This window comes from Curtobacterium flaccumfaciens, from assembly GCF_013359815.1.
Lineage (GTDB): Bacteria > Actinomycetota > Actinomycetes > Actinomycetales > Microbacteriaceae > Curtobacterium > Curtobacterium flaccumfaciens.
In genome coordinates this window covers 230,687-454,446 of sequence record NZ_JABMCF010000036.1, presented here as the reverse complement: position 1 = coordinate 454,446, position 223,760 = coordinate 230,687, and the positions used below count along the sequence as shown (strand labels likewise).

Below are 223,760 nucleotides of genomic sequence, written 5' to 3'. Positions count from 1 at the left end.
AGTCCACGATCGGGCGCGCGCTCGCGGGCCTGGTGCCCGTCGTTGCCGGCTCGGTCGAGGTGGACGGCAGCGACCTGCGCACCGCTCGTGGACGACGACTGCGCGAGCTGCGCAGTCGGGTCGGCATCGTGTTCCAGGACCCGGCGTCGTCGCTCAACCCGCGGCAGACCATCGGCTGGAGCATCGCGGAACCGCTGCTCGTGCACGGCACCGACTCCGCAGCGGACCGCGCCGAGCGGGTCCGTGAACTGCTGACCGCCGTGCAGCTCGACCCGACGTGGGCCGAGCGGTTCCCGCACCAGCTGTCCGGCGGCCAGCGGCAGCGCGTCGCCGTCGCGCGTGCGCTCGCGCTGCGGCCGGCACTCGTCATCGCCGACGAACCGACCTCGGCACTCGACGTGACGGTGCAGGCCGCCGTGCTCGACCTGCTCGCCGGGCTGCAGCGGGAGTTCGGCTTCGGCATGCTGCTCATCAGCCACGACCTCGCCGTCGTCCGCCAGCTCGCCGACCAGGTGATCGTGCTGCGCGACGGCCGGATCGTCGAACGGGGGAGCACCGACGCCGTGCTCGACGACCCGCAACAGGACTACACGCGCATGCTCCTCGCCGCAGCGCCCGTCGCCGATCCCGTGCGACAGGCCGCTCGCCGCGAGGCGTGGCGCGCGTGGGAAGGAGTGGCCTCGTGACGGCCAACGTCGTCGACCGACCGGTCGCACCGTCCGGCCGGACCACCGGCTTCCGGGCCGTGGTGCGACGCGTCCGGCAGGACCGCTGGGCGGTGGCTTCAGCTGTCGTCATCGCGGTGTTCCTGGTGGTCGCCGTGGCGGCCCCGCTGATCGCGAAGGCGTCCGGGCAGGACCCGTACGCGTACGACATCGACGCGCTCAACTCGTTCGGTGCGCCCCGGGGTGCGGGTGGTGGCATCAGCGGCGAGCACTGGTTCGGTGTCGAGCCCCTGACCGGGCGCGACCTGTTCTCGATCGTCACGTACGGTGCGCGGACGTCGCTCGGCATCGGACTCGCCGCGACCCTGGTGTCGATCGTCATCGGCGTGCTCGTCGGCGTCACGACCGGGTTCTTCGGTGGCTGGTACGACCGGGTGCTCTCGCGGGTCGTCGACGTGATCTTCGGGTTCCCGTCGCTCGTCTTCATGATCGCCCTCACCGCGATCGTGCCCTCGACGTTCCCGAAGCCCGTGCTCGTCGTGCTCGTCATCGGGTTCTTCGGCTGGCCGGCCGTGGCCCGTGTCGTGCGGGGGCAGACGCTGTCGCTCGTCAGCCGCAACTACGTCGTCGCCTCCACCGCGATGGGCGCCGGACGGTGGCACGTCATCCGCACGCAGCTGCTGCCGAACCTCGCCGCGACGATCACCGTCTACGCCACCATCTCGATCCCGTCGATGATCGGTGCCGAGGCCGCGCTCTCGTTCCTGGCCGTCGGGGTCAACCCGCCGACGCCGTCGTGGGGTCGCAGCATCGGCGACGCCATCGGCTGGGTGCAGACCGATCCCATGTACCTCGTGTTCCCCGGAGCCGCACTGTTCCTCATCACCCTCGCCTTCAACGTGCTCGGTGACGCCCTGCGCGACGCCCTCGACCCGCGAGGGGGCACCGCGTGAACGCCGCCACCCTGCGGTTCCTCGCGATCCGCGTGCTCGGGGCCGCCGTCGTGCTGCTCGTCGTCGCGGCCATCACGTACGCGCTCTTCATGCTCCTGCCGACCAACCCGGCCCGGGCGATCTGCGACAAGCCCTGCACCCCCGACCGGCTGCGAGAGGTCCAGGCGTTCCTCGGCACCGACAAGCCCTGGCTCGCACAGTTCGGCGCCTACCTGGCCGGCATCTTCACCGGCCGGACATTCGGCAGCGGCAACAGCGTCATCGAGTGCGCGGCACCGTGCTTCGGGTACTCGTTCCAGCTGCACGAGAGCGTCACCGAGCTGATCCTCGCGCGCCTGCCCGTCACGGCCTCGATCGCTGTGGGTGCCGCCGTGCTGTGGCTCGTCGCCGGGGTGTTCGGCGGCACCGTCTCGGCGTTGCGCCGCGGCACCTTCGTCGACCGGGCCGTGATGACGGTCGCGGTCGCGGGTGTCTCGTCCCCGGCGTACCTGGTCGGGCTGCTCGGCATCCTGCTGTTCGGGTTCGTGCTGGGGATCCTGCCGACGAGCGGGTACGTGGCCTTCGGTGACGACCCGGTTGGCTGGTTCACCCACCTGATCCTGCCGTGGTGCGTGCTCGCGTTCATCAGCGCTGCGATCTACGCCCGGTTGACCCGCGGCGAGATGCTCGAGTCGATGTCGCAGGACTTCGTCCGGACCGCCCGGGCCAAGGGGCTGCGGGAGCGCCAGGTCGTCGTGCGGCACGGGCTCCGGACGGCGATCCTGCCCGTCGTGACGCTGTTCGGGCTCGACCTCGGGTCACTGCTCGGTGGTGCGGTCATCACCGAGAAGGTGTTCTCGATGCAGGGCCTCGGCGCGCTGCTCATCGACGCGGTGCACACGCTCGACCTGCAGGTGGTCGTCGGCTTCACGCTGTTCTCGGCGCTGCTGATCGTCACGGCGAACGTGATCGTCGACGTGGTCTACGCGTTCGTCGACCCGCGGGTGCGGCGCCGGGCGTAGGGCAGCGGCACCGCCGCTCGAGTGGTGCGAGGTTCCGTACTCCGTGCGAGCGCGTCCGCCGGCCACGGAATCGGGAACCTCGCACCAGAGCGCTCGCCCTCGCACGAGGCGGAACGGCCAGCAGCTTCAGGCCGGGCGGTCGACCCTCAACCGGTAGACCGAACCGTCGTCGGCGCGGGTCAGGACGCCGAGGTCCACGGCATCCCGGCGCACGACGGAGACATCGGTCGCGAACATGCCGACGGCCGCGTTCAGGACGGCCTCCGGAACGGCTCGGTCCGGTCCGAGTCGCTCGAACACGAGCTCGACGATCCGGACGGACAGCGCACGTCGTTCGACGTCCTTCACCGGCATCCGCTCGATCCGGTCGAACTCGAGCACCGCGGCCGGCGACTGCAGTCGCTGGAGTTCGCGTGACGTCCAGCCGAGCACCGACGCGTCCGGGCCGTCGTCGGTGACCCAGTCGAACGAGCCGACGGCCGCCCGGGTGCGGTCGTCGGCCGGGGCTCCGCAGAACACGGCCGCTCGCAGGGTGGGGGACGCCAGGACGGAGACGACCTGACGTGCGCGCCCCACCACGCGGGCGACGTCCATCAGAAGTACGTGATGCCGTGCGGCGTCCGCGGCGGCAGCAGCATCGCGCGGAGCAGCTCCACCGACGCCGGGTCCGCAGCGCGGACGAGCCCCGAGGCCGCCAACGTGACGGGGGAGACCGAGCCGATCAGCAACGCACCGAGTTCCGCGACGTCGAGCTGGAGGTCAGACCCGGCCACGTCGACGTCGTCGGCGATGCGTGTGACGGTGCCACGGGCCTCCTGGACGTCGAGGCGGTACGCGCCGGTGGTGAAGCCGAGCGCGTCGGTGACCCCGAGTGTCAGGGACCCGTCGACGGCGAACGGCCGCGAGGTCAGCACCGCCGGCACGTCGAGCACGCGCAGCCAGACGTGGTCCTCTTCGTGGTCGACGTCGTACGCACGGTTGTCACCGAGCGCCGCGACGATGGGGTCGTCGAGGCGTGAGCGGTTGTACTTCACGACGTCGTTGAGGTCGATCGAGAGCAGGAACTCCCACAGGGCGGTGTAGGCCTGGTCGTCCGCGTAGACCAGGTCGACGATCTCGAGCGCGGTGTCGGAACCGCGGTCCTCCTTGACGCGCCAGGTCACGTAGCCGTCGATCTCGTCGGAGCCGTCGGGACGGTGCACCGCCGCACGGACGTCCTTCGCCTTCTGCCCGTCGTGGCCGAGCAGGCCGAATGCGATCGGCCAGGTGCCGGTGTTGCGGACCATCGAGCCCGGGGTGCGGACGTGGAACCGGTCGAAGACCGCCTTGCCCGGGCCGTCGGCCAGCCACTGCGGCGTGACGACCGACACCGTGCCGGAGGTCGGGGCGAGCAGGGGGAGCGCGCGCTCGCGGCGGACGTGCACGGCACGCTCGCGGATGGCGCAGCCGAAGCCGAAGCGGCGGTAGATGGTGCCCTCGGACGCGGTCAGCGACGCGACGGCGTAGCCCTCGGCGACCCCGCGCTCGAGCGCGTGCGTCATCATCCGGCGCAGGATGCCGCGGCGACGCTCGGTCGGGCGGACGGTGACCGCGGAGATCGCCTGCGTGTCGACGGAGGTCCCGTCGCCCCAGCTCAGCGCCTTGCGGAACCACGTGAAGGTGCCGGCCGGCCACGTCTCGTCGACGGACCCCGGGAACGGCTCGCGCACGTAGACCCCGAGGAACGTCTCTTCGTCGGCGATGAAGTGCGACGCCATGCGGGCTGCGCCCTCGGCGTCGGGGTCGGCTTCGTGGAAGCCCATCCCGACGGCCTGCATCCACGCTGCCGTCTCGGCGTTCGGTGCCCCCTTGTCGTCCGTCCCGGGCGCGAACTCGCGCAGCTCGTAGCGGTCGTCGAATGCCTCGTTGCTCACGTTCCGACACTATCGGGACCGGGTGACGTCACGACAGACGCGTGGTCGGTCCGGTCGGACTGGAGGCCCGGATCGCGTCCGGCGGACGGGCTGCGGGGTGCGGGTGGCCGGTGGCGGGTGGCCGGTGGCGGGTTCGGGTGCCGGGACGCACGGTGCGGGATGCAGGGCGGGCCGCACGGTGCTGGGTTCGTCAGTGGGGGCGGTGGAGGTGGCTCGGTGCGGGGTCGTGGTGGGGCACGGGGCGGGCAAGCTCGCACGGGTCAGGAGATCCGGCACGGTGCGGTTGCGAGGCTCTGGGCACGAGCTCGCACCGGGAGCGGGAACGCGCACGGAGTCGCCGCCGCTGCACCGTGCGCATGCGCGGGGAGCCGGCACGCATGACGAACCCGGCACGGTGCGGCTCCGTGGTCGCGTCCTTGGGGCTCGCCCGGAGCCGCACGGTGCGGGGTTCGTGGGTCGGGGTGGCGGAGGTGGCTCGGTGCGAGGTCGTGGCGGGGCACGGTGCGGGCAAGTTCGCACGGGTGGGGTGAACCGGCACCGCATGACGAACCCCCGCACCGTGCGATTCCGTGGCCGCTGGCCGCCTCAGTCGGTCGCGCCCCGTGGGGGATCGACGAGCAGCCCGACGCGGTCGTCCAGGTAGTCGGCGAGGGGGACCGCGGCGCCGGCGGTCGGGGACCACCGGACCAACGGCACGTCGTCGATGACGACGAGCACGCCCTCGGCGCCGACCAGGGAGTCGTCGACGGGGATCGGGACGGCGCCGTGGTTCACCGTGTCACCGGCGCTGAAGTGCCCCTTCGCGGCGGCGGCGCGGTAGGCGCGACGGACCTCGGCGGAGACCGACTGGTACTGCGACCGACCGGGTTCGGTGACACGGGTGATCGACCCGGTGGCCCAGACACGGCCGGCGGTCTCGGGGGACGACCCGATCAGGAGTGCTCCGACCCGCCACACCCGGCCGAGGGGTCGCATGGTCGGGTCACGACGGATCCCGAGGACGGCCTTCGGCTGCACGTACTCGCCGAGTGCTTCGTCCGGGACGTCCGCGGCGCGGAGCCGTCGGGCCGCTGCGTCGAGGAGCTCCCGCGCCCGCTGCACTCCGTCCGTCACGTCCACTGAGCCTAGACCGGGTGGTGGTCGTGTTCTCGGTGGTGGTCCGCTCGACGTGGTGCGCTGCGCTGCGGCGTCCGTGGCTGGTGCCGGCGCGGCTCGTGCCGGCGCGGCTCGTGCCAGCGCGTCGACGACGTGCGGCGCTCACGAAGCCCGCCGTCATCATCACTGCCCCGTACGTCAGGAGCACGCCGGCGACCGCGGGGATGAGCCAGCTCCGCGACCCGTTGACGACCTGGTTGACGATGCCGATCTCCGGCACGGAGTACCAGACCACGCCACGGATCTGCACGGCGGTGACCGGTGCCGGGTCGGCCTCGGCGTTGTTGTCGCCCTTGAGCACGAAGGTCCGCTCGCCGTCCGACGACGACGACACCGAGACCACGCGGTGGCTGACGACCGCGGGCTGGCCGGACACGATCTGGTAGGTCACGACGTCGCCGACCCGGATGTCGTCGATCGGGGTCGGACGGACCACGAGCAGGGTCCCCGGCGGCAGTGTCGGCTCCATCGACTGCGTCAGGACGGTGAGTGGCATCGAGCCGGTGGCCTTCGGCACGACGATCAGCACGACCGCCAGGGCCGCGACGAGCAGCAGGAGTCCGGTACTGAGACCGAGCACGACGGCGTGGACGACGGCGCGCCAGCCGGAGCGCGGGGTGGGGGTGCTCATGCGCCGCATCGGATCGCCGCTCCGTTGTCCTGCGTGAAGAGCGTGACCTTGCCGGTGCCCGCGACGGTGCTCGTGGGGTTGCCGGCGCTGTCGAGCACCTTGACGGTGACGGTCAGCGTGCCAGCGGTGCCGGCGCTCGCGGGGACGTCCGGCGGCGCGATCGTGATGAACGCGGAGTAGTCCTGCGCCTTCTGCCCGACCGGGGTCGAGCCGACGAACGCGCCGTACCAGGTGTCCATCGGCCGGTTCGCGGCGTCCCACCGGATCTCGACGTACCAGCCGCCGTGGTCGGTGCAGACCAGCGAGGGGGTGGTGTCGACGGTCGCTGCCGGCGTGGTCAGGGTGAAGCCGCCGGCGACGACACCCGAGGTCCAGGTGCCGCTCGTGACGGTGAGGTTGACGTTCACCTTGGCGGTCGAGCCGGCCGGGGCCGACGACTGCAGGGTGCTGCGGGTGCACCAGACGGCGGAGGCGCCAGCGGCCAGCTTCGCGCTCATGCTCGGCAGCGACGCCCAGGTGCCGGTGACGGACCCCGTGCCGACGGCCGTGCTCGTGGTGCAGCCCGCGGTCGAGGCGACCGGCCAGGCGACGACGGTGACCGCCTTGGCGAGTGCGGTCGAGCTGCCGGACACGACGGAGACCGTGGTGGTGGCGGTGCCGGCGAGGGTGCCCGTGTCGGTCAGGGTGATCGGCTTCGTCGTCGAGGTGACGCTCGACGAGAACGCCGTGGTGAGGGCGCTCGTGCCGCTGATCGACGCCGCCACCGTGCCGACCGTGGTGCTCGCCGCGGTGGTGCCCGACGCGCTCCACAGTGCCCACGCGGCGCTCGAGGTGCCGCCGACGAAGACGGCGGTGAGGAGCACGGCGACGAGGAGCCGGAGGCGGCGGTTCATGCGGAGACCTGCGTTCCGGTGACGGTGAGGGTGAAGTCGGTGGTGGCGCCGGCGACGGTCTGCGGGGCGTCGGCGTCGAGGGCCATCTCGAGGCACGCGATCCCGCTGCCCCCGGCCGGCAGGGTGAAGGAGCCGGAGCCGGTGTCGAAGGTGGCGAGCCGACCGCTCGTACCGGTGAGCCCGGGCACGCACTTCGCGGCCGAGGACACCATCGCGAGGTGGAGCGTCAGTTCACCGGTCGCCGCCGCGACGGACGACTTCGAGGCAGTCGTCGTGACGCGCATCGACATGGGGATCGACCCGGTGTTCCGCACCGTGAAGGTGCCGGTGGTGCTCGTGCCCGGCCCGAGGACCGCGGTGTTCATCGCCGTGGTGCTGCCGACCGTGATGGTCGCCGTGGCGGAGCGCACCGTTGTGCTGGCCGTGCTGGCGGTCCCGTTCCAGAGGGCGTACGTGCCGCCGGCGCCGAGGAGTGCTGTTCCGACCGCGACGACCAGGGCGATCGCGACCGGCCACACCCAGCGGTACCGTCGGGCTGCGCGGTGGCGTCCCGTCGTCCGCGGTGTGGCGGTCATGTGCGTGCTCCTGGTCGTCGTGGTCGGTGGGGTGCGATCGGGGGATCAGGAACCGATCGCGGTCTGGGTCAGCGTGAAGGCCAGCGCGCTGAGGTTGATCGAGCCGCCCTGACCGGTGGTCGCCGACGAGGGGAGCGTCACCGTGAAGACGACCTTGACGGTCGACGTGGACGAGGACGGCGAGACCACGAAGGTGTTCGAGTTCGACGAGGACTGCACGACCGAGGCGCTCGTCGACGTGACGGCCAGCGTCTTCGTCGTGGCGGCGAGCAGCGCGGCGTCACCGGTGATGCTCTGGTTGGCGTAGGTCAGGTTCGCCTTGAGGTCCTGGCCGGTCGCGCCGATGTTCAGCGTCTGGGTGAACTGGAACGTGTTGCCCGGGACCATCAGGGCCTTCGTCGGGTCGATCGCGGTGGCACGACCGTTCGTGATGTCCGTCCACGCGCCGTCGTTGTTGGCGCTCAGCGTCAGGGTGCCGGCGCTCACGGCGGACGCGGCGCTCGAGGCGCTGGCGTTCCAGAGGGCGAACGTGCCCGCACCGCCGAGGAGGAGTGCGACGCCTGCTGCGCCGGCGATGGCACCGGTGACGATCTTGTGCATGGGGTGGTTCCGTTCCTGCGTGCTCGGGGCACGCTGAAGCCCACCGGGGACATTCGGGCGTCGTGTCCGGTGGGGAGGTTGTCATCGACCCAGTGGTTGGAGGGGGTCGCGGCTGACCGGTGCCGAGAACGGTCGCCGGGCCTCGGAGCGCATGTGCTGCTGCTCGGGCGGGCTGGACTCGCTCTGGTGACGACGTTAGCTGTCCCCCAAAGTGCCGACAAGTGAGAACGAGCGTTCACCCGGACCCCAGAACAGGGGTCATTTTTGTCCCCGCTAGGGAGGACATGATTTGTACCCCTGTTTCTGGGTGTGCGCTTCGCGTGGGCGGAGCGATCCCAGAAGGAATGCCGGTACGCACCGAGTCGTTGCACCGTCCGGAAACGAGGAGGGCCCATGGACATCGTGCGCTGGTTGTTCGACGCGCAGATCGTCATCGGCGACCAGACGGTGCTCTGGCGCGAGGTGATCGGCAACGTCTTCGGGCTGCTCAGTGCCCTCGGTGGCATGCGCCGGAAGGTCTGGGCCTGGCCGGTCGGACTGGTTGGCAACGCCCTGCTCTTCACCGTCTTCATGGGTGCGCTCTTCGACACCCCGAACCCCGTCAACCTGCTCGGGCAGGCTGGCCGCCAGGTCATGTTCATCATCGTGAGCATCTACGGCTGGTACCGGTGGACGCACCGCCCCGAGGACGCGACGACCGTGATCGACCCGCGCTGGGCCTCCTGGCGGACCCGTCTGCTGCTCGTCGTCGGCATGGTCGGTGGCACCGCCCTGCTGACCCCCGTCTTCCGCGCGCTCGGGTCGTACGAGCCGGTGTGGAGCGACGCGTGGATCTTCGTCGGATCGCTGCTCGCCACGTACGGCATGGCGAAGGGGTGGGTCGAGTTCTGGCTCATCTGGGTGGCGGTCGACCTGGTCGGCGTGCCGCTGCTGTTCTCCGCCGGGTACTACGCCTCCGGGTTGATGTACGTCTTCTACGGCGTCTTCACCCTGACCGGGTTCTTCGTGTGGATGCGCCAGCGGGTCCGGCCTCCGGCGGCGCCCGTCACCGTCGGCTGACCGCTGTGATCACGACGCGCTGACGCGGCCGGGAGCACGGCCCCCGCTCTGGGACGAGACAAACGGCCGGGAATGCGCTGCAATGGTCGGATGGAACCCCTGCACGGCGAACGCGTCGAGGACGACGAGTCCCTCGCAGAGCGCACGGTGCGCGCGGCCATCCGTGCCTACCGGCTGCACCCGTTCGACACCGTGGACGCGGCGGTCGTCGCCGAGGTGGCCGGTATCCCGCTCGAGACCGTCGAGCGGCTGTTCCCGACCTGGCACGCCCTGCTCCTGGTCACCTACGACCGGTGGGCGCAGCTGCGGGGGACCCGGCGGAAGAACCCGCCCACGTGCACGATCGAGCACGTCCGTCTGACCCTGGCCGAGGACGTCGCCGACCCCGGGCTCGTCCGGGTGCTCGCCGGGCTGATCACCGTGGCCAGCTCGGAGTCGGGGTTTGCCGAACTGTTCCGCAAGCGGTTCGAGGAGTACGCCGAGCAGCTGACCGTCGGGCTGCAGCGCGACTTCGACAAGGGCTCGGAAGAGGCCGGCATCCCCGCGTACCAGGCTGCGACCCAGCTGCTCGCCGTGTACGAGGGGCTGCAGATCCAGATGCTGGTCCGCCCGTACATCGACGTCCTGGTGGAGTTCGACCGCGCGGCGAACACCCTGCGCCAGGGCTGGAAGCGGCATGCCGTCCCGTCGTGGGACCTCGACGAGGCACCCGTCCGCGTCTGAGCGCGGCGGCAATTTCTCCGGTTTGGAAAGTACTTGCCAAACTGGAAAGTACTTGCAACACTGGTGTCAACGAGAGGGGACACCATGGAGGACACCACCGCACGACCCGGACCCGCCGAGGCGGCCCGACTGCTCGACCAGGCGGACCGGATCGGCCGACGTGCGCACGACGCCGTCCGCTGGCCGTACGTCACGTTCATCACCGCGCTCGGCGTCGCGACGTCGCTCGGCACGCTCGGCATGGGGCTCACGACCGGGGACGCGTTCGCCGCCGTCTACGTCGGCACCCTCGTGGCCCTGTTCGCCCTGGTGGTGTTCTTCATGGTGAGCATCCGCGGCCGCTCGGCCTTCGCCCGGAGCCGCCGCTGGACCGTCTACATCGCAAGCTGGGCTGTCACCTACCTGGCGGCGATCGCCGTGGTCGGGTGGGTGCACGGCTCGGTGCTCTGGTCGGGCATCACCTCGGGGCTGGTGCTGCTGGTCGCCCTGATGTGTGCGGCGCGCGAGGCCCGCTCGTGAGCACCACCGACCGGGTGCACCCGCGGCACGAGCTCGACGACCTGCTGCAGCACCCCGTGCGCTTCTCGGTGATCGCCGCCCTGACCCGTGCCGGCACCCTGGGGTTCCGCGAGGTGCGGGACGCGGTCGAGGTCAGCGACTCGGTGCTGAGCAAGCAGGTCTCCGCGCTCGAGGCGGCCGGCTACGTGTCGGTGGGGAAGGGGTTCGTGGGCAAGACACCCCGCACGTCGATCACCCTGACGGCGTCGGGTCGGGCCGTCTGGGCCGCCCACCTGGACGCGCTCCGCCGCATCGCCGCCGGCTGATCGGCGGGGATCAGCGCCGCCGCCCCCGCCGCCACGACAACATCTGCCGCACCGTCACCTTCGACCCGTACTGCGCGACCGAGTGCCGGAACAGGTACTCCGCGAACCACAGCAGCAGCCCGGCGACGACGAACACCTCGACGATGCAGACCACCGACTCCGTCACGGTCAGGGCTCCGACGGCGTTCCGCACCATCGCGGTGATCGGCGTGAAGGTCGGGAAGTACGTGAAGAACTGCGCGACGGGCGACGTCGGCGTCGTCATCACGAAGAACGCCGCGTACAGGGGGATGATCAGCGCGAAGATCGCTGCCGACTGCAGGGCCGAGGCGTCCTTGATCGACGGGACGGCGGCCCCGACGGCGACGAACAGCCCGGACGCCAGCAGCACCCCGCCGACGAGCAGCAGCGCCCCGGTCACCATCCGCCACGGGTCGACGGTCAGCCCGCCGAGCTGCGACGACACCAGCGGCAGGGCGACGAGCAGCCCGACCAGGCCGGGCACGACGAACACGCTGACCTGCACGAAGCCGACGAGCAGCATCGCGATGACCTTGCCGCGGATCAGGTCACCCGCGGTCACCGTGGTCAGGATCATCTCGGAGATCCGGTTCTCCTTCTCCTCGACCACGACGGTGACCATCCGGGCGGCGAGCAGGATGACGAGCCCGAAGAACGCGGCGACGAACAGGAACGGCGGCACGACGGACAACCAGCCCGGGGCAACCCGGCCGTCGGTGTAGGTGGTGACGTCGGTGGCGGGCGGACTGCGGAGCAGCTGCACGGTCTCGGGGTCGTCGACCGAGGCGGCGACGCTCTGCTCGAGCACCCGCTCGGCCAGCGACGAGTAGACCCCGTTCGCGAAGAGGCCGCGGTCGGCGGCGTCGACCCGGATGGCCGTCGTGGACGGCGACGACGGGAACGCGATGAAGGCATCGAGGTCACCGGACCGGACGGCGGCGCGGTCGGCTGCGGCGTCGGTGGAGGGGGTCCCGCCCCACTTCGCGGCCACGGACTCCGACACCAGGCCGGACTCGTCGACGTAGTGGAACGGGGTCTTGGTGGCCGACGACCCGGACACCACGGAGTTGGTGCCGGCGGCCTGCCCGATGCCCACGAGCAACGAGACGACCACGATGACGACCGGCAGTGCGAGGGTGCCGATCCAGAACGCGGGCTTCTTGATCGCGCGGACGAACTCGAACCGGACGACCGTGCCGAGGTTGCTCATGCCGCTGCCCCGTCGGTCGACGCCGCAGCCAGGGCGTCGTGCCCGTAGACCTGCACGAAGATCTCGTCGAGCGGGATCCGGCGCATCTCGAACGCGGTGACGTGCACCCCGGCCGCGACGAGTTCTGCCAGGACGTCCGCACCGTCCGGAGCGGCCGCCTGGGTCGGGACGAGGTAGGCGACGTGCCCCTCGTGGCGGGCGAGCCGGTACAGCGGCGACTTCGGTACGGGGCCGTCGAGCCCCACGCGGGCGACGGCGCCGCCGAAGGCGTCCTGCACGTCGGGCACGGATCCGTACGCGGCGGCCCGGCCGTCCTTGAGTAGCAGGATGCGGTCGCAGAGTCGCTCGACCTCGTCCATGTGGTGCGTCACGAGGACCACGGTCGCCCCGTCGGCCTTCCGTTCGTCGACCAGGTCGAGCAGGAGCCGCCGGTTCACCGGGTCGAGCCCCTTGGTCGGTTCGTCGAGGATGAGCAGCCGGGGCTGGTCCATGATCGTGATGCCGAGCTGCACCTTCTGCTGCTGCCCGCCGGACAGTTTGTCGACGCGCAGCTTCGCGCGGTCGGCGAGCCCCACCCGGGCCAGGTAGTCCATGCTCCACGCGGTCGCCTCGGTACCGCGGAGCCCGCGCAGGCGCCCGAAGTAGGTCATCACGTCGATGACGGACTCCTTGCGGTACAGCCCGCGCTCCTCGGGCAGGTAGCCGATGCCGCCGGTGGCCGGCCGGTAGGGGCGGCCGTCGATCGTCAGCGTGCCCGCCGTCGGGGTGGTGATGCCGAGCAGGGCCCGGATCGTCGTGGTCTTGCCGGAGCCGTTGCTGCCGAGCAGCCCGAACGTCTCGCCGGGGGCGACGTCGAACGACAGCCCGTCGACCACGTTGCGGTCCCCGAACCGCATCACGAAGTCCTGCACGCTGATGCTCGCCCCGCTCATGCGGCGACCCTACCGGGACTTCCTTCCCAGAACGGCCGCGATGGAATGCGAGAACGGGCGTACCTGGTCGGAACTTTCGACCCGGTACGCCCCTTTCCGGCAGGTACGCCCGCTTCCGGCAGGTACGCCCGTTTCCGCCGGGTACGCCGCGTTCGGCGGGCAGACGCCGGGTTCCGCGGGCAGACGCGGGAGACGACGGACGGGAGGCGCGGTGCCAGCTGGCACCGCGCCTCCCGTCCGTCATCCGGTCGCGCGCACGGCGCGGGTCGCGTCAGGAACGCAACCAGGCCGTCCCCACGCCCGACAGGGCGCCGTCGACCACCGGGGCCGAGGCGAGCAGCAGCTCGCCGGCCGGCAGCGCGAAGGGCTCGTCGCCGAAGACCGTCACGCTGGTCCAGCCGTTCGGCCGACGGAACGCGAGCACGTCGTCGCGGCCGGTCTCGATCCACTCGAGCTGTTCCTCGGACTGCAGCTGGCCACGCAGGCCGAGCGCCTTCCGGTACAGGTTGAGCGTGGAGTCGGGGTCGGCGTCCTCGGCCTCGACGCTGGAGTCGGCGAACCACGCCGGCTGCGGCAGGTGCGAGCCGTCCGGACCGAAGCCGAACGACGAGCCGGTGCGCGTCCACGGGATCGGCACGCGGCAGCCGTCACGACCGACGTCGACGCCCGGGTTGCGGAAGAACGCCGGGTCCTGGCGGTCGGCGTCCGGGATGTCGCCGACCTCGTGCAGCCCGAGCTCCTCGCCCTGGTACAGGTAGGCCGAGCCGGGCAGGGCGAGCTCGAGCAGCGTGGCGGCCTGTGCGCGGCGCAGGCCGAGCGACCGGTCGAGTGCATCCTGCGAACCACCGGCGAGCAGCCAGGCGCCGCCCTGCTTGTTGGTGCCGCCGGCGCGGGGCGGCAGGGCGTAGCGGGTGGCGTGCCGGACGACGTCGTGGTTCGAGAACACCCACGTGGTCGACGAGCCGGACTGCTCGGCGAGGCCGAGGTTGAACTCGATGATCGTGCGGAACTGGCCGGCGTCGAAGTCGGCCTCGAGCAGGTCGAAGTTGAACGCCTGACCGAGTCCCTCGGCGCTGGCGTAGCGGGCGCGGCGGTGTGCGGGGACCCAGGCCTCGGCGACCGCGGTGCGGGCCGGCGTGTACTCGTTGAAGACCGTCCGCCACTCGGCGTAGATCTCGTGCACGTCGTCACGGTCCCAGAGCGGGTGCGTACCGTCCTTCGGCATCTCGGCGAGCTCGGCCCAGGTGGGCAGGGTCTCGCCCAGGTCCTTCGCCAGGCCGTGGGCCACGTCGATGCGGAACCCGTCGACGCCGCGGTCGGACCAGAAGCGCAGGGTGTGCAGGAAGTCGTCGCGGACCTCGCGGTTCGCCCAGTTCAGGTCGGGCTGCTCCTTCGCGAAGCTGTGCAGGTACCACTGACCGTCGCCGACGGCGGTCCAGGCCGGGCCGCCGAAGATCGAGATCCAGTCGGCGGGGGATTCCTCGCCGGACGGTCCGCTGCCGTCGCGGAACACGTAGCGGTCGCGGGCGGGGGAGCCCTTGGGCGCTGCGAGCGCCTCGCGGAACCACTCGTGCCGGTCGCTCGTGTGGTTCGGGACGACGTCGACGATCACCCGGATGCCGGCGGCGTGCAGTGCCTCGACCATCCGGTCGAAGTCGTCGAGGGTGCCGAGGCGCGGGTCGACGCCCCGGTAGTCGTCAACGTCGTAGCCGCCGTCGGCCAGGGCGGACGGGTAGAAGGGGCTGAGCCAGACGGCCTCGATGCCGAGTGAGGCCAGGTACGGCACCCGCTCGGTGATGCCGGGCAGGTCGCCGATGCCGTCGCCGTTCGCGTCGGCGAACGAGCGGGGGTAGATCTGGTAGACGCTGGCCTGGCGCCACCAGGTCTCGTCGTGCGAGGTGGTGGCGGGCTGGGCGAGGGTGTCGGTCACGTCGGGCCTTTCGTTCGAGGGGTGTGTGTCGGTCACTTGATGGCGCCCTGGGTCACGCCGGCCATCACCCACCGCTGGGTGACGAGGTAGACGATGATCGCCGGGGCCATCGCCATCAGGTACGAGGCGAACGACACGTTGTAGTTGTTGCTGAACTGCGTCTGGAACATCTGCTGCAGCACCGGCAGGGTCTGCAGCGCCGGGTCGGAGGTGATCAGCGACGGCATCACGAAGTCGTTCCAGGACGCGAGGAACGCGAAGATGCCGACGGTGGCGCTCATCGGTGCCAGCAGCGGGAACACGAGTCGCCAGAACACCTGCCCCGTGCTCGCACCGTCGATGCGTGCACTCTCCTCCAGCTCCGCCGGGATCGACCGCAGGAAGGCCGTGAAGAGCAGCACGCTGAAGGACAGCTGGAACATGACGTGCAGGATCGCGACGCCGAGCGGGTTGTCCAGGTGCGCGAGTCCGGTGAGCTTCACTTGCGACAGTGCAAGCACCGGGAACGGCAGGAACATCGCCGCGAGCAGGTAGAAGAACGACCAGCGGAACAGCCGGCGGTCCCAGTTCCGGGCGATCGCGTAGGCCGTGAACGAGGCGAGCAGGATCGTGCCGACGACGGTGATCGCGGCGACGAACACCGAGACCCCGAACGCGCGCGGGAAGTCGGTCAGCTGCCACGCCTGCACGAAGCCGTCGACGCTGAACGGTGCCGGCAGCGAGAACGCGTTGCCGTCGACTGCCTGGCCGGTGGTCTTGAACGCCATCGTCAGGGTGACGTACAGCGGCACGAGCACCGACAGCGCACACAGCACGAGGACGACGGTGACGGGCCAGTTGGAACGACCGCGGCCGGCCTTGCCCGAGCCGGAGGACCGGTCGGCGTCGACGGAACGGATGCTGCCGGTCGCGGTGGTCCCCGGTCGCAGGGGTGCTTGCAGGGACATCAGAGCGCTGCCTTCCCGCGGGTGGCCCGCAGCTGGATCACGGCGATGACGACCGCGATGACGAAGAAGATCGTGGCGTTCGCCATCTGGTAGGCGTAGTCGCCGCCGTTGAAGCCCTTGAAGATCGACATCGCGACACTGGTGGTCGAGGTGCCGGGGCCGCCGTCGGTCAGGCCGACGATGATGTCGTACGAGTTCAGGAAGTTCTTGAACCCGATGACCAGGTTGATCAGGATGTAGCCCGCCGTCAGCGGTGCGGTGATCGAGACGAGCTGCCGCCACGCGCTGGCACCGTCGAGGGCCGCCGCCTCGTACACCTCGCCGGGGATGGAGAGGACGCCGGCGATGTAGATGAGGAGCGTCGACGGGATCGCCTGCCACGCGGTGACGACCACGATCGCCAGCCAGGCCAGGTCGGGGTTCGCCAGGATGCTCTGCTCGAGCGGCCCGAAGCCGATCGCGGTGGCGAAGGCCGGCAGGCTGTTCGCGAACAGGAACGAGAACACGTAGGCGATGACGATGCCCGAGATCACCATCGGCAGCACGAACACCGCACGCAGCGCGATCTTGCCGCGGATCTTCGACGTCAGCGCGATGGCGAGCAGGAACGCGATCGCGTTCACGACGATCACGGTGACGAGCGAGAACCCGAGCGTGAACAGGTACGCCTGCAGGATCGCGGGGTCGGAGAACACCGCGATGTAGTTGGTGAGTCCGGTGAACCGGAACTCGCCGAAGCCGACGGAGTTCGTGAAGCTCAGCACGATGCCCATCACGGCCGGCAGCGTGATGGCGAGCGTGAAGAGCACCAGGGTGGGCAGCAGGAACGCCAGGAAGAGCGGGTCGACGCGGGGCTTGCGTCGTCCGTCCCGTCGTCCGGCCTGGAGGCCCGGTGCGGCTCCGCCACGGCGGCGGCGGTCCGCCGTCGTGATGGATTCGGTGGTCGTGGTTGCCATTCGGACGTCTCCTTACGCGGCCGTGCGGAGCGCGAGACGCGCCCAGTCGGCGTCGAGGGTGCGGAGCTGGCGCTGCGGGTCGCCGCCGAAGGCGATCGACTGCGCGTAGTTCGCGACCGGGATCTCGGCGGGGATGAGCTGCGAGGCGCCGAGGTAGAAGGCTGCGTCGTCGTAGTACGACTGCATGCCACGGAGGGCGGGGTTCGACGCCGGGGGAGCGTCCTTGCGCACCCCGAAGCCGTTGTTGTCCGCGTTGTACTTGTCGTTGACCTGCTTGGTCATCAGGAACGACAGGAACTCGCGGGCAGCCTCCTGCTTGCGCGACGCCTCCGGGATCCAGAGCGCCAGGTCGACGTTCACGCGGACCTTGCGGTCGGCCGGGTCGTCGGTGACGGGGAGCGGGAAGGTGCCGAGGTCCATGTCCTTCGTGGTCTTGGCGATCTCGCCGAGGGCCCACGGCCCCTGCAGGTACATGCCCGCCTTGCCCTGGGCGAAGGCTAGGTTGCCGTCGCCGTACCCCCGGCTCGCGGCGCCGTCCTGGTGCCAGGCGCGGAGCTGCACCATGCGCTCCATCGGCTTCCGCAGGTCGCGCTCGAACGAGACCGCGGACGCTTTTCCGACGTTCGTGCCCTCGCGCCGGAGTGCCTCGAAGGTCGCCGGGGTGTCGATCATCCCGCCGATCGAGTAGTCGAACATGCCCTGGGCGATCGTCCAGTTGTCCTTGAACGTGCCGTAGATCGGCGCGATGCCGGCCGTGGTCAGGCGCTCGCACACGTCGGCGAACTCGCTCCACGTCGTCGGGACCTCGAGCCCCTGCTGCGCGAAGAGCGCCTTGTTGTAGATCACCGACGCCGCCGTCACCGAGTACGGCAGGGCGCTCTTCCGGCCGGGGTAGTCGGCGGTCTGCTCCATGAGCGGCCACAGGTCGGGGTTGATGGTGTCGGCCTGCGGCAGGTCGGACAGGTCGGTCAGCGCGCCGTGCTCGACGAACGGCACGACCGAGAAGTTGTAGTTCCAGCAGCCGAGGTCCGGCGGCCGGTTCCGCACGAAGTTCGCGGACATGCTCGAGGTCGAGTCGCGCACGACCCGGACCTTCGACTGGCTCTGGTGGAACTGCGCGATGACGTCGTCGAAGTAGCCGATGACCTCGGGCTTCGACACGTAGAACGTGATGGTCTCCGGCTTGGCGCTCGAGGACCCGATCGGGGCGCATCCGGCGAGCGCGAGGCCCGCCCCGATGCCGCCCGCTCCCAGCAGGAACCCGCGTCGGCTGACCGATGCTGCGCTCCTGGCGGTGGCGTGTGCTTGCACGTCGTCTCCGTCCGTCCGGACCCGGCGTCCCTGCCGTTCCGTCCCGCGAGCGGCTCCGATGCTGCTCGCGAAACTAAATGTAGCGAGAAAATCTAATTCCGCAAGGAACTCGTCGCGCGATAGGGTCACGACATGCCGCCACCCCGTGGAACGAGCGCAGAGACGCTGCTCGCGTACGCCTTCGACTCGTCGGCGTTCACCGCGACCGAGGCGATCGACGCCACCGGGCTGACCCGGTCGACCGTGCTGGGCGCGGCCGAGGATCTCGTGCGGCTCGGCTGGCTCCGCGAACTCGACGATGCCCGGGCCGCGGGGGAGTACCGGATGGGACGCCCCGCCCGCCGCTACGAGCTCGACACGGTCGCCGGGGTCGTCGTCGGAGTGGACGCTGGCCAGCACCGGGTCACCGCCTTCGTCGCCGACCTGCGCGGCACGGTGCTCGGTCGCGCCGAGGGAGCGCTCGGCGCATCGGGCCTCGACGTACCCGTTCGGCTCGGGGTCCTCGCCGACACCGTGGCCGCCGCACTCGCCTCGGCCGACGTGGACCGCGCCCGGGTCCTGGTCACGGTCGTGGGCATCCCGGCGCCGGTCGACGCCGCCGGTGCCTCGCCCGACGACGGCGGCTTCTGGGTCCGGATGAACCCGGGGTTCGCCGACGCCGTGCCGGACGGGCGGGTGCTGGTCGAGAACGACGCGAACCTCGCCGCGCTCGCCGAACGGCCGTCCTCGGGTGACGCCTCGTTCGCGGCGCTGCTGTCCGGCGAACGCTTCGGCGCGGGCCTCGTCGTCGACGGGGTCCTGCTGCGCGGTGCCCACGGTGGTGCCGGGGAGATGCGGGTGCTCGAACTCGTCGAGGGTGTCGGCTCGTCCGACGGCATCGGCGCGGTCGCCCGCACCTTCGTGGCCGACGCCGTCGCCGCCGGGCACATCCCCGCGGACGCCGCGCTCGCCGGCGACGCCGCCCTGGTGTTCGAGGCCGCACGGAGCGGTGATCCGGTCGCGCGCACGATCGTCGACCGTCTGGGGGACCGCCTGGCCCGGGTCTGCATCCTGCTCGCGAGCCTGCTCGACATCGACCGCGTCGTGGTCGCCGGGGCGATCGCTCAGCCCGCGGTCGCCGTCATCGACCGCGCGCGCGACCTGCTCGCCAAGGGACACTTCGACCCGGTGCCCGAACTCGTCGCGTCGTCGCTCGGGGCCGACGTCGTCGTCATCGGGGCCGTGGCCCACGCGGTCGACGCGGTGCGGGCCGACCCGCTGTCGTTCGCGGTCCGGCCCGTGCTCGCGTCATGACGGTACGGCGCACCGGGTGCTCGCCAATCTGACAGAATCTCGTCGTGCACCGTCTCCGAGCCCTCCCGATGCCCGTGTTGTTGCCGGTGCTCTTCCTGTTCGCGGGCGGGACGTGGTTCGTGATCGGGCTGCTCGTCTCCCCTCGAGACATGTCCTTGCTCGGGCGAGTGGTCGCCACGGTCTTCTACGCCGGTGTGATGACGGCGTTCTTCGGCGTCTGGATCAGCCGCGCTCGTCGGCGAGCCGGCGGCGCGACGCAGTTGACGGACATGCGGCGCGGTCTGAAGCGCGGCGAGGTGCCCGAGGATGCCGATCTCGGCAGGTGGTCTGCCACGGTCGAGGAGCACCACCGACAGTTACGGCAGAGCCTGTGGTCCGGGCCGGTCGTCTTCGGGGTGATGATCGTGCTCGCGCTCTGTCTCGCACTGACCTCGACCCCCTGGTGGTGGTTCGGGGTGGCAATCTTCGTCGCGTTCCTGCTGTTCTCGGTGATCACGACGCCCCGCGCGCTCGCGAAGGCCGAGGTCGTGCGCGAGGAGCTCCGTCGCCGGGCGAACAGGCGCTGACGCGAACCCGGCGCGTCAGCTCGGCAGTGGGATCTCCCGCTTGCGGTCCCACGGTTCCGTCCAGCCGAGTCGGTCGAACAGCGCATCCAGCAGCATCGCGGTGAAGCCCCACACCAGGTGCTCGTCCCCGTCGGCCTCGATCGTGAACGCCGGTCCGCGCCACTCCTGACCGCTGCGGCGGATCACGGTCACGCCGCGGTTCGCCGTGTCGAGCAGGTCGGCCACGGGGACCCGGAACACCGCCGCCGACTCGTGCTCGTCGACGACGCGGATCGGTGAGGGGTCGCGCCACCAGCCGATGACGGGCCGGACCAGGTGGTTCGAGAACGCCAGGGGCACGGCTGGCAGGGTGCCGAGCACCTCGACGCCGGCGGGGTCGAGCCCCGTCTCCTCCTGTGCCTCGCGGAGTGCGGCGGCGACGGCGTCCGCGTCACCGGGGTCGATGCGTCCACCGGGGAACGCGACCTCGCCGGCGTGCGCGCGCAGGGTCGTGGCCCGGGCGAGGAGCAGGACGTCGAGGTCCCGCGGGACACCGGGCGCTGCCGCCGGTCGGTCGCTCGGCGTGTGGTCGAGCGCGCCGAACAGCATCAGGACCGCGGCCCGACGTGGTGCAGCCGTGCCGCCGGGTTCGACGAGCGGCCCACCGTCACCCCAGCCGTCCGCTGCGACCGCCGCGAGGGCAGCCCGTACCGATCCGTCGTGCGTCACCCGTTCACCCTAGGTGCGCACCACCGAGCGGTCTGGCGGCAGCGTCGCACCGGACGCTTCGCTGGGTGTCGGTCGAGTGCCTTCTGGGAGCCGCACAGGTGGGAACTGTGCGAACCGGAAGCGCCTCGGTGCCCCGTTCGCAGCGGGCCGCCGCCACGATTGCACCGTCCGCCGGGAGGCCCCATGTTCCACGATCTGCTCCGTCCCCTGTTCCACGTCGCCGTCGTCGCACCGTCCGTGCTCGTCCCGGTGGACGTCGCCGCGGGGCTCCTCACCGTCGCCGCGCTCCTGCCGGCGTTCGGCCATCGCTCCCGCCATCCGGTCCGGGGCCTGCTCTGGCGGCTCGGCGCCGTGGCTGTCGGCGCCGTGATCGGCCTGGTCGCGGTGTGGTGGTTCGGGGACGTGCAGGACCTGTACGGGGTGTCGTTCACCCCGATCACCCGGATGTGGGTGGCCCTTGCGTTCGGCGGTGTCGGGCTCCTCGTCGTGACGGTCGTCCAGGGCGGCTGGCTCCGCCGCGTGCTCGGCGTGCTCGCGGCGGTGGCGGTGGCCCTGGCCGCCGTCCTCGGCGTCAACGTCGACTTCGGGGCGTACCGCACGATCGAGCAGGCCGTCACGACCGATCCGTACCCGTCGGGTCCGCTGGGACACGAGACGGGGGTGGGGCGAGCCTCCAGTCCGGTGGTCGACCCGGCCACCTGGCGGGCGCCCGCCGACATGCCGCGACGCGGGAAGGTGCTCTCGGTCACCATCCCGTCGACCGTCTCCCACTTCCACGCACGGCCGGCGGTGGTGTACCTGCCGCCGGCCGCCCTGACCGAGCGACCACCGACCCTGCCGGTCGTGATCAGCCTGGCCGGGCAACCCGGGCAGCCGAGCGACATGTTCCAGGCCGGTCGGCTCGGCGCGGTGATGGACGCGTTCGCCGAGGCCCACCACGGACTCGCCCCGATCGTCGTCGCGCCGGACCAACTCGGGGCACCGGACCGGAACCCGATGTGCGTCGACTCGTCCCTCGGCCGCTCCGCGACGTACATCATGACCGACACCACGAACTGGATCCGGCAGCACCTGCGCGTCGGGGCAGCGCCCTCGGCCTGGGGCATCGTCGGGTTCTCGCAGGGAGCCACCTGCGCCATGCAGTTCTCCACCGCGCACCCGGACGTGTTCGGCACGACCTTCGCGATCTCGAGCGAGCTGGCACCCCTGAACGGCTCCGTCCAGCACAGCATCCGGTACGGGTTCGGCGGCTCGGCCTCTCGGTACGCCGCGGCGGCACCACGGGCGATCATGCGGGCGCACGGGCCGTACCCCGGGCACCTGACCGTCTTCGCCTACGGCAGTGAGGACGAGCCCTACGTCGCCTCGACCACCGCGCTCCGCACGGCTGCGGAGGCCGCCGGCATGCAGACCCGGCTGTTCGTGTCCGAGGGCTCCGCCCATGACTGGAACACCGTCCGCTACGCCCTGCGCGTCGGGATGCCCGGCGTCATCGCGCACCTGGGCCTGCGGTGAGCGCGGTGGTCGCGGCCCTCGCGTGGGCGCATCCGAGACGGCTCGTGCCGGCAGCCCGTCGGTACCCGCTGACGAGCGTCGTCTCGGCCCTGACGATCGTCGCCGGCATCGCCGCCGTGGTGCTCCGATGCCTCGGCACGAAGGACGGTCGAACGCCCGACACGCTCGGCGGGACGATGGGCCCGCTCGGCGTGGTCGCGGTGACGAGCAGCGTCGTCGGGTTCCTCGTCACCTTCGTCGCGGTCGTGGTCTGCACCGCGGCGTCCGAACGGCTGCTCGGCTGGCGGCGCACCCTGCTCGCGATGGTCGTCACGACCGTGGTGGGGACCGGGCTCGGCGCCCTGCTGCAGCTGTTCGACGGCGCCCCGGCGAACCGTGGCTTCCTCGTACACCTGGGACACGTCGGCCCCTGGACCTGGATCGTCGGGACCATCGTCACCGCGAGCGCGTTCGCCGGCGCGCTGTGGCGACGCCGGATCCGGGTGGTGTCGATCGCCGTCGTCGCGGCGCTGCTGCTCTACGCCGGACACGCGTCCGACCTGCACGCGGCACTCGCTCTGCTCGTCGGCCTGGTGCTCGGCCGCGTGCTGCGACGGTCACCGGTACGGAGCGGCTGGACCCGGAGCTCCTCACGCGAGACCCGGGTGCTGCTCGTGGCCGCGGTGACCGTGTCGGCCGTCGGGCCCGTCCTCGCGCTCGTCACCGGTGCCCAGTTCGGGCTGCTCGCCCCGCTCGCCGTGGTGCTCGACACCGGGCCGACCGGACGGATGCCGCACTGCTCGGTGACCGGGGTGACCGCCAGCTGCGTCCGGGCGCTCGCCGAGGTGCACCCGCACGGCCTGTTCCACTCGCTGCTGGCCGTGATGCCGCTCGTGGTCCTGGCGGTCGGCGCCGTGGGTCTGCGGCGTGGGAGCCGGTTCGCACTGTGGCTCGTCGCGACCGTCGACCTGGTCTCCGGCGTCGCGACCGCCGTCTCGTACGGGGTGCTGCCCGAACGCCACCACGCCGTCGTGCAGCGCCTGGCGTCGGACCACCTCGCGGTCTCGCTCTCGATCGCCGCGTCGGTGCTGGTGCCGATCGCGACCGCCCTGGTGCTCGTCCTGCGCCGCGCGGACTTCCCGGTCCGGACCGACCGGCGACGTCTGCGGACCTTCGTCCTGACGGTCGCCGGCTCGGCCGTGGTGCTCGCGGTCGTCGTCGTCGGTGTCGCCGTGGCTTCGGGCGACAGCGTGCGCGAGCCCCTCCACCTGGCGCTCGCCGTGCTCGGCCCGATCGCGCCCGTGACGCTGCCGACACACCTGGCGCAGGCCGAGCCGGCGCTGCGGTTCGTCGTGGGCGTCTCCGGTCCGCTGCTGTGGCTCGCCGTGGCGATCGCCGCGGTCAGGCCGACCGGCGCCGGACGCTCGGACAGCGACCTCGACGGGCAGGACGCCGCCCGGGTGGCCGCTCGGGCGCTCCTGGTCGCGGGCGGTGGTGACACCTTCGGGTGGATGACCACCTGGCCCGGCAACGAGTACTGGTTCACCGAGGACGGCCGCGCCGGTGTCGCATACCACCGCACCGGCAGCGTCGCCGTGACGACCGGCGGACCCTTCGGACACGAGGACGCGCGGCTGGCGGCACTCGAGGGCTTCGCACGAGCCGCGGACGACCACGGCTGGACGCCCGTCTTCTACGGCATCGATGCCACCCTCGGCGCCGCGCTCGCCCGGCTCGGTTGGACGACGCTCCCCGTGGCCGAGGACGCCGACCTCGACCCGCGGACCTGGACGACCACGGGCAAGCGCAAGCAGGACGTCCGCACGGCCGTCAACAAGGCGGCCCGCTCCGGCACCACCGCGCTCTGGTCGGACTGGGCCTCGCTGCCCGGCTCGGTCACGCGCCAGATCGAGGCGATCTCGGAGGAGTGGGTCGCCGAGCGCGAACTGCCCGAGATGGGGTTCACCCTGGGCGGGATCGACGAGATGCGCGACCCCGCCGTCCGGACGCTCGTGGCCCTGGGCGAGGACGGCACGGTGCTCGCGGTCACCAGCTGGTTGCCCACGTACCGCGCCGGGCAGGTGGTCGGGTGGACGCTCGACGTGATGCGCCGCGCGCCGGACGCCCCGAACGGTGTGATGGAGTTCCTGGTCGCGAGTGCGGTCGACCGGATGCGCACCGACGGTGCCGAGCGGCTCAGCCTGTCCGCCGCACCGCTCGCGTCGTCGGCCGAACCGCAGGGTGCGGGCCGTGGTGGCGTCGAATCGGTCCTCGACGTCGTCGGCGGTGCGCTCGAGCCCGTCTACGGGTTCCGTTCCCTGCTGCGCTTCAAGGCGAAGTTCGGGCCCGACCTGCACCCCCTGGTGATGGCGTACCCGGACCCGGTAGCGCTGCCCACGATCGGCGTCGCGATCGTCCGTACCTACCTGCCCGGGTTGTCGCTGCGCCAGGCGGTGGCGATCGTGCGGGAGCGGCGTCCGGCACACGGGGTCCGGGCCGAGCAGCCGGCGGAACGGGTCGGCTGACCCGGACGGGTCCCCAGCGCCGTCGGTACGTTCGGAGCATGGGAACCGAACGGGCCGACGGACCGGCCGTGGACGAGCACGATCCGTACGAACGTCGCCCCGGTTACGTCACGAGTGCCGACGGCCGGACCGACCGGATGACCACGGACATGTTCGCGGGCGTCGTGGTCGGGTTCGTCCTGGTGCTCGTCTTCGGGTTCTTCCAGCTCGTCGAGTGGATCGCGATCGGAGCGGCCGTGGTCATCGGCGCGGCGGTGTGGTTGGTCCTGCGCAGCCGGCGACGGCGTGCAGATCGCCGCGCTGGTCGGTCGCCGGACGCCGTCCCGCGTGCTCGGGACCGGGCGATCGCCGAAGCGAACGGCGGTCGCCGGTTCTTCGTCGCCCAGAACCCGGTCGTCGTCATCGTGATGGGCGCGATCTTCATCGGTGTCGCGGTCGCCCCGCTGCTGTTCGGCGGGGTCTCCATCGGCCGGATCGTGACCGGGGTGATCGTCGTCGCGAGCGGCGTCGTCTGCATCGTGCAGGGGATCGGCACGCTGCGGGTGCGTCGTCGGGAGCGCAGCGGGGGCTGAACCCTGGTCGTCAAGCATCTGGGGGCCGGTGGAGGTCTGCGGCTCGACGAACGGCGGCCCCGAGACCTGCCAGACCTACTGGCCCTGGGAAGCCTGACGCGTCGTCTACGCGACCACAGGGCGGACGGGAGGCGCGGTGCCAGCTGGCACCGTCCCTCCAGGCACGGCCGCCTCGTGTGGTCTTCCGGGCGTCAGGGAGAAGGCTCGCGGGACCAGTAGTCCGCCTGGATCACGAGGAGGTCTCCCTGGACTTCTGACGTCAGGTTGACGACGCGTGGGTCCCACAGGGTCCCGGGCAGCCTCGCGAACGGTTCAGTGCCCAACGTCGTCGACAATTCGGTCGGGCTCATCCCCGACGGCGGCTGCACGGACACGAGCGACCAGCATCCACCGGATGCGCACTCCTCGTCCTCGTGGACCACCCTGCTTCCCGCAGGCAGGGGGATCGACGACGACGTCGGCACGTCGCCTTCCGTCGCCCCCGCGAACAGCAGTGCGGCGCGCAGACCGATGAACAGGACGGCCGCGGCAGCCACGACCAGAACGGTCACGACGATCGCTCGTCGGGTGTCCGTCCGGTGCCTGGTCACCTCCGCAGCCTAGGCGGCGGTTCGGGCGGACCACCGGACGTCAAGCCGCCGACACCGTGACCGACCGGCGTTCCATCAGCCGCCATGATCCGCCGAGCAGCGGCGTGAGCGTCACGACCGTGTACACGACCGCGACGACGGCGAAGGTGGCCTCGACCCCCACACCGTCGGCAGCGAGCCCGGCGAGCAGGCCGCCGACGGGGATGCCCGCCCACGCGCCGGCACCGAGCAGGCCGAACACCCGCGCGCGCATGTGCTCCGGGATCCGCTCGAGCTCGACGGCTCCGAGGATCGGGTTGATCGACCCGGCCGCCAGCCCGGAGAGCGCGGCGGACGCGAGCATCCACGGCAGGCCGAGCCCGAGGGCCGGAACGACCAGTGACGGCCCGCCGGCGAGCACGAAGCACAGGGCGAAGACCAACCGCCGTGGCACGCGGTGCGCCACGTACCCGAAGGCGACGGAGCCGAGGAACGCCGCACCCCCGAAGACACCGGTGACGAGCCCGAGCGCCTGCGCGCCGCCGAGCTGCTGGTCGGCGTAGAGCGGCAGGAGCGTGGTCGAGCGTGCGGCGTCGAGCAGGTTCGTCACGAGCACCAGCGCGACCACGAGCCGGAACAGGGGATCGCGGACGCAGAACCGGAACCCGTCGGCGATGTCGCGCCAGTACCCCTGCGACTCCACGGGCTCGCCGGACGCGACCGGCGCCACCGCACCGCGGACCGTCAGCGCCATGAGCATCGCGGCTGCCCCGAAGGCGATCGCCACGCAGGCGAGACCCGGCATCGGACCGAGGACGGCGACCAGGGTCCCGCCGAGGGGCGCACCGATCAGCACCGACAGCCGTGACGACGCCTCGAAGTGGCCGACGGCACGTTCGAGCGGCACGCCTGCCGCGGTCGCGAGCCCCGGCAGGAGCACCCGTCGGGCGGACTCACCCGGGGTGTCGAACAGCCCGCTGACGAACACGAGCGCGAGGAGCGCCCAGAACGGCAGACCGACGGTCCAGGCGAGCACCGGCATCGCGAGCAGGGTGAGCCCGCTGACGACGTCGGACGCGACACTCGAGCGGACGAAGCCGACCCGCTCCACGATGGCACCGCCGAACGGGCCGCCGAGCACGATCGGCACCGTCGCCATGAACGCGGCGATGCCGACGTCGGTGGCGGAGCCGCCACGCGCGAGGACGGCGAACGGCACGGTGATGGTGGTGATGACGTTCCCGATGCGCGACACCACCTGCACCGCGAGCAGTGCGCGCAGTTGCGCCCGGGGGCTCAGCCGCGAGGCCATCGGTATGCCTGGTTCAGCACGAAGACCTGCTCGGAGCCGTCGCCGGCGTGGTGCTCGGCAGCGACACCAGCCCAGCGGTCCACGACGCCGCGGAGTTCCTCGCCCATGTCCTGGAGCTCGGCTGCCGTCAGGCGGAGCACGCGGTCCGAGCTCGAGGACGCCGACACCCACTCGCGTCCGAACGTCGGCGCGAGGTCGACGAACGCCTCGTAGTTCGCGGCGTACACGCGGGCGACCGCGTGGTCGAGGGTGTTGGTGGCGAGCAACCGCTCCGGGTCGTCGAGCGCATCGGCGAGCTCCCACACGGAGGCGTCGTGCGCGGCTCGCCACCAGCGCTCACGTCGGTCCGTGCCCGCGTCGGGAGCGGGTTCGATGAAGCCCGCGGCGGCGAGTCGGGTGCAGTGGTAGCTGATCGTGCCGGGCGCTTCGTCGATCACCTCGCCGATCGTCGCGGCGGTTTGCGGGCCGTTCGCACGCAACAGGCCGAGGATGCGCAGGCGTGTCGGGTGAGCGAGGGCGCGCATCTGGGCGGGGTCGTCGATCCGTCCTTGGGTCATGGTGCGACCCTATACGCACAAGATGTCTTGTGGAATTGTTCCGATCAGGCGCCACCGCGGGGCGTCCGTACTCAGCGGCCGTGCAGCATCCTGTTGCGCGCATCGATCTGGTCCGCGGTCGCGGGGAAGTAGCTGCTGACACCGATGTGCTCGGCGTCGTGCTGTACCGCCTCGACGACCGGCCGGAGCGCGCGCTCGTAGTCAGCGAATGCCTGGTCGACGTCGCCGTCCGCGTCCCGGAAGGCGTCGTGGAGTGCGGTGGCGCCGATGATGGCGAGCGAGCCGCCCATCCCGGCGGCCGGGGAAGGGCAGTAACCGGCGTCGCCGACGAGTGCGACACGGCCGGAAGTCCACGCCGGCATCTTGATCTGGCTGAGCTTGTCGAAGTAGAAGGTCTCGGCGCCGATGGCCTCGTCGACGTGGTCCGAGAACGGCGAACCGGCCCGGAGCATGTGCTCGCGGAGGATGCGCTTCTGTGCCGCTTCGTCGTGGTGGTCGAAGGGGATCTCCTGCTCGGAGCGGAAGCCGAGGACGAGGTCGGTGGTGGTGTCGTACGAGTTGACCAGCATCGTGACGCCCGGTGCGTTGGTGATCCGGGTCGTCTGCGGTTCGATGACGAGGTCGTCGAGGATGGCGACGGAGAAGTACGTCCGCAGGAAGTGGCTGTACAGCGCTTCCTGCCCGAAGTGCAGTCGACGCACTGTGGAGTGGTTGCCGTCGCAACCGAACACCATGGAGAAGTGCCGTTCGGTTCCGTCGCGGAAGGTGACGTGCACGCCCTCCTCGTCGGTCTCGTGCAGGGATGTGACCGAGTTGTTCCACAGCATCTCCACCTCGCCCTCGGTCGCGGCGGCGAGGATGTCGAGCAGGTCGTCGCGGTGGATCTCGTAGCCGTCGCCCGTCGATCCGGCCGAGGGTGGCACGGGATCCATCCGCGCGATGCGGTCTCGCTCCGGCGTCGTGAACTCCGTCACCCGCGTCGCCAGCGCCTTCGCCGAGATCTGCTCGAGCAGGCCCATCCGATCGACGATCGCGATGGTGTCGTCGCGGATGTCGACCGGGGTGCCACCTCGCTTCAACCCGGGAGCGACCTCGACGATCGAGACGTCGTACCCGAGTCGACGCATCCACAGCGCAGTCGTGAGCCCAGCGAAACTCGCTCCTGCGATGAGGACCTGTTCCTGTGTCTGCGTGGTCATCGATCGTCCTCGTTCCTCGGCATCCGCCGAACTTGTAGTGACTCTAACTTTTGTCACTGTACCAGAACTTTGGGTCACTCAACGTTTCGTGCCAGACTCGGGGGATGGTGGAGTCGAGTACGGGCGTTCCGTCGGGGCTGCGAGAGCGCAAGAAACGGGAGACCCGCGAGCGCCTGGGTGACGTTGCTGCACGGCTGTTCGCTGAGCACGGGTACGACGAGGTGTCGATGTCAGACGTGGCCCGAGCTGCGGGCGTCTCGGATCAGACCGTCTACAACTACTTCCCGACCAAACCCGATCTGGTGTTCGACCGAGCCGACGAGGTGCTCGAGAAGATCCGAGCTGCGGTTGCGGACCGAGGTGCGCAGCAGTCGCCCGTGGAAGCGATGCGCTCCATCGTCCTCGAGGACGTCGATCGGTACGTCGCAGAGGACCCGGCCTTGGCACGAGGGGAGTTCCCGGCGCAGTGCCGGCTCAGCGCGGTGCTCCGGCGACGGGCGCTGGAGTTCTACGACGAGGTCACGTCCGCGGTGGCAGCAGAACTGGCGGACACGGGTTTCGACTCGATGACCCGGCGTGCTCAGGCTGCCGCCCTCGTGGCCGTCGTGCAGCAGACCACCGAGGCCATCGGCGACGCGGTCCTCGCGGATGCCGACCGGGAATCGACCCGCAAGCGCTTGGTGGACACGGCCGGAGCGGCGCTTGACCACCTGTCCACCTGGTGCGCGCTGGCCTGATCCGCGTCGAGGGACAGGGCGGGTGCTCGGAACGCATCCGATGCACCTTGTGGCCCTCTCATGGCGCGGGGCGTCCGACCGACCTACCGTCTACTTGTCAGACGATCGTCTGTCGAATAGGCCCTCTGGAAGGAACCTGCTCCATGCGTCACGCTCCTCGCCTCCGCCGGACCAACGCGCTGCTGATCACCAGTGGCGTCCTCACGGCGGCAGCGCTCGCTGTCGGGGCGGCCGGGCCCGTCTCCGCGGCCAACGCCGACGGCGCGGCGCCCACCCAGTCCGTGGCCGCCGCCAGCGGTGACAGCTACGTGGCCTTGGGCGACTCGTACGCGGGCGGCTTCGGCGTCGCCCCCTACAGCTCGGGTCCGGCGGCCGGCTGCTTCCAGTCCACCACCGACTGCCCGCACCAGGTCGCGTCATCACTGGGACTCCAGCTCGACGACCGTGCCTGCGCCGGTGCCACCACCGGCAACATCTCCCGGGTCGCGCAGAAGACCGGAGCCGGAAGTGCCACCGCGCCCGTCCAGGCCGACGCGCTGTCGAAGGACACGGACGTCGTCACGGTGTCGATCGGTGGCAACGACCTGGGGTTCACCGGAGTCATCAAGAACTGCGTCGCGCTGGACAAAGCCGGCCCGGTGTTCTCGGAGATCCACGGGAAGACCTACGACCACTGCAAGGACTACTACGCACCGGTCGTGCACGGCGTCACGCGGGATCGTCTCGCATCGCGCATCCGCACCGTCGTGGCACCTCGGCTCGCGTCGACGTTCCGCGTCATCGCGCAGCGTGCTCCGCAGGCGAAGGTGTTCGTCGTCGGCTACCCGATGCTCGCGCCGGGTGCGGCGCAGGCCCCGAAGGGATGCTTCTCGAGTCTCCTCGGTGACTCCGGTCTCGAGCCGCCGTTCCCGCAGAACGCGTTCCCCTTCACCGCCACCGACACCGCCTACTTCCACCGCACCCAGAACGCGCTCAACGCAGCGGTCAAGGCTGCGGCGAAAGCTCGTGGCTTCACCTACGTCTCGACGCTGCAGGGCTCTGCCACGCACACCCCCTGTGCTGCGTCGGGCTCCGCGTGGATGGCAGGACTCACCCTGACCGATCGCGGCACCGCTGCGGACAGCACCCCGCTGGCCGGGACGAAGTACTCCATCCTGTTCGGCGCACTCCACCCGAACGCCGCGGGCATCGCGTACCTGCGTGACCAGACCAAGGCCGCGATCGTCGGATCGCGCTGACGCACCAGCGCCTGCGGGTCGCGTCGTCGACGCGACCACGAGACGGACGGGAGGCCCGGTGCCAGCTGGCACCGTCCCTCCAGGCACGGCCGTCACCCCGCTGGCGCGGTGCGCCGGTATCGGCTGGTGGGGCCCACCTCCCGTCCGTCTCTCATGGACTTCCGGGCGGGGGCCGCGTTGCTGGTCGGCTTGCCACTCATCGTGCTCAGCGGCGGTTTCAGTCCTCATGAGGGCTGCGCGGATGCGGACGACGAATCGGCGTTGCTGGTTACCGCAAAATCGGTGAGGAACCGTCGTGTGGGCCGATGGTCCGGCAGTACGGTCCGGGAACAGCCTGACCCGAGGCTGCGAGAAGCCGACCCGAAGGCGACCCGATGGACAACTACGACGAGCGACGGCCTGGCGCCCTCGCGTTCAAGAAGCATCTCGGCGAGCAGTTCGGCGGTGATCTCCGGCGGACAAGAGCAGCTCCGGTCGCGCCACGACTCCACGGCGCGGTGCAGGCGACTGCCGTGCGAGCGCACACCGCCGGCGGCTCGAACGGCGGACTCCGTCAGGTCGTTGCTGCGCCAGTCCCGTTGCGGTTCGAGATGGCGAGCACGGGGCTGTCCCTCGCCGGCCTGGGTGTCGCGATCGGATGCGGAGTCGCGCGCACGATCGGCCCGCAGGCCCTGCCAGTCGCGAGGATCGCGGATCCCGAGGTGCGCGACGCGGAGCTCGACGAACGCGGCGGGTTCGAGGCACAGCTCGCCGACGTGCTCATGGAGTCCCGGCCTCTCGTCGTCGAACTCGCTGCAGAGGAGCTGGCGGCGGACACCATCGTCATGCCCGTCGTCGGTGATCGTGTCCACTACAGCCGGGGTTCCGGGCACCTCATCGGGCTGCAGGGAGTCGTCGTCGCGTCCGATGACGGATACGCCCTGCCGCGCGGGCTGCGGTACGTGCAGCTCGACGGTGAGGCGTGGCCGATCGTCGTCACGGTGGTGTCCCTGGACCGGATCTAGCTGATGCTGCGAGCCGGTCCCGGCACGAGCGCCGCGATGTGCTCGTGCCGGGACTGCCGTCAGACGGCCGTACTGAGGAGGCGCCCGGTGAACTCGCGCAGAGCCTGCACCGCCCGCTTCGACAGCGTCGCGTCGGGCATCATGCTCGTCGACCCGTGGAACGCTCCCGGCCACACGTGGAGTTCCGCCTGGACTCCTGCCGCCCACAGCGAGTCGGCGTAGGCGACGGTCTCGTCGCGGAACACCTCGGTGCTGCCGCAGTCGATGTACGCGGGCGGGAGCCCGGCGAGGTCGGTCGCGCGGCCGGGTGCGGCGTAGATCGACACGTCCTCGCCGCCCCGCCGGTCACCGAGGTAGGCGTCCCAGCCGAACCGTGTCATCTCCCGGTCGGCGACCCCGACACCGTCGAACTGCCGAGCCGACAGTGTCGCGTCGCGGTCGTCGAGCATCGGGCTCACGAGCACCTGGCCGATGACGGAGGGCCCCCGTCGGTCGCGGGCGAGGAGGGCGGTGCCGGCGGCGAGACCGGCACCGGCGCTCTGCCCGACGAGGACGATGCGCTCCGAGTCGATGCCGAGCTCGTCGGCGTGCTCGGCTGCCCAGACGAGACCGGCGTAGCAGTCCTCGACCGGGTACGGGTCCGGGTGTTCCGGCGCCAGGCGGTAGTCCGGGCTGACCAGGACCACGTCGTGCACCAGCAGCCACTCGTCGTAGGAGTCGAGGTTGCCGAGGTGGTGGCCGAACATCATCCCGCCGCCGTGGATCGCGTAGGCCAGGGCAGCCGTGCCGGTGCGGCCGGTGCGTTGGATCACGGCGAGGTCGATCGGGTCACCGCGGTGCCCCGGGATCGTGATGCTGCTGCGCTCGAGGCCGCGAGCATGCAGTCCTTCGTCGAGCTGCGCCTCGGTCATGTCCAGCTGTCGCATCTGCGGCAGCATCTGCGCCGTGAGGTGGACACGGCCGCGCGCATCCATGGCGGTGAGGAAGGGCACGAACTCGGGATCGAACGGCGGGCGGGGGAGGGCGATGGTGTCAGCCACGGGAGGTCTCCTCGGTGATGGTGGTCGGGTCGGTGTGTGCAGGGGTGGTGTCGGCAGGTTCGGACGGGGCCTCGTCCTCTGGTTCGACGGTGGGCCGGGCTCGGAGCATGCCGACCACGACGAGCAGTGCTGCGACCGTGGCGAGGCCGAGCCCGGCGACGGTGAGGGCGTCCTGGAAGCCCTCGAGCCGGGCGGTGGTCCAGGTGGTCGTGGTGATGCTCCCGGCGACGAAGGCGGCGACGATGGTCCCCGCAGCGGCCACGGCGGCACCGCCCGCGAGCTCGCTCGAGGTGTCGACGAGCGCCGCCCCGACGGAGGTGCGGTCCGCGGGCAGCCCCGTGAGGACCGAGGCGCCGGCGACGACGCCGACGACCCGCATGCCGGACGCGACGAGCACGAGCGCGACGAGCACCCACGGGTACCCGTACCGGCTCAGGGCGCCGAAGACCGCGAGACCGGAGACGACCGAGACGGCGCTCATCCAGGCGGCGCGGCCCAGGCCGACCCGCTGCACGAACGGCCCGACGAAGCGGCCGCCGACGAGCAGGACGACCACCTGCGGCAGCGTCCCGACGGCGGCCAGGGCCGGCGGCCAGCCCCAGGCGAACTGCAGCTGCAGGGTCACGAGGTACGACAGTCCGGCGACGGCCAGACCCGACGCGGCCTTGAACGCGAGGCCGCTCGAGACGAGTGGTCGGGCGAGCAGGTGCAGGTCGATCAGCGGGTGCCGCGCGGTCCGCTCACGGGCGACGAACCCCACCGCGCAGGAGGCGGCGAGGGCGAGGACGGCCCACCCCCACCAGCTGTGGACTCCGGACTCGACCAGGATCGTCGGCGCCACGAGCGCTCCAGCCGTGGTCCCGGTGCCGAGCAGCGCTCCGACCACGTCGACCGGATCACGATGGAGCCCTGAATCCTCGTCGCGGGCGACACCGAGCCGGATGCCGACGAGTGCGAGGACCGCGATGGGCACGTCGGCCAGCAGCAGCACCTGCCACGGGGCGACGGCGAGCACGAACCCGCCGACGGTCGGCCCGATGGCCAGCCCCACGAGCCCGGCCGTCGAGATGACGGTGAGCGCCCGGACCCGGAGACCTTCGTCGTCGAAGAGGCGGAACGCCAGCGCCATCGACCCGGGCGTCGTCATCGCCGCGGCGACGCCCATCGCGACGCGCACGGCGATCAGCTGCTCGGTCGACGTGACCACCGCCGTGGCGAGGCTCGCCAGGGCCAGCAGGACGAGCCCGGCGAGCATGACCCGACGGCGTCCGATGCGGTCGGCGACGGCGCCGAAGAGCAGCATCAGCCCTCCGAAGGCGACCGAGTAGGCACCTGAGACCCACTGCAGGCCCGTCGTCGACGAGCCCAGGTCGCGACCGATCGTCGGCAGGGCGACGTTGAGCACGGAGTTGTCGAGCATCTCGAACAGGAACACCGCGGACAGCCCGGCGAGGGCGATCCAGGCGTCGCGCAGACGAGGAGAAGGACCACCGCCGGGCGCGTGCCCGGTGGTGCGAGCGGGACTGGGGGACACGATGGCGCACTCCTTCGAGGGAAGAAGTGGCGACTCGTTCGATGCCGCGTGCGGGTGCGTCGCAGATCGCGGCGCCTTTTACCTCAGTGATCGAGACCATACACGGACTGCCCACTCGAGGAAAGTCCGCGGTGGACGTCCCGGTTGCTGCCGTCGCAGTTCGAGGTGGGAAGTGGCAGGACCTACCCTGGACGGATGCTCTCCCGCCGCGAAGCCGCCGTCCGGCTCGACATCCCCCTCGAGATGGCGACCCGCCACGGCATCCCGTCGCGCCTGAGCGAAGCGGAGCTCGACGCGATCGAGCAGGACCCGCCCGCCTGGCTCGTGCAGTCCCGCGCCAACCGCACCGGCACCAAGAAGGTCTGGACGCGCCTGGAGTGCGTGGTCTGCGGCTTCGACGAAGAGGCGCGCCCGAAGAAGTGGTGGCCCGAGTGGGACTACCTGATGTGCGACTACCACGCCCCGTACCAGGCGCCCGAGCCCACCGCCGGCCTGACGCGGCGCGAGGTCGAGGGCATCGGCAGCCGCTTCATCGCGCTCGTCGACGAGAAGCTCTGAGCAGCAGCACGATGCGCCTGCTGAGCGAGGCATCGCGGGGCGACTGGCTCGTCGCGCGTGCCGGGCGTTGGGCGAGCGTCGGTGGTGTCGCGGGCACCGGGTTCGAGGCGTACGCACGCCTGTTGCACCCGGTCGGCGCGCACCGGGCGGACCTCGACACCACGGACGAGTGGGGCGACCACCCGGACGTCGAACACACCCGCTGGCGGTGGTCGGAGGTCGCGCGCCGCAACGACCGCGTGATGCACCCCCTGGTGCAGTGGCAACGCCTGACCGACGACGAGCAGACGACGTCGTGGGCCGACGGCTGGCGCGTGGACCAGTCGGACGACGGGTGGTTCGACCCGCAGGACCTCGCCGTCCTCACCACGCACCTACGGAGCGCGACGTCGACCCCCGGGGACCTGGTCGTCGGAGCGTGGGAGGGGACGGGCGGGCCGCCGTCCGCTGAACGCCGGCACCGGATCCGCCGTGCGCGGGGCTTGATGGCCTGGCCCGCGCGGGACACCTGGCTCTTCAGTGCGACCCTGGACGAGCTCGTCGATCCGTCGTGGGCGCAGCGGGCGGTCCCGGGTTGGGAGAGCTTCGGGCTGCACGGCCAGGTGGCGCCGCACACGACGTTCATCTGGCCGGAGGACCACGCGTGGGTCGTCGCCGCCGAGGAGGACTGGGACTCGACGATCGTCGCCGGATCGCGCGCGCTCGTCGACCGCGTGCTCGACGACGGCCGGTTCGAGGCGTTCGAGGTCCGCGAGCACGACGACCTGTCGTGGGACGGAGACCTGCTGAACCCACGCAGGTCTCCTCGCCCCGAGGGCTGAGCGGCCCCACCGCGTCGTCCGGAACCCGCCAGCTCGTCCGCGCTCGGACCGATGGGATCGAAGGGTGAACACCACTTCGACCAGAGCCGCGACCTTCCACGGCCTCCACGACCACCGATCCCGGCCACTCGTCCTCGTCAACGTCTGGAACGCCGCGAGCGCCCGACTCGTCGAGGACGCCGGCGCGACCGCGATCGCCACGACCAGTGCGGGCGTCGCCTGGTCCCTCGGGCGACCGGACGGGAACACCCTGACCCGCGCGGAAGCGATGGACGCGGTCGCGCGGATCGCGGCTTCGGTGTCGGTGCCGGTCACCGTCGACATCGAGTCCGGGTACGCCGACGATGCGGACGGCGTTGCGCGCACGGTGGACGCGGTGCTCGAAGCGGGCGCCGTCGGGATCAACATCGAGGACGGCGGGTTGCATCCGGATGCGCTCGCCGACCGCATCGGGGCGGCCCGGCGCGCGGCGGAACGAGCCGGGGTACCCCTGTTCGTCAACGCACGGACCGACGTCCACCTCGCCGGTCTCGTCGATCCCGAACGGCTCCTGGCCGAGACGCTCGAGCGTGCTCGTCGCTACCGCGGAGCCGGCGCGGACGGTGTGTTCGTCCCCGGAGTCCGAGACGTCCAGACCATCCGTGCGCTGGTGGAGTCGATCGACGGCCCGGTGAACGTGATGGCCGGTCCGGGGTCGCCGACCGTGGCGGAACTCGCCCGGCTCGGTGTGGCCCGCATCAGTCTCGGTTCCGCCGTCGCGCAGGCCGCGTACGCCGTCGTTCGGCAGGCCACGGCCGAGCTGCGGACCACCGGCACCTACGACTCGCTGGCGGCCGGGGTGGACTACGCGGACCTCAACGCGCTCTTCTGAGCGGCGCGCGACGCCCTGAACGCGACCACACGGACGGACGGGAGGCCCGGTGCCAGCTGGCACCGGGCCTCCCGTCCGTCCGTGGTGCGGACCTGCGGACGCTACTCGGTCGTCGAGACCCAGTCGATGAGCAGGTTGCCCTGCTCGCCCCAGTTGCCGACCTGGAACATGAAGCGGTGCGGGGTCGTCGGCACGTCGTGCGTGACGGTGCCGAGGACCTTGCCGTCGACGCTGTAGGTCACGGACTCACCGGGGACCCAGTCGACCTTGTAGGTGTGCCAGTCGCGCCACGAGACGCCGGTGCCGAGCTGGACGCGCTCGGCTTCCTTGCCCGGGGTCATCGAGTGGTGGAACACCGAGGGGCTGTCCTCGAAGTTGCCCTCGGGGAAGTCGATCTCGCCATCGGCCCACACGTTCGACGTCGGCCACAGCATGAAGGCCGCGCCGTTGCCGTCGCCGCCGGTCGCCTTCGCGCGGACCGAGAACGAGCCGCCGACGTGGTCCCAGGCGCCGGCGGAGGAGCCGAAGGTGCCGGCTGCTCCGGCACCGGTGCCGAGGGCGACGTCCATCACGCCGTCGTGCACCGACACGGTCTTGCTCGGCGCGTAGATGCCCGAGGTGCCGTCGGGGTAGGGCTGCCACGACTGCGGGTACAGCGACTGGACGAGGCCGGTGACGGCGTTCGTGGTGAAGTCCTCGACGAACGGGGCGTCCGGTGCGATCGCGGACAGGTCCGCGGGGGAGGCCTCCGCCTCGGGTGCCGCTTCCGGCGCGACCTCGGACTCGGGCTCGGCCTCTGCGTCGGGCGCGGGCTCGGCGACGGGGGCCGAGTCCTCGATGGGCGCGGAGTCCTGCTCGGGCTCCGTGTCCGGGGTCCACTCGTCGGTGGGGGCCGGGGACTCCGTCTCGTCCGGGGCCGGCGTCGGAGTGGGGTTCACCGGGGCGTTGTGCCAGCGGCGTTCGCCGTCCCAACCCCACCAGGTGCGGGCGGAGGCGGCGGTGGGGACACCGAGGACCAGGGCGCCGGCGGTCGCGACCGCCAGGATCGCGCGGTGCCGGATCATCATCGGGTGCCCCCTCGGGTGACCGGGGGCGTGGACGTGGTGCGTGGGGTCGTGCCGCGCGAGGGCGTGCACGTGCTTCGGGTCGAGATGTCGGGCTCCTCGTGGATGCTCGGGCGCAGGATGCGGGGAGGGACGGACGCACCAGCCGGCCGGATGCCGAGGGTTTCGTTGACACGTCCACGGACATCTTGCATCATTTGTGACCCGTTCGGGGGGCGTCACGGAAATCGACCGACGAACGCCCGGTGTCCGCCGCCCGAACGTGCACGATGCAACGCGCGGGGAGCCGACCGCTCAGGCCCGGGGGATCGGCTGCAACCGCTGCAGCTGCGTCACGTGCCCCGGCTCGAGCTCGTCGAGCGAGGCCACCCCGAGCAGCCGCATGGTCCGCTCGATCTGCTCGGACAGGATCTGGATCATCCGGTCCACCCCGGCCTCGCCACCGGCCATCAGCCCGTACAGGTAGGCACGGCCGACCATCGTGAACCTCGCGCCGAGGGCCACGGCGGCCACGATGTCGGCGCCGGACATGATGCCCGTGTCGAGGTGCACCTCGGTGTCCTTCCCGACCTCCTTGACCACGGAGGGCAGCAGGTGGAAGGGCACCGGGGCGCGGTCGAGCTGCCGGCCGCCGTGGTTCGACAGCGTGATGCCGTCGACGCCCAGGTCGGCCAGGCGCTTGGCGTCCGCCAGGGACTGCACGCCCTTCACGACGATCTTGCCCTGCCACTGGTCGCGGATCCAGGCGAGGTCCTCGTAGGTGACGGTCGGGTCGAACATGTGGTCGAGCAGCTCGCCGACGGTGCCGGACCAGCGGTCGAGCGACGCGAACGCCAGCGGTTCGGTGGTCAGGAAGTCGAACCACCACCACGGCCGCGGGATCGCGTTCACCACGGTCCGGGCACTCAGCTGCGGCGGGATCGAGAACCCGTTCCGCTTGTCCCGCAGCCGCGCACCCGCGACGGGGACGTCCACGGTGACGAGCAGGGTGTCGAACCCGGCCTGCTGGGCGCGGGAGACCAGCGCCATCGACTTCTCGCGGTCCTTCCACATGTACAGCTGGAACCAGTTGCGCCCGTGCGGGTTGGCGTCGCGGACGTCCTCGATCGCGGTGGTGCCCATCGTGGAGAGCGAGAACGGGATGCCGGCACGTCCGGCGGCCCGGGCACCGGCCCGCTCGCCCTCGGTCTGCATCATCCGCGTGAAGCCCGTCGGCGCGATGCCGAACGGGTACGACACCGGCGCCCCGAGCACCTGGCGCGAGGTGTCCACCCGCGACACGTCCCGCAGGATCGCCGGGGTGAACTCGATGTCCTCGAACGCCTGCCGCGCGCGGGCCAGTGAGATCTCCGCCTCGGCCGCGCCCTCGGTGTAGTCGAACGCGGCCTTCGGGGTGCGCCGGGCGGCGATGTCCCGGAGGTCCCAGATGGTCAGGGCCTGTTCGAGGCGCTGACGTCGACCCGGCAGCGAGGGCTTCTTGAACTGCATGAGCGGCGCGAGGTCCCGCACCGTCGGCAGCTGCCGCTTGACCCGCGTGCGAGCTGCGGACGCGGACCCGGTCGCGGGTGCCGGTGCCCCGGTCGCGGGGTCGATCCGGTGCTGGTCGTCGGTCGTGGTCATGCGTGGCTCCTGACGGGGGATCGATCGGGATCGGCGCGCGACGACGCCGACGGGGTGTACCGCACGGGCTCGACGCTCCGTGCGACGATGCTGCGGAGTGCCTCCAGTGAAGCCCCTCCGAGGCCCGCGAGTCCAGCGGCGCGCGCCTGCACCAGCACGTTGCCGAGTGCGGTCGCCTCGACCGGTCCGGCCACGACCGGCAGGCCGGTGCGGTCCGCGGTCAGTTGGCAGAGCAGCCGGTTCTGCGAGCCGCCACCCACGACGTGCACGACCCGGATGGTCTTGCCGGTCACGTCGGCGATGGTGCGCAGCGTCTCGGCGTACGCCGTCGCGAGCGACTCGAGGATGCTCCGGACGAACTCCGCCCGCGACGCGGGGGCGCTCAGCCCGTGCGCCGCGCACCACGCGGCGATCCGCGCCGGCATGTCGCCGGGCGCCGTGAACGACTCGTCCGCGGGGTCGAAGACGGGGACCGGGGCGGTGACGGCCGCGGCGGAGGCGAGCAGGGCCTCCAGGTCGACCTGGTCGCCACCACGCTCCCAGGTGCGGACGCTCTCCGACAGCAACCACAGTCCGGACACGTTCTTCAGGAACCGGACGCGGCCGTCGACACCGCCCTCGTTCGTGCAGTTCGCGCGTCGTGCCGCGTCCGACAGGACGGGCGCGTCGAGCTCGACGCCGACGAGCGACCACGTGCCCGACGAGATGTAGGCGAAGTCCGGCTCCGTCGCGGGGACCGCGACGACGGCGCTCGCCGTGTCGTGCGACCCGACCAGCGTCACGTCGGCCTGGCCGCCGACGAGCTCGGCGACGGACGGCAACAGGGGGCCGAGTCGGTCGCCCGGGTCGCGCAGCGTGGGCAGCAGCCCGGCCGGGAGGCCCGCAGCAGCCCGCACCGCCGGGTCCCACCCACGGGTGGTCGCGTTCAGCGCCCCGGTCGTCGAGGCGTTCGTGCGCTCGGCCGCCTCGACCCCCGTCAGCCAGTACCCGAGCAGGTCGGGCACGAGCAGCGCACGCTGCGCGAGCTGCAGCGACGGGTCGGCGGCCCACTGGAACACCGTGTTGAACGGCAGGTGCTGCAGGCCGTTCCGGGCGTACAGCTCGGTGGCGGCCATCCGGTCGTGCACGGGGACGACACCGCCCTGGTGCCGGTCGTCGCGGTAGTGCGACGGCAGCCCGAGCAGTCGGCCGTCGCGGAGCAGGCCGTAGTCGACCGCCCACGAGTCGATGCCGATGCTGGCGATCGCGGGGTGCTCGGCGAACGCACGCCGCAGCCCCTCGGTCACCTGTCGGTACAGCTCGACGACGTCCCAGTGCAGGGCGTCGCGGCCGGTGTCGGCGTCGCCCTCGTGCAGGGTGACGGGGCCGTTCGGGAACCGGGCGACGTGGTCCATCCGGACCCCGTCCTGGTCGACGTGGCCGACGATCACCCGGCCGCTGGTCGCCCCGAGGTCGACCGCGGCGACGCTGCCGCTGGTGTGCATGCCGTGCTCCTGCTCGGTTCGTTGGTCGTCGCTCGTTGGTCGTCGGTCGTCGCTACCGCAGGAAGGCCGCGGCGACGCCGGCGTCGACGGGCACGTGCAGGCCGGTGGTGTGCGAGAAGTCGTCGGTGCAGATGGCGTAGACGGCGTTCGCGACGTTCTCGGGCACGACCTCGCGCTTCAGGATCGTGCGCTGCGCGTAGAACTTGCCGAGGTCCTGCTCCTCGATGCCGTACGTCTTGGCGCGGTTGGCGCCCCAGCCGCTCGCGAAGATGCCGGAGCCGCGCACGACACCGTCGGGGTTGATGCCGTTGACGCGGACGCCGTGCTCCCCGAGCTCGGCCGCGAGCAGCCGCACCTGGTGGGCCTGGTCGGCCTTCGTGGCGGAGTACGCGATGTTGTTCGGCCCGGCGAACACCGAGTTCTTCGACGAGATGTAGACGATGTCGCCGCCCAGGCCCTGCTCGATGAGCACCTTCGCCGCGGCCTTCGACACCAGGAACGACCCCTTCGCCATCACGTCGTGCTGCAGGTCCCAGTCCTGCTCGGTGGTCTCGAGCAGGCTCTTGGACAGCGAAAGACCCGCGTTGTTCACGACGAGGTCGAGGCCGCCGAAGTGCAGCAGCGTCTGCTGGATCGCCTGGTCGATCGCGGCGGCGTCCGTCACGTTCGCGGCGACGCCGATCGCGCGGTCGCTGTTGCCGATCTCGGCGGCGGTCTCCTGTGCCTTCGCCAGGTCGAGGTCGGCGATGACGACGGCGGCACCCTCGGCCGCCAGGCGCTTCGCGATCGCCTTGCCGATGCCCGATGCGGCCCCGGTGACCAGGGCGATGCGCGTCGCGAGCTTCTTGGGCGCGGGCATCCGCTGCAGCTTCGCCTCTTCGAGGGCCCAGTACTCGATCCGGAACTTCTCGGCTTCGTCGATGGGGGCGTAGGTGCTGACCGACTCGGCGCCGCGCATCACGTTGATCGCGTTGACGTAGAACTCGCCGGCGACGCGGGCGGTCTGGGCGTCCTTGCCGTACGAGAACATCCCGACGCCGGGCACCAGCACGATGAGCGGGTCGGCGCCGCGGATCGCGGGGGAGTCCGGCGTCGCGTGCCGGTCGTAGTACGCCTGGTAGTCCGCGCGGTACTGCTCGTGCAGGTCGTGCAGGCGGGCGGTCTGCTCGTCGACGGAGGCCGTTGCCGGCAGGTCGAGGATGAGCGGCTTGACCTTGGTGCGCAGGAAGTGGTCCGGGCAGCTCGTACCGAGGGCCGCGAGTGCTTCGGCGCGCTCGCTCGCCAGGAACTCGAGCACGACGTCCGAGTCGGTGACGTGCCCGACGACCGGCTTGTCGTGCCCGGCGATGCCGCGGATCGTGGGGGCGAGGGCGGCGGCGCGTGCGCGGCGTTCGTCGGTCGGCAGTGCTTCGAACCCCGCTCGGAGGCCGCCGAACGGGTCCGCCGTGCCGTGCTCCGCGAGGTACTGCTCGGTGGTGTCGATGATCCAGCGGGAGTTCGCCTCGGCCTCGTCGCTCGTGTCCCCCCACGCGGTGATGCCGTGGCCGCCCAAGATCGTGCCGATCGCCTGCGGGTGGTCACGCTTGACGCCTGCGAGGTCGAGCCCGAGCTGGAACCCGGGCCGTCGCCACGGCACCCAGACGACCCGGTCGCCGAAGATCCGCTCGGTCAGGGCCGGACCGTCCGCCGCGGTGGCGATCGCGATGCCGGCGTCGGGGTGCAGGTGGTCGACGTGGGCGGCGTCGACGAGGGCGTGCATCGCGGTGTCGATCGACGGCGCGGCACCGCCCTTGCCGTGCAGCGTGTAGTCGAACGCGGCGACCATCTCGTCCTCGCGCTCGACGCCGGGGTAGACGTCCTGGAGGGCACGGACGCGGTCGACGCGCAGGACCGCGAGGCCCGCCGGGGTGAGGGTGCCAAGGTCGCCCCCGGAGCCCTTCACCCAGAGCAGCTCGACCGGTTCGCCCGTGACGGGGTCCGTGTCGGTTCCCTTGGCGGAGGTGTTCCCGCCCGCGTAGTTCGTGATCCGCGGATCCGAGCCGAGCGCGTTCGAGCGCGCGACCAGCGCCCGGATCGTGGTGTCTGCGTCGGTGCCGTGCATTGCGGGGTCCACCCGTGCCTCCACTGTGTTCGTCATGTTCCTACGCGCCCCAGCCGGCCTGGACGCCGCCGACGCGGTCCTCGGCGATGGACTGCTGGTAGCCCGAATCGAGGTACGCACGCATCGGGTTCGCCGGCAGCCCGCGGGACTCGCGCCACTCGGCGAGGTCCTTCCGGACGTCGGTCTGGTACGCGTCCATGAAGACCTCGTTGGCGCCGAGGACGTCGTGTGCCTCCTGCGCCGCGGTCAGTGCGACGCGGTCGAGGAGCAGCGCGCGGGCCGTCATCTCCTGCACGTTGAGCACCGAGCGGATCTGGCCGGGGATCTTGTCCTCGATGTTGTGGCACTGGTCGAGCATGAACGCGACGTCGGGGTTGTCGTAGCCACCGCCGCGGATGACCTCGACCAGGATCCGGAAGAGCTGGAACGGGTCCGCTGCCCCGACGATCAGGTCGTCGTCGGCGTAGAAGCGCGAGTTGAAGTCGAAGGAGCCGAGCTTGCCGAGGCGCAGGAGCTGCATCACGATGAACTCGATGTTCGTGCCGGGGGCGTGGTGCCCGGTGTCGAGGCAGACCATCGCCTTCGGCCCGAGCGCCGCCGTCTGCACGTAGCTGGTGCCCCAGTCGGGAACGTCCGTGTGGTAGAACGACGGCTCGAAGAACTTGTACTCGAGCACGAGCCGCTGGTCGGCACCGAGGCGGTCGTAGATCGTGCTGAGCGACTCGTGCAGGCGGTCCTGGCGGGAGCGCATGTCCTCCTGCCCCGGGTAGTTCGAGCCCTCGGCGAGCCATATCTTCAGGTCGCGGCTGCCGGTGGCGTCCATCACGTCGATGCAGCGCAGGTGGTGGTCGATCGCCTTCTGCCGGATCGTCTCGTCGACGTGGGTCAGGGCGCCGAACTTGTAGTCGTCGTCCTGGAACGTGTTCGAGTTGACGGTGCCGAGCGACACCCCGTGCTCCTCGGCGTGGCGCTTGAGGTCGGCGAAGTCGTCCACCAGGTCCCACGGGATGTGCAGTGCGACGGTGGGCGCCAGGCCGGTGTACTGCTGCACCTGGGAGGCGTCGGCGATCTTCTCGTAGGGGTCGCGCGGGGTGCCCGGCGTGCTGAACACCTTGAAGCGGGTGCCGGAGTTGCCGAAGGCCCAGCTGGGCAGCTCGATCTGCTGTCGTGCCAGCTGGTCGGCGATGCCGGCGAAGCTCGGGGTCGATGTCATCGTGTCACTTCCTCGTGTGCGATTGAATCGTTTCATACGGTACGGCTTGCGCGGGGTTCGCGCAACCGCGGTGGTGCTGTGGGCGGGGCGGGGCGGGGCGGGGAACCAGGTTCCGGACACAGCACCACGCACTTCCGCGGTGTTGTGTCCGGAACCTGGTTCCGGCAGCCCCCTACCCGGCGGGGACGGCAGCGGGGGCGCGCAGGTCGTGCGTTCCGCCTGCGACGCGCTGCTCGGGGGCGCCCGGCAGGCGCACCACCGCGGTCACGCCCTCGGGCACGGTCGCCCGGACGCGCAACTCCCCGTCGACGAGCTCCCACCGCACCGCGACGTGCCCGTGCACGGTGTCGAGCGAGGTCTCCGCCCACGTCAGCCCACCGCCCGGCTGCGGCGCGATCAGGACGGCCGAGTATCCCGGCGACAGCGGCGACAGGCCGCCCACCACCCGGTGCATCCAGTCCGCCACGGCACCGAGTGCGTAGTGGTTGAACGAGGTCATCTCACCCGGGTTGATCGTGCCGTCCGGCAGCATCGAGTCCCACCGCTCCCACACCGTCGTCGCGCCCATCGTCACCGGGTACAGCCACGACGGGCACTCCGTCTGCAGCAGCAGCCGGTAGGCGTCCTCCAGGTGCCCCGTCTGCGTCAGCGCGTCGGTGATGAACGGCGTTCCCGCGAAGCCCGTCGAGATCCGGTACCCGGACGCCTCGACCAGCTCGGCGAGACGGTCGCCGGCCACGGCCTGCTCCTGCTCGGACAGGATCCCGAACACGATCGCCAGCGTGTACACCGTGGTCGCGTCCGACAGGATCCGCCCGTCGTCCTGCAGGTAGTGGGTGCGGAACCCGGCCTGGAGGCGCGTGGCGAGTTCCCGGAACTCCGCTGCTTCCGCCTCGTGACCGCCCAACAGCTCCGCCGCGTCCGCCACGATCGTCGCGGACCGGTAGGCGCAGATCGTCGCGACGACGCCCTTGTCGGCCTTCGCGTCGGCCGGGGCCTCGGGCGGGGCGTCCGGGTCGAGCCAGTCGCCGAACTGGAACACGGTGTCCCACAGGTCCTCCGGGGACAGATGGTCACGGACCCGGCGCAGGTGTGCGGCCATCGAGTCGAACTGCTCCTCGAGCACCGCGGTGTCGCCGTACGCCTGGTACAGCGTCCACGGCACCCAGACGCCGGCGTCCGACCAGACGGCGGTCGCGTCGGGCGTGCCGAAGTCCTCGGCGGGGGAGTACTTCAGCACGTCCGGCACCACGAACGGGATGATCCCGTCGGCGTGCTGCTGCTCGAGCCAGACGTCCCGCAGCCAGTCGGCCAGGAACGTCCGGGTGTCGAACAGGTACGAGGCGGTCGGGGCGAACGCGGCGATGTCGCCCGTCCAGCCGAGTCGCTCGTCGCGCTGCGGGCAGTCCGTCGGCACGCTCAGGAAGTTGCCCTGCATGCCCCGGACGACGTTGTCGTGGAAGGTGTTCAGCAGCTCGTGGCTCGACACGAACGTGCCGGTGCGGGTGAGGTCCGACCCGACCTGCACGGCGGTGATCGCGGCGCGGAGCTCGTCCTGCGTGCCCGGCCAGCCGTCGACCTGCGCGTACCGGAACCCGTGGAACGTGAACCGGGGCTCGAACGTCTCGGGCTCGTCGTCACCGCGCAGGGTGAAGTGGTCCGTCGCCTTCGCGGTACGCAGGGGGCGGGTGCCGAGCTCGTCGTGCTCGAGCACCTCGGCGTGCTGCAGGGTCAGCACGGTGCCGGCCGGGCCGGTCGCGGTGACCCGGAGCCACCCGACCAGGTTCACGCCGAAGTCGAGCAGGGTCGCTCCCGACGGGCTCGTCCAGATCGCCACCGGGGCGATCTCGGCCAGCGGGCGCACCGGCGGCACCGTGTCGGCGACGAGTTCGCGGTCGCCGATGTCGACCGCGTGCACCGTGCTCGTCCGTCCCTGGTGGCCGTCGACGCTCGGCACGGTGACCTCGCCGGGCGTCAGGAACGAGCCGTCGCGGAGTCGGGCGTCGATGTCCTGCCCGTCGTACAGCTGGTCGGCGGTGATGGCACTCGACAGCGCCTGCCAGTCGGTGTCGGTCGTGACGTGCTGCTCGTGCCCGTCGGCGAAGGTGATCCGGAGTTCGGCGAACCCGGCGCGCTCGTCGGCGTACCAGCCGCCACCGCCGCCCCAGGCCAGGCGTCCGGCGGCCCAGCCGTTCCCGACGACGAGCGCGAGGACCGCCGGCTGCCCGGGGACCGTGTCCGTCAGGTGCGCGGTGACGTCGTGCGAGACGACGCGGATGCGCCACTCGTAGCTCGTCCACCCCGGTTCGAGCAGGTGGTCGGAGACCCGCTGCCCGCCGAGCCAGGCCTCGACGACGCCGAGGGCGCTGACGTCGAGGGTGGCGGCGGTGACGGCGCCGTGGCCGTCGTCGAGGGGGAACTCCCGACGCAGGATCGGGGCGCTGCCGAGGTCGGTGTCGGCCGCGATGAACGGTGCGGTCCAGGTGGTCATGTGGTGGTCCTTTCACGCGACCGGTCGTCGTCGACCGGTGCGGGGGTCGTGGGTCCGGCCGTCCGCCCGGGTGGGCGGTGTGGCGGAGGCGGGTCGCGCCTCCAGGCCGGGGCGGGCGGTCAGCCCTTGACGGCGCCGCTGGTCATGCCGGCGACGATCTGACGGTTGAAGAAGACGTAGAGGATCAGCGGCGGGATCGTGATGAGCAGCACGTCGGTGAACAGCAGGTTCAGCTGGCTGACCGACTGGCTCTGGAACGCGTAGAGCGTCTGCTGCACCGTCGCGTTCTCGGACCCCGGCAGGAAGTACAGCGGGTTGGTGAAGTCGTTGAAGACCGTCACCGACTGCACGAGCACGACCGTGATGATCACGGGCTTGAGCAGCGGCAGCACCACCCCGAAGAACAGGCGGATCGGGCCGGCGCCGTCGAGCACGGCGGCCTCGTCGAGCTCCTTCGGGATCGTCGCGACGAACGCCCGGAACAGCAGAATGCAGAACGACAGCCCGAAGGTCGCCTCGATGAGGATCATCCCGCCCATGGTCTTGAACAGGTTGAGCCCCTGCAGCACCCAGATGGTCGGCACGATCGCCGGCGGCACGATGAGCCCCGCCAGCACGAAGAAGTTGATCAGGGCGTTCCACCGGCTCGGCCGCCGCTGCAGGACGTACCCGACCATCGCGGAGAACACCACCATGACGGTGACGCTGCCGACGGTGAGCAGGGCGCTGTTCCAGAACGCGCGGAGGATCCCGCCGTCGCCGCTCTGGAACACCGCCTGCAGGTTCTGCCACAGCTGCCAGTCGGTCGGCAGGCTGAAGCCGAGCTGGTTCGCCTCGGCGGGGTTCTTCGCCGCCTGGAGCAGGACGAAGACGAACGGCACCAGGAAGACGACGAAGCTGACGACGATGGCGATCGAGCCGATGATCCACCGGCGGGCACGGCCCGGGTGGCGGGACCGCGTCGGGGTGCTGACGCGGGGGCTGGTGAGCGTGGTCACAGCTCTGCCTCCTTGCGGTTGAGGAGCCACGAGATCGGCACCATGATCGCCGTGACGACGACGAACAGGACCACGTTGCCGGCGGTGGACAGGCCGTAGAACCCGGCCTGGTACTGCTTGTAGATCACGCTCGCGATCACGTCGCTCGTGAACCCCGGCCCGCCGCCGGTCATCGCCCAGATCAGGTCGAACGACCGCAGGCCGCCGATGAGCGACAGGATGATGACGGTGCCCATCGCGGGGCGGGACAGCGGCAACGTGATGTTCCGGAAGATCGACCACGCGCTCGCGCCGTCGACCCGTGCCGCCTCGAAGTACTCCTGCGGGATCGCCACGATGCCGGCGATGAAGATGAGCGTCGCGATGCCGACGCCCTTCCAGACGTCCACCGCGGCGACGCTCCACAGGGCGAGCGCCGGGTCGGTCAGCCACCCGGGGGTGGGCAGGCCGACCGAACCCAGCACGCCGTTGATGATCCCGTGGAACGGGTCCATCAGCGCCTTGAACGTGATGCCGATGCCGATGGTCGACACGAGCACCGGGAAGAACACGACCGCCCGCAGGTAGCCGCGCCCCAGCACGGGCGACGTGAGGAGCAGGGCGAGGGCGAGTCCGAGGACCACCTTCGCCGCGCTCGTCACGAAGCCGTACTGGAAGGTGTGCACGAACCCGGAGACGAGCTGCGGGTCCTGGAAGAACCGGACGAAGTTGTCGAAGCCGATGAAGGTCTGGTCGAACAGCGTCCAGCGGGTGAGCGAGAAGTAGAACCCGGCGAAGGTCGGGACCGCGAAGAACACGACGTACAGCGCGATCGCGGGGATGAAGAACCACGCGGGGTAGAACGAGCGCATCCGCTTGCGCGCTGGTCCGGGGCGGCCGGCCTTGCGTGTCTGCGGCGGGGCCACCGCCGTCGTGAGGGTCGCGGTCACGCCGATCACCAGCCCTTGATGCCGAGCTGCTGTGCCTGCTGGACGACGTCGTCGTCGTACTGGTCGGCGCCCTTGCTCGCGGTGGTGATGCCCGAGCCGACCTGCACGCAGATCTTCTCGAGGTTCGGGCCCTTGATCGGGGACAGGAACTCGAGCGCGGGGCTCGCCTTGCCGTCGTCCAGGTACTGCTGCAGGTCGTCGATCATCGGGGGCACGTCGTCCGGCAGCGAGCAGGTCGAGATGACGTACGGGCCGGCGGGGGTGCCGGTGTCGTTCTGCACCTGGCAGCCCTCGGTGGAGTTCGCGAAGGCGACGAACTTCTTCGCGGCCGCCAGCTCGTCACCGGTGGTCGTCTTCGGGATGTACAGGCCGTTCGGCTCCCAGATCGTCAGGTTCGTGTCCGCGGCGTCCTCGGCCGGCAGGGCGAACGCGCCGATGTCGTCGACGGCGTCGGGGGAGTCCTGCTGGATCGCCGAGATCGCGTTCGTGAGCATCGGGTACTGCGCGCCGGTGCCGTCGGCCAGCATCTTCAGGCCGTTCGCCTGCGTGGCCGAGGCGTAGTCCTCGTTGTAGAGGTCCTTGTCCTTGCCCTCGGCGAGGTGCTCGAACCCGGCGAGAGCGGGTTCGTCGGCGTAGGACTCCTTGTTGGCGGTGTAGTCGTCCGCCCACTTGTCGTCCTGTGCGGTGATGTTCGCGAAGTCGCCGAGGACGAACAGCTGGCTGGTCCAGGTGTCGCCGTAGGTCTGGATGATCGGGGCGACGTCGCCGGCGTCCTTGATCTTCTCGCTGTTGCTGATGAACTCGTCCCACGTGGTCGGGACCTTCAGGCCGAGGTCGTCGTAGACCTTCGTGTTGTAGAGCACCGCGCCGCCGAAACTCGTGCCGAACGGGGCGCCGTACATGCCCTTGTCGGTGCTGACGACCTTGGAGAACTGCGGGTCGACGTCACTCGCCCACTTCTCGTCGGACAGGTCCACCAGGGTGTTGTCCGGGTTGAGGGCCTGCATGAGCGAGCCGGAGTTGTAGTTGAAGACGTCGGCGGCCTCGCCGGTCGACAGCCGGGTCTTGATCAGGTTGTCGCCGTCGGTGCCCTGGGGGCGGGTGTCGAACTTGACGGTGATGTCGGGGTTGGCCTTCTCGAAGGCCTCGATGAGCGGCTTCGCGGTGGCCGCGGTGGCCGGGGCGTTGTCGGCCTGGTAGGTGATCTCGACCTTGCCGCCGCCTTCGTCGGCGGAGCCGCCGGACGAGCACGCTGCGAGCCCGCCGATCAGGACCGTCGCGCCGCCGATGGCGATCGCGCGCTTGGTCACGGAACGAACTGACATTCCTTACCTCCTCGTAAGGCCCGGGGCTGGGGTACCCCGGGTGAAACGAACCCGGATCCCGCGCCGTCGCGAGGTCCGGTTACTGCGTTTTAGAACGTTTCAATCAGGATGGAACCACGAGGATTGAAGCGTGTCAATCGCTGTGCCGATTTCGTTACGCGCGGCTCGTTCGCTCGCTCGTCGTTTGGCGTTCGGTGCGAGGTTCCACACTCGGTGACGGGCGCGCGGGCTCGCACGGAGTGCGCAACCTCGCACCGAGCCGACGCGCGGTGCTGCACCGTGCGGTGGTCGCGCCGCCCGCCGGCCGGGAGGCCCGTGCCGGCCCCGCCCCGCGCCTCCCGTCCGGCGCGCGGTCGCGTCACCGGCCCGCGTCGCCTCGTGCGCGCCGGCCCGGCCCGCAGCCAGCAGCCCGCTGCCCGCTGCCCGCTGCCCGCTGCCCGCGAAAGCGACACTGTGCCGCCGAACGTTCGCGCCGATCTGTCGCTCTCGCGGACCGGACGCAGCGACGACCCGCAGATGTGTCGCTTTCGCGAGTTGGTCCGCCGCCGGTCAGGCCTCGGTGCGCCTCGGGTCGCTCGGTGTCGTGCCCGCGACGGCTGCGGCGGCGGCTGCTGCGGCCGCGCCCTCCCGACCGAGCGTGCTCTCGCGCGGCACCAGCTCGCTGCTGAGCACGACGGCCCGGTGCACGTGCATCGGGTCGGTGAGCTCCTCGAGCAGCAGTTCCACCGCGGCCGCACCCATCTCGGAGCCGTGCATCGTCACCGAGGTCAGCGGCACCGCACCACCCCACGCCACGGAGTTGTGGTCGCAGCCGGACACGGGGATGTCCTCGGGGACGCGGATCCCGGCGGCTCGGAGCTCGGAGACGACCGCCATCGCGAGCAGGTCGGTCACACCCAGCACCCCGTCGGGGCGTTCGTCCTCGGGCATCCGGGCGATGCGGAGCCCGGCGTCGGTGCCTCCGGGCGGGTCGATGTCCCCGGCGTCGACGTCGACGAGCTCGACCCCCGGGTGCGCCGCGACGGCCCGCAGCACGCCGGCCCGTCGGCGGTCGACGGGCTGCAGGTCCGGACGGGCGCTCACGAACCCGATGCGTCGGCAGCCGCGGTCGATCAGGTGCTCGGTCGCCAGGAACCCGGCCTGCTCGTTGTCCACGACCACCGCGCACGCGTCGAGCTCGGTCGGTTCGTAGTTGACGTACACGACGGGTCGGCCGTGGCGCCGCGCGACCTCGACCTGGTCGCGCGACTCCGTCATCGAGGCGAGCAGGATCCCCGACACCCGGGCGCTCTCGAGGTAGGCCAGGTGTTCGCCCTGCGCCTGCAGGTCGTCCTCGCTGCTGGCGATCAGCAGGGTGAAGCCGCGTTCCCGGGCGGCCAGCTGCGCGCCGTTGACCATGTCGCTGAACAGGGAGTTCCGCAGCGACATCACGACCAGACCGATCGCGCGTGTGCTGCCGGACACCAGCGCCCGGGCGTTGCGGTTCGGCGTGTACCCGAGCGCGTCGATCGCGTCCCGCACCCGTGCGGCGGTGGCGTCGGCGACCCGCTCGGGGTGGTTCAGGACGTTCGAGACCGTGGCGAGCGAGACCCCGGCCCGGGCTGCGACGTGGTGCACGCTCGGCGGACCGTCGCGCCGGGGGACATGCACCATGCTCCGATCGTAGGCGGCGGGGGAGGCGTATCCGGACCGGGCCCTAGGCGTCGGCGACGGAGGACTGCCGCACCACGAGCTCAGGTGTGAACTCCACGTGCTCGAGGTCGATGTCCTGCCCCTGCTCGACCTGCTTCGTCAGGAGTTCGATCGCTCGGCGACCGAGGTCCTGCGCGGGCTGCCGCACCGACGTCAGCGGGACCACGGCGGACTCGGCGAACGCGATGTCGTCGTAGCCGACGATGGCGATCTGCTCGGGCACCGCGATGGTGCCGCGCATGATGAAGGCCTGTTCGAGCCCGACCGCGAGCAGGTCGTTGGCGGCGAAGACGGCGTCCGGGCGGTCGGCGGCCGGGCGGGCCTGGATCGCTTCGCCGATGCGGCGCCCTTCGAGCACGGACAGCGAGGTCGTCGGCAGGGCTTCGAGCCGGATGCCCGCGGCCTGTGCGGCGGCGAGTGCACCGGCGTGCCGGTCGGCGACCTGGCGGATGCCGAACGGCCCGCCGACGAAGGCGATGTGCGTGCGGCCGATCGCCGCGAGGTGCTCGACCGCGATGCGCCCACCGGCGATGTCGTCGACCGAGACCGAGGCGAAGTGCTCGTCGTCGGCGCGACGGTCCACCAGTACCACGGCGGTGCCCTGGTCGCGCAACCGTGCGAGCCGGGACAGGTCGTCGCCGGCGGGGGAGATCAGGAGTCCGGCGACCCGGCGTTCCTCGAACAGGTCGACGTAGGTGCGTTCGCGGTCGGTCGACTCGTCGGAGTTGCCGATCAGCACCGCGAGGCCGTTGTCCATCGCGGCGTCCTCGGCGCCCCGGGCGACGTCGGTGAAGAACGGGTTGCCGCCGTCGAGCACGATGAGGCCCACGGTGGAGCTGCGTCCGGCCCGGAGCTGCCGTGCGGAGTCGTTGCGGACGAACCCGAGCGTCGCGATCGCCGACTGCACGCGTTCCACCGTGCCGGGAGCGACCTTGTCGGGGCGGTTCAGCACGTTCGACACCGTGCCGAGGGACACGCCCGCGAGCGCTGCCACCTCTCGCACACTGACCGCCATGTGGCCATCCTGGCATCGGCGCGGTCCGCGCGGTCGGCCCGCGCCGTGATCTGTGGAAAACGCGGATGGGAGGCGCGGGGCGGGCCGGTGCCGGCCCTCCCGTCCGCGGGGTGGTCGCGTCGACTGCCCGCGCACGGTGCGAGCCGCGCGGCTGGTGCGATGCGTGCGGCTGGTGCGAGGTTCCGCACTCGGTGCGGGGTGGAAAGGCTCGCACGGAGTGCGCAACCTCGCACGGGGCGAACGCCCGCGCACGGTGCGAGGACCGGCCCGACGAACCCGCTCTTGCCAGCGCGCACACCGGAGCGCTATCGTCCTCGTCGTCCCGTTGAAACGATTCACTGACGAACACGCGAACGGAGGACCAATGGCGGTCCGCATCGGAGCCCGGAACACCACGGGCTGGAAGGCCACCGTCTCGGTGGCCATGTCGAACTACATCGAGTCGGGGTCGATCATCGCGATCGCCACGAGCCTCAGCCTGTGGCAGGCGGAGTTCCGGGTCGGCGACCTCGAGGTCGGCCTGCTCGCGAGCCTGTCGGCGAACGCCTTCGGTGCCGCCCTCGGCGCGATCGTCGGCGGACCGCTGTGCGACCGGTACGGCCGGAAGTTCATCTACACGTACGACCTGCTCCTCTACATGCTCGGCATCCTGCTCGCGGTGTTCGCCGGCAGCTACGGCATGCTCCTGGTCGGCTTCATCCTGACCGGCATCGCCGTCGGTGCGGGCGTGCCGGCGAGCTGGACCTACATCGCCGAGCAGGCCCCCGCGGACAAGCGCGCGGCCCACGTCGGCACGGCGCAGCTCGCGTGGTCGATCGGGCCGATGGTCGGGTTCGCCCTGGCGATCGCCGCGGCCCCGCTCGGCCTGCTCGGCAGCCGCCTCATCTTCGCCCACCTGTTCGTCGTCGCCGCGATCGTGTGGTGGCTCCGCCGCGGGCTGCCCGAGTCCGCGATCTGGAAGGACGAGCGTGCGGCCACCGGCACGGCGAACTTCTTCCACGGGATCACGCAGCTGTTCAGCCGCCGGAAGAACCTGACCGCGATGCTGTTCCTGTTCGGCGTCTACGCGCTCTGGAACACCGTCGCCGGGCAGGCCGGCATCTTCCAGCCCCGGGTGTACGCGGCGACCGGGGTCACGAGCGTCACCGAGCAGTACGGACTGCAGATCCTGGTCTGGGGCTGCACCGTGGCCGCGACGTACTTCGGCTTCATGCGGTACGCCGACCGGGTCAGCCGCCGCGCGCTCTACGCTGCCGGGGCCGTGCTGGCGATCATCGCGTGGGCCGTGCTCATCTACGCGCCCGCCAACCTCGGCACCCTGCTGTTCTTCGCCGTGGCGTGGGGCATCTCGTCGGGCATCGGCGCACAGGCGTTCTACGGCCTGTGGACGAGCGAGCTCTTCGCCACCCGGTACCGCGCCAGCGCCCAGGGCGTGCTGTTCCTGGCAGCCCGCGTCATGGTCGGCCTGCTGAGCATCTGGTTCCCGCTGCTGCTGTCGGACATCGGGCTGCGGGCACTCGGCGGCCTGATCCTGGGCCTCCTCGCGCTGTCGTTCCTGGTCGGCACGATCTGGGCACCGCGGACGCAGGGCAAGACCCTCGAGGCGATCGAGGCCGAGCGCTACGGCACCGTCACCACGGTCACCGGGACGGTCCGCACCGCCGACGAGCGCACCGTCCACGACGCCGAGCAGCGTCGCCGCGAACAGGCCGGCCGGTGACCCGCGTCTGCTTCCGGCTGCAGGTGCAGGTCGAACTGCTCGACGCCTACCGCGAGCGGCACGCCGCCGTGTGGCCGGCGATGCTCCGGGCGATCGCGGCGGCGGGGCGGCGGAACTACTCGTTGTTCCTCGACGACGACGGGCTGCTCATCGGGTACTACGAGACCGATTCGGTGGCCGATGCGGACGCGGCACTCGCCGCGTCCGAGGTGGCCGCGGCGTGGGAGGCGCACATGCAGGACCTCTTCGCCGGGGCCACCGGGCGCGCCGACCAGACGGCGCGGGTGCTGCCCGAGGTGTTCAACCTGGAGGACCAGTTGGCGGCCGCGCCGGACTGACGGGGGCCGTGGCTACCGTGGACGCATGCAGCCGCCAGCAGCCGGGACCCTCCGCATCCTCCACCTCTCCGACACCCACCTGACCGGCGACGGCGCCCTGCACCAGGGCGCGGTCGACACCACTGCTGCGCTCGAACAGCTGCTCGCCCACGTCGACGAGGTGCCCGGCATCGGGCTGGTGGTGGTCTCGGGTGACGTCTCCGAGGACGGCAGCCCCGAGTCCTACGCGATCGTGCGGGACCGCGTCGGCGGCTGGGCGGAGCGGCACGGAGCGGCCCTCGTCGCGGTGCCCGGCAACCACGACCTGCGTGAGGGCTTCCGGCGGGTCCTGGCGAACGGGCACGTCCTGGGCGAGGGCGGCACGGCGCTGCTGCACACGATGGAGTACCTGCCGCCGACGGTGCCCGTCTCCGGGCAGTCGGTCGTCGCCGGGCGCCGGATCGTGACCGTCGACACGAGCGTCCCCGGCGCCGGGTACGGCGAGCTCAGCGACACGGCGCTCGAGCACCTGCGCACGGCCCTCGCCGAAGGCGCAGCCGATGCCCCGCACGGCACCGTCGTCGTCCTGCACCACCCACCGCTGCCCGCCCCGACCGAGCTGCACGAAGCCCTCCGCCTGCAGAACCCCGAGGCGCTCGCCGACGTCATCCGCGGTTCCGACGTGCGGGTCGTCCTCGCAGGCCACTACCACCACCACTTCGCCGGGTCGCTCGCCGGCGTCCCGGTCCTCGTCGCCCCCGGCGTCGCGAACGACACCGACGTCGTCGGCCCGTACGACGAGGAATCCGCCGTCGTCGACAGCGGCGCGCTCGTCGTCGACATCGCCGCGGACGGATCCGTCTGGTCGACACCGGTCCGCGTGCCACGGGGCGACGCCGACCCGCGGGCGTTCCGCCTCGACCCCGAGACGGTCCGCGCCGTCATCGCGGCCGCCGGCAAGCACTGAGCCCGGTCCCCACGCGCGGTGGACGCGCGTGACGACGCACGGGAGGCCCGTGGCGGCGCCGCCACGGGCCTCCAGTCCGTCGCCTGGTGACGTCCACAGCCGCGGTACCCCACGTCTTCGGGTTGCGTGCGGGAACACCGAGTAGCACGGACGCACACCTGGAGCGAAGGAGCACCCATGCGAGTCGGCAGTGCAGTGCAGTACGACCGGTACGGCGACTTCGACGTCGTCGAGCTCGTCCCCCAGCAGAAGCCCGAGGCCGGACCGGGCGAGATCGTCGTCGAGATCGTGGCCGCGGGCCTGAACCACATCGAGCGGTTCCTGCGCGAGGGGAAGCTCCGCGACCACGTCGACCTCGAGTTCCCCGCACACCAGGGAGTCGACTTCGCCGGCATCGTGCGCGCGCGGGGCGACGGCGTGAAGGACCTCCGCATCGGCGACGAGGTGATGGGGCACGCGCCGACCGGCGGCGCCCACGCCACGTGGATCGCGGTGCCGCGCGGCGCCGTCATCAAGAAGCCGGAGCACGTCGGGTGGGAGGTCGCCGGCGGCCTGTACCTGGCGGGCTGCACCGCGGTGTCGGTCGTCCGGTCGCTCCGGCTCGGACCGCAGGACACCGTCGTGATCTCGGCCGCAGCCGGTGGCGTCGGACACATCGAGTGCCAGCTGGCGCACGACGCCGGCGCGACCGTGATCGCCCTCGGCAGCCCGCGCAACCACGACTACCTGCGGCAGATCGGCACGCTGCCCGTCGCCTACGGTGACGGCGAGGAAGACCGCATCCGCGACATCGCCGACGGCCGGCCGATCACCGCGTTCATCGACAACCACGGCGAGAGCAACGCCGAGCTCCTGGCCGAACGGCTCGGCGTCGGCCAGGAGCGGTTCGTGTCGTCCGAGGAGCGCCGGGACATCGAGGTCCGGTTCCTCCGCGCACCCGCCGAGGACGAGGAGACCCGCGAGCTGCTCACCCTGCTGGCGAAGGCCGTGCAGGACCGTCGCGTGCAGGTGCTGATCTCGGGCTTCTACCCGTTCGAGTACATCGTCGAGGCGTACGAGGACCTGGCGGAGATGAAGTCCCGCGGCAAGGTCGTGATCGGCATGCAGACCGTGGAGACCGGGGCGCGGCTCGACTGGTACCGCTCCGAGAAGGCCCGTGACCTGCGCGACCGGTACGCCGATGCGCGGGGGACCGACACGGAGACGATGGCCGGCGGATCGGCGTCGCCCGCGAGCTGATCCTCGCAGGGGCCCGGCACCTTCGTGCCGGGCCCCTGCCGCGTCAGCTCAGGATGTCCTTGGAGGCGAACCGGCTGTACGCCAGCGCCCCGAACACCACGACGTACCCGAGCTGCAACACCGCGTTCGACCCGAACGAGTCGAACGAGATCGGGTCGCGCAGCAGGTCGCCGAACCCGAGCCACTGGTGCGAGAACAGGAACGGGTGCAGCCAGTCGAGCTGGGGGAGCTGGTCGAGCACCTGCGACGCCCCGGCGAGCACGACCGTCGCGGCCATCGCCCCGACCGGCACGTTCGTCAGCGTCGAGGTGAACATGCCGATCGCCACGAGCCCGAGCATCGACATCGCGACGTACAGCGCGAGCAGCAGGGCGCGGCCGGCGTACGACCAGCCGCCGACCTGGGTGCCGGACAGCAGCGTGACGGGGCCGATCGGGAACAGCAGGGCGCCGATCGCCGCACCGACCAGCACCACCAGCAGCGTCGCGGCCAGGCAGAACGCGACGGCACCGGCGAACTTCACCAGGATGAACCGCACGCGGCCCGTCGGTGCGACGAGCAGGTAGCGGATCGTGCCGTGGCTGGCCTCGCCCGCGACGGTGTCCCCGGCGACCACGCCGACGGTCAGCGGCAGGAACAGCGGGATCGACACGGTCAGTGCGGTGAACGCGACGAACAGGCCGTTGTTGGTGATGTCGCCGAGGAACGCCGGACCGCCGTCGTCGCCGTCGGTCGTGAGCTTCACGGCGACCGCGATCAGGATCGGCACGAGCGCGAGCGCCCCGAGCATCGCCCAGGTGCGGCGACGCCGGAACACCAGCGCGAGTTCGGAACCGAGCAGTGCGAACGGGCGCTGCCGGCGGCGGACGGGCAGGTTGCGCACGGCCGCGTCAGGCTGCGACATCGAATCCCTCTCCGGTGAGTGCGACGAACAGGTCCTCGAGGGTGCCGCCGCCCACCGTCAGGCCGCGCACCCGGACGTCGGCGCGCACGAGCTCCGCGGTGATCGTCTCGGGCAGCAGCTCGTTCGGCAGGTCGGCCACCAGCACGTCGGCCCCGCCGTCGTGCCGCGGGGTGAGCCCGAGCCGGGTGAGGACGGCACCGGCCTGCCCGACGTCGGGCGTCCGCACGGTCACGGTCCGGGCCCCGGCTGCGCGCAGCTCGTCGAGGGGCCCCTGCGCGACGATCTTGCCCGTCCGCATGACGGCCGCGTGCGTGCAGACCTGCTCGATCTCGGCGAGCAGGTGGCTCGACACGAACACCGTGGTGCCGTCGTCGGCCAGGGAGCGGATGAGGTTGCGGACCTCGCGCGTGCCCTGCGGGTCGAGGCCGTTGGTCGGCTCGTCGAGCACCAGCAGGTCGCGCGGGGACAGCAGGGCGTTCGCGAGACCGAGTCGCTGCTTCATGCCGAGGGAGTACGCGTGCGCCTTCTTGTCGGCCGCGTGGGTCAACCCGACGCGGTCGAGGGCATCGGCGACGCGCGCCTTGCGGGAGCGCGGGTCCGACGTGGGGTCGGCGGCGTCGAAGCGCTGCAGGTTCGCCCGGCCGGACAGGTACGGGTAGAAGGCCGGACCCTCGACGAGTGCCCCGACGCGGGGCAGGACGTCGTGCAGCGCCTTCGGCATCGGTTCGCCGAGCAGCTCGATGGTGCCGCCGCTCGCGCTCGAGAGTCCGAGCAGCATCCGGATCGTGGTGGTCTTGCCGGAACCGTTCGGCCCGAGGAACCCGAACACCGCGCCGCGCGGCACCGCCAGGTCGATCCCGTCGACCGCACGCTGCTTGCGGAACACCTTCTGGAGGCCCGTGGTGCGGATCGCCAGGTCGGGTGCCGGCCCGGCCGTGCTCGCCCCGTGGTCGGCTGCGCTCGCCTGGTGGTCGGCTGAGCTCACCTCGTGGTCGTCCGCGCTCACTTCGCGGCGTCGACCAGGGAGGCGACCGGCACGGCACCCGCGAGCACGCGGCCGTCGTCGGTCAGGTAGACCGAGACGAGCGACGTCTGCACGGCACGGCCGCCGTCGACGGGCTTCGTCAGCTGGTCGAGCAGGCCGGAGGCCTCGCCCTCGAGCCCGGACCGGTCGACCGTACCCGCGGGGAGCTCGGCGATGGTGCTCCAGCCCGTGCCCGTGAAGGTCGGCTCGTCACCGCTCGGGGTGCCACGGCGGTCGCCGTGCTCGCCCTTCGCGTGGGATCCGGCGTCCGACAGGTCCTTCTCGGTCACCTTCGCGTTCGACGGCGGGGTGAAGTCGAAGAGCCCGGCCGCCGGGGCGCCGTAGTCGAGGCTCGTGAACCCGACCTGCACCGCGGGGTCGTCAGCGCCGGCGGCCTGGACGCTCGCGCGGAGCGGGAGCCCGGTCTGCTGGTCGACCGCCAACCGGACGGCTCCGACGAGGGTGTCGGACGACTTCGGCGTCAGGGTGATCTGCCAGGCGTCGTGTCCGGCGACGCTGACCTCGGTCGGCTTCGACACGGTGGTGGTCGGGGTGATCGCGTCGATGGCCTGCTTCGCGATGTCCGCCGGGGTCGTCGTGCCGCCCTGCGGGTCCTTCGCGGTGTCGCTCGGCAGGGTCACGTGCGTGGCCGTGCGCTCCTTCGAGTCCCAGGTCCAGACGTCCGAGCCGTTTCGGACGACGTCCTGCTCGGCGAGCTGCTGCGTCAGCTGGACGCGCTGCTTGTCGGGGCCGTCGACGTAGACACGGGCGGTGTGCGACGCGGTGAGCAACCCGAGCACGTCGGAGGCGTCGCCCTCGAGCGAGGAGCCGCCGGACCCGGTGGGCAGTTCGGGGAGCCCGAGTGCGCTCGTCTGCGAGAGCTTGCCCGAGTACTGGGCGTCCGACGACTTCGCGATGCTGGCGATGACGGCCGCCGCGCTGGGGTTCGTCCCCGCGATCGGGTCGTTCGCGGCGTTCGCGATCATCGGGGCGGCAACGGCGCCGGCGACGACGACCGGTGCGATGACGGCTGGCAGCCAGGCTGACTTCTTCATCGGGTTCCCCTCGTGGAGCATTGGAGTCGTCGGTACCGTACGTCCGGCCCCCGACAGGCAGCTGGGCGTCGCTCGTAGACTCGTGGCGCGACCGGCGGCGGTCGTGTGGCGGCGAAGGAGGCGGCATGCGAGCGGTGCTCGGTCTGGACATCGGGACGTCGAGCACGAAGGCGTTGCTGGCCCGGTTCGACGGCACCGTGCTCGCCGAGGTGAGCCGTCGCCACGAGGTCGACCGCCCCGAGCAGGGCCTCGTCGAGATGGACTCCGACGTCTGGTGGGAGGAGTTCACTGCCCTCACCCGCTCCCTGCTCGACCGCGTGCCCGACGTCGAGGTGCAGGCGGTCGGCGTGAGCGGCATCGGACCGTGCGTGCTGCTGACCGACGTCGACGGTGCGCCGCTCGGTCCGGCGATCCTGTACGGCATCGACACCCGCACGGCGGAGCTGCTCGACGACGTCACGGCCGAGCTCGGCGGCGAGGGCGCGATCCGTGCCCGCTGCGGGTCCGCCCTGAGTACCCAGGCCGCCGGCGTGAAGCTCGCCTGGCTCGCCCGGCACGAACCCGACGTCTGGGCGCGGGCCGTCCGGTTCACGATGCCGTCGTCCCGCGTGGTCGAGCGGCTGACGGGCGAGTACGTCCTCGACCACCACTCGGCCAGTCAGACGACACCCCTCTACGACGTGCACGCGAACGCGTGGATCCCGGAGTGGTGCGACCGGCTCGCACCCGGTCTCGCCATGCCGCGCCTGCTGTGGTCCGGTGACCAGGCGGGCGTCGTGACGCCCGAGGCGGCCGCGGCCACGGGCCTCCCGGCCGGCATCCCCGTGACGGCCGGGACCATCGACGCCTGGGCCGAGGGCGTGAGCGTCGGTGAGTCCGTGCCGGGCCGGATGTTCCTGCAGTACGGCACCACGATGTTCATGATCGTGCCGACGGCCGAACCCACGGCGGTGCCGGGGCTGTGGACGACCGTCGGCACGCACCCGGGCCAGCCGAGCGTGTCCGGGGGGATGGCGACCTCCGGGGCGATCACGGACTGGTTGCGACGGCTGGTCGACGGCGAGTGGTCGACCATGCTCGAGGAAGCGCGGTGCTCCGGCATCGGGGCGAACGGGCTGCTGATGCTGCCGTACTTCGCGGGGGAGCGGACGCCGATCGCCGACCCCGACGCCCGCGGAGTGCTCGCGGGGCTGACGGTCCGGCACACGCGCGGGGACATCTACCGGGCGACGCTCGAGGCGACGGCGTACGCGGTACGGCACCACCTCGAGGCCCTGCGCGACGCCGGGGTCGAGGTCCGTGAACTCGTCGGGGCCGGCGGCGGGCTGCTCGGACGGCTGTGGCCCACGATCGTGTCGGACGTCACCGGGCTGCGGCAGACGGTGCCGAGCGTGACGATCGGTGCGTGCTTCGGCTCGGCGTACCTGGCTGCCGAGCTCGTCGCGGGGCCGGGCGACACCGTGGACATCGGTGCGTGGAACCCGCCGGCGACGGTGATCGAACCGGACCCTGCGGCGACCGCGGCGTACGAGGCCGGCTACCGGGACTACCGCGAGCTGTACGAGGCGACGAAGGCCGTCGTGCACCGCCTGGCCGCGCGCGGGTGAGCGGCGGCGCTCGGCGGAACACCGGTGTTCGCGTGCCGAACACCCGAACGGGCGTGTTCAGCGCGCGAACACCGGTGTCGTGCGGAACCCTGCCTACGCCTGGGCGTCGACCCCGGTGGGCGCGCTGCCGTCGTACTCGCAGATGGCGTTGACCTTCTCGGCGCTGGCACTGGAACGGTCGAACTCGTAGCCGAGCCACTCCTTCGCCAGACGGCGGGCGAGCTCGATGCCGACGACGCGCTGCCCCATGCAGAGCACCTGGGCGTCGTTCGACAGGATCGACCGCTCCACGCTGTAGGAGTCGTGCGCGGTCACAGCGCGGATGCCCGGCACCTTGTTGGCGCTGATCGCCACACCGAGGCCGGTGCCGCAGATCAGGATCGCCCGGTCGGCTTCGCCGTTCGCCACCAGGCGCGCAGCGTCCACGGCGACGTGGGGGTAGGCGGTGTGGCCGTCCGCGTCGACGCCGACGTCGGTGACGTCCGACACCCGGTCGTCGGCGAGCAGGTCGGCCTTGATGATCTCCTTGTAGTCGAACCCGGCGTCGTCGGACCCGATCACGAGACGGTACGTCATGCGTGTGTTCCTTCCTTGTCAGCACGGGCGGCGAGGACCTCGCCGATCCGCGTGAGGATCATCCCCATCGAGGTGGCACCCGCGTCGGGTGTCCCCAGGCTCTTCTCGGCCAGCGGCCTGGCCCGTCCGACCTTCGGCGTGAGGTCGGCGGTGGCCTCGGCCTGCTCGACCGCGACCCGCGCCGCGGTCTCCCACGCTGCCACGAGCGGTGCGCCGGTGTCGACGGCCCCGCGCAGTTCGTCCACGAACGGCAGCAGCGCGTCGAGCAGCGTCTTGTCACCGCGGGACGCCCCGCCCAGGTGGCCGATCGAGTCGGCGAAGGCCTGCGCCGCGTCGACGACGTCGGCGGCCTGGTACGACTCGCGGTCGTCGCCGAGGGAGCGGCCGAACGCCTCGAGTGCGGCGCCCCACAGGACACCGGAGGTGCCGCCCGCGAACGCGGCCCACGCGTCACCGGCGCGTCCGAGGACGAAGGCGACCCCGGCCTCCGGGCCGAGCCCGTCGACCGCCTTGCGCGCCGCACCGATCCCCTTGACCATGCCGCGGCCGTGGTCGCCGTCCCCGGCGACCGCGTCGATGCGGCCGAGCGTCTCCTCGTGCTCGCGCAGGAGCGCGTCCATCGCCTCGACGGCGGCTCGCACCGTCTGCGCGGCCTGCCGGGAGGCATCGGTCGCCTCCGGCACGACCGTCGCCTCGTCCTCGGCGGCGTCCACCGCGTCGGCCGGCACGAGCGCCGCGACCGGCGCCGCCACCTTGCGGTACGCGGGCGTGTAGGCGTCGGCGCGCCAGAGGCGTTCGAGTTCGTCGTCGAGCCACTGCAGCGTCAGCGAGCAGCCGCCCATGTCGAGGCTCGTGACGAGTTCGCCGACCTCGGGTTCGACGACCTCGAGCCCCGCGTCCTGCAGCAGCGGCAGCACCCGGCCCCAGAGCAGGAAGAGTTCCTCGTACTTGGTGTCACCGAGCCCGTTGAGGATCGGGGCGACCCGGGAGCCGGCGGCTGCGGGGCGGTCGGTGAGCAGCCGTTCAGCGAGCAGGGACGCCAGGTCCGTCGCACGGAGCAACGGGACGTCCTGGATGCCCGGCTCGCCGTGGATGCCGAGCCCCAGGCCGAGGTGGCCGTCGGGGACGGTGAACAGCGGCTCGGTCGCGCCGGGCATGGTGCAGCCCGAGAACGCGACGCCGATGGTGCGGGTCGCGGCGTTCGACGCACGGCCGATCCGCTCGACCTCGTCGAGGTCGGCTCCCTCGGCAGCGGCGGCGCCCATCGCCTTGAAGACGGAGAAGTCGCCGGCGATGCCGCGCCGCTTCGTCTCGTCGTCGGCACTGGCGACGTCGTCGGTGACCACGACGATGCGGGTGTCGATGCCCTCGGCACGCAGCCGCTCGGCCGCGAGCCCGAAGTTCATGGTGTCGCCGGCGTAGTTGCCGAACGACAGCACGACACCGCGACCCTGGTCGGCGGCCTTGGCGACCGAGTAGACCTGCGCGGTCGACGGCGAGGTGAAGACGTTGCCGACGACGGCGCCGGTGGCGAAGCCCGGACCGACGACGCCGCAGAACGCGGGGTAGTGGCCGGAGCCGCCCCCGACGACGACGGCGACCTGCGGTGCGGCGCCCTCGGTGGGCAGGGTGACGACGCCGCCGTGGACGCCGCGGACCCGATCGGCGTAGAGCGCGAGCCAGCCGCTCAGCTGGTCTTCGGCGAACTCGTCCGGGTCGTCGTGGATCGTGGTCATGGTGCGGGTCCTCCGGGGATGGTGGTGGGTGGTGCACCGGGCGACGACGGGACGGCCGTCGTCGCCCGGAACTCAGTGTCCTCGGTCGCCCTGCGGGACCTTGAGGAAGTGGATCATCACGAACGCGCAGGCGTACAGGCCGACGAACGTCCACGTGGCGGCCTGGCCGCCGCCGCCCAGGGCGAAGACCGCGGCGACGACACCGGTGCCGAGGAACGCCGCGCCCCCGGCGGCCGTGGTGTACATCGCCATCGCGGCGCCCTTGTGCTCGGAAGCGAGCGCCGGCATGATCGCGCCCATCGGCACGAACCCGGCGAGCAGACAGCCGAACACGCACCCGGCGACGACGGAGAGCACGTAGCCCCAGTCCGAACCGGCGGGGACGAGCTGCGGCACGTACCACCAGGCGATGAGCCCGAGGGCGGAGCCGACGATGCCGAACCACTTGACGGTGCGCTGCCAGCCGATCTTGTCGCCCACCCAGCCGAACAGGGCGTTGACCAGGATGTTCGTCGCGTAGACGCAGACGGTCATGAGCAGCCAGCGGCTCTGGCCCCAGCCGCGCTCGTTCGCGATGACCGCGGGGAGCACGACGAACATGCCGAACTCCGGCGCGGTGTTGATCAGGCGGACGAGGAAGCCCATCAGGATCTTCGGTCGCGTGACCGTCAGGCGGATGCCGCTCGTCAGCACCTGCCAGGCGCTCTCGCCGGCGGGGGCGATGCGCGTGAACCCGTTCGGCAGCCGGACGCCGAACAGCATGATGAGGAACCCGATCACGACGAGACCGATCGAGGCGACCATCGCGCCGGTCTCACCGACCGTTCCGCCGCCGAACACCGGGATGGCACCGATCGCGAACAGCGAGCCGAGGGTCGGCAGGCCACCCGTGAAGGCGACGTAGAACCAGCCGACCGCCGAGCCGTTCCGTTCGACCGGGGTGGTGATGTTCACCCAGACCAGGAACGCGAAGGCGAACAGCGGGTAGCCGAACCCACGCAACGCGTAGGTGACGGCGGCGAACGGGACACTGCCGGCGCCGAGTGCCAGCAGGAACAGGACCTCGAACACGACCCAGACGGCGAAGCCGAGGATCATCACGCGGCGCGGGCCGACCAGGTCGGACAGAGCCCCCGAGATGTAGCTGCCGATCAGTGCGGCCAGGCTGTAGAACGTGACGATCGTCGCCACGGTGGCCTCGGGGCTGCCGAGGACCGCCACCATGTGCGGCGTGATGAAGTTCGACTCGACGCCGTTCCCGGTCATGAAGACCAGGACGGCGACGAACCCGAGGGCGAGCGGACGGGGGATGCCCATCCGGTCCAGGCGGCCCTCGGTGCGGGGCGCGGTCGTGCGGGCGCCGGTGGCGCGGGCTGTCGTCGCTGACATGCTCGTTCTCTCCCTGCTGGCGGAGTCGGTCAGGCCTGAGCGGCCTGTGCGGCCGTGGTGGGGGCGGTCAGGGACGGGATGATCGACACCTTGACGCTGGCACCGGCGGAGTCGCCGACCAGGTCGAGGGCCTCCTGGAACTGCTCGAGCGGGAACTGGTGCGTGCAGATCTCCGACATCGGCAGGGTCTCGGCCTCGAGCAGCTTGATCGCCGCCGGCCAGGTGTGCGGGCCGAGGTGGGCGCCGCGCACGTCGAGTTCCTTGTCGTCCGAGATGATCGACCAGTCCACGGACACGTCGTCCTTGAACACCGAGTACTCGACGAAGGTCCCGAGCTTGCGGAGCAGGTTCAGTCCCTGCGGCACCGCGGACGGGTGCCCGGTGGCCTCGATGTAGACGTCGGCGCCGTAGCCGTCGGTGAGCTCCTTGACCCGGGCGACCGCGTCCTCCTGGGCGATGTTGATCGTGAGGTCGGCGCCGACCTTGCGAGCCAGCTCGAGCTTCGCCTCGACCACGTCGAGCGCGATGATCCGGAGCGGGTTCTTCTGCCGCGCACCGGCGATGGCGGAGAGGCCGATGGGGCCGGCACCGGCGATCACCACGGTGTCGCCGAACTTGATGTCCCCGCGCTCGACGGCGTGGAACGCGCAGGACAACGGCTCCGAGAACGCGGCGACCTGGCCGGGCAGGGCCTTCGACACCGGGTGGGTCAGCGCCTTCGCCGGCACGAGCACGTACTCGGCCATCGCGCCGTCGTAGCCCTTGAAGCCGAACATGTCGTGCACGTTGCACATCCAGTAGGCGCCCTCGAGGCAGTAGCGGCACTCCCAGCACGGCACGATCTGCTCGCAGGCGATCCGGTCGCCCAGGTCGACGCCGCGCTTGGCCAGGGCGGCGTCGTCACCGGCGACGATCGTGCCGACGAACTCGTGTCCGGGGATGCGGTCGCGCTCCGCCCAGGCCGCACGGTTCTCGTCGCCCCAGAACTTCGCGGCACCGTGGTAGCACTTCAGGTCGCTCGCGCAGATGCCGACGGCGTCGGTGCGGAGCAGGAGTTCCCCGGGGCCGGGCGTCGGGACGGGACGCTCCTCGAGCCGGTAGTCACCGGGGCCGTGGACGACGACGGCGCGCATCGTCGTGGGGATCGTGGTGGGGGCGGTCGTGGCCGCGTTCTCGGTCGTCGTCGACATGAGCTGTTCCTCCGTTGGGTGGCTTCGGCGATGACTGTACACCTTCCAGAACGTTTGTCCAGAACACAATTTCTGATAGGTTCGGCACCGAACGCAAGGGAGCGAACATGACGACGGACTTCGCCGCGGCCCTCCGACCGGGCCCCGACACGATCGACCTGACCAACGACTTCAGCGGCCGTACGGCGGTGGTGACCGGCGGGGCGTCGGGCATCGGCAACGCCATCGCCCGGGCCCTGGCTGCACGGGGTGCCCGTGTCGCCGTCGTCGACGTCCGTGCTGACGGCGCCACGTCGGCCGCGGCCGACCTGCCCACGTCCGCGGCGCCCGTGACGGCCGGGCCGGACGTCGCCGCCGACGGGGCGGGCACGGCCACGGGCCTCCACGCCGGGTTCGCCTGCGACGTGACCGATGCCGACTCCGTGACCCGCACCGTCGCGGACGTCGTCCGGCACTTCGGCGGCGTCGACGTGCTGGTGAACTGCGCCGGCATCGCCGCGCTCGCCCCGGCGGAAGACCTGGCAGCCGACACCTGGGCGGCGACCATCGACGTCAACCTGACCGGCACGTTCCGTGTGGCGCAGGCCGTCGGCCGGCACATGCTCGACGCCGGGTACGGGCGGATCGTGAACATCGCGTCGCAGGCGGCCCACGTCGGCATCGACGGGCACGCCGCCTACTGCGCGTCGAAGGCCGGCGTCATCGGCCTGACGACGGTGCTCGCGCTCGAGTGGGGCGGACGCGGCGTCACCGTGAACACCGTGTCGCCGACCGTCGTCCTCACCGACCTCGGCCGTGCGGCCTGGGCGAACGAGAACGGCATCCGGCACCAGGACGAGATCCCCACCGGCCGCTTCGCGACCCCCGACGAGATCGCCGCGGCCGTGCTGTTCCTGGCGGGGGAGTCGAGCGCCATGGTGAACGGTGCGGACCTCCGTGTGGACGGCGGGTTCACGATCCGCTGAGCCCTGCTCGGACTACGATCGCGGTGTCCGATCGAGTCGAAGGGTCCTGCTCCATGTCGTCCGAGAGCACCGCTGGCCCCGGCCCCGCCGCCGACGCGTCGCGGACCCGGTTCCCGCTGGACACCGTCTACCAGGCGGCGCGGATGTACTACCTCGAGGACGCCACGCAGGTCGAGATCGCCTCGCGCCTCGGCGTCTCGCGCCCGACCGTCTCGCGGCTCGTCGCCGAGGCCCGCAAGGCCGGACTCGTCCGCATCGAGGTCGTCGACCCGTTCCAGGACGAGACCGTGGCGCTCGCCGAACGCCTGCAGGTCGTGCTCGGGCTGCGCGCGGTCCACCTCGCCGCGGTCACCCACGCCGCCACGCTCGGCGCCGACCTGGCCGCACCGCTGGCCGCCGCGGTCGAGGGCATGGGACTCGTCCCCGGCGACGCCGTCCTGATGTCGTCGGGGCGCACGGTGTACGACGTCGCACGGTCCGGCATGCCGACCATGCCCGGCGTGCAGCTCGTCCCGACCGTGGGCGGGCAGGCCGACCCGATGCCGTGGTTCCAGACGAACGAGATCACCCGGACGGCCGCGGAGCACTCCGGCGCGATCCCGGCGTTCCTGTTCGCCCAAGCGCTGCCGTCCCCGGCGATGCGGTCCACCCTCGACGAGGACCCGGCGTTCCAGCACGTCGTCGGGCTGTGGAGCCGGGCGAAGGGCGCGATCCTCGGCATCGGGGCACCGACCCACACGCGCGACGCCCTGGCCCGGGGCATCCCGGTCGAGGACGCCGCGTTCGACCGGGCGGCCGGCGACGTCTGCCTGAACTTCTACGCCGCGGACGGCTCGCCGATCGAGTTCCCCGGCAGCGACCGGATGGTGCGGACCTCGCGCGAGATCCTGTCGACCGTGCCGCACGCGGTCGGGGTCGCCGTGGGCAGCGCCAAGGTCACGAGCATCGTGGCCGCGGTGCGGGGTGGGCTGGTCAACGAGCTGGTGACCGACGCCGCGACGGCGCGCGCCGTGCTCGACGCACTCGCCTGAGCGCTCCGGCTCGGCGCCCGATCCTTCCCATCACGCATGCGATGGATGGTGCTTTCGGGCATACCTGGTCGATTCTTCGTGGCAGGTACGCCCGGTTTCGGTAGGTACGCCCGGTTCCGGTAGGGACGCCCGGTTCCGGCAGGTACGCCCGATTCCGGTAGGTACGCCCGGTTTCGGCAGGTACGCCCGGATTCGGTCGGTACGCCCGGTTTCGGCAGGTACGCCCGGTTTCGTGGGTGACCGCAGACGGCCTGGAGGCGCGGGGCGGCGCCGCACCGCGCCTCCAGGCCGGTGGTCCCCACGTCTAGAGCGCGCGCCGCACGTCCCACAGGTGGTGCACCGGGTCGTGCGCGTAGTAGGTGGCGAGCGTCGCGACGGTGAAGGCGCTGCCGTCGGACCGGAGCCCGGTGCGCTCGAGCACCTCGTCGGGCACCGCCGCGAAGGCCCGGGCCGCGCGGTCGGCCGACTCCCGCAGTTCCCGAGCGACGACCGCGGGGTCCTGCTCGCCGTAACGGTCCTCGACGGCGGTGGCGTCCTGGTCCCAGTTCGGGAACGTCGGTGCGTCCTCGGTGAGCATCAGCTCGAGGCGCTCCGCCATCTTCCGGTGCACGTCCCGCACGTGGGCGCCGTACTCGAGCGGGGACCACGTGTGGTCGTCGGGGCGGTCGCGGACGTCGTCGCGGTCGAGCACCGCTGGCCACCCGGTGGTGTTCTCGTCGATGATGCCCGGCACGTCGCGGACGGTGACCGCGCTGCCGTCGTAGCCGCACTCGGGACACGCGGACTCGATGACCCACGTCCAGTTCTTCGTCTCGGGTTCGATCGCCATGGGCCGATGTTATGGCCTCGTTACTCAGCTTCCGGGTTCGCCGGACTGGTGCGGATCGGCGGCGACCCCCGTTCGGGTGACACGCCGTTCCCTGAGAATCACCGGCCAATGACATTTCGGTTGCTCGGTAACGTCGCTCGCTGTTCTGGGCCGGTTCCCGACGGCCCACCGATCTTCTCGAGGAGCAAGGCATGGGTTCCGACCCCAGCAGTACCAACACCCGACCACACCGACGGCTGCGCGAGAGCGACGTCACCGTGGTCGACAAGAGCATGATGCGACGAGCCGTCAGCGGCATGGTCGTCGGCAACACCATGGAGTGGTACGACGTCGGTGTGTACGGCTACCTGGCCGTGACGATGGGGAAGGTCTTCCTGCCGACGGCCGAACCCTCGGTGCAGATCCTGTTCAGCCTCGGTGTCTTCGCGGCGACGTACATCGCACGGCCCCTGGGCGGCATCGTGTTCGGACGCCTGGGCGACAAGATCGGCCGGCAGAAGGTGCTCGCGACGACGCTGATCATGATGGCGGCGTCGACGTTCCTGATCGGGGCGCTCCCCGCGTACGCGACGATCGGCGTGTTCGGCCCGATCCTGCTCGTCGTGCTGAAGCTCGCGCAGGGCTTCTCGACCGGTGGTGAGTACGCCGGGGCGACGACGTTCGTCACGGAGTACGCCCCGGACCGCCGTCGCGGGTTCTTCGCGAGCATCCTGGACTTCGGCAGCTACCTGGGCTTCGCGCTCGGTGCCACGGTCGTGTCGGTGCTGCAGCTCACCCTGGGCGAAGAAGCGATGACCGCGTACGGCTGGCGCTTCCCGTTCCTGGCGGCCGGTGTGATCGGCGTCGTGGCGATCTACTTCCGGCTGCGCATCGAGGAGTCGCCGGTGTTCCAGGCGACCCAGGCCGCGCAGGAGGCCGCGACCGAGTCCCGTGCGTCCTTCGACGGTGAGCGTCCGGCCAACGTCGTCGCGATGGTCCGTCAGCACTGGCGCCCGATCGTCATCGCGATCATGCTCGTCGCCGCGTCGAACACCGTGGGCTACGCCCTGACCTCGTACATGCCGACGTACCTGACCGACTCGCTCGGGTACTCCGCCATCGACGGCACGCTGCTGACGATCCCGGTGCTCCTGCTGCTCGCGGTGATGCTCCCGCTGACCGGCAAGCTCTCCGACCGCCTCGGCCGCCGCGTCGTGATGTGGATCGGTGCCGCCACCACGGTCGTGCTCGTCGTGCCGGCCTTCATGCTCATCGGGCACGGGGCGCAGTGGTCGACGCTCGCCGGCCTCGGGCTGCTCGCGCTGATGACCGCGCTGTGGGTGTCGAACCAGGCTGCGTCGCTGCCGGCGCTGTTCCCGACCTCGACGCGGTACGGCGGCATGGGGTTCGCCTACAACATCGCGATCGCGGTGTTCGGTGGGACCTCGCCCCTGATCGTGCAGGCGCTGCTCACCGCGACGGGTGACGAGCTCGCGCCGGCGTACTTCCTGATGGCGATGAGCGTCGTCGGAGCGATCGGTGTCTTCTGCATGAAGGAGTCCTCGCAGCGCCCGCTGCCCGGGTCGATGCCGGCTGTGGAGACCGAGGACGAGGCGAAGGAGCTCGTGCTCACGCAGGACACGAACCCGCACCTGGACCTCGGTGACCTGCCGTTCGCGGCGCAGGACGCGGCGGCTGCCGCTGCGCGTGAGGCTGCTGCGCGGGAGGCGTCGCCGGTGCGGTGACGCGTGCGGGGGATCGGTCGGCGGGGTGTTTCCGACCGACGTCGAACGACGGGGTCGTTGTCGCACGACAACGACCCCGTCGTTCGTTGCGTGCGCGGGCTGTTGCACCGTTCTGGGAGCGACGATGTCGCCGTCGTACGACATCGACAGTGTCGTTCGGCGTCCGCACCCGCCCGCGCGCCCGCACCAGCACCCGCACGCCGCGCCGCACGCGCCGCGCCGCCCGCCCCCTCACTCGTGCCGGTGCTCCGACGCCGGGTCCACCGCGGGCCACACCGGGAACGGGTCCGGCCAGCCGCGCCACACGTCCGGCCCGGCGAGCAGCTCCGACGGCGTGAGCAGCGCCCCGTCGAGCGCCCGCTCGATCCCCCGGACGTCGAGCTGCTCGCCGACGAACCACAGCGCCTGCCCGATCGGGGCGTCGGCGTCCCACGACGGGTTCGCGGTGGGGTCGAGCGCGAGCATCGACCCGAAGCTCGACCACGAGCCGACGTGGTCCGGTCGGGAGGCCAGGCGGAAGAACCCCCGCGACCGCAGCACACGGCCGTTCACGCCGGCGGACAGGTCCTCGGCGATGACGGACGACAGCCGTCCGGGGTGGAACGGCAGCGGCTCCCGGTAGCGCATCGAGACCAGGGCGTCGCGGGCCTCGCGCCCGGTGTCCGCGCCGCTCGACAGCGCCCGCATCCAGCCGGCACCGGTGGCGAGCACCCGTGCGGCTCCACCGTTCGAGGCAGGCAGGTCGGCGGCGCTCCGGATCGCGGGCATGGCGACGATCACGGCCTGGGGCGCCATCCGGTGCAGTAGTGACACGAGCGCCCGTCGCCGACGGCCCGACAGCGGCTCGATGCGGTCCAGGGCGATCACCGTCGCGTACTCGACGAGTGCGGCCATCCGGTCCGCGGCCACGAAGGCGTCGTCGACGTCCGACCACAGCAGGTGCGCGACATCGTCGGCCCGCAGCACCCCGACGACGTGCCGCAGCACCCGGTCGTCGCCGGTCTCGGACCGTGCCGCGTTGGCGAGCAGCATGCCGACCGCTCGGGCATCGGCCCCGGGGTGCAGGGTGACGACGAGCCCGTGGCCCGCGTCGGGTCCGCAGACCCGGTCGAGCTGGTCGGCCCGGTCGGCCACGGCGCGGGCGGTGGCGAAGGCACTCCCGGCGACGTGCATCCGGTGTCCGTCCGAGATCCGGGCGGCGACGCGGTCGGCGTCGACCTGGTGCAGGGCGGTGACGAGGGTGATGGCAGCAGCACGCATGTCCGCTACTGTAACTGAAAACCGTTATCAACAAGGAGGCTCGTCGTGAAGGTCCGCAACTCCCTCAAGGCCCTGAAGAAGATCCCCGGCTCGCAGGTGGTCCGACGCCGGGGTCGCGTCTACGTCATCAACAAGAAGAACCCCCGCTGGAACACCCGGCAGGGCTGACGTCAGCGGCGGTCCGTAGGGTGGCGGCATGCGACTGCTGCTCATCCGCCACGGCCAGACCCCCGCGAACGTGCACGGCATCCTCGATGCTGTGGTGCCCGGACCGGGGCTGACCGAGCTCGGGCAGCAGCAGGCCGACGCCCTGCCCGCAGCGCTCGCCGACCGGGGGATCGAGCGACTGTTCGTGTCGTCGATGGTCCGCACGCAGATCACCGCGGCGCCCCTGGCGACCTCGCTCGGCCTCGAGCCCGTGGTGCTGCCGGGCCTGCGCGAGATCGAGGCGGGCGACACCCAGGGCAAGAGCGACAAGGTGTCCGTGCAGACCTACATCTCCACCGTGCACGGCTGGTCCGGCGGCGACCGGACGACCCGGATGCCCGGTGCCGAGAGCGGGGTCGAGTTCTTCGAGCGCTACGACGACGCCGTCCGGCAGATCGAGGCCACCGGGGTCGCGGTCGGCGCCGCCGTCAGCCACGGTGCCGCGATCCGCACGTGGGCGAGCGCAGCTGCGCAGAACACCCCGGACCACTTCGGCACGAAGCGTCACCTGGAGAACACCGGCATCGTCGAGCTCGAGGGCTCGTTCGCCGACGGCTGGCGCCTGGTCGACTGGGAAGGCGAACCGGTCGGCGGCGACCAGCTCATCGACCGCACGGCGCTCGACCCCACCGGCGAGCGTTTCTGACGCGACCAGCAGACAGACAGGAGGCGCGGTGCCAGCTGGCACCGCGCCTCCTGTCTGTGGTCGGTCGCGTCGACTACGCGAGCTGCGACGCGGACGTCAGCGGCACGATCACGCCGTGCGACTCACGCAGCACGTCGAGCGTGCGCTGGACCTCGTCCGCGCGCTCCTCGGTCGTCCAGCCGAGCGCACCGGCGAGCACGTCGGCCAGCTCGTCGAGCAGGTCGATCGTGACCCCGCCGACGAACGCCAGGTTCGTGCGGCGCAGGACGACGTCCACCAGGTGGACGGCCTGCTCGTGGCGGGCGAAGTACGCGACCTCGGCGCGGGTGAGCGACGGGTCGGACTCGAGCGGCTCGACCGGGCCGTCGGTCAGGACGTCCACGACCTCGGCGGCACGGGTGCCGTAGCGCTCGAGCAGCCCCTCGACCAGGGACTCGTCCAGGCCGTCGCGGTGCGACTTGATCCACAGGGCGCGCTGCGCGTCGGTGGTCGGGAACTCCTTGCCACCGCCGATCGGCATGCCCGTGGTGTCGACCTTGCGGCTCATGCCGAGCTTGGTCGTCGCCTCGGTGGACAGGTGTGCAGCGAGGGCCCGGAAGGTCGTCCACTTGCCACCGACGAGCGACAGCACGGTGGACTTCGGCAGGCCGGCGATCTGCGTGTCCACGATCCGGTAGTCACGGGACACGAAGCCGGGGGCGGTGTCCTCGTGGCGGGGGAGCGGACGGATGCCGGAGTAGCTGTAGACGATGTGGTCGCGGGTGACGTCGATCTGCGGGAACACGTGCTTGACGAGCCCGAAGAAGTAGTCGATCTCCTCGTCGGTCGTCGTGACCGGCTTCGCGGGGTCGGCGTCGATGTCGGTCGTGCCGATGAGCACCCGGCCCTTGAGCGGGTAGATGAGGACGATGCGGCCGTCGTCGTTCTCGAAGAACAGCTCGCGGCCCTTCGTGGCCTCGAGCAGCTCGTCGTTGTGCACGACGATGTGCGAGCCCTTCGTGCCGCCCATGAACTTCGTCTCGCCGCCGAACGCCTCGTTCGTCAGGTCGGTCCAGGGGCCGGAGGCGTTGATCACGACGTCGGCCGTGAAGACGAACTCGTCGCCGGTCTCGCGGTCACGCAGCAGGACGCCGCCGTCGCGGGTGCCGGCTGCCTCGACGTAGTTGACGGCGCGTGCCTTGTCGGCTCCCGCGGCCAGGCCGTCCTTCAGGACGTCGAGGGCCAGGCGCTCGGGCTCGTGCACGCTCGCGTCGTAGTAGGTGCCCGTGTACTTCAGGTCCTTGTTGAGGGCGGGCATGTCCTCGAGTGCGGCCTTCTTGGTGCGGAAGACGTGCTTCGGGACGGAGCCGCCGTCACGCGAGAAGGAGTCGTAGATCGTCATGCCGATCTTGATGAGCATCGCGCCGCGCTCCTTGGTGGAGCGCTGCTTGTGCGTCAGCATGCGCAGCGGGGCGTTCATGATGCCGGAGAACGTCGAGAAGATCGGCATGGTCGTCTGCAGCGGCTTGACGTAGTGCGGGGCGATGCGGATCAGGCCGTTGCGCTCCTGCACGCTCTCGCGCACCAGGCGGAACTCGCCGTTCTCCAGGTAGCGGATACCGCCGTGGATCATGTGGCTCGAGGCCGCGGAGGCGCCGGAGGCGTAGTCGCCACGCTCGACCAGGGCGACGTCGACGCCCTGGAGCGCCAGGTCGCGGAACGTCGCGATGCCGTTGATGCCGCCGCCGACGACGAGGACCTGCGCGTTCGGGCGCTCGGTGAGGGCGGTCACCGTGTTCCGGGGCTGTGTCTTCTTCGACATGGTTCGTCGCTTCCTTCGTCTGTTCGTGGGGTCAGGATCGATCGTGCGCTCGTTCGACAGGGCGGGCAACTCGCGTGCACGAACGTGCAGCACACGTGTCGTCCAGGCCCGACACGGCGGTCAGGAGGCGCGGCAGGGGTTGCAGAGGCCGTGCACGTCCGTGCATGGTTGCGTTCGACAGATCGGAGCACCATGAGTGATGCGGCTCAGCCCATGCGCACGCAGCAGGCGCTGCGCGCCGCCCACCTGTACTACCTACAGGACCTGACGATGGACGCGATCGCCGACGAACTCGGCACCTCGCGCTCGTCGGTGTCGCGGCTGCTGAAGTACGCGAGGGACACGGGGCTCGTCGACATCCAGATCCGTTCGCCCCTGGACCAGGCCGCTGCGCTGAGCCGGAGCATCCGCTCCCGCTTCGGGGTGCACGCGCACGTCGTCCCGGTGCCGGACCACACGAGCGACGTCGACCGGCTCGAGCGGGTGGCCCTGTCCGCCGCCCGGATCCTGACGCAGTACGTCGAGTCGAACATGGTCATCGGGATCTCGTGGGGCTCGACCGTGAGTGCGGTCAGCCGCTACCTGGTGCCGAAGACCACCCACGGCTCGACGATCGTGCAGATCAACGGCGCCGCGAACACCCGCACCACCGGCATCGTCTACGCGTCCGAGATCCTCCGCCGGTTCGGCGAGGCCTACGGCGCGTTCGTGCAGCAGTTCCCGGTGCCGGCGTTCTTCGACGACCCCGCGACGAAGGAGGCCCTGTTCCGGGAGCGTTCGATCCGCCGTGTGCTCGACCTGCACGAGCGGATGGACCTCGTCGTGTTCGGTGTCGGTGCCCCGCAGGCCCCGGTGCCCTCGCACGTGTACTCCGGCGGGTACCTCGACCCCGAGGACCGTGACGAGCTCACGCAGGCGGGGGTCGTCGGTGACGTCTCGACGGTGTTCTACCGGGCCGACGGCTCGTGGAAGGACATCGGGGTGAACGCCCGGGCCGGCGCTCCGGACCTCGACACGATCAAGCGCGCGCCGCGGCGGGTCTGCGTCGTCGCCGGGCGGTCGAAGGCGGCGTCGCTGCGCGGTGCACTGGCTGCCGGGCTCATCACGGACCTGATCCTGGACGAGAGCGTGGGGCAGGCGATCCTGCAGCCCTGAGTCAGGACCTGACGCACTTTGTCGGTGGTCTGTCCTAGGTTCTCGACCATGGTGCTTTCTCTCGAACAGCCCGGTCAGCGGTACTTCCGGCGGATGGTCGGCAGCGACGTCGACCAGGCGCTCGCGTTCTTCACGGGCGACTACGACTTCCGTGCTCCACTGGTCCGTCGCACCCACGAGAACGCCCACTGGGACTTCGCCGGCGTCGGTGACGAGCGGATGTCCCTGCGCTCGTCACGGTTCATGGTCGACCTGCGGAGCGAGAGCCAGGTCGACGACGAGTTCCTGGTCGCCTGGATGCGGAGCGGCTCGAGCCGGATCACCACGGGCGGCGAGACGTTCGAGCTCGAGGCCGGGGTGCCGGTCGTGCTGCCCTTCGCCGAGCCGTACGCGCTGCACCACCACGACATCGCCCTGAACCTGGTGCAGCTCGACCGCGACTTCGTCCGTGCCGTCGCCGGTGACGACGACTTCGCCTTCGAACCGATGCGCCGCCCGACCGCCGACGGCATCGCGCTGTGGCGGTCGGTGGTGCGGAAGTACTCGGCCGTCTGGCTCGACGTCGACCGGTCGATGAGTCCGATGGTGCAGTACGACATCGCCGAGGCCTTCGCGACCGCGGCGATCCGGGCGTTCCCGCGGCGCAACAAGTGGCGGGCGACGGTGTCCGGCAGCGGCCCGGAGCACGACCGTCTGCGCCGAGCGCTCGAGTTCGTGCACGAGCACGCGCGCGAAGCGATCGGCACGCCGGACATCGCGGCGGCTGCCGGGCTCAGCCCCCGCGGGTTGCAGCAGTCGCTCCGTCGGCACCTCGACCAGACGCCGGGGGAGCTCCTGCGCGGCGTGCGGCTCGACGGCGCCCGAACCGACCTGGTCGGCGGTGCGCTGGACGAGACGACGGTGGCCGAGATCGCGCGGACGTGGGGTTTCGGGCACCTCGGGCGCTTCTCGGCGACCTACCGCAGCCGTTTCGGGGAGCTGCCGAGCGAGTCGCTGCGCGGGCACTGACCGACTGCTGCTGCGGACCGCTCCGCCGAATCTGATGACACGGATCGCGCTGCGGCTGTCCGGATGTTCGGTTGAGCGCTGCTGTGGGCGAATCCGGTGCTGAATGGACGGGACGAACGCACCGCCCACGAAGGAGTCAGCATGCGCATCGGCGTCCCCACCGAGATCAAGAACAACGAGTACCGCGTCGCGGCCACGCCCGCCGGTGTCGCCGAGCTCGGGTCGCACGGCCACCAGGTGTTGGTGCAGGCCGGTGCCGGGTCCGGTTCGGCCTTCACCGACGACGAGTACCGCACCGCCGGCGCCACGATCGTCGACACCGCGGCCGAGGTGTGGGAGCGCGCCGAGCTGATCCTCAAGGTGAAGGAACCGGTCGCGTCGGAGTACCCCATGATCCGGCCGGGCCAGGTGCTCTTCACCTACCTGCACCTCGCCGCCGACCGACCGCTGACCGACGCGCTCATCGACTCGGGTGCGACGGCGATCGCCTACGAGACCGTGCAGCTGCCGGACCGCTCGCTGCCACTGCTGTCGCCGATGTCCGAGGTCGCCGGGCGACTGTCCTCCCAGGTCGGCGCGTTCCACCTGATGCGCACGAACGGTGGGCGCGGGCTGCTGCTCGGCGGGGTCCCCGGCACGCCGAAGGGTCGCGTGGTCGTCATCGGCGGTGGTGTCGCTGGGGAGCACGCCGCGACGATGGCGCTCGGGATGGGCGCCGACGTCACGGTGTTCGACATCAGCCTGCCGCGGCTCCGGGCACTGGACGCCCGGTTCGACGGCCGCGTCACGACCCTGCGCTCGTCGGCGCACGCCATCGCCGAGGCCCTGCGCGACGCGGACCTGGTGATCGGCTCCGTGCTCATCCCCGGGGCGTCAGCGCCGAAGCTCGTCACCGACGCGATGGTCGCCGACATGCGGCCGGGCTCGGTGCTGGTCGACATCGCGATCGACCAGGGCGGCTGCTTCGAGGGCTCGCACCCGACCACCCACGACGACCCCACCTTCGCCGTGCACGACACCGTCTACTACTGCGTGGCGAACATGCCCGGGGCCGTCCCGCGAACGAGCACGATCTCGCTGACGAACGCCACGCTGCCGTACGCCGTCGCGATCGCCGACCGTGGCTGGGAGGCCGCACTCGAAGCCGACCCCGCACTCGCCGCCGGCCTGAACGTGCACGACGGCCGGGTCACGAACGCCGCGGTCGCCGCCGCGCACGGCCTGGTCGCGTCCGCGCGCTGATTCTTCGCGCTGAGCGACACCTCACGGGCCAGCGGCCACGTGAGGTGTCGCTCAGCGCGAAACGACGCGCAGGTAGCCGCGCGTCAGGCGGCCATCGGGGCCGCCGCCCGATCGGCACGCCAGCCGACCCAGCCGGCGCGGGCACGCACCACCACGGTCACGACGACCACGGCCGCCGCAGCCACCACGGCCGCGACCGCCGTCGGCACGGAGACGAGCGGTCCCTCGAACCGGGCCACGGCGACCCACGCCAGACCCCACGCGACCGAGGCCATGGGTGCCAGGCGTCCCCGGCCCCACAGCGCGATGAGGACCCCGACGAGCCCGGCCACGGCGGCGACGAGCACGCCCCACGGGTCCTGCCCGAGTCCGAAGCCCCGGAAGCCCGCCGCCGTCAGCACCGCAGCGGTGTTCGCGGCCGTCGCGACGCAGACCCACCCGAGGTACAGACCGAACGTGCCGTCGGTCAGGATCGCCTCGACCACGCCGCGGGACGGGGTCCGGCGCAGGATCGTGAACGTCCAGATCAGCACGGCGAGCAGTGCGACGATGATCGGCTCGCTCGCCCACAGGAACCCGAACTGCACCGACAGGATCCACGCGGCGTTGAGCAGCAGGGAGAGCACCGCCGGCACCACCAGCCGCTCGTGCCGCTCGTCGTTCGCGGTGCGGAAGAGCTGCAGCACCGCGTAGCCGATGAGCCCGGCGTAGACGACACTCCAGATCGAGAAGGCCGGGCCGTCCGGGGCGATCGCGGTCGAGGACGCCGACAGGGCGCCACCGGCGGCGTCCTGGATGGGCGTGCCGCCGGCAGCGCCCGACCCCACGTACGCGCCGATGACGGCGACGACCGCGCTCACGGCCACCGCGATGCGCTTCCAGATCCTCTTCATGACAGTCCCTTTCGTCAGCATGCTGATGACCTGCACCGTAGGCGGCCGGTGTCGACGGCCGTGCAGCGCACGTTCAGGCAGGACGCGGGGCGTGTGGCGGGGCCGCCACGGGCCTCCAGGCCGGAGACCGGCCACCCTGCGTACGGTGGGCGCGTGAGCGTCGAACTGAACACCGTCTACATCGACCGGATCGCACCGATCGCGAGTCCGTCCCTCGACGACACCTTCCGGATGCTCGACGAGCAGGGCGCCAGCGCGTGCATCGTCCTGCACCAGCCCGACGCCGAGGAACTCGGCGACGTCGCGGTCGCCCTCGGCCTGCACGAACTCGCCGTCGAGGACTCCGCCGAGGGGCACCAGCGACCGAAGCTCGAGCGCTACGGCTCGACGCTGTTCGTGGTGCTCAAGCCCGCGCTGTACAACGACCAGCAGGAAGAGGTGGCGTTCGGCGAGGTGCACGCCTTCGTCGGTGAGACCTTCTTCCTCGCCGTCGTGAAGGCCGACCCCCGCGGCAAGCAGACCGTTCCCCGGGCGCTGCAGCGGTTGAGCGGCAAGCCGGGGCTGGTGACCGTCGGCCCGCAGGCGCAGCTCTGGGCGCTGATGGACTCCATCGTCGACGGCTACGTGCCCGTGATCGACGGACTCGAGGAGGACATCAACCAGATCGAGGACCAGCTGTTCTCGGGCGAGGCCGGGGTGTCCCGGCGCGCGTACGAGCTGTTCGGCGAGGTCGTCGACTTCCAGCGAGCGGCGCGTCCCCTGGTCTACATGATCGAGAACCTGCACCGCGGCGCCGAGAAGTACCACCTGCCGATCGAGATGCAGCGGCGGTTCCGTGACGTCCTCGACCACGCGATCCGGGTGGTGGAACGCCTCGACACGTTCCGGCAGCTGCTGCAGAACGCACTGACCGTCGACTCGACCCTGGCGGCGCAGAAGCAGAACGACGACACGAAGAAGATCTCCGGCTGGGCGGCGATCCTGTTCGCGCCGACGCTCATCGCCGCGATCTACGGGATGAACTTCACGCACATGCCCGAACTCGGCTGGACGTGGGGGTACCCGCTGTCGATCGTCGCGATGGTCCTGTTCGCCGCGATCCTGTACGTGGTGTTCAAGGTCAAGCGCTGGTTCTGAGCCACAACCGGAGCCGCGCTCGTTCTGAGCCGCAACCGGAGCCGCGCCGCAGCAGGATTTGCAGCGGACGGCTCCGGACCGGAAAGCTCTGACGTGCAACGACGCCGACTGGAGCCCGCATGCCGCACGAACTCGTCCACCTGACCGCCGGTGGCGTCTCGCTCGTCCTGGACTGCCGCGACGACGCGCTCCCCGCCGTCGTGCACTGGGGAGCGGCACTCGGCCCGCTCGACACCGACGCGCTGACGGCCCTCGCCGACGCCGACGTCACCCCGGTGTCCCCGAACGAGATGGACGACCCGGTCCGCCTGTCGATGCTGCCCGAGCCACACCGGGGCTGGAGCGGTCGTCCGGGGCTCGCCGGGCACCGTGACGGCGCCGACTGGTCGCCGGCGTTCACCGTGAGGTCGCTCGCCGTCACCGACTCCGCGGTCACCGCCGACGCCGAGGACACCACCGCCGGACTCACCGTCCGGGTCACCATCGAGATGCTCGGCTCCGGGCTGGTGCGGGCCCGCGCGAGCGTCACGAACACCGCCGACGGCGTCTACACCGTCGACGACCTGACGCTCGCGATGCCGATCCCGTCCGGGGCCCGCGAGATCCTGGACTTCGCCGGCCGCTGGGGCAAGGAGCGGACCCCGCAGCGCCGCGAACTCGTCGTGGGAACCCACCAGCGCGAGGGCCGGAAGGGTCGTACCGGCACCGACGCAGCGACCGTGCTGACGGTGGGGGAGCCGGGCTTCGGCTTCGCCCACGGTCAGGTCTGGGGCGTCCACACCGCCTGGAGCGGCAACCACCGGCACCACGCCGAACGGCTCGCCACCGGCCGCCAGGTCATCGGCGGCGGCGAACTCCTGCTGCCCGGCGAGGTCCGGCTCGGCACCGACGACACGTACGAGGGGCCGTGGGTGTACTTCGCCCACGGGGACGGCCTCGACGACCAGGCCCGACGGTTCCACCGCTGGCTCCGCAGCCGCCCGCAGCACCCGACGACGCCCCGCCCGATGACGATCAACGTGTGGGAGGCCGTGTACTTCGACCACGACCTGGCCCGCCTCGTCGACCTCGCCGAGCGTGCCGCGGCCCTCGGCGTCGAACGCTACGTGCTCGACGACGGCTGGTTCCGTGGCCGCCGCGACGACCACGCCGGCCTCGGTGACTGGTACGTCGACGAGGACGTCTGGCCGGACGGACTCGGCCCCCTGGTCGACCGGGTCCGTGCGCTCGGCATGGAGTTCGGCCTGTGGTTCGAACCCGAGATGGTGAACGAGGACAGCGACCTGGCGCGTGCCCACCCGGAGTGGATCCTGCAGGCCGACGGTCGGCTGCCCGCTCGGTCCCGCGACCAGCAGGTGCTCAACCTGGCGATCCCCGAGGCCTTCGACCACGTGCTCGAACGGATGACGGCGATCATCGGCGAGTACGCGGTCGACGCCGTGAAGTGGGACCACAACCGCGACCTCGTCGAGGCGGGGTTCCCGGGCGGCGGCGCAGCGGTCCACGAGCAGACCCTCGCCGCGTACCGGTTGATGGCGACGCTCGGCGAGCGCTTCCCGTCGCTGGAGATCGAGTCGTGCTCGTCGGGTGGCGGTCGGGTCGACCTCGGCGTCATCGAGCACACCGCGCGAGTGTGGGTGTCCGACGACATCGACCCGCTCGAGCGCCAGCAGATGCACCGGTGGACGCAGCAGCTCCTGCCGCCGGAGCTGCTCGGGTCGCACATCGCGAGCGGCCGGAACCACACGACCGGTCGCGTCCACGACCTCGCCTTCCGTGCCGGCACCGCCCTGGTCGGGCACCTCGGCATCGAGTGGGACCTGGCCGGCGCGACCGCCGACGAGTCCGCTGCACTGACCGAGTGGATCGCGCTGTACCGGGAGCTCCGCCCGCTCCTGCACGGCGGTGACCTGGTGCGCTCGGACGAGGTCGACGACGCACGGCTCGTGTACGGCACGGTCGCGTCGGACCGGCAGCAGGCCGTCTTCTTCCTCGCCAGCATCGGCCGCTCCGAGGTCTCCGGCACCGGCCGGGTCACCTTCCGCGACCTCGATCCCGACACGTCGTACCGCGTCGACCCGGTGGTCATCGGCGACGGCCACGACCTGGGGCGGCCGGACTGGTGGTCCGGCCCGCGGGTGTTCAGCGGCCGGGTGCTCGGCACCGTCGGCCTGCAGCCACCGCTCATGCCGGCCGACTGCGTGGTGCCGTTCCGGGTGACGGCCGTCTGACGGCGGGTGGTCGGGGCTCCCGGCCTGGAGGCTCGTCCCGCGTCCGGCGGGCCCGTCGCGGTCCGTCATCGGGTGCGTCCAGCCCGTTAGGCTTCCGGTCATGCCGCACTCCGGACACGCGACCCCGGTCTGGGCCCTCAAGCTCGCCGTCGTCACCGCCCTGGTGGGCGTCTCCGGCGGCATCGCCGGCATCGCGGTCTGGCTCGCGCTCCAGCTCATCCAGTTCGTCGCCTTCGGGTACGGGTTCGGCGGGCACCTCGAGGCCGCCGACGCATCGTCGGGCCTGAACCGGTTCCTCGCGCTCACCGCGGCCGGCGTCCTGACCGGGTTCGCCTGGTGGGCGCTCCGTCGGTGGGGGCGCTCGATCGTCTCGGTCACCGCGGCAGTCGACGGCAAGCGGATGCCGGCCCTGGCGACGCTCGCGAACGCCGGCATCCAGATCCTGGCCGTGGGGCTCGGCGCGTCCATCGGCAAGGAGGTCGCGCCGCGTGAGGTCGGAGCCTGGCTTGCTCAACTCGTCACCCGGCGTGCGGGGCTGACCGCACGCGAGACGAAGATCCTCGTCGCCTGCGGTGCTGCGGCCGGCCTCGCCGCCGTGTACGACGTACCCCTCGGTGGTGCGCTGTTCGCGGTCGAGGTCCTGCTCGGCGAGATCAGCTTCGCGACCGCCCTGCCCGCCTTCGCCACGAGTGCGGTCGCCGCCATCACCGCCCGGCTCGTGATCCCGGACGAGGTGCTCTACCACGTGCCCGCGATGCACCTGTCGCCGTCGCTGCTCGTCTGGGCGATCGTCGTCGGGCCTGTGCTGGGGCTCGCCGGGGTCGGGTTCGTCAAGCTGACCAACCGGCTGCAGGGCATCGCGCCGAAGGGCTGGCACCTGCTCGTCGTGCTGCCGGTGGTCTTCGCGATGGTGGGGCTCATCGCGATCCCGTTCCCGGAGATCCTCGGCAACGGTCGGGCGCTCGGCCTCGTCGCGATGAACACCACGCTCGACGACGCCTCGTTCGCCGGCCTCTCGCCGATCGTCCTGCTGCTGCTGCTCGGTGTCCTGCGGACCGTGACCACCTCGGCCACCATCGGAGCGGGTGCGGTCGGTGGCACGCTGACCCCCTCGATCGCGATCGGGTCGGCGATCGGTGGCGGGCTCGGCGGTGCGTGGCTGCTGCTGTGGCCGGCCGACGGCCCGAGCCTCGCGGCCTTCGCCTTCGTCGGGGCGGCGGCCTTCCTCGCCACCACCATGCGGGCGCCGTTCACCGCCCTCGTGCTCGTCGTCGAGTTCACCCAGCAGGGCACCGACATCCTCGTGCCGTCGTTGCTCGCGGTGTCCGGTGCGGTCGCCGTCGGGTACGTGCTCGCGCGCCGTCGCAGCGCCCAGATGGTGTGAAGACCCCGAACGTTCCGGTACGGACGACTACCCGGCGGCCTACTGTCGGCGCCAGGACGGAGCGACGGGCTCCGCACCGAGACGAGGAGCAGCCGATGGCGGGGTTCGACGACATCACGAAGAAGGCCCAGGAGTTCCTGAAGGACGGCAAGGTCCAGGACGCCCTGCAGAGCGAGAAGGCCGAGGGCGTCAGCGACAAGGTGCTCGGCGGTGTGGCCGACGCGGTCAAGAAGGCCACGGGCGGCAAGTACGACGACAAGATCGACGGTGCCCGCGACACAGCGGACAAGAAGATCGGCAACGAGTAGCGAACGACGTGCAACGGCCCAGGACCCGGCGTGGTCCTGGGCCGTCGCCGTGCCGACTGGACGTGGTCGGGAACAACGGACACCATGGACGGGTTGCTCCGGACAGCAGCACCAGGAGGACGAGACGTGACAGTCGTGGCGCCGAACCAGCCGCTCACCGAGACCGAGGTCGAGGCGATCAAGCGGGACTTCCCGATCCTCGCGCAGGACGTGAACGGGCAGCCGTTGGCGTACCTGGACTCCGGGGCGACGGCTGAACGCCCGCGCCAGGTCCTCGACGCCGAGCGCCGGTTCCTCGAACACGACAACGCCGCCGTCCACCGCGGTGCGCACACGCTCGCGGCGCTCAGCACCGACGCCTACGAGGACGCCCGCGCCACCGTCGCCGGCTTCATCGGTGCCGCCGCCCCGACCGAGGTCGTCTGGACCGCGAACGCCACCGACGCCCTCAACCTCGTCGCCTACGGCATGGCCAACGCCAGCCGCGGCCGCGGCGGTGCCGACGCGGAGCGCTTCCGCCTGGGCACCGGTGACGAGATCCTCGTGACCGAGGCCGAACACCACGCCAACCTCGTCCCGTGGCAGGAGCTCGCCGCACTGACCGGAGCGACCCTGCGCTGGGTCCCGGTCGCCGACGACGGCACCTGGACCGCCGACGACGCCGCGGCGCTGATCACCGACCGCACGAAGGTCGTCGCGTTCTCGCACGTCTCGAACGTCACCGGGATGATCGCCCCCGTCGAGCAGGTCGTCGGCCTCGCCCACGCGCGCGGCGCCCTCGTGGTGCTCGACGCCTGCCAGTCCGCGCCGCACCGTCCCCTCGACGTGCAGCAGCTCGGGGTCGACTTCGCCGCGTTCTCCGGGCACAAGATGCTCGGCCCGAACGGCATCGGCGTGCTCTGGGGCCGTGCGGAGCTGCTCGACGCCCTGCCGCCGTTCCGCACCGGTGGCTCGATGATCACCACCGTGACGATGGAGGGCTCCGAGTTCATGCCGGCGCCCGAGCGGTTCGAGGCGGGCACGCAGCCCGTGTCCCAGGCGGTCGCCCTCGCCGAGGCCGTCCGCTACCTGCAGGGCATCGGCATGGAACGCGTCCGCGCCCACGAGGAGCACCTCGCCCGCCGGATGCTCGACGGTCTCGCCGCCGTGCCCGGCATCCGCCTGGTCGGCCCGCCCGCCGGCGTCCCGCGCTCCGGCCTGGTCGCGTTCGACGTCGACGGCGTGCACGCCCACGACGTCTCGCAGTACCTCGACGCGCAGGGCATCGCCGTGCGCTCCGGCCACCACTGCGCCCAGCCCCTGCACCGCCGGCTCGGCCTCGTCGCCACGAGCCGGGCGAGCACGTACGTGTACACGACCGAGCACGACGTCGACCGGTTCCTCGCAGCCGTCGCCGAGATCCGCGACTACTTCGGAGCGACCGCGTGAACGCCCTCGACAGCCTGTACCAGCAGGTCATCCTCGACCACGCGAAGGCGCGGCACGGCGACGGTGCGATGCCCGACGCGGATGCTTCGCACTTCGAGCGGAACCCCACGTGCGGCGACGAGATCACGGTCAGCCTGCGGCTCGAACCCGGCACCGACCGTATCGCCGGACTCGCCTGGCAGGGTGACGGCTGCTCGATCTCGATGGCGTCGGCATCGGTCCTCACCGACATGGCCGTCGGCCGCACCGTGCCCGAGTTCCTCGCACTGACCGAGGAGTTCCGCACCATGATGCGCTCGCGCGGTGTCGGTGAGCCCGACGAGGACGTCCTCGAGGACCTCATCGCCTTCCACGGCGTCTCGAAGTTCGTCATGCGCGTCAAGTGCGGCATGCTCGCCTGGGTCGCGGCGGAAGCCGCCGCGCGTGAGGCGACCGCGGCCCGCTGAGCCAGCTGCGGCTCGCGATCGCGACCACCGACCGACCGGGAGGCCCGTTGCGGGCCCGCCCCGCGCCTCCCGTCCGCAGCTGGTCGCCGACCAGGCCCCGGAGGGCTTGAATGGTATGCCTGTTCAAGGGCGCGATGACCTTCGAGACGAAGCGACCCGGCGCAGGCCGGGCCGACGCGATCGTGCGGGCCTACCTGACGGAGGTCGCGTCGCGGTGGTACGGGCGGGCGGCGACGCCGGCCGAGGTCGACCGGGCGCTCGACGAGGAGCCGTACGACGACCTGCAGGGGGACTCCGGGGTGTTCGTCGTCGCGAGTGAAGGGGAAGCCGCTGTCGCCTGCGCCGGCGTGCGCTTCGTGGGTGCTGTCGGCGAGCTGACGAAGGTGTTCACGCTGCCGGAGCACCGCGGCCGAGGCGTCGGTTCGGCGCTCCTGCGCCACGTCGAGGACGTCTGCCGGGGACGCGGGATCACGTCGCTGCGGCTGGACACCCGCGCTGAGCTCGCCGAGGCCTGTGCGCTCTACGAACGGCTCGGCTTCGCCCGGGTGGCGCCGTTCAACGACGACCCGTACTCCGACCGCTGGTACGCGAAGTCGCTCAGGGGAGCGTGACGACGAGCTTCCGGGCGGAGACACCGGCGCGGAGTTCGGCGAGGGCGTCCGGGATCGCGGCGAGTCCCGATCCGACGACGGACGCGGTCGGGGTGGCGCGGTACCTCCCGGTGCGGAGCGCTTCGGGCAGGAAATCGCGGTAGATCGCGGGGCCGACCTCGGACTCAGTCGGGCGGCCGCCCCAGATCGCGGTGACGTGGACCCCGTGTCGGCGCTCGAGCCGCGCACGGATCGCCGTCACCGGTGTCGGGTACGCCGACGCGAGCCGACTGGAGCCGGTGGCTGCCCGGACGATCGGGAGCGTCCGGGTCAGTGAGCCCTGGCCGAAGGCGAGGGTGCCGACGAGCTCCCGGTCGGCGAGTGCCTCGAGGATGCGGCGTGCGGCACCGTCGTCGCGGTAGTCGAACACGGCCTCGGCCCCGAGGTCCTGCACGAACCCGTGGTTCTTCGGCGATGCGGTGCCGATCACGGCGTAGCCGGCGGCCCGGGCGAGCTGGACGGCGTTGGCGCCGACGCTCGTGGACGCGCCCCACACCAGGACGACCCCGGGGCGCTCGGACGTGTCGGCCGTCGGGAGCGACAGCGCGAGCTGATCCGGCTCGAAGAGCCCTGCCGCGGCGGTCGAGACGGCGAGTGGCAGGACCGCTGCCTGCTCGGCGGGCAGGGCATCCGGAACCGGGGTCGTCACACGGTCGAGCAGCAGGACCAGGTGCTGGAAGGCGCCTTCGGCAGCACTGTTCCGGTGCTGTTCCTGCCCCGCGGCGTGCCCGACGACCCGGTCGCCCACGCGGAAGCGCTCGACGTCCGGGCCGATCGCGACGACCGTGCCGGCGACGTCCGACCCGAGGACCGCGGGGAACCGCAGCTTCGGGAACACCAGGTGCCGGAAGAGCCCGCCGACGGCGTCGACCGGGTTGACGGCGACCGCCTCGGCGCGGACGACGAGTTCGCCGGGCCCGGGCTGGGGGACCGTGGCGGGCCCGACGGCGAACCGCCCGGTCGACGTGGTCCAGAGTGCTGCGTTGCCCGATGGCGACATGGTGTCCCGATCTCTTGCTCGAAGTGAGTCATGACACGACGTGTCATCGCCCAGTCAATCATGACACGACGTGTCATCACCACTACTGTGGACCCATGCGTTGGTCTCCGGATGCCCGAGGGCGACTCGAGCGAGCGGCGTTCGAGCTCTTCGCCGAGCAGGGCTACCAGGCGACGACCGTGCCGCAGATCACCGCACGGGCCGGCCTGACGACCCGCACCTTCTTCCGGTACTTCGCCGACAAGCGCGAGGTGATCTTCGCCGGTGACGAGATCCCCGACCTCGCCCGGGCCGCCATCCAGGGTGCACCGGCCGGGATCGACCCGCTCGACATCGTCGTGCACGGCCTCCGCGCCGTCGCCGACGAGCGGTTCGAGGGGCGGCACGCCGAGGTCGGCTCGGTGCGGCGGCTGGTGCTGTCCGAGTCGTCGCTCCGGGAGCGCGACGCCCGGAAGCGTGCCGACCTGACGGACGCGGTGCGCGAGGCCTTCGCCCACCGCGGGCTCGATCCGTCTGAGGCGGCGGTCATCGCCGAGACGACCGTGATGCTGTTCCACCTGGCCCTCGAGGCCTGGCTCACCGGACCGTCCGAGCGCCGGATGGCCGACGTGGTCGACGAGCAGCTCAGTGCACTCCGTGGGGTGCTCGATCGGCGGCCCGCAGCGTCATGAACACGTCGACGCCGTCGTCGGTGTCGAGCACGAAGCCGTGTCGTTCGTAGAGTCGGCGAGCCGGGCTGCCCACCAGCACGTTGAGCCGCGTCGGACCCTCGTGGGGCTCGTCGAGGACGGCGCGCAGCACGGTCGACCCGACTCCACGCCCCTGGACGTCGGGCGCGAGGTAGAAGTGTTCTACCCAGCGGACGTCGTCCTCGACCCGCACGGTGATCGACCCGACGTCGCGACCGTCGACCACGACGATGCGGGTCAGCTGCGGCTGGAACGCGTCGCGGAGGCGCTGTCGGACGCGCGTCTCGTCGAACACCCCGAGGCGCATCAGGTCGTCGCGCAGCACCACGGCTCGGAGCTCGACGAGCCACTCGAGGTCCTCGGTGGTGCTGTCCCGCAGTGCGACGTCCATCCGCTCAGCCTACGAACTCCGGTGCACCGTCATCGACCTCGTACGCTTGCCCGATGGACCGCGACGGCGTCATCGACCTTGTCGCGTCCCGCCGCGCCTCGGCCCGTGCACCGATCGTCGTCGGTGTCTCCGGCTACTGCGGATCCGGCAAGTCGACGCTGACGCGCACCCTCGTCGAGGGGCTCCCCGGCGCGGTCCGCATCCGCGGCGACGACTTCCTCGACCCCGTTCGGTCCCATCAGCGGTCGGCCGACTGGGACGGCGTCGATCGTCCCCGTCTGGTGTCGTCGGTGCTCGAACCGCACCGAGCCGGTCGTGCGAGCACGTTCCAGCGGTTCGACTGGTCGGTGCGAGCCCTCGGCCCGGCCGAGCCGCTGCCGCGGACGGACGTCCTGATCGTCGACCTGATCGGACTCTTCCACCCCGAGGCGCTCCCGCACCTCGACGTCAGCATCTGGTGTGACGTCGACCTCGACACGGCGGTGTGTCGGGGCACGGCTCGTGATCGTGCGCTCGGGCGCAGGCACGATGCGCTCTGGCGAGATGTGTGGGTCCCCAACGAGCGTGACTTCGAGGATCGGTACGCACCGAAGGACGCCGCTTCGGTGCGCTACGCGCCCTGACTGCGGAGCGACGTCACCATGCTCCGCAGGATCCGACGTGCCTCGGTCTGCTGGTCGGCGCTCAGATCGGCGAGCATCCGCTGCTCGACCCCGCGGATCGCCGCACTCGCCTGCGCCAGGCTCCGTCGCCCGCTGTCGGTCAGCTGCGTGGGGAGCGCCTTGCCGACCGACGGCTCGGTGGCGCGGGTGACGAAGCCGTCCCGCTCCAGGGTCTGCAGCAGCACGTTCATCGACTGCCGGGTGACGAAGGTTCCTCGTGCGAGCTCGGAGTTCGACAGGCCGGGGCGCTGTGCGAGCAGTTCGAGGCAGGAGTAGTGCGTCACCGTCATGCCGAGCGGGCGCAGCACGGCTTCCATCGACGCCCGGAGGGCGCTCGCCGTCTCCTTGAGCAGGTAGCCGATCGACGTCTCGAGGTGGATGCCGGTGTCGTCTTGACGCATGTCAGTAGTCTGACATAGCTTGTGCTGTGTCAGAAGACTGACACGAACCGAAGGAGCACCACATGCCCGTCACCGGCCCCGACTTCATCTCCCTGCAGACCCGCGACCTCGACGCCTCACAGGCGTTCTACGAGCGCTACCTCGGCCTCGTCCGCTCGCAGGCCGGCCCGCCCCACGCCGTCGTGTTCGAGACCACGCCGATCGCCTTCGCCCTGCGCGACCTGGTGCCCGGCACGGACCTCGACGCGGTGGCGCAGCCCGGCGTCGGCGCCGCGGTCTGGCTGCACGCAACGGACGTGCAGGCGATCCACGACGCGCTGGTCGCCGACGGCCACCGCATCGTCTCGGCGCCGATCGACGGTCCCTTCGGTCGGACGTTCACGTTCGCCGACCCCGACGGCTACCACGTCACGCTCCACGACCGCGCCTGAGCCCTGGAACCGGCCACGCGCCCGCCGCGGGTGACGTGACGGATGCGGGGCGGGCCTCCAGGCCGGTGCCGGAGGCGACCGTCACGCTTCGTCACGATCCGTGACGGTCGCAGGTGTCCGACGTAGCGTCTCGATCCGTGACCACCAGCAGCGAGCACCGGCAGATCCGCTTCAACGCGTTCGACATGAACTGCGTCGCGCACCAGTCCTCCGGACTGTGGCGGCACCCCCGCGACCGATCGCGGGACTACCGCGACCTGACCTACTGGACGGACCTGGCGAAGACGCTCGAGGGCGGGGCGTTCGACGGCATCTTCATCGCCGACGTCCTCGGCACCTACGACGTGTACGGCGGCTCGAACGAGGCCGCGCTCCGCACCGGGTCGCAGGTGCCGGTGAACGACCCGATCCTGCTCGTGTCGGCGATGGCGTCGGTGACCGAGCACCTGGGCTTCGGCATCACGGCCGGCACCGCGTACGAGCACCCGTACCCGTTCGCCCGACGCATGTCGACGCTCGATCACCTGACCAAGGGCCGGGTCGGCTGGAACGTCGTCACCGGGTACCTGCCGAGTGCCGCACGGAACATGGGCCAGACCGACCAGCTGTCGCACGACGACCGGTACGACGTGGCGGACGAGTACCTCGAGGTGCTCTACAAGCTGTGGGAGGGCTCGTGGGAGGACGACGCCGTCGTCGCCGACCGCGAAGCCGGGGTCTTCACGGACCCGGAGAAGGTGCACCCGATCGAGCACCACGGCACGCACTTCGACGTGCCGGGCATCCACCTGTCCGAACCGTCCGTGCAGCGCACGCCCGTCATCTACCAGGCGGGCGCGTCACCGCGCGGCATCCGCTTCGCCGCGGAGAACGCGGAAGCCGTCTTCGTGGGCGCACCGACCGTCGAGCAGCTCGCGTCGACCGTCGCGAAGGTCCGGGACGCCCTGGAGGCAGCTGGTCGCGACCGGTACGCCGCCCGCGTCTACACGCTGCTCACCGTGATCACGGACGCCACCGACGAGCTGGCCCAGGCGAAGTACGAGGACTACCTGTCGTACGCGTCGGAGCTCGGTGCGCTGGTGCTCAACTCCGGCTGGATGGGCGTCGACCTGTCGCAGTGGGACCCGGACCAGCCCCTCGGTGACGTCGAGTCGAACGCGATCCAGTCGGCGGCGGCGAACATCGCGGCAGCGACGGGGGAGGACGGGTCGAAGTGGACGATCCGTGACCTGGCACGGCAGACGGCGATCGGCGGACTCGGCCCGGTGGCGGTCGGCGGGGGAGCGACCATCGCCGACCGGCTGCAGGAGATCCAGGAGCTCACCGACGTCGACGGCTTCAACCTGGCGTACGCGGTGACCCCGGGCACGTGGGAGGACGTCATCGAGTTCGTGATCCCGGAGCTCCGTGCCCGTGGGGCCTACCCGGAGGAGTACGAGCCGGGGTCGCTCCGCCAGAAGCTGCACGGCCGCGGGGACCGGCTGCCCGACGAGCACCGTGGGGCGTCGTTCAGGATCGGGAGCCGGGCGGTCGTAGGCTGATCGGGTGATCGAGTCGTCCGTGGTCGTGCGTCCTGCGACCCCGGACGAGACCGACACCTGCATCGACCTGTGGGCCGCGGCCGTGGCTGCCCGTGACGGTGCCGCCGAGGACCCGGCGGTGCGGGAGCGCGCGCGGCAGAAGTTCGCGGCGGAGCACGTCGCCTGGCTGGTGGCCCCCGGCCCGGACGGTGCGGTCGACGGCTTCGTGCTCGTGACGGCACCGGGCACCGGCCGGTCGACGGACCCGGCGGACGCCGCCTACCTGTCGTTGCTCGCGGTGCGGCCCGGGGTGCAGGCTCGCGGGGTCGGACGGTCGCTGCTGTCCGAGGCGGTGCACGACGCCCGGGCTGGCGGACACCCCCGCGTCGTGCTGCACGTGCTCGGCGACAACGACCGGGCGGTGCGGCTGTACGAGGCGGGCGGCTTCGTGGCGACGGGCGACGAGTTCGCGCACGCGCTGAGCGGGGTCACCACCCGCGTGTACGTCGCGGGCTGACGCTGGCTACGCGTCCTGACCGCGCACCGGCGTCCACGTCGGGTAGGTCGCCGAGCGTCCGTCGCCCGACGATGTGCGGGTGATCCTGCGCTGGACCCACGGCAGGACGTACTCGCGGTAGTAGCGGAGTTCCTCGCCCAGACGGGTCCGAGCGGTACCGGGGTCCGCGGGCTCGACCGGCGCAGGGCCGTCCAGGACCGCGTGCAGCGCCAGGTCCGCGACGCGCTGGTGCCCGGTGGCGTTCATGTGCAGCCGGTCGTCCGACCAGAACTCCGCACGGCGCAGGTGCGGGTCGCGGGAGACGTCGACGAACGGCAGACCGCGGCGTCGGGCGAGGGTGCCGAGCGCCTCGGCCCAGGCGTCACCGCGGCGGTTGATCAGGGAACCGAGGGGCAGGCGGGCGCTCGGGTCGGCCGGGCTGAGGAGCGCCAGGCGCGCCCCGGTGGCCTCGACGCGGCCGGCGGCGGCCTCGACCTGCCCGATCAGCGCGTCCACCTCGAAGCGCGGGCGCAGCAGGTCGTTGCCGCCGGCGCAGAAGGTGATGAGGGTCGGCGCCGGGTCGAGCGCGAGCGCGGCCTCGAGTTGACCGTCGAGGACCCCGGCGAGCAGTCGGCCGCGCACCGCGAGGTTCGCGTACGAGACGTGGGCGTCCGAGGCTGCCGCCATCGCGCTCGCGAGTCGTCCAGTCCAGCCGGGGAACGGAGCGGGTCCGGCGTCGCCGATGCCCTCCGAGAAGCTGTCGCCGATCGCGACGTAGCGGATGGTGTCGTGCATGCGCCCATCATCGTGCACACGCCTGTGCAGGTTCCCGGCACGACAGCCGTACCGGGAACCCGCATCAATGAACCCTCACAGCACCGCCTTCGGCACCCGGTGCAGGGTGACCGCGCCGACGGCGGCGAAGGGGTGCAACGGGTCCGGGGCGGTGGAGCCGGTCGGCCCGCCGAGCTTCGAGTCACCGACCGCGCTGAGCACCGCGTAGGCGTCCTCGGCGGTCCAGCCGTGCTCGTCGACCAGGAACGCGAAGGCGTCCTCGTACCCGCGCCGGATGCTCTCCTGCACGGGGTCGCCGAGGCCGACGAACAGCCAGTCGTCGGCGGTCTCGATGCGGGGTGCGCGGAGCACCGGGCCGCCCTTGACCAGGTCGACGGAGACGATCGCGGTGCCCTGGGCCTCGATGGCGACGAACGACGACTCGCCCTCGGCCATGAGCGCGTGGATGTCGCCGATCGACAGCAGCGCACCGGGGACCCGGACGGGCAGGGACACCGTCGAGCCGGGGCGGGCCTCGGTGACGTCCATGTTGCCGCCCTCCGGGTAGGCCGGCATGATCGTCGAGTTCTCGCCCTCGGCCGGGGCCGTCCCGATGCACCCGATCATCGGCCGGACGGGGAACCGGTGCCGGTCGGACACCTGCACCGTGCCGTCCGAGATCGGGCAGCGGCGGGCGAAGACCCGGTCGCCCATGACGTGCTGCAGGGCCCCGGAGCCGGGCAGGGACACGGACCACCCGTGCGTGGTCAGCTCGATGGCGTGGATGGTCACCACGAGGGTGTCGCCGGGTTCGGCCCCCTCGACGAAGACCGGGCCGGTCACCGGGTTGATCGGTGCCTGCAGCTGCGCCATGTCGTGGTGCTGGTCGAGTTCGGCGTAGACGGCGTCGGTGGTCTCGAACCCGATGGTCTCGCCGGTGCCGGGACGGACCCGCAGCACGGGCTCCCGGTCGGCCGAGAACCCGGGGCGGCCGAGGGTGTTCGGCAGGAAGTGGTCCGGGGTCATCGGGCGTCCTCCGTCGTCGGTTCTGCTTCGGAGCCGACCTCGGTGGAACGGCCGGTGCGTCGGTAGTACAGGAACACGGCCGCGCCGACGATCAGCCAGATGATCCCGCCGACCTTCGCCTCGACCGCGGCGTTGAGCAGGACGTACCCGATGATCAGGAACCCGACCAGCGGCACGACCAGGTGCAGCAGCCAGTTGCGCGACTTCCCCTTGATGACGTGGTGCACGAAGACGGACACGTGCAGGAGCATGAAGCCGAACAGCGCGCCGAAGTTCACGAGCGACGAGATCGTGTCGATCTGCCCGACGAAGAACAGCACGAGGATCGCGGAGAGCACCGAGACGACGATGATCGCGTTCTGCGGCACCTGGCGCCCGTTGAGCTTGTGCAGGAACGCGGGCAGCTGACGGTCGCGGCTCATCGAGAAGAGCAGGCGGCTCGTCGCAGCCTGCGCGGCCATGGCGTTCGCGATGCCGACGGCGAGCACGTTGACCGCGAAGAACGCGGTGGCCCACCCGCTCGACGAGGCCTGCTCGACGATGGTGAAGAAGGCGTTGCCGGCCTCGCTGTCCGAGAACGAGTCCCGCCCCGCGGCCAGGGCGGATGCGAGCCAGGTCTGCAGGATGAACAGGAACGCCACGATGACGAGCGCCAGGATCATCGCCGTGCCGGCTCCGCCACGACGGCCGGTGGACTCCTCGGACAGGGTGGAGATGCCGTCGAAGCCCAGGAAGCTCAGCACCGCGATCGACAGGGCCGAGGCGATGAGCGGGGCCGACACCTTGGCCGGGTCCCAGATCTGCTCGGTGCCGAACGACGCGTCGGGGATCGTGCCACCGGTCAGCGCGACGATGGCGATGACGACGAAGATCGCGACGAAGACGAGCTCGATGAGCAGGAAGATGCGGTTCGCGAGCTTGAGCGAGGACACCCCGGCCAGGTTGATGACGGTGTTGATCGCGACGAACACGAGCGCCCACAGCCAGCGGGGCGTGCCCGGGAAGATGCCGACCATGCTCTCCGCGGCGAACACGTAGAGCAGCGTCGGGACGAGCAGGTAGTCGAGCAGGATCGCCCAGCCGGCGAAGAACCCGGCGGTGGGGTGGATGCCGCGGCCGACGTACGAGAACACGCTGCCGGCGAGGGGGATCGACTTCGCCATCTGCGCGTAGGCCAGGGCGGTGAAGATCATCGCGACGAGGCCGACGAGGTACACCAGCGGCACCATGCCGCTGGAGGCGTTGTAGACGGTCCCGAAGATCGCCCACGGGGCGATCGGGACCATGAAGACCAGGCCGTAGATGAGCAGGTCGGTGGTGGAGACGGAGCGCTTGAGCTCCTGCTTGTAGCCGTAGGCCTCGAGCTGCTGCTGTGCGGAGAGCTCGCTGTGCTGCTGCGACATGTCGGGTTCCGTTTCGGGTGGAGGGACGGGTGCGGCGGTGGGGGTGGGGATTGCTTGCCGGGAGGCGCGGGGCGGGCCCGTCCCGCGCCTCCAGACCGAAGGTGGCCGGGTCAGGCGTCGTCGTGCGCGGCCAGGAAGGCCGCGACGACCCGGCGGAACTCCGCCGGCTGCTCCAGGTGCGAGCAGTGGCTCGCGCCGGGGAAGACGTGCTGCCGGACGTCGGCGATCCGCTCGACGAACGGCGCCCAGGTGGCGGGCGTGGCCTCGTCGTGCTCGCCGGCGACGACGAGCGTCGGCACGGCGATGCGGTCGAGCCGGTCGACGATGGTCCAGTCGCGCATCGTGCCGATGACGTGGAACTCGTTCGGGCCGTTCATCGTGTGGTAGACCGTCGGCTCGCGCTCCATCTGCTCTTCGGAGTCGACGAAGTCCGGATGGCTCGGGACCACGCGGCAGACGTGCCGCTCGTAGAAGACCTGCGTCGCCGCCAGGTACTCGGGGTCGTCGACGGTGCCGGCCGTCTCGTGCCGGGTCAGGGCGTCCTGCACGTCGGCGGGCAGCTGCGCGCGGAGCTCGGCGGCGCCGTCGACCCAGAGCTGCATCGACGCGGGGGAGTTGCAGATCGCCAGCGAGCGGAGGCCCGCGGGCTGCCGCACGGCGATCTCGGCGCCGAGCATGCCGCCCCACGACTGCCCGAGGACGTGGTGGTCGCCGAGCCCGAGGTGCTCGACCAGGGCGGCGTACTCGTCGACGAAGAGCTGCGGCTGCCAGGTGTCGACCGGGGCGTCCGGGCGGTGGCTGCTCCGGCCGCAGCCGAACTGGTCGTGGTGGACGACGGTCCGGCCGGTCTCGTCGGCCAGGGCCGCGAGGTTCCGGAGGTAGTCGTGGGCCATGCCGGGCCCGCCGTGCAGAACGACGAGGGGCAGCGCGCCGGCGACCGGGGTGTCGGGTGTGGTGACCCGGTACCAGGTCTCGCCGTCGCGGAACGGCATCGTGGATTCGGTGATGCTGGACATGGGGGTCAGCATGGAGCGGAAGAAGGTCCCACGCAATACCTTTTCTGCTGCCTTAACGTGGTCTTAACACCGCGAAGGGGGTCCGTGTGTCCGATCGTGCGACCGAGACGCGCGTCGACGAGGTCGAGGACCGCCTCGTGACCGCCGTCGCCGTGGGCGAGTACCTGCCCGGCGCGAACCTGCCGCCGGAACGCGAACTCGCCGGCCTGCTCGGCGTCGCCCGGGTCACCGTGCGCGGTGCGATCGCCCGGCTCGTCGAACGGGGGCTGCTCGAGACCCGTCGAGGCCGGGGCGGTGGCACGTTCGTCCGCACCGAGTGGCCGGACAGCTCATCGGACGCGGTCGGGCGGGTGCTGCTCGCCCGGTGGGAGGCGATCCAGGACACCGCCGATGCCATCGCGCTGCTGCACGGGGCACTCGCGACGGCCGCCGCGGAACGGGTCACCCCGGAGGACGCCGCCCTGATCCGAGCACGGCTCGAGGTGTTCCGCGAGGCCACCTCAGGCCTCGAGAAGCAACAGGCCGACGCTGTGCTGCACCGGACGATCATCGACGCCGCGCGGAACGACGCCCTGCGGACGGCGCTCGCCGGGTTGGAGGCGCAGATCTCCATCGCCGCTCCGGCGCACCTGTGGGGCACGGCCGAGGGCATGGCGGAGATGGAGACCCGCGCGCTCCACGAGCACGAACTGCTGGTGGACGCGGTGTGTTCGGGGCGGGCGCCCGAGGCGGGCGTGATCGCCCGGCAGCACGTCGGGATCGACGTCGAACTGCTCGAACGGGCCGTGCGGCGGACGGGACAGGTGCCCCGCCACTGAGAGGCGGTCTGTCGGTCGGTGTGTTGGTCGGTCGGTGCGGCGGTTGGTCGTCAGTGCACGGCGGGTGCCGGCACCGGGTAGACGTCGTCGGGCATCGGCCACGGCGCCCACTTCGGCCGCGGCGCGTACACCAGGTACGGCTGCGGCGTCGGGTAGCTGACGAGCTCGAGCGTCGACCCCCACGGCGTGCGGGTGTAGACGAACCGGTTGCCGGCACCCGCCTCGTCACCACGCAGGTCGCGCGGGTCGGAGTTCCGGGTACCGCCGGCCGCCTCGACCCGAGCGAGCGTCGCGTCCAGGTCGTCGGCGTACATCGCCAGGTGCTGCCACCCCAGGTCGGACGGGTGTGCGGCGTTCCGCTGCTCGGGCCCCAGGTACTCGAACAGCTCGAGCCCCGGCCCCTCCGGCAGCGCGAGCATCCGCATGGCCCCCTGCGCCATGGAGCTCGGGATGCCGAGGTAGCCGTGCGCCTCGGAACTGCTGTTCGGCGTCTCGTCACGACGCCGCATGTCGTACAGGACGACGGCGTCGAACGCCGCCTCGAAGAACTGCGTGGCTGCGTCGATGTCCGGCACCGTGACGCCCACGTGGTCGATCCTGATTCCCCTGCTCATGGTCGATTCGTACCACCGGCGGTCCCCGCTGCTCGGGTCGGGGCGGGGTCCGTGCGGGGTCGGTGCCCATCGATGCGGCAAGCCGCACCGCGGCTCCGCGCGCGGCACCGGGAGTGGTCGGCGCCGGTCTCGACCACCGTCCCGGAACGGTCGTTCCAGGACGGGGTGCGGGACACACGACCGTTACACGAGGGAAACGGCGGGGGCGAAGTCGCTCCGTAGCTTCGTGCTCAAGCACGCACCGCCCCGCTTCCCACTCCCTCGGAGGACGCCATGGCTACCGACATCGCGACACCAGTCGCCGCGCCCCACGCCCCCACCACGACCGCCGCTCCCGCCCCAGCGGGCGCCGGTGTCGTCAAGCCCGGGTACGACCCGGCGCTCACGAACGAGGACCTCGCCCCGCTGCGCGAGCAGCGCTGGACGAGCTACAACTTCTTCGCCTTCTGGATGTCCGACGTGCACTCGGTCGGCGGCTACGTCACCGCCGGGTCGCTCTTCGCCCTCGGCATCGCGAGCTGGCAGGTGCTCATCGCCCTGGTGGTCGGCATCCTGATCGTGCAGGTCTTCGCCAACCTGGTCGCGAAGCCGTCGCAGCGCACCGGTGTGCCGTACCCGGTGATCAACCGCGCGGTGTTCGGGGTGCTCGGCGCGAACGTCCCCGCCATCATCCGCGGCCTGATCGCGATGGCCTGGTACGGCGTGCAGACCTTCCTCGCCGCCCAGTCGCTGAACATCATCTTCCTCAAGTTCATCCCGGCGTCGGCGGGGCTGCTCGACCACTCGTTCCTCGGGCTGTCGGCCCTGGGGTGGATCTCGTACGCGATCCTCTGGGTGGCACAGGGCGCGCTGTTCTGGATGGGCATGGAGGCGATCAAGCGGTTCATCGACTGGGCCGGTCCGGCGGTCTACGTGGTGATGATCGCGCTCGCGGTCTACCTGGTCAGCCAGGCGGGCATCGGCAACATCTCGTTCACCCTGTCGGTCGGCGAGCCGCTGTCGTTCGGGGCGTCGATCCCGGTGATGCTGTCCGCGGTCGCCCTGGTGGTCAGCTACTTCTCCGGCCCGATGCTGAACTTCGGGGACTTCTCGCGCTACGGCCGGTCGTTCCGCGCGGTCAAGCGCGGCAACTTCTGGGGACTGCCGATCAACTTCCTGTTCTTCTCGGTCCTGACGGTGCTCTGCGCCAGTGCGACGGTGCCGGTGTTCGGCAAGCTCATCACCGACCCGATCGAGACCGTGCAGGCCATCGGTGCCCCGTTCGCGATCCTGCTCGGCGGCCTGACGTTCGTCACCGCGACCGTCGGCATCAACATCGTGGCGAACTTCATCAGCCCCGCGTTCGACTTCTCGAACGTGGCACCCCGGAAGATCTCGTGGCGGGCCGGCGGCATGATCGCCGCGGTCGGCTCCGTGCTCCTCACCCCGTGGAACTGGTACGGCAACGACCAGGCGATCCTGTACACGCTCGGGGTGCTCGGTGCGCTGATCGGCCCGCTGTTCGGCATCCTCATCGCGGGCTACTACATCGTCGGCAAGCAGCGCATCGCGATCGACGACATGTACTCCACGAGCCGCACTGCCCGGTACTGGTACCGCGGCGGGTTCAACCCGAACGCCATCTGGACCCTCGTGGTCACCGGCGCGATCTCGGTCGCGAGCGCGGTCCTGCCCCCGGCACTCGGCGTGCTGCCGTGGCTGTCGAGCTACAGCTGGTTCATCGGGTGCGGCCTGGGCCTCGTCGTCTTCTGGGCGCTCGAGCGTGTCCGGCCGAGCATGCCCGTGCTCGACGCGGACGACCCCTCGGTCGACGACGGCGCGGCCGTCGGTCGCGCCTGACCCCCGGCGTCGCGGCTCGCCCTCCACAGGGCGGGTCGCGGCGCTCGGTCGTCCACAGATCAACACCACGGCCGGGAGGCCCGCCCCGCCTCCGCCACGATGGTCACCACCCAGCACCACCGGTTCCACCGCTCCACTCGCTCCACCGGAAGGACCCCGATGCGCATCCGCGTCGTCAACCCCAACACCACCGCGTCGATGACGCGGGCGATCGGCGTCGCGGCCCAGGCCGCCGCCGCTCCCGGCACGCTGGTCGAAGCGGTCGAACCCTCGATGGGGCCGGCCTCGATCGAGAGCCACTACGAAGAGGCCCTGGCCGTGCCCGGGCTGCTCGAGCAGATCGCCCGCGGCGAGCAGGACGGGGTGGACGCGTTCGTCGTCGCCTGCTTCGGGGACCCGGGGCTCGACGCCGCGCGGGAGCTCGCGACGGTGCCGGTGATCGGGATCGCCGAGGCCGGGTTCCACGCCGCCGCGATGCTCGGCCGCCGGTTCGGCGTCGTCACCACCCTGGCGCGGACGACCGGCCGCGCCCACGAGCTCGCCCAGCGCTACGGCTTCGCCCCGCTCGTCACGGAGATCCGGGCGTGCGAGGTCCCGGTGCTCGAGCTGGACGACCCCGAGTCCGGTGCACGGGCGCTCGTGATCGAGGAGTGCCGAGCGGTCATCGACGGGGGAGCCGATGCCGTCGTGCTCGGGTGCGCGGGCATGGCCGACTTCTGCGCCGAGGTCTCGCTGGCCATCGGGGCACCGGTCGTCGACGGCGTCGCGGCGGCCACGGTCCTGGCGGAGTCGCTCGTCCGGCTCGGGTTGTCCACGGGCAAGCGCGGCGAGTACGCCCTGCCGCCGGTGAAGGCGATGTCGGGGCTGCTGGCGGGCTTCGAACGCCACCCGGCGGCGGTCGCGACGGCCGGGGCGGGCGCGTGACGGGCCTCCCGGCGGGCGACACGGCAGACCTGGTCGTCCGCGCGCAGCGAGCTTGGGTCGACGGGACGTTCCGCTCGGCCGCGGTCGTCGTCCACGACGGCCGGGTCACCGGCGTCCTGCCCGTCGACGCGGTCGTCGACGCCGTGCAGGACCACACCGTGCCGGCCGGGCAGGTGCTGCTCCCCGGACTGGTCGACACCCACGTGCACGTCAACGAACCCGGCCGCACCGAGTGGGAGGGCTTCGCGTCCGCGACCCGGGCCGCTGCGATGGGCGGCGTCACCACGATCGTGGACATGCCGCTCAACTCCATCCCCGCGACGACCACGGTCGAGGCGCTCGCCGTCAAGCGTGCGAGTGCCGAGGGCCGAGTGGCGGTCGACGTCGGGTTCTGGGGCGGAGCGGTCCCCGCGAGTCTCGGCTCGCTCGACGCCCTGCACGATGCCGGCGTCTTCGGGTTCAAGTGCTTCACGGCGCCGAGCGGTGTCGACGAGTTCCCGCACCTCGACCCCGAGCAGCTCCGCGCCGCGATCGCCGAGGTCGCCCGGATCGACGCCCTGCTGATCGTGCACGCCGAGGACCCGGAACACCTCGTGCCGCACCGGGCGCTCGGTGGCCGGTACGCCGACTTCCTGGCCACCCGGCCCGTCGCCGCCGAACGGTCCGCGATCGCGCAGGTCATCGACGGCGCGCGGGCGACCGGTGCGCGGGTGCACGTGCTGCACCTGTCCGACGCGGGCGCGCTGCCGATGCTCCGCGCGGCGAAGGACGACGGCGTCCGGATCACGGTCGAGACGTGCCCGCACTACCTGTCGTTCGAGGCGGGCACGATCCCGGACGGCGCGACCGCCTACAAGTGCTGTCCGCCGATCCGTGACGACGCCAACCGCGACGCGCTGTGGGCCGGTGTGCTCGACGGCACGATCGACCTCGTCGTGTCGGACCACTCGCCCTCCACCGCCGACCTGAAGACCGACGACTGGGGTCTGGCCTGGGGCGGGGTCGCCGGCCTGCAGGTCGGGTTCCGGGCGGTGTGGACCGAGGCCGAGCGTCGCGGGATCCCGCTCGAGGCGCTGCTCCCGCTGTTCACGACCGGTCCGGCCGCCCTGGTCGGGCTGCGCGACCGCGGGGTGATCGCTCCCGGTGCCCTGGCGCACTTCGCCGTGTTCGACCCGTCCGCCGAGTCCGTCGTCGACGTCGCCGGGCTCGAGCACCGCAACCCGGTGTCCGCGTTCGACGGGCTCCGCGTGCGCGGCAGCGTCACCGAGACCTGGCTCCGCGGCCGTCGCATCGCCACGGCGGACGGCGGCGTGGTCGGCGTCGAGGGGCAGCTGGCCGGACGGCCCGTGCTCGCGGCGGAAACACCCCTGTAACGATCGTTCCGGTATCGTCGGATCAGGAACGGAAGGAACCACCATGCTCCCAGTGAACCCACCCGCCCGTCTCCTCATGGGGCCCGGCCCGATCGACGCCGACCCACGCGTGCTCCGTGCCCTGTCGACGCCGCTCGTCGGCCAGTACGACCCCTGGATGACCTCGACGATGAACGAGACGCAGGCGCTCTACCGCCGCGTGTTCGGCACTCGCAACGATGCGACGCTGCTCGTGGACGGCACCTCGCGCGCGGGGATCGAAGCGGTGCTGGTGTCACTGCTCGCCCCGGGTGACCGCGTGCTCGTGCCGGTGTTCGGTCGGTTCGGGCACCTGCTCGCCGAGATCGCAGGCCGTGCCGGGGCCGAGGTCCACACCATCGAGACCGACTGGGGTCAGGTCTTCACGCCGTCCGCGATCGAGTCGGCCATCGCCCGTGTCCGGCCGAAGGTGCTGGCGGTCGTGCAGGGCGACACCTCGACCACGATGAACCAGCCGCTCGACGAGCTCGGTGCGATCTGCGAGCGGTACGGCGTCCTGCTCTACACCGACGCCACGGCGACGGTCGGCGGCAACCCGCTCGAGGTCGACGCCTGGGGGATCGACGCCGTGAGCGCCGGGCTGCAGAAGTGCCTCGGCGGCCCGTCCGGCAGTGCGCCCGTCACGCTGTCGCCCAAGGCCGTGGCCGTGCTCGACGAGCGGCGAAGCGTCGAGGCCGGCATCCGCGAACCCGGTGACGACGTCGCCGACGAACCGATCCGCTCGAACTACCTCGACCTCGCGATGATCCTCGACTACTGGGGCCCCCGCCGCCTGAACCACCACACCGAGGCCGCTTCGATGCTCTACGCCGCGCACGAGTGCGCCCGCATCCTGCTCGAGGAAGGCCGCGACGCCGTCGTCGCCCGCCACGAGACCGCCGGGCGCGCGATGCTCGCCGGGGTGCAGGCCCTCGGGCTCCCGGTCTTCGGCGACGTCGCCCACAAGATGCACAACGTCGTCGCCGTCGAGATCCCGTCCGACGTCGTCGGCGACCAGGTGCGCGGCGCGATGCTCGACGACCACGGGATCGAGATCGGCACCTCGTTCGGGCCGCTGCACGGACGGGTCTGGCGCATCGGCACCATGGGCTACAACGCCCGGAAGGGCACCGTGGTCACGACCCTGGCCGCGCTCGAGCACACTCTGCGCCGGGCCGGGCACGCGGTCCCGCACGGCGGCGGTGTCGATGCCGCCCTCGACGTCTTCCGCGACGACCCCGCCGCGGTCGCTCCCGCCGGGGCGGAGGTGCTCGCGTGAGCGCCGTGCCCGTCCTGAACGCCACCGCCGTGGGCACCGCCGACGCCGAACTCGTCGCCCGCTGGTGCGACGAGCTCGCCGCCCTCAGCGCCGAACCGAGCCGGATCACCCGCGTCTACCTGTCGCCCGAGCACGCCCGGGCGAACGCCCTCGTCGCGGGCTGGATGCAGGACGCCGGACTGTCCACCTGGCAGGACGCCGCCGGCAACCTGCACGGCCGGGCCGCGGGCGCGACGCCCGACGCCCCCGTGCTGCTGCTCGGCTCGCACCTGGACACCGTGGTGGACGCCGGCCGGTACGACGGCGTCGTCGGGGTGCTCATGGCGATCCGCACGGTCGCCCGGCTCACCGCCGACGGTCCGCTGCCCGTCGCGCTCGAGGTCATCGCGTTCTCCGACGAAGAGGGCACGCGCTTCGGCAAGGCCCTGCTCGGGTCGTCCGCGGTGGCCGGGGTCTGGGACGACGCCTGGTGGGACCTGACCGACGGTGACGGCGTCACGCTCCGACAGGCCTTCACCGACTTCGGCCTCGACCCGGAGCGCGTCGGCGACGCCGCGGTCGACCCGGCCTCGGTGGTCGGCTACCTCGAGGCGCACATCGAGCAGGGGCCGTACCTCGAACAGGCCGGGCAGGCCCTCGGGGTCGTCACGAGCATCGCGAGTGCCCGCCGGTTCTCGGTCGAGGCCGTGGGAGAGGCCCGGCACGCCGGCGGCACCCCCTACGAACGCCGGCACGACGCCCTGCTCGCCGCTGCCGAGGCCGCGCTCGCGGTGGAACGGATCTGCCGGGCATCGCACCAGGTCGGCACCGTCGGCACGATGACCGTCGAACCCGGAGCCGTCAACGTCGTCCCCGGGCTCGCACGGTTCTCCGTCGACCTGCGCGGCGAGTTCGACGACGAGCGCGACGAGGTCTGGGACGAACTCACCAAGGCCTTCACGCTCATCGGTGAACGGCGCGGGGTGAGTGTCACCCCGACCGAGGTGCACCGTGCGCCCGCGGTGTTCTGCTCGCCCCGGCTGATGGACGCCGTCCGAGCAGGGATCGTGTCGACGGGCGAGACCGCGCCGATGGAGCTGTTCTCGCGTGCCGGCCACGACGCGATGTCGCTCGGACTCGTGACCGACGTCGCGATGCTGTTCCTCCGCAACCCCGACGGCATCAGCCACCACCCGGACGAGTTCGTGTCGACGCCGGACATCGCCCTCGGCCTCGATGCCCTGGCCGTCGCCGTCGACCGGGTGGCCCGCGCATGAGCACCGCCGGCCCCGACGTCCGCGCCCGGATCGACTCCGTGTGGGAACAGCTCTCGCCCGCCGAACGTCGGGTCGCCGCGATGGTCCGCCACGACCCGGAACTCCTGCTCGTCGGCACCTCCGCCGAACTCGCGGCCGAGTCGGGCACCTCGAAGGCCACGGTCTCGCGACTCGTGCGGTCGCTGGGCTTCCAGGACGCCGCCGAGGTCCGGCAGAACCTGATGTCCGCACGGGGCTCGGGCCTGCCGTGGGTCGCCGAGGACGCCGCCCACGTCGACCAGCGCGCGGTCGAGGCGCGCAACCTGGACGCGGCCTTCGCATCCCTCGGCCGAGCGGACCGCCCGCGCCTGGCCCGTCGGATCGTCCGGGCCCGCCGGGTGCTCGTCCTCGGTGAACGCGGCGCGTACCCGATCGCGCTGCAACTGCGGTCCCAGCTGGCGCAGGTGCGGTCCGACGTCCGCGTCGGTCCGTCGCCCGGGCAGCGGCTCGGCGAAGAGGTCGCCGACCTCGACCGGCACGACCTCGTGGTCCTGGTGACCGTGCGTCGGCACACCGCCGGGGTCGAACGGATCGTCCGGCACTGCGTCGACTCCGGGGCGGACGTCATCGTCCTCGGCGACCCGACGGCCGCGGTCATCGCCGCTCCCGCCGCCACCGCGATCCTCTGCCCGGTCGACTCACCGTCGGCGTTCGACTCGATGGCCGCGCTGTTCGCCGTCGTCGCCGCGATCACGAACGACGTCTACGACGCCTCGGGTCCCGGTGGCCGGGTGCGGGTCGACGCCGTCGCCACCGCCTACGACGCGCTGGGGGAGCTCGCTGCGCCCTGATCGCCGTCCGATCCGGCGCGCAGCTCGGCACGCAGTTCGGCGGCGAGCGAGGCGTTGCGGTCGGCGATGAGCTTCGGCATGTACCGGGCCAGGGCGAGCACCTCGGCCAGGCGCCCCAGCGGGCCGAGCGGTGCGCGGAACGTGATGGTGTCGACCATGCGCGTGCCGCCGGCCGACGGCTCGAACCGGTGCTCGTGGTGGAACCGGGCGAACGGCCCACGCACCTGTTCGTCGACGAACCGGTGGGGCGCCTCCAGGGCGGTGATCCTGCTCGTCATCCGCCAGACGATCCCGAAGTGCCGCGCACGCCAGGTGACGGTCTCGCCCAGGCCGATCGTGCCGGCCGTCGTGCCGGCGACGGCGCGTTCGTCGGTCGCGGCCATCGATCGCTCGTGCGCGCCGATGTCGAGCGACAGCGCGAAGGCGCGCTCCGGCGGAACCGGCAGGTCCGTCACGACCCGGAACGAGACGGTCACGACGCCGGCCAGACCGTCGGGGCGGACCGATCGTCGTCGTGCAACGCGGCGGCGAGCAACTGGTCGTGCCGGCTGCCGCGGTGCAGCACGCTCGACCGCGTACGTCCCTCGAACCGAAGACCGAGCCGCTGTGCGACCGCGGCCGACGCGGTGTTCGTGGCGATCGCGCGCCACTGCACCCGGACGAGACCGAGTCCCTCGGGCGGACCGGCGAAGGCCCACTGCAGCACGCGCTCGGCGGCCTCGGTCATGATGCCGGAGCCGCGACCGTCCGGGTGCATGGCGTACCCGATCTCGGCGGCCCCGTCGGCGAAGGCGAACAGGCCGACCGTGCCGAGCAGCCGGAGGTCGTCCGCGCGCCGGATGCCGAACTCGTACCGGGTGTCCGCGGCCCATCCGGCACCGACGACGTCCGAGATCCAGTACCGCGCCTCGGCGTGCCCGTACGGCACCGGCACCGGGGTGGACGTGATGACGTCGGGGTCGTTGGCGTAGGCCACCACGTCGTCGGCGTCGCCGAGCTCGGGGACCGAGAGCACCAGTCGCTCGGTGCGGAGGGTGACGGGCTGCACGGTTCGAGCCTAGCCACGACGGCGCGGGCGGTAGCGTCGGGGGATGACGTTCGACGCGCTCCCGTTCCCGGTCATCGACGGCCACAACGACCTGCCGTGGGAGCGTCGTGACAGCCACGACTCCGGTGTCGAGGGCATCGACACCGAGACCGACTCGCTGCACACCGACATCCCGAAGCTCCGCGCCGGCGGCGTCGTCGGGCAGTTCTGGTCGGTGTTCGTGCCCGCGGACGACCCGGACCCCGTCACGACGACGCTGCAGCAGGTCGACCTCGCACACCGGATCATTGAGCGCTACCCCGACGACCTCGCGCTCACCCGCACCGCCGCCGAGGTCCGTGCCGCCGTCGACTCCGGCCGGATCGCGTCGCTGCTGGGCGCCGAGGGCGGGCACTCGATCGGTGACGACCTCGCGGTCCTCCGCACCCTGGCCCGGCTCGGCGTCCGGTACATGACGCTCACCCACAACGACGACACCCCCTGGGCCGACTCCGCGACCGGGGAACGGGCGCACGGCGGCCTGACCGACCGCGGCCGTCAGGTCGTCGCCGAGATGGAGCGGATCGGCATGCTCGTCGACCTGTCCCACACCGCACCGGCCACCATGCGCGACACCCTCGACGTGGCGACCCGGCCCGTCGTGTTCAGCCACTCGTCGACCGTCGCGATCGACGACCACCCGCGGAACGTGCCCGACGACGTGCTCGCCCGGTTGGCCGACAACGGCGGCGTCCTGATGATCACCTTCGTGCCGAAGTTCGTGTCGCGGGCGTGGGCGGACTGGGAGGAGTCGGGCATGGCCGGCGAACCGCCCCTGGTCACGGTGTCGGAGGTCGCCGACCACGTCGAGCACGCCCGCGACGTCGCCGGTGTCGCGCACCTGGGCCTCGGCGGCGACTACGACGGCACCCCGGTGCTGCCGCCGGACCTGCGGGACGTGTCGCGGTACCCGGTGCTCGCGGTGGAGCTCGTCCGACGCGGTTGGGGCGAGTCGGACCTTCGTGCGCTGGCCGGCGGCAACGTGCTGCGGGTGCTCGAGGCGACCGACGAGCGGTTCGCCCGGACGGCGTTCGTGCGCTGACGCGGCGGGGCGAGCCGCGAAAGCGACTCTCCTCGGCGCTGGTCGTGCTCACTCCCGCGAAAGCGACAGAACCCTGCGAACCTTCCGCGGGCATCTGTCGCTCTCCCGGTGGTGCTCGGAGGCATGGCCCGAGGAAGCGGCAATTGGTCCACAGCGTGTGGACCAATTGCCGGGCGCGCACGCGCCGTCACGGACAGGACCGCCTGGGGTCCGGTCGCTAGGATCGGGCGCACACCGCGCCTCCCGGAAGAGCGATGCGCGACCTGAGCTGCGAAGGACGGACCGGATGAGCGGCACCATCTACGAGAACATCTCCCAGGCGTTCGGCAACACCCCCCTCGTCAAGCTGAACCGGCTGCCGAAGGCGGGCGGGGCCGAGGTGCTCGCCAAGCTCGAGTTCTACAACCCGGGCGCCAGCGTCAAGGACCGTCTGGGCGTCGCGATCATCGACGCCGCCGAGGCCTCCGGTGCGCTGCAGGCCGGTGGCACCATCGTCGAGGGCTCGTCCGGCAACACCGGCATCGCCCTCGCGCTGGTCGGCGCTGCTCGCGGGTACCGGGTCGTCATCACGATGCCCGAGACCATGAGTGTCGAGCGCCGTGCGGTCATCCGCGCGTACGGGGCCGAGATCGTCCTGACCCCCGGGCCCGAGGGCATGAAGGGCGCGGTCGCGAAGGCCGAGTCGATCGTCGCGGAGACGCCCGGCGCGATCCTCGCCCACCAGTTCGAGACGGCCGCGAACGCCGAGATCCACCGGAAGACCACGGCGGAGGAGATCCTCCGCGACACCGAGGAGCACGTCGACGTGTTCGTCGCGGGTGTCGGCACCGGCGGCACGATCACCGGTGTCGGGCAGGTGCTCAAGGAGCGCGTGCCCGGCGTGCAGATCGTCGCCGTGGAGCCGAAGGACTCGCCCCTGCTCACCGAGGGCAAGGCCGGTCCGCACAAGATCCAGGGCATCGGCGCGAACTTCGTGCCCGAGGTCCTCGACCAGAGCGTCATCGACGAGGTGTTCGACGTCGAGCTGGACGACGCGCTCCGGGTCGCCCGTGCCCTGGCGACGCAGGAGGGCATCCTGTCGGGCATCTCGTCCGGCGCGATCATCCACGCGGCCCTCGAGATCGCCGCACGCCCCGAGAACGCCGGCAAGCGGATCGTCGCCATCGTGTGCGACACCGGAGAGCGCTACCTGTCGACGGTGCTCTTCGAGGGGCTCACTGCGTGAGTCGTCCTCTTCGACGAGGCGTGCTGCGGACCATCCGGGAGGACCTGTCCGCAGCACGCCGCGGTGACCCCGCTGCCCGCGGCGACCTGGAGAACGCGATCGTCTACTCCGGGTTGCACGCCATCTGGACGTACCGCGTGACCCACCGTCTCTGGAACGCGCAGGGGCTGCCCGGGTCCCGGTTCGCGGCCCGCCTGCTCGGGCAGATCGCACGGTCGGTCACCGGCATCGAGATCCACCCCGGCGCGCGCATCGGCCGTCGGTTCTTCATCGACCACGGCATGGGCGTCGTGATCGGGGAGACCTCGGTGATCGGTGACGACGTGCTCGTGTTCCACGGCGTCACTCTCGGCGGACGCGGCGGAGACCACGGGCCGGGAGCCCGACGGCACCCGGTGGTGGGGGACCGCGTGGTGCTCGGCGCCGGGTCGTCACTGATCGGGGCGATCACGATCGGTCCGGACTCCGTCGTCGGTGCCAACACGGTGGTCACGAAGGACGTGCCGGCGGGGTCGGTCGTCACCGGCGTCGCCGGGACTCCGCGTCCCCGTTCCGGGCACGAGGGCGTCCCGACGCTCTGAACGCGCCGCGCCGCCCCGCGCCGCCCCGCGCCGCGCCGCGGGCGCACGCCGGGGCGTGCCGGGCGCACGCCGGGGCACGCCGGGCACGCAAAACACCGGTGTTCGCGCATCGCACCCCGGCGTGCGGGTGTTCAGGACGCGAACACCGGTGTCTTGGCGGTGTCACCGAGCGAGCGAGAGCGTCAGCTCTTCTCGCAGGCGACGCCGTCCTTGTCGCGGTCGAGCTTGGTGTTCGCCTTGTACAGGGCGTCGTCCTTCTTCACCGTGCCCTTGAGCGCACGGTAGGTGGTCTTGCCGCCGGAGACGACCTTGTTCTTCGTGACGGACTTCTTGGCGATGCCGCCGGAGTACACCTTGTGCACCGCGGTGCAGTTGGCGTAGGACTTCGGCGCGGCCTGCGCGGTCGAGGTCCCGCCGACGACGACGGTGGTCGCGAGGACGGCGGTGGCGGCGGCGATGCCGAGGGTACGGATGATGCGCACGGGTTCCCCCTGGAACTGGTGGTGATCGCGCGAGCGACCGTCGCGTCGGGTGCGCGGCGTGGTGATCATACGACGTGATCGACACTCACGACCTGCCCCCGAACGGGGTGCGCTGTCGGCGGCCTGCGGCATCCTGGTCACATGGACGGCGAGCAGCTGCACGACATCGCGAGCCGCACGGCGCTGGCGTTGCCGGCGGCCGTCGAGACCCAGCCGTTCGGCGAGGACTCCGTGGTCTACAAGGTCGTCGGCAAGATGTTCGTCATGGTGACCGACGTGCGTGGGACCCCGATCGTGAACCTCAAGTGCGCGCCGCCGCACGGGGCAGCGCTCGTGCGTGACCACGACGAGATCACGCCCGGGTGGCACATGAACAAGCGGCACTGGATCACGCTGACGCCGGGAGACGGTATCGACGAGACCCTGGTCGAGGACCTCGTGGCGAACGCCTACGACCTGGTGGTCGCCGGGCTGCCCGTGGCGAAGCGTCCGATCGACCCCTCGCGCGGCGTGCTGCCGAGCTGATCGGGCTCGAGGGGCCCGACCGGCTCGACCGGCTCAGGCCCGCGCCGCGACCTTCGACAGGTCGTGGACGACCTTCGGCGCCAGCCGTTCTCCCGACTCGAGCACGGCCCGCGCACGATCGGGCGCCAGGTCGCCGAAGATCTCGCCGATGGTCACCCCGTGCTCCGGCCGGTGGATCACCTCGACGGGGTCACCCGCGGCGACCGAACCGGACTTGACGACGCGGAAGTACGCCCCCGGCCGCCCCTCGTCGGCGAACCGCTTCACCCACCCGTCGATCCCCATGCGCCGGGCGAAGGTGCCGCAGGGTGTGCGGGGGACCGTCACCTCGAGCACGAGGGTGTCGCCGATCCGCCAGCGTTCCCCGGTCACGGCCCCGGTGACGTCGATGCCGCTGGTGCGGAGGTTCTCGCCGAACAGGCCGGGCGGGACCTCGCGCTCGAGCAGGTCGGCGAAGTACGCGGCGTCCTCGTCGGCGTAGGCGTACACGGCCTGGTCCACACCGCCGTGGTACTTGCGGTTCGCCTGCACGTCGGCGCGCAGGCCGAGCGGCCGGACCCGGACACTGCCGGTGACCGGACGCTTGTCGATGGCGGTGATGCCGATGATGCCGGAGTCGGGCAGCAGACGGTCGACGCGGCAGACGGCGGTGACGAGCGACATGGGATCAACTCTGGTGCACACACGCCCCCGCACCAAGCCGTGCCCGGCCCGGCCGGATCGGGATGAATGACCCAAGCGGTCGCCCGAGGGCCGGTCCTACGGTGAAGGGGCTTCGGTCTCCTGCCGAACGGGAGGCAGCGGCCAGTCCGCGTCACATGTGGAGCAGAAACTCACGGAGGTTCACGATGGCGTTCGTCACCACGAGCGATGGTGCAGAGATCTTCTACAAGGACTGGGGGCCGCGCGACGCGCAGCCGATCGTCTTCCACCACGGATGGCCCCTGTCGTCGGACGACTGGGACGCGCAGATGCTGTTCTTCCTGGGCAAGGGCTACCGGGTGATCGCGCACGACCGCCGCGGGCACGGGCGTTCGTCGCAGATCGGCACCGGTCACGACATGGACCACTACGCCAGCGACACGGATGCGGTCGTGCAGCACCTCGACCTGCAGAACGCGGTCCACATCGGGCACTCCACCGGTGGTGGCCAGGTCGCACGGTACGTCGCGCAGTACGGCGAGCCCCAGGGCCGCGTCGCCAAGGCCGTCCTGGTCTCGTCGGTGCCCCCGATCATGCTGCAGAGCGACACCAACCCGGAGGGCACGCCGATCTCGGTGCTCGACGGGTTCCGGAGCGCCCTCGCCGCGAACCGCGCCGAGTTCTTCCAGGCCGTCGCCGAGGGGCCGTTCTACGGCTTCAACCGACCCGGCGTGGAGGTCTCCGCCCCGGTGGTCGCGAACTGGTGGCGACAGGGCATGACGGGCAGCGCCCTGGCCCACTACGAGGGCATCAAGGCATTCTCCGAGACGGACCAGACCGAGGACCTCAAGGCGATCTCCGTCCCGGTCCTCGTCACGCAGGGCGACGACGACCAGGTCGTGCCGTACAAGGCCGCATCGCTCAAGCAGGCCGAGCTGCTCAGCAACGCCACGCTCAAGATCTACGAGGGGTACCCGCACGGCATGCTGACGACCCACGCGGACGTCATCAACCCCGACCTGCTCGCCTTCATCCAGCAGTAGGACGAGCCGACCGGCAGGAGGACGAGCCGACACGCAGTAGGGCGAGCCGACACGCACGACGTCAGGGGCGCGCACCGGAACCGTCCGGTGTGCGCCCCTTCGGTGTGTGACGAACGCGGTGCGTGATGCGTCCCACCAGTACCCGTCCGACGACGGTGGACGGACGCACCCAGCCGTTCACCATCCACCACCAGTAGAAGGAACGCGTGCACCACCAGTCCCTCGCCGAGCTCGACGACGCGGTCCTCGCCGGCCGGTCGTCCGACGGCGACGTCCGGGCCTTCGAGGTCCTGATCCGTCGCCACACCCCGCTGCTCCGCGCCTACGCCCGTCGGACCCTCGGTTCCACCGACGAACTCGACGACGTCGTGCAGGAGACCTTCATCACCGCGTGGGACCGCCTCGACTCCCTCGAGGACCTCGCACGCGTGAAGTCGTGGTTGATGCGCATCCTGAGCAGGAAGTGCCTCGACCGGATCCGCGCGCGGCGCATCCACGACGACGTCACCGAGCTCGAGGTCGCCGCGCCGGCCGACGACGCACCCGACCGGGTCGCCGAGGCGCGCTCGCGCGAGGACGCGGTCGAACGTGCGCTGGCCGAACTGCCCGAAGCCCAACGACGGTGCTGGATCATGAAGGAGGTGCTCGAGTACCGGTACGACGAGATCGCCGCCGAACTCGACCTGCCACCCTCGACGGTCCGGGGACTGCTGTCCCGAGCGAGGAAGAACATGATCCGACTCATGGAGGGATGGCGATGACCGATCACGACGGGATCCGGCCGGACCTGCCCGACAGCCCGGAAGCACTCGACGCCCTCGAACGCGGTGACCTCGACGGCCACTCGATCGACGAACTCGCCGACTACCTCGACGCCGGCATGCAGCCGGCGGACCCGAGCATCGACGACTCGCCCGCCTGCCAGAACGCCCTGGCCGCGATCATCCGCGTCCGCCACGCGTCGCTCCGCTCGCTCGAGGCGGCCGCCCGCGACGAGGCCCCGGCCGACGAGTCCTGGATCAGCGGTGTCCTGGCGAACATCTCGATCGAGTCCCGCTCCGGTCGCGACGTCCCGCTCCGCCCCCTGTCCGAGACCGAGCGCCCCGTGATGACCGAGGGCGCCATCCGGTCCCTCATCCGCCGCACCGGTGACGAGGTCCCCGGGGTCCTGGTGGCCCGCTGCCACCTCGACGGCGACGTCACCGAACTCGCGTCCCCGATCCGGGTGGTCGTCGAGATCGCGATCGCGTCCGGTCCGTCGATCCCCGCGACCGCCGAGCTGGTCCGCGCCGCCGTGGCCGGCGCCCTGGCCGAGCAGACCGACCTGCTCGTCGAGGCGATCGACGTCGTCGTCCGCGACCTGCTGCCGGACCCCGAGCCCGGCACCGACGAAACAGGCACCGACGAGCCCGGCACCGACCCGGAGGAGGCCCGATGAGCACCACCGACGAGACCCTCGCCACGATCGAGGCCGCCGTCCTCGAGGTCCCCGGGGTCACCGACCTGTACCGCTCCCGCCCGACGGTCGCGAGCGCCGTGCAAGCGGTCCGCAGCATCGCCACGAGCACCGGACCGCTCCGGATCGTCGTCGACGACGACGCCCTGCGCGTCGTCATCGGCACCGACGGCTTCCGCCCGGCCCCCGAGGTCGCCCGCGCCGTCCACGACGTCGCCCTGGCGACCGCCGCAGCACACGGCCTGGCGCTCAGCCGCGTCGACGTGCGTGTCGCGCGGGTGGGCTGACCGCGACCACAGACCGGACGGGAGGCCCGTGGCGACACCGCCACGGGCCTCCCGTCCGCCGTGGGCGCAGCTGACCCCGCCCGACGCGACCCGACGCCGCCTCCGGTACCGAAGGAGACCCTCGCAGGACCACGTGCAGCGCGCCGGCAGTCCGTAGCGTGCTCGTGAGGGAGCGGCAGCAGTTCCGCACCGATCGTCGTCGCACGGACCGGAGGAGCCATGGAGACCGACGCCGCCGTGGTCCCGTCACGTCGCGTCCGCGTGTACGGACGGCCGTTCGACGCGGACTCCTACGCCCTGCGGGACTTCCTGTCGCGCTCCGTGGTGCAGTTCGACTGGTTCCCGGTCGACGTCGGTGGGGCGGTACCCGACGACCAGGCCGCGGCCGCCGACCGGGTCGATCCGTCGCGGCTCCCGCTCGTGGTGTTCCCCGACGGCACGGAACTGGTCGCACCCACGCTGCGCGAGGTCGCCGACCGGCTCGGGTGGATCCACGCACCGCGCCGCCAGGAGTACGACCTGTCGATCTACGGTGCCGGACCCGCCGGGCTGTCCGCGGCCGTGTACGCCGCCTCCGAAGGGCTCGACGTGGTCCTGCTCGAGCGGGACGCCGTGGGCGGGCAGGCCGGTTCGAGCAGCCTCATCGAGAACTACCTGGGGTTCCCCGAGGGCATCGCCGGGGCGGACCTCGCCGAGCGTGCCCGGGAACAGGCGGTCCGGTTCGGCGCCGAGCTCCTGGTGATGCGCGAGGGGGTGCGCGGGGTCTTCCACGACGGCCGCATCCACGCCGACCTCGCCGACGGCGGCCACGTCGTCGCCCGCGCGAACATCTGCGCGACCGGTGTCGAGTGGCGTCGGCTCGGGCTGCAGCGCGAGCAGGAGCTGCTCGGCTGCGGTGTCTACTACGGTGCCGGGACGAGCGAGGCGGACGGCTGCGCCGGCGAACAGGTCTTCGTGGTCGGCGGGGCGAACTCGGCGGGCCAGGCGGCGATGAACCTGTCCCGCTCCGCGGCGCACGTCACGATGCTCGTCCGGGGAGCGTCACTGTCGGCCACGATGTCGGAGTACCTGAGCGCCAGGATCGCGGCCGCACCGAACGTCACGGTCCGGACGGGCTGCCAGGTCTCGGCGCTGCACGGGGACACCCGACTCGAGTCGATCGAGGTGATCGACGGCGCCGGCGCCGCGGTGCTGCTGCCGGCCACGCGGTTGTTCATCTGCATCGGCGGACGACCGGACACGAGCTGGGCCGAACAGACGCCCATGGTCCGCGACCGCCTCGGGTACCTGGTCACCGGCCCGGACCTCGACGCCGTCGACGGCTCACTCGACCAGTGGCCGCTCGAGCGTCGTCCGTTCTGGCTCGAGACGAACGTGCCCGGCTCCTTCGCCGCCGGGGACGTCCGCGCCGGGTCCGTCAAGCGCGTCGCCGCAGCGGTCGGCGAGGGCGCCATGGCCGTGACCTTCGTCCACCGCCACCTGGCGACGAGCGACTGACCGAGGAGTCCCGTGATGCCCGACGAACCCGACACGACACTGCCGACCGCCGCCGAGTCGATCACCTCCCTGGACCGGCCGACCGCCTTCTTCAACGCCCTGATGACCGAGCACTTCGTCCTCGAGAGCGCGCGGAGCATCACGGTCAGTGAGTCGAGCAGTCGCTCCTCGCTGTACCTCACCACGCTCTCGAGCTCGCTCGTCGCCTTCGGGTTCCTCGCGCACACGCCCTTCGCGCTCGGGTTCCTCGGCGCGATCATCCCGGTGATCGTCCTGCTCGGCGCGTTCACCTACGAACGCCTCGTCGAGACCTCGCTCGAGGACGTCGCCGCGCTCGCCGCGATGCAACGGATCCGCCGCTACTACGGTCGGCTGCTGCCCGAGGCCGACACGTACTTCCCGATGCCCCGCGGGCGGCACGCGGCGAACGAGCTGCTCGACATCGGCCGGGCCCCGTCGTGGTACCGGCTGCTGTTCACGATGTCGTCCGCGATCGCGGTGGTGAACTCGATCGTCGCCGGCGCCGGGGTCGCCATCCTGGTCGACCAGCTCGGCGTCGACGACCCGGGTTCGATCGCGTGGGGCGTCGGATCGGCGGTGGTGCTGGCCGTGGCACACCTGTCGTACCAGGTGCGGTCGCACACCACGATGCACGAGGTGATCGCCCGGTCGGAGGCGCTCGACACCGACCGCAGGCTGCCCTGACCGGTCGCGGGAGGCCGCGACCGGCCGCGACCGGCCGCGACCGGCGTCGGCGTCGCTCGGCCAGCTGCTCCGACCAGTCGCGGGGGAGTCGGTCGGCCGGACCCGGGACCGACTGGGTCGTCGGGTGCGCCTGCGGGTCGGCGAGGCGGGGTCCGTCCACGAAGTCCTGCGCGACGAAGTCCCAGAACCACCCCTCGCCCGGCTCGAACGACTGCATGACCTCGTGCCCGGTGACCGCGAAGTGCGCGGTGGCGTGCCGGTTCAGGGAGTCGTCGCAGCAGCCGACGTGGCCGCAGGCGGCGCACCGACGCAGGTGCACCCACCACGAGCCCGTCGCGTCGCACTCCACGCACCCCGTGCCGGACGGGGGGACGGACGGGGAGACCATGGTCGCGCGTGCACTCATGGTCCAACCGTGCGCCGCGCACCCACCGGAGCGCTTGAGTCAAACGGCGCTGGTACCGCGCGGGCGGACTTCCTACGGTCGAACCGAGGCCGGACGAGGAGTGCGTGGTGCGGGAGACGACGGATGACAGGACCACGTCCTTGACGACCCTCGCCACGTGGGCGCAGCAGGTCGTCGACGATCCTCGGCACCGACGACCGGCCGTCCACGTCCCGGTCGCCGTCGCGGACCTCGGTCGGCACGGCACCCTCGGGCTCGGCGCGCTCGCCGGTACCGGCACCGGCACCGCCGATGGCCTGGTCGTGTTCGACCGCCGGTGCTTCCGGATGCTGCCGGACGGCGCCGCAGCGGTCGCGGACACGGCCGACCCGGTCGCGTTCGCGGTCGTCTCGACGTTCTCGCCCGACCTGGTGGTGACGGTCGCGTCGGTCGCCTCCGTTGCCGACCTGGAGGCCCGGATCGCCGCCGTCCTGCCGCCGCGCGACTTCGCGGTGGCGGTCTCGGTCGACGGCGTCTTCGACGAGGTCCGGACCGAGGACGGCACGACCGGGACGACGGTGCACCGCGCGGTGACGGGGCGTCTCGTCGGCTTCCGGACGCCGGGCCCGGGCGGGGTCCGTGCCGACCTGCACCTCGGGTTCCTCGACGCCACCCGCACCCGCGCCGGAGCGCTCGCCGGGTTCGCGGGGTTCTCCGGGCGGATCGAGCTCGGCTTCTCCACCGCGCCGCACCTGGCGGTTCGTGCGCTCGGTGCCGGGTTCGACGGGGGACCGGTGTGACCCGAGCGGCGGTCAGCCGGAGCGGTGCTGCCGGAACCGCGCCGCGAGCTCCCGGCGGGACGCCACGCCCCACTTCGTGTAGACGTGGCGGACGTGGCTCGTCACCGTGTGGGTCGAGATGAACAGGTCGGACGCGATCTGCTGCGTCGTCAGGCCGGCGGCGACCCGTTCGACGACCTGGGCCTCGCGAGCGGTGAGCCCCGGGAGTCCCGAGGCGCCCGACGCAGCGGGGTCGGCGGTGGCCGCCCGGACGGTCACGCCGACGCCCCGCAGGTGCCGCCGCGACCGTTCGGCCTCGCGCAGGGCACCCGCACTGTCGAACAGCTCCGTCGCCTCCCGCCACACCTCGACGGCCGCGGGCACGGAGCGCCGCCGCAGGGCGCTCCCGAGGTCTTCGAGCGCCGCGGCCAGCACGAGCCGGCGGTCGACCCGGCGCAGCCGCTCCACCGCCGCGCCGAGGTGCTCCACGGAGTCGTGGACGAGTCCGTGCACGTGCAGCCAGGTCCCGCCGCACAGGTCGTTGTCCGGGTTCGCCGTGGCCCGGAGCCGTGCCACTCGTTCGATCCGCTCGAGCCGGTCCCGTCGGCCCCCACGGATCGCGATGCGCGCGAGGTGGACGTCGTCGGCGAAGTCGGCCGGGCTCGACATCGACGCGATCGGCTCCTCCAGGCTCCGCCACGCCACCTCGCTGCGGTCGACGGCGGCCCGGGCGTCGCCGTGTGCGTCCGCTTCGAGCGCCAGCAGCCACGAGCCGGAGCGTGCGAAGGCCGGATCGACGTGCAGGGCCTCGGCGAAGTGCCGCGTCCGGTCGGCCGCTGAGCGGTCGCCCTGCAGCAGCGCCGCACGGAAGAGGACCGTCCCGGCCGTGAGCGCCGCGAACTGACCGAGCTCCAGGTCCTCGGCCAGGTCGAGGACCGACTCGGCCGACGTCTTGGCGTCCTCCAGGCGGCCCTGGTCGAAGAGCACCCGCGTGCGCAGCATCATCCAGGCGGCGGTCGGACGGGCCAGGTGGTTGCGGCGGGTCTCGATGGCGTTCGCCTCGGCGATGCGTCCTGACCGTTCGGTGTCACCGAGTGCACCCGCGAGGAACGCCACCCAGAGCCCCTCGGGCAACCAGGTGCTCGACGAGCCCCCGGTGGCGGCGATCCGGCTCATCGCCGACGTGATCGCCTGCGTCGCGTCCGCGAACCGGCCCTCGTTGAAGGCGAGCACGGACGCGCTGGCCTCGAAGGTGGCGACGGCGACCGGGTCCGCGTCACCGTCGACCGTCGCCCGGGCCTCCCGCAGCGCGGTCGCGAGGTCCGCGTGCCGTCCGGCCTGGGCGAGGTTCAGCGCGCGGACGGCGAGCAGACGGGACCGCACACCGGCGCTCACGCCGGGCAGGGCCAGCGCGGACTCGACCGTCCGCAGCGCTTCCGGCGTCGAGCCCTCGGTCTGCAGCCGCGCCAGGGTGAGGTGCAGGCGTGCGTCGTCCTCCGGAGCGAGGCGCCCCTGCAGGTCGTCGAGCAGCGCACGGGCCTCGGCCGTCCGACCGCTGTGCCAGAGCAGCGGCAGGACGTCGACGACGATGCCGGGCAACGCCGGGGTGCCGTGCGCGACGTCTGCGGCGCGGAGGGCGAGCGCGCCCGCCTCGGTGGGATCCGTGCTCGCGAGGTCGATCGCCACCGTGCGCAGGACCTCGGCGGCCCGGACGTCCCCGCGCTGCGCCACGGTGGCGATGCGCGCGGCGATCGAGACCGGTGGGACACCCTGCCGCAGGAGTTCGTCCACCGCTTGCCGGAGCAGGTCGTCGCGGACGGCCGCGGGGATCATCGACTCCGCCGCCTCGCGGAGGACGTCGTGGCGGAACGACAGATCCGTGCCGTCGTCGACGAGCACCCCCGCCTCGAACGCCTCCTGCAGCCCGGGGAGCAGTCGCTGCACCGGCTGGTCGAGCATCGCCGACAACGACCGCACCGAGAACGAGCGTCCCAGGGTCGCTCCGACCTGCACGAGCTGCTGGGTGGGCTTCGACAGGCGTCGGAGGCCCTCGCGGATCGACGCACCGAACCTCGCCGGCACTGCGGCGCCCGGCATCGTGGCGACGCCGTCCACGATCTCCAGCAGGCCTTCGTCGACGAGCCCGCGGACGAGTTCGGCGACGAGGATCGGGATGTGCTCCGTCCGGCGCGCCGCACGGAGGACCGAGCCGTCCGGCGTCGCGCCGACCAGGTCGGCGATCATCGCGGCGGTGGCCTCTTCGTCGAGCGGGTCGAGGTCGAGGACCCGTCCCGTCGCGGCGAGCTCGTCGACGGTCGCCGTCACCGACGGGTCCTGGTGTTCGGTCCGGACCGCGACGACCCAGAGCACCGGGACGTCGGCGAGTCGACGCGACAGCGATCGGAGCACCGCCAGGGTCGTCGTGTCGCACCACTGCAGGTCGTCGACGACGACCACGACGCCGTCCGACGCCGCGGCCCGCTCCAGGTCGTCCTGGAGCTGCTGGAGGAGCCAGTACCGCGCCTCCGTCTCCAGCGTCACCGCGCTGAGCCGGACGCGGTCGGAGATCGGCCGGGGCCCGGCGCCGAGCGCGTCCATGATCGGTGCGAGCGGGATCAGGCGTGCGTCGCGGTCCGTGCGACCGACGGCCACGCGGAGGCCGGCCGCGGTCGCCTGGTCGACGACGTCCTCGAGCAGCCGCGATTTGCCGACCCCCGCTGCTCCGCGGACGACGAGCACGTCACCGGCACCCCGTGCCAGACCGGCCACGGCATCGGCGACGAGGGCCTGCTCGATGCTCCGGCCGCGGATCGGCAGCCGGTTGCTGGGCACGGCGGACACCGACACGGAGACCTCGTCTCCGCGGGGGAGCAACTCCTCGTCCGTCAACACGGCGGCCACCAGTCCTCGTCGGTGGCTGGAGTCTACGAACGGACCGCGGGCTCGCGACGGGCCCTGCCGTTACCCCGGCGACGGGTTCCGGTGACGTTCCCGGATCGTCCGCCCGGGGTGTCGCGGGTGGTGGCCGGGGCATCCGGGGCCCGCGGGGCGAGCGGCCGGCGAGGGTGTCCCTGACAGGGTCACGTCCGGACGTCGCCCGTCCCGTCGCCGCCCAGTCGCAGGAGCGCATCCCGGAGTCCGGCCCGTGTCGTCACGCCGAGCTTCGGGAACAGCCGGTACAGGTGCCCGCTCACGGTGCGCGGCGAGAGGTACAGCTGCCCGGCGATCTGCTTGTTGGTCAGCCCAGCCGCGGCGAGGGACGCCACACGGCGTTCCTGTTCGCTCAGGTCGACCGCCTCCAGCGCCGTCGGCACCGGACGGGCAGCACCGGCTGCGCGCAGCTCGCGTTCCGCGCGGGCCTGCCAGTCACCCGCACCGAGCACCTCGAAGGCGCGCGCCGCCATCCGGAACTGGCCCCGGGCCTCCAGGGCGTGCATCCCACGACGCAACCACTCGCCGTAGGCCAGGCGGACGCGGGCCACCTCGAACGGCGAGACGTCGCCGTCGACGCTGGCCAGCGCGTCCTCGAAGAGGGCGCGGGCACCGTGCGTCTCGTCGACGACCGCTCGGCAGGCGAGCAGCACCAGGGAGCGGCGCGGGGTCGGCTGGTCGGTGAACGCCCGTTCCGCCCGGGCCACCAGCGCGGCACCGTGGTCGGCCAGGCGGAGCCGCGCAGCCGACTCCACCGCGTCGAGCAGCTCGATCGGTCCGTAGCTGCTCTCGAGCCACCGCCCCGCCCTGCCCGGTCGCGTCGCCGAGCGGCTGTAGGCCTCCTCGAACCGTCCCGTCGCGACGTCGAGCGCGGAGCGGGCGTGCTCCGCAGCCCGGGCGACCAGCGGCGTGCCGTGCTGCGCCGCCCACCGTGCTGCGCGGTCGGCCTTCCGTGCCGCCTGCTCCGGCTCGCCCTGCACGGAGAGCACCAGTGCCTGCAGCGCCTCGGTCAGCGCGACGAGCGTCCCGGCCTGCCAGCGCTCGGCCGCTCGGTGCACGTGGTCGAACGCCGCCCGCGCCGCGTCGAGCCGCCCCGCCTGGTAGTGCGTCACGGCGGCACGGCACGAGCTGAAGTAGCCGAGGAGCCCGGCGTCGCCCGCTCGTCGGAGCGCGGCCTCCACGTGGTCCCGGCGCGGATCCGTCGAGTCGAGCAGCGTCCACGCGATGTGCAGTGCCACGGCCTTCCACGGTTGCGTGTCGGCAGCGGATGCCTGCACCTCGCGGTACAGCGTGGCACGCTCGTGCTCGGTCCGGCCGGATCCGTCGACACAGTCCTCGACGAGCCGCAGCACCGGGTCGAGGTCACGGTCGGCGGTCAGCGCCAGCGCCTCGTCCCACCAGGAGTCGTGCCCGCCGAGGTAGCAGAGCACGTGCAGCGTCGCGACCAGGACGTCGTCGGCGCGCACCCGGTCGGACTCCCGGAGCGCGGTCAGGACGGTCCGCCTGCCGGCGTGCACGTCACCGGACCGGACCGCCCGGACGAACTCGACCGCCGCCACCAGCGACGGATCCGGTCGGGTGCACCGGCGGACGGCCCGTTCGGCCTCGGTGTCGACGAGACCGAAGTCCCCGGTGAAGGCGGCCGAGACGGTGACGGAGACGTCGGCCGACGGCAGCCGGGTGCCCGATCCGGCCAGGGCCCGGCCCTCGCGCACCGCGACCACCACGACCGTCCCGAGGTCCCGCGCCAGTGCGGCGAGCAGGTCCTGCAGCACGGTCCTGGCGTCCTGGTCGAGTGCGTCGAAGTCCTCGACGAGCACGGCGCTGCGGGTGGGCCCCGGTGCCCCGGCGTCGTGCGCCCGGACGAGGGCGAGCCACGGGGCCAGCGACGCTGCCTCGATGACGGGGTCACCGCCCACCGCACGCCACCGGACGACCGTGTGGCCGTCCGCCCGGGCGGCGTCCGTGATGTCCGCGAGCGCCCGTGCCCGGGCGGAAGCGGCCGGTCCGGTGACGACCACGAAGGGATCGGTGCCACCGGACGGCGAGCGCAGCGCCCGCCCGGTGCCGTCGTCGTGCGCCGGTCGTGCGTCCGAGATGCTGATCGTCATCGTCGCTCCTGGATCGTCGGTCGTCCGCCGCCCGGGAGGCCCGTGGCGGCTGCTCCGGACGCTAGCGACGACGACGCGGTCACCACATCACCCCGTGGTCGCGCGGGCATCCCCCCTTGCGGAGCGGGTCATCCGACTCAGGCATGACGGGGTGCCGGGTGGCGATGCTCGACGGGAGACACCCCACGGCACCGAACCGCACCGTCAGGACGGCTGCGGAGGAAAGGCGGACACCATGGCCTCCGTCCACGGCGCACCCTGATGCCCGGCGCACCGGGCAGCCGCGTCCCCATCGACGCGCAGAGCGTCGACGCACCGCTGTCCCGTTCGGCGGTGTTCCTGACCATCGACGTCGGGCCGGACGACGACGACCTCGATGCCGTCCGCGACGTGCTCAGCGACCTCGACGGCCTGCTGAAGACGGTCGGGTTCCGCGACCTCGACGCGCACCTGTCCTGCGTCGTCGGGATCGGGGCGGTGGCGTGGGACCGGTTCTCGCCGCATGCCCGCCCGGACGCGCTGCACCCGTTCCCCGCCCTGACCGGACCGGTCCACTCGGCGCCGTCCACCGGGGGAGACCTGCTCTTCCACATCCGGGGTGAACGCACCGACGTCTGCTTCGAGTTCGAGCGCCTGCTGCTCGCCGCGCTCGGGGACCACGTCACCGTGGTCGACGAGGTCAGCGGCTTCCGGTACTTCGACACCCGCGACCTGCTCGGCTTCGTGGACGGCACGGCGAACCCGGTCGCGCAGGACCTGGCAGCCTCCGCACTCGTCGGTGCGGACGACCCGGACTGGGCCGGCGGCAGCTACGTCGTCGTCCAGAAGTACCTGCACGACCTGCCGGCGTGGAACGCCCTCGGGACGGACGCGCAGGAACGCATCATCGGCCGGTCGAAGTCGGACAACGTGGAGCGGGACAGCGCCACCGAGGTCCGGCCGTCGCACAAGTCGCTCGCGACCATCGTCGACGACGACGGGGTCGAGCACGACGTCCTCCGCGACAACATGCCCTTCGGTCGACCCGGCAGCGGGGAGTACGGCACCTACTTCATCGGCTACAGCGGTGAGCTCTGGGTGCTCGAACGGATGCTGGAACGGATGTTCGTCGGCGATCCTCCCGGGACGTACGACCGGCTGCTCGACTTCTCGCGCGCGGTCACCGGAGCGACGTTCTTCGCCCCCGCACGCGATCGTCTGGTGGACCTCGCCGCGCTCGCGACACCACCGTCGCCGTCCGTGGTGGCGGCTCCCGACGCCACCGGTCCCGGTCTCGGCATCGGTTCACTCCGCAGCACGGAAGGGCACACGCCATGAACCACCTCCTCCGCGAACTCGCGCCGTTCGGTGCCGACACCTGGGCGGTGCTCGACGCCGAGGCCCGTGACCGGCTGGTCCCGGCGCTCGCCGCGCGGCGCATCGTCGACTTCGACGGCCCGCGCGGCTGGCAGTGGTCGTCGGTCGACCTCGGCCGCACCGACGCGGTGACCGGCGGGGTCGCCGACGGCATCACCGCACGGCGCCGCCGGGTCCTGCCGCTCTGCGAGGTCCGCGCGACCTTCACCGTCGCGCTCGAGGAACTCGTGGACTCCTCCCGCGGTGCCACCGACGTCGACCTGGGTGACCTCGACGCGGCCGTGCTGCGGCTCGCGGCCCACGAGAACCGGGCGACGCTCCGCGGGTGGCCGGAGGGCGGCATCACCGGAGCCGGACACGCGTCGACCCAGCCCGCGCATTCGCACGACGGCTCGCCGACATCGTTCCGGGCCGCGGTCACCGCTGCGGTCGCCGCACTCCGCGACGTCGGGGTCGCCGGGCCGTACGCCCTGGCGTGCAGCCCGCGTGACTGGGCGGACATCGTCGAGACCGACGACGCCGGCACACCCCTGCGTGAGCAGCTCGAGGGCATCACCGGCGGTCAGGTCGAGCGAGCGCCCGGCATCGACGAGTCGCTGCTGATCAGTCAGCGCGGCGGGGACTTCGTGTTCACCGTCGGCGAGGACCTGGCCCTCGGCTACCTGGGCCACGACGGCGTCGACGTCACGATGTACGTCGAGGAGACCTTCGCGTTCCAGGTGAACACCCCCGAGGCGTCCGTCGTCCTCCGCCGGTCACTCTGAGGAGCAGACACGACGAGCGGCCCTGCGGGCGGACCCGGTGCCCACCCGCACCGACGTGCGCGTCGCGCGGGTGGGCTGACCGCGACCACGCAACGCAACGGGAGGCCCGTGGCGGATCCGCCACGGGCCTCCCGTCCGTCTGCCGGTCGCCATCGCGACCCGCGCCGATCAGTAGAAGTTGTTCGCCTGCGAGTGCCCCCACGCCGCGCACGGGGTGCCGTACGCCGAGCTGATGTACTGCAGGCCCCAGGTGATCTGGGTGGTGGCGTTGGTGCGCCAGTCCGCGGCGATCGTGGCCATCTTCGAGCCGGGGAGCGCCTGCGGGATGCCGGTCGCGCCGCCGTTCGCGTTGACGGCCTGGTAGTTCCAGCCGGACTCCTTGGTCCACAGGTTGTCCAGGCACTGGAACTGGTCGGCACCCCAGCCGTACTCCGACGACGCGAGCGAGCTCGCCGTGGCCTTGGCACCGGCGACGGTGTTGCCGGCGGCGAGCTTCCGGGCGGCCTCCGCTGCCTCGGCGGCAGCCTTCCGCTCGGCTGCGGCCTTCGCTGCCGCCGCGGCCTTCGCGTCGACGTCCCGCTTGTCCTGCGTGGCGCTCGCCTGGGCGACGTGCGTGGTCGACGCGACCGTCGTCGAGATGCGGTTCGTCAGCGCAGCGCCGGACAGGTCCGGGTAGTCGCTCAGGGCGTCGACGCGCTGTTCGAGCGCCGAGGTGTCGACCTTGTGGTTCGCGGTCTGCATGACGGTCTTCGCCGTGGTGATCGTGGCGGCGGCCTGGGCGCGGTCGAGCGCGGTGCCGCGCAGGGCGGGCTCTACGGTCGCCGAGGCGCTCGGGGTGCCGGTCGGCATGCCGAGGGCCTCGCCGATGGCGGGCTGCGTGCCGACGGTCAGGGCGCCACCGGCGACGGCGAGGACGGCTGCGCCGCCGGCGATCAGTGTCGCGCGGTGGCGTAGGGCCCGGCGCATCCGGCGGGTGGGGGTGTTCAGGGCTTCACGTCGGGTCGAGGCCGTCGTGGTGGGGAGCTCAGGGGTGTGTCGCATCGGTTCCGCAGGTCGGCGGCTCGGTGGGGGAGGGACTCCCGCTCGCGCGACCGAGGTCGTGCGGGCACGCCGGAGGCTGGCGGTGTCGGTGACACCGTCGACGACGATGAGGAGTCCTCGAGCCGGTGAGGACCGGACGGTGGTGTGGGGCCCGTCCGTCCGCCGGGAGCAGCCGTGGGGTGGCCGCGGTCAGGCGGAGCCGACACCATGACCGGTCAGACTGGGCAGCGCGTCCAGGAACGCTGGCAGAACGGTCCGTCCACCGCTTGGTAACGGTTCGGTAACGGTCGCGCGGGGCCTAGAAGGTGTGAGGTTCCTGGGCGTGCTCGCCCTGGGCGACGCGCTCGAGCGCGGCCAAGGCGCCGGCGATCGCCTGGACGTCCGACTCGTCGAGTTCGGCGATGAGTTCGGCGACGATCCCGGTGCGGTTCGCGCGGGCCTGCTCGACCGCCTCGATGCCCTCCGGCGTGGCCGTCACCATGAACGCCCGGCCGTCGCGCGGGTCGGCCTCGCGCTGGATGAAGCCGCGCTGCTCGAGCTCGGTCAGGATGCGGGTCATCGTGGGCTTCGTGACCACCTCGATCCGCGACAGGTCGCCGGGGCGCAGGGGTCCGTGCCGCTGGATCGACGCGAGCGCCGACACGATGCCGTACCCGAGCGAGGCCGAGTCGGTGCGGGCCCGTCGGTTGATCCGACCGACCGCGGCGGCCAGGCGTGCGGCGACCTCGGTACGGTCCGTCGGGCGGGGGTTCATGTGCTGCTCCGGGTGCCTGGTTCAGGTGGTCGCCAGCGATGCTATCGGTCCGCGCGGCCCCGGGACTGGGAGCGTCACGCGCGTGGCCGGGCCGCCGGCCGGGAGGCCCGTGGAACGTCGACCGCCCGCCTCGCGTGTGCGAGACGGGCGGTTCCTGTACGCGGGTACAGGTGGACTCAGTGCTTCTCGCCCGGCAGCTGGTGGATCGCCTCGGTCGCGAGCTCGGCCGTGACGTTGTCGCCGGTTTCGGTCGCCGCCCGGAGCCGCCGGAAGTCCTCGGTCATCCGGTCCCAGTCGACCAGTTCGTCGAGGTTCGGCAGTCGCAGCCGGAACGCCAGGCCGTCCATCGTGTCGCGGCAGACGCGCTGCAGGTTCTCGTTACCGCACTCGGCGACGTACAGGGCGAAGACGTCGAGGGCGTCATGGTTGACGGCGGCGACCTCGTGGGCCTCGAGCTCGGTGATCGTCTTGTCGAGCTGGGACAGGATCTTCTTCCGGCTCGCCGAACCGAGGCGCGGGACCGCGAGCCGGACCACGCCGCCGAACAGCACGCCGAGGGTCTGCATCGCTTCGATGACCTCGGCGGGGTCCGGTGTGGTGACGCGGGTGTACCGGTTCGGGGCCATCTCGATCAGGCCGGCGCGGGACAGCTGGCTCAGGGCCTCGCGGATGGGGGTCCGGGAGACGCCGAGCCACGAGATGAGCTCGTCGTCGTTCAGTCGTTCGCCCGGCAGGAGCGTGCCGTCCATGATCGCGTCGTGGATCTTGTGACGGACGGTGTCACGGAGCAGCTGGTGCTCGGTCGGGGCGCTGCGGGGGACCGGCATGCGTTCTCCTTCGGGGGCGGCGGCGTCGGGGCGCCGGGCGAACGGGCACGGTCGACATCGCTCGTGCTCGCATCACCGTACCTGATATGACAACGGCGTTGCGGTCGGCTCAGCGCGTGTCAGTGTCGACGTTCAGATGCCGGTCGCGCGCGTCGGGCGTCGTGCGTCGTGCATGTCACTCGCGATCCGAGCGCTCCCCGAGCAGGCGGACCGTGGCCGGGTCCTCGGCGCCGGCGTACCAGCGGTCCAGCACGGCGGCGAACGGCCGCGGGTCGGTCGCGACCCGGGCGAAGAGCGTCATCGACGACCGGAGCTTCACCGAGTCGATGCCCCCGAGCAGGGCGTCGGCAGAGCGGGCGGGGGCGTCGTGTGCGACGTCGGTCGCCGTGCGCAGACGGGGCCCGAGCACCGGGTGCGCCAGGTAGGCGCGGGCTTCGTCCACGCCGGTGATCGCGTAGCGCACGGCCGTGGCGCTCCGCCCCAGGCCGGCCAGCTGCGGGAACACGAACCACATCCAGTGCGACGACTTCCGGCCCCGGCGGAGTTCGTCGAGCGCGACGTCGTGGACGCCCTGCTGGGCCCGGACGAAGCGGTCGAGGTCGAAACGGTCGTCGGCCTGTGCATCGGGCTGTTCGTCCGTCACCGGACGACCCCGCCCCAGCCGTACCGGACGGTCGTACCGTCGACCACGAGCAGGGAGTCCGGCGCCCGGTCGAACAGTCCGGGCATGCCGACGGCGTCGGGCAGGTCGCCCTCGAGCCGGTCGAGCGTGGCCGAACGGGTGGTGAGCACCGGGTGCTGCCGCTGCCAGAACAGGGTCTGCGCCAGGTACCGCGCATGGATGCCGGCGCGGGTGGTGAGCTCGGCGGCCAGCGGGGTGTCGACGACCTCGCCGGCGGTCACCCGCACCGAGGCCGCGTGCTTCGGGCGCACCGCACCGGTCGGGCGTTCCTGCCGGAGCGACCGCGCCCACCGCACCGGGTGCAGCGCGCGGGTCGGGTGCCGGACGGACCGGTGCGCCACCGCGTCACCGCGGCGACGCGAACGTGCGTGGGCGAACGTGTACGGCACGCCGAGCAGTGCGTGCGCGGCCACGATGGCGGGCACGTTCGCGGTGTCGACCGTGCGGTAGGTCACCCCGCGCCGCCCCTGGTCGTCCACCGTGAGCACCTCGATCGTGACCTCGGTCATGGTGCCGAGCCGCCCGGCAGACGGGAACGGCGGCACCCGGGTCTCCCGGAACACGTACGCCGACAGCCCCACCCAGGCGCTGCCGTCGACCACGTCCGGACGGGTCCCGCGGGGGACGAGCCGCTGCAGCGACGCCGGGTCGTGCCGCCAGTGCGCGAACACGATGTCCTCCCAGGCGTGCTGGGTGACCGGGCGGTGCAGCAGCGGCACCGCCGCCCGGGTCCACGACGGCTGGGTCACGGCTTCGGTGCGTGCCGACCGACGCGCATGCTCCAGAGGACCAGCGGCAGCTGCAGGGGGAGCCGCAGGACCCCGATCAGCCGCATCGCCCGGCTCGAGCGGGGATGGTCGAGCAGGTCGTTCGCCATCTTGAGGTTCGCCGGGAACACCGCCGCGAACAGCGCAGCCGCCGCCCAGCCCGAGGCACGGCGGGTGGCGGGGAACGCGAGCCCGGCGGCGATGCCCAGCTCGGCCACCCCGGAGGCCAGCGTGGTCAGCCGCGGGGGCAGGGCCTCCGGCACGATCCGGTCGAAGTGGGTCGGGCGCAGGAAGTGCATGGTGCCCGCCGCGCCGAGGGCCACCGCCAGGATGGTGGCCGTGCGGTTGGCACGTTTGATCCGCTCACGTCGTCGCATGCGCCCCATCGTGCCCGCTCGTCCTCGGAAGCAGCCGGAGACGCTGCTCACGTCAGTGTGCGTTCACGTCAGTGTGCATTCACGTCAGTGCGGTCGCGACGAGGTCGAGGACCGCCGTCGCCACCTCGGCCTTCGTGCCGGAGGTCTCGCGGACCACCTCGCCACCGGGCACCAGGACCTCGATCGCGTTCTCCTCGCGCTCGAAGCCGGCCGACCAGCCGACGTGGTTCACGACGAGCAGGTCCGCCGGCTTCCGGCTGATCTTCGCGCGCCCGAGCTCGATCCGCGCGTCGCGGTCGGGCTCGGTCTCGGCGGCGAACCCGACGATGATCTGCCCGGTCCGCCGCGCCGCCACGAGGTCGGCGAGCACGTCCGGGTTCCGCACCAGCTCGAGCGTCATGCGCTCGCCCTGGGCGTCCTTCTTGAGCTTCTCGGTGAGCACCTCGGCCGGACGGTAGTCGGCGACGGCGGCGGTCATCACGACGACGTCCGCTTCGGTGGCGGCGGCGTGCACGGCCTCGGCGAGTTCGAGTGCGGACCCGACGGGCACCACGGTCGCGTCCAGCCCGGCGGTCAGCGAACCCTCGACGTTCGCGGCGACGAGGGTCACGGACGCGCCACGGCGGATGGCGTCCGCGGCGATCGCGATGCCCTGGCGGCCGCTCGAGCGGTTGCCGACGAACCGCACCGGGTCGAAGGGCTCGCGGGTGCCGCCCGCGCTGACGACGACGCGGACGCCGGCCAGGTCGCCCTGTTCGCCACGGGCCCCGGTGCTGGACGCGGTGCTGGTCTCAGCACTGCGGCGGCCGGCCGGGGCGGGGTGCTGGTCGAGCACGGCGAGTGCTGCGGCGACGATGTCCTCGGGCTCCGCCATCCGACCGATGCCCGCGTCGTCGCCGGTGAGCGCGCCGACGACCGGTCCGACCAGGTGGACGCCGCGGTCACGCAGCGTGGCGACGTTCGCACGGGTCGCGGGGTGCTCCCACATCTGCGGGTGCATCGCCGGGGCGACGACGACGGGTGCCTCGGTCGCGAGCAGCGTCGTGCCGAGCAGGTCGCTCGCCAGGCCGTGCGCCATCCGCGCCAACGAGTCGGCGGTGGCGGGTGCGATGACGACCAGGTCGGCCCGGCGACCGAGCGCGACGTGGCGCACCTCGGCGACGTCGTCCCACACGCTCGTGGTGACGGGGTTGCGGCTGAGGGCCTCGAGCGTCGGCAGCCCGACGAAGCGCAGGGCGCCCTCGGTCGGGACGACGTGCACGTTGTGGCCGCGCTTGACGAGGTCGCGGACGACCCCGACGGCCTTGTAGGCGGCGATGCCCCCGGTGATCCCCACGATGACGGTCAGGGCGCGCTCTGCTGCTGCGTTCACCTGGCTCACGCTACCGGGGCCACGTGCGAGGATCGACGGCATGTGCACCGTCGTCGTCCGCGTCGACCCCGGGTCCGCGTGGCCCGTCACCGTGCTCGCCCTGCGGGACGAGTCGCCCGAGCGCCCGTGGGACCCGCCCGCTGCCTGGTGGCCGGACCGGGACCCGGACCTCCGAGGTGTCCGTGACCGCTCCGCCGGTGGTGCGTGGCTCGCCGCGTCCGACCGCGCCGGCCTGGCCGTGGTGCTCAACCGCGCCGAACCCGTGACCAGCGTCGACGGCACGTGGACGACCCGCGGCGTGGTGCCGGTGGACGCCGTCGCCGACGACCTGCTGCCCGGACACGACGGCACACTGCCGACCACCCGGGCCTTCAACCTGGTGCGCGCCACGGCCGAGGGTGCCTCGGTGCTGACCTGGGACGGTGAACAGGTCCGCACCACCGACCTCGGCCCCGGCGTCCACATGGTCACGCACGGTGCGGCCGACGACCCCGCGGCGCCGCGCATCGGTCGGTGGCTCGGGGCCTTCCGCGCCGTCGACGCCCCGGCCGGCCCACCGGTGCTCGGCCCGTTCGACGAACTCCACACCGTGGACTCCGGTGGCGACGCCGGGGACGGCTGGGGTGGCTGGTTCGGCGTGCTGGCGGAGTCCGCAGCGTTGCCGAGCGACCACCCCGACGCGATCCTCCGCGACGTGCACGAGGCCGAGGGGCACATGACGACCCTGTCGATCGTCGCCGCGGCGATCGCGCCGGGCCGCACCGTCCTGCAGCACGCCCGCCTGACCGAACCCGGGAAGCTGGACGGGTCGGTGGAGCTGCACCGCGCCTGACGCTGGCGACGCGACGGACCCGCCCCGGGCCTCCCGGCCGCGCCCCGCGCCCGCGCCCCAACGCGCACGACGTCCGAGTGGTGCGAGGTTGCGTCCTCGGTGCGCCCCGCGCCCCCTCGCACCACGCCCGGAACCTCGCACGGGCCGTGGCGCCCCTCGCACCGTGCGAGGCGTCTCGGCTAGAGCGGCGGGCGCGTCCCGGTGAGGTCCTCGGCGACGGCCCAGAGCGAGCGGGCGAGGTCGGCGCTCCGCGCGGACCCGGGGATCGACACGGTGGTGGTCGGACCGGTCATGCCGAACGGACCCGAGGGGCCGTAGTACGCGCCGCCCACGGCGTTCGGCCCGACCGCCGCGTACAGCAGCGGCTCGGTGCCCTGCTCGACGGCCTGGGTGAACGGCAGGGCGCGGTTGCTCGACCGCACCGGCTTCGACCGACCGAGCGAGCGCCCTGCTGCCTGCAGGTTCGTCCGGGTGTAGCCGGGGTGGGCGGCGGTGCTGACCAGTGGCACGTCGGCCTCGACGGTCAGGCGGTGCAGGTGCAGTGCGAGCAGCAGGTCGGCGAGCTTCGACTGCGCGTAGGCGCGCCAGCCGTTGTAGCCGCGCTCCCACTGCAGGTCGGCGAAGCGGATCCGGCCGGGGATCGCGGCGAGGCTCGACATCGTGACGACCCGGGGTGCCTCGGCGAGGGGTGCACCGGTCCGAGCTGCCCCGGCGCGCAGCAGCGACGGCAGCAGCAGGTTCGTCAGGGCGAACGGGCCGAGGAAGTTCGTGCCGAACTGCAGCTCGAACCCGTCGACGGTCTCGAAGCGCTCCGGCGGGGCCATCACACCGGCGTTGTTGACCAGGACGTCGATCGGACGTTCCTCGTCGACGATGCCGCTGGCGAAGCGGCGGACGCTCGCCAGGTCGGCGAGGTCGAGTTCGCGGACCTCCACGTCGGCTGCGGGGTGGGCGGCGCGGATGCCGGCGGCGGCGGTCTCGCCCTTCTCGGTGCTGCGGACGGCGAGCACGACACTGGCGCCGGCTCCGGCGAGGCGCAGGGCGGCCTCCTGTCCGGTGCCGCTGTTGGACCCGGTGACGACGATGCGGCGTCCGGTCTGGTCGGGGAGGTTCGGCATGCGGGTGACCGTACTCGTCCGGGCTGGCCGACCCCGGTCCGGGCCCGGCCCGGGCCCGTGCCGACCCGGTCGCCGACCCCGTGCGCGCACGCCGCCGCCGTGCTATGTTGATGCAAACGCATGGAAGTGCGACCAGGAGGACACCATGAGCAACGCATTCGGCACCGACCGTCCCTCGGACGTCCCGCCGCCCGCACCCGACCGGATCGGACCGCTGCAGCTCGGCCTCGACACCTTCGGTGACGTCACCGAGCGTGCCGACGGCAGCCTGCAGTCCGACGCGCAGAGCATCCGCGACGTCGTCGACCAGGCCGTCCTCGCCGACCAGGTCGGCGTCGACTTCATCGGCGTCGGGGAGCACCACCGAGCCGACTTCGTCGTGAGCGCCCCCGAGGTCGTCCTCGCCGCGATCGCCGCCAGCACCGAGCGCATCCGGATGGGCTCCGCGGTCACGGTGCTGTCCTCCGACGACCCCGTCCGCGTGTACGAGCGCTTCGCCACCGTCGACGCCCTGTCGAACGGCCGCGCCGAGGTCATCCTGGGCCGTGGCTCCTTCACCGAGTCGTTCCCGCTGTTCGGCTACGAGCTGAGCGACTACGAGGTCCTGTTCGAGGAGAAGCTCCAGCTCTGGGCAGCCCTGCGCGGCGGCGACGCCGTCACCTGGTCCGGCACGAAGCGCGCGGGCCTGGTCGACCAGGACGTCTTCCCGAAGCTCGAGCACGGCGCCATCCCGACGTGGATCGGCGTCGGCGGCTCCCCGCAGTCGGTCATCCGTGCCGCGTCGTACGGCCTGCCGCTGTTCCTCGCCATCATCGGCGGGCAGCCCGCCCAGTTCGCCCCGTTCTCGCGCCTGTACCGCCAGGCCCTCGCGCAGCTCGACCTGCCGCAGCAGCCCATCGCGATGCACTCGCCGGGCTTCGTGGCAGCCACCGACGAAGAGGCCGCCGAGCGCTACTGGCCGTACCACAAGGCCGTCACCGACCAGCTCGGCCGGGAGCGCGGCTGGCCGCCCCTCGACGTCGCCGGGTACCGCGCGAGCCTGTCGGCCGGTGGTTCGCTCTACGTCGGCTCCCCGGAGACCGTCGCCCGCAAGGTCGCGCGCAACATGCGGATCCTCGGGGCCTCGCGCTTCGACATGCGGTACGCGACGGGTCGCCTGCCGCACGCCGACATGATGCGCTCGATCGAGCTCTACGGCACCGAGGTCGCGCCCCGCGTACGCGAGCTGCTGGCGCAGCCCGTCCCCGTCGCCTGACGTTCGCTGGCCCGTCCGGGGTCCGGTCGGGTCCGGTCCGCAAAACACCGGTGTTCGCACTCCGCACCACCCTTCACGGGTGTTCGGAGCGTGGACACCGGTGTCTTGCGTTCAGGTTCCGTCTGACACGGCCGCGCAGGCAACGGCCGGGAGGCCCGGGGCGGCCCCCGAGATCGGCTCACGGGGGCCACGGGTACGGTCCAGGGCATGTCGTCACGCCCCGACCACGCCTCCGGTCCCGCTGCTGGTCACGCCTCCGACTCCGTCGTCGAACGCCGGTTCCGCGGCCGGATCATGGGCGTCGGCACCACCTCGGGCGTCCGGATCGTCGTCGGGATGTGGGACCGGTCGCCGTTCGGGCCGTTCACGGACGTGTTCCTCGAGCTCCCCGACGGCACCAGCGTGCTGCTCGCACCCGACGAGATCGTCGCCGCGTACGTCTCCGGCACCTACCGCTTCGACACGGTCTCGGTCGTCGACGTCCGCGCTCGCCGCACCGCCAGCGGGCTCGAGCTGTCCGCCGGGGCACTGCAGGCCTCGATCGACGTCGGCGGCATCTCGCCGCTCGGCCGGATCCTGCGCATCGTCCCGAAGCCGATCGCCCGCGATCCGCGCTGGCTCGCCGCGATCGACCCGGTGGCACGCCTGCTCGCGCCCGGGTCCGGGACCGCGGGCTCGGCGGGCAACGGCCGGCGCGAGTACTACGGCGTCACCGGGGCGCACGACGTCACCGGCGTGCGGGGGACCTGGGCGGGGGAGTCCCTCGGGGATCTGGCGCCGCTCGACCCGCCCGTGGCGTTCGGCTTCGCCTCGATGCCGAAGATCCCGCAGGTCGTCGACGTCGAGACCACGATCCGCGAACCCGCCTGACCCGCGCCCACCCTGCGCCCGACCCCCGCCGCACTTCGTGAGCAGGAACGGTCGGTTCGCCGGTGCGGACGCGACATCGTGTGCTCACGATCCCGACGTCGTGGACGGCGCGCGCGCCGGGCGGGGGCGGCGAGGCGGAGGTGCGCCGGGCCTCCAGGCCGACCGCGACCGGACCACGTCGACGCGCCGGGCTGACGCGTCCAGCGCCGGAGGGGCACACTGGTCGGAACGGTACGGCCCCGTGCACCGACGGTCGCACGTCGGCGGAAGCGGGGCGCATGACGCAAAGGAGCACCATGACCGACACACAGACGGACCAGCGCGCCGCCATCTCGGACATCGTCCACGGCGCCCACACGGCACTGCTCACCACGGTGAGCGAGGACGGGAACCTGCACGCCAGGCCCCTCGCGGTGCAGGACAAGACGTTCCACGGGATCCTGCGGTTCCTGGTGCAGGACGGCAGCGAGAAGGTCGAGGACATCGCGCGGAACCCGCACGTCAACGTCTCGATCGAGTCGCAGGGCGGGTACCTGTCCATCGCCGGGACCGCGACCGTGACCCAGGACGACTCGGTCGTCGATGAGCTGTGGTCCCCGTTCGCCGAGGCCTGGTTCCCGGAGGGCCGCCAGGACCCGTCGATCCGGCTGCTGACGGTCGAGGGGGTCTCGGTCGAGTACTGGACCCAGGACACTGGCCCGGTCGGCAGCCTGGTGCAGATGTTCAAGGCGGCGCTCGGCAAGCAGAGCCAGCCGGACACCGGCGACCACGGCACGATCGAGCTCTGAGGCGCGACGCCTGACGCGCCCTGACACGACGCGACGCCGTCGTCCTGTCCGGACGGCGGCGTCGCGTCATGTCGGGACGCGTGCCTCCGAGAGCTGCGCGTCAGCCGCTCACGGAGGGCCGAGCAGCCACAGCACCGCGACCAGCACCGGCTGCCCGGCCAGTGCGGCCGTCACGAAGGTCCACCGCATCCAGGGCTTCGCGACCAGCTCGGGTGACCCGAACAGCGGCGCGAGCGGCATGAGCAGCCGCGGGGTCGAGGCCATCGGCAGCGACACCGCGAAGATGTACAGCGCGTACGCGGCCGAGTACAGCACCGTCGTGGGCCCGAGTCGCAGCGTCGAGCGGCGGAGCAGCCAGATCGGGTACGTGACGAGCAGGAACACCACGATCAGGATCCCGCCCACGCCGAGCCAGCGACCCGCGATGAGGAACCACGGCGTCAGCGGCACGAAGTCCACCCGGCCGATGAAGTTCACCCACCAGGACATCTCGGTCTCCAGGTAGGCGTTCGGCGTCCCGGTGGCGTGCGAGGCGATCACCGGCCAGGCGAGCCCGGCGAGGACCATGGTCAGGCCCGCGGCGACGACCCGGACCTGCTCGCGGAGCGGGAAGCCCTCGAACACCCGGCCGGTCTCGCGCCGTGCACGGACCCACCGCACGAGTGCGACGACGCCGAGCACGAGCGGGATCGCCAGGGCACCGGGGCGGGTGAAGGCCGCGGCGACGCCGAGTGCCGTCAGGAGCCCGTAGCGCCGACGCTCCAGGGCGAGCAGCGCCCCGAAGGACAGCGCGAGGAACATGCTCTCCGCGTACCCGACCTGCAGCAGGAACGACAGCGGACCGCAGCTGAAGAAGAAGACCGCCCACATCGCCGCGGCGTGCCCGGCGCGATCCCGCACCAGACGGTGCAACAGGTAGGTGGCGAGCAGCCCGGCGACGATCGCGACGAGCGGGGCGCCGAGTTCGAACGGCACCCCGGTCGAGGCGGTCAGCGCCCGGATCGTGAAGGGGAACGCCGGCAGGAAGGCCCAGGCGTTCTGCGCGACGTTGCCGGCGGCGTCGAGCGGCAGCGCGTCGGGGTACCCGTGCAGCGAGATCTGCTCGTAGTACTGCCCGTCCCAGGCCACCAGGAAGGCACCGAACCCGTGCTCGTTGCCCCAGATCGCGTTGCCCGGCAGCGCGCGACCGATGAGCGGGTAGGCGAGCGCGAGCCACAGGGTCGACAGGACCCGGCCGCCCGTCCAGACGAGCAGGACCGCCGCCCACGCCGGCAGCGAGGCAACGGTGTCCAGGACACGTCGTCGACCGCTGGCCGTGCCCGCGGCGACCACGCCGGCACTGTCGGTGCGGCTCACGCGCGAGTTCCTCGGCGTTCGTGTGGTCGGGTCGGCACCCGGACAGGTTAGTCGGCCCGAGCGTGAGGATCGCACGGAACTGCGCCTGGAGGCCCGTCCCGTGTCGTGCGCGCTGCCTCGCGTCCGTCCCCTGGCCGGTGCCGCGCCGGTGGGCGGTGCCGCGCCCGGTGTCGCGTCCGGTGGTCGGCCCGTCCGTGACGGGGCGGACGTCCGCGGGCATAGTCTCGGTGGGCGATGACGACGACGGCGACGACACCCAGACGACGGACCGGCAGCACGGCGGTCGCCGTGCTGGTGGCCGGGACCTTCTTCATGGAGCTCCTGGACGGCACGATCCTGGCGACCGCCGCCCCGGCGATGGGGCGTGACCTCGGGGTCGACTCCGCCGCGGTGGGTGTCGCGATCACCGCGTACCTCGTGACCCTCGCGGTGTTCATCCCGGTGTCCGGCTGGCTCACCGACCGGATCGGTTCGCGGACCGTCTTCGCCGGGGCCATCGCGCTGTTCACGATCGCGTCCGCCCTGTGCGCGCTGTCCACGGGGCTGGTCGAGCTGACGCTGTGGCGCATCCTGCAGGGCCTCGGCGGAGCGCTCATGGTGCCCGTCGGCCGGCTCGTCGTGCTCCGGAGCGCGGGGCGCGAACAACTCGTCACCGCCATCGCCATCCTGACCTGGCCGGCCCTCGCCGCACCGATCATCGCGCCGTTCATCGGCGGCGTGCTCGTCGAGACGCTGTCGTGGCACTGGATCTTCCTCATCAACATCCCGCTCGGCGTCATCGCCTTCGTCGCCGCCCTGGTCCTCGTGCCGCAGGAGCGTGCTGCGCAGCGGGTGCCGTTCGACTGGTTCGGGTCGCTGCTCGCCTGCTTCGGGCTCGGCTCGCTCGTGGTCATGGCGTCCTTGCTCGCGCTCGACGTCGTGCCGGTCACCGCGGTCGTCGTCTCCGGGGTCCTCGGCGCGGTCTGCTGCTGGCTCGCGATCCGGCACTTCCGCCGGGCTCCGCACCCGATCATGGGGCTCGACGCGTTCCGGCTCGAGACCTTCCGGGTGTCGCACGCCGGCGGCAGCCTGTTCCGCCTGGCGGTGTCCGCGGTGCCGTTCGTGCTCCCGCTGCTGTTCCAGGACGCCTGGGGCTGGAGCGCCGTGCTCGCCGGGTCCGCCGTGCTCTGGGTGTTCGTCGGGAACCTCGGCATCAAGCCGATGACGACCCCGTTCCTGCGCTGGTGGGGCTACCGCCCGGTGATCATCGTGTCGTCGGCCGTCGCCGCGCTGACCGTGGTCGCGATGGCGTTCATGTCCGAGGACACCCCGTTCTGGCTGCTCGCCGTGCTGCTCGTCGTCAGCGGTGCTGCCCGCTCCGTGGGCTTCACGGCGTACAACACCATCGCCTTCGCCGACGTCGAGCAGGCCGACATGACCCCCGCCAACACGCTGTCGTCGACCCTGCAGCAGACCGCAGCGGGCTTCGGTGTGGCCGTCGCCGCCGTGGTCATCCGCGCGGCCTCCGGCCTGGGTGGTGACGGTCCGTACACGGCCGCGTTCTGGGTCATCGCCGCCCTGCTCGTGGTCGCCTGCGTCGAGGGCATCCTGATGAGTCGCACAGCGGGCGACACCGTCCGCCCGGTCCGCCGTGTCCGCGCCTGATCCCGCCGCTGTCCGTTTCCGTCACGGTCACACGGTGGAAACCCGGCAGGCGTTACAGTCTCAGCAACCGTCCGCGGTACCCGAGTACGGTGACCGCGGCAGGGTGACCGGAACACCCGGACAGGAAGGCAGCATGGCCGCGCCAGAGCAGCAGAGCACGATCGCATCAGAGCAGACCGTGCAGCCCACGCAGCTCCGTGTCGTCAGTTACAACCTCCGCGAGCACACCGCGAACAGCGAGCTCGCCGCACTGGCCGAGGCGTCCGACGCCGACGTCCTGTGCGTGCAGGAGTGCGACAGCAACGACCTCGCTCCGTCGATCGGCGGCCTCTCGCTCGCCGCATCGACCCGCACCAACCGGCTCGGGCTCGCGATCTACAAGCGCGACGACCGCTTCGAGGTGCAGGACTTCAGCATCCACTCGCTGCAGAAGTCGCTGCACGACCGGGTCCTCGCACCCGCGCACGAACGGCTCATCGCGATGCACCTCCGTGACACCGAGGCCGACGCCGAGGTCGTCGTCGCGTCGTTCCACGCCTCGCCCCTGACCGCGACGAACTCCCTGCGCCGCAAGCAGATCGAGGCCGCGCACCAGTTCCTGCGCGAGCTGGCGAAGGACGTCCCCGCGGTCATGGTCGGCGACTTCAACTACCCGTGGTTCCAGACGAACCTGCGCCGCAAGATCGAGCAGGGTGGGTTCGCGCTGTCGCTGTCCGACCAGCCGACCTACCTGCGCTACCGCAAGTTCACGGGCCACTTCGACTTCGCGACGAGTGTCGGCCTGCACATCGCGGGCGTCGAGACCCTGCCGGCCGGCATCTCCGACCACCGCCCGATCCTGGTGCGTGCCCACTACGAGCACCCCGGCGAGACCGGCGCCGTCACCACCGTCGAGGCTCCCGCCGCCTGACCCGCGTCGGCGGCCGCTCGTGTCGGCCGCCCAGGTCGCACGACATGCCGCGTGCGCATCGCCGAGTGGTCACGAACTGTCGGTTGCGGGGGCGCCAGCCGACACTTCGTGCGACCCCGGCGAAGGTGAGCGGGGAGTTCCGACCGCTCGGCAGCCCGCGCCGAGGCCGCTCGACGTGCCGCGCGCGCGGCGTCGAGTGGTCACGAACTGTCGGTTGCGGGGGCGCGCAGCGACGGTTCGGGCGACCTCGGCGGAGATGAGCGGGGAGTCGTGACCGCTCGGCGGACGACGCTCGGCGCGTCCGTCGGGGCGGCGACGCACCGGAGGCCCGGTGCCGGTCTCGTGGACCGGCACCGGGCCTCCAGGCGGTTGCCCTCGGAACCCGCCTGCGTCAGCGACGCAGCGTCGCCCGCGCCAAGCGGTTTCCGATGAACTGACCGAGCTGCACGATGACGACGATCGCCGCCACCGAGACGTAGACCACCCACCAGTCGTAGCGCTGCGAGCCGTAGGTGATGGCGTACTCACCGAGCCCGCCGCCACCGATCAATGCGCCCTGCGCCGTCATGTCGACGATGCCGATGTAGATGAACGTGTAGCCGAGGATCAGGGGGCCGAGACCCTCGGGGATGAGCACGGTCAGCAGGATCGAGACCGGGTGCGCACCCGAGGCCCGAGCAGCCTCGACGACGCCCGGGTCGACCGACAGCAGGTTCTGCTCGACGATCCGGGACACCGCGAAGGCCGCGGCCAACGAGATCGCGAAGGTCACCGCGGGGACACCGATCGTGGTCTGCACGACGACCCGCGACAGCGGCGCGATCGCGGCGAGGAAGATCACGAACGGGATCGGGCGGATCAGGTTCACGAACACGTTGAGCACCGTGTACGCGGTGCGGTTGCCGAGGACGTTGCCCGGCCGGGTCGCGTACAGCAGCAGGCCGAGCGCGAGGCCGATGACCCCGGCGATCACCAGCGAGATCAGCGACATCACGATGGTGTCGCGGATGGCGGCGAGGAAGACGTCGAACGTGTCGATCACGCTCTGGAACGAGTTGTTGTTCACGCGGCGGCCTCCTCGTCGGTCGTGACGCCGTCGGCGCGGAGTGCGGCGATCGCGCGATCGATGGCGTCGGGCTCGGCGCCGGGCGCGCTCAGTTCGTAGGTGAGCGACCCGATCCGACGCTCCCGGATCTCGCCGACCCCGCCGTAGACGAGCTCGGCGGTGACCCCGGCGGCGCGGAACGCGGCGTCGATGCGGTTCTGCAGCCCGGCCTCGTCGGTGATCTGCACCGTGACGAGCCGACCCGGGTGCCGGTCCCGCAGGCGCCGGAGCGTCTCGGGGGAGGGCCGGTCGTGCAGCGCGGTGCGGACGAAGCGCTGCGCGGCGCCGGTCTTCGGGGTCGAGAACACGTCGTAGACGTCCCCGACCTCGACGACCCGCCCCTGCTCCATCACGGCGACCCGGTCGGCGATCTGCCGGACGGCGTCCATCTCGTGCGTGATGACGATGATGGTGACGCCGAGCTCCCGGTTGACCCGGCGGAGCAGCGCGAGCACCTCGGAGGTGGTCTCCGGGTCGAGGGCACTGGTCGCCTCGTCGGCGAGCAGCAGGTCGGGCGACGCGGCGAGGGCGCGGGCGATGCCGACGCGCTGCTTCTGGCCGCCGGACAGCTGCTCCGGGTAGGCGTGGGCGCGTTCGAGCAGGCCCACGAAGTCGAGCAGCTCGGCGACGCGACGGTTCCGCTCGGCCTTCGGCACACCGGCGACCTTGAGCGGGTACGCGACGTTGCCGGCGATCGTGCGGGACCGGAACAGGTTGAACTGCTGGAAGATCATCCCGATGTTGCGACGCGCCAGACGGCGGTCCCGCTCGGGGATCGCCGTCAGTTCGCGGCCCGCGACGGTCACCGTGCCGGAGCTCGGCAGCTCCAGCGCGTTGACCAGGCGGACCAGGGTGGACTTGCCGGCACCGGAGTACCCGATGACGCCGAGGACCTCTCCCTGGTGCACGTCCAGGGAGACGTCCTCGACGGCCACCACGGTCTCGCCGGTGTCGGCGCGGCGGTAGTGCTTCGAGACGCCGCGGAGTTCGACGAGGACCGGCACTACTGCTTAGCCTCCTTCGCGTCCTGCTCGACCTGGGCGAGCTCGTCCTGCAGCTTCGAGGCGCTCTCGTCGCGGGCGACGGCCTCGGGCAGGTCCTTCGCGAAGGCCTTCTGCACGGCCTCGTCCTGGAACAGCTCGGCCAGGTCGAGGTAGGTCTTGTTGCCCTTGTCCTCGTCGCGGACGGCGAAGACGTTCACGTACGGGGCGGCGCTCGCGCTCGAGGGGTCGTCCTGGTAGATCGCGTCCGAGATCGGCAGACCGGCGGCGGTGGCGAAGTTGTTGTTCACGACGGCGGCGGCGACGGAGCCCTGCTGCAGCGCGTTCGCGGTCTGCGAGGCGTCGAGGGGCTGGACGTCGACCTTCTTCGTCTCGATGTCGTCGGCGGTGGAGAACGCCGAGCCGCCGTCCTTCAGCGTGATCAGGTCGGCAGCCTGCAGGATCAGGAGCGCACGGGCCTGGTTGATCGAGTCGTTCGGGATCGCGACCTTCGCGTTCGCGGGCAGCTCGGACGGCTTGTCGTACTTCGTCGCGTAGAGCGGCAGCGGGTACACGGCGGTCGAGCCGATCGGCTGCAGGTCGTCGCTCGAGGTGACGTTGTAGTCCGCCAGGTACTGGATGTGCTGGAACTGGTTGATGTCCAGCTGGCCGTCCTTGAGGGCGGGGTTCGGCAGCGAGTAGTCCGAGAAGTTCGTCAGCTTGACGGTGACGTTGAGCTTGTCCTTCGCGAGCTTCGTGTACGTGCTCCAGTAGCCGAGCGACTTGTCCGCGACACCGATCGTGACGGTCTTCGGGGCGGCGTCACCGGCGGCACCGGCGTCGTTGCTCCCGGAGCGGAGGGCGCCGACGACGACGGCGACGACGATCGCCACGACGACGATCGCGGCGGCGACGATCCAGCCGATCGGGCGCTTGCCCTTCGGCTTCTCGGGCAGTGCGGGGGCTGCGGACATGCTGGTGCTCCTCGTGGGCCGTGCGTGTGGGGGAGCCGCGGTGGTCCGCGGCGTGGAGACGAGTGTGACGTGCGGTCCACCCCCGGTGCGAGTTCCGTTCCGTCGTGTTACGCAGCACTCGACCCGTGCCGCCTGCGTGGGAGCACGCGTCCCGACACGACTTGGTTGACTCGGATCGTGCGCAGCATCGAACTCGTCCTCGGCCCGGAGTCGGACGCCGCCGTGCGGTCCGCCTGGCAGGCCCTGATCGACGCCGACCTGCCGAGCCTCGGTCGGCACCCGTCGCCGTCGAACGCCCCGCACGTCACCCTGGCCGCCGGGGACACGCTGCCCGTGCCGGCCGGGTTCCGCACGTCGGTCCCGACCGCGATCCGGCTCGGCGGGCTGCTGCTCTTCCCCGCGGGTGCCGGTCGGTCGGTGCTCGTGCGCGCGGTGGTCCTCGACGCGGCGCTCACGACCTTCCACGGCGAGGTGCACGCGGTCGCGCCCGGCGGCGTCGAGACGTCGGTGCCCGGGCACTGGTCGCCGCACGTCACGCTGGCCCGTCGGGTTCGTGACGAGGACCTGCCGCGCGCCGTTGCTGCGCTGCGTGCCGTGCCGCTGCCCGAGACGCTCGACGTCGGCGGCGTGCGGCACTGGGACGGCGAGACGCGGACGATCACGCCGCTCGCGTTCACGACGCTCTGACCGCTGGAGGGGGTCGCGTCGGGCGCGTTCCCGCACCGGGAACCAGGTTCCGGACACAGCACCGCGCCGTCCCGCGGTTCCGTGTCCGGAACCTGGTTCCGACACGTGGGCGCGGGCGCGGGGCGCGGGGCGCGGCCGGGAGGCCCGGGTCAGGTCCCGAGCACGCGCTCGCCGAACGCGGATGCGAACGTCCGCTCCGGGTCGGCCCGGGCGACGAGGTCGCGGAAGTCCGCCAGCCGCGGGTACAGCCCGGCGATCGCCGCGTGGTCGAGCGAGCTCATCTTGCCCCAGTGTGGTCGGCCGTCGAAGGCCGCGAGCCGGGACTCCAGGTCGGGCAGGAGCGCGGCGACCTCGGTCGGGTGCTTCTTCCAGGTGAACGCGATGCAGAGGACGTCCTCGCCCTGGGTCGGGCTGAGCCAGAGGTCGTCCGCCGCCATCGTCCGGAGTTCGCAGACGTGCAGGTGCGGCTGGATCCGGTCGGCGAGCCCGCGGAGCGCGTCGAGGGCTGCCGCCGCGTGCCGGAGCGGGACGAAGTGCTCGCTCTGCACCTCGGACCCGTGGCTCGGGACGGACCCGATCGGGAAGTGCGGCAGGCGGTCCCACCACGGGCCGACCGAGCCGTCGCGCGCGGTCCGGTGGTCGTCGCCGGGTGTGCCGGGCAGGCGGTGTGCGCCGGCCAGGGTCTCCGGGACCGGCACGTCCTCGGCGCCCTCGGGGACGCGCGACTTCACCAGGACCTCGGTGATCGCATCGCCGAACACGGTGTAGGCGCACACCGAGTACGCGGCGGCGTGCACGTCAGCGACGTTCGCCGTGAAGGTGTCCCAGGGGATCGCGCCGTAGACATCCTGACGCATCCGGTAGGACGGTTCGACGTCGAGGGTCACCCGGGTCACGATGCCGAGCAGTCCGAGGTGCAGCACGGCACCGTCGAACGCGGGGTCCGTCCGGTCGATCGTCCGGGCGGAGCCGTCCGGACCGAGCACCTCGAACGCGCGCACCGCGGTGGCGAGCGAGCCCAGTGCCGTGCCGGAACCGTGGGTGCCGGTCGCGACCGCACCCCCGACGGAGATGTGCGGCAGGGACCCCGTGTTGTGCAGGGCGAACCCGGCACGGTCGATGTCGGCCGCGACGTCGCCGTACCGGGTGCCGGCCCCGAGCGTCACGGTGCGGTGCTCGGCGTCGACGACCAGGTCGGTGGGGACGCCGGTCAGGTCGAGCAGGGTGCCTGCGGTGTCGGCGACGTCGTTGAACGAGTGCCGGGTGCCGAGACCGTGCACCCGATCGGCGTCGGCCACGATCTGGGCGGCCTCGTCGATCGACGACGGGCGGACGACCCGTTCGGCCGTGTACGTGACCGTGCCGGACCAGTTGAGCTCGCTCGTCGTCGACCGCATGGCGCCCACCCTGCCACGCGGTCCGGAGACGGGCGCGGGCCGGCGCCGGTCCCGTCACGGGTTCGGCGTCGGCCCGGCTCGTCGGTCAGTGCGAGAGGCTCGTCGGTCAGTGCACGGGCGGGGGCGTCGGCGCGCCCTCGGGCACCTCGGGCCGGCGGACGAACACCGACGCGAGGATGCCGAACAGCGAGATGATCGCGCCGACCATGAAGGCGGTGCCGACGCCCGACGCGGTGGCCACCTGGACCCCGCGGGCACCGGAGCCCTCGACGGCGGTGGCCGCACCGATCGTCAGCAGCGTGACGAACAGGGCCGTGCCCGCCGCTCCGGCGAGCTGCTGCGCCGTGCCGAGCACCGCGCTGCCGTGCGAGTACAGCTTCGGGGGCAGCCCACCGAGCGCCGCGGTGAACAGCGGCGTGAAGGTCAGGGCCAGGCCGATGCTCAGCACCACGTGGGCACCGAGGACGAACCACACGCTGGTGTCGACACCCACGGTGGAGAGCGCCCAGAGCACGGCGCTGACGATGATCGATCCGGGGATGAGCAGCACGCGCGGGCCGCGGCGGTCGTAGATGCGCCCGACGATGGGGGAGAGCAGGCCCATCAGCAGCCCACCGGGGAGCAGCAGCAGGCCGACCTGCAGGACCTCGAGGCCGAGCACGCGCTCCAGGTAGATCGGCAGCAGGATGAGCGTGCCGAACATCGCCATGAAGCTCAGGCCCATCGCGACGATCGGCACCGTGAAGCCACGGGTGCGGAAGGTGCGCAGGTCGAGCAGGGCGCTGTCGGTGCGCTGCAGGCGCGTCTGCCGGACGATGAACACCGCGAGGGCGACGGCACCGACGACCAGGGCGGTCACCGGGACGAGCGGACCGGTCGTGCCGGCTTCGCCGATGCTGGACAGGCCGTAGACGATGCCGCCGAACGCGAAGGCGGAGAGCACGACCGAGACGACGTCGATCGGTGCCTTGCGCGGCGTCGAGACGTTCTGCACCTTGACCATGCCGAGGATGAGCGCCGCGATCGCGATGGGCAGCACGAAGCCGAACAGCCAGCGCCACGAGAACGCGTTGAGGATCAGGCCGGAGATCGTCGGGCCGATGGCCGGAGCGACCGAGATGACGATCGAGATGTTGCCCATGATGCGGCCACGGTGTGCGGGGTCGACGAGGGTCAGGACCGTCGTCATCAGCAGCGGCATCATGATCGCGGTGCCGCTGGCCTGCACGATGCGGCCGACGAGCAGGACGGTGAAGCCCGGCGCGAGCAGGGCGATCAGCGTGCCGACCGAGAACAGGCCCATCGCCCAGACGAACACCGGTCGGGTGTTGAAGCGCTGCAGCAGGAACCCGGTGATCGGGATGACGACCGCCATGGTGAGCAGGAAGCCGGTGGTCAGCCACTGGCCGGTCGCGGCGCTGATGTCCAGGTCGTCCATGAGCCGGGGCAGGGCCACGCCCATGATGGTCTCGTTGAGGATGACGACGAACGCGGAGACGAGCAGCAGCCCGATCACGAGTCGGGTCTCGGCAGCGGACGGCTGCGAGACGCTTCCCGTGCGGGGGGCGGAATCGACGGCCTGGGTCATGCGGGTGCTCCTGGTGGGTCACGACGGGTGGAACGGGTGTGGCGCAGGACGCGCAGACAGGCCAACTCCCTGAGTGGATGCGATTATTCCGCTTCGCTCCGACATCCGCAGGTGAACGATCGGTGCCGAGCCGGCCGCTCGTCGGCGCAGCTCCCACGCACGTCGTCTCAGTGCAGGATCGCGAACCCGTCGGCGTCGCCGTGCGGCACCACCGACCGCAGGCTGACGTCGGTCACGGTCGCCGACGGTGGCCCGGTGCGCAGGCACTCGACCAACGAGTCGACGGCGACCGAGGGTCCCTCGGCCTCGACCTCCACCGTGCCGTCCCAGAGGTTCCTCGCGTAGCCGACGAGGTCGAGCCCGTCCGCCTTCCGAGCGGTCCAGTACCGGAAGCCGACCCCCTGGACCGTCCCCGACACCACGGCATGCACCCTCGTCACCGTCGTCATGTCCTCCACGCTAACCGCGACGGCCCTCCGGGAGTTTTCGGCCCCGTGACGATCTGTTTCCGGCTCGTGACGAGCGCGCCGCGTCGGCAGTGATAGTGTCATCCCAACCCGAACACTTCGAGTCAGGTTGACACTATCTCCACCATGGACGAAGCAGGCATCCGCGTCGCGGTCTCCACCGTGATCGTCGCACTGCGCCCGCACCCCGACACCGGGGCGCCGGCGCTGTGGATGCCGCTCGTCCGTCGCGTCGCCGAACCGTTCGAGGGTTCCTGGGCGCTCCCCGGCGGCTGGGTCGGCGACGACGAGGGCCTCGAGGACTCCGCGGCCGCCCGACTGCGCGAGACGACGAACGTCCAGCCGCGGTACCTCGAGCAGCTCTACGCCTTCGGTGACGTCGGACGCTCCCCGAGCCGCGTGGTGTCGATCGTGTACTGGGCACTCGTGCACCCGGACGAGGCGAACGTCGTGCCCGACGACTGGAACGTCCGGTGGTTCCTGGCCGACGAGCACCCGCCGCTCGCCTTCGACCACGACCGCATCGTCGAGTACGCCCTGTGGCGGCTGCGCAACAAGATGTCGTACTCCCGGATCGCGCAGGCGTTCCTCGGTGACCGCTTCACCCTCGCCGAACTCCGCGGCGTGTACGAGGCGGTGCTCGGCCGAGCACTCGACCCCGCGAACTTCCGTCGGCAGGTCGAGAAGACCGACGCGGTCCTGCCGACCGACGAGACCACGAGCGGGGGCCGGCACCGTCCGGCCCGGCTGTACCGCTCGAACCCCGACCTGGCCTACGCGGACAACGGCCCGCTGCAGACCGGGGCCGATCAGCACCAGCAGCGGAACCGATAGGAAGCCCCGTGTCCATCGCCACGACGATCGAACTCATCTCCAACGGCAAGGCCGGCGGCAGCACCTGCACGCCCGACCTCGCGATGCCGACGTGGGACTTCGACTCCCGCCCCGGGTACGGCCCGGGGTCGTCGATGTCCGACGTCATCCCGACGAGCGCCCCGCGCCAGGGTGTCCTGCCCGACGAGTACAAGACGACCCCGACCGACGAGCTCCACGAGCGCATCGAGCGGGCGAAGGCCACCCTCGGCGACCGGGTCGTCGTCCTCGGGCACTTCTACCAGCGCGACGAGGTCGTCCGGCACGCGGACTTCCTCGGCGACTCGTTCCAACTCGCGAACGCCGCCCTGACGAAGCCCGACGCCGAGGCGATCGTGTTCTGCGGCGTGCACTTCATGGCCGAGACGGCCGACATCCTGGCGCGCGACGACCAGCGCGTGATCCTGCCGAACCTGGCCGCCGGCTGCTCGATGGCCGACATGGCCGACATCGACAGCGTCGAGGCGGCGTGGGCGGAACTGACCGCGGTGTACGGCACCGAGCCCGACGCCGACGGCCGCGTCCCCGTGATCCCGGTCACCTACATGAACTCCGCCGCCGACCTCAAGGCCTTCTGCGGTCGCAACGGCGGCATCGTCTGCACCTCGTCGAACGCCGCGACCGTCCTCGAGTGGGCCTTCGAGCGCGGGCAGCGCGTCCTGTTCTTCCCCGACCAGCACCTCGGCCGCAACACCGCGAAGGCGATGGCCATCAGCACCGACCTGATGCCGATGTGGAACCCCCGGAAGCCCCTCGGCGGCAACGAGACGAGCGACCTCGAAGCGGCGAAGGTCATCCTCTGGCACGGCTTCTGCTCGGTGCACCGCCGCTTCACCGTCGACCAGATCGACCAGGCCCGCCGCGAGCACCCGGGCGTGCAGGTCATCGTGCACCCGGAGTGCCCGATGGCCGTCGTCGACGCCGCCGACCACGCCGGCAGCACCGACCTGATCCGGAAGACCGTCGCCGCGGCCACCGAGCCGACGACGTTCGCGATCGGCACCGAGATCAACATGGTGAACCGGCTCGCCGCCGAGTACCCGCAGCACACGATCTTCTGCCTCGACCCGGTCGTCTGCCCCTGCTCGACGATGTACCGGATCCACCCGGGCTACCTCGCCTGGGTGCTCGAAGCACTCGTCCGGGGCGAGGTCCTCAACGAGATCGTCGTCCCCGCCGACGTGCAGGCCGACGCCAAGGTCGCGCTCGAGCGCATGCTCGCGGCCAAGCCGCGCGGCTGAGACGCGGAGCCGACCGAACGAGGGAGACCACCGTGCACGTCGTCATCGTCGGGTCCGGCATCGCCGGCCTGACCGCAGCGATCCGCGCCAGTGCCCTGCACGACGTCACCCTGGTGACGAAGGGGGCGCTCGCCGACAGCGCCACCGCGTACGCCCAGGGCGGCATCGCGGTGGCGCTCGGTGCCGACGACTCCGCGGCACTGCACCAGGCCGACACCCACGTCGCCGCGGCGGGCAGCGCCGATGCCCGGGCCGTCGAGGTCCTGTGCACCGACGGCCCGGCCCGCGTCCGCGACCTGCTCGCCCTCGGGGTGCCCTTCGACCGGTCGTCGGACCCGGCGACCCTCGACCGGTACGGCGACGACCTCGCACGCGGTCGTGAAGCCGCGCACGGCCGGTGGCGCGTCGTGCACGCCGACGGTGACGCGACCGGAGCCGCCATCGAACGCACCCTCATCGCGGCACTGCACCGACGGCACGTCACGATCCTCGAGCGCACGAGCCTGACCGACCTCGTCGTCCGCGGCGGCGTGGTCGTCGGCGTCGACGTCCTCGACCTGCTCGGGGAACCCCGCCGGCTCGACGCGGACGCCGTCGTCATCGCGTCCGGGGGAGCCGGACACCTGTACCGCGAGACGACGAACCCCCTGGTCGCCACCGGCGACGGGGTCGCCGCCGCCTGGCGCGCCGGTGCCGTCCTCGCCGACCTGGAGTTCGTCCAGTTCCACCCGACGCGGCTGGCGGTCCCCGGTGGCGGCCTGGTGTCCGAAGCCGTCCGCGGTGAGGGCGCCGTCCTCCGTGATGCCGCCGGGCACCGCTTCATGACCGACGTGCACCCGGACGCCGAGCTCGCCCCGCGTGACGTCGTCGCCCGGGGGATCGCCGCCGCGGTGCGTGACCAGGGCGGCGCACCCGTGCTCCTCGACGCCACCGGCCTCGACGCCGGGTTCCTGGTCACGCGGTTCCCCGGACTCACCCGGGCCACCCGCGCCGCCGGGTTCGACTGGACCCGCGAGGGCGTCCCGGTCGCACCGGCCGCGCACTACTCGATGGGCGGCATCGCCACCGACGCCGAGGGCCGCACCAGCCTGCCCGGACTCCTCGCCGTCGGTGAAGCCGCCTGCACCGGCGTCCACGGCGCCAACCGGCTCGCCTCGAACTCCCTGCTCGAGGGACTCGTCTTCGCGGTCCGCGCAGCGGACGCGGTCGCCGCACCGCGACCCGGCCTGCTCCGCCTGCGCGGGGACGCCGGTCTCCACGTCACCAGCGTGCCCCGAGTGGCCGACGCGATCCGTTCCTCCCGTCCGACCCTGCCTGGAGGCGCGACCCACCTCGACGACCTGGGTGCGGTCCGGCAGGTGGTCCAGTCCGTCATGACGGACCGCGTCGGGCTGCTCCGTGACGCCGTCGGGCTGGCCAGCGCGCGCCGCGACCTCGACGCGCTGACCGCGCCGACCGGCGGCGGCGTGCGCGAGCACGAGGACCGTGCGCTGCTCGACCTGGCCCGGCTCGTCGCGCTCGCCGCCGAGGCCCGCACCGAGTCGCGCGGGGCGCACGCCCGCACCGACCACCCCGACACCGACCCCACTGCCCCGGCCTCGTACGCCTGGGTCGCCGACCCCACCGACGCACACCCCGACGAGCACACGGACGAACGCGCCGACGGCTCCGCAGCCGTCCCGCAGGAGGTACCCGCATGACCACCGACCCCGGCACCATCCCGCCGCACGCGCTCCGTCGCGTGATCGAGACCGCGCTCGAGGAGGACGCGCCCTGGGGCGACGTCACCAGCGAGACCCTGATCCCCGCCGAGGCGACCGCGACCGCGACCCTCGGCGCACGCGAGCCCGGCGTGCTGAGCGGCGGGGCGGTGTTCGTCGCCGTGATGCACGCCGTCGACCCGGCGATCCACGCCGTCGTGCACGTCGCCGACGGGACGTACTTCGTCGCGGGTGACGTCCTCGCGACCGTGACCGGGTCGGCTCGTGCCGTGCTGCGGGCCGAGCGGGTCGCCCTCAACCTGGTCCAGCGGATGTCGGGCATCGCGACGACCACCGCGGCGCACGTCGCGGCCGCCGCGGGCACCTCGGCGCGGATCGTCGACACCCGGAAGACGACGCCCGGCCTCCGAGCACTCGAGCGGTACGCGGTCCGGTGCGGCGGCGGGCACAACCACCGCACCTCGCTGTCCGACGCCGTGCTCGCGAAGGACAACCACCTGGCGGTGCTCCTGGCCGGCGGCATCGGCATCGGCGACGCGATCGCCCAGGCCCGCCAGCGGCTCGGGCACACCGTGCACGTGGAGGTCGAGGTGGACCGGACCGACCAGATCGAACCCGTCGTCGCGGCCGGGGTCGACACGATCATGCTCGACAACTTCACCCCGGACGAACTCGTGACCGGGGTCGGCATCGTCGCCGGCCGCGCGCTCGTCGAGGCCTCGGGAGGCGTGTCGCTCGACACCGTCGCGGCGATCGCGGCGACCGGCGTCGACGTCATCTCGGTCGGGGCGCTGACCCACTCGGCGCGGGCGCTCGACCTCGGACTCGACATCGACGTCGCGGTGCCCGAGCACGTCGCGGTGCCGGTGCGGAACTGACCGTGTTCTACCTGGACCGCGCCGCCACCACCCCGGTCCGCCGTGAGGTGCTCGAGGCGATGTGGCCCTACCTGACGGGGGTGTTCGGCAACCCCTCGTCGACGCACGGGGTCGGGGACGAGGCCGCGCGGGGACTCACCGCTGCACGGTCCGTCGTCGCCGGGGTGCTCGGGTGCCGGCCCGCCGAGGTCGTCTTCACCACCGGCGGCACCGAGGGGGCGAACACCGCGATCAAGGGGATCGCCCTCGCCGCGCCCCGCGGTCGGCACGTCGTCACGAGCGCCATCGAGCACGAGGCCGTGCTGGAGAGCTGCGCGTACCTCGCCCGCTTCCACGACTTCGACGTCACCGTGCTGCCCGTCGGCCCGGACGGCCGCGTCGACCCGGCGGTGCTGCGCGCGGCACTCCGCTCGGACACCACGCTCGTCTCGATCGCGCACGCCGACAACGAGATCGGCACCGTGCAGGACGTCCCCGCGCTCGCGGCGGTGGCGCACGAGGTCGGGGCGCGGTTCCACACCGACGCTGTGCAGTCCGCGCCCTGGCTGCCGATCGGTCTCGGGGTGCTGGGCGTCGACGCGCTGTCGTTGTCCGGGCACAAGCTCGGTGCTCCGAAGGGCACCGGCGTGCTCGCCGTGCGCGCCGGTGTCCCGCTCGAGCCGCTGCTGCACGGCGGGGGACAGGAACGGGGACGGCGGTCCGGCACCGAGGACGTCGCCGGCGCCGTGGCGGTGGCGACCGCCCTCGGGCTGGCGGCGGAGACGCTGCGGTCGGGGGAGGGCACAGCGACCACCGTGCGCGACGCGGTGCTCGACGGCGTGCTCGCTGCGGTCCCCGGCGCGTTCGTCACCGGGTCGCGGGAGCACCGGCTGCCCGGGCACGCGTCGTTCTGCTTCCCGGGCGTCAACGGCGAGACCGTCCTGCTCGAGCTCGAGCAGCGCGACGTCGTGTCGTCGTCGGGCAGCGCCTGTGCTGCGGGCAGCACCGAGGCCTCCCACGTGCTCACGGCGCTCGGGATCCCCGAGGACGTGGCGCGCACCGCGCTCCGCCTGACGTTCGACGCGGCCCTCACGGCCGACGACGTCCCGGTCGTCGTCGGGGCCGTGGCCGACGCCGTGGCGACCGTCCGCGCCCTCGGCTGAGGTGTACTAGACGTTCTACTCCATCTCTGGGTACGTGTCCCCCCTTCTGCGGACAACCGATCTGCGTCAGAGTGTCGTCATGGCAAACGCGATGATGACCCGGACACGACGGGACGACCGCTTCCGAGCGGTGCAGCTCCTGCCGGCGCCGGCCACCCTCGTCGCGCTCGCCCTGGCAGCGCAGCACGACCTCGGCACGGCCCCGCTCGGGATCATCGCCGTGGTCGGAGCGCTCGCGACCGCCGGGAGTGCCCTGCTCCCGATGGTCCGGCCAGCCGCCGCCCACCGGTCGATGCCCGCACCGACCGAGACGGACCGGTACCGAGAGGACACCGAACACCCTTGAGGTCCACCACCGTGCGGTTCCCCTGAACCGAGCCGCGCGGTGGACCCAGACCGGATGTCGACCCCCTGATCGACGTCCGGCGCGGGGCGCGACGTTCCCCCTGTCGTCGTGTCCCGCCGTACACCGCGATCCCGCCGTGGGTCGACGTCCGCACCCCTGAGCGGCGTCGGTTCCCCTGCAGCCCACGGCGGGATCCGGTTCCCCGGTAGCGTCGTCGCATGCCCTCGTACCGTGCGACCCTGGCGATCGGTGCCCTCGCACCCGGCACCGCCCCGGACGCCGTCCTGCCCGCCGCGGCCGCCCTCGTGCGCGAACACGCCGTGGTCGAGGCCGAGGACGTCCGGCTGCTCCGTGGTGTCCCCTGTGCCGTCGTGCGCTTCGAGGCCGAGGACGACCGTGCCGCCGCGGCCGTCCGCGACGCCGCAGTCGACGGGCTGCGGGACGTGGTCGAGATCCGCTCCGACGTCGTCACCCGGCGCGAGCGTGGTCGCTGGATCCCGGTCGCCTGACAGCCAGGCAGTCGCCTGACCGCCGGGCGGTCGCCTGACGGTCAGGCGCTGTGCGTCGCCGGTTCGGGCGTCCCCGGCCAGACGTAGTCCAGGTCGTCCGGCACGTCCGGGAACAGCTCCCGGTAGTGCTCCGGCGCCTTCTGCACGAGCTTCGAGCGGTGCGAGACGTGCAGGGCCTCGTCGTCGTTCCACGGCGGGACCGGCACGTCGCCGCGCTCGTACGCCGCCAGGTCCTCCGGCACGCGGCCCAGGTCGAGCAGGGTCTTCTCGAGACACGTGTCGGCGTACCCGCGCTCGGCCCAGACGCGGCACGTGGCCTCCTGGTACGCCATCAGCGCCGGACGGTAGCCACGCCACATCGCCGTCACCGGGTGGTGCTGCCAGCCGTAGCCGGGGAGCGTCAGCGCGCGCATCACCTGCAGGGTCTCGACCCGCTGCTTGCCGAGCCGCCGGTCATCGAGGACCTCGGCGGATGCCCGGAAGTCGGCGTACGGCAGGAAGGTCTGCATAGCGCGGACGCTACCCCGACCGACTGGCACCCGACACATGTCGTCACGAACGTGCCGCCCGCCCCGGCAGCGTGTGAGCATCGACCGCATGAGCGGAGAACTGGTCGTCGGCGTCAGTGGCAGCCCATCGGACCCCTCGCGGACCTCGACCCTGGTCGCGGCGACGGTGGCCCGGTTGGCCGAGGAGATCGACGGTGCCCGGACCGAGACGATCGAGATCGGCCCCCTGCTCGCCGACCTCGGAGCGGCCTCGGGTCGCGAGACGATGTCCGACCGCACCCGCCGGGCCCTCGAGACGGTGGAGGCCGCGGACGTGCTCGTCGTGGGCAGCCCGGCCTTCCGTGCGGCCTACTCCGGCGCCTTCAAGCTCTTCTTCGACTGGGTCGGCCAGTACGACCTCGTCGACACCCCGGTGCTCCTGACCGCCACCGGCGGCAGCGACCGGCACGCCCTGCTCGTCGAGCACCAGATGCGCCCGCTGTTCGGGTTCTTCCAGTCCACGACCCTGCCGCTCGGGGTGTTCGGCAACGAGCGCGACTTCACCAAGCGCGAGGGTGGCTACGACATCGCGAGCGTCGATCTCGAGCTCCGCATCGACCAGGCCGTGCGCCGGGCCGTGCCGCTCATCCGCGGCGGCTTCGCCACCGCCGGCCTGAACGACGTGCGGCGCCCCGCCGAGTTCTGATCCGCGCGCCCTGCACTTCCGGGCGTACCTGGTGGTTCCGGGCCTCCCTGGTCGAAAGTTCTCACCAGGTATGCCCGGAACCACCAGGCATCGCGCGTGCCATGGGAAGGAACGGGCGCGACCCAGCGTGACCAGCAGGCGGACTGGAGGCCCGTGGCGACGCCGCCACGGGCCTCCCTTCCGGTGGTTGGCTCAGCCGAGCAGGGACGCGACGTGTGCGACCGCCAGGCGGTAGCCGTCGGCGCCCGCGCCGGCGATGACCGCCGTCGCGGCGGTGGCGACGTGGTCGACGTGGCGGAACGGCTCGCGCTTCCACGTGTTCGACAGGTGCACCTCGACGACGGGGACCCACAGGGCCTCCACCGCGTCGTGCAGCGCGACCGAGGTGTGCGCGTAGGCGGCGGGGTTGATGACGACCGCGGCGAAGTCGTCGAGGGCCTCGTGCAGCCACTCGACCAGCTCGCCCTCGCGGTTCGTCTGGCGGAAGTCGGCCTCGAGCCCGTGCACGGCCGCCTCGGTGTGCACGATCGCCTCGATCTCGGCGAGCGTCACGGTGCCGTACTGCTCCGGGTCGCGGCGCCCGAGGATGTCGAGGTTCGGGCCGTTGAGGACGAGGATGCGCGACGCGTTGGTCATGGGCCGAGCGTAGCGAACCGGGGGGAGCGGTGCGCGGCTCGGACGATGCATGTGCTGGCTATGTGAACGGTCACAAATCGGTGTAACGTCTCCGTCCGGGTCGGCAGAGTTGTCGACTGCAACACACTGACGTGGAGATGTGAATGGTTCTCGCTGCAGCGAACGAAGGGATCCGGCTCGACTTGGGCTGGGTCGACTACCTGATGATCATCGTGTACTTCGCGGTCGTCATCGGGATCGGGTTCACCGCCCGCAAGCAGGTCCGGACGAGCATGGACTTCTTCCTGTCCGGCCGCTCGATGCCGGCGTGGATCACGGGCCTGGCGTTCGTGTCCGCGAACCTCGGTGCCACCGAGATCCTCGGCATGGCGGCCAACGGTGCCCAGATCGGCATGGCCACCCTGCACTACTACCTCGTCGGCGCCGTGCCCGCGATGGTGTTCCTCGGCCTCGTGATGATGCCGTTCTACTACGGCTCGAAGGTCCGCTCCGTGCCGGAGTTCATGCTGCGCCGCTTCGGCAAGGCGCCGCACCTGGTGAACGCGATCGCGTTCGCGGTGTCGAACGTGCTCATCGCGGGCATCAACCTGTACGCGATGGCCATCGTCATCGAGGCCATGCTCGGCTGGCCGGAGTGGCTGGCGATCATCGTCTCCGCCGGCTTCGTGCTCGTCTACATCACCCTCGGCGGGCTCTCGAGCGCGATCTACAACGAGGTCATGCAGTTCTTCGTGATCATCGCCGGGCTCATCCCGCTGACGATCGTCGGTCTGCACCGCGTCGGCGGCTGGGACGGCCTGTCGAAGGCCATCACCGAGACCCAGGGCGTGCAGCACCTGCAGGCCTGGGCCGGCACCGGCTTCGGTGACGTCACCAACCCGATCGGCGCCAACTGGCTCGCCATCGTGCTCGGCCTGGGCTTCGTGCTCGGCTTCGGCTACTGGACCACGAACTTCACCGAGGTGCAGCGCGCGTTCTCGGCGAAGAACATGTCCGCGGCCCGCCGCACCCCGCTCATCGCCGCGATCCCGAAGCTCTTCATCCCGGCCATCGTCGTGATCCCGGGCCTCATCGCCGCGGCCGTCGTGGGCAACCAGTTCGCCGACGGCACGCTGACCTACAACGACGCGATCCCGAAGCTCATCCAGATGTACCTGCCGACCGGTGTGCTCGGCATCGCGGTGACCGGTCTGCTGGCGTCCTTCATGGCTGGCATGGCGGCGAACGTCTCGTCGTTCAACACCGTCTTCACCTACGACATCTGGCAGCGCTACATCCGCCCGAACATGCCCGACCTGCACTACCTGAAGACCGGCCGCTGGGTCACCGTCGTCGGCGTCGTGGTCGGCATCGCGACCGCGTTCATCGCGGCCCAGGCGTCGAACATCATGACGTACATGCAGACGCTGTTCTCGTTCTTCAACGCACCGCTGTTCGCCGTGTTCATCCTCGGCCTGCTGTGGAAGCGCATGACGACGCAGGGTGCGCTCTGGGGGTACGTCCTCGGCATCGTGACCCCGACGATCACCTGGATCGCCTACCTGGTCAACCCGGACCTGTTCGCCACCGCGACCGCGGAGACCCTGTACGGCGCGATCATCTCGTTCGTCACCGTGCTGGTCGTCGGCTTCGTCGTCTCGATGCTCACCAAGCCGAAGGACGAGAAGGAGCTCGGGGGACTCGTCTACGGCGTGGGCAAGATCGACCTGCACGGCGACTCGGTCGCGACGGACACCGCCTGGTACCGCTCGCCCGCACTGCTCGGCACCGTCGCGCTCGTCCTGTGCGTCGTCCTGTACCTCCCGTTCCTCTGATCCGCGAAGGAGACCACTTCTCATGAGTGACACCACCACCCCCGGCGCGATGACCGAGGAGCAGAAGGCAGCCCTCGTCCGCTCCACCCGCCGACTCGACCTGCGCCGCATCCTCGGCGGCCTGTTCGTCCTGTACGGCGTGATCACGACCATCGTCGGGATCGTGCACTGGAACACCGACCCCGAGAAGACCGGCGGGATCCACATCAACCTGTGGGTCGGGATCTCGCTGCTCGTCGGCGGCGGCCTGTTCTTCCTCTGGGACCGCCTGAACCCGGTGCCCGCCGAGGACATCATCGGCCAGGCCGAGGCCGAGTCGCACCAGCGTGCCGCGGGCGAGGGGCGCGAGCTGGCCTGAGGCTGCTTTGGTCGGGCGTCCCCGGCCTGACGCGGAACGACGAAGTCGCTGTCGGACGACAGCGACTTCGTCGTTTCCGGCCGCGGCGGCCGGCGCCTTGACCGGGGCCGAGCGTTGCGGGTAGCATTGATATGTCGATCGGGTGCTGCTCGGTCGAAAGTGAGCCCCGGAGCATCCTGCAGCCAGCGCGGGACCGGGGTTTTGCGCTGTCCGGACCGTCACTCGGCCCGCACGACCTCCAATCGCACGTGCTCGCTCTCGGCGCCGTGCACGTGCATCCCGCAGGCGATGTCGGCGAGTGACAACAGCGGCTCCACACCGCCTCGGACGTGTTCGTACTGCAACTCTGCGCCGAGGCCCCGACCGCGGAGCGACTCCATCATCGAAGCATCACTCGCGTCGCGTGACGGCCCGCGCGACTCGAAGACCACGCGACTGACTCCTCGCTGATCGAGCTCCCAAGCAAGGCGCTCCAGGCACCGCCTGCGACGGCGTTCCGTCCGGGCCGGATGACCGGCGTAACGGACGACGACGATGGCGACGGCATGCCGCAGGAGGTCGAGCCATGAGAGTCGCTGTTCTCCGAGTGCCTCGTACCAGTGCAGCTTCCGCATCCGCCGAGGGGTCGCCCGTCGAACCGCCTCGCGGGCTTCGTCCTCGCCGTTGATCCGCATGATCACCGCAGCGAGGACGTACGCAGTGTGGTCCCGTCCACCACCGGGTTCTGACTCGTCCACGTACGCCCGCATCCGGCCAGCATATTGTGTACCGGTTGGTTCCCCCGCGAAACGGTTGCGCGCTGGTCCGGGTGGGTCCAGGTTGAGCGTGACGAAAGGAACCGCCATGGACACGATGGTCTTCATCAACCTGCCCGTCACGGACCTCGAGCGCTCGAAGGCGTTCTACGAGGCACTCGGGTACTCGATCAACCCGGCCTTCAGCGACGACACCGCGGCGTGCGTGGTGGTGTCCGACACGATCTCCGTGATGATCCTGACGACGGCGAAGTTCGCCGAGTTCACCGACAAGACGATCGCCGACACCGACACGATCGAGGTCATCAACTCGCTCAGCGCCCCGTCGAAGGAGGACGTCCACCGCGTCGTCGACGCCGCGGTTGCTGCCGGCGGCACCGAGGACCGCCCGGAGATGGACCTCGGCTTCATGTACCAGCGGAGCTTCACCGATCCGGACGGACACCGCTGGGAGTACGTGTGGATGGACGAGCAGGCGACGCAGGACGGCCCGCCCGCCGAGTGAGTGATCGGCTGTCGGCGGCGCCCGCCAGGATGGTCGCATGAGCACCGAGCCCGTCGACGCCCCGCCCGTGCCCGACCTCGTCACCGGCGACGACGGCCTCGCCCGGCCGGTCTGGGCGTCGTCGGACGAGCTCCTGCGCGACTACTACGACACCGAGTGGGGCATGCCCGTCCATGACGAACGCGGGGTGTTCGAGCGGCTCTCGCTCGAGGCGTTCCAATCCGGTCTGTCGTGGCGCACGATCCTCGCCAAACGACCGGCGTTCCGGGCCGCCTTCGCCGACTTCGACGCCGACACCGTCGCGGCCTTCGGCGAGGACGACGTCGCACGGCTGATGGCCGACGCCGGGATCGTGCGGAACCGCGCGAAGATCCTCGCGACGATCACCAACGCGAACGCCACGATCGCCCTGCGGCAGGACGGCGGGCTCGCCGACTTCGTGTGGTCGTTCCGGCCGGCGACCACGCCCGAGCCACGGTCCGCCGCCGAGGTCCCGACGAAGTCGGACGAGTCCCTCGCCCTGTCGAAGGCGCTGCGGAAGCGCGGCTTCGCCTTCGTCGGTCCGACCACGATGTACGCCCTGATGGAAGCGCTCGGTATCGTCGACACCCACCTGATGGGCAGCCACCGGCGCGGGACGTCCGGCGTCTGGAGCTGACAGGCGAGTCGAGCCCCGCCCAGGAACACGAGCAGGCACGCGAACGAGAACGCCGGGACTATGGTCACGACATGGCCGACGACATCCGGATCGCGTTCCTGCTGTTCCCGCACCTGACCCAGCTCGACCTGACCGGTCCGGCACAGGTCCTCAGCCGCGTGCCCGGCGCACGCGTCGAGTACGTCGCGGCGACGCTCGACCCGGTGCCGAGCGACTGCGGCTTGGCGCTCGTCCCCACCGTGACGATCAGGGATGCAGGCCCCGCGGACGTGCTCGTGGTGCCCGGTGGTGACGGTGCCTTCGACGCGATGCTCGACCCGGACGTCGTGGCCTTCGTGCGGCGCCAGGCCGAGCACGCGACGTGGATCACCTCGGTCTGCACCGGCGCCTTCGTGCTCGGCGCCGCGGGGCTGCTCGCCGGCAGACGCGCGACCACCCACTGGGCCTCGAAGCCGATGCTCGAGGCCTTCGGCGCGCAGCCGGTGGACGCCCGGATCTCCCGGGACGGAGCCGTCGTCACCGCCGCCGGGGTGAGCGCGGGCATCGACATGGCGCTGTGGCTCGCGGCCGAGCTCGCTGGACGGCCCGCTGCCGAGGCGATCCAGTTGCAGATCGAGTACGACCCGCAACCGCCGTTCGACCACGGATCGGCCGAGCGCGCCGACGCCGTCGTCGTCACGCGGGCCCGCGCGGCAGCCGAGGAATCGCGCGGCGCGAGGGTGACCCGCGCCGCCGCAGCCGTCCTGCGCTGACGCGGACCTTCACACGGTCACGAATCCCCGCTGGTGTCCGCCGAGTGGTCACGACACGTCGTTCCGGGCGCGGCCAGTCGACACTTCGTGACCGCTCGGGGCCCTGAACGCGGGGTGTTGTGACCGGGCGGCGCCCCGCGCCGCCGCAGCCGTCCTGCGCTAGACCAGCGGCTTCCGCATCTGCGCCGACGTCACCTGGTACCCGAGCGCCGCGTAGAGCTCCTGCGCCCCGGTGTTGTAGCCGAACACGTTCAGCCCGATGCTCGTCGCGCCGTGTTCCGCAGCGGCGCGATGCCCGAGCTCGAGCGCCCGCCGTGCGTGCCCGCGGCGCCGGTGTGCCTCGTCGATCTCGACGTTGAACACCCACCAGTCGGTGCTCCCCGGCGTGAGCGGTCCGATCCACAGGTACCCGATGACGGTGTCGTCCTGGTCGGTGACGTCCCACACGAGGTGCCCGTCAGCGGGGGACCCGCCCGGGAACCAGCGGTCCCGTGACTGCTGCTCGTTCGCCTCGGCCTGCTCGCGGGTCTCGCCCGCCTGCATCCGCGACTCGACGTACTCGGCCATCGTGCGCTGGAGCCAGGCCGGGAGGCGCGTGGCCGGCATCAGTGCCAGCCGCGTGTCCGTCATCGGTTGCCCTTGGAACCCCGGCTCGGCTTGCCGCGCATCTTGCCGCGTCCGGGTGTCGGCCCCTTGCCGGTGTTGGACTTCTTGCCGGCGCCGGACTTGCCGCTGCCGGGTGACTTGGCCTTGGCCTTGCCGCCGGCGCCCGCGGCGCCGCCCTTGGAACCCGACGAACCCGACGCACCCGAACCGCCGGACCCACCCGACCCACCAGCCGCACCCTTGGCACCCGACCCGGCCTTGGCACCGCCACGAGCCGGACGTGAGTCGTCGTCGGCGTCGCGATCCGGGCCTCCTGGCTGGCGCGAACTGTTGGCGGTCCGCCCGCGCACCACGCCGATGAACTCCTCGGTGGTCTCGGTGGCGTCCTCGTCCCGCCAGACCAGCGCGATGCGCGTGCCCTCGGCGTCCATGAGCGGACGACCGACCAGGTCCTTGCGGCTGGCGGCGCGGAACAGTGATTGGGGGAGCACGACGACGCCGACGTTCGCCTCGACCAGGTCGAGCGATCCGTCGATGTCGGCCGGCACCGGACCGGCGTCGATCACGTGGACCTCGGCGTCGGCGAGGTCGACCTCGGCGAGTTCAGCGAGGGGGGAGTCCTTGGGCATCGCGACGACGGCCGTCTCGGTCCAGAGCGGGATGGCGTTGTGCTGCTCGGACACGGGCATGCGTGCGAAGACCATGTCCGCCTCGCCGGCCAGCGTGTCGTCGACGTCGTCGGCGCCGATCGGGCGCAGCCGGAGTTCGACGGAGGGGAAGCGTTCCCGCCAGACACGGGCCCACTTTGCGGGGGAGACCCCCGGCACGAAGGCGATGGTGAGAGCCGCGGTCATGCACACGAGCATAGGGGCCGTACCCTTGTCCTCATGGCGCAGGAACAGACCATGAAGCCCGAGACGGCTGCGAAGAAGCTCGGCATCTTGCTGACGGCGGCTCCGGAGTCCTTCCAGAGCGCTCCCCTCACGCGGACCGCCTTCGACGAGCTCCGCACCGAACCCCCGACCTGGCTCGAGGACCTCCGACGCGACGGCCCGCACCCGCGACCCGTCGTGGCGCAGAAGCTCGGCATCTCCATCTCCGGCCTGAGCCGTGCGGGGATCGACGACGCACTGACGACGGCGGACATCAAGACGCTGCTCGAGCAGAAGCCCGAGTGGCTCGTCCGTGAGCGTGCGACGCAGGCCGCCGTGCACGCCGAGAACGCCCGTGTGAAGCAGGAGCGCGCCGCCAAGGCCGCTGCCCGCGCCGAGGACTGACCCCACCCCGCACCACTCCGCCGCACCGAGGACGCCCCACGTGCACGAGACCGTCGCCGACGCCATGCTCGTCGTGCCGCAGTTCGCGTCCGTGTGCTGCATCGTCGGTGACCGCTACCGACCGCGCCCGGGCGTGATCGTGCCGGCGGGCGTGATGCTCGTCGCGATGCTCATGCCCGTCGTCGACGCCGGAGCGGTGTGGACCCTGTTCGCCGCGACCCTCCTGCTCCTGCTCGCGCCGTTGCCCGTGATGCGTCGCCGCCGCGCCGACGGTCGCCGCGCGGAGCCGATGGACGTCCACCGCGCGCTCTCCGCCGTCGTGATGGCGGGGATGCTGCTGATGGGCCACGCCTCGGGTGTCGCCGGCGACCACGCAGGGCACGGCATCGCGCTGTCCGCGGTGCTCGGCGCCGGTGTGATCGGCTACTGCGCGTTCAGCGGCTGGCTGCTCCGGTACGAGTGGGGCCGCGAGGACCGGCGGGCCGTCCGCAGCGGCGAGGTCTTCGCGATGACCGTCGCCGTGGTCGGCATGACCCTGGCGATGTAGCGGAGCGCGCGCTGGCGGTCGCGGCCCCGCAGCCGGTCCGTCGGGTCCGTCAGTCGCGTGCGGCGCTGTCCGTCGGGGCGTCCGCCGCCTGCATCACCCGCTGCTTCGCCGCCTGGATCGTGTCCTTCGGCACCGGCGGCACACCCCGCCGGATCCCGCGCAGGCCGACGACGAACAGGATCGCGGTCACGATCGCGAACACGACGAAGGTGATCCCGGTCGCCGCCCACAGCGGCAGCGCGAGCGCGAGCAGCGCCACCGCGAAGCCGGCAAGCGCGACCAGGGTCGTCAGGGCGAACCCGACAGCGACACCGGTGAGCACCAGCCCGGTCTTCGCACCGCTCGCGCGCTCGCCGATCTCGCGCCGCGCCGAGGCGACCTCCTCGCGCACGGCGCGCAGCACCGGCTCGAGGGCCTTCTGCACGAGTCCGGCGGTCACGGTGTCGCGGAACGACGGCCGTCCGGGAGCGGTCGTGTCGTCGTGGTCGGTGCTGCTCATGGGGTCTCCTGTCCGGGCGCGGCGGTCCGCGTCCCCTGACAGGACGCGACCGGTCCGATGATCGTCACGCTGACTCGCGTGCGCCCGGTGCGTTCCCAGGTTGCGCAACGGACGGGAGGCCCGCCCCGCGTCGTCGACGCTGGACGGGCCTCTCGGGTGGTCGGGCCCACGGCCCTACTCGGCGACCTCCTCGAGGTCGTCGATCCCACGGGCGGCGGCCGCTGCGCGGCGGGCACGCATGGACGGCGCGGCGACGGCGGCGAGCACGGCCACGACCGCCACACCGGTGCACGCCCAGAACCCGATGGTGAAGGCGTCGTCGGTCGGCAGTCCCTGCGGCGTGCTGTGCGAGGTGATCAGCGCGGCGATGACGGCGGTGCCGACGCTCGAGCCGATGGTGCGGACGACCGTGTTGGCGCTGATGGCCTCACCGGTCTGGTTCGCGGGGACGCTCTCGATGATCGCGTTCGAGCAGGCGGCGAGGGCCATGCCGATGCCGATGCCGGTCAGGATGCCGGAGGCCACCACCTGCCACAGCTCGGCGTGTGCGATCGCCGGCAGCACGAACGCGGCGACGATGGCGAATCCGCCGATGAGCATCGGCGGCTTGGGGCCGACCTTGCGCACCAGGATGCCCGCGATCGGCCCGGCGACGACCATCATCACGACGGTCGGCAGCAGGAAGAGACCGGCCTGGGTGACGTCCTTGCCGAAGCCGTAGCCGAGCGCCGTCGGGAGCTGCAGCAGCGTCGGCACGAGGACGAAGGTGCCGAACATCGCGAACCCGAAGACGAGTGCGACGACGTGGGCGGTCCAGACGCCACGGACCGCGAAGAGCCGGACGTCGATGAGCGGCTCGGCGACCCGGAGCTCGACCAGGACGAACACGACCAGTGCGACGGCGCCGAGGACCAGCAGGCCGATGGTCTTGCCGTCGCCCCAGCCCCAGGTCTCACCTTCGCTGACGGCGAGCAGGATGGCGACGAGCGACACCGCGAGGATGAACGTGCCGGCCATGTCCAGGCGGCCGGGCTTCCGCACCGGGGACTCCGGCATCCCGAAGACCGCGCCGAGCAGTGCGATGACGACGAGCACGGCGGGGAGCCAGAACAGCCAGTGCCAGGACAGGTGCTCGACGATGGGCCCGGCCGCGACGATGCCGACACCGGCACCGATGCCGAAGATCGCCGACAGCAGGCCGATCGTGACGCTGACCTTCTCCTTCGGCAGCTCGTCACGGACGATGCCGATCGACAGCGGCATCACGGCTCCGGCGGCACCCTGCAGCGCGCGCCCGACGATCAGCACGCCGAGGTTCGGTGCGAGGGCGGCGAGCACGGCACCGACGAGCAGGATCGACAGCACGACGATCAGGACCTTGCGCTTGCCGATCATGTCGCCGAGGCGACCGAGGATCGGCGTGAGCACCGAGGCGGAGAGCAGGTAGGCGGTGAGCACCCAGCTCGTCGCGCTGGTGGAGGCGCCGAGGTCCTGCCCGATGGTCGAGAGCGCCGGGGCGACCAGCGACTGCAGGACCGCGAAGGACAGGCCGCCGAGGGACAGGTAGACGATGATCGCCGTGCTGTTCGGACGGCGCCCGTCGGTGGTGGGGTGCGAGCCGGTCCGTGGGCTCTGCATGGTGTCGGTCATCGTGCTCCGTGTCGTCGTGGTCGTCGTGGCCGTCGATGTAAACAATTGCTGACATGACGAGCGTACGCGCTCGGTCGAGCATGTCAACGCTTGCTTACATCCCTGTGAGGACCGCTAGGCTGCCCTCCATGAGCAAGGACGCCGCGGCCACCCGACTCCTGCTCGTGCAGGCCGCCCGGCGTCGGTTCGCCTTCGACGGGTACCGCGCGACGACGGTGCGCGACATCGCCGGGGACGCCGGGGTGAACGTCGCCCTGATCAACCGGTACTTCGGTTCGAAGGAGGGGCTCTTCCGCGCCTGCCTCGACCGGGTCGTCCGCGACCTGGGGGCCGAGGAGACCAGCCAGCACGGCCTCGAACGGGCGCTGACCGGCATCATCACGCACATCGTGCGCGCCCCGACCGACGACGACTCCCTGCAGCTGATGCTCCTGCTCCGGTCCTCCGGCGACGACGGCGCCGATGCCATCCGCCGTGAGACGCTGCGCCGGTACGCCGAACGGCTCGCGGGCACGGTCGGCGGCGCTGGTTCCGAGGAGCTGCTCGTCCGCGCCGAGATCGCGCTGGCCGTGGTGCTCGGGATGTCGATGCTCCGGCAGTCCACCGCGGTGGAACCGCTGGCATCCGCCGACGACGCCGTCGTGTCGGCGGCGCTCGAGGACGCCCTCCGCGCCCTGCTCGCGCCGCCGCGGTAGCGTCGAGCCGTGTCCGACCGTCCCGCACGTCGCCCCGACCCCGCTCCGCGCCTCGACGAGGTCGACGAGCGCATCCTCTGGACCCTGTCGGCCGACGCCCGGATCCCGAACAACCGGCTCGCGGCCGCCGTCGGCATCGCGCCGTCGACCTGCCTGGCACGGGTCCGTGCGCTCGAGGACGCCGGGGTGATCCGCGGCTACCGGGCCGAGGTGGACGTCGCCCGGCTCGGGTTCTCGATCGAGGCGATGGTGTCCGTCCGGGTGCACGCAGCGGCCCGCCACGAACTGCGGGACTTCGCCAAGCGCCTGCTGCGGGTGCCCGTCGTGCAGGACGTGTCGTTCCTGGCGGGGGACAAGGACTTCCTCGTGCACATCGCGTGCGAGTCGACCGAGCAGCTCCGGGACTTCGTCGCCGACGAGCTGAGCGGTGACCCCTCGGTGGCGACGACGCAGACGAACATCGTGTTCGAACGCCTCGTCGCCGACCGGGCCACGCAGGGCCGCTCGTTCGACGAACTGCGGCGCTGGCGGGCCTGACGCGCGGAACCCGGGTCAGCGCTTCCGGGTCATCGGGATGTGCGGGATGCGGTCCTCCAGGTACTCGTCGCCCGAGCGCACGAATCCGAACCGGCCGTACCACTGCTCCAGGTGCGACTGGGCGCCGAGGGCGATGCTCGGCGAGCGGGATTCGGCGATCGCGGCCTCCATGAGCTGCGCGCCGAGCCCCTGGCCGCGGGCGTGCTTCGCGGTGGCGACCCGGCCGATGCGCTCGGTGCCGTCGGGCTCGCGGAGCAGGCGGAGCGTCGCGTCCACCGAACCGTTGCCGGCCCAGAACTGCACGGTGCCCGGCTCGAGGTCTCGGCCGTCGATGTCGCCGTACGCGGCTTCCTGCTCGACGACGAAGACGTCCTGGCGGAGCCGCAGGATCTCGTGCAGCGTGACGATGTCCAGGTTGCGGGTCGGAGCGTTGAAGATCGAGACCACGGACGGCCCTTCCTGAGAATTTCTTCCGAAACGGGGTGTGTTCCGGACCGGATCGGCGTACATTGCCGGTCAACCACTCTACGTGCGCAGCCGAGATCAGGAGGTGAGCGCATGGACCACCCGTTGCGCGCACCCTGGCGCGCCGCACTCCGCATCGTCCTGCTGGGCGTCGGGACCCTCGCCGCCCTCGTGCTGCTGTCCCTGCTCCTCGGCGCGCGACCGGCCTCCGCCGCGACGGCCTCCGCCGCGACGGCCTCGGCCGCGACGACCTCCGCCGCACCGACCGAGCAGCGCGGACTCGTCGGCAGCGTCGTCGACGGCGTCGGCGGCACCGTGCAGGGCGTGACCGGTGAGGTCGGCAAGGTCGTCGGCGGCGTGACGGATCCCGTCCGCAAGGCCGTGGCACCTGCACCTGCACCTGCACCTGCTGCGCCCGCTCCGGCCCCCGCGCCCGCACCTGCTCCGGTGCCCGCAGCGCCCGCACCGGCACCCGCAGCCCCCGCTCCGGCTCCCGCAGCCCCCGCGCCGTCGAGCCCCGCTCCGGTCGCGACCACCCCGGCTGCCGAGCCCTCCACGACCGCCCCGGCGGCCGCGCCGGCCACGCGCCCGGTGCGACAGGTCGTCGACCAGGTGACCAGTGCCTCCCGGCCGGTCACCGACACCGTCGCGAACGTCCTGCGCCCCGTCACCGGCACCGTGGAACGCGTCACCGACGCGCGCCCCGTGACCGCCGTCGTCGACACCGTCGACGACGTGGTCGGCAGCGTCCCGGTGGTCGGCACGGTCCTCGGCGACGACACCCTCGGCACCGTCACCGGTCCGGTCAGGGGCCTGGTCGACGACACGCTCGGCTCGGTCGGCACGACCGTCGGCACCGTCCCCGACGTGGTCGAGGGCGTCGTCCCGTCCGTCGGCGGCACGCTGCCAGGAGGCACTGCGCCCGTCGTCGACGTCCCCGCGCTCCCGGTGGGCGGCGGTTCGAACCCGTCCGCCGGGCCCGTCCCGTCGGTGCCGGTCGCGAACGCACCCGTCCGGCCCGGAACCGTCGCCCCGCAGGGCGCCACGGTGCTCACCGCACCCGCATCCGTACGCGTCGTCGCCGCCGATGCCGTGGGCGACCGCGCAGCCGGACTCCGCCCGTCGGAGCCCGTCGACGTAGCCGCCACGACGGCAACGGTCGGCCCGGTCGTCTCGGCCGTCGATGTGCAGGACGCGACCCTCGGCGGACATGCGCTGCTCGTCCCCGCGGACGGCGAGGGCCACGGGCTCCCGTTCGACGGAGCCGACGCCGGCGTGCTCGGTGGCAGTGCCTCCTCGACCTCCGGCGGCGCAGCAGCCGTCGGCATCGTCGGCTCGACCGACGACATCGTCTCCCTCGCCGCGGGGTCTCGCGGCACGCTCTCCGACGACGCGGTCCCCGCATCGGTCGTCGGCGAGCACGACGTCGCCCCTGACTGAGATCGGTGCGCCTGTCCGCCACGGCAGGCACGCACACATCCCGGCTGCGTCCGCGGTCGGTGACGATCTCGATCAGGGAGTACGACCATGAACAAGTACGTCTCCAGAGGGCTCTGGTTCGCCCTCTTCGTCGGCGGGCTCACGCTCGGCGGCACGGCTGCGGCGAACGCGGCCACGACATCCGGTGCCGACGGCACCGTCTCGGGCACCCAGGTGGCCCCTTCCGTGGACGCCCCGGTGTCCCTCGGCGGCAACGCGATCGCCGTGCTCGGCGACGCGGTGTCGACGGCGACCGGGTTCACGCCCGCCGCTCCGGCCCCGGCGCCTGCTCCGGCCACGACCGCTCCTGCCCCGAGCACCTCGGGCCAGGACGGCACGCTCTCGGGTACGCAGGTGGTGCCGGACGTCGCGGCCCCGGTGACGGTCGGCGGCAACGCCGTTGCCGTCGCCGGTGACGCGGTCTCGGCCGCCGCACCCGCGGCTGCTCCGGCGCCTGCTGCCCCCGCTTCGGCTCCTGCCGCTCCCGCTCCGAGCACCTCGGGCGAGGACGGCACCGCTTCCGGCACCCAGGTCGCTCCGGCCGTGACCGTCCCCGTGACGGTGTCCGGCAACGGGATCGGCGTCCTCGGCGACGGCACCTCGACGTCGACCGCCCCGGCGGCGGCGACACCGGCGCCGGCTGCCGAAGCCCCGTCGGCGCCCACCACCTCGGGCACCGACGGACTGCTCTCCGGCACCCAGGTGACCGGCCTGGTCGACGTCCCGGTGACGATCGGTGGCAACGGCATCGGTGTCCTCGGTGACGGAACCGCGACGGGCACGGCGCCCGCCGCGGGTTCGGGTACCGGGACCGCTCCGACGGCCGGTGGTACGACCTCGGGTTCGGACGGCACGGCCTCGGGCACGCAGGTGTCCCCGGTGGTCTCGATCCCGGTCACGGCGGCGGACAACGGCATCGGGCTGCTCGGGACGGGCACCGCGACGGGCACGGCGCCCGCCGCGGGCACGGGTACGGGTACCGGGACCGCTCCGGCGGCCGGTGGTTCGACCTCTGGTTCGGACGGCACGGCTTCGGGCACGCAGGTGTCCCCGGTCGTCGACGTCCCGGTGACGATCGGTGGCAACGGTATCGGCGTCCTCGGTGACGGCACGAGCACCGGCGGCGCCACGGCTCCGGCCACCGGCACGACGACCCCGGCGGCCGGTGGTTCGACCTCGGGTTCGGACGGCACGGCTTCGGGCACGCAGGTGTCCCCGGTCGTCGACGTCCCGGTGACGATCGGTGGCAACGGCATCGGCGTCCTCGGTGACGGCACGAGCACCGGCGGCGCCACGGCTCCGGCCACCGGCACCACGACCCCGACGACCGGCGGTTCGACCTCCGGCGACGGCGGCCTGCTCTCCGGCACCCAGGTCACCCCGGTGATCAGCCTGCCGATCACGATCGGCGGCAACGGGATCGGCATCGTCGGTGACGGCACCAGCACCACCCCCGGCACCGGCACGAACCCCGGGACCAACCCGGGCACGGACCCCGGCACCGACCCCGGTATGGACCCCGGTACCGACCCCGGTACGGACCCCGGTACCGACCCCGGTACGGACCCCGGTACGGACCCCGGTACCGACCCGGGCACCGTCCCCACCGACGGGACGGGCACCGACACCGGCACCACGCCCGGCACGGCGACCGTCCCGGTGGGCGTGGTCGGCGTCGTCGAGCCGACCCGGGCCTCCACTGCGGGTGTGGTGACCACCACGACCGCTGCCACCAGCGGGGTCCGCACCAGCGCCGGGACCGTCGCGGCAGCAGCCGCGGCCGGTGACGGCCAGCCGGAGCTCGCCTACACGGGAGCCGACTCACCGGTCCTGCCCGCCGGGTTCGCGCTCCTGCTGCTCCTCGCCGGAGCGGGCACGCTCGTGCTCCGTCGTCGGCACTGACCGGCGGATGATCGAGGGGCGTCACACCGTGGCGCCCCTCGTCACCGTGCCCGGGGGGTCGCGCACGGGCCGTGCGCGTCGGAACATGTGGGCGCATCGGATGCGTGTGCATGTTCCGACGGACCGCTCGTCGATCGACTCGTGCATCGTCGCAGTGCGGACGCGGGACGCGGACGCCGGACGTCGGACACCGCGGGCGCCACGTGCTCACCGTGCCCGGGGGAGACGCCCGGTTACGACGGCGCTGCCACCGTGGCGCGGCCGTCAGCGGCCTGGGGTATCGTTCCGACTACGCAAGCGCTCCGGGGTCGGTGTAATTCCGAGCCGGTGGTGACAGTCCACGAACTGATGACGGGTGCGAACCCGACAGAGGTTGACCCGGTGGGATTCCGGGACCGACGGTGAAAGTCCGGATGGGAGGCGCGCTGGGCGGACAGGACGACCCCACCACCCGTGGGGCGCGACCCGTCCGTCGATGCCGACGATCGTCGAACGCCCCCGGAGTCCCGTTGAGAGGACACCAGTGTTCACCGGCATCATCGAGGAACTCGGCACCGTCACCGCCGTCGAGCAGCAGGGCGACTCCGTCGCGCTCACCGTCCACGGCCCCGTCGTCGTGCAGGACGCCCGGCACGGCGACTCGATCGCGACGAGTGGTGTCTGCCTGACCGTCGTCGAGCAGACCCCCGAGACCTTCACCGCCTTCGTCATGAAGCAGACCCTCGACATGAGCGCCCACGGTGCACTCCGGGTGGGCGACCGCCTGAACCTCGAGCGCGCCGCCTCGGTGGGTGACCGCCTGGGCGGGCACATCGTGCAGGGCCACATCGACGGCACCGCCACGGTGCTCGAGACGGCCGACGGTGACGGCTGGCGACGCGTGCGGTTCTCGCTCGCGCCCGCACTCAGCCCGCTCGTGGTCGACAAGGGCTCGATCGCGCTCGACGGCGTCTCGCTCACGGTCAGCGCGGTCTCACCCGAGGACACCGCGCCCGACGCGGCCTGGTTCGAGGTGAGCCTGATCCCCGAGACACTCGAGGCGACGACGCTCGGGCTCCGCGTGCCGGGTGACCGGGTGAACGTCGAGACCGACGTCCTGGCACGGCACGTCCGCCGCATGCTGCGGCTCGACGCCGCGGCGCAGTCGCTCGAGACCGTCGGATCGGAGGCCCGGTGATGGTCGCCGAGGCCGGTGCCGTCCCGCAGGCACTCGGGTTGTCGAGCATCGAGGCCGCGATCGCGTCGATCGCCGCCGGTCGTCCGGTGATCGTCGTCGACGACGAGGACCGTGAGAACGAGGGTGACGTCATCCTGTCCGCCGAGCTCGCCTCGCCGGAGTGGATCGCGTGGACCGTCGCGCACTCGTCCGGGTTCATCTGCGCGCCGCTCAGCACCGAGATCGCCGACGCCCTCGACCTGCCGCCGATGGTGGCGCACAACGAGGACGTCCGCGGCACGGCCTACACGGTCACCGTCGACGCCGCCGTCGGTGTGACCACGGGCATCAGCGCTCATGACCGCGCCCGTACGCTGCGGGTCCTCGCCGACCCGACCTCGGTGCGCGACGACCTGCACCGCCCCGGACACGTGGTGCCCCTGCGCGCACGACCGGGCGGGGTCCGGGAGCGCGCCGGGCACACCGAAGCAGCGATCGAGCTCGTCACAGCAGCCGGACTCCGGCCCGCTGCGGCGATCTGCGAGATCGTCGACGAGGACGGCAGCATGATGCGGCTGCCGGCGCTCGTCGCACTCGGGGCACGCGAGGGCGTGCCCGTCATCACCATCGCCGCGCTCGCCGAGTGGCTGGACGCGGCAGACCGGGCGGCGGCAGCGACCGCAGCGCCCACGGAAGGAACGACACGATGAGCGGAGCAGGCGCGGCAGACCGCGACCAGGTCGACGGCACCGGGATCCGGGTGGCCGTCATCGCCGGACAGTGGCACGACACCATCGCCGCGGGCCTGCTGGCCGGGGCACAGCGCGAGGTCGAGCGGCTCGGGGCGACGGCCGAGGTTATCCCCGTCCCCGGAAGCTTCGAGCTGCCCGTGGTCGCGAAGACCGCGCTCGAGGCCGGTTTCGACGCGGCGGTCGCGCTCGGCGTCATCATCCGCGGCGGCACCCCGCACTTCGAGTACGTCTCGGGTGCTGCGACGAGCGGCCTGACGCAGGTCGCGATCGACACCGGCAAGCCCGTCGGGTTCGGCGTGCTCACGCTGGACGACGAGCAGCAGGGACTCGACCGCGCCGGGCTGCCCGACTCCAAGGAGGACAAGGGCGCCGAGGCCGCACACGCGGCGATCAGCACCGCGGTGACGCTGCGGTCCCTGCGCCTCCCGGTCTGAGGCGCCGGACACGCCACACAGAACGGCCCCGCACCGGTGAGGTGCGGGGCCGTTCTGTGTGTGCTGATCAGTGCTTGCTGGTCGCGCTTGCTGACTAGCGGCGCTGCTTGCTGGCTAGCGCTTGCCGAACACGTGGATCGGCAGGAAGAAGGAGAGGCTCATCAGGAGCACGCCGGCCATGAAGACGAAGGCCTGGCCCGACTCGACCTGGAAGGCGAACCCGAACAGGTACATCGACACCAGCAGCAGCAGGATCGAGAAAACAGCGGCGATGACGCGGCCCACGGGATACCTCCGGGTGTCGACGAGTGGATCGTTCCCCAGTCTATCCCCAGCCGGGGGTGTGCCGGTTCACGCTCCGGGTCGCGTCGCGATCAGACGGTCGACGACGGTGAGCAGGGTCTCCATGTCGACGCTGCCCCGCTTCGGTCGCACCTCGCTCGCGGCACCGAGCGAGGCCTGGTGGTACAGCCCGTCGCCGAGGAGCTTGACGGCCTGCGCGGTCGGCTCGTCGCCGAGGGCGTCGACGAGGGTCGCGAGCCAGGCGTTCTCGGTGTCGTCGAGGGTGCGTCCGGCCTCTTCGTAGCCGGCCTGCTGCAGGCGGCTCGCGGCGAGCAGGGCGAGGTCCAGCTCGCTGCCGACGAACAGGCAGTTGCGGACGAAGTAGCGCGCGGCACCGTCCTCGGCGTCCTGCATGCGCTCGACGTCGATCGCGGACAGGTCGGACAGGCGTTCGCAGAGCCCCTCGACCAGCGCGGCCTTGGAACCGAAGTGGTAGAGCAGGCCGCCCTTCGAGACACCGGCGCGCGCGGCGACGGCGTCGAGCGTGGCGGGACGCTCGCCTTCCTCGCACACGATGGCGACGAAGCTGTCGAGGACGCGGTCGCGGGCACTGGCCATGCCGAGAGTCTAGGAGCAGTTCCGGGGGTCGCGGACGCCGGCTCCTCCGCCGCCGCCGTGAACGCTCACGAATTGCCGCAGGACCATTGCCGATCGCTCTGGTGCCCGCTAGCGTCGAGCCGACCGTGAAGGTTCACGAGACGACAAGGATCCGCATGTCAGCGCAGACGGCGAACACCGCCACCACCCCGACCTCGACCACCACCGACCGCCCCGGGTGGGCCGTCCTCGGCCCCGGCAGCATCGCCCGACGCTTCCTCTCGCAGCTGCCCGCCAGCGGGGGCGTCCTGGTCGCAGCCGGCAGTTCGTCCGCCGAGCGGGCGCAGGTCTTCGCCGACGAGGCCGCCGGGTTCGGGTTCACGGACGTGACCGCCGGGACCTACGACGAGGTCCTCGCCGACCCCCGGGTGGACGCCGTCTACGTGTCGACCGTGCACACCGGGCACACCCGGCTCGTGCTCGCCGCACTCGAGGCCGGCAAGGCCGTCCTGTGCGAGAAGCCCCTCGCCGTGAACCACGGCACCGCGATGGCGCTCACCGACGCCGCGCGCCAGGCCGGCCTGCCGCTCGTCGAGGCGTTCATGTACCGCTTCCACCCGCAGACCGCGGCACTGCTCGACCTGGTCCGCGACGGCGTGATCGGCGACGTGACCCACGTGGACGCCTCGTTCGCGTTCCGGACGGGTGAGCGCACCGGTCGCCTGTTCGACGTCGACACCGCCGGCGGCGGGATCCTCGACGTCGGCGGGTACCCGGTGACGATGGCCGCGGCGATCGTGCAGGCCGCCACCGGGGTCGCCGTCGCCGAACCGGTGGACCTCACCGCCACGGGCACGCTCGGGCCGACCGGGGTCGACGAGTGGACGGTCGCGCAGCTCACCTACCGGGGCGGGGTCACGGCGACGGTCCGGACCGGCGTCTTCGTGCAGGACGACAACGCCGTGTCGGTGTACGGCTCGCGCGGTCGCATCGTGCTCACCGACCCGTGGACCCTGGGCGACGACCCCACCATCGAGATCCACACCGTCGACGAACCCCCTCGCTCGCTGTCGTTCGCGGGTGAGCACCCCTACGCCCGAGAAGCCGACGCCACCACCGACGCCCTGCGTGCCGGTGCGGTCGAGGCGGCGCAGATGACCATCGACGAGACCCTCGCCACCGCCCGCACGCTCGACAGGTGGCGCGCGGCGATCGGCCTGCGCTACCCCTTCGAGGCCGAGACCGCCGACATCCCGACGGTGTCCGGCCGACCGCTCACCGTGCAGGACGGCAACCCGATGCGCTACGGCGAGGTGCCGGGCGTCGGCAAGCGGATGTCCCGCCTGGTGATGGGCGTCGACAACCAGCCCGACCTGGCACACGCCAGCGCGATCTTCGACCTGTTCGTCGAGCAGGGCGGCAACGTCTTCGACACCGGGTACATCTACGGCGGCGGTGTGCTCGAAGGACGGCTCGGCAGGTGGATCCAGAACCGGGGGGTCCGCGAGGACGTGGTCGTCATCACGAAGGGCGCCCACACCCCGCACTGTGACCCGGAGTCGATCACCCGGCAGCTGCTCGAGAGCCTCGAGCGCCAGGGCACCGACTACGCGGACATCTACATGATGCACCGCGACAACCCCGACGTCCCGGTGGGGGAGTTCGTCGACGTGCTCGACGAGCACCGCCGAGCCGGGCGCATCCGCGTGTACGGCGGCTCGAACTGGACGCCGGCACGCTTCGACGAGGCCAACGCCTACGCACGGGCCAACGGGAAGCACGGGTTCGAGGTGCTCAGCAACCACTTCGGTCTCGCCGAGGCGTACGACGTGCCGTGGGACGGCTGCGAACACGCGACCGATGCGGCATCGAAGGCGTGGCTGGAGGAACGCCAGGTCCCGCTGCTGCCGTGGTCCTCGCAGGCCCGCGGGTTCTTCACCGGCCGCGCGACGCCCGAGGACACCAGCGACGCCGAACTCGTCCGCTGCTACTACTCGGACGACAACTTCGAGCGGCTCCGGCGTGCGCGGGAGCTCGGCGAGCAGTTCGGCGTCCCCGCGACGGCGATCGCCCTGGCGTACGTGCTCAACCAGCCGTTCCCGACGTTCCCGCTCTTCGGACCCCGTACGATCGCGGAGGCCCGGTCGTCCATGACCGGCCTCTCCGTCGACCTCTCCCCGGAACAGGTGGCATGGCTGGACCTCCGCGCCTGACCCCGGGCGGCCGCGCGACGATCATCGACGTCGCCGCGGCCGCCGGGGTGTCCCGGCAGACCGTCACCCGCGCGATGAACGGCATGTCCGGCATCAGCGCGGCGACCAAGGACCGCGTGCTCCAGGCCGCGGCTGCGCTCGACTACCGTCCGTCACGGTTCGGCCGCGGGCTCGTCACGGGTGGCGACCACCAGCTCGGGCTCGTCGTCAACGACCTGCGGAACCCCTACGCACCGGCACTCGCCTCCGCGGTGCTCGGCCTGGCCGCCGCCCGCGGGTGGAACGTCATGCTCGCCGACGTCGGGCTCGCGAGCGACTCGGACCGGATGGTGGAGTCCCTCGGTGCCCAGACCGACGTCGTGATCGGCTACCTCGGGTCCCGTGCGCCGGAGTGGATCGAACGGCTCGGCTCGGTCCCGGTCGTCGAGCTCGACCCCTCGGGGCCGGTGACCCGCGCCGCGGTCCGGATCGACCCGACCGCCGCGATCGAGGACCTCGCCGACCACCTCGTCGACGTCGGGGTGAAGCACCCCGTCGTGCTCGACGCCGCTGCCGACGGCGTGCCGAGCCAGCGCGGAGAGCACATGGTCGCGGCACTCCGGCGTCGCGGGTACCTGCCCGACCTCGTCGTCGCGTCCGCGCCCACCGCAGAGGCCGGTGCCGAACGGACCGAACGGATCCTCGCCGAGCACCGCCGGGTGGACGCGGTCCTGGCGTTCAACGACGTGCTGGCGCTCGGCGTGCTGTCGGCCTGTCGTCGTGCCGGCGTCGACGTCCCCGGTGACGTCCGTGTGGTCGGCGTCGACGGCCTGCCGCTCGGGACGCTCGTCGCGCCGACGCTCACCACGCTGGCCGTCGACCTCGACGAGGTCGCCGGCCAGGCCCTCGACCTGGCGCTCGGCATGCTCGCGGGCGAGCTGCCGCGCTCGGGCGCGGCCGTCGAGCGCACGGTGCGACACCGCTTGCTGCTCCGCGAATCGGCGTAGGCCCGACGACGCGACCAGTGGACCGACGCAAGGCCCGTGGCGGGACCGGCACGGGCCTCCCGGCCGTCGTCAGTTGCATTTGCAACCAAAACCGTCCGGACGGTACACTAACGGAGTCCTGACGGGGCGCGTGTCCATCCCGCGTCCCGTCTCGTCTGCCCCACGTACCACCCGCCGTCGACCTGGTCCGGCTCGAAGTCCCAGGAGTCCGCCGTGTCCGCACTGCTCACCAGCCCCGTCGCCACCCGCGTCACCGGGAGCCGCGCCCGACGGTTCCTCGCGTTCGCCGTGCTCATGCTGCCGGTCCTGCTCATCTCGGTCGACAACACCATCCTGAGCTTCGCGCTGCCGTCGATCAGCCGCGCGCTGAACCCGGACGCGACCACGCAGCTCTGGATCGTGGACGCGTACCCGCTGGTGCTCGCCGGCCTGCTCGTCGTGATGGGCAGCATCGGTGACCGCATCGGCCGCCGGCGGATCCTGGTGATCGGTGCGACCGGCTTCGCCCTGTTCTCGGTGGCCGCGGCGTTCGCGACCGACGCCTGGATGCTCGTCGCTGCCCGGATCGCGATGGGCGTCTTCGGCGCGATGCTCATGCCGGCGACACTGTCGATCATCCGCAACGTGTTCGTGGACGCGGGGGAGCGGCGGATGGCGCTCGCCGTCTGGTCGACGATGTTCGCGGCCGGCAACGCGCTCGGGCCGCTCGTCGGCGGCGCGCTGCTCGCGCACTTCCACTGGGGCAGCGTGTTCCTCGTCGCGGTGCCGATCCTCGTGCTCATGCTCGTCGGCGTGCCGTTCTGCGTGCCGGAGTCCCGCGACCCGATGCCCGGGCCGGTCGACCTGCCGAGCATGTTCCTGTCCCTCGGCGCGCTCGCACCCATCGCCTGGGCCATCAAGTCGGTCGTGCACCCCGAGGAGCGCGGCCTCGCGATCGCCATGCTCGCGGTCGGTGTCGTGTGCGGCATCGCGTTCGTCCGTCGGCAGCTGCGGTCCCGCACGCCGATGCTCGACCTGCGCCTGTTCCGCAGCACGGCCTTCACCGGCAGTGTGCTGATGAACCTGGCGGCGATGTTCTCGCTCACCGGGTTCCTGTTCTTCATCGCCCAGCACCTGCAGCTCGTGGCGGGGCTCGACCCGTTCGCGTCCGGCATCGTGCTCATCCCGGGGTCGGTCCTGACCATCGTCGCCGGGCTCGCGGTCGTGCCGATCGTGGCGCGTGTCGCCCCGCGCTGGGTCGTGTCGGTCGCGCTGCTGTTCTCGGCGGCGGCGTACGCCCTCGTCGCGGTCCTCGGACACCACGCCTCCATCGCCGCCCTGGCGTTCGCGTTCGTGCTGCTCGGCATCGGGATCGGCGCGTCCGAGACGGTGACGAACGACCTCATCATCTCGACGGCACCGGCGGACAAGGCGGGTGCGGCGTCGGCGATGTCCGAGACGGCGTACGAGATCGGCGCCGTGCTCGGCACCGCGGTCCTCGGCACGATCCTGGCGACGACCTACCGGGCGCACGTCGTGGTGCCCGACGGGTTGTCCTCGGCGGCGCACGTCGCGGCGCAGGAGACCCTCGGCGGCGCGGTCGCCGCGGCGGGGCAGCTCGGCGGCAGCGCCGGGCAGGTGCTGCTCGAGTCGGCGCGGGCGGCCTTCGACTCCGGCGTGACGATCACGGCGGGCGTCGCCGCGGTGCTCATGGTCGTGGCGGCCGCGGGTGCGCTCGTCATGCTCAAGCGCCGCTGAGCTCGCGTCGCTGCGCTGCGCTGTGAGCGGCGCTGCGCTTCGTGAGCAGGAATGGTCGGGTCGCCGTGCGTGACCAGACCATTCCTGCTCACGAAGTGCCCGCCACGGCGCGCCCGGCCACGCCCGAACCTGTGAATCGTTGACCTCAACCAGGGTTCAGGTCATACGTTGGGTGACAGCCGCCGAGTGACGGCAGCCCCTCCCGAAGGAACGACCACGATCACCATGCCCGACGAAGCACCGGCAACCATCGCCGACGCGTACAAGTCCGCCTTCCGCGGGCACCCTGCCGGCGTCGCCGTCATCACGGCCGAAGGCCCCGACGGACCGACCGGCCTCACCGCCTCGAGCGTCGCGAGCGTCGCCGTCGACCCGCCCGTCCTCGTCTTCTCGCTCTCGACGAACTCCGGCTCGGCCGGGGTCGTGCTCGGTGCGCCGCTGTTCGTCGTGCACCTGGTCGACTCCCTCGGGGTCGCACTGGCCAAGCGATTCGCCTCGACCGGCAGCCCGGCCGCTGACGACCCGATCTGGGGCACGTTGCCGTCCGGCGACCGCTACCTGCCGAGTGCGGCGAGTGCGCTCCGCTGCCGACCGCTGTCGACGACGCCCATCGGCAGCTCGACCGTCGTCGTGGCCGAGGTGCTCGACATCATCGTCGGCGCCGACCGCGGCGAGCCGCTCGTCTACCACAACCGGGAATTCCACTCCCTCACCGATCGTTCCCGGCTCTCGTGAGCCGCGGAGCCGCGTCCACAACCCACTGATCGAAAGGACCTCACATGGCTGAGTACACCCTGCCGGAACTGCCGTACGACTACGCCGCGCTCGAGCCGCACATCAGCGGCAAGATCATGCAGCTGCACCACGACAAGCACCACCAGGCCTACGTGACCGGTGCCAACACCGCGCTGCAGCAGCTCGGTGAGGCCCGTGAGTCCGGCAACTTCGGCGCGATCAACAAGCTCGAGAAGGACCTCGCGTTCCACCTCGGTGGTCACGTGAACCACTCGATCTTCTGGACCAACCTCGGCCCGGACACGAAGGTCCCCGAGGGCGAGCTCGCCGCGGCGATCGACGAGTTCTTCGGTTCGTTCGAGAAGTTCCAGGCGCAGTTCGCCGCCGTCGCGAACGGCATCCAGGGCTCCGGCTGGTCCGTGCTGGCCTGGGACACCGTGGGCCAGAAGCTCACCACGTTCCAGCTCTTCGACCAGCAGGGCAACATCCCGTTCGGCCTCGTCCCGATCTTCATGCTCGACATGTGGGAGCACGCCTTCTACCTCGACTACCTGAACGTCAAGGCGGACTACGTCAAGGCCGTCTGGAACATCGTCGACTGGGAGAACGTCGCCGCTCGTTTCGAGAACGCGAAGTCGCAGCGGTTCGTCACGCTCTGATCCGCGTCGGCGGGTCACCACGGTGACCACCTGACGAACGGGAGGCACGGTGCCAGCTGGCACCGTGCCTCCCGTTCGTGGTCCGGGTCACGTTCCGGGCCGTGCGCGGTCGCGTGTCCCGTCGCCGGGTGCGCGAGTGGTCCGCGATCGCGCGCGTGCGCTCAGCGCACGCGCGCTGCGTCGGCCGTGCTGGCTGCCAGGTCGTGGGCGATGCGACGCAGTGCGGCGTCGGCATCGGTGTGCGCGCCGTCGACGAGCGCGCCCCACTGGGCTCCGCGGGCGGCCATGACCGTGTGCTGGGCCGCACGTTCCGCGAGGACGGGGTCGGTGCCGTGTGCTCGGCACCAGGCCCGGATGGCGGCCACCTGGCAGCGGTGCGCGCGGCGCTGCCGGTCACGCCCGTCGAGGGACTCGACCGACCCGAGTTCGAAGGTGAGCCGTGCGGCCAGCGCACGGTGCGGGTCGTCGAGCCCGCCGAAGGTCGCGACCAGGTGGTCGGCGAGGGCGTCCGTGTCGGCGGCGGGGTCGAGCGCGGGCGTTCGGTGCGAGGTCGCGAGGTGCTCGACGACGGAGTCGATCAGGGCGTCGCGGGAGCCGAAGTGGTAGACGACCGGGTAGGCGCTCGTGCCGAGCACGCGGCCGAGGCCCCGGACCGTGACGTCCTCGATCTTGGTCTCGACGAAGTGGTCGACGACTTTCTCGAGGATCGCGGGTTTGCGGGTGGGGTCGGGCTTCCTGGGCATGGCATCTCCGTCGTCGGGGCGGTGGTCGCGCGACCGCCCACATACTAGCAGCCGGTATATCAGTGACACCATTGGTCGTTGTGTGCGATCTCTCCGCGAAACCTCCGTTTTCACCGATAGAAACGGAGAAAAACTCGGCTCCGGGTAGACTGTTGCGGATGTCCATGCCGTACGAGGGCGCTCTGCCGCCGTCACGGCCCGAGGGGACCCGCGCCGGACGGGTGGTCGCGGGCCGTCGTCGCGGCGCCGGAAAACGCTTCCTGGTCGTCGGGGACGTCCTGGACGGCGTCCTCGTGCACACCACCGCACACCGGATCGGGGTGCACGACCCCGCTGCGGAGATCCGCCACCGGCCGACCGGTGCCGGTGGCAACACGGCCACGTGGCTCGGCTGGCTCGGGGCCGAGGTCGACGTCGTCGCCCGGGTGGGGGTCGACGACGTGTACCGCCACGAGCGCGCGCTCGAGGACGCCGGGGTCCGCGCCCACCTGCGCTACGACGCGATGACGTCCACCGGGGTCGTCGTCTCGGTCCGCAACGACCACGGTCGCACCGCGATGTCGGACCCCGCCGCGAGCGGGAAGATCAGCGCCGCCGACGTCCCGCCGTCGGTGGTCGCCCGCGCCGACATCGTGCACCTGACCGGGGCTGCCATGCTCGGCGGCGGTGCAGACCGGCTCGCCGACCTGGTGGCGTGCGCCCGGACCGGCCCGGCGCGCGTGGCGGTGGACCCCTCGTCGGTGGCGGTGATCGAGACGATCGGTGCCGACCGGTTCCTCGAGGCCCTCCGGGGCGTCGACGTGCTCTTCCCCGACCAGCACGAGGCGCTCGCCCTCGGCGGGGGCGACGACCTCGACGCCGCGGTGCGGCGGCTGACCGAGCACGTCCCGCTGGTCGTCGTCACGGCCGGGGCCGACGGCGCGCTCATCGGGCGCCGGGGACGCAGCGTCCACCGGGTCCCCGCGACACCGGCGACCGTCGTCGACACCATCGGGGCCGGGGACGCCTTCGTCGCCGGGTTCGTCCGTGCGTGGGCGACGGATCCGGTCCGCGTCGGTGCGGCAGCCCGCGAGGGCACCCGGGTCGCCGCGCGGGCACTCGGCTTCGTGGGCGGTCGACCGCCGGTCTGATCCGACGGGTTATCGGTTGACACCCCCGGGTCGGCGCTCCGTCGGGTCAGCGCTCGGTCAGCGCTCCGACGGTTCGGCCACGACGTTCAGGGTCTGGACGCGCCCCGCGGCGGCGGGCGCGAGCCGGATCTCGACGCGCAGTCGCCCGCAGGTGCCGGGGAGCCACCAGCGCAGGTGCGACGGTGCCGCCGAGTACTCGGACACCGGTGCGGCACCGAGGTCGGCACCGACGTCCGCGACGGCCTGCGCCACCGCCCGGCGCCGTCGGTCGTACGGCACGTCCATCGCCACGTTGGGCGTGCAGATGGCGTCCGCCAGGTCGTCGCTCCAGTCGGCCAGGAGGCGCGTCACGGCGGCCTGGGCGGCTCGCGTCGCGCGGGTGGTCGCCGCCATCCCGCTGGTCGCTCCGGCCACGTCGGTGCCGGCTTCCGCCGGGTCGGGTGTCCGAGCCGTCAGCGCCGCGTCGAGCACGAGGTCGTGCGCCTGCTGCGCGGCCGCGGAGACCTTGGCCTGCGTGGCGTTCTCGAACGCGACGACCCCGAGACCGTCGCGCACGGACCACCGCATGTGCGCGGAGAAGCCCGGGTAGCCGCCGGAGTGCGAGACGAGCTCGCCGAAACGGTCGTCCTGCTCGACGAACAGCCCGAAGCCGTACGCCGTCGCGCGGGCCGAACCCGGGACGACGGACGACGGGACGACCCGCATCGCCTGCTGCATCAGTCGGCGGTCAGCGGGGGAGACCGGGCCGGGCTCCGGTGCGGCGGAGAACGCCGAACCGAGGTGTGTCGCCCAGCGCGCCAGGTCACTCACGGTCGAGAAGAGCCCGCCGATCGACGAGAAGGCGCCGGGGCCGGTCATCGGCAGTGGTTCCCAGTCGCCCTCGTGTCCGCGGGCACCGGTGACGACGAAGCCGCCGGACTCGTCCGCGCTGAACACCGTGTCGGTGAGTCCGAGGGGACGGAGCACGGTCTCGCTGGCGGCCGCGGTGAAGGGCTGCCCCGACGCGACGGCGACGACCCGGCCGAGCAGCGCGTAGCCGAGGTTCGAGTAGGCGAAGCGCGTGCCCGGCAGCGAGTCGAACAGCAGGCCGCCGCGCAGGACCTCGTCGAGCTCGGCGTCCGAGATCGACTCCTGCCGGTCGGCCCAGGGGTCGTCGGTGGGGAACCCGGCCGACATCGTCAGCAGCATCCGCACCGTGGGGACGGGGGAGTCCGGGGTCGGCAGGGTGACGGTGCCGAAGGCCGGCACGAAGTCGGTGATGGGCGCGTCGAGGTCGAGCGCGCCCCGGGCGACGAGGGTCAGCAGGGTCGCGGCGGTGACGCTCTTGGTGCAGGAGGCGATGCGGTACACGGTGTCGGCGTCCGGGCTCCGGCCGTCACCGCGGTCACCGTGCCCGCCGGACGCGACGAGGCCGGAGCGGTCGAACACGCCCCACACGCTGCTCGGCGCGATGCCCTGTTCGACGCGAGCACGGAACAGCTCGTCGACCTGGTCGACGACCGCAGCGATCGCGGGGTGCGACCCGGTCACGAGCGCCGCATCCGTTCGTAGGCGTCGAGCGCCCGCTGCCGTGACGCCTTCAGGTCGACCATCGGCTCGGGCCGCAGCTCGTCGGCGGGGACCCAGCGGTGGACGTACTCGCGGTGCGGGTCGAAGCGCTCGAGTTGCCGATCGGGGTTGAAGACGCGGAAGTACGGGGCGGCGTCGAAGCCGGAGCCCGCGACCCACTGCCAGTTCGCCGCGTTGTTGGCGGGGTCGGCGTCGACCAGGGTGTCCCAGAACCACTGCTCCCCGACGCGCCAGTCGACGAGCAGGTTCTTCACGAGGAAGCTGCCGGCGGCCAGCCGCACCCGGTTGTGCATGGCGCCGCTGTGCCAGAGCTCGCGCATGCCCGCGTCGACCAGGTCGAAGCCGGTCAGGCCCTGCCGCCAGCGGTCGAGCTCAGCCGCTTCCGGGTCACGCCACGGGAAGGCGTCGAAGTTCCGACGGACGTTGACGGTGGCGATGTCGTCGCAGTGGAAGTACTCGTTCCAGTTGAACTCGCGCCACGCCAGCTGCCGGAGGAACGCGGCGGCGTTCTGGCGCTGCGCGGGCTCGAGCCGCTCGTGCAGGCGGTGCCACACCTGGAACGGGCTGATCTCGCCCCACCGCAGGAACGGCGAGAGGCTGCTGGTGGCCTCCATCGCGGGCTCGTCGCGCTGGTCGTAGTCCTCGAGCGCGTGCTCGACGAAGTGCTCGAGCTGCTGCTGCGCGCCGTGCTCGCCCGGGGTCCAGGCGTCACGGAGGCCGCCGGCCCAGTCGGGCTTCGTCGGCAGCAGTGCCCAGTCGGCCAGCGCATCACCCGTGACGTCGGCCGGAGCGGGCATGTCGTCGGGGTCGGGCAGGGGATGGCGCGGTTCGGGCAGCGCCTGGACGGCGTTCCAGAACGGGGTGAAGACCTTGTACGGCTCGCCCTGCCCGGTGAGCACCGTCCACGGTTCCCAGAGCAGGTTCGCGGCGAAGCTGTGCGCCTCAACGCCACGGTCGTGCAGCGCCGCCTTGATGCCGGCGTCGATGTCCCGCTCGACGGCGCCGTACCGACGGTTCCAGTACACGGCGTCCGCCCCGGTGTCGGCGACGAGCTGGTCGATGACCGTCGCCGCGGCACCGCGTCGGAGGACCAGCCGGGAACCCCGCTCGCGCAGGTCGGCGTCGAGGGCGGTCAGCGACTGGTGCAGCCACCAGCGGCTCGCGGCACCGATCGGACGGAGCCCGGGGGACTGCTCGTCGAGGACGACCACCACCGTGACGTCGCCGCCGTGGTCGATCGCTGCACGGAGCGCCGGGTTGTCCGACAGCCGCAGGTCGTCACGGAGCCAGACGATCGCGCCGGTCACACCGTTGCCGCATCCGCAGCGGCCACCGGGCGGGCCGTCGACCGCCGGCTCGGTGCCGTACCGACCGCGAGCCGGAGCTTCGTGCAGAGCTCGGTGAGGGTGCGGAGTTCGGGGTCGGACAGCCCGGCGCCGACCTGCTGCGCGATGCTCGCCGCGTGCTGCACGGCGACCTGGCGGTAGACGTCGAAGCCGTGCGGGGTCAGTGCCACGATCACGCCCCGGGCGTCGGTTGGGTCCGGCTGCTTCTCGACGATGCCGCGGGCGAGCAGTCGGTCGACCAGGCGGCTGACGCTCGGCTGGGTGAGGAGCAGGTGCCCGGTGAGGTCGCGCATCCGGCAGCGGCGGCCGGGCTGGGTCGACAGGTTGAAGCAGACGTCGTACTCGTTGAACGAGATCTCGTCGCCGGGGAAGTCCGCGTTGAGACTCCGCATCACGGCGACCTGGGCGCGGAAGAGCGCTTCCCAGGCGGCGACGGCGGTCGCCTTCTCACTGCGGCGTGTCTCGCTCACGTTCGCGTTCCCTCCGGTCGTACGGTCTGACCACACTACCGACGGGGTCCGACAGGAGCCGGGCGACATGCACGAGGGCCGGCCGCCTGTCGGCGACCGGCCCTCTCCCTTGCACCAAGAGTTTCCTGCAATCACATTCCACAGGCGGTGCCACAGCAAACACCGTCTGCACCACCGACTGTATAACGAAGCGGTAACGGCGCGCCAGCCTCTCCGGGGCCGGTTCGCTGCGAGTTCACCAAGAGCAGCCGATCAGGCTCAGAAGAGGTCGGGCGACGGGGTCGACGCGTACCGCACGGCGACGTCCGCGTGCCGGTCGAAGCGGTAGCCGACGCCGCGCACGGTGCGGACGATCTCCTCGAACGCGCCGAGCTTGGAGCGGAGCCGACGCACGTGCACGTCGATGGTGCGCTCGTTCGGGGTCTCGTCCTCGCCGTCCGACCAGAGGCCGTCGATGATCGCGGACCGGTCGACGGTCTGGCCCTCGCGGAGGACCAGGAACTGCAGGAGCTCGAACTCCTTGTAGGTCAGGGGTGCCGCTTCGCCGTCGAGGGTCACGCGCTTCCGGGAGATGTCGATGACGACGCCGGTCTCCTCGGGCTCGGGCTTCTCGACCTGCTTGCGGGCGGCCACCGCGGAGCGGTCCTGCAGGGCGAGGCGGACGACGTCGACGTCCCGGCCACCGGAGTGCTCGGCGGCGACGGCGACGGCCGCGTACGTCTCGGACGACGGGACGAGCTGCGCGGTGAGGGCCTTGAGCTGCTCGACCACCGCGGCCAGGGTCGTGCCGGCGGCAGCGGCCTTCGCTTCGTCGATGCCGACGTACAGGGCAAAGCCGCGGGCCTCGGTGCCCTCGGGCAGAGCGCGGTTCCGCTGGGGCGCGACCACGGGGCTCGTCGGCACGGTGGCCGGTCCGGTCGCTGCCGGCGAGGCCGGGCGCGGACGGATCGGGGTGACGGTGCCGAGGTCGGTCGGGGCCGGTGCGGAGCGGAGCGCGGTGCGGGGCTGAGCGATGGTGAGCGACATGGTGGTTCTCCGGGCGGTGTGGCCGGTGCGCGGGTGGCGCGGCGGCCGGTGTCGAATGCGTCATCCCGGGTACGGCGGTACGCCGATGTGCCCTGCGGTCCTGCTGCGGACCGGGGTCGACCCGGGGGAACGGGAGACAGACCTCGTGACGTGGTGCGCGTCGCCGACGGTGTCCGTCACCCGGGGATCACGCGCTCGCGACGGGGGTGGTGTCGCGGGGGATCCGGCTGGAACGGGTGCCGATCAGGCACACATTCGACAACGCATGACTGGCATGGTCGGCATCATCACGCCGACGGTCCCCACTGCCCCTGCGGAGGAGCACGCCTCGGAGAGGACGCGGGTGGACACGGTTGCAGTCATGTGACGAGTATCTGCGGTATACCAACGCGGTGTCAACCGTCCGCGCGGACGGTGCGGTGAGCGCGACCGCACGGACGTCGAGTGCCACGCCCGTTCCTTCCCATTGCGCCCGCGAGGGGAAGTGGAATCGGGCGTACCGGGTGGAAAGAACCGACCGGGTACGCCCGGAACGACCGGGTACGCCCGGAACGGGCAGGTACGCCCGGAACTGGACGGTGCGGTGAGCGCGACCGCACGGACGACAGGAGGCGCGGTGCCAGCTGGCACCGCGCCTCCAGTCCGAGAAGTGGTGGGTCTGCGCTACTCGGCCAGGCCGTAGAGCCGGTCGCCGGCGTCGCCGAGGCCCGGGACGATGTACCCGTTCTCGTCGAGCTTCTCGTCGAGCGCACCGAGGACGATCGAGACGTTGCGGTCGCCGACGGCCTGCTCGACCATGGCGAGCCCCTCGGGGGCACCGAGGATGCACACGCACGTTATTTCCTGCGCACCGCGGGCGAACAGGAAGTCGATCGCGGCGGCGAGGGTGCCACCGGTGGCGAGCATCGGGTCGAGCACGAAGCACTGCCGCCCGGACAGGTCGTCGGGCAGGCGCTCGGCGTAGGTCTGCGGCTCGAGCGTCTCCTCGTTGCGGGCCATGCCGAGGAAGCCGACCTCGGCCGTCGGGACGAGCTTGACCATGCCCTCGAGCATGCCGAGCCCGGCGCGGAGGATCGGGACGACGAGCGGCCGCGGCTTGGCGATCGCGACGCCCATGGTGTGCGCCACCGGCGTGTCGATCGGCGTCGCCGTGACCCGGACGCCCCGCGTGGCCTCGTACGCGAGGAGCGTGACGAGCTCCTCGGTCAGCGCGCGGAACGTGGGGGAGGGCGTCGTACGGTCGCGGAGCACCGAGAGCTTGTGGGTGATGAGCGGGTGGTCGGCGACGTGGACTCGCATAGGGTCGAGCCTAGCGTGCCGTCGACCGTCAGGAGGTCCCGTGGAGGAGCCCGCAGCCCGCCCGTTCGTCCCGGCGATGGAGCGCGCGCTCGACGAGGCCCGACGGTGCCTGGAGACCGACGACGTCCCGGTCGGCGCCGTGGTGCTCGACCGTGACGGCGTCGTGGTCGCCACCGGCCGGAACGAGCGCGAGGCGCGACAGGACCCGACGGCCCACGCCGAGGTCCTCGCGCTGCGTGCTGCAGCGGCGGTGACGGGGGACTGGCACCTCGAGGAGCACACGCTCGTGGTGACGCTCGAGCCCTGTCCGATGTGCGCCGGCGCCGTCATGGCCGCACGGGTGCCACGGGTCGTGTTCGGCGCGTGGGACCCGAAGGCGGGCGCCAGCGGCAGCGTCTACGACATCGCCAGGGACCGCCGGCTGCCGCACCGCTCCGAGGTCATCGGGGGCGTGCTCGAGGCAGCGTGTGCCGAGTTGCTCGACGACTTCTTCAGTCCGCGGCGAGGATGACGATCGCCTCGGTCGGCGGCTGCGGCCCGGTGCGCAGGACGTCCGGTTCGACGTAGATCACCCGGGCGATCGGCACGGCGCTCCGGACACGCTGCTCGACGGTGTCGATGCCAGCGGCGACGTCACCGAGCCGGCGGTCCCCGTCGACGGCGACCTTCACGCCGACCATCAGCTCGTCCGGCCCGAGGTACAGGGTCTTCAGGTGGATGATCGCGTCGACCTCGGGGCCGTCGAGCACCGCCTGCTTGATGCGCTCGACGTCGGCGGCGGTCGCGCCCTCGCCGACGAGCAGGCTCTTCGTCTCGATGCCGAGCACCACGGCGACCGCGATGAGCAGCGCCGCGATGAGCATGGTGCCGATCGCGTCGAACACCCCGTTGCCGGTGATCGCCGTCAGGCCGACGCCGAACAGGGCGAAGACCAGGCCGAGCAGGGCCGCGGTGTCCTCGAGCATCACGACGGGCAGCTCGGGGGCCTTCGCACGGCGGACGAACTGCACCCAGCTCTGCGAGCCTTTCTGCGGTCGGGCCTCGTGCAGGGCGGTGCGGAGCGAGAAGCCCTCGAGCCCGATGGCGATGACGAGCACCACGAGGGGGAGCCACCAGTTCTCGAGCGGGTGCGGGTGGGCGAGCTTCTCGATGCCCTCGTAGAGCGAGAAGACGCCGCCGACCGAGAACAGGATGATGGAGACGACGAACGCGTAGACGTAGCGTTCACGCCCGTAGCCGAAGGGGTGCTCCTGGTCCGCCGCTCGCCGGGCCTTGCGACCACCGAGCAGCAGGAGGAGCTGGTTCGCGGAGTCGGCCAGGGAGTGCACGCCCTCGGCCAGCATCGACGCCGATCCGCTGATCGCCGCCGCGATGAACTTCACGATCGCGATGCCGATGTTGGCACCGAGTGCGGCGAAGATCGCCTTCGTGCCTCCGGAAGCGCTCACAGCTGTCCCCTTCTCGTGGTCTGCGACACGATCCTAGGCGGGTGGCGTCGGTAGGGTCGGGAGCATGACGATCGACCTGCCCCGCACCGCCCTGCTCGGCGTCGGCTCCATGTCCGGCGCGGTCCTCGACGGCCTGCTCGCCGCGGGACTCGACCCGGCCACCGTGACCCTCACCACGAAGTCCGAGGCGTCCGCTGCTGCCCACCGGGAGCGCGGTCTCGACGCGACCGCGAGTGACACCGACCCCGACGCCAACCGGTCGGCCGTCCGTGGCGCGGCCCTCGTCGTCGTCGGCGTGAAGCCGTACATGATCGCGGACCTGCTCGACGAGGTCGCCGACGACCTGGAGCCCGGCGCCGTCCTGGTCAGCGTCGCCGTCGGCACCACCACCGCGAGCATGGAGACACGGGTGCCCGACGGCGTCCGCGTCGTCCGTGCCCTGCCGAACACCCCGATCGGCGTCGGCCACGGCGTCACCGGCATCAGCGCGGGCACCTCGGCCGACGCCGAGGCCGTCGCACTGGCGTCGTCGGTGTTCACCGCCTCGGGCGAGGTCATCGAGGTGCCGGAGTCGCAGCTCGACGCGCTGTCCGCCGTGTCCGGTTCCGGTCCCGCCTACGTCTTCCTGCTGATCGAGCAGTGGCAGCGTGCCGCCGAGGAGCTCGGGTTCACCCACGAACAGGCGGCGACGATGGTGCAGGGCACCGTCCGCGGCGCGGTCGAGCTGCTCGAGCGGTCGGGCCGTGAGCCCGCCGACCTGCGCCGCGCGGTGACGAGCCCGAAGGGCACGACGGAGCGGGCCGTCGCGGTGCTGCAGGACGCGGACCTGGCGGACACGCTGCTGCGCGCGTCGCGTGCCGCGATCGCGCGTGCCGAGGAGATCGCCGCGTCCTAGACGCAACCGCTGTGCGGACGGGAGGCCCATGGCGACGCCGCCACGGGCCTCCCGTCCGTCGCGTGGTCGCTACTCGTACGCGGCGAAGCGCTCCAGGTCGGTCTCGGAACCCGAGACGATGATGACGTCGTCCTCACCGATGACGCTGTCCGGCGTCGCCGGCACGAAGGGGCTGCCGGGCGGCTTGATGCCGAGCACGGTCAGGCCGAAGCGGGTGCGGATCACGGTGGTGGCGAGGTCCTTGCCGCGGACCGCGCGCGGCGGGAACATCTTGACCACGGCGAAGTCGTCGTCGAACTCGATGAAGTCGAGCATCCGGCCGGAGACCAGGTGTGCCGTGCGCTCGCCGGCCTCGCGCTCGGGGTAGACGACGTGGTTCGCGCCGATGCGGGACAGGATCGTGCCGTGCGAGCGGCTGATCGCCTTCGCCCAGATCTGCGGGACGCCGAGGTCGACCAGGTTCGCCGTGATGAGCACGCTCGACTCCAGGTCACTACCCGTGCCGACGACGGCGATGGCGAAGTCCTGCGCGCCGATCTGCCGGAGCGCGTCGATGTCGGTCGCGTCCGCCTGCACCGCGTGGGTGACCCGGTCGGACCACTTCTGCACCAGCCCGGCGTCGGTGTCGACGACGAGCACCTCGCGGTCCTGGCGCTCGAGCTGGCCGGCGGTGGCGGCCCCGAAGCGCCCGAGCCCGATGACCAGGACGGGGGCGTCGTGACTGATGGCACCGTGCTGGTGCGACGAACGGGTGCGGTCAGCCAACGATCGGCCTCTCCTCGGGACGGCGGAACAGTTGCCGGCTCTGGCTGGCGGCCAGGGCAGCGGCGATGGTCACTGTACCGACCCGGCCGAGGAACATGGTGGCGGCGAGCACGTACTTGCCCGGTTCCGGCAGGTCCGCGGACACGCCGGAGGACAGACCGCTGGTCGAGAAGGCCGAGATCACCTCGAACAGCACCCGGTCGAGCGAGTCGTCGGTGATCTGCAGGAGGACCACGGTCGCGACGGCCACGATCGTCGCTCCCCAGAGCACGATGGCCACCGCGACCCGCAGGACGTCGCTCGGGATCCGGCGACCGAAGGCCTCCATGCTCTGGCGACCGCGGGCCTCGGCGACCGCGGCCAGGAACAGCACCGCGAGGGTCGTCACCTTGATGCCGCCGGCCGTCGAGGCGGATCCGCCACCGATGAACATGAGCATGTCCGTGACGAGCAGGCTCGAGCCGTTGAGCTGGTCGAAGTCGACGAGCGAGAAGCCTCCCGAGCGGGTCATCGTCGACAGGAAGAGCGCCTGGAACGCGGTGCGCCCGGCTCCTTCTTCGCCGAAGGTCGTCGGGTTCGACGCCTCGAGTGCGGTGTAGACGACCGCGCCGCCGAGGAGCAGGATCGCGCTCGTCGCCAGGGTGAGCTTGACGTGGATCGGCCAGCGCCGCGGGGTGCGCAGCTGCTTCGTCAGGGCACGGATCACCGGGAACCCGATGGACCCCGCCACGACACCGATCATCAGCAGCGTCAGGAACCAGTAGTCGTGGGCGAACGGGTCGAGGCCGTCGGCGTTCGGTGAGAACCCGGTGTTCGTGAATGCCATCGCCGCGTAGTAGAAGGAGTCACCGACCGCGGTCCAGAACGGGATGCCGGCGATGAGCACCGACGGCAGGAGCAGCAGGCCGAGGACGATCTCGATCGACAGCGTGCTCACCGCCACGGTCGCGAGCAGGGTGCCGACCTCGCCGAGCCGGACGGCCTGTCCCTCGGGCACGGCGCCGTGGTGGGTGCGGAGCGGGTTCGAGTCGCCGGCCGCCATGAGCTTGGCGCGCAGGCCGAGCTTGCGGGTGACGAACAGGCCGAGGATCGACGCGAAGGTCAGGACACCGACGGCGCCGATCTGCGTGCCGATGACCACCAGGACCTTGCCGAACACCGACCAGTGCGTCGCCATGTCGACCGTGGACAGCCCGGTGACGCAGACCACCGACGCCGCGGTGAACAGTGCGTCAGCGAAGTGGGTGCTGCTGCGGTCCGCGGTGGCCCACGGCGTCATGAAGAGCACCGTGAACAGGAAGATCAGCGCGATGAACACCACGATCGCCAGTCGGGACGGCGACGAGCGCAGCACCGTCGCGATCCGGCTCGCTCGCCGTCGGCCGACACTCACGTGGTGCGGGATCGGCTCGGTTCGGTCGAGCATGCGTATGCCTCCGAGGACATGGGCCGGGACGGTTCGTCATGGTACATCCGTGGTGCCCCGGCTAGCCTTGCCCCATGGCCGACATCTTCTCCGTCGTGGCGGACCCGACCCGGCGCGAGCTGCTCGGCACGCTGTTGTCCGCCTACGGATCGGACGTCACCGGCGGCGAGCTCAGCGTCGGCCAGCTCGTCGAACGCCTCGGGGTCAGCCAGCCCACGGTGTCGAAGCACCTGCGCGTCCTGCGCGACATCGGGCTCGTCACCAGTCGTGAAGAGGGGCAGCACCGCTACTACCGACTCGACCCGGAGCCGCTCGTGCACCTGGAGGACTGGGTCCTGCCGTTCACGGGCGCGGTCGACGCCGACGGCACCCCGGCCACCACCGCGTGGACGCCGGACGGCCAGCCGGTGTCGATCCGCCGGAACGGCACGGCCGGCAAGGCGACGGTGGAGGTGGGCACCGAGCTCGGCCGCGTCATGGCCGAGGCGTCGTACCGGGCCACCGCGGCGATCTCCGGCGCGCAGCAGGGCTGGGAACGCGTCGTCGACCGCAGCCGCAAGCGCTTCACCCGCCGGGGCGACGAAGACTGAGCCCTGCCGCTCGGGCTTCCGAGCACGGGGCGGCGCCGGTGCACGCGGCGCGGACTGAACCTGGACACCGGGTCGCACACGCCTCTACAGTTGCCACTGACCACACAGGTCACACCACTCCCGTGCGCAGCGCGCGTGCGAGCCCCGAAGGCGGACCATGACCGGCAGTTTCGACGACGTGCGCTTCCTCACCGTCGCTGAGGTCGCCGAGATGATGCGCGTCTCGAAGATGACCGTGTACCGGATGGTGCACGCCGGTGAGCTCCCCGCCATCCGCTTCGGCCGTTCCTTCCGCGTCCCCGAGTCAGCCGTCGCCGACGTGCTGCGCGGTGGCGTGGCGGACGTCGGCTGAGCGCGCGTTCGACATCACAGCGGGCAGCCGGTAGACTCGGGCAGGTTGATTTTCCGCGGTCTCTTCGGCCCGGTGTCCGTACATCAGCATCAGTCCGAGCGAGGTCCACATGGGTTCTGTCATCAAGAAGCGTCGTAAGCGCATGGCGAAGAAGAAGCACCGCAAGCTCCTTCGCAAGACGCGTCACCAGCGACGCAACAAGAAGTAGACCCTCACAGGTCTGCGCAGGTCGGAGGACCTGCACGAGAAGCCCCGGTTCGCCGGGGCTTTCGCGTTCCCGGACTACGCTTGGGACCATGCCCGCAGTGACGTTCCTGACGAAGCCCGGATGCCACCTCTGCGACGACGCCCGACCCGTGGTCGAACGCGTCGTCGCCGACCACCCGGGGGTCACCCTGCAGGAACGCTCGATCCTCGACGACGACGCGCTCCGTCAGGAGTACGCGGAGGACATCCCCGTCGTGCTGATCGACGGGCGCGTCCACAGCAACTGGCACGTCGACGCCGACCGGCTCGCACGTGCGCTCGAGAAGGCCGAGGCCCGCGCATGATCTCCCACGTCGTCTCCTGGTCCCTGCGGACCGACCTCGACCGCACCGAGTCGATCGCCCGCATCCGCGGACTCCTGACCGGTCTGGTCGGCACCGTCGAGTCGATCCGGTCGCTCGAGGTCGTCGAGAACGTCGCCTACCCGGACAAGAACCACGACGTCGCCGTGGTCGCCAGCTTCGACGACCTCGCCGGACTCGACGCGTACCAGGTGCACCCGGAGCACCAGGCCGCGGCAGCGGAGATCCGCGAACTGGTCACGGCGCGGGCCGCCATCGACTGGCAGAGCTGAGCCGGGCCTCCCGTCCGCGCGCTCGTCGCTCCACGTCGCGCTTCGTGAGCAGAAAAGGTCGCCTCCCGCATCGGGAGGCGACCTTTTCTGCTCACTCGCTGGTGACTACGGGGTCAGGCGCGTCGGGCCACGGAACAGGTACGTGACCTCGCGGATCGACGGCTCACCGAGCATCAGCATCAGCACGCGCGCGAGGCCCATGCCGAAGCCGCCGTGCGGCGGGACGCCGTAGCGGAAGAAGTCGAGGTACCAGCCGAGCTCCTCCGGGTCGAGGCCCTTCTCGACGGCCTGCGCCTCGAGTACGTCGACGCGGTGCTCACGCTGGGCGCCCGTGGAGATCTCGGCACCGTTGAAGATGAGGTCGTAGCTGTTGGTGACCGACGGGTCGCCGGGCTTCCGCATGTGGTAGTACGGCCGGATCGAGGCGTCGTACTCCGTGACGAACACGAACTCGGAGCCGTGGTGCTCCTTCGCCCAGGCGGCGACGCGGCGCTCGCCCTCGGGGTCCAGGTCACCGTCGGCGCGGACGACGTCGTAGCCGCTGTCGGCGACGATCTTGCGCGCGTCGGCCAGGGTCACGCGGGGGAACGGCGTCGCAGGGACCTGCAGCTCGAAGCCGAAGACCTCCGCGATGTCCTTGCCGTACTTCTCCTTGACGGCGGTGATGCCGGCGACCAGGACCTCTTCGTGCATCGCCATGACGTCCTCGTGGGACTCGATCCACGAGAACTCGGCGTCGACGCTGGTGAACTCGGTGGCGTGGCGGCTCGTGAAGGACGGGTCGGCGCGGAAGGCGTCCGCGATCTCGAACACGGCACCGAAGCCGGCCGGCTGCGCCATCTGCTTGAAGTTCTGCGGCGACTGGGCCAGGTAGGCGGTCGTCTCGAAGTACTCGAGCTGGAACAGCTCGGCGCGCGACTCGGATGCCGACGCCATGAGCTTCGGGGTGTGGATCTCGATGTAGTCGCGGTCGACCCAGTACGTGCGGAACGCGTGCTCGAGCGTCGTCTGGATGCGGAAGATCAGGTTCTGCTTGCGGTTGCGCAGGTCGAGGAAGCGCCAGTCGAGGCGCTTGTCGAGCGACGAGTCGTCGGCGATGGGGGTCTCCGGGATCGCGGCGCTCACCACGTGCAGCGCACCGATCTTGACCTCGAGCCCGCCGAGCTTCACGCGCTCGTCGTGCTTCAGCGTGCCGGTGACGTGCACGAAGGTGCCGTGCGCCAGGCCGGAGATCTCGTTGGTGGTCGCGAGGGCGGACTGTGCGGCGTCGTCGCCGTCCTCGGCCTCGCGCGTCGCCGGGTTCACGAGCTGGACGGCGCCGGTCTCGTCGCGCAGCACGACGAACTGCACCTTCTTCTGGTCTCGGACGGTCTCGACCCATCCGGCCACGGAGACGGGACCGTCGGGGAGGGCTGCCAGGTCGGCGATGCGGGTGCGTTCGATCACGGTGGTCGAGTCTAACCGCCTGCGTCCGGGGGCGTGGGCGGCGGGGTTCTTCCCTCCACAGGGCCGCCTGCGTCCGATGTTCTCCACCGATGGCCGGGAGGCCCGTGGCGGCGTGCGTGGACTCCGTAGCGTTCTCGACGTGGCCGGGTCGCGGGACGAGAGGGGGACCGGGTGGGGACGGGGATGGGGGAGCTCGCGACCTGGCCGCCTGCGGCGGTCGCGGTGGTGGTGGCTGCGCTCTGCACGGCGGCGTTCACGCTGCTCGTGGCGGTCGTCGGTGGGCTGTGGGCGGTCATCCGGTGGCGGCGGGACGTCGCGCGTGAACAGCGCGACCGGGCTTGGTCACGATTCGTCTGGGTGGTCGACCACGTCACAGACGCGGACGTGGGTCGTGTCGAGATCGGGAGACTCGTCGCAGGAGCGATGTACAACATGCAGGTTCTTCGCGAGGCCGACGAGGTCATCGGCAAGCTCGTGCTGGAACTGGTGACGGAAGAGGAGCAGACGTGACGCAACGGGACCCGGTGAAGGCCTTGTTCGTGCGGCGGGACGAGGAGTGGAAGGCGAATGTGCGCAAACGGCACTGGTTCCGGCCATGGCGAGCACGTCGGGTGATCGCCGAACACGATCGGCTGCGGGAGATGATGGAGGAGATGGCCGAGGCGAAGCGGGAACGGAGTCGCCTCATCGCGGCTGGCGTGCTCGAGGGCTCAGGGGAGCGACGCGCGGAGTGATCCGAGCGTGCCGATGAACTCCTCGGCCATGCCGGCCCGCTCGACGAGCTTGGCGTGCCGGGCACGGGCGTCCTCGAGGTACGCGTCGAGGTGGGCGGCCAGTGCCGGTTCGTCCTCGGGGTCCTTCGTCGCGAGGGCGTCGACCACGCGGAGCAGCTCGGCCATCTCGTCGAGCGTGAACCCGAGCGGCTTCATCCGGCGGATCACGAGCAACCGTTCGAGGTCCTGCGCCGTGTAGACCCGGAACCCGCCGTTGGTGCGGCCGCTCGGCACGAGCAGCCCGACCTCGTCGTAGTGCCGGATCGTGCGCAGGGACATGTCGGCGCGGTCGGCGAGCTCGCCGATGTGCATCGTGTCGGGGACGTCGCTGGTGCTCACGGCGTACGACTCTACCCTCACGTGAGGGTAGAGTTCCGATCGATGTCCGTGATCACACACGCGCCGACGGCCCCGAGCGTCCTCGCCGCCCTCCGCTCGCCCCGCATGCTCACCCGAGAGGTCCTGGCCGGCATCGTCACCGCACTGGCGCTCATCCCCGAGGCCATCTCGTTCTCCGTCGTCGCCGGGGTCGATCCCGCGGTCGGCCTGTTCTCGAGCGTCGTCATCGCGATCGTGATCTCGATCGTCGGTGGTCGCCCCGCGATGATCTCCGCCGCAGCCGGCTCGGTGGCGCTCGTCATCGCCCCGCTCGTCCGGGAGCACGGGATCGAGTACCTGGTGCCCGCGATCGTCCTGGGCGGCGTGTTCCAGCTCGTGCTCGGGTTCCTCGGGGTGGCACGGCTGATGCGCTTCATCCCGCGCAGCGTCAACGTCGCGTTCGTGAACGCCCTGGCCATCCTCATCTTCACCGCCCAGCTGCCGAACCTGCTCGGCGACGACGTGCCGTTCATCGTCTGGCCGCTGACGGCGCTCGGCATCGCGATCATCGTCGGCTTCCCGTTCCTGACGAAGGCGATCCCCGCACCGCTCATCGCGGTCGTCGTCGTCACCGGCATCACGATGGTGTTCAGCGTCGCCGTGCCGACGGTGGGGGACGAGGGCGAACTGCCGACGGCGCTCCCGGGCTTCGGCGGGATCACGACGCCGTTCACCTTCGAGACGCTGCAGATCATCGCTCCGTACGCGTTCGGTGTCGCGATCGTCGGGCTGATCGAGACCCTGCTCACCGCGCAGCTCGTCGACTCCATCACCGAGACGGGTTCGAGCAAGTGGCGCGAGTCGTGGGGCCAGGGCGTCGCGAACATCGCGTCCGCCTTCTTCGGTGGCACCGGCGGCTGCGCGATGATCGGCCAGACGGTGATCAACGTGAAGACCGCGGGTGCCCGGACGCGCGTCTCGACCTTCGCGGCCGGCGTCTCGGTGCTCGTCCTGACGATCGTGCTCCACGACCTCGTGGCCCAGATCCCGATGGCGGCACTGACGGCGGTCATGCTCATGGTCTGCGTCGCGACCTTCGACTGGCACAGCATCCGACCGCGCACCCTCCGACGGATGCCGCTCGGCGAGACCGCGGTCATGCTCGTCACCGTCGTGGTGGTCGTCGTGACCGAGAACCTCGCGACCGGCGTGCTCGTCGGTGTGGTCGTGGCGGCCCTGGTCTTCGCCCGACGGGTAGCGCACGTGGTGACCGTGGTGCGCGAGCCGGTCGACGACCGCACCGTGCGGTACCGGGTCCGCGGTGCGCTGTTCTTCGCCTCGTCGAACGACCTCGTCACACGGTTCTCCTACGCCGAGGACCCGGAGCACGTGATCATCGACCTGGCCGACGCCCACGTGTTCGACGCGTCCACGGTCGCGGCGCTCGACGGGGTCGAACAGCGGTTCGCGAAGCACGGGTCGACCGTCGAGGTGGTGAACCTCGACACGGGGTCGATCGCGCTGCACGGGCGGCTCTCCGGTGAGCTCGGCGGCTGAGTGCTTCCGCATCCGGTGAATCACCTGAGGGGGCGGTGGGAACCGCGGGCGACCTACACTGGAACCCATGCCCGCGACCCGTCTCCACCTCGTCCGGCACGGAGAGGTGCACAACCCGGGCCGCGTCCTCTACGGCCGGCTCCCGGGCTTCGGGCTGAGTGACCTCGGCACGCGGATGGCGCAGGCCTCCGCGACCGCCTGGAAGGACGCCGGCGTCGACGTGCGTCGGATCGTCGCGTCCCCGCTGCAGCGCACGCAGGAGTCCGCCGCACCCTGGTCGACCGTCTACGGGCTCGACGTGACGCTCGACGAGCGCCTGATCGAACCGACGAACCGCTACGAGGGGCAGCCCCCCGGGTTCACGAAGCGCTCGCTCGGCCGCCCGGCGGAGTGGCCGTGGATCGCGAACCCGCTGCGTCCCAGCTGGGGCGAGGCGTACGAGTCGATCGCCAACCGCATGCTCGCGGCGATGGCCACGGCGTGGGAGAGCGTGGACGAGGGCGACGTCGTCTTGGTCAGCCACCAGCTGCCGATCTGGATGGTCCACCGGAAGCTCGCGGGGGAGCCCCTGTGGCACGACCCGCGCAAGCGCCGCTGCGACCTGTCGAGCATCACCACCGTCGAACGTGTGCCCGCCACGTCGACCGGTCGGTTCACCGAGGTCGGGTACGCGGACCCCGCGCAGGAACTGCGCGCGACCGCCGTCGACGAAGGAGCAGTGTGAACAGCACGAGCAGTGTGCGCGTCATCAGCAAGCGGTTCGCGGTCCTCGCAGCGACGGCCGTCGCCGCAGTCCTCGTCCTGTCCGGCTGCTCGTCGGACAGCGGCGGCATCGCGAAGCAGTACGGCAACGGCACGACCCAGAACTACATCTCCGGTGACGGCGCCGTGACCGAGGTCTCCGCGAAGGACCGCACCGACCCGGTCACCTTCCGGGCCGAGGACTCGAACGGAGACACCGTCTCGTCGAAGGACCTCCGCGGCAAGGTCGTCGTCCTGAACTTCTGGTACGCCAGCTGCCCGCCCTGCCGTGCCGAGGCGAAGTACCTCAACAAGGTGCACGACGAGTACGCCGACGCCGACGACGTCGCGTTCATCGGTGTCAACGTCCGCGACGAAGCAGCGACCGCGGCCGCCTTCGAGCGCACCTTCGACGTGCAGTACCCGACGGTCCTCGACCAGCGCACGGGCACGATGCAGCTCGCGATGTCCGGGCAGATCGCACCGAACGCGGTGCCGGCCACGATCGTCCTCGACACGAAGGGCCGCGTGGCCGCCCGGGTCCTCGGCGCGATCGACGGCACGAGCATCCTGCAGACCCTGGTCAGCGACGAGCTCGACGCCGGCAAGGCCTCCTGACCCGTGACCTCCAACCCCTTCGCCGACGCGATCCTGAGCGGCCAGATGGCCGTGGCGCTGCCCGTGGCGGCGCTCGCCGGGCTCGTGTCGTTCCTGTCCCCGTGCGTGCTGCCGCTCGTGCCGGGGTACCTCGGGTACGTCGGCGGTGTCGCCGAGGGCGGGCAGCGTCGGGGTCGTGTGGTGCTCGGCGTGCTGCTGTTCATCGCCGGGTTCACCGCGGTGTTCGTGGCGTACACGACGGTGTTCGGCGCGCTCGGCTTCTGGCTCGTGCGGTGGCGCGACCTCATCACGCAGATCCTCGGGGTCGTCGTGATCGCCATGGGCCTGGTGTTCGTCGGTCGGTTCACGTTCCTGCAGCGCACCATCAAGCCCGGCTGGACCCCGGCCACCGGGCTCCTCGGCGCCCCCCTGCTCGGCATCGTGTTCGGCCTCGGCTGGACCCCGTGCCTCGGCCCGACCCTGGCGGCCATCAACCTGCTCAGTGTCCAGTCGGGCAGCGCCTGGCAGGGCATGTGGCTCGGGGTGGCGTACTGCCTCGGGCTCGGCATCCCGTTCGTCCTCGTCGCCCTCGGCGCCGGCTGGGCCACGGGGGCCATCGCGGCGGTGAAGCGTCACATGCGCACCGTCAACATCATCGGAGGAGCGATCCTGATCGTCATCGGTCTGCTCATGGTCACCGGTATCTGGTCGGCCGTCATGTCGAGCGTCGGGGCGGTGATCCAGAGCTTTGTCCCCGCGGTCTGACCTGAACGAGCACATCCCGACGGGCGCAGGCGACGGGGCCGACAGCGCCTCCGACCCGCAGCGACCGTCCGACCACGTCGACGGCTCCGGCCCCACCGACGGTGGCATCAACCAGCCGAAGCTCGGCTTCGTCGGGTACCTCCGCTTCTTCTGGCGGCAGCTGACGAGCATGCGCACGGCGCTGTTCCTGCTCATGCTGCTCGCCCTCGCGGCCATCCCGGGCTCCCTCGTCCCGCAGCGCACCGCCGACCCGAACGGCGTCGTGCAGTACAAGGCGGACCACCCGCAGCTCTACCCGGTGCTCGACAAGCTGCAGGTCTTCGACACCTACACCTCGGTGTGGTTCTCCGCGATCTACCTGCTGCTCTTCATCTCGCTCATCGGCTGCATCGTGCCCCGCACGAAGCACCACTGGCAGGCACTGCGGACCCGTCCGCCGAAGACCCCCGCGCGCCTGACGCGACTGGCGGGCTTCCGCAAGGTGGCGGTGCAGCCGGACGCGATGATCGACGGGACGACCGGGATCGACGCGACCACGGGCCTCCCGTCCGCCGAGCACGCGGTGACGCGCGCGATGGCGATCCTGAAGCGGTCCGGGTACCGCGTCGAGCGGTTCGGCGACTCGGTGAGCGCGGAGCGCGGCTACCTGCGCGAGACCGGCAACCTGGTGTTCCACGCCGCCCTGGTCGGGGTGCTCCTGGCGGTCGGGGTCGGCGGTGGCTTCGGCTTCACCGGTCAGCGCCTGCTGGTCGAGGGCCAGACGTTCTCGAACGTGCTCGGCTCGTACGACTCGTTCAACCCCGGTCGCTGGTTCCAGCAGACCGACCTCAAGGGCTACAACCTCCGGCTCGACAAGTTCGTGACGAAGTACGAGGAGCGCAACCTCGACGCCCTCGGGCAGGCGCTCGACTACTCGGCCACGGTCACGAGCACCGAGAAGGGCGGCGCGCCGAAGACGAGCCGCCTCGGCGTGAACGATCCGCTGCACGTCGGCGGCACCAACGTCTACCTGCTCGGCAACGGCTACGCGATGCAGGTCACGGTGCGCGACGGCGACGGCAACGTGGCCTTCAAGGATGTCGTGCCGTTCCTGCCGGAGGACGCGAACTACACCTCCACCGGCGTCATCAAGGTGCCGGACGCGAAGCCGGACCAGCTCGGCATGGTCGGGTTCTTCTACCCCACCGCGTCGAAGCTCGCGAGCGGCGCCTACTCGAGTGCCTACCCGGACACCCAGAACCCGCTGCTGACGCTGCAGGTCTACACGGGTGACCTCGGGCTCGACAGTGGCGTGCCGCAGAGCGTGTACACGCTCAGCACCAAGGGGCTCGACCAGATCGCCGGTCGGCAGTCGGACACCGCGAGCATCGCGCTGAAGCCCGGCCAGACGAAGAAGCTGCCGGAAGGCGCCGGGTCGATCACGTTCGACGGCGTCAAGCGGTACGTCTCCCTCGACGTGCACCACGACCCCTCGCAGCTTTGGGTGGGCGGGTTCGCCCTGCTCTCCACCCTCGGCCTGCTCACCTCGCTGTTCGTCCCGCGCCGTCGCGTCTGGGTGAAGGTCGTCCCGCGCACGGACACGGCGGGCGGCGAGTACGACCTCGAGTACGCCGGACTCGCACGCGGCGAGGACCCGAACCTCGAACGGGCCGTCGCGGACATCGCACAGCGCCACACGTCGGACCTCGGAGTTAGGATGCCCCAGTGAACGACATGACCACGAACCTCGCGACCTACTCGGTCGTGCTCACGTACTCCGCGATGGCGGTGTACGTGGTCGCGTTCATCTCGTTCGCCCTCGACATGGCCAAACGCTCCGGCGACGTCACGGCCGCCGCGAAGAACGCGGGCGCCGACGACAGCTCGGCCGATGCGGCCAGCGCTGCGGCAGCACCCGGAGCGAAGACGGTCGCGACCGTCCGCGGCGGCACCGTCGTGCTCGAGCAGGTCGCCGCACCGCCGTCGGGCGGTTCGGCCGGCCGCGGCACGAAGTTCGAGCGCGTCGGCATGGCGATGACGATCCTCGCGCTCGTCCTGCACGTCGCCTCGGTCGTCCTCCGCGGCATCGCGGCCGACCGTGTGCCGTGGGGCAACATGTTCGAGTTCTCGCTGACCGGCACGGCGCTGATCACCCTGATCTTCCTGCTCGTGCAGTTCTGGCAGAACCTGAAGTTCCTCGGTGTCTTCATCACCGGCCTGACGATCATCCTGCTCGGCATCGCGACCGTGAACTACTGGGTCCCCGTCGTCCCGCTGCAGCCGGCCCTGCAGTCGTACTGGCTGGTCATCCACGTGTTCGTGGCGATCGCCGGCACCGGGTTCTTCGCGCTCGGCGCGGGGCTCGCGGTGGCGCAGCTCGTGCAGACGTACCGCCAGGGCCGCACGGCCTCCGGCAAGCTCCGCTTCATGGCGACGCTGCCCGACGCCGACCGGCTCGAGGTCCTGACCTACCGCGTCCTCCTCGTCGGCTTCGTCCTCTGGACGTTCACGCTCATCGCCGGTGCGATCTGGGCCGAGCGCGCCTGGGGCCGCTACTGGGGCTGGGACACGAAAGAGGTCTGGACCTTCATCATCTGGGTCGTCTACGCGGGCTACATCCACGCCCGTGCGACCCGCGGCTGGCGCGGTGCGCGGTCGTCCTGGCTGGCCCTCATCGGCTTCGCTGCGGTGATGTTCAACTTCTCGGTCGTGAACGTCTTCTTCAAGGGCCTGCACAGCTACTCGGGTCTGTGAGTCACGCGGGTCGCTGACGCGGCCCTGGTCGCGACCACGACCGGACGGGAGGCACGGTGCCAGCTGGCACCGTGCCTCCCGTCCGTCGTCCGGGGTGCGTCGAGAGCCGCGACCGGTCCGGCGGACACCGCCAGCGGTCACGACATGCCGTGTGCGGAGCGGCGTGGTCGCACGAACCGTCGTTCCGGGGCCGTCCGAACGACGGAACGGGAGACCTCGGCGAACGCGAGTGGCGTGTCGTGCACCCTCGACGCACCCGACCGAGCGGCGGTCGCGCTACCCGGCTGCGGCGAGCACGGCGTGCACGCGCGTCACCCGCTCGCGCCACCACGCCGTGCGCTCCGGCGACGCGGCGTACCGCTCCACCAGCTCCGGCGCGACGTCGACGCGGCGCACCGGCACCCGACCGCCGACCGGCAGCAGCGGATCGGTCGTGACGTCCCCGGCGAACATGGCCGCCGTCCCGAGCCCGGCGGCGTACCCGGGCGTCATCGCCGCGGCGGCCAGGAACGCTCCCATCCCGAGCCCGGCCGAGGTGTCGAGCGCGCTCGAGACGACGCACGGCAGCCCGGCGTCGGCGATGACGGCACGGGCCGCGGTGATCCCCCCGAGCGGCTGGGCCTTCACGACCAGGACGTCGGCGGCACCGGCCCGGGCGACGGCGAGGGGGTCGCTCGCCTTCCGGACGCTCTCGTCCGCGGCGACCCGGACCCCGAGGCCGGCGATCCGCGACCGGAGCTCCGCGAGCTCGGGCACCGTCGCGCAGGGCTGCTCGGCGTACTGCAGGTCGAACGGTGCGAGCCGCTCCAGCGCCGCGGTGGCCTGCTCGACGCCCCACAGCCCGTTGGCGTCGACCCGGACCGCGGCCTCGGGACCCATCACCCGGCGGACGGCGGCGACCCGGGCGACGTCGTCGTCGACGGTCGTGCCGGGTTCGGCGACCTTGACCTTGGCCGTCGTGCAGCCGGGGTACCGAGCGAGCAGGTCGGCGACGTCGTCGGCGGCGATCGCCGGGACGGTGGCGTTGACCGGCACCGAGTCGGCGGCGGGTTCGTGGTCGGTCCACCCGAAGTCGACGGTGGCGCGCAGCCAGGCGGCGGCCTCGGCGTCGTCGTACTCGACGAACGGCGAGAACTCGGTCCAGCCGGCGGGTCCGCGCAGCACGACGGCCTCGCGCGTAATGATGCCGCGGAACCGCACGCGCATCGGCAGGGCCACCACGTGGGCGTCGGCGAGGAGGTCGGCGAGGTCGGGGAGCACGTCCGCCATCCTCCCACCGCACCCAGGGGGCCTGCCGGTTCCTCGGAGGGGACCGCCAGGGCAGGGCACTAGCATGCATCGGTCGGCCTCGGTCGGCGAGGGGAACGACCCGGAACGAGGGAGGCTCGGTGGCGGTGGATCCGCGGCAGCGCGCAGCACAGCAGCGTGCATCGCAGCGCCCGTCCGACCCGTCGAGCGCCGGAGCAGCACGCCCGGCGTCGACTCGTCCGGCAGCTGCAGCCCGACCCTCGGCGGCGACCCGCCCGGCAGCGGGCGCTCGATCCGCGGCGGCTCCCGGGCGCGACTCCGACGACTTCGCCCGCCTCATGCAGCGCAACACCGTCGACGTCCGGCAGACCGGTGGCACGAAGCGCCGCAACCCCGTCGTCGGCAAGATCGCCCTCGGCCTGGCCGTGGTGTCCGCCGCTGTGGACGCCAGCGCCTTCGCCGTGTTCATGGGCGGTGACACGAACTTCGCCTTCGGGATCTGCTTCGTCGTCGTGTTCCTGACGCTCGTCGCCGCCGTGCTCGGGTTCGTCGCCGCCGTCGGCTCGTTCGGACGCTGGTACGGCGCTGTCGGGGTCGTCCTGGCGTTCTTCGCGAACCCCGTGATCCTCATCGTGATCATGGTGTTCGTCGCGCCGGAGATCCTGACCGACATGGGCGCCTGACCCGCCAGACGCCCGGCGGTACGTTGGGAGCATGGCTGCTCCCGTCTCCGACCTGTTCGACCCCGACGTCTGGACCACCGCTCCGATCGCGGAGCAGTTCACCGACATCACGTACCACAAGCACGTCTCCAAGGGCATCGTCCGGGTCGCCTTCGACCGTCCCGAGGTCCGCAACGCCTTCCGCCCGCGCACGGTCGACGAGCTCTACCGCGCCCTCGACGACGCCCGGCAGGACCCCCGTGTCGGTGTCGTGCTGCTCACCGGCAACGGCCCGAGCCCGAAGGACGGCGGGTGGGCGTTCTGCTCCGGCGGCGACCAGCGCATCCGGGGGCGGAGCGGCTACCAGTACGTCGGCGACGAGGGCGCCCCGCCCGAGGGTGTGGACCCCGCGGCCGCCCAGGCATCGATGGGGCGGCTGCACATCCTCGAGGTCCAGCGGCTGATCCGGATGATGCCCAAGGTCGTCATCGCGGTCGTCCCCGGCTGGGCCGCGGGCGGTGGGCACTCCCTGCACGCGATCTGCGACCTCACCATCGCGAGCGCCGAGCACGGGAAGTTCAAGCAGACCGATGCCGACGTCGGCTCGTTCGACGGCGGCTACGGCAGTGCCTACTACGCCAAGCAGATCGGGCAGAAGTTCGCCCGCGAGGTCTTCTTCCTCGCCCAGGAGTACTCCGCCCAGCGCGCGTACGAGATGGGTGCGGTGAACGCCGTCGTACCGCACGCCGACCTGGAGCACGAGGCGATCCGCTGGGGCGAGATCGTGCTCGGCAAGTCGCCGACGGCGATCCGAATGCTCAAGTACGCGTTCAACGCCGTGGACGACGGCATGGTCGGCCAGCAGGTGTTCGCGGGCGAGGCGACGCGGTTGGCCTACGGCACCGACGAGGCCGTCGAGGGCCGCGACTCGTTCCTCGAGAAGCGCGCTCCCGAGTGGACCGCGTTCCCCTGGCACTACTGATGCCCCGTCCGCTGGTCGCGACCGGTACGTCGGACCCGACGGCCGTGCTGCGCGGCCTGGAGGCAGCACTCGCCGGCGGCCCCGCACTGCTCCCCGTCGCCGAGGGGGCACCGGCCCTGCCGACGCCACCTCCGGCCGAGGTCCGGCAGGCGGTCGCCCTGGTGGTCGAGACGAGCGGGTCCACCGGCACCGGCAAGCGCGTGGCGCTCTCGTCCGAGGCGCTCCTCGCCGGTGCTGCCGCGGCGGACGCGGCACTCGGTGGGCCCGGGCGCTGGGTGCTCGCGCTGCCGACGCACTACATCGCCGGCATCAACGTCCTGACCCGCTCGATCACCGCGGGCACCGAACCCGTCGTCGTGCCGCCCGGGCACTTCGCGGCCGCCGCGTTCACCGAGGCGGCCGAACGGCTCGTCACCGGTCCGGCCGCGCCGCGTCGCTACACCTCGCTGGTGCCGGTGCAGCTCGCCCGGGTCCTCGACGACCCGGACGCCACCCGTGCGCTCGCCCGGTTCGACGCGGTCCTGGTCGGCGGGCAGGCCACCCCGGCGCCGCTCCGGCAGCGTGCGCTCGACGCCGGGGTCCGGGTCGTGACGACGTACGGTGCGAGCGAGACGAGCGGCGGATGCGTGTACGACGGCGTCCCGTTCGGCACGGTGCGCACGGCGCTGGTCGACGGCGAGCTGCAGCTGGCGGGGCCGATGCTCGCCGAGGGGTACCTCGACGACGATGCCCGCACGGCGTCGGCCTTCGTCGAACGGGACGGGCTGCGCTGGTACCGGACCGGGGACACGGCGTCCCTGTCCGACGGCGTGGTCCGCGTGCTCGGACGCCTCGACGACGTGGTGATCTCCGGCGGCGAGAAGGTCCAGCTCGGTGCGGTCGAACGGCTCGTCCGCGGGCTCCCCGGGCAGGAGACCGCTGTCGTCGCCCGGCGCTCGGCAGGGGAGTGGGGCGAGGTCCCGGTCGTCGTCACCGAGCAGCCGCTCGACCTCGACGCCGTGCGTGCGCACGTCGGAGCCACCCTGGGCCGAGCCGCCCGGCCGGCGGACGTCGTCGTGCTGGACCGCATCCCGATGCTGTCGTCGGGCAAACCCGACCGTCGGGCCGTGCAGGCGCTCGTGGAGCCGGGCCGCCCGTAGGGACCGCGAGCGGCCGGGCGGCGCATCGGCAATATGATCGGTGCTCGTGGCACGAACGAAGAACTCGACGCAGAAGCAGGGCCGGTCCGGCAACCCGGCGAAGGCCGCTGCCCCCGCCCGCACCAAGCGGAAGGCGACCGCGCGCGACTGGATCGGCGGCGCACGCCTGCGCACCCTGACCCTCGGTGTCGTCCCGGTCGTGCTCGGCACCGCCGTCGCGTTCGTCGACAGCGGGGAGCCCGGCGACTTCGGCGACTACCTGGCGAAGGACGGCCACCTCGCCGTCGCGCTGCTCGCCCTGGCCGTGGCGCTGTTCCTGCAGATCGGTGTGAACTACAGCAACGACTACTCCGACGGGGTCCGCGGCACCGACGAGTACCGCGTCGGCCCGGCACGACTCACCGGAGCCGGTCTGGCCAAGCCCCGGACCGTGCTCACCGTCGCCCTGACGTTCTTCGGCCTGGCCGCGGTCGCCGGCCTGGTCATCGTGCTGCTCACCCAGCTGTGGTGGCTGCTGCTCGTGGGGGCCGCCGCCATCGTCGCCGCCTGGTTCTACACGGGCGGCAAGAAGCCGTACGGGTACAACGCCCTGGGCGAGGTCTTCGTCTTCGTCTTCTTCGGGCTGGTCGCCGTGCTCGGCACCCAGTTCGTGCAGATCCGCGAGGTCACGGTCAGCGGCTGGGCAGCCGCGGTGGCCGCCGGGTTCTTCGCCTGCGCGGTCCTGATGGTGAACAACATCCGCGACATCGACGAGGACCAGCTGGCGGGCAAACGCACGCTCGCCGTGGTCGTCGGCCGTCCGGTGGCCCGCGTCCTGTACGGCCTGTTCCTGATGCTGCCGTACGTCGTGCTGCTCTGGTTCGTGCTGCTGTACTTCCGCACCGGCTTCACGTACTTCTCGCTGCTGCTGGCGCTGCCGGCGCTGGCGATCGGTGTGTCGTCACGGAAGCCCCGCGAGCTCATCACGGCCCTGCAGCTGTCGTCGTTCGCCTCGCTCGCCTTCGGCGTGGTGCTCGGGATCACCCTGGCCATCCAGCCGTAGCCGTTCCGGCTGCTCGACCGGACGGGCCCGCCCCGGCTCCGTCGGATCAGTCGGCGTCGGTGTCCCGGCGCGCCTCGTGCCGGTCGGCGTCGGACACCGGACGGACGGTCGGGGTGGCCGCGGCGTCGGAGTCGGCGGCGTCGACGAAGTCGTCCTCGAAGTCCGAGTCCGCGTCGCGCTCCGGGGTACCGCGGCGGTTCGCCAGGCTCAGGGCCACCTGTGTGCGCAGTCCGGACAGCGCGATGTACGAGATGAGCAGGCCCACCAGGGCGGCCACGATCGTCGCCCAGTACCACGGCATCGGCGTCAGGAGCAGGAGGAGCACGAGCGCCACCACGAAGATGCCGAGCCGAGCCAGGGTGTACAGGAGCCACGCTTTCACACGGTGAGTCTACGGAGCGCCGACCGGCAGGGGCATCACAGGGTCGCGACCTAGACTTCACCGTATGGTCCGCTTGTGGTTGATCGTCGCCGTGGCCGCCGTCGCCTTCACGGTGTACGCGGCCATCGACTGCGGCACGATGCCGCGTCAGCGCGTCCGTTCCCTGCGTCGTGGCGTGTGGCTCCTGCTCGTGATCATCCTGCCCGTCCTGGGCGGCGTCCTCTGGTTCCTGCTGGGTCGCACCCCGGCGGCCGACCCCGGTGCGTCGGCCCGGTACCGTGGACCCGAAGACGACCCGGACTTCCTCGGCACCACGCCGGAGCCGGGCACCACCCTCACGGACAAGGACCAGGACGACGCGACCCTCCGAGACCTCGAAGACCAGTTCCACGAGCGCGACGACGACGGCCGCACCGATCGCTGACGGCCCCGCCGGTTCGGGCAGCCCGGCGACGGACACCGCGCTCGCCCTCCTGCAGGAACTCGTGCGTGCCGGCGTCACCGACGTCGTGGTGAGCCCCGGTTCGCGGTCCCAGGCGCTCGCACTCGCGGCGGTCGCCCTGGAGCGCGCCGGTGGGCTGACCGTGCACGTGCGGTTGGACGAACGGACCGCCGGGTTCTTCGCACTCGGGCTCGCGGTCGAGACGCACCGACCGGCAGCGGTGGTGACGACGTCGGGCACCGCGGTGGCGAACCTGCACCCCGCCGTGCTCGAGGCGCACCACTCCGGCGTGCCGATGATCGTGCTGAGTGCCGACCGTCCCGACGAACTGCGCGGCATCGGCAGCAACCAGACCACCGTCCAACCGGGGATCTTCGGCCAGGCCGTCGCCTTCGTCCGCGACGTCGAGGCCCCGTCGGCGCACGGCGTCGACGCCTCGGTCCGCGACACCCTGCGCACCCTCGCCCGACAGGCCGTCGCCGCCGCAGCCGGGCACACCGGACAGCCCGGTCCCGCGCAGCTCAACGTCGCGTTCCGCGAGCCGCTGTCCGCCGGACTCGCCCCGGAGCACGTCAGCCCCGTGCCCGAGGACGAGGTCGACCTGGCGTTCGCCACCCGCCGGGCGCACGCGGGTCTGCCGGTCGCCGAACTCACCCCGGACGACGAACCGGGCACCGTCGTCATCGCCGGGCACGATGCCGGCGAGGACGCCGAGCGGATCGCCTGGGAACTCGGGGCGCCGCTCCTCGCCGAGGTCTCGAGCGGCGCGCGCTTCGGCCGCAACCTGGTCGTCGCCTACCGCGAACTCCTGCGCGACGCCGACCACGGCGGCGCCGTCCGCCGCGCCGTCGTGCTCGGCCACCCGACCCTCAGCAGAGAGGTCCCCGCGCTCCTGCAGCGCGACGGGGTCGAGACGATCGTCGTCCGCGGACCCGCGGCCGACCCCTTCGACCCGGCCTGTGCCTCCCGACCGGACGCCGCGACCACCTTCGTGTCCGACGTCCGCGTGACGGGCCGGACCCGGCCGGACCACCGCGCGTGGGTCGGCCGCTGGGTCGGCGCCAGCCGGCGGATCCTGGGGGACGGCGACGCCGGCCCGGACCTCGACGCCAAGCGCTCCGCCGACCGTGCCGAGCGGAACAAGTTCCTGCGTGACGAGGTCGCGCTCCGTCGCCGACCCGTCGACCGGGCCATGCTCGCCGAGGCCGTCTGGGGGGTGACCTGGCCGCACGACCGGCTCGTCCTCGGGGCGTCGCAGCTCATCCGTGAAGCCGACGCCCGGGTGCTCGGCAAGAAGATCCGGGTGCACGCGAACCGCGGGCTCGCCGGCATCGACGGCACCGTCTCGACCGCCCTCGGCATCGCCGCGGCGCTCGAGCAGTCCTCGGCCTCCGTGGGCACCACACGCGTGCTCCTCGGCGACCTGACCCTGCTGCACGACCTCGGTGCGTTCGTCACCGGCACCGAGGAACGCACCCACCGGGTGCAGGTCGTCGTCGGCAACGACCACGGCGGCGCGATCTTCCGCGGGCTCGAGGTGGCGAAGACCACGCCCGAAGCCGACATGCGGCGGATGATGTCGACCCCGCAGCACGTCGACGTCGAACGGGTCGTCACGGGCCTCGGGTGGGAGTACCGCCGGGCGGCGACGTGGGGTGACCTGGAGCGGGTGCTCACCGACCCGGCCGAGCGGGTCGTGATCGAGGTTCCGCTGGCCGATTGACCGGCCAGCGGCTGTCGGGACCGCGCGGCCACGAGGGTCGCGCGACCGCGTGGATCCCGCGACCGCGTGGATCCCGCGACCGCGTGGATCGCGCGGCCGCGTGGGTCGCGCGCCTGCCTCAGGCCAGCGCGTCGGTGATCGGCCGGAACTTCAGGGCCGTCTCGGCGACCTCGCGCGCCGGCTCCGAACCGGCGACGATCCCGGCCCCCGCCCAGGCCCGCACGGTGCCGTCGTCGTCGATCCGGGCGCTGCGGAGCGCGAGCATCCACTCGCCGTCGCCCGTCGCGCTCATCCAGCCGACCGGCCCGGCGTAGCGGCCGCGGTCGACGCCCTCGAGCTCGGCGACGAGCCGCACGGCCACGTCCGTCGGGGTCCCGGCGACCGCGGCCGTCGGGTGCAGGGCGTCGGCGACGTCCAGCGACGTGGTGTCGGGCGGCAGCGTGGCCTGCACGTCGGTCGCCAGGTGCCACAGGTTCGGCAGCTGCAGCCGGAACGGTTCGGCGTCGGCGCGCAGGTCCGTCGCGAGCGGTGCGAGGGCCGCGAGCAGGCTGTCGATCGCGAAGGTGTGCTCCTCGACGTCCTTGGCGCTGCTGGCCAGGGCCTCGGCGGCGGCCCGGTCGGACACCTCGTCGGTGCCCCGGGCGGCGCTGCCGGCGAGCACCCGAGCGGTCAACCGCGTGCCGTCGGTGCGGGCGAGGGTCTCGGGGGTGGCGCCGACCAGTCCGTCCACCGCGAAGGTCACGCACTGCGGGTAGGCGGCCGCGAGGTCGAGCAGGACTGCCCGTCGGTCGGCTCCGGGCGGCAGCGTGCCGACGAGGTCGCGGGCGAGCACCACCTTGCGGGCGCTCCCGGCCACGATGCGGCGGACCGCCTCGGTCACGTTGGCGGCGTAGGTGTCCTCGTCGATGTGCCCCGGACGCAGCGCCACGGAGACGTGCGGCCCGACGTGGGGGACCGGGACCGAGGTCCGGGTGAAGGCCAGGGGCTCCGCGCCGAGCGTGGTGTCGATCGCGGTCAGCCAGGCCTTGCCGCGCCGCCGACCGAGGACCACCCGGGGCACGATGAGCACGCTCTCGTCGGCGGAGTCGTCGGCGAAGGCGAACGACCCGAACGCGACGAGCCCCGAACCGCGCAGCTGCACCGGGTCGTCGACGACGGCGGTCTCGACGATGCTGCGCCAGAGGGCCGCGGCGTCCCGCATCCGGTTCGGGCCGGTGAACGTGAACCGGAGCGCCTCACCGATGCCGACGATGCCGTCGCCGTTCCGGACGAAGGCGAGGGGACGGTCGCGGAGCGTGTGGCGGAGGACGGCGCCCGGGTCGTCGAGGATCCGGGTCGAGACCGTCAGCGGGGGCGCCGCCGTGGTGGTTCGGGTCACGGCTCCGATGCTACGCGCCGATCCCGCACCGCCCGGGTGGCTGCGAGTCCGGTGAACGCTCGGTCGGGACCTCTAGGATTGACCGTGTGAGCAGAGCGGACCTGAACAAGCGCCCGGACGAGGTGGCGGCGATGTTCGACGACGTCGCGGCCAAGTACGACCTCACGAACGACATCCTGTCGGCGGGCAACGCCCCGCTGTGGCGTGTCGCGACGGTCCGCGCGGTCGACCCGCAGCCCGGCGAGAAGGTCCTCGACATCGCCGCGGGCACTGGGACCAGTGCAGCGGCCTTCGCCAAGAAGGGCGCCGAGGTCACCGCGCTCGACCTGTCCGCCGGCATGATCGCCGTCGGCCGTGAACGCCACCCCGAGATCACCTTCGTCGAGGGCGACGCCGAGCAGCTGCCCTTCGACGACGACACGTTCGACGCCGTCACGATCTCGTTCGGGCTGCGCAACGTGAACGACCCGAAGCAGGCGCTCGCCGAGATGCTGCGCGTCCTGAAGCCCGGTGGCCGCGTCGTCATCTGTGAGTTCTCGACGCCGCCCCGTGCCCTGCTGCGCCTCGGCTACGGCACCTACCTGAAGCGCGTGCTCCCGGGCATCGCGCGGCTCTCGAGCAGCAACCCGGCCGCCTACCGCTACCTCGCCGAGTCGATCGACGCGTGGCCCGACCAGCAGGTGCTCACCCAGTGGCTCCGCGGTGTCGGCTTCTCGGTGGTCGCCTACCGCAACCTGACGGCCGGTATCGTCGCACTGCACCGTGGCCGCAAGCCCGTCGCCGACACGGTGCGCGAGTCCGCGGCACGGCGTGCGAAGGCCCGCCGTGACCACCAGAACACCGGCGAGCAGCCGCGCGTCGACCCGGCCGCCGACTGACCGGTCACCACCCCCGAAGACGGAGCAGCACTTGAATCCGAGCGTCCCGGTCGCACGTCGCGCGCCGAGCCTGCGCGCATCGCTGGGCATCGGCGAGCGGTTGTTCGCCACGCCTGCCGACCGACGCTTCATCTCCGCGGTCGACGACGGGCTCGAGCTCGTCGAGCAGGGGCTCGAGGACGCCATGCGCTCCACCGACACCCTCGCCGACACCACCAGCCGGTACCTGCTGTCCGCCGGTGGCAAGCGCATCCGTCCGACCCTGACGCTCCTCATCGCCCAGCTCGGTGACGGCGTGACCGACGCCGTGGTCAAGGCCGCGGTGAGCATCGAGACCACGCACCTGGCGTCGCTGTACCACGACGACGTCATGGACGAGGCGCCCGTGCGCCGCGGGGTCCCCGCCGCGCAGATCACCTACGGCAACAACGTGGCGATCCTCACCGGCGACCTGCTCTTCGCCCGCGCCAGCCTGATCACCGCCGACCTCGGCACCGAGGGCATCCGGATGCAGGCCGAGACCTTCCAGCGCCTCTGCATGGGGCAGCTGCACGAGACCACGGGGCCGCAGCCGGACGACGACCCGCTCGAGCACTACATCCAGGTGCTCAGCGACAAGACCGGCTCGCTCATCGCCACCGCCGCCCGCGCCGGCGTGATGTTCTCCGGTGCCGACCGCGCCTACCTGGACGCCGTCGGCACCTTCGGCGAGAAGGTCGGCGTGGCCTTCCAGCTCGTCGACGACGTCATCGACCTCGCCCCCGCGACGGACAAGACCGGCAAGATCGCCGGCAACGACCTGCGCGCTGGTGTCGACACCCTGCCGGTCCTGCAGCTGCGCCGGATGGCCGCGACCGACCCCTCCGCGCAGCACCTGGTCGAGCGCATCGAGCGCGACGTCAACGGTGCGCCCGACGACGTGGTCGACTCCGCGCCGTACCAGTCGGCCGTCGCCGCGCTCCGCGAGCACGAGGCCACCGCGGCGACCCGAGCCGTCGCCGTCGCCTGGGCCCGCGAAGCCGTCGCCGCCCTCGCCCCGCTCCCCGACGGCACCGTGAAACGGGCACTCACCCGCTTCGCGGACTCCGTCGTCGACCGAAGCCGCTGAACACCCCTCCCGACGGCGCACGCCCACGGCGGCCCGGTCGGGAGGCCCCCGGGAACCCCCACCCGAACGAACTGGAGACGATCAGTGCCCACCCTCCGACTCGCCATCGTCGGCGCCGGCCCGGCCGGCATCTACGCCGCGGACATCCTGCTGCGCGAGGCGCACGGCTACGACGTGTCGATCGACCTGTTCGAGCAGCTCCCCGCGCCCTACGGCCTGGTCCGGTACGGCGTCGCGCCCGACCACCCGCGCATCAAGGGCATCATCAACGCCCTGCGTGACGTCCTCGACCGCGGGGTCGTCCGGCTGTTCGGCAACGTCCGCTACGGCGAGGACATCACCCTCGAGGACCTCAAGAAGCACTACAACGCGGTGGTGTTCTCGACCGGTGCGATCAAGGACGCCGACCTCGACATCCCCGGTGTCGACCTCGACGGCTCGTACGGCGCCGCCGAGTTCGTGAGCTGGTTCGACGGCCACCCCGACGTCCCGCGCACCTGGCCGCTGAACGCCGAGAGCGTCGCGGTCATCGGCGTCGGCAACGTCGCCCTCGACGTCTCGCGCATGCTGGCGAAGCACGCCGACGACCTGCTGCCGACCGAGATCCCCGCGAACGTCTACGAGGGCCTCAAGGCATCGCCCGTCACGGACGTGCACGTCTTCGGCCGCCGTGGTCCGGCGCAGGTGAAGTTCACGCCGCTCGAGCTCCGCGAGCTCGGCGAGGTCCGTGACGTCGACATGGTGGTCTACGACGAGGACTTCGACCACGACGAGGCGTCGAAGACCGCGATCGCGACGAACAAGCAGGTCATGGTGATCAACCGTGTCCTCGAGCAGTGGCGCACGCGCGAGGTCGGCCAGGCCAGCCGTCGGCTCCACCTGCACTTCTACGCGAAGCCGATCGAGTTCGTCGGCGACGAGCAGGGCAAGCTGACCGCCATCCGCTACGAGCGCACCCGTCCGAACGGCGAGGGCGGCGTCGAGGGCACCGGCGAGATCCGCGAGATCCCGATCCAGGCCGCCTACCGCGCGGTCGGGTACTTCGGTTCCCCGCTGCCCGGTGTGCCGTTCGACGAGCGGCACGGTGTCATCCCGAACCACGAGGGCCAGGTCCTCGACGACGACAACCAGCAGATCCCCGGGGTGTACGCCACCGGCTGGATCAAGCGCGGTCCGGTCGGGCTCATCGGGCACACGAAGTCCGACGCGATGGAGACCGTGCAGCACATCGTCAACGACCAGGCGAGCTGGTGGACCCCGGAGGACCCTTCCGACGAGGCGATCCCGGCCCTGCTCCGCGAGCGCGGTGTCGAGTACACCGACCTCGAGGGCTGGCACCACCTCGACACCCACGAGCAGGCGCTCGGCGCGGTCGACGGGCGCGAGCGCATCAAGGTGGTGCCGCGCGACGAGATGATCGAGGTCTCGCTCGGACGCGTCGACGCCCCGACGAGCTGACGACCATGACCGACACGCGCCCCGTCCCGCCCACAGCGGTGCGGGGCGCGTCCGCGTCGGGGATGCGGCTGCAGGGCGTCGACGTGGCCCGTGCGGTCGCGCTGCTCGGCATGATGGCCGCACACATCGGCGGCATCGCGGAGCAGCTCGACTGGACCGACCCGGCCACCTGGACCGCCGTCGCCCAGGGGCGCCCGTCCACGCTGTTCGCGGTCCTCGCCGGCGTCTCGATCGGTCTGACGAGCGGCCGCACCGACCCGCCCGGCCCGCCCACCATCGGCCGCATCCGTGCCCGGCTCGCGATCCGCGCCGTCGTGGTCGTCGTCATCGGATTCGCCCTGATGGCGCTCGACACCCCCGTGTACGTCATCCTGCCGACCTACGGCGTGCTGTTCCTGCTCGTGGTTCCGGTGCTCCGCGTCCGACCGGCGGCGCTGCTCGGCATCGCCGCGCTCTGCGCGGTGCTGTCGCCGCTCGCCGCGCTGACGATCGCGCCGGCCTACGCGGACGCCGGCATGATCGGCGTCCAGCTCGGCCTGGTCTACCCCGTGGTCACCTTCCTGGCGTACGTCCTGGTGGGGCTCGCGGTCGCCCGGGCCGGCCTGGAGGACCGTGGCCGGCAGGTCCTGCTCCTGGCGTCCGGCGCACTGGTCGCCGCCACCGCGTACGTCGCCGGGTCCGTCCTCGCCCCGCTGCCCGACGACGCGGCCCTGGCGTTCCCCGGGGTCCCGTACGCGGGCGAGGCCTCGACCCCCGGTCAGGCCCTCGCGCAGCTGTTCCTGTCCCCGCGCGACCACTCGTCGTCGGTCGTCGACGTGGTGGGGACGGCCGGGGTGGCGGTCGCGGTGATCGCCCTCTGCCTGCTCGTGTTCGACGGCCGCGGGCCCGTCGCCGAGCGGATCGCGTTCCCCCTGGCGGCCGTGGGGTCGATGCCGCTGACGGTGTACTCGGGGCACCTCGTGGTCATCGCGATGCTGCCGACGTACCCCGAGTCGGCCGAGGCCTGGGGTTGGTTCGCCCTCGGCTCGGTGGTCTTCGCGATGCTGTGGCGGCGGTTCCTCGGTCGCGGCCCGCTCGAGCGGGTGGTCGGGGCCCTGGCGTCCCTCGTCCCGATGCGCTGAGCGCACCTGGCGGACCCGCGCCGGGCCTCCAGACGGCTACTGCAGCGCCGCCGTGAGCCACGGAACGCCCACCGCACGGTGCAGGGTTCTCCGTTCGCCGCGGGCTTGCTCGCCGGGTGCCCCGCTGTCGCGACGCACGGTGCGGCCAAGGTCGCACCGGGTGGAGGACGACGCACGGTGCGCGACGGAGCCGACCCGGGCCTCCCGTCTGCACCGTGCGTGGTTGGTTGTGCGACGCGTGGCGCACGGCATCCTGAACCGGCCCGGAACGACCCGCACGGTGCGCGGTTGTCCGTTCGCCGCGGGCTTGCTCGCCGGGTGCCCCGCTGTCGCGACGCACGGTGCGGCCAAGGTCGCACCGGGTGGAGGACGACGCACGGTGCGACGGTGCGACAGCCTCGGCTACTGCAGCGCCGCCGTGAGCCGCGCGACGTTGTCGAGCACCTTGGACCGGCGCGGACGGTCGACCCACGCGTCGAGCGTGAGCTCGAAGCTGTGCTCCTTGTACGCTTCCTGCACCTCGCGCAGGGCGTCCACGAAGCGGTGACCGCGCACCATCACGGAGACCTCGAGGTTCAGGCTGAACGAGCGCATGTCCATGTTGCTCGACCCGATCACCGACACCTCGTCGTCGATGGTGAAGTGCTTCGCGTGCAGGATCGTCGGCGCGCGGTACAGCCAGATCCGCACACCGGCGCGGAGCAGTCCCTCGTAGTACGAGCGCTGTGCGTGCCACGTCATGGCGTGGTCGCCCATCTCGCCGACGAACAGCTCGACCTCGACGCCGCGCTGCGCCGTCGTGGTGATGGCGTAGAGCATCGAGTCGTCCGGCACGAAGTACGGCGACGTGATCGAGACCTTCTGCTGCGCCGAGTAGAGCAGTGCGTTGAACAGGCGCAGGTTGTTCTCGCCGTCGAACCCCGGGCCGGACGGCACCACCTGGCAGTCGAGCGCGTCGCCGCGGTCGGCCCGCTGGACGGGGTCGCTCTCGCGCAGCAGCAGCTCGTCGGTCTCGCTGTACCAGTCCGTGACGAACAGGGCGTTGAGCCCCGCGACGACCGGTCCCTCGAACCGGGCGAACAGGTCCTTGTAGACCATGCCCTTCTCGACGTGGGACTTGATGTCGTAGGACGCGTCGATCAGGTTCTGCGAGCCGGTGAACGCGACCGAGCCGTCGAGCACCATGATCTTCCGGTGGTTGCGGAGGTCGGGGCGCTGGAACTTCCCCTGCAGCGGCAGGAGGGGCAGCATCAGGTGCCACTCGATGCCCGCCTGGTCCATGAACGACAGGGTGTCCTTGTAGCCCGGGTAGCCGCGGCTGGCCCAGTGGTCGAGCAGGAACCGCACGGTGACGCCACGTGCCTGCGCCCGCGCGAGCGCTTCGAAGAACGGGCGCGTGGTGTCGTCGAGCGTCGCGATGTAGAACTCGACGTGCACGAACCGGCGGGACTGGTCGATCGCCCGGGTCATCTCGGCGATGGACTCCTCGGAGTCGGGGTAGAGCTCCGCGGAGTTGCCACCGACCAACGGCATCGCACCGAGTTCGCGGTTGAGCCGCGTGACGCTCTCGAGCCACGCGGGCCACGGGTGGTCACGGCGGACCCGCTCGATGCCCTCGGTCTGCTCGAGGATGTACGCGTTGATCTCGGTCTGCTTCTCGCGACGGGCGCGGGGGAGCTTCGTCGACCCGATGACCAGGAAGACGATGAAGCCGATGTAGGGGATGAGGAAGATCGCGAGCAGCCACGCCGTCGCGGTCTGCGGCTTCCGGTTGATCGGGACGTAGATGATCGAGAAGACGCGGATCGCCAGGTCCAGCAGGACCAGCAGGACGGTGATGACGACGCTGAGCCAGTGCTCCACGGGGTGCCGGTGTCGGGTGTCGTTCGCAGGGGCCGCTGGTCAGCGGAAGTTGATGAACTGCAACGGGACGTCGAACTCTTCACCCTTGAGGAGCTGGATCGTGTTCTGCAGGTCGTCACGGCTCTTCGACGACACGCGGAGCTCGTCGCCCTGGATCTGGCTCTTCACCGTCTTCGGGGCGTTGGCGCGCAGGAAGGCGCCGATCTTCTTCGCCACGTCCTGCTCGATGCCGTTCTTGAACTTCACCTCGATGCGGTACTCCTTGCCCGAGGGGTACGGGTCGCCAGCGTCGAGGCTCTTCAGGCTGATGTTCCGCTTGATCGCCTTGCTCTGCAGCACGTCGAGGACGGCCTTGGCGCGCTCTTCCGAGTTCGCCTTGATGAGGACGTCCTCGCCGCTGAACGCGACCGAGGCGTCGGCGCCCTTGAAGTCGTACCGCTGCTCGATCTCCTTGGCCGCCTGGTTGAGGGCGTTCTCCGCCTCCATCTTGTCGACCTTGCTGACCACGTCGAAGGAACTGTCTGCCATGCGGAACAGCCTAACGGCGGACAGGAGGCGCGGTTCCGGTCGCGCGGATCGGCTCGCGGTGGTCACGACCACCGTCAGTCATCCGCTATGCTTTTGTGCGCGCCTTCGGTTGGTGATCACACCGGCTGGGTGCGCATGGCAAGTTACCCAAGCGGCCAAAGGGATCTGACTGTAAATCAGCCGGCGTAGCCTTCGGGGGTTCGAATCCCTCACTTGCCACCATCTGATCGGCCCCGTCCACTGCGGACGGGGCCGATGGTGTTTCCGGGAGGATGGGTGCATGGCATCCGACCTCACCCCGTCCCAGTTCGCCGACCTCGCCGAGTCGATCGCCCGTGACGCAGCGGCGCTGGCCGCACGGCGCCGCGCCGAGGGGGTCGAGGTCGCGGACCGGAAGTCGAGCATCGTCGACGTGGTCACGGCCGCCGACCGTGAGGTCGAGGCACTCATCCGCGCCCGCATCGCCGAGGCCCGACCGGACGACGCCTTCCACGGCGAGGAGTCCGGGTCGGCATCGGGCGCCTCGGGCATCACCTGGGTGGTGGACCCGATCGACGGCACGGTCAACTACCTGTACGGCAGCGCGGAGTACGGCGTGAGCATCGGCGTCGTCCGTGGAGCACCCGACCCGATGACCTGGGAGCCGATCGCGGGCGTCGTCGTGGCGCCGGCGACGGGCACCGTCTTCCGGGCGGCGGTCGGCCAGGGTGCGACCCGTGACGGGGAACCGTTGTCCGTCGCCACGCCTGGTTCGCTCGCCGAGACGCTCGTGGCCACCGGGTTCGGGTACACGGCCGACCGTCGCCGCGAGCAGGTCGCGGTGCTCGCCGGGCTCATCGGCGAGGTGCGGGACATCCGCCGCGGGGGAGCGGCGTCGCTCGACTGCTGCGCGGTCGGTGCGGGCGTGGTGGACGCGTACTACGAGCGCGGGATCAACCCGTGGGACATGGCGGGCGGGGCCCTCGTCGCGCAGGAGGCCGGCGCGGCGATCCGCATCTGGGAGGCCGGGGGAACCCGCTCCTTCCTCTTCGCGAGCCCCGCCGTCGCCGACGGACTCGAGGCCCTGGTGCGTGGGCTCGAAGCCGGTGCACTCGGAGCCGTGCGGGCCTGAGGGCGCGCCGAACCCCAGGTCTGGGGGTGCCGGGAGGACATGGCCACGACTGGCGACCTGCGACGTCTCCTGCTAGCGTGCTCAGGTCCCGTTACCTGCTCGTTACCAACGAGTGAGCCCTTCTCCGATCAGGATCGCCACCGCACGCATGCCCCGTACTCCTCTGTCGTCCGCTCCCACCGACGGTTCCGTCGACGCCGCCACCCCGGTCGTCCACCAGACCCGACGCGCTCGGATCGAGGCAGAGCGAGCCGCGGCGAAGGGCGCGGTCGTGGCGCAGGACTCGACGGGTCCGAGCTTCGACGACGTGATCGGTGCGGCCACGCCGGGAACCCCCGCGGCCCCCGTGTCGCCGATCGACCTCGCACCGGCGTCGCCCGTGCGCCCGGCCTCCCGCATCGTGACGCCGCCGGCCCCCACCTCGCCCGTCGTGCACGCGCAGCCGGCCGCACCCGCTCCTTCGGTGTCGCAGCCGCGTCGGGTCGCCGGGCAGGTCCCCGCGTCGCGTCGTCGCACCAGCCGTCCGGCGCCGAAAGCCCCGGTCGACCGGGCGACCCGCCACATCCGGTCCAGCACCCCCGCCAGCGCACCGGCCCCGAAGCGTGGTGCGTCGTTCCGCCGGTCAGCCTCCCGTGTGACCGCGGTCGGCGCCCTGCTCTTCGCGGCCGGCCTGGTCGTCTCGACCTCGCTGCCGGCCCAGGCGCTCTGGGTGCCCGAGTCCGGCTCGACGGCGGCCCGTGCCAGCTCGGGTGCCACCCAGTCGATGCAGGTCGGTGCCGCTGCTGACGGGTCGACCGCGCGCGACCAGTTCACGGTCTCGGACGCCACGCAGTACGCGAACGTCGACTCCTCCAGCTTCACGAACGACCCGACCGGCACGATCCAGTGGCCGTTCCTGACGGGCGTCCCGATCACCTCGGGCTTCGGCGGACGCCAGGTCGCCGGGTGCTCGTTCTGCTCGACGAACCACATGGGCGTCGACTTCGCCCCGGGCGAGGGCACCCCGATCGGCGTCATCGCCGCCGGTACCGTCATCAAGGTGCAGGCGAACGACGGTGGCTTCGGCAACGACGTCTGGGTCGAGCACGACGTCGACGGCAAGCAGTTCGTCAGCGTCTACGGCCACATGGAGGACAACTCCTTCAAGGTCGTCACCGGCCAGCACGTCGAGGTCGGCGACATCCTCGGCCTCGTCGGCAGCACGGGCAACTCCACGGGCCCGCACCTGCACCTCGAGGTGCACGTCGACGGGGTCCCGGTGGACCCGCTGGCGTGGCTCAAGACCAACGCGAACTAGCGGCCCACGACGCGGCACGCCCGGGCGTCTCGTCCGGTTCCGGAGCAGCGTCGGAGGTCTGCTATCCTCGTGTGGTGCCGTTCGCGGCACATCGCCCCGATAGCTCAGTGGTAGAGCACCTCCATGGTAAGGAGGGGGTCGTCAGTTCAATCCTGACTCGGGGCTCCGACCCGGTGCGCGTGCCGCTCCGGATCTCTGGCGGGGTAGCTCAGTTGGTTAGAGCACACGACTCATAATCGTGGGGTCGCGGGTTCAAGTCCCGCCCTCGCTACACGCAAGGCCCTCTCGTCCAGGATCCTCTGGGTCAGGGGGCCTTTTCTGTTACCGGCCCCACTTCGACCGCTGGGCCCACCCGTCGCTCGTTCAGTCCGCCGCCGGCACGTCGGCCGCGACGTTCTCCTGCGCGGCGAACTGGGTGCGGTGCAGCTCCTCGTACCGGCCACCCGCGGCCAGCAGTTCGTCGTGCGTGCCCCGCTCCACGATCGAGCCGTCCTCGACGACGAGGATCACGTCCGCGCTGCGGATCGTCGAGAGCCGATGCGCGATCACCATCGCCGTCCGTCCCTCGAGCGCCTCGCCGAGTGCTGCCTGCACCGCTGCCTCGGACGTCGAGTCGAGTGCCGCCGTCGCCTCGTCCAGGATGACGACCCGCGGCTGGGCGAGCAGGAGCCGGGCGATCGTCATCCGCTGGCGCTCGCCCCCGGAGAGCCGGTAGCCGCGTTCACCCACCATGGTGTCCAGCCGGTCGGGGAGGGACCGGATCAGCGGCTCGAGCCGTGCGCGGCGGACCGCGTCCCACACCTCGTCGTCGGACGCCTCGGGCCGGGCGAACCGCAGGTTGGAGCGGATGGTCTCGTGGAACAGGTGGCCGTCCTGCGTCACCATGCCGAGGGTGTGCCGCATCGAGGCGAACGTGACGTCGCGGACGTCCGTCCCGGCCAGACGCACGGCGCCGCTGTCGACGTCGTACAGGCGCGAGAGCAGCTGCGCGACCGTGGACTTGCCGGCTCCGGACGAGCCGACCAGGGCGACTGTCTGCCCCGGTTCGATCCGGAAGGACAGGCCGTGCAGCACCTCCTCGCCGCCGCGGGTGTCGAGCGTCGCGACCTCCTCGAGCGAGGCGAGGGACACCTTGTCGGCGGACGGGTACGCGAACCGGACGTCGTCGAACTCGACGGAGACCGGGCCGTCGGGGATGGTGGCCGCGTCGGGCTGCTCCCGGATGAGTGGTTCGAGGTCGAGCACCTCGAAGACGCGCTCGAAGCTGACCACGGCGCTCATGATCTCGACCCGGGCGTTCGCCAGGCTCGTCAGCGGGGCGTACAGCCGGGTGAGCAGGAGCGCCAGGGTGACGACCTCGCCGGTGTCCAGGCGGCCGGCGAGCGCGAGGAAGCCGCCGAGCCCGTAGACCAGCGCGAGGGCGAGCGCGGAGACGAGCATGAGCGCGGTGAAGAAGACGAACTGCAGCATCGCGGTCCGGACCCCGATGTCGCGGACCCGGGCAGCGCGGACACGGAACTCCTCGGCCTCTTCGTCGGGCCGACCGAACAGCTTGACGAGGGTGGCACCGGGTGCCGAGAAGCGCTCGGTCATCTGGGTGCTCATCGCGGAGTTGTGGTCGGCGGCCTCGCGACGCAGGGCGGCGAGGCGGCTGCCCATCCGGCGCGCGGGGACCAGGAACACCGGGAGCATGACGACGGCGAGCACCGTCACGAGCCACGAGGTGCTGAGCATGACGATCAGGGTGAGGACCAGCGCCACGAGGTTCGTGACCACGCCGGACAGCGTGCCGCTGAAGGCCTGCTGGGCACCGATCACGTCGTTGTTGAGGCGGCTCACGAGCGCACCGGTCCGGGTGCGGGTGAAGAACGCGATCGGCATCTTCTGCACGTGGTCGAAGACGGCGGTGCGGAGGTCCAGGATCACGCCCTCGCCGATCCGTGCCGAGTACCAGCGCGTGGTCAACGACACGGCGGCGTCGGCCACGGCCACCAGGGCGATGACCACGGCCAACCGGACGATCGTCGAGACCTCACCGCGGGCGACGATGACGTCGACGACCTGACCGGCGAGGACCGGCGTCGCGACCGCGAGGAAGGCGCCGACGACGGAGAGACCGATGAAGACCAGCAGCTTCGCCCGGTACGGCACCGCGAACGTCAGGATCCGCCGGACGGACGCGCGGGAGAACCCGTGCTTGCCGCCCTGCGCGGACGAGATCTTGTACAGCGAGCTCCAGGCTGCGCTCTCCATGCTCATGGCGGTTCCTTTCCGGGGCCCCGGGCCCAACCTAGATGGCTGACCGGGTCCCCGGTGACCGCTCCCGTGGCGGTGCGCCGCGCGGCCACCCGACGGGAGGCGTCCGGCGGCCTACTGCGTGCGGTGGGAGCCCGTGTCCGTCCGCGTCGCGAGCACCCCGGCGGCACGGAACGCGTCCTCGACCGCGGCGGTGACCTGTTGCCATGCGGCGCGACGACGGTTCGCCCCGATGCTGCCGCCGGACACGGCCGTCCCGTGCCCGGCTCGGCGCAGGGTGATCGTGGTGGTGGCACCGTTCACGACGGTCGACAGCTCGTACCGGCGGTACTCCCGGGCCGGCTGGACGAGCGCACCGAGCAGGATGGTGAGCGTCCGGCTGCCCGCCGTCGCGGTCATCGTGCCACCCGTCGACTCGACGTGGTGGCCCGTGCGGCGCAGCGCGGCGGCCGCGACCTCCATGGCGGTGCACCGGTCTCCCGTGTGCACGGCGAACTCCGTCGTGGTGTCCATCGGCCCTCCCCGTCCCGAACGAACCCGTGCCGAACGGCACGCCCCGATTCCCCCGAATCGGTCTCAGACAGTCTAGCTGATGCGTTCTCATGGATCACAGGCCCCCGGACTGGCCTCGGTAGACTGCCGTGGTGTCAGTGAACCCCGAGCTCGTCGGCAGGACGTTCCCGCCGGCCCAGCCCTACCTGGTCGGCCGCGAGAAGGTGCGCGAGTTCTCGCGCGCGGTCTTCGCGACCAACCCCGTCCACCACGATCCGGACGCCGCACGTGCCGCCGGGTACGCCGACGTGGTCGCACCCCCGACGTTCGCCGTCGTCGTGCAGGAGGCCACGCTCGCGCAGCTCCTGAACGAGCCCGACGCCGGCATCGACTTCTCCCGCGTCGTGCACGGCGAGCAGTCCTTCACCTACGACCGGCCGATCGTCGCCGGTGACGAGCTCACCGCGACCCTGACGGTCACCAGCGTGAAGACCCTCGGCGGCAACGCGATGGTCACCGCCCAGAGCACCATGAACGACGCCGAGGGGGAGCACGTCGTCACGGCGACCTCCACCCTCGTGGTCCGAGGAGACGACGCATGACCGCCGCACCCGCCACCGCGCTCGAGGTCGGCACCGTCGTCGCCGAGCGCGACGTGCACATCACGCGCGACTCGCTCGTCCGGTACGCCGGCGCCTCGGGCGACTTCAACCCGATCCACTACCGCGACGACGTCGCCGCCTCGGTCGGCCTGCCGGGTGTGCTCGCCCACGGCATGCTCACGATGGGCATCGCCGTGCAGCCGGTCGCCGAGTGGCTCGGCGACAGCGGCTGGGTCGCGGGCTACGGGGTCCGCTTCACGCGCCCCGTCGTCGTGGACCCG

General features: G+C 71.8%; 226 protein-coding genes, 3 tRNA genes, 1 pseudogene and 1 riboswitch (2 of these 231 running past the window's edge). Of the genes and pseudogenes, 130 read left to right on the top strand and 100 right to left on the bottom strand.

From position 1 onward, the window contains the following. The 3 genes in view from HP445_RS10320 to HP445_RS10310 are tightly spaced (each overlapping or abutting the next) and all read left to right on the top strand, a layout consistent with a single transcriptional unit that may run on beyond the window. A protein-coding gene (locus tag HP445_RS10320) for a dipeptide ABC transporter ATP-binding protein (RefSeq protein WP_128780864.1) crosses the window boundary here: on the top strand, window positions 1–686 show its 3' end. 1,075 nt of this gene lie to the left of the window's left edge; 686 of the gene's 1,761 nt are visible here — the last part of the coding sequence; its start codon lies off the left edge, out of view; it ends in the stop codon at window positions 684–686. Continuing rightward, window positions 683–1,618, top strand: a complete 936-nt coding sequence (locus HP445_RS19175) for an ABC transporter permease (protein WP_128780865.1) — start codon at window positions 683–685, stop codon at window positions 1,616–1,618. Before HP445_RS10320 ends, HP445_RS19175 begins: the two co-directional genes overlap by 4 nt. Continuing rightward, window positions 1,615–2,619: an ABC transporter permease gene (locus HP445_RS10310; RefSeq protein WP_027466175.1), complete on the top strand. Its 1,005-nt coding sequence runs from the start codon at window positions 1,615–1,617 to the stop codon at window positions 2,617–2,619. The genes HP445_RS19175 and HP445_RS10310 overlap by 4 nt, the downstream gene beginning before the upstream one ends. A gap of 126 nt (window positions 2,620–2,745) precedes the next feature. On the opposite strand, the gene HP445_RS10305 is transcribed toward HP445_RS10310, so the two are convergent. From HP445_RS10305 to HP445_RS10275, 7 genes are all read right to left on the bottom strand, one after another. Then, window positions 2,746–3,213, bottom strand: a complete 468-nt coding sequence (locus HP445_RS10305; protein WP_128780866.1) for a DUF2087 domain-containing protein — start codon at window positions 3,211–3,213, stop codon at window positions 2,746–2,748. Beyond that, on the bottom strand, window positions 3,213–4,532 hold the full coding sequence (locus tag HP445_RS10300) for a GNAT family N-acetyltransferase (RefSeq protein ID WP_128780867.1): 1,320 nt from the start codon (window positions 4,530–4,532) through the stop codon (window positions 3,213–3,215). Before HP445_RS10300 ends, HP445_RS10305 begins: the two co-directional genes overlap by 1 nt. Before the next feature lie 585 nt (window positions 4,533–5,117). Continuing rightward, window positions 5,118–5,549: a hypothetical protein gene (locus HP445_RS10295; protein WP_164941203.1), complete on the bottom strand. Its 432-nt coding sequence runs from the start codon at window positions 5,547–5,549 to the stop codon at window positions 5,118–5,120. Then, window positions 5,515–6,318 carry a signal peptidase I gene (locus HP445_RS10290; RefSeq protein WP_241660432.1) on the bottom strand — a complete coding sequence of 268 codons (804 nt, stop codon included), beginning with the start codon at window positions 6,316–6,318 and terminating at the stop codon, window positions 5,515–5,517. Before HP445_RS10290 ends, HP445_RS10295 begins: the two co-directional genes overlap by 35 nt. Next, a complete protein-coding gene (locus tag HP445_RS10285; RefSeq protein ID WP_128780869.1) occupies window positions 6,315–7,211 on the bottom strand; it encodes a hypothetical protein in 897 nt (298 codons plus the stop codon). Before HP445_RS10285 ends, HP445_RS10290 begins: the two co-directional genes overlap by 4 nt. Then, window positions 7,208–7,786 carry a TasA family protein gene (locus HP445_RS10280; protein WP_128780870.1) on the bottom strand — a complete coding sequence of 193 codons (579 nt, stop codon included), beginning with the start codon at window positions 7,784–7,786 and terminating at the stop codon, window positions 7,208–7,210. The genes HP445_RS10285 and HP445_RS10280 overlap by 4 nt, the downstream gene beginning before the upstream one ends. Before the next feature lie 45 nt (window positions 7,787–7,831). Beyond that, window positions 7,832–8,386: an alternate-type signal peptide domain-containing protein gene (locus tag HP445_RS10275; protein ID WP_128780871.1), complete on the bottom strand. Its 555-nt coding sequence runs from the start codon at window positions 8,384–8,386 to the stop codon at window positions 7,832–7,834. 393 nt (window positions 8,387–8,779) lie between these two features. Here HP445_RS10275 and pnuC point away from each other — a divergent pair, with 393 nt between their 5' ends. The 4 genes from pnuC (at window position 8,780) to HP445_RS10255 (ending at window position 10,992) form a co-directional block, all read left to right on the top strand. Beyond that, window positions 8,780–9,445, top strand: coding sequence for a nicotinamide riboside transporter PnuC (gene pnuC, locus HP445_RS10270; RefSeq protein WP_071404263.1), 666 nt, complete (start codon window positions 8,780–8,782; stop codon window positions 9,443–9,445). Between the two features lie 90 nt (window positions 9,446–9,535). Next, complete coding sequence (locus tag HP445_RS10265) at window positions 9,536–10,168, top strand: hypothetical protein (protein ID WP_111022075.1); 633 nt, start codon at window positions 9,536–9,538, stop codon at window positions 10,166–10,168. A gap of 84 nt (window positions 10,169–10,252) precedes the next feature. Further along, window positions 10,253–10,687, top strand: a complete 435-nt coding sequence (locus tag HP445_RS10260) for a chemotaxis protein CheY (RefSeq protein ID WP_128780872.1) — start codon at window positions 10,253–10,255, stop codon at window positions 10,685–10,687. Further along, a complete protein-coding gene (locus tag HP445_RS10255) occupies window positions 10,684–10,992 on the top strand; it encodes a winged helix-turn-helix domain-containing protein (RefSeq protein WP_111022077.1) in 309 nt (102 codons plus the stop codon). Before HP445_RS10260 ends, HP445_RS10255 begins: the two co-directional genes overlap by 4 nt. 10 nt (window positions 10,993–11,002) lie before the next feature. On the opposite strand, the gene HP445_RS10250 is transcribed toward HP445_RS10255, so the two are convergent. From HP445_RS10250 to HP445_RS10225, 6 genes are all read right to left on the bottom strand, one after another. Further along, on the bottom strand, window positions 11,003–12,223 hold the full coding sequence (locus HP445_RS10250) for an ABC transporter permease (RefSeq protein ID WP_128780873.1): 1,221 nt from the start codon (window positions 12,221–12,223) through the stop codon (window positions 11,003–11,005). Further along, a complete protein-coding gene (locus HP445_RS10245) occupies window positions 12,220–13,155 on the bottom strand; it encodes an ABC transporter ATP-binding protein (RefSeq protein ID WP_128780874.1) in 936 nt (311 codons plus the stop codon). Before HP445_RS10245 ends, HP445_RS10250 begins: the two co-directional genes overlap by 4 nt. A 271-nt stretch (window positions 13,156–13,426) precedes the next feature. Then, window positions 13,427–15,085 carry a glycoside hydrolase family 13 protein gene (locus tag HP445_RS10240; RefSeq protein WP_128780875.1) on the bottom strand — a complete coding sequence of 553 codons (1,659 nt, stop codon included), beginning with the start codon at window positions 15,083–15,085 and terminating at the stop codon, window positions 13,427–13,429. A gap of 32 nt (window positions 15,086–15,117) precedes the next feature. Beyond that, entirely contained in the window at window positions 15,118–16,032 is a 915-nt protein-coding gene (locus HP445_RS10235; RefSeq protein WP_071405176.1) for a carbohydrate ABC transporter permease, read from the bottom strand. Continuing rightward, complete coding sequence (locus HP445_RS10230; protein WP_110865283.1) at window positions 16,032–16,988, bottom strand: carbohydrate ABC transporter permease; 957 nt, start codon at window positions 16,986–16,988, stop codon at window positions 16,032–16,034. Before HP445_RS10230 ends, HP445_RS10235 begins: the two co-directional genes overlap by 1 nt. A gap of 12 nt (window positions 16,989–17,000) precedes the next feature. Next, on the bottom strand, window positions 17,001–18,299 hold the full coding sequence (locus tag HP445_RS10225) for an ABC transporter substrate-binding protein (RefSeq protein ID WP_128780876.1): 1,299 nt from the start codon (window positions 18,297–18,299) through the stop codon (window positions 17,001–17,003). 132 nt (window positions 18,300–18,431) lie between these two features. Here HP445_RS10225 and HP445_RS10220 point away from each other — a divergent pair, with 132 nt between their 5' ends. Together HP445_RS10220 and HP445_RS10215 are read left to right on the top strand one after the other, a co-directional pair. Further along, a complete protein-coding gene (locus HP445_RS10220; protein ID WP_128780877.1) occupies window positions 18,432–19,592 on the top strand; it encodes an ROK family protein in 1,161 nt (386 codons plus the stop codon). A 44-nt stretch (window positions 19,593–19,636) separates the two neighbouring features. Further along, a complete protein-coding gene (locus tag HP445_RS10215; protein WP_128780878.1) occupies window positions 19,637–20,158 on the top strand; it encodes a hypothetical protein in 522 nt (173 codons plus the stop codon). A 15-nt stretch (window positions 20,159–20,173) separates the two neighbouring features. Here HP445_RS10215 and HP445_RS10210 read toward each other — a convergent pair whose 3' ends face one another. After that, window positions 20,174–20,866: an NUDIX hydrolase gene (locus tag HP445_RS10210; protein ID WP_241660433.1), complete on the bottom strand. Its 693-nt coding sequence runs from the start codon at window positions 20,864–20,866 to the stop codon at window positions 20,174–20,176. A gap of 183 nt (window positions 20,867–21,049) precedes the next feature. On the opposite strand from HP445_RS10210, the gene HP445_RS10205 reads away from it, so the two are divergent. Genes HP445_RS10205 through HP445_RS10195 form a run of 3 tightly spaced genes read left to right on the top strand, consistent with a single transcriptional unit; the run spans window position 21,050 to window position 25,457 of the window. Continuing rightward, window positions 21,050–22,381, top strand: a complete 1,332-nt coding sequence (locus tag HP445_RS10205; RefSeq protein ID WP_128780879.1) for an alpha/beta hydrolase — start codon at window positions 21,050–21,052, stop codon at window positions 22,379–22,381. 44 nt (window positions 22,382–22,425) lie between these two features. Beyond that, the gene (locus HP445_RS18950; protein WP_128780880.1) at window positions 22,426–24,885 is read left to right on the top strand and encodes a bifunctional lysylphosphatidylglycerol flippase/synthetase MprF; all 2,460 of its coding nucleotides are present in this window, start codon (window positions 22,426–22,428) and stop codon (window positions 24,883–24,885) included. A 38-nt stretch (window positions 24,886–24,923) separates the two neighbouring features. After that, the gene (locus tag HP445_RS10195; RefSeq protein WP_128780881.1) at window positions 24,924–25,457 is read left to right on the top strand and encodes a hypothetical protein; all 534 of its coding nucleotides are present in this window, start codon (window positions 24,924–24,926) and stop codon (window positions 25,455–25,457) included. A gap of 191 nt (window positions 25,458–25,648) precedes the next feature. Here the strand turns inward: HP445_RS10195 and HP445_RS10190 are convergent, their stop codons facing one another. From HP445_RS10190 to HP445_RS10175, 4 genes are all read right to left on the bottom strand, one after another. Then, a complete protein-coding gene (locus tag HP445_RS10190; protein ID WP_128780882.1) occupies window positions 25,649–26,008 on the bottom strand; it encodes a hypothetical protein in 360 nt (119 codons plus the stop codon). Window positions 26,009–26,087: 79 nt separating this feature from the next. Next, complete coding sequence (locus HP445_RS10185) at window positions 26,088–27,338, bottom strand: MFS transporter (protein WP_111029948.1); 1,251 nt, start codon at window positions 27,336–27,338, stop codon at window positions 26,088–26,090. Further along, on the bottom strand, window positions 27,323–27,895 hold the full coding sequence (locus tag HP445_RS10180; RefSeq protein WP_111029949.1) for an ArsR/SmtB family transcription factor: 573 nt from the start codon (window positions 27,893–27,895) through the stop codon (window positions 27,323–27,325). The genes HP445_RS10185 and HP445_RS10180 overlap by 16 nt, the downstream gene beginning before the upstream one ends. 71 nt (window positions 27,896–27,966) lie before the next feature. Then, the gene (locus HP445_RS10175; protein ID WP_128780883.1) at window positions 27,967–29,094 is read right to left on the bottom strand and encodes an FAD-dependent monooxygenase; all 1,128 of its coding nucleotides are present in this window, start codon (window positions 29,092–29,094) and stop codon (window positions 27,967–27,969) included. A gap of 50 nt (window positions 29,095–29,144) precedes the next feature. Between HP445_RS10175 and HP445_RS10170 the strand changes: the two genes are divergently transcribed. From HP445_RS10170 to HP445_RS10160, 3 genes are all read left to right on the top strand, one after another. Then, window positions 29,145–29,831 carry a TetR/AcrR family transcriptional regulator gene (locus HP445_RS10170; RefSeq protein WP_128780884.1) on the top strand — a complete coding sequence of 229 codons (687 nt, stop codon included), beginning with the start codon at window positions 29,145–29,147 and terminating at the stop codon, window positions 29,829–29,831. A 143-nt stretch (window positions 29,832–29,974) separates the two neighbouring features. Continuing rightward, complete coding sequence (locus HP445_RS10165) at window positions 29,975–31,069, top strand: SGNH/GDSL hydrolase family protein (RefSeq protein WP_128780885.1); 1,095 nt, start codon at window positions 29,975–29,977, stop codon at window positions 31,067–31,069. A 374-nt stretch (window positions 31,070–31,443) separates the two neighbouring features. Beyond that, window positions 31,444–32,073: a hypothetical protein gene (locus tag HP445_RS10160; protein ID WP_128780886.1), complete on the top strand. Its 630-nt coding sequence runs from the start codon at window positions 31,444–31,446 to the stop codon at window positions 32,071–32,073. 59 nt (window positions 32,074–32,132) lie between these two features. Here HP445_RS10160 and HP445_RS10155 read toward each other — a convergent pair whose 3' ends face one another. Both HP445_RS10155 and HP445_RS10150 read right to left on the bottom strand, forming a co-directional pair. Next, window positions 32,133–33,113, bottom strand: coding sequence for an alpha/beta hydrolase (locus tag HP445_RS10155; RefSeq protein WP_128780887.1), 981 nt, complete (start codon window positions 33,111–33,113; stop codon window positions 32,133–32,135). After that, window positions 33,106–34,647: an MFS transporter gene (locus tag HP445_RS10150; protein ID WP_308201624.1), complete on the bottom strand. Its 1,542-nt coding sequence runs from the start codon at window positions 34,645–34,647 to the stop codon at window positions 33,106–33,108. Before HP445_RS10150 ends, HP445_RS10155 begins: the two co-directional genes overlap by 8 nt. A 195-nt stretch (window positions 34,648–34,842) precedes the next feature. On the opposite strand from HP445_RS10150, the gene HP445_RS10145 reads away from it, so the two are divergent. From HP445_RS10145 to HP445_RS10135, 3 genes are all read left to right on the top strand, one after another. Then, window positions 34,843–35,205 carry a hypothetical protein gene (locus tag HP445_RS10145; RefSeq protein WP_111022117.1) on the top strand — a complete coding sequence of 121 codons (363 nt, stop codon included), beginning with the start codon at window positions 34,843–34,845 and terminating at the stop codon, window positions 35,203–35,205. Between the two features lie 11 nt (window positions 35,206–35,216). Beyond that, the gene (locus HP445_RS10140; RefSeq protein ID WP_128780888.1) at window positions 35,217–36,026 is read left to right on the top strand and encodes a hypothetical protein; all 810 of its coding nucleotides are present in this window, start codon (window positions 35,217–35,219) and stop codon (window positions 36,024–36,026) included. 64 nt (window positions 36,027–36,090) lie between these two features. Next, entirely contained in the window at window positions 36,091–36,897 is an 807-nt protein-coding gene (locus tag HP445_RS10135; RefSeq protein ID WP_128780889.1) for an isocitrate lyase/PEP mutase family protein, read from the top strand. Window positions 36,898–36,998: 101 nt separating this feature from the next. On the opposite strand, the gene HP445_RS18645 is transcribed toward HP445_RS10135, so the two are convergent. The 11 genes from HP445_RS18645 to HP445_RS10080 all read right to left on the bottom strand — a co-directional run bounded on the left by HP445_RS18645 (window position 36,999) and on the right by HP445_RS10080 (window position 52,829). Next, entirely contained in the window at window positions 36,999–37,964 is a 966-nt protein-coding gene (locus HP445_RS18645; protein ID WP_241660434.1) for a family 16 glycosylhydrolase, read from the bottom strand. 291 nt (window positions 37,965–38,255) lie between these two features. Continuing rightward, a complete protein-coding gene (locus HP445_RS10125) occupies window positions 38,256–39,581 on the bottom strand; it encodes an alpha-hydroxy acid oxidase (protein WP_181441617.1) in 1,326 nt (441 codons plus the stop codon). Further along, complete coding sequence (locus tag HP445_RS10120; protein ID WP_128780890.1) at window positions 39,578–41,065, bottom strand: rhamnulokinase; 1,488 nt, start codon at window positions 41,063–41,065, stop codon at window positions 39,578–39,580. Before HP445_RS10120 ends, HP445_RS10125 begins: the two co-directional genes overlap by 4 nt. Before the next feature lie 52 nt (window positions 41,066–41,117). Beyond that, complete coding sequence (locus HP445_RS10115) at window positions 41,118–43,166, bottom strand: bifunctional aldolase/short-chain dehydrogenase (RefSeq protein WP_128781081.1); 2,049 nt, start codon at window positions 43,164–43,166, stop codon at window positions 41,118–41,120. A 40-nt stretch (window positions 43,167–43,206) separates the two neighbouring features. Continuing rightward, entirely contained in the window at window positions 43,207–44,379 is a 1,173-nt protein-coding gene (gene rhaI, locus HP445_RS10110) for an L-rhamnose isomerase (RefSeq protein WP_128780891.1), read from the bottom strand. A 172-nt stretch (window positions 44,380–44,551) separates the two neighbouring features. Continuing rightward, the gene (locus HP445_RS10105; protein ID WP_128780892.1) at window positions 44,552–46,870 is read right to left on the bottom strand and encodes a family 78 glycoside hydrolase catalytic domain; all 2,319 of its coding nucleotides are present in this window, start codon (window positions 46,868–46,870) and stop codon (window positions 44,552–44,554) included. 119 nt (window positions 46,871–46,989) lie between these two features. Then, window positions 46,990–47,868 (bottom strand): carbohydrate ABC transporter permease, encoded by an 879-nt coding sequence (locus HP445_RS10100; RefSeq protein WP_128780893.1) that lies wholly within the window; start codon window positions 47,866–47,868, stop codon window positions 46,990–46,992. Then, entirely contained in the window at window positions 47,865–48,797 is a 933-nt protein-coding gene (locus tag HP445_RS10095) for a carbohydrate ABC transporter permease (RefSeq protein WP_241660435.1), read from the bottom strand. The genes HP445_RS10100 and HP445_RS10095 overlap by 4 nt, the downstream gene beginning before the upstream one ends. Before the next feature lie 5 nt (window positions 48,798–48,802). Beyond that, window positions 48,803–50,122 carry an ABC transporter substrate-binding protein gene (locus HP445_RS10090; RefSeq protein ID WP_128780894.1) on the bottom strand — a complete coding sequence of 440 codons (1,320 nt, stop codon included), beginning with the start codon at window positions 50,120–50,122 and terminating at the stop codon, window positions 48,803–48,805. Between the two features lie 549 nt (window positions 50,123–50,671). Further along, on the bottom strand, window positions 50,672–51,775 hold the full coding sequence (locus HP445_RS10085) for a LacI family DNA-binding transcriptional regulator (protein WP_128780895.1): 1,104 nt from the start codon (window positions 51,773–51,775) through the stop codon (window positions 50,672–50,674). Between the two features lie 43 nt (window positions 51,776–51,818). After that, complete coding sequence (locus tag HP445_RS10080) at window positions 51,819–52,829, bottom strand: LacI family DNA-binding transcriptional regulator (protein ID WP_111022126.1); 1,011 nt, start codon at window positions 52,827–52,829, stop codon at window positions 51,819–51,821. Window positions 52,830–53,193: 364 nt separating this feature from the next. Between HP445_RS10080 and HP445_RS10075 the strand changes: the two genes are divergently transcribed. The 4 genes from HP445_RS10075 (at window position 53,194) to HP445_RS10060 (ending at window position 57,072) form a co-directional block, all read left to right on the top strand. Continuing rightward, window positions 53,194–54,549, top strand: coding sequence for an MFS transporter (locus HP445_RS10075; RefSeq protein WP_206647619.1), 1,356 nt, complete (start codon window positions 53,194–53,196; stop codon window positions 54,547–54,549). Beyond that, the gene (locus HP445_RS10070; protein ID WP_071405041.1) at window positions 54,546–54,887 is read left to right on the top strand and encodes an L-rhamnose mutarotase; all 342 of its coding nucleotides are present in this window, start codon (window positions 54,546–54,548) and stop codon (window positions 54,885–54,887) included. Before HP445_RS10075 ends, HP445_RS10070 begins: the two co-directional genes overlap by 4 nt. 25 nt (window positions 54,888–54,912) lie before the next feature. Next, a complete protein-coding gene (locus tag HP445_RS10065) occupies window positions 54,913–55,833 on the top strand; it encodes a metallophosphoesterase (protein ID WP_128780896.1) in 921 nt (306 codons plus the stop codon). Window positions 55,834–56,010: 177 nt separating this feature from the next. Next, entirely contained in the window at window positions 56,011–57,072 is a 1,062-nt protein-coding gene (locus HP445_RS10060; protein WP_128780897.1) for an NADP-dependent oxidoreductase, read from the top strand. A 43-nt stretch (window positions 57,073–57,115) separates the two neighbouring features. Here the strand turns inward: HP445_RS10060 and HP445_RS10055 are convergent, their stop codons facing one another. Genes HP445_RS10055 through HP445_RS10045 form a run of 3 tightly spaced genes read right to left on the bottom strand, consistent with a single transcriptional unit; the run spans window position 57,116 to window position 60,055 of the window. Then, window positions 57,116–57,976 carry an ABC transporter permease gene (locus HP445_RS10055; RefSeq protein WP_128780898.1) on the bottom strand — a complete coding sequence of 287 codons (861 nt, stop codon included), beginning with the start codon at window positions 57,974–57,976 and terminating at the stop codon, window positions 57,116–57,118. Then, on the bottom strand, window positions 57,963–58,961 hold the full coding sequence (locus HP445_RS10050) for an ABC transporter ATP-binding protein (RefSeq protein WP_128780899.1): 999 nt from the start codon (window positions 58,959–58,961) through the stop codon (window positions 57,963–57,965). Before HP445_RS10050 ends, HP445_RS10055 begins: the two co-directional genes overlap by 14 nt. Window positions 58,962–58,978: 17 nt before the next feature. Further along, a complete protein-coding gene (locus HP445_RS10045) occupies window positions 58,979–60,055 on the bottom strand; it encodes a LolA family protein (RefSeq protein WP_128780900.1) in 1,077 nt (358 codons plus the stop codon). 125 nt (window positions 60,056–60,180) lie between these two features. Here HP445_RS10045 and HP445_RS10040 point away from each other — a divergent pair, with 125 nt between their 5' ends. Next, window positions 60,181–61,662 (top strand): FGGY-family carbohydrate kinase, encoded by a 1,482-nt coding sequence (locus tag HP445_RS10040; RefSeq protein ID WP_128780901.1) that lies wholly within the window; start codon window positions 60,181–60,183, stop codon window positions 61,660–61,662. 93 nt (window positions 61,663–61,755) lie between these two features. Here the strand turns inward: HP445_RS10040 and HP445_RS10035 are convergent, their stop codons facing one another. From HP445_RS10035 to HP445_RS10020, 4 genes are all read right to left on the bottom strand, one after another. Continuing rightward, window positions 61,756–62,238: a ribose-5-phosphate isomerase gene (locus tag HP445_RS10035; RefSeq protein ID WP_111087363.1), complete on the bottom strand. Its 483-nt coding sequence runs from the start codon at window positions 62,236–62,238 to the stop codon at window positions 61,756–61,758. Continuing rightward, a complete protein-coding gene (locus HP445_RS10030) occupies window positions 62,235–63,974 on the bottom strand; it encodes a dihydroxyacetone kinase family protein (protein ID WP_128780902.1) in 1,740 nt (579 codons plus the stop codon). Before HP445_RS10030 ends, HP445_RS10035 begins: the two co-directional genes overlap by 4 nt. 72 nt (window positions 63,975–64,046) lie before the next feature. After that, window positions 64,047–65,363, bottom strand: a complete 1,317-nt coding sequence (locus tag HP445_RS10025; RefSeq protein WP_217499821.1) for an MFS transporter — start codon at window positions 65,361–65,363, stop codon at window positions 64,047–64,049. 29 nt (window positions 65,364–65,392) lie between these two features. Further along, on the bottom strand, window positions 65,393–66,553 hold the full coding sequence (locus HP445_RS10020; RefSeq protein WP_111038191.1) for a zinc-binding dehydrogenase: 1,161 nt from the start codon (window positions 66,551–66,553) through the stop codon (window positions 65,393–65,395). 107 nt (window positions 66,554–66,660) lie between these two features. Here HP445_RS10020 and HP445_RS10015 point away from each other — a divergent pair, with 107 nt between their 5' ends. Both HP445_RS10015 and HP445_RS10010 read left to right on the top strand, forming a co-directional pair. Next, window positions 66,661–67,518, top strand: a complete 858-nt coding sequence (locus tag HP445_RS10015; RefSeq protein ID WP_128780903.1) for a GolD/DthD family dehydrogenase — start codon at window positions 66,661–66,663, stop codon at window positions 67,516–67,518. 53 nt (window positions 67,519–67,571) lie between these two features. Then, window positions 67,572–68,549 carry a sugar-binding transcriptional regulator gene (locus HP445_RS10010; RefSeq protein ID WP_128780904.1) on the top strand — a complete coding sequence of 326 codons (978 nt, stop codon included), beginning with the start codon at window positions 67,572–67,574 and terminating at the stop codon, window positions 68,547–68,549. A gap of 304 nt (window positions 68,550–68,853) precedes the next feature. Here the strand turns inward: HP445_RS10010 and HP445_RS10005 are convergent, their stop codons facing one another. Further along, a complete protein-coding gene (locus tag HP445_RS10005; protein WP_111047236.1) occupies window positions 68,854–69,378 on the bottom strand; it encodes a DinB family protein in 525 nt (174 codons plus the stop codon). A gap of 191 nt (window positions 69,379–69,569) precedes the next feature. Between HP445_RS10005 and HP445_RS10000 the strand changes: the two genes are divergently transcribed. Next, the gene (locus HP445_RS10000; protein ID WP_175330807.1) at window positions 69,570–71,102 is read left to right on the top strand and encodes an MFS transporter; all 1,533 of its coding nucleotides are present in this window, start codon (window positions 69,570–69,572) and stop codon (window positions 71,100–71,102) included. Between the two features lie 231 nt (window positions 71,103–71,333). On the opposite strand, the gene HP445_RS09995 is transcribed toward HP445_RS10000, so the two are convergent. Further along, complete coding sequence (locus HP445_RS09995) at window positions 71,334–72,362, bottom strand: GTP-binding protein (RefSeq protein WP_128780905.1); 1,029 nt, start codon at window positions 72,360–72,362, stop codon at window positions 71,334–71,336. A gap of 45 nt (window positions 72,363–72,407) precedes the next feature. Between HP445_RS09995 and ykgO the strand changes: the two genes are divergently transcribed. Next, window positions 72,408–72,530: a type B 50S ribosomal protein L36 gene (ykgO, locus tag HP445_RS09990; RefSeq protein WP_017888460.1), complete on the top strand. Its 123-nt coding sequence runs from the start codon at window positions 72,408–72,410 to the stop codon at window positions 72,528–72,530. 28 nt (window positions 72,531–72,558) lie between these two features. Further along, window positions 72,559–73,215, top strand: a complete 657-nt coding sequence (locus HP445_RS09985; protein WP_128780906.1) for a histidine phosphatase family protein — start codon at window positions 72,559–72,561, stop codon at window positions 73,213–73,215. Between the two features lie 73 nt (window positions 73,216–73,288). On the opposite strand, the gene HP445_RS09980 is transcribed toward HP445_RS09985, so the two are convergent. Beyond that, window positions 73,289–75,016 carry a glycerol-3-phosphate dehydrogenase/oxidase gene (locus HP445_RS09980; RefSeq protein ID WP_128780907.1) on the bottom strand — a complete coding sequence of 576 codons (1,728 nt, stop codon included), beginning with the start codon at window positions 75,014–75,016 and terminating at the stop codon, window positions 73,289–73,291. A gap of 213 nt (window positions 75,017–75,229) precedes the next feature. On the opposite strand from HP445_RS09980, the gene HP445_RS09975 reads away from it, so the two are divergent. From HP445_RS09975 to ald, 3 genes are all read left to right on the top strand, one after another. Next, on the top strand, window positions 75,230–76,171 hold the full coding sequence (locus HP445_RS09975) for a sugar-binding transcriptional regulator (RefSeq protein WP_110862278.1): 942 nt from the start codon (window positions 75,230–75,232) through the stop codon (window positions 76,169–76,171). Between the two features lie 48 nt (window positions 76,172–76,219). Then, complete coding sequence (locus HP445_RS09970; RefSeq protein WP_128780908.1) at window positions 76,220–77,179, top strand: AraC family transcriptional regulator; 960 nt, start codon at window positions 76,220–76,222, stop codon at window positions 77,177–77,179. 141 nt (window positions 77,180–77,320) lie between these two features. Continuing rightward, complete coding sequence (gene ald / locus HP445_RS09965; protein ID WP_128780909.1) at window positions 77,321–78,421, top strand: alanine dehydrogenase; 1,101 nt, start codon at window positions 77,321–77,323, stop codon at window positions 78,419–78,421. 83 nt (window positions 78,422–78,504) lie between these two features. On the opposite strand, the gene HP445_RS09960 is transcribed toward ald, so the two are convergent. Next, complete coding sequence (locus tag HP445_RS09960) at window positions 78,505–79,314, bottom strand: tryptophan-rich sensory protein (RefSeq protein ID WP_128780910.1); 810 nt, start codon at window positions 79,312–79,314, stop codon at window positions 78,505–78,507. A 153-nt stretch (window positions 79,315–79,467) separates the two neighbouring features. Here HP445_RS09960 and HP445_RS09955 point away from each other — a divergent pair, with 153 nt between their 5' ends. The 7 genes from HP445_RS09955 to HP445_RS09925 all read left to right on the top strand — a co-directional run bounded on the left by HP445_RS09955 (window position 79,468) and on the right by HP445_RS09925 (window position 86,859). Further along, the gene (locus HP445_RS09955; RefSeq protein ID WP_128780911.1) at window positions 79,468–80,451 is read left to right on the top strand and encodes a magnesium and cobalt transport protein CorA; all 984 of its coding nucleotides are present in this window, start codon (window positions 79,468–79,470) and stop codon (window positions 80,449–80,451) included. 119 nt (window positions 80,452–80,570) lie between these two features. After that, the gene (locus HP445_RS09950; RefSeq protein WP_128780912.1) at window positions 80,571–82,682 is read left to right on the top strand and encodes an alpha-galactosidase; all 2,112 of its coding nucleotides are present in this window, start codon (window positions 80,571–80,573) and stop codon (window positions 82,680–82,682) included. 100 nt (window positions 82,683–82,782) lie between these two features. Further along, window positions 82,783–84,066, top strand: coding sequence for a chloride channel protein (locus HP445_RS09945; RefSeq protein ID WP_071405054.1), 1,284 nt, complete (start codon window positions 82,783–82,785; stop codon window positions 84,064–84,066). Window positions 84,067–84,161: 95 nt separating this feature from the next. Next, window positions 84,162–84,374, top strand: coding sequence for an Rv0909 family putative TA system antitoxin (locus HP445_RS09940; RefSeq protein WP_128780913.1), 213 nt, complete (start codon window positions 84,162–84,164; stop codon window positions 84,372–84,374). A gap of 135 nt (window positions 84,375–84,509) precedes the next feature. Beyond that, complete coding sequence (locus HP445_RS09935) at window positions 84,510–85,802, top strand: aminotransferase class V-fold PLP-dependent enzyme (RefSeq protein ID WP_128781084.1); 1,293 nt, start codon at window positions 84,510–84,512, stop codon at window positions 85,800–85,802. Next, complete coding sequence (gene sufU, locus HP445_RS09930; RefSeq protein ID WP_111225273.1) at window positions 85,799–86,248, top strand: Fe-S cluster assembly sulfur transfer protein SufU; 450 nt, start codon at window positions 85,799–85,801, stop codon at window positions 86,246–86,248. The genes HP445_RS09935 and sufU overlap by 4 nt, the downstream gene beginning before the upstream one ends. Window positions 86,249–86,358: 110 nt before the next feature. Further along, window positions 86,359–86,859 (top strand): GNAT family N-acetyltransferase, encoded by a 501-nt coding sequence (locus HP445_RS09925; RefSeq protein WP_206647620.1) that lies wholly within the window; start codon window positions 86,359–86,361, stop codon window positions 86,857–86,859. On the opposite strand, the gene HP445_RS09920 is transcribed toward HP445_RS09925, so the two are convergent. Then, window positions 86,846–87,898, bottom strand: coding sequence for a zinc-binding alcohol dehydrogenase family protein (locus tag HP445_RS09920; protein WP_128780914.1), 1,053 nt, complete (start codon window positions 87,896–87,898; stop codon window positions 86,846–86,848). The genes HP445_RS09925 and HP445_RS09920 overlap by 14 nt on opposite strands. 95 nt (window positions 87,899–87,993) lie before the next feature. Here HP445_RS09920 and HP445_RS09915 point away from each other — a divergent pair, with 95 nt between their 5' ends. After that, the gene (locus tag HP445_RS09915) at window positions 87,994–88,569 is read left to right on the top strand and encodes a TetR family transcriptional regulator (RefSeq protein WP_128780915.1); all 576 of its coding nucleotides are present in this window, start codon (window positions 87,994–87,996) and stop codon (window positions 88,567–88,569) included. Here HP445_RS09915 and HP445_RS09910 read toward each other — a convergent pair. Continuing rightward, window positions 88,523–88,978 carry a GNAT family N-acetyltransferase gene (locus HP445_RS09910; protein WP_128780916.1) on the bottom strand — a complete coding sequence of 152 codons (456 nt, stop codon included), beginning with the start codon at window positions 88,976–88,978 and terminating at the stop codon, window positions 88,523–88,525. The two genes, HP445_RS09915 and HP445_RS09910, sit on opposite strands and share 47 nt — an antisense overlap. A 53-nt stretch (window positions 88,979–89,031) precedes the next feature. Between HP445_RS09910 and HP445_RS09905 the strand changes: the two genes are divergently transcribed. After that, window positions 89,032–89,601: a uridine kinase family protein gene (locus HP445_RS09905; RefSeq protein ID WP_128780917.1), complete on the top strand. Its 570-nt coding sequence runs from the start codon at window positions 89,032–89,034 to the stop codon at window positions 89,599–89,601. Here the strand turns inward: HP445_RS09905 and HP445_RS09900 are convergent. Further along, entirely contained in the window at window positions 89,589–90,041 is a 453-nt protein-coding gene (locus tag HP445_RS09900; protein WP_128780918.1) for a MarR family winged helix-turn-helix transcriptional regulator, read from the bottom strand. The two genes, HP445_RS09905 and HP445_RS09900, sit on opposite strands and share 13 nt — an antisense overlap. A gap of 62 nt (window positions 90,042–90,103) precedes the next feature. On the opposite strand from HP445_RS09900, the gene HP445_RS09895 reads away from it, so the two are divergent. The 3 genes from HP445_RS09895 (at window position 90,104) to HP445_RS09885 (ending at window position 92,509) form a co-directional block, all read left to right on the top strand. Further along, window positions 90,104–90,472 (top strand): VOC family protein, encoded by a 369-nt coding sequence (locus HP445_RS09895; protein WP_111032077.1) that lies wholly within the window; start codon window positions 90,104–90,106, stop codon window positions 90,470–90,472. A gap of 137 nt (window positions 90,473–90,609) precedes the next feature. After that, on the top strand, window positions 90,610–92,013 hold the full coding sequence (locus HP445_RS09890) for an LLM class flavin-dependent oxidoreductase (protein WP_206647621.1): 1,404 nt from the start codon (window positions 90,610–90,612) through the stop codon (window positions 92,011–92,013). Window positions 92,014–92,017: 4 nt separating this feature from the next. After that, window positions 92,018–92,509 carry a GNAT family N-acetyltransferase gene (locus HP445_RS09885; RefSeq protein ID WP_128780919.1) on the top strand — a complete coding sequence of 164 codons (492 nt, stop codon included), beginning with the start codon at window positions 92,018–92,020 and terminating at the stop codon, window positions 92,507–92,509. 6 nt (window positions 92,510–92,515) lie between these two features. Here the strand turns inward: HP445_RS09885 and HP445_RS09880 are convergent, their stop codons facing one another. From HP445_RS09880 to HP445_RS09865, 4 genes are all read right to left on the bottom strand, one after another. Beyond that, window positions 92,516–93,283 carry an SGNH/GDSL hydrolase family protein gene (locus HP445_RS09880; RefSeq protein WP_217499819.1) on the bottom strand — a complete coding sequence of 256 codons (768 nt, stop codon included), beginning with the start codon at window positions 93,281–93,283 and terminating at the stop codon, window positions 92,516–92,518. Between the two features lie 75 nt (window positions 93,284–93,358). Next, on the bottom strand, window positions 93,359–94,288 hold the full coding sequence (locus HP445_RS09875; RefSeq protein WP_128780920.1) for an acetamidase/formamidase family protein: 930 nt from the start codon (window positions 94,286–94,288) through the stop codon (window positions 93,359–93,361). Then, window positions 94,285–95,691: an APC family permease gene (locus HP445_RS09870; RefSeq protein ID WP_111032075.1), complete on the bottom strand. Its 1,407-nt coding sequence runs from the start codon at window positions 95,689–95,691 to the stop codon at window positions 94,285–94,287. The genes HP445_RS09875 and HP445_RS09870 overlap by 4 nt, the downstream gene beginning before the upstream one ends. A 110-nt stretch (window positions 95,692–95,801) precedes the next feature. Then, the gene (locus HP445_RS09865; RefSeq protein WP_241660436.1) at window positions 95,802–96,707 is read right to left on the bottom strand and encodes a proline iminopeptidase-family hydrolase; all 906 of its coding nucleotides are present in this window, start codon (window positions 96,705–96,707) and stop codon (window positions 95,802–95,804) included. Window positions 96,708–96,793: 86 nt separating this feature from the next. Here HP445_RS09865 and HP445_RS19170 point away from each other — a divergent pair, with 86 nt between their 5' ends. Beyond that, the gene (locus HP445_RS19170; RefSeq protein WP_071405070.1) at window positions 96,794–97,525 is read left to right on the top strand and encodes a FadR/GntR family transcriptional regulator; all 732 of its coding nucleotides are present in this window, start codon (window positions 96,794–96,796) and stop codon (window positions 97,523–97,525) included. Window positions 97,526–97,575: 50 nt separating this feature from the next. Here the strand turns inward: HP445_RS19170 and HP445_RS09855 are convergent, their stop codons facing one another. Further along, window positions 97,576–98,139, bottom strand: coding sequence for a VOC family protein (locus HP445_RS09855; protein WP_128780922.1), 564 nt, complete (start codon window positions 98,137–98,139; stop codon window positions 97,576–97,578). Between the two features lie 273 nt (window positions 98,140–98,412). Here HP445_RS09855 and HP445_RS09850 point away from each other — a divergent pair, with 273 nt between their 5' ends. The 6 genes from HP445_RS09850 to HP445_RS09825 all read left to right on the top strand — a co-directional run bounded on the left by HP445_RS09850 (window position 98,413) and on the right by HP445_RS09825 (window position 105,658). Further along, complete coding sequence (locus tag HP445_RS09850; protein WP_128780924.1) at window positions 98,413–99,978, top strand: NCS1 family nucleobase:cation symporter-1; 1,566 nt, start codon at window positions 98,413–98,415, stop codon at window positions 99,976–99,978. 159 nt (window positions 99,979–100,137) lie between these two features. Next, complete coding sequence (locus HP445_RS09845; RefSeq protein ID WP_111029312.1) at window positions 100,138–100,902, top strand: aspartate/glutamate racemase family protein; 765 nt, start codon at window positions 100,138–100,140, stop codon at window positions 100,900–100,902. Further along, complete coding sequence (allB, locus tag HP445_RS09840; RefSeq protein ID WP_206647622.1) at window positions 100,899–102,275, top strand: allantoinase AllB; 1,377 nt, start codon at window positions 100,899–100,901, stop codon at window positions 102,273–102,275. Before HP445_RS09845 ends, allB begins: the two co-directional genes overlap by 4 nt. Window positions 102,276–102,318: 43 nt before the next feature. Continuing rightward, a complete protein-coding gene (locus HP445_RS09835) occupies window positions 102,319–103,572 on the top strand; it encodes a pyridoxal-phosphate-dependent aminotransferase family protein (protein WP_128780925.1) in 1,254 nt (417 codons plus the stop codon). After that, window positions 103,569–104,828: an allantoate amidohydrolase gene (locus tag HP445_RS09830; protein WP_128780926.1), complete on the top strand. Its 1,260-nt coding sequence runs from the start codon at window positions 103,569–103,571 to the stop codon at window positions 104,826–104,828. Before HP445_RS09835 ends, HP445_RS09830 begins: the two co-directional genes overlap by 4 nt. After that, entirely contained in the window at window positions 104,825–105,658 is an 834-nt protein-coding gene (locus HP445_RS09825) for a MurR/RpiR family transcriptional regulator (RefSeq protein ID WP_111029315.1), read from the top strand. The genes HP445_RS09830 and HP445_RS09825 overlap by 4 nt, the downstream gene beginning before the upstream one ends. On the opposite strand, the gene HP445_RS09820 is transcribed toward HP445_RS09825, so the two are convergent. Further along, window positions 105,625–106,134 carry an SRPBCC family protein gene (locus tag HP445_RS09820; protein WP_128780927.1) on the bottom strand — a complete coding sequence of 170 codons (510 nt, stop codon included), beginning with the start codon at window positions 106,132–106,134 and terminating at the stop codon, window positions 105,625–105,627. The genes HP445_RS09825 and HP445_RS09820 overlap by 34 nt on opposite strands. After that, entirely contained in the window at window positions 106,131–106,706 is a 576-nt protein-coding gene (locus HP445_RS09815) for a GNAT family N-acetyltransferase (RefSeq protein ID WP_128780928.1), read from the bottom strand. Before HP445_RS09815 ends, HP445_RS09820 begins: the two co-directional genes overlap by 4 nt. Before the next feature lie 43 nt (window positions 106,707–106,749). Between HP445_RS09815 and HP445_RS09810 the strand changes: the two genes are divergently transcribed. From HP445_RS09810 to epsC, 3 genes are all read left to right on the top strand, one after another. Beyond that, window positions 106,750–107,787, top strand: coding sequence for a dipeptidase (locus tag HP445_RS09810; protein ID WP_128780929.1), 1,038 nt, complete (start codon window positions 106,750–106,752; stop codon window positions 107,785–107,787). Window positions 107,788–108,073: 286 nt separating this feature from the next. Next, window positions 108,074–109,012, top strand: coding sequence for a cysteine synthase A (gene cysK / locus HP445_RS09805; RefSeq protein WP_027466262.1), 939 nt, complete (start codon window positions 108,074–108,076; stop codon window positions 109,010–109,012). 20 nt (window positions 109,013–109,032) lie between these two features. Beyond that, a complete protein-coding gene (gene epsC, locus HP445_RS09800; protein ID WP_111032065.1) occupies window positions 109,033–109,593 on the top strand; it encodes a serine O-acetyltransferase EpsC in 561 nt (186 codons plus the stop codon). Between the two features lie 182 nt (window positions 109,594–109,775). Here the strand turns inward: epsC and HP445_RS09795 are convergent, their stop codons facing one another. After that, a complete protein-coding gene (locus tag HP445_RS09795; protein WP_206647623.1) occupies window positions 109,776–110,075 on the bottom strand; it encodes an excalibur calcium-binding domain-containing protein in 300 nt (99 codons plus the stop codon). Window positions 110,076–110,216: 141 nt separating this feature from the next. Between HP445_RS09795 and HP445_RS09790 the strand changes: the two genes are divergently transcribed. Continuing rightward, complete coding sequence (locus HP445_RS09790) at window positions 110,217–110,600, top strand: MmcQ/YjbR family DNA-binding protein (protein WP_128780931.1); 384 nt, start codon at window positions 110,217–110,219, stop codon at window positions 110,598–110,600. Between the two features lie 33 nt (window positions 110,601–110,633). Here the strand turns inward: HP445_RS09790 and HP445_RS09785 are convergent, their stop codons facing one another. Then, complete coding sequence (locus tag HP445_RS09785; protein ID WP_128780932.1) at window positions 110,634–111,263, bottom strand: MOSC domain-containing protein; 630 nt, start codon at window positions 111,261–111,263, stop codon at window positions 110,634–110,636. 185 nt (window positions 111,264–111,448) lie between these two features. On the opposite strand from HP445_RS09785, the gene HP445_RS09780 reads away from it, so the two are divergent. From HP445_RS09780 to HP445_RS18640, 6 genes are all read left to right on the top strand, one after another. Continuing rightward, complete coding sequence (locus HP445_RS09780; protein WP_111046741.1) at window positions 111,449–112,285, top strand: alpha/beta fold hydrolase; 837 nt, start codon at window positions 111,449–111,451, stop codon at window positions 112,283–112,285. 206 nt (window positions 112,286–112,491) lie between these two features. Then, on the top strand, window positions 112,492–113,046 hold the full coding sequence (locus HP445_RS09775) for an RNA polymerase sigma factor (RefSeq protein ID WP_110862500.1): 555 nt from the start codon (window positions 112,492–112,494) through the stop codon (window positions 113,044–113,046). Next, a complete protein-coding gene (locus HP445_RS09770; protein ID WP_128780933.1) occupies window positions 113,043–113,723 on the top strand; it encodes an Asp23/Gls24 family envelope stress response protein in 681 nt (226 codons plus the stop codon). The genes HP445_RS09775 and HP445_RS09770 overlap by 4 nt, the downstream gene beginning before the upstream one ends. Then, window positions 113,720–114,028 (top strand): hypothetical protein, encoded by a 309-nt coding sequence (locus tag HP445_RS09765; protein WP_128780934.1) that lies wholly within the window; start codon window positions 113,720–113,722, stop codon window positions 114,026–114,028. Before HP445_RS09770 ends, HP445_RS09765 begins: the two co-directional genes overlap by 4 nt. Window positions 114,029–114,247: 219 nt before the next feature. Beyond that, on the top strand, window positions 114,248–115,525 hold the full coding sequence (locus HP445_RS09760; protein ID WP_128780935.1) for an NAD(P)/FAD-dependent oxidoreductase: 1,278 nt from the start codon (window positions 114,248–114,250) through the stop codon (window positions 115,523–115,525). A gap of 15 nt (window positions 115,526–115,540) precedes the next feature. Then, window positions 115,541–116,230 (top strand): hypothetical protein, encoded by a 690-nt coding sequence (locus HP445_RS18640; protein ID WP_110863464.1) that lies wholly within the window; start codon window positions 115,541–115,543, stop codon window positions 116,228–116,230. 52 nt (window positions 116,231–116,282) lie between these two features. Here the strand turns inward: HP445_RS18640 and HP445_RS18635 are convergent. Then, window positions 116,283–116,636, bottom strand: a pseudogene (locus HP445_RS18635) (UBP-type zinc finger domain-containing protein); the annotation flags it as partial. Window positions 116,637–116,776: 140 nt separating this feature from the next. Between HP445_RS18635 and HP445_RS09750 the strand changes: the two are divergent. Next, window positions 116,777–117,415, top strand: a complete 639-nt coding sequence (locus HP445_RS09750) for an acetolactate decarboxylase (protein WP_164941204.1) — start codon at window positions 116,777–116,779, stop codon at window positions 117,413–117,415. 12 nt (window positions 117,416–117,427) lie between these two features. Here the strand turns inward: HP445_RS09750 and HP445_RS09745 are convergent, their stop codons facing one another. Both HP445_RS09745 and HP445_RS09740 read right to left on the bottom strand, forming a co-directional pair. Further along, on the bottom strand, window positions 117,428–120,295 hold the full coding sequence (locus tag HP445_RS09745) for an ATP-binding protein (protein WP_128780937.1): 2,868 nt from the start codon (window positions 120,293–120,295) through the stop codon (window positions 117,428–117,430). A gap of 179 nt (window positions 120,296–120,474) precedes the next feature. Continuing rightward, window positions 120,475–122,436: a LuxR family transcriptional regulator gene (locus tag HP445_RS09740; RefSeq protein WP_128780938.1), complete on the bottom strand. Its 1,962-nt coding sequence runs from the start codon at window positions 122,434–122,436 to the stop codon at window positions 120,475–120,477. 261 nt (window positions 122,437–122,697) lie between these two features. Here HP445_RS09740 and HP445_RS09735 point away from each other — a divergent pair, with 261 nt between their 5' ends. Together HP445_RS09735 and HP445_RS09730 are read left to right on the top strand one after the other, a co-directional pair. Continuing rightward, window positions 122,698–123,753 carry a Dyp-type peroxidase gene (locus tag HP445_RS09735; protein ID WP_128780939.1) on the top strand — a complete coding sequence of 352 codons (1,056 nt, stop codon included), beginning with the start codon at window positions 122,698–122,700 and terminating at the stop codon, window positions 123,751–123,753. Continuing rightward, complete coding sequence (locus tag HP445_RS09730; RefSeq protein WP_128780940.1) at window positions 123,750–124,556, top strand: family 1 encapsulin nanocompartment shell protein; 807 nt, start codon at window positions 123,750–123,752, stop codon at window positions 124,554–124,556. The genes HP445_RS09735 and HP445_RS09730 overlap by 4 nt, the downstream gene beginning before the upstream one ends. 168 nt (window positions 124,557–124,724) lie before the next feature. On the opposite strand, the gene HP445_RS09725 is transcribed toward HP445_RS09730, so the two are convergent. From HP445_RS09725 to coaBC, 7 genes are all read right to left on the bottom strand, one after another. After that, window positions 124,725–125,597, bottom strand: coding sequence for an aggregation-promoting factor C-terminal-like domain-containing protein (locus tag HP445_RS09725; protein ID WP_128780941.1), 873 nt, complete (start codon window positions 125,595–125,597; stop codon window positions 124,725–124,727). A 298-nt stretch (window positions 125,598–125,895) separates the two neighbouring features. Beyond that, entirely contained in the window at window positions 125,896–126,351 is a 456-nt protein-coding gene (locus HP445_RS09720) for a MarR family winged helix-turn-helix transcriptional regulator (protein ID WP_027466277.1), read from the bottom strand. Between the two features lie 176 nt (window positions 126,352–126,527). Beyond that, the gene (locus HP445_RS09715) at window positions 126,528–127,178 is read right to left on the bottom strand and encodes a GntR family transcriptional regulator (RefSeq protein ID WP_175330806.1); all 651 of its coding nucleotides are present in this window, start codon (window positions 127,176–127,178) and stop codon (window positions 126,528–126,530) included. Window positions 127,179–127,353: 175 nt separating this feature from the next. Then, entirely contained in the window at window positions 127,354–127,821 is a 468-nt protein-coding gene (locus HP445_RS09710) for a DUF1810 domain-containing protein (protein ID WP_128780943.1), read from the bottom strand. After that, window positions 127,818–128,609, bottom strand: a complete 792-nt coding sequence (locus HP445_RS09705; protein WP_163342685.1) for a YqjF family protein — start codon at window positions 128,607–128,609, stop codon at window positions 127,818–127,820. Before HP445_RS09705 ends, HP445_RS09710 begins: the two co-directional genes overlap by 4 nt. Next, complete coding sequence (locus tag HP445_RS09700; protein WP_175330805.1) at window positions 128,606–129,004, bottom strand: DoxX family protein; 399 nt, start codon at window positions 129,002–129,004, stop codon at window positions 128,606–128,608. The genes HP445_RS09705 and HP445_RS09700 overlap by 4 nt, the downstream gene beginning before the upstream one ends. A gap of 79 nt (window positions 129,005–129,083) precedes the next feature. Beyond that, on the bottom strand, window positions 129,084–130,352 hold the full coding sequence (gene coaBC, locus HP445_RS09695; RefSeq protein ID WP_128781090.1) for a bifunctional phosphopantothenoylcysteine decarboxylase/phosphopantothenate--cysteine ligase CoaBC: 1,269 nt from the start codon (window positions 130,350–130,352) through the stop codon (window positions 129,084–129,086). 64 nt (window positions 130,353–130,416) lie between these two features. Here coaBC and HP445_RS09690 point away from each other — a divergent pair, with 64 nt between their 5' ends. Next, on the top strand, window positions 130,417–131,208 hold the full coding sequence (locus HP445_RS09690; RefSeq protein ID WP_164941205.1) for an NRDE family protein: 792 nt from the start codon (window positions 130,417–130,419) through the stop codon (window positions 131,206–131,208). Between the two features lie 179 nt (window positions 131,209–131,387). Here HP445_RS09690 and HP445_RS09685 read toward each other — a convergent pair whose 3' ends face one another. Further along, complete coding sequence (locus HP445_RS09685) at window positions 131,388–132,326, bottom strand: SDR family oxidoreductase (RefSeq protein WP_111095255.1); 939 nt, start codon at window positions 132,324–132,326, stop codon at window positions 131,388–131,390. A gap of 145 nt (window positions 132,327–132,471) precedes the next feature. On the opposite strand from HP445_RS09685, the gene HP445_RS09680 reads away from it, so the two are divergent. From HP445_RS09680 to HP445_RS09670, 3 genes are all read left to right on the top strand, one after another. Then, window positions 132,472–133,581, top strand: a complete 1,110-nt coding sequence (locus HP445_RS09680; RefSeq protein ID WP_111233255.1) for an LLM class flavin-dependent oxidoreductase — start codon at window positions 132,472–132,474, stop codon at window positions 133,579–133,581. 207 nt (window positions 133,582–133,788) lie between these two features. Further along, window positions 133,789–134,451 carry a hypothetical protein gene (locus HP445_RS09675; RefSeq protein WP_128780945.1) on the top strand — a complete coding sequence of 221 codons (663 nt, stop codon included), beginning with the start codon at window positions 133,789–133,791 and terminating at the stop codon, window positions 134,449–134,451. A 296-nt stretch (window positions 134,452–134,747) separates the two neighbouring features. Beyond that, entirely contained in the window at window positions 134,748–135,239 is a 492-nt protein-coding gene (locus HP445_RS09670) for a pyridoxamine 5'-phosphate oxidase family protein (RefSeq protein WP_164941206.1), read from the top strand. 108 nt (window positions 135,240–135,347) lie between these two features. On the opposite strand, the gene HP445_RS09665 is transcribed toward HP445_RS09670, so the two are convergent. Next, window positions 135,348–136,595, bottom strand: coding sequence for a hypothetical protein (locus HP445_RS09665; RefSeq protein ID WP_111038148.1), 1,248 nt, complete (start codon window positions 136,593–136,595; stop codon window positions 135,348–135,350). Between the two features lie 234 nt (window positions 136,596–136,829). Between HP445_RS09665 and HP445_RS09660 the strand changes: the two genes are divergently transcribed. Both HP445_RS09660 and HP445_RS09655 read left to right on the top strand, forming a co-directional pair. Beyond that, window positions 136,830–138,239 (top strand): MFS transporter, encoded by a 1,410-nt coding sequence (locus tag HP445_RS09660; RefSeq protein ID WP_111022194.1) that lies wholly within the window; start codon window positions 136,830–136,832, stop codon window positions 138,237–138,239. Between the two features lie 133 nt (window positions 138,240–138,372). Continuing rightward, the gene (locus HP445_RS09655) at window positions 138,373–139,149 is read left to right on the top strand and encodes an endonuclease/exonuclease/phosphatase family protein (protein WP_071405095.1); all 777 of its coding nucleotides are present in this window, start codon (window positions 138,373–138,375) and stop codon (window positions 139,147–139,149) included. 391 nt (window positions 139,150–139,540) lie between these two features. Here the strand turns inward: HP445_RS09655 and HP445_RS09650 are convergent, their stop codons facing one another. Genes HP445_RS09650 through HP445_RS09640 form a run of 3 tightly spaced genes read right to left on the bottom strand, consistent with a single transcriptional unit; the run spans window position 139,541 to window position 142,208 of the window. Further along, window positions 139,541–140,215 (bottom strand): methionine ABC transporter permease, encoded by a 675-nt coding sequence (locus HP445_RS09650; RefSeq protein WP_017888525.1) that lies wholly within the window; start codon window positions 140,213–140,215, stop codon window positions 139,541–139,543. Beyond that, window positions 140,212–141,258, bottom strand: a complete 1,047-nt coding sequence (locus HP445_RS09645) for a methionine ABC transporter ATP-binding protein (RefSeq protein ID WP_110863448.1) — start codon at window positions 141,256–141,258, stop codon at window positions 140,212–140,214. The genes HP445_RS09650 and HP445_RS09645 overlap by 4 nt, the downstream gene beginning before the upstream one ends. Next, window positions 141,258–142,208, bottom strand: coding sequence for a MetQ/NlpA family ABC transporter substrate-binding protein (locus HP445_RS09640; protein WP_128780947.1), 951 nt, complete (start codon window positions 142,206–142,208; stop codon window positions 141,258–141,260). The genes HP445_RS09645 and HP445_RS09640 overlap by 1 nt, the downstream gene beginning before the upstream one ends. A 177-nt stretch (window positions 142,209–142,385) precedes the next feature. On the opposite strand from HP445_RS09640, the gene HP445_RS09635 reads away from it, so the two are divergent. Beyond that, the gene (locus tag HP445_RS09635) at window positions 142,386–142,895 is read left to right on the top strand and encodes a 2'-5' RNA ligase family protein (protein WP_128780948.1); all 510 of its coding nucleotides are present in this window, start codon (window positions 142,386–142,388) and stop codon (window positions 142,893–142,895) included. Window positions 142,896–143,044: 149 nt separating this feature from the next. Here the strand turns inward: HP445_RS09635 and HP445_RS09630 are convergent, their stop codons facing one another. The 3 genes from HP445_RS09630 to HP445_RS09620 all read right to left on the bottom strand — a co-directional run bounded on the left by HP445_RS09630 (window position 143,045) and on the right by HP445_RS09620 (window position 146,329). Next, complete coding sequence (locus HP445_RS09630; protein ID WP_128780949.1) at window positions 143,045–144,292, bottom strand: D-arabinono-1,4-lactone oxidase; 1,248 nt, start codon at window positions 144,290–144,292, stop codon at window positions 143,045–143,047. 106 nt (window positions 144,293–144,398) lie between these two features. Further along, window positions 144,399–145,880 (bottom strand): MDR family MFS transporter, encoded by a 1,482-nt coding sequence (locus HP445_RS09625; RefSeq protein ID WP_027466292.1) that lies wholly within the window; start codon window positions 145,878–145,880, stop codon window positions 144,399–144,401. Window positions 145,881–146,047: 167 nt separating this feature from the next. Further along, a complete protein-coding gene (locus tag HP445_RS09620) occupies window positions 146,048–146,329 on the bottom strand; it encodes an acylphosphatase (RefSeq protein WP_071247546.1) in 282 nt (93 codons plus the stop codon). A gap of 144 nt (window positions 146,330–146,473) precedes the next feature. Between HP445_RS09620 and HP445_RS09615 the strand changes: the two genes are divergently transcribed. From HP445_RS09615 to HP445_RS09585, 7 genes are all read left to right on the top strand, one after another. Then, complete coding sequence (locus HP445_RS09615) at window positions 146,474–147,181, top strand: NUDIX hydrolase (protein ID WP_035808830.1); 708 nt, start codon at window positions 146,474–146,476, stop codon at window positions 147,179–147,181. Between the two features lie 8 nt (window positions 147,182–147,189). After that, entirely contained in the window at window positions 147,190–148,461 is a 1,272-nt protein-coding gene (gene nadA, locus HP445_RS09610) for a quinolinate synthase NadA (protein ID WP_128780950.1), read from the top strand. Between the two features lie 32 nt (window positions 148,462–148,493). Next, window positions 148,494–150,161, top strand: coding sequence for an L-aspartate oxidase (gene nadB / locus HP445_RS09605; RefSeq protein WP_128780951.1), 1,668 nt, complete (start codon window positions 148,494–148,496; stop codon window positions 150,159–150,161). After that, window positions 150,158–151,060: a carboxylating nicotinate-nucleotide diphosphorylase gene (gene nadC, locus HP445_RS09600; protein ID WP_128780952.1), complete on the top strand. Its 903-nt coding sequence runs from the start codon at window positions 150,158–150,160 to the stop codon at window positions 151,058–151,060. Before nadB ends, nadC begins: the two co-directional genes overlap by 4 nt. 2 nt (window positions 151,061–151,062) lie before the next feature. Next, the gene (locus HP445_RS09595; protein WP_128780953.1) at window positions 151,063–152,202 is read left to right on the top strand and encodes a cysteine desulfurase family protein; all 1,140 of its coding nucleotides are present in this window, start codon (window positions 151,063–151,065) and stop codon (window positions 152,200–152,202) included. 79 nt (window positions 152,203–152,281) lie between these two features. Next, window positions 152,282–152,548 (top strand): hypothetical protein, encoded by a 267-nt coding sequence (locus HP445_RS09590; protein ID WP_111233264.1) that lies wholly within the window; start codon window positions 152,282–152,284, stop codon window positions 152,546–152,548. Between the two features lie 218 nt (window positions 152,549–152,766). Next, window positions 152,767–153,057, top strand: a complete 291-nt coding sequence (locus tag HP445_RS09585; RefSeq protein WP_128780954.1) for a hypothetical protein — start codon at window positions 152,767–152,769, stop codon at window positions 153,055–153,057. A 41-nt stretch (window positions 153,058–153,098) separates the two neighbouring features. Here the strand turns inward: HP445_RS09585 and HP445_RS09580 are convergent, their stop codons facing one another. Next, the gene (locus HP445_RS09580; protein ID WP_128780955.1) at window positions 153,099–153,566 is read right to left on the bottom strand and encodes an MSMEG_6728 family protein; all 468 of its coding nucleotides are present in this window, start codon (window positions 153,564–153,566) and stop codon (window positions 153,099–153,101) included. Between the two features lie 88 nt (window positions 153,567–153,654). Here HP445_RS09580 and HP445_RS09575 point away from each other — a divergent pair, with 88 nt between their 5' ends. Further along, window positions 153,655–154,251, top strand: a complete 597-nt coding sequence (locus tag HP445_RS09575; RefSeq protein WP_042538253.1) for an NAD(P)H-dependent oxidoreductase — start codon at window positions 153,655–153,657, stop codon at window positions 154,249–154,251. Between the two features lie 192 nt (window positions 154,252–154,443). Here HP445_RS09575 and aroQ read toward each other — a convergent pair whose 3' ends face one another. Continuing rightward, window positions 154,444–154,887, bottom strand: coding sequence for a type II 3-dehydroquinate dehydratase (gene aroQ / locus HP445_RS09570; RefSeq protein ID WP_128780956.1), 444 nt, complete (start codon window positions 154,885–154,887; stop codon window positions 154,444–154,446). Window positions 154,888–155,030: 143 nt separating this feature from the next. Here aroQ and HP445_RS09565 point away from each other — a divergent pair, with 143 nt between their 5' ends. Further along, complete coding sequence (locus HP445_RS09565) at window positions 155,031–156,701, top strand: sodium:solute symporter family protein (RefSeq protein ID WP_071405106.1); 1,671 nt, start codon at window positions 155,031–155,033, stop codon at window positions 156,699–156,701. A 22-nt stretch (window positions 156,702–156,723) separates the two neighbouring features. Continuing rightward, the gene (locus HP445_RS09560) at window positions 156,724–157,059 is read left to right on the top strand and encodes a hypothetical protein (RefSeq protein WP_027466303.1); all 336 of its coding nucleotides are present in this window, start codon (window positions 156,724–156,726) and stop codon (window positions 157,057–157,059) included. Window positions 157,060–157,277: 218 nt separating this feature from the next. Here HP445_RS09560 and HP445_RS09555 read toward each other — a convergent pair whose 3' ends face one another. Beyond that, window positions 157,278–157,808, bottom strand: a complete 531-nt coding sequence (locus HP445_RS09555; protein ID WP_128780957.1) for a hypothetical protein — start codon at window positions 157,806–157,808, stop codon at window positions 157,278–157,280. A 94-nt stretch (window positions 157,809–157,902) separates the two neighbouring features. On the opposite strand from HP445_RS09555, the gene HP445_RS09550 reads away from it, so the two are divergent. The 3 genes from HP445_RS09550 to HP445_RS09540 all read left to right on the top strand — a co-directional run bounded on the left by HP445_RS09550 (window position 157,903) and on the right by HP445_RS09540 (window position 159,729). Continuing rightward, window positions 157,903–158,319 carry a VOC family protein gene (locus HP445_RS09550; RefSeq protein ID WP_128780958.1) on the top strand — a complete coding sequence of 139 codons (417 nt, stop codon included), beginning with the start codon at window positions 157,903–157,905 and terminating at the stop codon, window positions 158,317–158,319. Window positions 158,320–158,356: 37 nt separating this feature from the next. Continuing rightward, window positions 158,357–158,977 carry a DNA-3-methyladenine glycosylase I gene (locus tag HP445_RS09545; protein ID WP_128780959.1) on the top strand — a complete coding sequence of 207 codons (621 nt, stop codon included), beginning with the start codon at window positions 158,357–158,359 and terminating at the stop codon, window positions 158,975–158,977. A gap of 71 nt (window positions 158,978–159,048) precedes the next feature. After that, window positions 159,049–159,729: a DJ-1/PfpI family protein gene (locus HP445_RS09540; RefSeq protein ID WP_128780960.1), complete on the top strand. Its 681-nt coding sequence runs from the start codon at window positions 159,049–159,051 to the stop codon at window positions 159,727–159,729. Window positions 159,730–159,888: 159 nt separating this feature from the next. Here HP445_RS09540 and HP445_RS09535 read toward each other — a convergent pair whose 3' ends face one another. Both HP445_RS09535 and HP445_RS09530 read right to left on the bottom strand, forming a co-directional pair. Continuing rightward, window positions 159,889–160,359 carry a GNAT family N-acetyltransferase gene (locus HP445_RS09535; protein WP_111038132.1) on the bottom strand — a complete coding sequence of 157 codons (471 nt, stop codon included), beginning with the start codon at window positions 160,357–160,359 and terminating at the stop codon, window positions 159,889–159,891. Then, on the bottom strand, window positions 160,356–161,189 hold the full coding sequence (locus HP445_RS09530; RefSeq protein ID WP_164941207.1) for a LysR family transcriptional regulator substrate-binding protein: 834 nt from the start codon (window positions 161,187–161,189) through the stop codon (window positions 160,356–160,358). Before HP445_RS09530 ends, HP445_RS09535 begins: the two co-directional genes overlap by 4 nt. Before the next feature lie 33 nt (window positions 161,190–161,222). Here HP445_RS09530 and HP445_RS09525 point away from each other — a divergent pair, with 33 nt between their 5' ends. Then, the gene (locus HP445_RS09525; protein WP_017888549.1) at window positions 161,223–161,612 is read left to right on the top strand and encodes a DUF5997 family protein; all 390 of its coding nucleotides are present in this window, start codon (window positions 161,223–161,225) and stop codon (window positions 161,610–161,612) included. Window positions 161,613–161,652: 40 nt separating this feature from the next. Further along, window positions 161,653–162,159, top strand: a complete 507-nt coding sequence (locus HP445_RS09520; protein ID WP_017888550.1) for a hypothetical protein — start codon at window positions 161,653–161,655, stop codon at window positions 162,157–162,159. Between the two features lie 49 nt (window positions 162,160–162,208). Here the strand turns inward: HP445_RS09520 and HP445_RS09515 are convergent, their stop codons facing one another. Beyond that, complete coding sequence (locus HP445_RS09515; protein WP_128780962.1) at window positions 162,209–162,658, bottom strand: phage holin family protein; 450 nt, start codon at window positions 162,656–162,658, stop codon at window positions 162,209–162,211. A 174-nt stretch (window positions 162,659–162,832) separates the two neighbouring features. After that, window positions 162,833–164,308 carry an MFS transporter gene (locus tag HP445_RS09510; protein WP_128780963.1) on the bottom strand — a complete coding sequence of 492 codons (1,476 nt, stop codon included), beginning with the start codon at window positions 164,306–164,308 and terminating at the stop codon, window positions 162,833–162,835. A gap of 128 nt (window positions 164,309–164,436) precedes the next feature. Between HP445_RS09510 and HP445_RS18940 the strand changes: the two genes are divergently transcribed. Next, a complete protein-coding gene (locus tag HP445_RS18940) occupies window positions 164,437–165,003 on the top strand; it encodes a TetR/AcrR family transcriptional regulator (RefSeq protein ID WP_128780964.1) in 567 nt (188 codons plus the stop codon). 9 nt (window positions 165,004–165,012) lie between these two features. Beyond that, a complete protein-coding gene (locus HP445_RS19165; RefSeq protein WP_027466312.1) occupies window positions 165,013–165,540 on the top strand; it encodes an Lrp/AsnC family transcriptional regulator in 528 nt (175 codons plus the stop codon). A 15-nt stretch (window positions 165,541–165,555) separates the two neighbouring features. Here HP445_RS19165 and HP445_RS09495 read toward each other — a convergent pair whose 3' ends face one another. Further along, window positions 165,556–165,987, bottom strand: coding sequence for a GNAT family N-acetyltransferase (locus HP445_RS09495; RefSeq protein WP_027466313.1), 432 nt, complete (start codon window positions 165,985–165,987; stop codon window positions 165,556–165,558). A gap of 111 nt (window positions 165,988–166,098) precedes the next feature. Between HP445_RS09495 and HP445_RS09490 the strand changes: the two genes are divergently transcribed. The 5 genes from HP445_RS09490 (at window position 166,099) to ribH (ending at window position 171,728) form a co-directional block, all read left to right on the top strand. Further along, a complete protein-coding gene (locus HP445_RS09490; protein WP_175330800.1) occupies window positions 166,099–167,445 on the top strand; it encodes a hypothetical protein in 1,347 nt (448 codons plus the stop codon). Between the two features lie 87 nt (window positions 167,446–167,532). After that, window positions 167,533–169,386: an LAVTG motif-containing sortase-dependent surface protein gene (locus tag HP445_RS09485; protein ID WP_128780965.1), complete on the top strand. Its 1,854-nt coding sequence runs from the start codon at window positions 167,533–167,535 to the stop codon at window positions 169,384–169,386. Window positions 169,387–169,680: 294 nt separating this feature from the next. After that, window positions 169,681–169,815, top strand: a riboswitch (FMN riboswitch). A 94-nt stretch (window positions 169,816–169,909) separates the two neighbouring features. Then, on the top strand, window positions 169,910–170,563 hold the full coding sequence (locus HP445_RS09480; protein ID WP_071247477.1) for a riboflavin synthase: 654 nt from the start codon (window positions 169,910–169,912) through the stop codon (window positions 170,561–170,563). Next, window positions 170,563–171,252, top strand: a complete 690-nt coding sequence (ribB, locus tag HP445_RS09475) for a 3,4-dihydroxy-2-butanone-4-phosphate synthase (protein ID WP_084741376.1) — start codon at window positions 170,563–170,565, stop codon at window positions 171,250–171,252. The genes HP445_RS09480 and ribB overlap by 1 nt, the downstream gene beginning before the upstream one ends. Then, window positions 171,249–171,728, top strand: coding sequence for a 6,7-dimethyl-8-ribityllumazine synthase (gene ribH / locus HP445_RS09470; protein WP_071406282.1), 480 nt, complete (start codon window positions 171,249–171,251; stop codon window positions 171,726–171,728). Before ribB ends, ribH begins: the two co-directional genes overlap by 4 nt. Before the next feature lie 114 nt (window positions 171,729–171,842). On the opposite strand, the gene HP445_RS09465 is transcribed toward ribH, so the two are convergent. Beyond that, entirely contained in the window at window positions 171,843–172,013 is a 171-nt protein-coding gene (locus HP445_RS09465) for a hypothetical protein (protein WP_017888559.1), read from the bottom strand. 66 nt (window positions 172,014–172,079) lie between these two features. After that, window positions 172,080–172,628 (bottom strand): TetR/AcrR family transcriptional regulator, encoded by a 549-nt coding sequence (locus tag HP445_RS09460; RefSeq protein WP_071406283.1) that lies wholly within the window; start codon window positions 172,626–172,628, stop codon window positions 172,080–172,082. A gap of 155 nt (window positions 172,629–172,783) precedes the next feature. Between HP445_RS09460 and HP445_RS09455 the strand changes: the two genes are divergently transcribed. The 5 genes from HP445_RS09455 to HP445_RS09435 all read left to right on the top strand — a co-directional run bounded on the left by HP445_RS09455 (window position 172,784) and on the right by HP445_RS09435 (window position 178,937). Continuing rightward, window positions 172,784–174,820 (top strand): aldo/keto reductase, encoded by a 2,037-nt coding sequence (locus tag HP445_RS09455; RefSeq protein WP_128780966.1) that lies wholly within the window; start codon window positions 172,784–172,786, stop codon window positions 174,818–174,820. Next, window positions 174,799–175,806 carry a LacI family DNA-binding transcriptional regulator gene (locus HP445_RS09450; protein ID WP_111032021.1) on the top strand — a complete coding sequence of 336 codons (1,008 nt, stop codon included), beginning with the start codon at window positions 174,799–174,801 and terminating at the stop codon, window positions 175,804–175,806. The genes HP445_RS09455 and HP445_RS09450 overlap by 22 nt, the downstream gene beginning before the upstream one ends. Before the next feature lie 213 nt (window positions 175,807–176,019). Then, window positions 176,020–177,543, top strand: a complete 1,524-nt coding sequence (locus HP445_RS09445; RefSeq protein WP_128780967.1) for an MFS transporter — start codon at window positions 176,020–176,022, stop codon at window positions 177,541–177,543. Between the two features lie 225 nt (window positions 177,544–177,768). After that, window positions 177,769–178,278, top strand: coding sequence for a flavin reductase family protein (locus tag HP445_RS09440; RefSeq protein ID WP_027466322.1), 510 nt, complete (start codon window positions 177,769–177,771; stop codon window positions 178,276–178,278). A gap of 44 nt (window positions 178,279–178,322) precedes the next feature. Beyond that, window positions 178,323–178,937 (top strand): superoxide dismutase, encoded by a 615-nt coding sequence (locus HP445_RS09435; protein WP_027466323.1) that lies wholly within the window; start codon window positions 178,323–178,325, stop codon window positions 178,935–178,937. 161 nt (window positions 178,938–179,098) lie between these two features. Here the strand turns inward: HP445_RS09435 and HP445_RS09430 are convergent, their stop codons facing one another. After that, window positions 179,099–179,680: a TetR/AcrR family transcriptional regulator gene (locus HP445_RS09430; protein WP_128780968.1), complete on the bottom strand. Its 582-nt coding sequence runs from the start codon at window positions 179,678–179,680 to the stop codon at window positions 179,099–179,101. Between the two features lie 158 nt (window positions 179,681–179,838). On the opposite strand from HP445_RS09430, the gene HP445_RS09425 reads away from it, so the two are divergent. Continuing rightward, window positions 179,839–180,810, top strand: coding sequence for a carbohydrate kinase family protein (locus HP445_RS09425; protein WP_128780969.1), 972 nt, complete (start codon window positions 179,839–179,841; stop codon window positions 180,808–180,810). A gap of 57 nt (window positions 180,811–180,867) precedes the next feature. On the opposite strand, the gene HP445_RS09420 is transcribed toward HP445_RS09425, so the two are convergent. The 5 genes from HP445_RS09420 to upp form a co-directional block, all read right to left on the bottom strand. Next, window positions 180,868–182,340 carry a serine hydrolase domain-containing protein gene (locus tag HP445_RS09420; RefSeq protein ID WP_164941208.1) on the bottom strand — a complete coding sequence of 491 codons (1,473 nt, stop codon included), beginning with the start codon at window positions 182,338–182,340 and terminating at the stop codon, window positions 180,868–180,870. Further along, window positions 182,337–183,686, bottom strand: coding sequence for a cryptochrome/photolyase family protein (locus HP445_RS09415; RefSeq protein ID WP_128780971.1), 1,350 nt, complete (start codon window positions 183,684–183,686; stop codon window positions 182,337–182,339). Before HP445_RS09415 ends, HP445_RS09420 begins: the two co-directional genes overlap by 4 nt. Continuing rightward, window positions 183,683–184,195 carry a MarR family winged helix-turn-helix transcriptional regulator gene (locus tag HP445_RS09410; RefSeq protein ID WP_171907864.1) on the bottom strand — a complete coding sequence of 171 codons (513 nt, stop codon included), beginning with the start codon at window positions 184,193–184,195 and terminating at the stop codon, window positions 183,683–183,685. The genes HP445_RS09415 and HP445_RS09410 overlap by 4 nt, the downstream gene beginning before the upstream one ends. Window positions 184,196–184,453: 258 nt before the next feature. Continuing rightward, entirely contained in the window at window positions 184,454–185,221 is a 768-nt protein-coding gene (locus tag HP445_RS09405; protein WP_128780972.1) for a winged helix-turn-helix domain-containing protein, read from the bottom strand. Between the two features lie 663 nt (window positions 185,222–185,884). Beyond that, window positions 185,885–186,520 (bottom strand): uracil phosphoribosyltransferase, encoded by a 636-nt coding sequence (gene upp, locus HP445_RS09400; protein WP_071406290.1) that lies wholly within the window; start codon window positions 186,518–186,520, stop codon window positions 185,885–185,887. Window positions 186,521–186,596: 76 nt separating this feature from the next. On the opposite strand from upp, the gene HP445_RS09395 reads away from it, so the two are divergent. Next, window positions 186,597–187,031 (top strand): nucleoside deaminase, encoded by a 435-nt coding sequence (locus HP445_RS09395; RefSeq protein ID WP_110861637.1) that lies wholly within the window; start codon window positions 186,597–186,599, stop codon window positions 187,029–187,031. Here the strand turns inward: HP445_RS09395 and HP445_RS09390 are convergent. Beyond that, entirely contained in the window at window positions 187,012–187,968 is a 957-nt protein-coding gene (locus HP445_RS09390; RefSeq protein ID WP_027466331.1) for a cation diffusion facilitator family transporter, read from the bottom strand. The two genes, HP445_RS09395 and HP445_RS09390, sit on opposite strands and share 20 nt — an antisense overlap. A gap of 64 nt (window positions 187,969–188,032) precedes the next feature. Here HP445_RS09390 and proC point away from each other — a divergent pair, with 64 nt between their 5' ends. Further along, window positions 188,033–188,863, top strand: coding sequence for a pyrroline-5-carboxylate reductase (proC, locus tag HP445_RS09385; RefSeq protein WP_111046776.1), 831 nt, complete (start codon window positions 188,033–188,035; stop codon window positions 188,861–188,863). 69 nt (window positions 188,864–188,932) lie between these two features. Here proC and HP445_RS09380 read toward each other — a convergent pair whose 3' ends face one another. Together HP445_RS09380 and HP445_RS09375 are read right to left on the bottom strand one after the other, a co-directional pair. Next, window positions 188,933–189,628, bottom strand: a complete 696-nt coding sequence (locus HP445_RS09380) for a potassium channel family protein (protein ID WP_217499818.1) — start codon at window positions 189,626–189,628, stop codon at window positions 188,933–188,935. Next, window positions 189,621–191,054, bottom strand: coding sequence for a TrkH family potassium uptake protein (locus tag HP445_RS09375; protein WP_071406293.1), 1,434 nt, complete (start codon window positions 191,052–191,054; stop codon window positions 189,621–189,623). The genes HP445_RS09380 and HP445_RS09375 overlap by 8 nt, the downstream gene beginning before the upstream one ends. Window positions 191,055–191,128: 74 nt before the next feature. Between HP445_RS09375 and HP445_RS09370 the strand changes: the two genes are divergently transcribed. The 5 genes from HP445_RS09370 to HP445_RS09350 all read left to right on the top strand — a co-directional run bounded on the left by HP445_RS09370 (window position 191,129) and on the right by HP445_RS09350 (window position 192,837). Continuing rightward, on the top strand, window positions 191,129–191,644 hold the full coding sequence (locus HP445_RS09370) for an ArsR/SmtB family transcription factor (protein WP_051596885.1): 516 nt from the start codon (window positions 191,129–191,131) through the stop codon (window positions 191,642–191,644). Between the two features lie 157 nt (window positions 191,645–191,801). Continuing rightward, complete coding sequence (locus tag HP445_RS09365) at window positions 191,802–191,996, top strand: helix-turn-helix domain-containing protein (protein ID WP_017888579.1); 195 nt, start codon at window positions 191,802–191,804, stop codon at window positions 191,994–191,996. A 109-nt stretch (window positions 191,997–192,105) separates the two neighbouring features. Continuing rightward, complete coding sequence (locus tag HP445_RS09360) at window positions 192,106–192,204, top strand: 30S ribosomal protein bS22 (protein WP_003792170.1); 99 nt, start codon at window positions 192,106–192,108, stop codon at window positions 192,202–192,204. 88 nt (window positions 192,205–192,292) lie between these two features. Continuing rightward, complete coding sequence (locus tag HP445_RS09355) at window positions 192,293–192,547, top strand: glutaredoxin family protein (RefSeq protein ID WP_071247435.1); 255 nt, start codon at window positions 192,293–192,295, stop codon at window positions 192,545–192,547. Next, window positions 192,544–192,837, top strand: a complete 294-nt coding sequence (locus HP445_RS09350) for a Dabb family protein (RefSeq protein WP_128780973.1) — start codon at window positions 192,544–192,546, stop codon at window positions 192,835–192,837. The genes HP445_RS09355 and HP445_RS09350 overlap by 4 nt, the downstream gene beginning before the upstream one ends. Window positions 192,838–192,942: 105 nt before the next feature. On the opposite strand, the gene aspS is transcribed toward HP445_RS09350, so the two are convergent. Next, window positions 192,943–194,283, bottom strand: coding sequence for an aspartate--tRNA(Asn) ligase (gene aspS / locus HP445_RS09345; RefSeq protein WP_128780974.1), 1,341 nt, complete (start codon window positions 194,281–194,283; stop codon window positions 192,943–192,945). Window positions 194,284–194,466: 183 nt separating this feature from the next. Between aspS and HP445_RS09340 the strand changes: the two genes are divergently transcribed. Beyond that, complete coding sequence (locus HP445_RS09340; protein WP_128780975.1) at window positions 194,467–194,793, top strand: hypothetical protein; 327 nt, start codon at window positions 194,467–194,469, stop codon at window positions 194,791–194,793. Beyond that, a complete protein-coding gene (locus tag HP445_RS09335; RefSeq protein WP_128780976.1) occupies window positions 194,790–195,017 on the top strand; it encodes a hypothetical protein in 228 nt (75 codons plus the stop codon). Before HP445_RS09340 ends, HP445_RS09335 begins: the two co-directional genes overlap by 4 nt. On the opposite strand, the gene HP445_RS09330 is transcribed toward HP445_RS09335, so the two are convergent. Then, complete coding sequence (locus HP445_RS09330) at window positions 194,994–195,395, bottom strand: MerR family transcriptional regulator (RefSeq protein WP_372496363.1); 402 nt, start codon at window positions 195,393–195,395, stop codon at window positions 194,994–194,996. The genes HP445_RS09335 and HP445_RS09330 overlap by 24 nt on opposite strands. A gap of 42 nt (window positions 195,396–195,437) precedes the next feature. On the opposite strand from HP445_RS09330, the gene HP445_RS09325 reads away from it, so the two are divergent. From HP445_RS09325 to ccsB, 6 genes are all read left to right on the top strand, one after another. Continuing rightward, entirely contained in the window at window positions 195,438–196,931 is a 1,494-nt protein-coding gene (locus HP445_RS09325; RefSeq protein WP_111029374.1) for a SulP family inorganic anion transporter, read from the top strand. 67 nt (window positions 196,932–196,998) lie between these two features. After that, on the top strand, window positions 196,999–197,655 hold the full coding sequence (locus HP445_RS09320) for a histidine phosphatase family protein (protein ID WP_128780977.1): 657 nt from the start codon (window positions 196,999–197,001) through the stop codon (window positions 197,653–197,655). After that, window positions 197,652–198,290: a TlpA family protein disulfide reductase gene (locus tag HP445_RS09315; protein WP_181242981.1), complete on the top strand. Its 639-nt coding sequence runs from the start codon at window positions 197,652–197,654 to the stop codon at window positions 198,288–198,290. Before HP445_RS09320 ends, HP445_RS09315 begins: the two co-directional genes overlap by 4 nt. Window positions 198,291–198,335: 45 nt before the next feature. Next, complete coding sequence (locus HP445_RS09310) at window positions 198,336–199,034, top strand: cytochrome c biogenesis CcdA family protein (protein WP_111092751.1); 699 nt, start codon at window positions 198,336–198,338, stop codon at window positions 199,032–199,034. Beyond that, a complete protein-coding gene (resB, locus tag HP445_RS09305; protein WP_241660437.1) occupies window positions 199,018–200,742 on the top strand; it encodes a cytochrome c biogenesis protein ResB in 1,725 nt (574 codons plus the stop codon). Before HP445_RS09310 ends, resB begins: the two co-directional genes overlap by 17 nt. Window positions 200,743–200,747: 5 nt before the next feature. Next, complete coding sequence (ccsB, locus tag HP445_RS09300; protein ID WP_110863489.1) at window positions 200,748–201,767, top strand: c-type cytochrome biogenesis protein CcsB; 1,020 nt, start codon at window positions 200,748–200,750, stop codon at window positions 201,765–201,767. Window positions 201,768–202,043: 276 nt separating this feature from the next. Here the strand turns inward: ccsB and HP445_RS09295 are convergent, their stop codons facing one another. Further along, entirely contained in the window at window positions 202,044–203,036 is a 993-nt protein-coding gene (locus tag HP445_RS09295) for an o-succinylbenzoate synthase (protein WP_128780978.1), read from the bottom strand. A gap of 119 nt (window positions 203,037–203,155) precedes the next feature. Between HP445_RS09295 and HP445_RS09290 the strand changes: the two genes are divergently transcribed. From HP445_RS09290 to HP445_RS09275, 4 genes are read left to right on the top strand one after another with little or no spacing between them, the layout of a single operon-like run. Beyond that, complete coding sequence (locus HP445_RS09290) at window positions 203,156–203,698, top strand: hypothetical protein (RefSeq protein WP_128780979.1); 543 nt, start codon at window positions 203,156–203,158, stop codon at window positions 203,696–203,698. A gap of 31 nt (window positions 203,699–203,729) precedes the next feature. Further along, window positions 203,730–204,659 carry a 1,4-dihydroxy-2-naphthoyl-CoA synthase gene (locus tag HP445_RS09285; RefSeq protein ID WP_128780980.1) on the top strand — a complete coding sequence of 310 codons (930 nt, stop codon included), beginning with the start codon at window positions 203,730–203,732 and terminating at the stop codon, window positions 204,657–204,659. Next, the gene (locus HP445_RS09280; protein WP_128780981.1) at window positions 204,659–205,798 is read left to right on the top strand and encodes an AMP-binding protein; all 1,140 of its coding nucleotides are present in this window, start codon (window positions 204,659–204,661) and stop codon (window positions 205,796–205,798) included. The genes HP445_RS09285 and HP445_RS09280 overlap by 1 nt, the downstream gene beginning before the upstream one ends. A gap of 40 nt (window positions 205,799–205,838) precedes the next feature. Then, entirely contained in the window at window positions 205,839–206,840 is a 1,002-nt protein-coding gene (locus HP445_RS09275) for a 1,4-dihydroxy-2-naphthoate polyprenyltransferase (RefSeq protein ID WP_111032004.1), read from the top strand. A gap of 46 nt (window positions 206,841–206,886) precedes the next feature. Here the strand turns inward: HP445_RS09275 and HP445_RS09270 are convergent, their stop codons facing one another. Beyond that, entirely contained in the window at window positions 206,887–207,222 is a 336-nt protein-coding gene (locus HP445_RS09270) for a DUF4229 domain-containing protein (RefSeq protein WP_111032003.1), read from the bottom strand. Between the two features lie 64 nt (window positions 207,223–207,286). On the opposite strand from HP445_RS09270, the gene HP445_RS09265 reads away from it, so the two are divergent. Next, window positions 207,287–207,646, top strand: coding sequence for a PLDc N-terminal domain-containing protein (locus HP445_RS09265; protein ID WP_071406307.1), 360 nt, complete (start codon window positions 207,287–207,289; stop codon window positions 207,644–207,646). Then, on the top strand, window positions 207,639–209,387 hold the full coding sequence (menD, locus tag HP445_RS09260) for a 2-succinyl-5-enolpyruvyl-6-hydroxy-3-cyclohexene-1-carboxylic-acid synthase (protein ID WP_128781094.1): 1,749 nt from the start codon (window positions 207,639–207,641) through the stop codon (window positions 209,385–209,387). Before HP445_RS09265 ends, menD begins: the two co-directional genes overlap by 8 nt. 118 nt (window positions 209,388–209,505) lie before the next feature. On the opposite strand, the gene HP445_RS09255 is transcribed toward menD, so the two are convergent. Beyond that, a complete protein-coding gene (locus tag HP445_RS09255) occupies window positions 209,506–210,765 on the bottom strand; it encodes an isochorismate synthase (RefSeq protein ID WP_128780982.1) in 1,260 nt (419 codons plus the stop codon). Window positions 210,766–210,851: 86 nt separating this feature from the next. Between HP445_RS09255 and HP445_RS09250 the strand changes: the two genes are divergently transcribed. From HP445_RS09250 to HP445_RS09235, 4 genes are all read left to right on the top strand, one after another. Beyond that, window positions 210,852–211,643, top strand: a complete 792-nt coding sequence (locus tag HP445_RS09250) for a demethylmenaquinone methyltransferase (RefSeq protein ID WP_111029382.1) — start codon at window positions 210,852–210,854, stop codon at window positions 211,641–211,643. Between the two features lie 31 nt (window positions 211,644–211,674). Then, window positions 211,675–212,751, top strand: coding sequence for a polyprenyl synthetase family protein (locus tag HP445_RS09245; RefSeq protein WP_027466355.1), 1,077 nt, complete (start codon window positions 211,675–211,677; stop codon window positions 212,749–212,751). An 84-nt stretch (window positions 212,752–212,835) separates the two neighbouring features. Then, a complete protein-coding gene (locus HP445_RS09240) occupies window positions 212,836–214,209 on the top strand; it encodes an FAD-dependent oxidoreductase (RefSeq protein WP_128780983.1) in 1,374 nt (457 codons plus the stop codon). A gap of 5 nt (window positions 214,210–214,214) precedes the next feature. After that, the gene (locus tag HP445_RS09235) at window positions 214,215–215,330 is read left to right on the top strand and encodes a heparan-alpha-glucosaminide N-acetyltransferase domain-containing protein (RefSeq protein ID WP_128780984.1); all 1,116 of its coding nucleotides are present in this window, start codon (window positions 214,215–214,217) and stop codon (window positions 215,328–215,330) included. A gap of 402 nt (window positions 215,331–215,732) precedes the next feature. Here the strand turns inward: HP445_RS09235 and cls are convergent, their stop codons facing one another. Continuing rightward, complete coding sequence (cls, locus tag HP445_RS09230; protein WP_128780985.1) at window positions 215,733–217,193, bottom strand: cardiolipin synthase; 1,461 nt, start codon at window positions 217,191–217,193, stop codon at window positions 215,733–215,735. Between the two features lie 39 nt (window positions 217,194–217,232). Next, window positions 217,233–217,721: a YajQ family cyclic di-GMP-binding protein gene (locus HP445_RS09225; protein ID WP_017888627.1), complete on the bottom strand. Its 489-nt coding sequence runs from the start codon at window positions 217,719–217,721 to the stop codon at window positions 217,233–217,235. A gap of 137 nt (window positions 217,722–217,858) precedes the next feature. Here HP445_RS09225 and HP445_RS09220 point away from each other — a divergent pair. The 5 genes from HP445_RS09220 to HP445_RS09200 all read left to right on the top strand — a co-directional run bounded on the left by HP445_RS09220 (window position 217,859) and on the right by HP445_RS09200 (window position 220,400). Next, window positions 217,859–217,943, top strand: a tRNA-Tyr gene (locus HP445_RS09220). A gap of 58 nt (window positions 217,944–218,001) precedes the next feature. Beyond that, a complete protein-coding gene (locus tag HP445_RS09215; RefSeq protein WP_128780986.1) occupies window positions 218,002–218,832 on the top strand; it encodes an inositol monophosphatase family protein in 831 nt (276 codons plus the stop codon). Window positions 218,833–218,980: 148 nt separating this feature from the next. Further along, window positions 218,981–220,129: a M23 family metallopeptidase gene (locus HP445_RS09210; protein ID WP_128780987.1), complete on the top strand. Its 1,149-nt coding sequence runs from the start codon at window positions 218,981–218,983 to the stop codon at window positions 220,127–220,129. Between the two features lie 93 nt (window positions 220,130–220,222). After that, window positions 220,223–220,294: transfer RNA gene (locus HP445_RS09205), tRNA-Thr, on the top strand. A 32-nt stretch (window positions 220,295–220,326) separates the two neighbouring features. Further along, window positions 220,327–220,400 (top strand) — tRNA-Met (locus HP445_RS09200). Between the two features lie 92 nt (window positions 220,401–220,492). Here HP445_RS09200 and HP445_RS09195 read toward each other — a convergent pair. Then, window positions 220,493–222,388 (bottom strand): ABC transporter ATP-binding protein, encoded by a 1,896-nt coding sequence (locus HP445_RS09195; protein ID WP_128780988.1) that lies wholly within the window; start codon window positions 222,386–222,388, stop codon window positions 220,493–220,495. Between the two features lie 111 nt (window positions 222,389–222,499). Continuing rightward, a complete protein-coding gene (locus HP445_RS09190; protein WP_128780989.1) occupies window positions 222,500–222,898 on the bottom strand; it encodes a hypothetical protein in 399 nt (132 codons plus the stop codon). A gap of 131 nt (window positions 222,899–223,029) precedes the next feature. Between HP445_RS09190 and HP445_RS09185 the strand changes: the two genes are divergently transcribed. After that, window positions 223,030–223,479: an FAS1-like dehydratase domain-containing protein gene (locus HP445_RS09185; RefSeq protein WP_082047026.1), complete on the top strand. Its 450-nt coding sequence runs from the start codon at window positions 223,030–223,032 to the stop codon at window positions 223,477–223,479. Continuing rightward, on the top strand, window positions 223,476–223,760 hold the 5' portion of the coding sequence (locus HP445_RS09180) for a MaoC/PaaZ C-terminal domain-containing protein (protein ID WP_128780990.1). It continues 141 nt past the right edge of the window; 285 of the gene's 426 nt are visible here — the first part of the coding sequence; the start codon lies at window positions 223,476–223,478; the stop codon falls past the right edge of the window. The genes HP445_RS09185 and HP445_RS09180 overlap by 4 nt, the downstream gene beginning before the upstream one ends.

What these genes read in the sequence shown, in the direction of transcription:
- HP445_RS10305 (WP_128780866.1), bottom strand. Translation starts at nt 3,213, where the DNA reads ATGGACGTCGCCCGCGTGGTGGGGCGCGCACGTCAGGTCGTCTCCGTC.
- HP445_RS10290 (WP_241660432.1), bottom strand. Translation starts at nt 6,318, where the DNA reads ATGAGCACCCCCACCCCGCGCTCCGGCTGGCGCGCCGTCGTCCACGCC.
- HP445_RS10285 (WP_128780869.1), bottom strand. Translation starts at nt 7,211, where the DNA reads ATGAACCGCCGCCTCCGGCTCCTCGTCGCCGTGCTCCTCACCGCCGTC.
- HP445_RS10280 (WP_128780870.1), bottom strand. Translation starts at nt 7,786, where the DNA reads ATGACCGCCACACCGCGGACGACGGGACGCCACCGCGCAGCCCGACGG.
- HP445_RS10275 (WP_128780871.1), bottom strand. Translation starts at nt 8,386, where the DNA reads ATGCACAAGATCGTCACCGGTGCCATCGCCGGCGCAGCAGGCGTCGCA.
- pnuC (WP_071404263.1), top strand. Translation starts at nt 8,780, where the DNA reads ATGGACATCGTGCGCTGGTTGTTCGACGCGCAGATCGTCATCGGCGAC.
- HP445_RS10265 (WP_111022075.1), top strand. Translation starts at nt 9,536, where the DNA reads ATGGAACCCCTGCACGGCGAACGCGTCGAGGACGACGAGTCCCTCGCA.
- HP445_RS10260 (WP_128780872.1), top strand. Translation starts at nt 10,253, where the DNA reads ATGGAGGACACCACCGCACGACCCGGACCCGCCGAGGCGGCCCGACTG.
- HP445_RS10250 (WP_128780873.1), bottom strand. Translation starts at nt 12,223, where the DNA reads ATGAGCAACCTCGGCACGGTCGTCCGGTTCGAGTTCGTCCGCGCGATC.
- HP445_RS10245 (WP_128780874.1), bottom strand. Translation starts at nt 13,155, where the DNA reads ATGAGCGGGGCGAGCATCAGCGTGCAGGACTTCGTGATGCGGTTCGGG.
- HP445_RS10235 (WP_071405176.1), bottom strand. Translation starts at nt 16,032, where the DNA reads ATGTCCCTGCAAGCACCCCTGCGACCGGGGACCACCGCGACCGGCAGC.
- HP445_RS10230 (WP_110865283.1), bottom strand. Translation starts at nt 16,988, where the DNA reads ATGGCAACCACGACCACCGAATCCATCACGACGGCGGACCGCCGCCGC.
- HP445_RS10220 (WP_128780877.1), top strand. Translation starts at nt 18,432, where the DNA reads ATGCCGCCACCCCGTGGAACGAGCGCAGAGACGCTGCTCGCGTACGCC.
- HP445_RS10205 (WP_128780879.1), top strand. Translation starts at nt 21,050, where the DNA reads ATGTTCCACGATCTGCTCCGTCCCCTGTTCCACGTCGCCGTCGTCGCA.
- HP445_RS10195 (WP_128780881.1), top strand. Translation starts at nt 24,924, where the DNA reads ATGGGAACCGAACGGGCCGACGGACCGGCCGTGGACGAGCACGATCCG.
- HP445_RS10185 (WP_111029948.1), bottom strand. Translation starts at nt 27,338, where the DNA reads ATGGCCTCGCGGCTGAGCCCCCGGGCGCAACTGCGCGCACTGCTCGCG.
- HP445_RS10180 (WP_111029949.1), bottom strand. Translation starts at nt 27,895, where the DNA reads ATGACCCAAGGACGGATCGACGACCCCGCCCAGATGCGCGCCCTCGCT.
- HP445_RS10175 (WP_128780883.1), bottom strand. Translation starts at nt 29,094, where the DNA reads ATGACCACGCAGACACAGGAACAGGTCCTCATCGCAGGAGCGAGTTTC.
- HP445_RS10165 (WP_128780885.1), top strand. Translation starts at nt 29,975, where the DNA reads ATGCGTCACGCTCCTCGCCTCCGCCGGACCAACGCGCTGCTGATCACC.
- HP445_RS10160 (WP_128780886.1), top strand. Translation starts at nt 31,444, where the DNA reads ATGGACAACTACGACGAGCGACGGCCTGGCGCCCTCGCGTTCAAGAAG.
- HP445_RS10145 (WP_111022117.1), top strand. Translation starts at nt 34,843, where the DNA reads ATGCTCTCCCGCCGCGAAGCCGCCGTCCGGCTCGACATCCCCCTCGAG.
- HP445_RS10140 (WP_128780888.1), top strand. Translation starts at nt 35,217, where the DNA reads ATGCGCCTGCTGAGCGAGGCATCGCGGGGCGACTGGCTCGTCGCGCGT.
- HP445_RS18645 (WP_241660434.1), bottom strand. Translation starts at nt 37,964, where the DNA reads ATGATGATCCGGCACCGCGCGATCCTGGCGGTCGCGACCGCCGGCGCC.
- HP445_RS10125 (WP_181441617.1), bottom strand. Translation starts at nt 39,581, where the DNA reads ATGACCACGACCGACGACCAGCACCGGATCGACCCCGCGACCGGGGCA.
- HP445_RS10120 (WP_128780890.1), bottom strand. Translation starts at nt 41,065, where the DNA reads ATGCACACCAGCGGCAGCGTCGCCGCGGTCGACCTCGGGGCGACCAGC.
- HP445_RS10115 (WP_128781081.1), bottom strand. Translation starts at nt 43,166, where the DNA reads ATGCACGGCACCGACGCAGACACCACGATCCGGGCGCTGGTCGCGCGC.
- rhaI (WP_128780891.1), bottom strand. Translation starts at nt 44,379, where the DNA reads ATGACATCGACCCCGAGCTTCGCCGGCATCGCCGACCAGCTGGCACGA.
- HP445_RS10105 (WP_128780892.1), bottom strand. Translation starts at nt 46,870, where the DNA reads ATGACCACCTGGACCGCACCGTTCATCGCGGCCGACACCGACCTCGGC.
- HP445_RS10090 (WP_128780894.1), bottom strand. Translation starts at nt 50,122, where the DNA reads ATGTCAGTTCGTTCCGTGACCAAGCGCGCGATCGCCATCGGCGGCGCG.
- HP445_RS10085 (WP_128780895.1), bottom strand. Translation starts at nt 51,775, where the DNA reads ATGGTGCATGTCCCCCGGCGCGACGGTCCGCCGAGCGTGCACCACGTC.
- HP445_RS10080 (WP_111022126.1), bottom strand. Translation starts at nt 52,829, where the DNA reads ATGGCGGTCAGTGTGCGAGAGGTGGCAGCGCTCGCGGGCGTGTCCCTC.
- HP445_RS10075 (WP_206647619.1), top strand. Translation starts at nt 53,194, where the DNA reads ATGGCGGTCCGCATCGGAGCCCGGAACACCACGGGCTGGAAGGCCACC.
- HP445_RS10065 (WP_128780896.1), top strand. Translation starts at nt 54,913, where the DNA reads ATGCAGCCGCCAGCAGCCGGGACCCTCCGCATCCTCCACCTCTCCGAC.
- HP445_RS10060 (WP_128780897.1), top strand. Translation starts at nt 56,011, where the DNA reads ATGCGAGTCGGCAGTGCAGTGCAGTACGACCGGTACGGCGACTTCGAC.
- HP445_RS10055 (WP_128780898.1), bottom strand. Translation starts at nt 57,976, where the DNA reads ATGTCGCAGCCTGACGCGGCCGTGCGCAACCTGCCCGTCCGCCGCCGG.
- HP445_RS10045 (WP_128780900.1), bottom strand. Translation starts at nt 60,055, where the DNA reads ATGAAGAAGTCAGCCTGGCTGCCAGCCGTCATCGCACCGGTCGTCGTC.
- HP445_RS10040 (WP_128780901.1), top strand. Translation starts at nt 60,181, where the DNA reads ATGCGAGCGGTGCTCGGTCTGGACATCGGGACGTCGAGCACGAAGGCG.
- HP445_RS10035 (WP_111087363.1), bottom strand. Translation starts at nt 62,238, where the DNA reads ATGACGTACCGTCTCGTGATCGGGTCCGACGACGCCGGGTTCGACTAC.
- HP445_RS10030 (WP_128780902.1), bottom strand. Translation starts at nt 63,974, where the DNA reads ATGACCACGATCCACGACGACCCGGACGAGTTCGCCGAAGACCAGCTG.
- HP445_RS10025 (WP_217499821.1), bottom strand. Translation starts at nt 65,363, where the DNA reads ATGTCAGCGACGACAGCCCGCGCCACCGGCGCCCGCACGACCGCGCCC.
- HP445_RS10020 (WP_111038191.1), bottom strand. Translation starts at nt 66,553, where the DNA reads ATGTCGACGACGACCGAGAACGCGGCCACGACCGCCCCCACCACGATC.
- HP445_RS10015 (WP_128780903.1), top strand. Translation starts at nt 66,661, where the DNA reads ATGACGACGGACTTCGCCGCGGCCCTCCGACCGGGCCCCGACACGATC.
- HP445_RS10010 (WP_128780904.1), top strand. Translation starts at nt 67,572, where the DNA reads ATGTCGTCCGAGAGCACCGCTGGCCCCGGCCCCGCCGCCGACGCGTCG.
- HP445_RS10005 (WP_111047236.1), bottom strand. Translation starts at nt 69,378, where the DNA reads ATGGCGATCGAACCCGAGACGAAGAACTGGACGTGGGTCATCGAGTCC.
- HP445_RS10000 (WP_175330807.1), top strand. Translation starts at nt 69,570, where the DNA reads ATGGGTTCCGACCCCAGCAGTACCAACACCCGACCACACCGACGGCTG.
- HP445_RS09995 (WP_128780905.1), bottom strand. Translation starts at nt 72,362, where the DNA reads ATGCGTGCTGCTGCCATCACCCTCGTCACCGCCCTGCACCAGGTCGAC.
- HP445_RS09985 (WP_128780906.1), top strand. Translation starts at nt 72,559, where the DNA reads ATGCGACTGCTGCTCATCCGCCACGGCCAGACCCCCGCGAACGTGCAC.
- HP445_RS09980 (WP_128780907.1), bottom strand. Translation starts at nt 75,016, where the DNA reads ATGTCGAAGAAGACACAGCCCCGGAACACGGTGACCGCCCTCACCGAG.
- HP445_RS09975 (WP_110862278.1), top strand. Translation starts at nt 75,230, where the DNA reads ATGCGCACGCAGCAGGCGCTGCGCGCCGCCCACCTGTACTACCTACAG.
- HP445_RS09970 (WP_128780908.1), top strand. Translation starts at nt 76,220, where the DNA reads ATGGTGCTTTCTCTCGAACAGCCCGGTCAGCGGTACTTCCGGCGGATG.
- ald (WP_128780909.1), top strand. Translation starts at nt 77,321, where the DNA reads ATGCGCATCGGCGTCCCCACCGAGATCAAGAACAACGAGTACCGCGTC.
- HP445_RS09960 (WP_128780910.1), bottom strand. Translation starts at nt 79,314, where the DNA reads ATGAAGAGGATCTGGAAGCGCATCGCGGTGGCCGTGAGCGCGGTCGTC.
- HP445_RS09950 (WP_128780912.1), top strand. Translation starts at nt 80,571, where the DNA reads ATGCCGCACGAACTCGTCCACCTGACCGCCGGTGGCGTCTCGCTCGTC.
- HP445_RS09945 (WP_071405054.1), top strand. Translation starts at nt 82,783, where the DNA reads ATGCCGCACTCCGGACACGCGACCCCGGTCTGGGCCCTCAAGCTCGCC.
- HP445_RS09940 (WP_128780913.1), top strand. Translation starts at nt 84,162, where the DNA reads ATGGCGGGGTTCGACGACATCACGAAGAAGGCCCAGGAGTTCCTGAAG.
- HP445_RS09925 (WP_206647620.1), top strand. Translation starts at nt 86,359, where the DNA reads ATGGTATGCCTGTTCAAGGGCGCGATGACCTTCGAGACGAAGCGACCC.
- HP445_RS09920 (WP_128780914.1), bottom strand. Translation starts at nt 87,898, where the DNA reads ATGTCGCCATCGGGCAACGCAGCACTCTGGACCACGTCGACCGGGCGG.
- HP445_RS09915 (WP_128780915.1), top strand. Translation starts at nt 87,994, where the DNA reads ATGCGTTGGTCTCCGGATGCCCGAGGGCGACTCGAGCGAGCGGCGTTC.
- HP445_RS09910 (WP_128780916.1), bottom strand. Translation starts at nt 88,978, where the DNA reads ATGGACGTCGCACTGCGGGACAGCACCACCGAGGACCTCGAGTGGCTC.
- HP445_RS09905 (WP_128780917.1), top strand. Translation starts at nt 89,032, where the DNA reads ATGGACCGCGACGGCGTCATCGACCTTGTCGCGTCCCGCCGCGCCTCG.
- HP445_RS09900 (WP_128780918.1), bottom strand. Translation starts at nt 90,041, where the DNA reads ATGCGTCAAGACGACACCGGCATCCACCTCGAGACGTCGATCGGCTAC.
- HP445_RS09895 (WP_111032077.1), top strand. Translation starts at nt 90,104, where the DNA reads ATGCCCGTCACCGGCCCCGACTTCATCTCCCTGCAGACCCGCGACCTC.
- HP445_RS09880 (WP_217499819.1), bottom strand. Translation starts at nt 93,283, where the DNA reads ATGCACGACACCATCCGCTACGTCGCGATCGGCGACAGCTTCTCGGAG.
- HP445_RS09875 (WP_128780920.1), bottom strand. Translation starts at nt 94,288, where the DNA reads ATGACCCCGGACCACTTCCTGCCGAACACCCTCGGCCGCCCCGGGTTC.
- HP445_RS09870 (WP_111032075.1), bottom strand. Translation starts at nt 95,691, where the DNA reads ATGTCGCAGCAGCACAGCGAGCTCTCCGCACAGCAGCAGCTCGAGGCC.
- HP445_RS09865 (WP_241660436.1), bottom strand. Translation starts at nt 96,707, where the DNA reads ATGTCCAGCATCACCGAATCCACGATGCCGTTCCGCGACGGCGAGACC.
- HP445_RS09855 (WP_128780922.1), bottom strand. Translation starts at nt 98,139, where the DNA reads ATGAGCAGGGGAATCAGGATCGACCACGTGGGCGTCACGGTGCCGGAC.
- HP445_RS09850 (WP_128780924.1), top strand. Translation starts at nt 98,413, where the DNA reads ATGGCTACCGACATCGCGACACCAGTCGCCGCGCCCCACGCCCCCACC.
- HP445_RS09845 (WP_111029312.1), top strand. Translation starts at nt 100,138, where the DNA reads ATGCGCATCCGCGTCGTCAACCCCAACACCACCGCGTCGATGACGCGG.
- HP445_RS09835 (WP_128780925.1), top strand. Translation starts at nt 102,319, where the DNA reads ATGCTCCCAGTGAACCCACCCGCCCGTCTCCTCATGGGGCCCGGCCCG.
- HP445_RS09825 (WP_111029315.1), top strand. Translation starts at nt 104,825, where the DNA reads ATGAGCACCGCCGGCCCCGACGTCCGCGCCCGGATCGACTCCGTGTGG.
- HP445_RS09810 (WP_128780929.1), top strand. Translation starts at nt 106,750, where the DNA reads ATGACGTTCGACGCGCTCCCGTTCCCGGTCATCGACGGCCACAACGAC.
- cysK (WP_027466262.1), top strand. Translation starts at nt 108,074, where the DNA reads ATGAGCGGCACCATCTACGAGAACATCTCCCAGGCGTTCGGCAACACC.
- HP445_RS09790 (WP_128780931.1), top strand. Translation starts at nt 110,217, where the DNA reads ATGGACGGCGAGCAGCTGCACGACATCGCGAGCCGCACGGCGCTGGCG.
- HP445_RS09785 (WP_128780932.1), bottom strand. Translation starts at nt 111,263, where the DNA reads ATGTCGCTCGTCACCGCCGTCTGCCGCGTCGACCGTCTGCTGCCCGAC.
- HP445_RS09780 (WP_111046741.1), top strand. Translation starts at nt 111,449, where the DNA reads ATGGCGTTCGTCACCACGAGCGATGGTGCAGAGATCTTCTACAAGGAC.
- HP445_RS09770 (WP_128780933.1), top strand. Translation starts at nt 113,043, where the DNA reads ATGACCGATCACGACGGGATCCGGCCGGACCTGCCCGACAGCCCGGAA.
- HP445_RS09765 (WP_128780934.1), top strand. Translation starts at nt 113,720, where the DNA reads ATGAGCACCACCGACGAGACCCTCGCCACGATCGAGGCCGCCGTCCTC.
- HP445_RS09760 (WP_128780935.1), top strand. Translation starts at nt 114,248, where the DNA reads ATGGAGACCGACGCCGCCGTGGTCCCGTCACGTCGCGTCCGCGTGTAC.
- HP445_RS18640 (WP_110863464.1), top strand. Translation starts at nt 115,541, where the DNA reads ATGCCCGACGAACCCGACACGACACTGCCGACCGCCGCCGAGTCGATC.
- HP445_RS09740 (WP_128780938.1), bottom strand. Translation starts at nt 122,436, where the DNA reads ATGACGATCAGCATCTCGGACGCACGACCGGCGCACGACGACGGCACC.
- HP445_RS09735 (WP_128780939.1), top strand. Translation starts at nt 122,698, where the DNA reads ATGCCCGGCGCACCGGGCAGCCGCGTCCCCATCGACGCGCAGAGCGTC.
- HP445_RS09730 (WP_128780940.1), top strand. Translation starts at nt 123,750, where the DNA reads ATGAACCACCTCCTCCGCGAACTCGCGCCGTTCGGTGCCGACACCTGG.
- HP445_RS09725 (WP_128780941.1), bottom strand. Translation starts at nt 125,597, where the DNA reads ATGCGACACACCCCTGAGCTCCCCACCACGACGGCCTCGACCCGACGT.
- HP445_RS09720 (WP_027466277.1), bottom strand. Translation starts at nt 126,351, where the DNA reads ATGAACCCCCGCCCGACGGACCGTACCGAGGTCGCCGCACGCCTGGCC.
- HP445_RS09715 (WP_175330806.1), bottom strand. Translation starts at nt 127,178, where the DNA reads ATGCCGGTCCCCCGCAGCGCCCCGACCGAGCACCAGCTGCTCCGTGAC.
- HP445_RS09700 (WP_175330805.1), bottom strand. Translation starts at nt 129,004, where the DNA reads ATGCGACGACGTGAGCGGATCAAACGTGCCAACCGCACGGCCACCATC.
- HP445_RS09690 (WP_164941205.1), top strand. Translation starts at nt 130,417, where the DNA reads ATGTGCACCGTCGTCGTCCGCGTCGACCCCGGGTCCGCGTGGCCCGTC.
- HP445_RS09685 (WP_111095255.1), bottom strand. Translation starts at nt 132,326, where the DNA reads ATGCCGAACCTCCCCGACCAGACCGGACGCCGCATCGTCGTCACCGGG.
- HP445_RS09680 (WP_111233255.1), top strand. Translation starts at nt 132,472, where the DNA reads ATGAGCAACGCATTCGGCACCGACCGTCCCTCGGACGTCCCGCCGCCC.
- HP445_RS09675 (WP_128780945.1), top strand. Translation starts at nt 133,789, where the DNA reads ATGTCGTCACGCCCCGACCACGCCTCCGGTCCCGCTGCTGGTCACGCC.
- HP445_RS09670 (WP_164941206.1), top strand. Translation starts at nt 134,748, where the DNA reads ATGACCGACACACAGACGGACCAGCGCGCCGCCATCTCGGACATCGTC.
- HP445_RS09660 (WP_111022194.1), top strand. Translation starts at nt 136,830, where the DNA reads ATGACGACGACGGCGACGACACCCAGACGACGGACCGGCAGCACGGCG.
- HP445_RS09655 (WP_071405095.1), top strand. Translation starts at nt 138,373, where the DNA reads ATGGCCGCGCCAGAGCAGCAGAGCACGATCGCATCAGAGCAGACCGTG.
- HP445_RS09640 (WP_128780947.1), bottom strand. Translation starts at nt 142,208, where the DNA reads ATGTCCGCAGCCCCCGCACTGCCCGAGAAGCCGAAGGGCAAGCGCCCG.
- HP445_RS09630 (WP_128780949.1), bottom strand. Translation starts at nt 144,292, where the DNA reads ATGCGGTCGACGACGAGCGAGCTCAACTGGTCCGGCACGGTCACGTAC.
- HP445_RS09625 (WP_027466292.1), bottom strand. Translation starts at nt 145,880, where the DNA reads ATGACCCAGGCCGTCGATTCCGCCCCCCGCACGGGAAGCGTCTCGCAG.
- HP445_RS09620 (WP_071247546.1), bottom strand. Translation starts at nt 146,329, where the DNA reads ATGACGACGGTGACGAGGGTGCATGCCGTGGTGTCGGGGACGGTCCAG.
- HP445_RS09615 (WP_035808830.1), top strand. Translation starts at nt 146,474, where the DNA reads ATGGACGAAGCAGGCATCCGCGTCGCGGTCTCCACCGTGATCGTCGCA.
- nadC (WP_128780952.1), top strand. Translation starts at nt 150,158, where the DNA reads ATGACCACCGACCCCGGCACCATCCCGCCGCACGCGCTCCGTCGCGTG.
- HP445_RS09590 (WP_111233264.1), top strand. Translation starts at nt 152,282, where the DNA reads ATGGCAAACGCGATGATGACCCGGACACGACGGGACGACCGCTTCCGA.
- HP445_RS09585 (WP_128780954.1), top strand. Translation starts at nt 152,767, where the DNA reads ATGCCCTCGTACCGTGCGACCCTGGCGATCGGTGCCCTCGCACCCGGC.
- HP445_RS09580 (WP_128780955.1), bottom strand. Translation starts at nt 153,566, where the DNA reads ATGCAGACCTTCCTGCCGTACGCCGACTTCCGGGCATCCGCCGAGGTC.
- HP445_RS09575 (WP_042538253.1), top strand. Translation starts at nt 153,655, where the DNA reads ATGAGCGGAGAACTGGTCGTCGGCGTCAGTGGCAGCCCATCGGACCCC.
- aroQ (WP_128780956.1), bottom strand. Translation starts at nt 154,887, where the DNA reads ATGACCAACGCGTCGCGCATCCTCGTCCTCAACGGCCCGAACCTCGAC.
- HP445_RS09565 (WP_071405106.1), top strand. Translation starts at nt 155,031, where the DNA reads ATGGTTCTCGCTGCAGCGAACGAAGGGATCCGGCTCGACTTGGGCTGG.
- HP445_RS09560 (WP_027466303.1), top strand. Translation starts at nt 156,724, where the DNA reads ATGAGTGACACCACCACCCCCGGCGCGATGACCGAGGAGCAGAAGGCA.
- HP445_RS09555 (WP_128780957.1), bottom strand. Translation starts at nt 157,808, where the DNA reads ATGCGGGCGTACGTGGACGAGTCAGAACCCGGTGGTGGACGGGACCAC.
- HP445_RS09550 (WP_128780958.1), top strand. Translation starts at nt 157,903, where the DNA reads ATGGACACGATGGTCTTCATCAACCTGCCCGTCACGGACCTCGAGCGC.
- HP445_RS09545 (WP_128780959.1), top strand. Translation starts at nt 158,357, where the DNA reads ATGAGCACCGAGCCCGTCGACGCCCCGCCCGTGCCCGACCTCGTCACC.
- HP445_RS09540 (WP_128780960.1), top strand. Translation starts at nt 159,049, where the DNA reads ATGGCCGACGACATCCGGATCGCGTTCCTGCTGTTCCCGCACCTGACC.
- HP445_RS09535 (WP_111038132.1), bottom strand. Translation starts at nt 160,359, where the DNA reads ATGACGGACACGCGGCTGGCACTGATGCCGGCCACGCGCCTCCCGGCC.
- HP445_RS09530 (WP_164941207.1), bottom strand. Translation starts at nt 161,189, where the DNA reads ATGACCGCGGCTCTCACCATCGCCTTCGTGCCGGGGGTCTCCCCCGCA.
- HP445_RS09525 (WP_017888549.1), top strand. Translation starts at nt 161,223, where the DNA reads ATGGCGCAGGAACAGACCATGAAGCCCGAGACGGCTGCGAAGAAGCTC.
- HP445_RS09515 (WP_128780962.1), bottom strand. Translation starts at nt 162,658, where the DNA reads ATGAGCAGCACCGACCACGACGACACGACCGCTCCCGGACGGCCGTCG.
- HP445_RS09510 (WP_128780963.1), bottom strand. Translation starts at nt 164,308, where the DNA reads ATGACCGACACCATGCAGAGCCCACGGACCGGCTCGCACCCCACCACC.
- HP445_RS18940 (WP_128780964.1), top strand. Translation starts at nt 164,437, where the DNA reads ATGAGCAAGGACGCCGCGGCCACCCGACTCCTGCTCGTGCAGGCCGCC.
- HP445_RS09490 (WP_175330800.1), top strand. Translation starts at nt 166,099, where the DNA reads ATGGACCACCCGTTGCGCGCACCCTGGCGCGCCGCACTCCGCATCGTC.
- HP445_RS09485 (WP_128780965.1), top strand. Translation starts at nt 167,533, where the DNA reads ATGAACAAGTACGTCTCCAGAGGGCTCTGGTTCGCCCTCTTCGTCGGC.
- ribB (WP_084741376.1), top strand. Translation starts at nt 170,563, where the DNA reads ATGGTCGCCGAGGCCGGTGCCGTCCCGCAGGCACTCGGGTTGTCGAGC.
- ribH (WP_071406282.1), top strand. Translation starts at nt 171,249, where the DNA reads ATGAGCGGAGCAGGCGCGGCAGACCGCGACCAGGTCGACGGCACCGGG.
- HP445_RS09460 (WP_071406283.1), bottom strand. Translation starts at nt 172,628, where the DNA reads ATGGCCAGTGCCCGCGACCGCGTCCTCGACAGCTTCGTCGCCATCGTG.
- HP445_RS09455 (WP_128780966.1), top strand. Translation starts at nt 172,784, where the DNA reads ATGTCAGCGCAGACGGCGAACACCGCCACCACCCCGACCTCGACCACC.
- HP445_RS09450 (WP_111032021.1), top strand. Translation starts at nt 174,799, where the DNA reads ATGGCTGGACCTCCGCGCCTGACCCCGGGCGGCCGCGCGACGATCATC.
- HP445_RS09440 (WP_027466322.1), top strand. Translation starts at nt 177,769, where the DNA reads ATGCCCGACGAAGCACCGGCAACCATCGCCGACGCGTACAAGTCCGCC.
- HP445_RS09435 (WP_027466323.1), top strand. Translation starts at nt 178,323, where the DNA reads ATGGCTGAGTACACCCTGCCGGAACTGCCGTACGACTACGCCGCGCTC.
- HP445_RS09430 (WP_128780968.1), bottom strand. Translation starts at nt 179,680, where the DNA reads ATGCCCAGGAAGCCCGACCCCACCCGCAAACCCGCGATCCTCGAGAAA.
- HP445_RS09425 (WP_128780969.1), top strand. Translation starts at nt 179,839, where the DNA reads ATGTCCATGCCGTACGAGGGCGCTCTGCCGCCGTCACGGCCCGAGGGG.
- HP445_RS09405 (WP_128780972.1), bottom strand. Translation starts at nt 185,221, where the DNA reads ATGTCGCTCACCATCGCTCAGCCCCGCACCGCGCTCCGCTCCGCACCG.
- upp (WP_071406290.1), bottom strand. Translation starts at nt 186,520, where the DNA reads ATGCGAGTCCACGTCGCCGACCACCCGCTCATCACCCACAAGCTCTCG.
- HP445_RS09395 (WP_110861637.1), top strand. Translation starts at nt 186,597, where the DNA reads ATGGAGCGCGCGCTCGACGAGGCCCGACGGTGCCTGGAGACCGACGAC.
- proC (WP_111046776.1), top strand. Translation starts at nt 188,033, where the DNA reads ATGACGATCGACCTGCCCCGCACCGCCCTGCTCGGCGTCGGCTCCATG.
- HP445_RS09375 (WP_071406293.1), bottom strand. Translation starts at nt 191,054, where the DNA reads ATGCTCGACCGAACCGAGCCGATCCCGCACCACGTGAGTGTCGGCCGA.
- HP445_RS09370 (WP_051596885.1), top strand. Translation starts at nt 191,129, where the DNA reads ATGGCCGACATCTTCTCCGTCGTGGCGGACCCGACCCGGCGCGAGCTG.
- HP445_RS09365 (WP_017888579.1), top strand. Translation starts at nt 191,802, where the DNA reads ATGACCGGCAGTTTCGACGACGTGCGCTTCCTCACCGTCGCTGAGGTC.
- HP445_RS09360 (WP_003792170.1), top strand. Translation starts at nt 192,106, where the DNA reads ATGGGTTCTGTCATCAAGAAGCGTCGTAAGCGCATGGCGAAGAAGAAG.
- HP445_RS09355 (WP_071247435.1), top strand. Translation starts at nt 192,293, where the DNA reads ATGCCCGCAGTGACGTTCCTGACGAAGCCCGGATGCCACCTCTGCGAC.
- HP445_RS09350 (WP_128780973.1), top strand. Translation starts at nt 192,544, where the DNA reads ATGATCTCCCACGTCGTCTCCTGGTCCCTGCGGACCGACCTCGACCGC.
- HP445_RS09340 (WP_128780975.1), top strand. Translation starts at nt 194,467, where the DNA reads ATGGGGGAGCTCGCGACCTGGCCGCCTGCGGCGGTCGCGGTGGTGGTG.
- HP445_RS09325 (WP_111029374.1), top strand. Translation starts at nt 195,438, where the DNA reads ATGTCCGTGATCACACACGCGCCGACGGCCCCGAGCGTCCTCGCCGCC.
- HP445_RS09320 (WP_128780977.1), top strand. Translation starts at nt 196,999, where the DNA reads ATGCCCGCGACCCGTCTCCACCTCGTCCGGCACGGAGAGGTGCACAAC.
- HP445_RS09310 (WP_111092751.1), top strand. Translation starts at nt 198,336, where the DNA reads ATGGCCGTGGCGCTGCCCGTGGCGGCGCTCGCCGGGCTCGTGTCGTTC.
- ccsB (WP_110863489.1), top strand. Translation starts at nt 200,748, where the DNA reads ATGACCACGAACCTCGCGACCTACTCGGTCGTGCTCACGTACTCCGCG.
- HP445_RS09295 (WP_128780978.1), bottom strand. Translation starts at nt 203,036, where the DNA reads ATGGCGGACGTGCTCCCCGACCTCGCCGACCTCCTCGCCGACGCCCAC.
- HP445_RS09285 (WP_128780980.1), top strand. Translation starts at nt 203,730, where the DNA reads ATGGCTGCTCCCGTCTCCGACCTGTTCGACCCCGACGTCTGGACCACC.
- HP445_RS09280 (WP_128780981.1), top strand. Translation starts at nt 204,659, where the DNA reads ATGCCCCGTCCGCTGGTCGCGACCGGTACGTCGGACCCGACGGCCGTG.
- HP445_RS09265 (WP_071406307.1), top strand. Translation starts at nt 207,287, where the DNA reads ATGGTCCGCTTGTGGTTGATCGTCGCCGTGGCCGCCGTCGCCTTCACG.
- HP445_RS09235 (WP_128780984.1), top strand. Translation starts at nt 214,215, where the DNA reads ATGACCGACACGCGCCCCGTCCCGCCCACAGCGGTGCGGGGCGCGTCC.
- HP445_RS09225 (WP_017888627.1), bottom strand. Translation starts at nt 217,721, where the DNA reads ATGGCAGACAGTTCCTTCGACGTGGTCAGCAAGGTCGACAAGATGGAG.
- HP445_RS09215 (WP_128780986.1), top strand. Translation starts at nt 218,002, where the DNA reads ATGGCATCCGACCTCACCCCGTCCCAGTTCGCCGACCTCGCCGAGTCG.
- HP445_RS09210 (WP_128780987.1), top strand. Translation starts at nt 218,981, where the DNA reads ATGCCCCGTACTCCTCTGTCGTCCGCTCCCACCGACGGTTCCGTCGAC.
- HP445_RS09195 (WP_128780988.1), bottom strand. Translation starts at nt 222,388, where the DNA reads ATGAGCATGGAGAGCGCAGCCTGGAGCTCGCTGTACAAGATCTCGTCC.
- HP445_RS09190 (WP_128780989.1), bottom strand. Translation starts at nt 222,898, where the DNA reads ATGGACACCACGACGGAGTTCGCCGTGCACACGGGAGACCGGTGCACC.